This window comes from Sorangium sp. So ce406, assembly GCF_051474675.1.
In the GTDB taxonomy this organism is placed as follows: domain Bacteria; phylum Myxococcota_A; class Polyangia; order Polyangiales; family Polyangiaceae; genus Sorangium; species Sorangium cellulosum_G.
The window spans coordinates 11975568-12206253 of record NZ_CP150340.1 but is presented as its reverse complement, the minus strand read 5'-3'; the positions used below and the strand labels follow the sequence as shown (position 1 = coordinate 12206253).

General features: G+C 72.5%; 169 protein-coding genes, 1 tRNA gene and 1 pseudogene (1 of these 171 running past the window's edge). 81 read left to right on the top strand and 90 right to left on the bottom strand.

Going from position 1 to position 230686, the window contains the following annotated elements; genetic code table 11:
- Nucleotides 1–41: 41 nt before the first annotated feature.
- On the bottom strand, nucleotides 42–1454 hold the full coding sequence (locus WME96_RS45855; protein WP_437287854.1) for an ethanolamine ammonia-lyase reactivating factor EutA: 1413 nt from the start codon (nucleotides 1452–1454) through the stop codon (nucleotides 42–44).
- 9 nt (nucleotides 1455–1463) lie between these two features.
- A complete protein-coding gene (locus tag WME96_RS45850) occupies nucleotides 1464–2141 on the bottom strand; it encodes a DUF4336 domain-containing protein (RefSeq protein WP_437287853.1) in 678 nt (225 codons plus the stop codon).
- Nucleotides 2142–2191: 50 nt separating this feature from the next.
- On the opposite strand from WME96_RS45850, the gene WME96_RS45845 reads away from it, so the two are divergent.
- A complete protein-coding gene (locus tag WME96_RS45845; RefSeq protein ID WP_437287852.1) occupies nucleotides 2192–2701 on the top strand; it encodes a MarR family winged helix-turn-helix transcriptional regulator in 510 nt (169 codons plus the stop codon).
- 12 nt (nucleotides 2702–2713) lie between these two features.
- On the opposite strand, the gene WME96_RS45840 is transcribed toward WME96_RS45845, so the two are convergent.
- A complete protein-coding gene (locus WME96_RS45840) occupies nucleotides 2714–3619 on the bottom strand; it encodes a hypothetical protein (protein WP_437287851.1) in 906 nt (301 codons plus the stop codon).
- 323 nt (nucleotides 3620–3942) lie between these two features.
- On the opposite strand from WME96_RS45840, the gene WME96_RS45835 reads away from it, so the two are divergent.
- Nucleotides 3943–4323, top strand: coding sequence for a hypothetical protein (locus tag WME96_RS45835; RefSeq protein WP_437287850.1), 381 nt, complete (start codon nucleotides 3943–3945; stop codon nucleotides 4321–4323).
- A gap of 14 nt (nucleotides 4324–4337) precedes the next feature.
- Here the strand turns inward: WME96_RS45835 and tam are convergent, their stop codons facing one another.
- Nucleotides 4338–5108: a trans-aconitate 2-methyltransferase gene (gene tam, locus WME96_RS45830; RefSeq protein ID WP_437292427.1), complete on the bottom strand. Its 771-nt coding sequence runs from the start codon at nucleotides 5106–5108 to the stop codon at nucleotides 4338–4340.
- A 267-nt stretch (nucleotides 5109–5375) separates the two neighbouring features.
- On the opposite strand from tam, the gene WME96_RS45825 reads away from it, so the two are divergent.
- The 7 genes and pseudogenes from WME96_RS45825 (at nucleotide 5376) to WME96_RS45795 (ending at nucleotide 15091) form a co-directional block, all read left to right on the top strand.
- Nucleotides 5376–6884 (top strand): PQQ-dependent sugar dehydrogenase, encoded by a 1509-nt coding sequence (locus tag WME96_RS45825; RefSeq protein ID WP_437287849.1) that lies wholly within the window; start codon nucleotides 5376–5378, stop codon nucleotides 6882–6884.
- Nucleotides 6885–6897: 13 nt separating this feature from the next.
- Entirely contained in the window at nucleotides 6898–7254 is a 357-nt protein-coding gene (locus WME96_RS45820) for a c-type cytochrome (protein ID WP_437287848.1), read from the top strand.
- A gap of 119 nt (nucleotides 7255–7373) precedes the next feature.
- Complete coding sequence (locus WME96_RS45815; protein WP_437287847.1) at nucleotides 7374–8096, top strand: HAD family hydrolase; 723 nt, start codon at nucleotides 7374–7376, stop codon at nucleotides 8094–8096.
- Between the two features lie 142 nt (nucleotides 8097–8238).
- A complete protein-coding gene (locus tag WME96_RS45810) occupies nucleotides 8239–11949 on the top strand; it encodes a thioester reductase domain-containing protein (RefSeq protein WP_437287846.1) in 3711 nt (1236 codons plus the stop codon).
- 209 nt (nucleotides 11950–12158) lie between these two features.
- Nucleotides 12159–12770, top strand: coding sequence for an NADPH-dependent FMN reductase (locus WME96_RS45805; protein WP_437287845.1), 612 nt, complete (start codon nucleotides 12159–12161; stop codon nucleotides 12768–12770).
- Nucleotides 12771–12928: 158 nt separating this feature from the next.
- Nucleotides 12929–14044, top strand: a pseudogene (locus WME96_RS45800) (sigma-54 interaction domain-containing protein); the annotation flags it as partial.
- A gap of 114 nt (nucleotides 14045–14158) precedes the next feature.
- On the top strand, nucleotides 14159–15091 hold the full coding sequence (locus WME96_RS45795) for an aliphatic sulfonate ABC transporter substrate-binding protein (RefSeq protein WP_437292426.1): 933 nt from the start codon (nucleotides 14159–14161) through the stop codon (nucleotides 15089–15091).
- 111 nt (nucleotides 15092–15202) lie between these two features.
- Here WME96_RS45795 and WME96_RS45790 read toward each other — a convergent pair whose 3' ends face one another.
- Nucleotides 15203–17392, bottom strand: coding sequence for a prolyl oligopeptidase family serine peptidase (locus WME96_RS45790; RefSeq protein ID WP_437287844.1), 2190 nt, complete (start codon nucleotides 17390–17392; stop codon nucleotides 15203–15205).
- A 229-nt stretch (nucleotides 17393–17621) separates the two neighbouring features.
- Between WME96_RS45790 and WME96_RS45785 the strand changes: the two genes are divergently transcribed.
- The gene (locus tag WME96_RS45785) at nucleotides 17622–18302 is read left to right on the top strand and encodes a glutathione S-transferase family protein (protein WP_437287843.1); all 681 of its coding nucleotides are present in this window, start codon (nucleotides 17622–17624) and stop codon (nucleotides 18300–18302) included.
- Nucleotides 18303–18494: 192 nt separating this feature from the next.
- A complete protein-coding gene (ribB, locus tag WME96_RS45780; protein WP_437287842.1) occupies nucleotides 18495–19670 on the top strand; it encodes a 3,4-dihydroxy-2-butanone-4-phosphate synthase in 1176 nt (391 codons plus the stop codon).
- Nucleotides 19671–19717: 47 nt separating this feature from the next.
- On the opposite strand, the gene WME96_RS45775 is transcribed toward ribB, so the two are convergent.
- Nucleotides 19718–21388: a 5'-nucleotidase C-terminal domain-containing protein gene (locus tag WME96_RS45775; protein ID WP_437287841.1), complete on the bottom strand. Its 1671-nt coding sequence runs from the start codon at nucleotides 21386–21388 to the stop codon at nucleotides 19718–19720.
- A 156-nt stretch (nucleotides 21389–21544) separates the two neighbouring features.
- Entirely contained in the window at nucleotides 21545–22552 is a 1008-nt protein-coding gene (locus WME96_RS45770) for an Rpn family recombination-promoting nuclease/putative transposase (RefSeq protein ID WP_437287840.1), read from the bottom strand.
- A 138-nt stretch (nucleotides 22553–22690) separates the two neighbouring features.
- Here WME96_RS45770 and WME96_RS45765 point away from each other — a divergent pair, with 138 nt between their 5' ends.
- On the top strand, nucleotides 22691–24847 hold the full coding sequence (locus WME96_RS45765; protein WP_437287839.1) for a cytochrome C peroxidase: 2157 nt from the start codon (nucleotides 22691–22693) through the stop codon (nucleotides 24845–24847).
- 45 nt (nucleotides 24848–24892) lie between these two features.
- On the opposite strand, the gene WME96_RS45760 is transcribed toward WME96_RS45765, so the two are convergent.
- Nucleotides 24893–25633: a 3-oxoacyl-ACP reductase family protein gene (locus WME96_RS45760; RefSeq protein ID WP_437287838.1), complete on the bottom strand. Its 741-nt coding sequence runs from the start codon at nucleotides 25631–25633 to the stop codon at nucleotides 24893–24895.
- A gap of 101 nt (nucleotides 25634–25734) precedes the next feature.
- Between WME96_RS45760 and WME96_RS45755 the strand changes: the two genes are divergently transcribed.
- The 6 genes from WME96_RS45755 (at nucleotide 25735) to WME96_RS45730 (ending at nucleotide 31032) form a co-directional block, all read left to right on the top strand.
- The gene (locus tag WME96_RS45755; protein WP_437287837.1) at nucleotides 25735–26352 is read left to right on the top strand and encodes a TetR/AcrR family transcriptional regulator; all 618 of its coding nucleotides are present in this window, start codon (nucleotides 25735–25737) and stop codon (nucleotides 26350–26352) included.
- Between the two features lie 122 nt (nucleotides 26353–26474).
- The gene (locus WME96_RS45750) at nucleotides 26475–27437 is read left to right on the top strand and encodes a class I SAM-dependent methyltransferase (RefSeq protein ID WP_437287836.1); all 963 of its coding nucleotides are present in this window, start codon (nucleotides 26475–26477) and stop codon (nucleotides 27435–27437) included.
- A 143-nt stretch (nucleotides 27438–27580) separates the two neighbouring features.
- The gene (locus WME96_RS45745; protein ID WP_437287835.1) at nucleotides 27581–28666 is read left to right on the top strand and encodes a hypothetical protein; all 1086 of its coding nucleotides are present in this window, start codon (nucleotides 27581–27583) and stop codon (nucleotides 28664–28666) included.
- A gap of 53 nt (nucleotides 28667–28719) precedes the next feature.
- Nucleotides 28720–29337: an RNA polymerase sigma factor gene (locus WME96_RS45740; protein WP_437287834.1), complete on the top strand. Its 618-nt coding sequence runs from the start codon at nucleotides 28720–28722 to the stop codon at nucleotides 29335–29337.
- Between the two features lie 49 nt (nucleotides 29338–29386).
- On the top strand, nucleotides 29387–30166 hold the full coding sequence (locus tag WME96_RS45735; RefSeq protein WP_437287833.1) for a hypothetical protein: 780 nt from the start codon (nucleotides 29387–29389) through the stop codon (nucleotides 30164–30166).
- Between the two features lie 65 nt (nucleotides 30167–30231).
- A complete protein-coding gene (locus tag WME96_RS45730; protein ID WP_437287832.1) occupies nucleotides 30232–31032 on the top strand; it encodes a hypothetical protein in 801 nt (266 codons plus the stop codon).
- A gap of 90 nt (nucleotides 31033–31122) precedes the next feature.
- Here WME96_RS45730 and WME96_RS45725 read toward each other — a convergent pair whose 3' ends face one another.
- From WME96_RS45725 to WME96_RS45715, 3 genes are all read right to left on the bottom strand, one after another.
- A complete protein-coding gene (locus tag WME96_RS45725; protein ID WP_437287831.1) occupies nucleotides 31123–31848 on the bottom strand; it encodes an SDR family oxidoreductase in 726 nt (241 codons plus the stop codon).
- 70 nt (nucleotides 31849–31918) lie between these two features.
- A complete protein-coding gene (locus WME96_RS45720; RefSeq protein ID WP_437287830.1) occupies nucleotides 31919–32350 on the bottom strand; it encodes a hypothetical protein in 432 nt (143 codons plus the stop codon).
- A 113-nt stretch (nucleotides 32351–32463) separates the two neighbouring features.
- Nucleotides 32464–33822 carry an AAA family ATPase gene (locus tag WME96_RS45715; protein WP_437287829.1) on the bottom strand — a complete coding sequence of 453 codons (1359 nt, stop codon included), beginning with the start codon at nucleotides 33820–33822 and terminating at the stop codon, nucleotides 32464–32466.
- 282 nt (nucleotides 33823–34104) lie between these two features.
- On the opposite strand from WME96_RS45715, the gene WME96_RS45710 reads away from it, so the two are divergent.
- From WME96_RS45710 to WME96_RS45660, 11 genes are all read left to right on the top strand, one after another.
- Nucleotides 34105–34881 (top strand): ABC transporter ATP-binding protein, encoded by a 777-nt coding sequence (locus tag WME96_RS45710; RefSeq protein WP_437287828.1) that lies wholly within the window; start codon nucleotides 34105–34107, stop codon nucleotides 34879–34881.
- Nucleotides 34878–36992 (top strand): TonB-dependent receptor, encoded by a 2115-nt coding sequence (locus WME96_RS45705; RefSeq protein ID WP_437287827.1) that lies wholly within the window; start codon nucleotides 34878–34880, stop codon nucleotides 36990–36992. Before WME96_RS45710 ends, WME96_RS45705 begins: the two co-directional genes overlap by 4 nt.
- A gap of 38 nt (nucleotides 36993–37030) precedes the next feature.
- Nucleotides 37031–38464 (top strand): ABC transporter permease, encoded by a 1434-nt coding sequence (locus WME96_RS45700; RefSeq protein ID WP_437287826.1) that lies wholly within the window; start codon nucleotides 37031–37033, stop codon nucleotides 38462–38464.
- Nucleotides 38461–39963 (top strand): DUF3526 domain-containing protein, encoded by a 1503-nt coding sequence (locus WME96_RS45695; protein WP_437287825.1) that lies wholly within the window; start codon nucleotides 38461–38463, stop codon nucleotides 39961–39963. The genes WME96_RS45700 and WME96_RS45695 overlap by 4 nt, the downstream gene beginning before the upstream one ends.
- Nucleotides 39964–39966: 3 nt before the next feature.
- The gene (locus WME96_RS45690) at nucleotides 39967–40755 is read left to right on the top strand and encodes a methyltransferase (RefSeq protein ID WP_437287824.1); all 789 of its coding nucleotides are present in this window, start codon (nucleotides 39967–39969) and stop codon (nucleotides 40753–40755) included.
- A 14-nt stretch (nucleotides 40756–40769) separates the two neighbouring features.
- Nucleotides 40770–42134, top strand: a complete 1365-nt coding sequence (locus tag WME96_RS45685; RefSeq protein WP_437287823.1) for an MATE family efflux transporter — start codon at nucleotides 40770–40772, stop codon at nucleotides 42132–42134.
- A gap of 46 nt (nucleotides 42135–42180) precedes the next feature.
- Nucleotides 42181–43986, top strand: coding sequence for an asparagine synthase (glutamine-hydrolyzing) (asnB, locus tag WME96_RS45680; RefSeq protein ID WP_437287822.1), 1806 nt, complete (start codon nucleotides 42181–42183; stop codon nucleotides 43984–43986).
- A gap of 295 nt (nucleotides 43987–44281) precedes the next feature.
- Nucleotides 44282–45118, top strand: a complete 837-nt coding sequence (locus WME96_RS45675; protein ID WP_437287821.1) for a nicotianamine synthase family protein — start codon at nucleotides 44282–44284, stop codon at nucleotides 45116–45118.
- 53 nt (nucleotides 45119–45171) lie between these two features.
- Nucleotides 45172–46323, top strand: coding sequence for a methionine aminotransferase (locus tag WME96_RS45670; RefSeq protein WP_437287820.1), 1152 nt, complete (start codon nucleotides 45172–45174; stop codon nucleotides 46321–46323).
- Nucleotides 46324–46670: 347 nt separating this feature from the next.
- Complete coding sequence (locus WME96_RS45665) at nucleotides 46671–47171, top strand: hypothetical protein (RefSeq protein ID WP_437287819.1); 501 nt, start codon at nucleotides 46671–46673, stop codon at nucleotides 47169–47171.
- A gap of 25 nt (nucleotides 47172–47196) precedes the next feature.
- Complete coding sequence (locus WME96_RS45660) at nucleotides 47197–48321, top strand: acyl-CoA dehydrogenase family protein (protein ID WP_437287818.1); 1125 nt, start codon at nucleotides 47197–47199, stop codon at nucleotides 48319–48321.
- A 31-nt stretch (nucleotides 48322–48352) separates the two neighbouring features.
- Here the strand turns inward: WME96_RS45660 and WME96_RS45655 are convergent, their stop codons facing one another.
- The 5 genes from WME96_RS45655 to WME96_RS45635 form a co-directional block, all read right to left on the bottom strand.
- Nucleotides 48353–48709: a response regulator gene (locus tag WME96_RS45655; RefSeq protein WP_437287817.1), complete on the bottom strand. Its 357-nt coding sequence runs from the start codon at nucleotides 48707–48709 to the stop codon at nucleotides 48353–48355.
- A 94-nt stretch (nucleotides 48710–48803) separates the two neighbouring features.
- The gene (locus WME96_RS45650) at nucleotides 48804–49538 is read right to left on the bottom strand and encodes a response regulator (protein WP_437287816.1); all 735 of its coding nucleotides are present in this window, start codon (nucleotides 49536–49538) and stop codon (nucleotides 48804–48806) included.
- A gap of 14 nt (nucleotides 49539–49552) precedes the next feature.
- Complete coding sequence (locus WME96_RS45645; protein ID WP_437287815.1) at nucleotides 49553–51070, bottom strand: sensor histidine kinase; 1518 nt, start codon at nucleotides 51068–51070, stop codon at nucleotides 49553–49555.
- 25 nt (nucleotides 51071–51095) lie between these two features.
- Entirely contained in the window at nucleotides 51096–51818 is a 723-nt protein-coding gene (locus WME96_RS45640) for a sensor histidine kinase (RefSeq protein WP_437287814.1), read from the bottom strand.
- 46 nt (nucleotides 51819–51864) lie between these two features.
- Nucleotides 51865–52464, bottom strand: coding sequence for a response regulator (locus WME96_RS45635; RefSeq protein ID WP_437287813.1), 600 nt, complete (start codon nucleotides 52462–52464; stop codon nucleotides 51865–51867).
- A 565-nt stretch (nucleotides 52465–53029) separates the two neighbouring features.
- Here WME96_RS45635 and WME96_RS45630 point away from each other — a divergent pair.
- The 6 genes from WME96_RS45630 to WME96_RS45605 all read left to right on the top strand — a co-directional run bounded on the left by WME96_RS45630 (nucleotide 53030) and on the right by WME96_RS45605 (nucleotide 56480).
- Entirely contained in the window at nucleotides 53030–53230 is a 201-nt protein-coding gene (locus tag WME96_RS45630; RefSeq protein WP_437287812.1) for a hypothetical protein, read from the top strand.
- 37 nt (nucleotides 53231–53267) lie between these two features.
- Complete coding sequence (locus tag WME96_RS45625; protein WP_433932036.1) at nucleotides 53268–53759, top strand: GreA/GreB family elongation factor; 492 nt, start codon at nucleotides 53268–53270, stop codon at nucleotides 53757–53759.
- A gap of 169 nt (nucleotides 53760–53928) precedes the next feature.
- Nucleotides 53929–55011 (top strand): Spy/CpxP family protein refolding chaperone, encoded by a 1083-nt coding sequence (locus WME96_RS45620; protein ID WP_437287811.1) that lies wholly within the window; start codon nucleotides 53929–53931, stop codon nucleotides 55009–55011.
- Between the two features lie 29 nt (nucleotides 55012–55040).
- On the top strand, nucleotides 55041–55607 hold the full coding sequence (locus tag WME96_RS45615) for an RNA polymerase sigma factor (RefSeq protein ID WP_437287810.1): 567 nt from the start codon (nucleotides 55041–55043) through the stop codon (nucleotides 55605–55607).
- A complete protein-coding gene (locus tag WME96_RS45610; RefSeq protein ID WP_437287809.1) occupies nucleotides 55600–56022 on the top strand; it encodes a hypothetical protein in 423 nt (140 codons plus the stop codon). Before WME96_RS45615 ends, WME96_RS45610 begins: the two co-directional genes overlap by 8 nt.
- Entirely contained in the window at nucleotides 56019–56480 is a 462-nt protein-coding gene (locus WME96_RS45605; RefSeq protein ID WP_437287808.1) for a hypothetical protein, read from the top strand. Before WME96_RS45610 ends, WME96_RS45605 begins: the two co-directional genes overlap by 4 nt.
- A 292-nt stretch (nucleotides 56481–56772) precedes the next feature.
- Here WME96_RS45605 and WME96_RS45600 read toward each other — a convergent pair whose 3' ends face one another.
- Nucleotides 56773–57696: an NAD(P)/FAD-dependent oxidoreductase gene (locus WME96_RS45600; protein ID WP_437287807.1), complete on the bottom strand. Its 924-nt coding sequence runs from the start codon at nucleotides 57694–57696 to the stop codon at nucleotides 56773–56775.
- Nucleotides 57697–57853: 157 nt separating this feature from the next.
- Between WME96_RS45600 and WME96_RS45595 the strand changes: the two genes are divergently transcribed.
- Nucleotides 57854–59047, top strand: coding sequence for a DUF4349 domain-containing protein (locus tag WME96_RS45595; protein WP_437287806.1), 1194 nt, complete (start codon nucleotides 57854–57856; stop codon nucleotides 59045–59047).
- Between the two features lie 96 nt (nucleotides 59048–59143).
- Here the strand turns inward: WME96_RS45595 and WME96_RS45590 are convergent, their stop codons facing one another.
- The 14 genes from WME96_RS45590 to WME96_RS45525 all read right to left on the bottom strand — a co-directional run bounded on the left by WME96_RS45590 (nucleotide 59144) and on the right by WME96_RS45525 (nucleotide 80893).
- On the bottom strand, nucleotides 59144–60430 hold the full coding sequence (locus tag WME96_RS45590) for a serine hydrolase domain-containing protein (RefSeq protein WP_437287805.1): 1287 nt from the start codon (nucleotides 60428–60430) through the stop codon (nucleotides 59144–59146).
- Between the two features lie 176 nt (nucleotides 60431–60606).
- Nucleotides 60607–61524 carry a cyclase family protein gene (locus tag WME96_RS45585; protein ID WP_437287804.1) on the bottom strand — a complete coding sequence of 306 codons (918 nt, stop codon included), beginning with the start codon at nucleotides 61522–61524 and terminating at the stop codon, nucleotides 60607–60609.
- Between the two features lie 54 nt (nucleotides 61525–61578).
- Entirely contained in the window at nucleotides 61579–62979 is a 1401-nt protein-coding gene (locus WME96_RS45580; protein ID WP_437287803.1) for a pyridoxal-phosphate dependent enzyme, read from the bottom strand.
- A gap of 183 nt (nucleotides 62980–63162) precedes the next feature.
- A complete protein-coding gene (locus WME96_RS45575; protein ID WP_437287802.1) occupies nucleotides 63163–64884 on the bottom strand; it encodes a PHP domain-containing protein in 1722 nt (573 codons plus the stop codon).
- Nucleotides 64885–65005: 121 nt separating this feature from the next.
- The gene (locus WME96_RS45570; RefSeq protein WP_437287801.1) at nucleotides 65006–66082 is read right to left on the bottom strand and encodes a formylglycine-generating enzyme family protein; all 1077 of its coding nucleotides are present in this window, start codon (nucleotides 66080–66082) and stop codon (nucleotides 65006–65008) included.
- A 1344-nt stretch (nucleotides 66083–67426) separates the two neighbouring features.
- A complete protein-coding gene (locus WME96_RS45565) occupies nucleotides 67427–67840 on the bottom strand; it encodes a hypothetical protein (RefSeq protein WP_061613598.1) in 414 nt (137 codons plus the stop codon).
- 193 nt (nucleotides 67841–68033) lie between these two features.
- Complete coding sequence (locus WME96_RS45560) at nucleotides 68034–69677, bottom strand: hypothetical protein (RefSeq protein ID WP_437287800.1); 1644 nt, start codon at nucleotides 69675–69677, stop codon at nucleotides 68034–68036.
- The gene (locus WME96_RS45555; protein WP_437287799.1) at nucleotides 69668–72601 is read right to left on the bottom strand and encodes a hypothetical protein; all 2934 of its coding nucleotides are present in this window, start codon (nucleotides 72599–72601) and stop codon (nucleotides 69668–69670) included. Before WME96_RS45555 ends, WME96_RS45560 begins: the two co-directional genes overlap by 10 nt.
- A 250-nt stretch (nucleotides 72602–72851) precedes the next feature.
- Nucleotides 72852–73283, bottom strand: a complete 432-nt coding sequence (locus WME96_RS45550; RefSeq protein ID WP_437287798.1) for a hypothetical protein — start codon at nucleotides 73281–73283, stop codon at nucleotides 72852–72854.
- Nucleotides 73284–73604: 321 nt separating this feature from the next.
- Nucleotides 73605–74996: an SIR2 family protein gene (locus tag WME96_RS45545; RefSeq protein WP_437287797.1), complete on the bottom strand. Its 1392-nt coding sequence runs from the start codon at nucleotides 74994–74996 to the stop codon at nucleotides 73605–73607.
- Between the two features lie 54 nt (nucleotides 74997–75050).
- Nucleotides 75051–76130 (bottom strand): hypothetical protein, encoded by a 1080-nt coding sequence (locus WME96_RS45540; protein ID WP_437287796.1) that lies wholly within the window; start codon nucleotides 76128–76130, stop codon nucleotides 75051–75053.
- Nucleotides 76131–76134: 4 nt separating this feature from the next.
- Nucleotides 76135–78363, bottom strand: a complete 2229-nt coding sequence (locus WME96_RS45535) for a biotin carboxylase N-terminal domain-containing protein (protein WP_437287795.1) — start codon at nucleotides 78361–78363, stop codon at nucleotides 76135–76137.
- Nucleotides 78364–78839: 476 nt separating this feature from the next.
- A complete protein-coding gene (locus tag WME96_RS45530; RefSeq protein ID WP_437287794.1) occupies nucleotides 78840–80144 on the bottom strand; it encodes a FecR domain-containing protein in 1305 nt (434 codons plus the stop codon).
- Nucleotides 80141–80893 carry an RNA polymerase sigma factor gene (locus WME96_RS45525; protein ID WP_437287793.1) on the bottom strand — a complete coding sequence of 251 codons (753 nt, stop codon included), beginning with the start codon at nucleotides 80891–80893 and terminating at the stop codon, nucleotides 80141–80143. The genes WME96_RS45530 and WME96_RS45525 overlap by 4 nt, the downstream gene beginning before the upstream one ends.
- 328 nt (nucleotides 80894–81221) lie before the next feature.
- Between WME96_RS45525 and WME96_RS45520 the strand changes: the two genes are divergently transcribed.
- Together WME96_RS45520 and WME96_RS45515 are read left to right on the top strand one after the other, a co-directional pair.
- Nucleotides 81222–81443: a hypothetical protein gene (locus WME96_RS45520; protein WP_437287792.1), complete on the top strand. Its 222-nt coding sequence runs from the start codon at nucleotides 81222–81224 to the stop codon at nucleotides 81441–81443.
- Nucleotides 81444–81697: 254 nt separating this feature from the next.
- Nucleotides 81698–82783, top strand: coding sequence for a hypothetical protein (locus WME96_RS45515; RefSeq protein WP_437287791.1), 1086 nt, complete (start codon nucleotides 81698–81700; stop codon nucleotides 82781–82783).
- Nucleotides 82784–82852: 69 nt separating this feature from the next.
- Here WME96_RS45515 and WME96_RS45510 read toward each other — a convergent pair whose 3' ends face one another.
- The gene (locus WME96_RS45510) at nucleotides 82853–84001 is read right to left on the bottom strand and encodes a ferritin-like domain-containing protein (protein WP_437287790.1); all 1149 of its coding nucleotides are present in this window, start codon (nucleotides 83999–84001) and stop codon (nucleotides 82853–82855) included.
- Between the two features lie 224 nt (nucleotides 84002–84225).
- Complete coding sequence (locus tag WME96_RS45505) at nucleotides 84226–85710, bottom strand: serine/threonine-protein kinase (protein ID WP_437287789.1); 1485 nt, start codon at nucleotides 85708–85710, stop codon at nucleotides 84226–84228.
- A 163-nt stretch (nucleotides 85711–85873) separates the two neighbouring features.
- Here WME96_RS45505 and WME96_RS45500 point away from each other — a divergent pair, with 163 nt between their 5' ends.
- The 3 genes from WME96_RS45500 to WME96_RS45490 all read left to right on the top strand — a co-directional run bounded on the left by WME96_RS45500 (nucleotide 85874) and on the right by WME96_RS45490 (nucleotide 92423).
- Entirely contained in the window at nucleotides 85874–86725 is an 852-nt protein-coding gene (locus WME96_RS45500) for a hypothetical protein (RefSeq protein ID WP_437287788.1), read from the top strand.
- A gap of 7 nt (nucleotides 86726–86732) precedes the next feature.
- Entirely contained in the window at nucleotides 86733–91046 is a 4314-nt protein-coding gene (locus tag WME96_RS45495; protein WP_437287787.1) for a serine/threonine-protein kinase, read from the top strand.
- A gap of 552 nt (nucleotides 91047–91598) precedes the next feature.
- Complete coding sequence (locus WME96_RS45490; protein WP_437292425.1) at nucleotides 91599–92423, top strand: sugar phosphate nucleotidyltransferase; 825 nt, start codon at nucleotides 91599–91601, stop codon at nucleotides 92421–92423.
- A 31-nt stretch (nucleotides 92424–92454) separates the two neighbouring features.
- Here WME96_RS45490 and WME96_RS45485 read toward each other — a convergent pair whose 3' ends face one another.
- From WME96_RS45485 to aceB, 5 genes are all read right to left on the bottom strand, one after another.
- The gene (locus tag WME96_RS45485; protein ID WP_437287786.1) at nucleotides 92455–96402 is read right to left on the bottom strand and encodes a serine/threonine-protein kinase; all 3948 of its coding nucleotides are present in this window, start codon (nucleotides 96400–96402) and stop codon (nucleotides 92455–92457) included.
- Nucleotides 96403–96412: 10 nt separating this feature from the next.
- A complete protein-coding gene (locus WME96_RS45480) occupies nucleotides 96413–97183 on the bottom strand; it encodes a hypothetical protein (protein ID WP_437287785.1) in 771 nt (256 codons plus the stop codon).
- A gap of 261 nt (nucleotides 97184–97444) precedes the next feature.
- Nucleotides 97445–99814: a glutamine--tRNA ligase/YqeY domain fusion protein gene (locus tag WME96_RS45475; RefSeq protein WP_437287784.1), complete on the bottom strand. Its 2370-nt coding sequence runs from the start codon at nucleotides 99812–99814 to the stop codon at nucleotides 97445–97447.
- Between the two features lie 264 nt (nucleotides 99815–100078).
- Nucleotides 100079–101377 carry an isocitrate lyase gene (aceA, locus tag WME96_RS45470; protein ID WP_437287783.1) on the bottom strand — a complete coding sequence of 433 codons (1299 nt, stop codon included), beginning with the start codon at nucleotides 101375–101377 and terminating at the stop codon, nucleotides 100079–100081.
- 75 nt (nucleotides 101378–101452) lie between these two features.
- A complete protein-coding gene (aceB, locus tag WME96_RS45465) occupies nucleotides 101453–103072 on the bottom strand; it encodes a malate synthase A (protein WP_437287782.1) in 1620 nt (539 codons plus the stop codon).
- Between the two features lie 214 nt (nucleotides 103073–103286).
- Here aceB and WME96_RS45460 point away from each other — a divergent pair, with 214 nt between their 5' ends.
- Nucleotides 103287–104717, top strand: a complete 1431-nt coding sequence (locus WME96_RS45460; RefSeq protein WP_437287781.1) for a helix-turn-helix domain-containing protein — start codon at nucleotides 103287–103289, stop codon at nucleotides 104715–104717.
- A gap of 9 nt (nucleotides 104718–104726) precedes the next feature.
- Here WME96_RS45460 and WME96_RS45455 read toward each other — a convergent pair whose 3' ends face one another.
- From WME96_RS45455 to WME96_RS45445, 3 genes are read right to left on the bottom strand one after another with little or no spacing between them, the layout of a single operon-like run.
- Nucleotides 104727–105098, bottom strand: coding sequence for a response regulator (locus WME96_RS45455; protein ID WP_437287780.1), 372 nt, complete (start codon nucleotides 105096–105098; stop codon nucleotides 104727–104729).
- On the bottom strand, nucleotides 105095–105790 hold the full coding sequence (locus WME96_RS45450; RefSeq protein ID WP_437287779.1) for a histidine kinase: 696 nt from the start codon (nucleotides 105788–105790) through the stop codon (nucleotides 105095–105097). Before WME96_RS45450 ends, WME96_RS45455 begins: the two co-directional genes overlap by 4 nt.
- A 22-nt stretch (nucleotides 105791–105812) precedes the next feature.
- Nucleotides 105813–107246 (bottom strand): sigma-54-dependent transcriptional regulator, encoded by a 1434-nt coding sequence (locus WME96_RS45445; RefSeq protein ID WP_433931982.1) that lies wholly within the window; start codon nucleotides 107244–107246, stop codon nucleotides 105813–105815.
- Nucleotides 107247–107913: 667 nt separating this feature from the next.
- On the opposite strand from WME96_RS45445, the gene WME96_RS45440 reads away from it, so the two are divergent.
- Complete coding sequence (locus WME96_RS45440; RefSeq protein ID WP_437287778.1) at nucleotides 107914–108387, top strand: hypothetical protein; 474 nt, start codon at nucleotides 107914–107916, stop codon at nucleotides 108385–108387.
- Nucleotides 108388–108472: 85 nt separating this feature from the next.
- On the top strand, nucleotides 108473–108952 hold the full coding sequence (locus WME96_RS45435) for a hemerythrin domain-containing protein (protein ID WP_437287777.1): 480 nt from the start codon (nucleotides 108473–108475) through the stop codon (nucleotides 108950–108952).
- A 275-nt stretch (nucleotides 108953–109227) separates the two neighbouring features.
- Here the strand turns inward: WME96_RS45435 and WME96_RS45430 are convergent, their stop codons facing one another.
- The 4 genes from WME96_RS45430 to WME96_RS45415 all read right to left on the bottom strand — a co-directional run bounded on the left by WME96_RS45430 (nucleotide 109228) and on the right by WME96_RS45415 (nucleotide 111013).
- The gene (locus WME96_RS45430; protein WP_437287776.1) at nucleotides 109228–109512 is read right to left on the bottom strand and encodes a hypothetical protein; all 285 of its coding nucleotides are present in this window, start codon (nucleotides 109510–109512) and stop codon (nucleotides 109228–109230) included.
- A gap of 15 nt (nucleotides 109513–109527) precedes the next feature.
- On the bottom strand, nucleotides 109528–109746 hold the full coding sequence (locus WME96_RS45425) for a hypothetical protein (RefSeq protein WP_437287775.1): 219 nt from the start codon (nucleotides 109744–109746) through the stop codon (nucleotides 109528–109530).
- A gap of 62 nt (nucleotides 109747–109808) precedes the next feature.
- The gene (locus tag WME96_RS45420; protein ID WP_437287774.1) at nucleotides 109809–110363 is read right to left on the bottom strand and encodes a hypothetical protein; all 555 of its coding nucleotides are present in this window, start codon (nucleotides 110361–110363) and stop codon (nucleotides 109809–109811) included.
- Between the two features lie 485 nt (nucleotides 110364–110848).
- Complete coding sequence (locus WME96_RS45415; protein WP_433931971.1) at nucleotides 110849–111013, bottom strand: DUF1328 family protein; 165 nt, start codon at nucleotides 111011–111013, stop codon at nucleotides 110849–110851.
- 552 nt (nucleotides 111014–111565) lie between these two features.
- On the opposite strand from WME96_RS45415, the gene WME96_RS45410 reads away from it, so the two are divergent.
- The 3 genes from WME96_RS45410 (at nucleotide 111566) to WME96_RS45400 (ending at nucleotide 116844) form a co-directional block, all read left to right on the top strand.
- Nucleotides 111566–114412: a hybrid sensor histidine kinase/response regulator gene (locus tag WME96_RS45410; RefSeq protein WP_437287773.1), complete on the top strand. Its 2847-nt coding sequence runs from the start codon at nucleotides 111566–111568 to the stop codon at nucleotides 114410–114412.
- A 381-nt stretch (nucleotides 114413–114793) separates the two neighbouring features.
- The gene (locus WME96_RS45405; RefSeq protein ID WP_061614628.1) at nucleotides 114794–115210 is read left to right on the top strand and encodes a response regulator; all 417 of its coding nucleotides are present in this window, start codon (nucleotides 114794–114796) and stop codon (nucleotides 115208–115210) included.
- A complete protein-coding gene (locus WME96_RS45400) occupies nucleotides 115207–116844 on the top strand; it encodes an ATP-binding protein (RefSeq protein WP_437287772.1) in 1638 nt (545 codons plus the stop codon). The genes WME96_RS45405 and WME96_RS45400 overlap by 4 nt, the downstream gene beginning before the upstream one ends.
- 352 nt (nucleotides 116845–117196) lie before the next feature.
- On the opposite strand, the gene WME96_RS45395 is transcribed toward WME96_RS45400, so the two are convergent.
- From WME96_RS45395 to WME96_RS45370, 6 genes are all read right to left on the bottom strand, one after another.
- Nucleotides 117197–117278 (bottom strand) — tRNA-Leu (locus tag WME96_RS45395).
- Nucleotides 117279–117359: 81 nt separating this feature from the next.
- Complete coding sequence (locus tag WME96_RS45390; protein ID WP_437287771.1) at nucleotides 117360–118595, bottom strand: ATP-binding protein; 1236 nt, start codon at nucleotides 118593–118595, stop codon at nucleotides 117360–117362.
- Between the two features lie 57 nt (nucleotides 118596–118652).
- Nucleotides 118653–120335 (bottom strand): carboxypeptidase-like regulatory domain-containing protein, encoded by a 1683-nt coding sequence (locus WME96_RS45385; RefSeq protein ID WP_437287770.1) that lies wholly within the window; start codon nucleotides 120333–120335, stop codon nucleotides 118653–118655.
- 431 nt (nucleotides 120336–120766) lie between these two features.
- Entirely contained in the window at nucleotides 120767–128581 is a 7815-nt protein-coding gene (locus WME96_RS45380; RefSeq protein ID WP_437287769.1) for a hypothetical protein, read from the bottom strand.
- A 278-nt stretch (nucleotides 128582–128859) separates the two neighbouring features.
- Nucleotides 128860–130719, bottom strand: a complete 1860-nt coding sequence (locus WME96_RS45375) for a S49 family peptidase (protein ID WP_437287768.1) — start codon at nucleotides 130717–130719, stop codon at nucleotides 128860–128862.
- Nucleotides 130712–132784: a zinc-ribbon domain-containing protein gene (locus WME96_RS45370; RefSeq protein ID WP_437287767.1), complete on the bottom strand. Its 2073-nt coding sequence runs from the start codon at nucleotides 132782–132784 to the stop codon at nucleotides 130712–130714. Before WME96_RS45370 ends, WME96_RS45375 begins: the two co-directional genes overlap by 8 nt.
- A gap of 526 nt (nucleotides 132785–133310) precedes the next feature.
- Here WME96_RS45370 and WME96_RS45365 point away from each other — a divergent pair.
- From WME96_RS45365 to WME96_RS45355, 3 genes are all read left to right on the top strand, one after another.
- Entirely contained in the window at nucleotides 133311–134447 is a 1137-nt protein-coding gene (locus WME96_RS45365) for a hypothetical protein (RefSeq protein ID WP_437287766.1), read from the top strand.
- Between the two features lie 145 nt (nucleotides 134448–134592).
- Nucleotides 134593–134985: a YtxH domain-containing protein gene (locus WME96_RS45360; RefSeq protein ID WP_437287765.1), complete on the top strand. Its 393-nt coding sequence runs from the start codon at nucleotides 134593–134595 to the stop codon at nucleotides 134983–134985.
- A 293-nt stretch (nucleotides 134986–135278) separates the two neighbouring features.
- The gene (locus tag WME96_RS45355; RefSeq protein ID WP_437287764.1) at nucleotides 135279–135692 is read left to right on the top strand and encodes a hypothetical protein; all 414 of its coding nucleotides are present in this window, start codon (nucleotides 135279–135281) and stop codon (nucleotides 135690–135692) included.
- Nucleotides 135693–135936: 244 nt separating this feature from the next.
- Here WME96_RS45355 and WME96_RS45350 read toward each other — a convergent pair whose 3' ends face one another.
- From WME96_RS45350 to WME96_RS45335, 4 genes are all read right to left on the bottom strand, one after another.
- Nucleotides 135937–136248, bottom strand: a complete 312-nt coding sequence (locus WME96_RS45350) for a hypothetical protein (RefSeq protein WP_437287763.1) — start codon at nucleotides 136246–136248, stop codon at nucleotides 135937–135939.
- Nucleotides 136249–136258: 10 nt separating this feature from the next.
- The gene (locus WME96_RS45345) at nucleotides 136259–136468 is read right to left on the bottom strand and encodes a hypothetical protein (protein ID WP_061619134.1); all 210 of its coding nucleotides are present in this window, start codon (nucleotides 136466–136468) and stop codon (nucleotides 136259–136261) included.
- 271 nt (nucleotides 136469–136739) lie between these two features.
- Nucleotides 136740–137453: an HAD family hydrolase gene (locus WME96_RS45340; protein WP_437287762.1), complete on the bottom strand. Its 714-nt coding sequence runs from the start codon at nucleotides 137451–137453 to the stop codon at nucleotides 136740–136742.
- 2 nt (nucleotides 137454–137455) lie between these two features.
- Nucleotides 137456–139234 carry an AMP-dependent synthetase/ligase gene (locus WME96_RS45335; RefSeq protein WP_437287761.1) on the bottom strand — a complete coding sequence of 593 codons (1779 nt, stop codon included), beginning with the start codon at nucleotides 139232–139234 and terminating at the stop codon, nucleotides 137456–137458.
- A gap of 368 nt (nucleotides 139235–139602) precedes the next feature.
- Between WME96_RS45335 and WME96_RS45330 the strand changes: the two genes are divergently transcribed.
- Nucleotides 139603–141630, top strand: a complete 2028-nt coding sequence (locus WME96_RS45330; protein ID WP_437287760.1) for a serine/threonine protein kinase — start codon at nucleotides 139603–139605, stop codon at nucleotides 141628–141630.
- A gap of 105 nt (nucleotides 141631–141735) precedes the next feature.
- On the opposite strand, the gene WME96_RS45325 is transcribed toward WME96_RS45330, so the two are convergent.
- The 4 genes from WME96_RS45325 to WME96_RS45310 form a co-directional block, all read right to left on the bottom strand.
- Nucleotides 141736–142431: a hypothetical protein gene (locus tag WME96_RS45325; protein WP_437287759.1), complete on the bottom strand. Its 696-nt coding sequence runs from the start codon at nucleotides 142429–142431 to the stop codon at nucleotides 141736–141738.
- Between the two features lie 166 nt (nucleotides 142432–142597).
- Nucleotides 142598–142963 (bottom strand): YXWGXW repeat-containing protein, encoded by a 366-nt coding sequence (locus WME96_RS45320; protein WP_437287758.1) that lies wholly within the window; start codon nucleotides 142961–142963, stop codon nucleotides 142598–142600.
- Nucleotides 142945–143907 (bottom strand): prepilin peptidase, encoded by a 963-nt coding sequence (locus WME96_RS45315; protein ID WP_437287757.1) that lies wholly within the window; start codon nucleotides 143905–143907, stop codon nucleotides 142945–142947. The genes WME96_RS45320 and WME96_RS45315 overlap by 19 nt, the downstream gene beginning before the upstream one ends.
- 10 nt (nucleotides 143908–143917) lie before the next feature.
- Nucleotides 143918–144187 carry a hypothetical protein gene (locus WME96_RS45310; protein WP_433931942.1) on the bottom strand — a complete coding sequence of 90 codons (270 nt, stop codon included), beginning with the start codon at nucleotides 144185–144187 and terminating at the stop codon, nucleotides 143918–143920.
- A gap of 115 nt (nucleotides 144188–144302) precedes the next feature.
- On the opposite strand from WME96_RS45310, the gene WME96_RS45305 reads away from it, so the two are divergent.
- Nucleotides 144303–145604 (top strand): formylglycine-generating enzyme family protein, encoded by a 1302-nt coding sequence (locus tag WME96_RS45305; protein WP_437287756.1) that lies wholly within the window; start codon nucleotides 144303–144305, stop codon nucleotides 145602–145604.
- A gap of 96 nt (nucleotides 145605–145700) precedes the next feature.
- On the opposite strand, the gene WME96_RS45300 is transcribed toward WME96_RS45305, so the two are convergent.
- From WME96_RS45300 to WME96_RS45280, 5 genes are all read right to left on the bottom strand, one after another.
- Nucleotides 145701–146186 carry a YbjN domain-containing protein gene (locus tag WME96_RS45300; RefSeq protein WP_437287755.1) on the bottom strand — a complete coding sequence of 162 codons (486 nt, stop codon included), beginning with the start codon at nucleotides 146184–146186 and terminating at the stop codon, nucleotides 145701–145703.
- 175 nt (nucleotides 146187–146361) lie between these two features.
- Nucleotides 146362–147516, bottom strand: coding sequence for a hypothetical protein (locus WME96_RS45295; protein ID WP_437287754.1), 1155 nt, complete (start codon nucleotides 147514–147516; stop codon nucleotides 146362–146364).
- Nucleotides 147513–148490, bottom strand: coding sequence for an alpha/beta fold hydrolase (locus WME96_RS45290; protein WP_437287753.1), 978 nt, complete (start codon nucleotides 148488–148490; stop codon nucleotides 147513–147515). The genes WME96_RS45295 and WME96_RS45290 overlap by 4 nt, the downstream gene beginning before the upstream one ends.
- A gap of 42 nt (nucleotides 148491–148532) precedes the next feature.
- Entirely contained in the window at nucleotides 148533–148763 is a 231-nt protein-coding gene (locus WME96_RS45285) for a TIGR04563 family protein (RefSeq protein WP_012241296.1), read from the bottom strand.
- Between the two features lie 134 nt (nucleotides 148764–148897).
- Nucleotides 148898–150880, bottom strand: coding sequence for an aconitase family protein (locus WME96_RS45280; protein ID WP_437287752.1), 1983 nt, complete (start codon nucleotides 150878–150880; stop codon nucleotides 148898–148900).
- A gap of 174 nt (nucleotides 150881–151054) precedes the next feature.
- Between WME96_RS45280 and WME96_RS45275 the strand changes: the two genes are divergently transcribed.
- The 4 genes from WME96_RS45275 (at nucleotide 151055) to WME96_RS45260 (ending at nucleotide 156311) form a co-directional block, all read left to right on the top strand.
- The gene (locus WME96_RS45275) at nucleotides 151055–152458 is read left to right on the top strand and encodes a protoporphyrinogen/coproporphyrinogen oxidase (RefSeq protein ID WP_437287751.1); all 1404 of its coding nucleotides are present in this window, start codon (nucleotides 151055–151057) and stop codon (nucleotides 152456–152458) included.
- A complete protein-coding gene (locus tag WME96_RS45270; RefSeq protein WP_437287750.1) occupies nucleotides 152455–153198 on the top strand; it encodes a glycosyltransferase in 744 nt (247 codons plus the stop codon). The genes WME96_RS45275 and WME96_RS45270 overlap by 4 nt, the downstream gene beginning before the upstream one ends.
- A gap of 84 nt (nucleotides 153199–153282) precedes the next feature.
- The gene (locus WME96_RS45265) at nucleotides 153283–155076 is read left to right on the top strand and encodes a glycerol-3-phosphate dehydrogenase/oxidase (RefSeq protein ID WP_437287749.1); all 1794 of its coding nucleotides are present in this window, start codon (nucleotides 153283–153285) and stop codon (nucleotides 155074–155076) included.
- Nucleotides 155055–156311, top strand: coding sequence for an FAD-binding protein (locus tag WME96_RS45260; RefSeq protein WP_437287748.1), 1257 nt, complete (start codon nucleotides 155055–155057; stop codon nucleotides 156309–156311). Before WME96_RS45265 ends, WME96_RS45260 begins: the two co-directional genes overlap by 22 nt.
- A gap of 72 nt (nucleotides 156312–156383) precedes the next feature.
- On the opposite strand, the gene WME96_RS45255 is transcribed toward WME96_RS45260, so the two are convergent.
- Nucleotides 156384–157718 carry a S41 family peptidase gene (locus WME96_RS45255; protein ID WP_437287747.1) on the bottom strand — a complete coding sequence of 445 codons (1335 nt, stop codon included), beginning with the start codon at nucleotides 157716–157718 and terminating at the stop codon, nucleotides 156384–156386.
- 426 nt (nucleotides 157719–158144) lie between these two features.
- Between WME96_RS45255 and WME96_RS45250 the strand changes: the two genes are divergently transcribed.
- The 4 genes from WME96_RS45250 (at nucleotide 158145) to rpsT (ending at nucleotide 160852) form a co-directional block, all read left to right on the top strand.
- Nucleotides 158145–158729 (top strand): RNA polymerase sigma factor, encoded by a 585-nt coding sequence (locus WME96_RS45250; RefSeq protein WP_061618127.1) that lies wholly within the window; start codon nucleotides 158145–158147, stop codon nucleotides 158727–158729.
- Nucleotides 158729–160273, top strand: coding sequence for a hypothetical protein (locus WME96_RS45245; RefSeq protein ID WP_437287746.1), 1545 nt, complete (start codon nucleotides 158729–158731; stop codon nucleotides 160271–160273). Before WME96_RS45250 ends, WME96_RS45245 begins: the two co-directional genes overlap by 1 nt.
- A gap of 92 nt (nucleotides 160274–160365) precedes the next feature.
- Nucleotides 160366–160554 carry a hypothetical protein gene (locus WME96_RS45240; protein WP_437287745.1) on the top strand — a complete coding sequence of 63 codons (189 nt, stop codon included), beginning with the start codon at nucleotides 160366–160368 and terminating at the stop codon, nucleotides 160552–160554.
- Between the two features lie 13 nt (nucleotides 160555–160567).
- Complete coding sequence (gene rpsT, locus WME96_RS45235; RefSeq protein ID WP_437287744.1) at nucleotides 160568–160852, top strand: 30S ribosomal protein S20; 285 nt, start codon at nucleotides 160568–160570, stop codon at nucleotides 160850–160852.
- A gap of 312 nt (nucleotides 160853–161164) precedes the next feature.
- Here the strand turns inward: rpsT and polA are convergent, their stop codons facing one another.
- From polA to WME96_RS45205, 6 genes are all read right to left on the bottom strand, one after another.
- Nucleotides 161165–163867: a DNA polymerase I gene (gene polA, locus WME96_RS45230; RefSeq protein ID WP_437287743.1), complete on the bottom strand. Its 2703-nt coding sequence runs from the start codon at nucleotides 163865–163867 to the stop codon at nucleotides 161165–161167.
- Between the two features lie 33 nt (nucleotides 163868–163900).
- The gene (locus WME96_RS45225; RefSeq protein ID WP_437287742.1) at nucleotides 163901–165232 is read right to left on the bottom strand and encodes a carboxypeptidase regulatory-like domain-containing protein; all 1332 of its coding nucleotides are present in this window, start codon (nucleotides 165230–165232) and stop codon (nucleotides 163901–163903) included.
- Between the two features lie 18 nt (nucleotides 165233–165250).
- A complete protein-coding gene (locus WME96_RS45220; protein ID WP_437287741.1) occupies nucleotides 165251–165454 on the bottom strand; it encodes a hypothetical protein in 204 nt (67 codons plus the stop codon).
- A 93-nt stretch (nucleotides 165455–165547) separates the two neighbouring features.
- Nucleotides 165548–167482, bottom strand: coding sequence for a S8 family serine peptidase (locus WME96_RS45215; RefSeq protein ID WP_437287740.1), 1935 nt, complete (start codon nucleotides 167480–167482; stop codon nucleotides 165548–165550).
- A gap of 446 nt (nucleotides 167483–167928) precedes the next feature.
- Nucleotides 167929–169464: an aminopeptidase P family protein gene (locus WME96_RS45210; protein ID WP_437287739.1), complete on the bottom strand. Its 1536-nt coding sequence runs from the start codon at nucleotides 169462–169464 to the stop codon at nucleotides 167929–167931.
- 94 nt (nucleotides 169465–169558) lie between these two features.
- Nucleotides 169559–170299: an SDR family oxidoreductase gene (locus WME96_RS45205; protein ID WP_437287738.1), complete on the bottom strand. Its 741-nt coding sequence runs from the start codon at nucleotides 170297–170299 to the stop codon at nucleotides 169559–169561.
- 151 nt (nucleotides 170300–170450) lie between these two features.
- Here WME96_RS45205 and WME96_RS45200 point away from each other — a divergent pair, with 151 nt between their 5' ends.
- Together WME96_RS45200 and trpS are read left to right on the top strand one after the other, a co-directional pair.
- Nucleotides 170451–171308, top strand: coding sequence for a hypothetical protein (locus tag WME96_RS45200; RefSeq protein WP_437287737.1), 858 nt, complete (start codon nucleotides 170451–170453; stop codon nucleotides 171306–171308).
- 101 nt (nucleotides 171309–171409) lie between these two features.
- A complete protein-coding gene (trpS, locus tag WME96_RS45195) occupies nucleotides 171410–172462 on the top strand; it encodes a tryptophan--tRNA ligase (protein WP_437287736.1) in 1053 nt (350 codons plus the stop codon).
- Between the two features lie 69 nt (nucleotides 172463–172531).
- On the opposite strand, the gene WME96_RS45190 is transcribed toward trpS, so the two are convergent.
- The 3 genes from WME96_RS45190 to WME96_RS45180 all read right to left on the bottom strand — a co-directional run bounded on the left by WME96_RS45190 (nucleotide 172532) and on the right by WME96_RS45180 (nucleotide 177221).
- Complete coding sequence (locus WME96_RS45190; RefSeq protein WP_437287735.1) at nucleotides 172532–173896, bottom strand: FG-GAP repeat domain-containing protein; 1365 nt, start codon at nucleotides 173894–173896, stop codon at nucleotides 172532–172534.
- 264 nt (nucleotides 173897–174160) lie between these two features.
- Nucleotides 174161–175513 (bottom strand): DUF1552 domain-containing protein, encoded by a 1353-nt coding sequence (locus WME96_RS45185; protein ID WP_437287734.1) that lies wholly within the window; start codon nucleotides 175511–175513, stop codon nucleotides 174161–174163.
- A 43-nt stretch (nucleotides 175514–175556) separates the two neighbouring features.
- On the bottom strand, nucleotides 175557–177221 hold the full coding sequence (locus WME96_RS45180; protein WP_437287733.1) for a DUF1592 domain-containing protein: 1665 nt from the start codon (nucleotides 177219–177221) through the stop codon (nucleotides 175557–175559).
- 516 nt (nucleotides 177222–177737) lie between these two features.
- Here WME96_RS45180 and WME96_RS45175 point away from each other — a divergent pair.
- Nucleotides 177738–178094 (top strand): hypothetical protein, encoded by a 357-nt coding sequence (locus WME96_RS45175; RefSeq protein WP_437287732.1) that lies wholly within the window; start codon nucleotides 177738–177740, stop codon nucleotides 178092–178094.
- Nucleotides 178095–178348: 254 nt separating this feature from the next.
- Here WME96_RS45175 and WME96_RS45170 read toward each other — a convergent pair whose 3' ends face one another.
- The 6 genes from WME96_RS45170 to WME96_RS45145 form a co-directional block, all read right to left on the bottom strand.
- On the bottom strand, nucleotides 178349–178840 hold the full coding sequence (locus WME96_RS45170; RefSeq protein ID WP_437287731.1) for a pentapeptide repeat-containing protein: 492 nt from the start codon (nucleotides 178838–178840) through the stop codon (nucleotides 178349–178351).
- A 40-nt stretch (nucleotides 178841–178880) separates the two neighbouring features.
- Entirely contained in the window at nucleotides 178881–180005 is a 1125-nt protein-coding gene (locus WME96_RS45165; protein WP_437287730.1) for an RHS repeat-associated core domain-containing protein, read from the bottom strand.
- A gap of 53 nt (nucleotides 180006–180058) precedes the next feature.
- On the bottom strand, nucleotides 180059–180439 hold the full coding sequence (locus tag WME96_RS45160) for a hypothetical protein (protein ID WP_437287729.1): 381 nt from the start codon (nucleotides 180437–180439) through the stop codon (nucleotides 180059–180061).
- Between the two features lie 11 nt (nucleotides 180440–180450).
- Entirely contained in the window at nucleotides 180451–181701 is a 1251-nt protein-coding gene (locus WME96_RS45155) for an RHS repeat-associated core domain-containing protein (protein WP_437287728.1), read from the bottom strand.
- A gap of 21 nt (nucleotides 181702–181722) precedes the next feature.
- Entirely contained in the window at nucleotides 181723–182112 is a 390-nt protein-coding gene (locus WME96_RS45150; protein ID WP_437287727.1) for a DUF5958 family protein, read from the bottom strand.
- Nucleotides 182113–182333: 221 nt separating this feature from the next.
- Nucleotides 182334–182771 (bottom strand): hypothetical protein, encoded by a 438-nt coding sequence (locus tag WME96_RS45145; RefSeq protein ID WP_437287726.1) that lies wholly within the window; start codon nucleotides 182769–182771, stop codon nucleotides 182334–182336.
- A gap of 122 nt (nucleotides 182772–182893) precedes the next feature.
- Between WME96_RS45145 and WME96_RS45140 the strand changes: the two genes are divergently transcribed.
- The 5 genes from WME96_RS45140 (at nucleotide 182894) to WME96_RS45120 (ending at nucleotide 188446) form a co-directional block, all read left to right on the top strand.
- Entirely contained in the window at nucleotides 182894–183583 is a 690-nt protein-coding gene (locus tag WME96_RS45140; protein WP_437287725.1) for a hypothetical protein, read from the top strand.
- The gene (locus tag WME96_RS45135) at nucleotides 183580–185061 is read left to right on the top strand and encodes an ABC transporter ATP-binding protein (protein WP_437287724.1); all 1482 of its coding nucleotides are present in this window, start codon (nucleotides 183580–183582) and stop codon (nucleotides 185059–185061) included. Before WME96_RS45140 ends, WME96_RS45135 begins: the two co-directional genes overlap by 4 nt.
- A complete protein-coding gene (locus tag WME96_RS45130) occupies nucleotides 185058–186119 on the top strand; it encodes an ABC transporter ATP-binding protein (RefSeq protein WP_437287723.1) in 1062 nt (353 codons plus the stop codon). The genes WME96_RS45135 and WME96_RS45130 overlap by 4 nt, the downstream gene beginning before the upstream one ends.
- Before the next feature lie 200 nt (nucleotides 186120–186319).
- Nucleotides 186320–187087, top strand: coding sequence for a hypothetical protein (locus WME96_RS45125; protein ID WP_437287722.1), 768 nt, complete (start codon nucleotides 186320–186322; stop codon nucleotides 187085–187087).
- 381 nt (nucleotides 187088–187468) lie between these two features.
- Nucleotides 187469–188446: an NADPH:quinone oxidoreductase family protein gene (locus WME96_RS45120; RefSeq protein ID WP_437287721.1), complete on the top strand. Its 978-nt coding sequence runs from the start codon at nucleotides 187469–187471 to the stop codon at nucleotides 188444–188446.
- Between the two features lie 102 nt (nucleotides 188447–188548).
- Here WME96_RS45120 and WME96_RS45115 read toward each other — a convergent pair whose 3' ends face one another.
- Nucleotides 188549–190741 (bottom strand): glycoside hydrolase family 3 protein, encoded by a 2193-nt coding sequence (locus tag WME96_RS45115; protein WP_437287720.1) that lies wholly within the window; start codon nucleotides 190739–190741, stop codon nucleotides 188549–188551.
- Between the two features lie 607 nt (nucleotides 190742–191348).
- Between WME96_RS45115 and WME96_RS45110 the strand changes: the two genes are divergently transcribed.
- Both WME96_RS45110 and WME96_RS45105 read left to right on the top strand, forming a co-directional pair.
- Nucleotides 191349–192095, top strand: coding sequence for an OBAP family protein (locus tag WME96_RS45110; protein ID WP_437287719.1), 747 nt, complete (start codon nucleotides 191349–191351; stop codon nucleotides 192093–192095).
- 293 nt (nucleotides 192096–192388) lie between these two features.
- Nucleotides 192389–193654 carry a hypothetical protein gene (locus tag WME96_RS45105; RefSeq protein ID WP_437287718.1) on the top strand — a complete coding sequence of 422 codons (1266 nt, stop codon included), beginning with the start codon at nucleotides 192389–192391 and terminating at the stop codon, nucleotides 193652–193654.
- Nucleotides 193655–193708: 54 nt separating this feature from the next.
- On the opposite strand, the gene WME96_RS45100 is transcribed toward WME96_RS45105, so the two are convergent.
- Nucleotides 193709–195634 (bottom strand): fructose-bisphosphatase class III, encoded by a 1926-nt coding sequence (locus tag WME96_RS45100; protein WP_437287717.1) that lies wholly within the window; start codon nucleotides 195632–195634, stop codon nucleotides 193709–193711.
- 170 nt (nucleotides 195635–195804) lie between these two features.
- Here WME96_RS45100 and WME96_RS45095 point away from each other — a divergent pair, with 170 nt between their 5' ends.
- Both WME96_RS45095 and WME96_RS45090 read left to right on the top strand, forming a co-directional pair.
- Nucleotides 195805–197106 carry a sensor histidine kinase gene (locus WME96_RS45095; protein ID WP_437287716.1) on the top strand — a complete coding sequence of 434 codons (1302 nt, stop codon included), beginning with the start codon at nucleotides 195805–195807 and terminating at the stop codon, nucleotides 197104–197106.
- Nucleotides 197078–197431: a response regulator gene (locus WME96_RS45090; RefSeq protein WP_437287715.1), complete on the top strand. Its 354-nt coding sequence runs from the start codon at nucleotides 197078–197080 to the stop codon at nucleotides 197429–197431. The genes WME96_RS45095 and WME96_RS45090 overlap by 29 nt, the downstream gene beginning before the upstream one ends.
- 37 nt (nucleotides 197432–197468) lie before the next feature.
- On the opposite strand, the gene WME96_RS45085 is transcribed toward WME96_RS45090, so the two are convergent.
- The gene (locus WME96_RS45085; RefSeq protein ID WP_437287714.1) at nucleotides 197469–199886 is read right to left on the bottom strand and encodes an acylase; all 2418 of its coding nucleotides are present in this window, start codon (nucleotides 199884–199886) and stop codon (nucleotides 197469–197471) included.
- Between the two features lie 121 nt (nucleotides 199887–200007).
- Between WME96_RS45085 and WME96_RS45080 the strand changes: the two genes are divergently transcribed.
- The 5 genes from WME96_RS45080 (at nucleotide 200008) to WME96_RS45060 (ending at nucleotide 208533) form a co-directional block, all read left to right on the top strand.
- Nucleotides 200008–200709: a hypothetical protein gene (locus WME96_RS45080; protein WP_437287713.1), complete on the top strand. Its 702-nt coding sequence runs from the start codon at nucleotides 200008–200010 to the stop codon at nucleotides 200707–200709.
- A 74-nt stretch (nucleotides 200710–200783) separates the two neighbouring features.
- Complete coding sequence (locus WME96_RS45075; protein WP_437287712.1) at nucleotides 200784–204821, top strand: serine/threonine-protein kinase; 4038 nt, start codon at nucleotides 200784–200786, stop codon at nucleotides 204819–204821.
- Nucleotides 204822–205466: 645 nt separating this feature from the next.
- The gene (locus WME96_RS45070; protein ID WP_437287711.1) at nucleotides 205467–206318 is read left to right on the top strand and encodes a hypothetical protein; all 852 of its coding nucleotides are present in this window, start codon (nucleotides 205467–205469) and stop codon (nucleotides 206316–206318) included.
- 126 nt (nucleotides 206319–206444) lie between these two features.
- Nucleotides 206445–207227 (top strand): helix-hairpin-helix domain-containing protein, encoded by a 783-nt coding sequence (locus tag WME96_RS45065; RefSeq protein WP_437287710.1) that lies wholly within the window; start codon nucleotides 206445–206447, stop codon nucleotides 207225–207227.
- Between the two features lie 82 nt (nucleotides 207228–207309).
- Nucleotides 207310–208533: a hypothetical protein gene (locus WME96_RS45060; protein WP_437287709.1), complete on the top strand. Its 1224-nt coding sequence runs from the start codon at nucleotides 207310–207312 to the stop codon at nucleotides 208531–208533.
- A gap of 42 nt (nucleotides 208534–208575) precedes the next feature.
- Here WME96_RS45060 and WME96_RS45055 read toward each other — a convergent pair whose 3' ends face one another.
- Nucleotides 208576–211110 (bottom strand): protein kinase domain-containing protein, encoded by a 2535-nt coding sequence (locus WME96_RS45055; RefSeq protein ID WP_437287708.1) that lies wholly within the window; start codon nucleotides 211108–211110, stop codon nucleotides 208576–208578.
- A 467-nt stretch (nucleotides 211111–211577) separates the two neighbouring features.
- On the opposite strand from WME96_RS45055, the gene ggt reads away from it, so the two are divergent.
- Both ggt and WME96_RS45045 read left to right on the top strand, forming a co-directional pair.
- Complete coding sequence (gene ggt / locus WME96_RS45050) at nucleotides 211578–213404, top strand: gamma-glutamyltransferase (protein WP_437287707.1); 1827 nt, start codon at nucleotides 211578–211580, stop codon at nucleotides 213402–213404.
- 470 nt (nucleotides 213405–213874) lie between these two features.
- Nucleotides 213875–218830 carry an AAA family ATPase gene (locus WME96_RS45045; protein ID WP_437287706.1) on the top strand — a complete coding sequence of 1652 codons (4956 nt, stop codon included), beginning with the start codon at nucleotides 213875–213877 and terminating at the stop codon, nucleotides 218828–218830.
- A 70-nt stretch (nucleotides 218831–218900) separates the two neighbouring features.
- Here the strand turns inward: WME96_RS45045 and WME96_RS45040 are convergent, their stop codons facing one another.
- The 3 genes from WME96_RS45040 to WME96_RS45030 form a co-directional block, all read right to left on the bottom strand.
- On the bottom strand, nucleotides 218901–219890 hold the full coding sequence (locus WME96_RS45040) for a terpene synthase family protein (protein WP_437287705.1): 990 nt from the start codon (nucleotides 219888–219890) through the stop codon (nucleotides 218901–218903).
- Between the two features lie 113 nt (nucleotides 219891–220003).
- On the bottom strand, nucleotides 220004–221197 hold the full coding sequence (locus tag WME96_RS45035; RefSeq protein WP_437287704.1) for a cytochrome P450: 1194 nt from the start codon (nucleotides 221195–221197) through the stop codon (nucleotides 220004–220006).
- Between the two features lie 1161 nt (nucleotides 221198–222358).
- Nucleotides 222359–223378 (bottom strand): methyltransferase, encoded by a 1020-nt coding sequence (locus WME96_RS45030; RefSeq protein ID WP_437287703.1) that lies wholly within the window; start codon nucleotides 223376–223378, stop codon nucleotides 222359–222361.
- Between the two features lie 403 nt (nucleotides 223379–223781).
- Between WME96_RS45030 and WME96_RS45025 the strand changes: the two genes are divergently transcribed.
- Nucleotides 223782–224483, top strand: a complete 702-nt coding sequence (locus tag WME96_RS45025) for a DJ-1/PfpI family protein (protein WP_437287702.1) — start codon at nucleotides 223782–223784, stop codon at nucleotides 224481–224483.
- Between the two features lie 297 nt (nucleotides 224484–224780).
- Nucleotides 224781–226313, top strand: coding sequence for an ATP-binding cassette domain-containing protein (locus WME96_RS45020; RefSeq protein WP_437287701.1), 1533 nt, complete (start codon nucleotides 224781–224783; stop codon nucleotides 226311–226313).
- An 81-nt stretch (nucleotides 226314–226394) separates the two neighbouring features.
- On the opposite strand, the gene WME96_RS45015 is transcribed toward WME96_RS45020, so the two are convergent.
- From WME96_RS45015 to WME96_RS45005, 3 genes are all read right to left on the bottom strand, one after another.
- Complete coding sequence (locus WME96_RS45015) at nucleotides 226395–228656, bottom strand: S46 family peptidase (RefSeq protein WP_437287700.1); 2262 nt, start codon at nucleotides 228654–228656, stop codon at nucleotides 226395–226397.
- A 270-nt stretch (nucleotides 228657–228926) separates the two neighbouring features.
- Nucleotides 228927–230540 (bottom strand): Eco57I restriction-modification methylase domain-containing protein, encoded by a 1614-nt coding sequence (locus tag WME96_RS45010; protein ID WP_437287699.1) that lies wholly within the window; start codon nucleotides 230538–230540, stop codon nucleotides 228927–228929.
- A gap of 54 nt (nucleotides 230541–230594) precedes the next feature.
- Nucleotides 230595–230686 carry the end of a hypothetical protein gene (locus WME96_RS45005; RefSeq protein ID WP_433931855.1) on the bottom strand. It continues 169 nt past the right edge of the window, so 92 of the gene's 261 nt are visible here — the last part of the coding sequence; its start codon lies off the right edge, out of view — the gene reads right to left on this strand; its stop codon occupies nucleotides 230595–230597.

The window sequence follows — 230686 nt, the reverse complement described above, 5'->3', positions numbered from 1 at the left end:
GCTCCTCCCGCCACAGGATATCGCCCGACGTCACCGCGTCATCATGGCGTCATCCCATAGAACGAGACCGGCAGGACCTGATCGCACAGGCGTCCGATCTGGACGAACCGGGCACCGCGCGCCTCCACCTCGTCGATGACAAGGAGGTCGAGGGGCAGCGCGCCCCAGCCGGTCACGTAGCCGCCGAGCGTCTTGCCCGCGTTCTGCGCGGTGAGGAGCACGAGCGGGTGATCCGGGATCGGCCCGGCCCGGCGCAGCGCGCCCGCGAGGCGCCCGCCGAGGTGCCGGAGGGCGGGCGCCGAGACATCGTCGAGGGCGATCTCCAGGCAGCAGCCGCCGGGGCTCCGGCGGAAGAGGTCCACGGCGTGATCGATCTCGCCGTCGTCGGAGGCCGGCGAGAGCCGCGCCAGGATGGGCAGGTCGCGCAGGGGCAAGCGCTCGGGGCGCGGGAGGAACAGCGTCGCCCCGGAGAGCTGGGTGGCATGGCGCAGGAGGCCATACGCCGTCGCTCGGCCCATGCCGGCGGGCGTCGCGACGCGCGCCATCAGCCGCGGCGAGGCGAGGATCGCCCGGGCGAGGTCCACGCCGAGATCACCGTGGTGGGCGGGCTCCGGCAGGGGGCGACCGGCCAGCCCGGCGTAGATCAGCTCGCCCACGCCGCCGGAGAAGGTGAGCGTGGGCGCCGCGAGCCCTTCCGGGAGCGCGAACGGCACCTGCACGTGGCGCGCGGCCGTGGGCGCGGCGAAGGCTTCGGCGCGCCCCGCGAGCGCCGCCTCGAGCAGCTCGACGTGGAACGCGGCCACCGCCTCGGCCTCGGCCTGGGAGAGCGCGTCGCCCAGGCCGCGGTGAAGGCCGAGGTGGTCGAAGACGGACCGGGCCTCGGGCGTGAGCGACCGGATGCGGCGCGAGCGCGGATCGAGCGCGACGTGGCGCGCGCCGACGAGGAGACAGCCGGTGCGCTGGACCTCGCCGGCCTGGCCGAGCGCGAGGTTGGTGGTGCCGCCGCCGATGTCCAGGTTGATGAAGGGCTCTCCGGGGCGCGCGCGCGACACGGGCGCGGCGCTGCCCATGAAGGCCACCCAGGACTCGAGGCAGGGGTCCTCGGCGACCGCGAGCAACGCCTCGCCGACGCGCGCGCGGATCAGCCGTGCGAGCGCGTCGGCGTTGGGTCGGCGCGCGGCGAGGCCGGTGATGATCGCCCCGCCGCCGAAGATGGCCCCGGGATCCACGCCGCCCTCGACGAGCCAGCGATCGAGCAGCGCCGCCGCGGCGTCGAGATCGAGGGCGTCATCGGCGAGGGGCGTGAGCGCCATCTCCGATCGGTAGCGCTCCTCCAGCGCGCCAAGCTCCACCCGACCGGTGCCCGCGGCGCGCGTGAGCGCCGCCGCGGCGACCACGGCGCAGCTCGTCGTGGAGCCGAAATCCAGCCCGAGCAGCGTGACCTGCGCGCCCATCCCCGGACCTCACAGCGCCCGCTCGAACGCGCCTTGCAACGCGGCCTGCCCGCCGCGCTCGATGACGTCGCCGTGCGCCACCACGATGCGCTCCGGCGCCCACGCGAGCATCTGCTTCACCGCCGCCCCCACCGCCGCGCGATCGCGCATCATCGAGCGCGCGACGCGCGTCGGGCCGAACCGGCCATAGGCCCCGTTGAGGCGCATGAGGAGGCGCGTCGGGAAGTGCTCGCTCCGCGTGATGTGGAAGCAGAGATCCCAGAGGAAGAGGGTCCTCGTGGGCCGGTGGAAGAACGCCACCTCGTCGAGCCTCGGCATCCCGCCGACCGCCACCTGGTCGATCTCCGCGGACCAGAGCGGGTCCGGCGCGTCGTCGAGCACGCCGGTGAACGTCACGCCAGGACACTTCTCGTGGAGCCCGCGGCGGCCGAACACCCGCGCGCCCGGGAACAGCCTGGCCGCCGGCGCGAGGCCGAGGTGGTGCATCAGGTTCGGCGCCACGATCGCGCGCACCTCGCCGAGCGCGCGGATCTCCCCCGCCACGTGCTCCACGCTCGGGAGCGGCGAGAAGAGGATCAGCCCGCCGTCCCCCAGGCGCACGATCGGAGATCGCAGCGGGAAATGCATTCCTGGCAGCTTCAACGTGTCTTCCGAAGCCCAGAGGGCTTGATCGAGCTGTCTCAGCATGCTCCAATTGGTAAACCTACTTGACCATTTAGTCAAGCTGGTTGACCATCATGACCAAGCACGATCTCGATCCCAGCGACGTCGCCGAGCTCGAGCGGCGCAAGCGCGCGAGCCTCGGCCAGCTCCTCCTTCGCTCGGCGCGGCTGCTCGACGAGCGGGCGGTGGCGCGCGTCGCCCGCGGCGCGCGCGGCGTGAGCCAGGTGCGCCGGGCGCACACCGCGCTGATGCCGTACATCGATCTCGAGGGCACGCGGCTGACGGACCTGGCGGAGCGCGCCAGGGTGACGAAGCAGGCGGTGGGTCAGCTCGTCGAGGAGCTGGAGGCGATGGGCGTCGTGGAGCGGACGCCGGACCCGGAGGACCGGCGGGCGAAGCGGGTGCGGTTCACGCCGCACGGGATCAAGGCGCTCCTTCACGGGCTCGGGGTGCTGCAGGAGCTGGAGGAGGAGCTCACGCGGTCGCTGGGCCAGAAGCAGATGGCCTCGCTGAAGAAGGGGCTCGCCGCGCTGCTCGCGGCGCTGGAGGCGTCGGAAGCGTCGGAGCCACCGGAGCGACGGTGACGGCGGGCGCCGTCAGGAGAACACGTCCGAGGCGGTCTTGGCCCCGAGGATGTTGTCGACCCACCGATCGAGGGTCGCGGGGTCCGTGCACGCCTGGATGCGCGCGACGTCGGCGGCGGAGAGCGCGATACCTGCCCGCGCGACCAGCCGCAGCAACGCGTCGCGTTTTCCCTTGATCTCCCCCTCGAGCCTGCCCTCGCGGATGCCTTCCAGCCGGCCGCGCTCGATGAGCTTCTCGGCGAACGGGGGGAAAGTTGCCTTGCCTTCGGTCTGCCGTTCCATGATCAGCGCCTCCAGGGCCCTCCGCATGGGGTCTCGCAACGCATTGTAGACGATCTGGAAGTACACCGCCGCGTGCTCGTGGTCGAACCGACCGAGCGCGCCGAGCGCAGCCTGGACCACGGCGAGCCCGTTCGGTCCGTTGCCGTGCGCCACCGCCGAGAGAATGGCGAGTTCCGTCTCCTTTTCTGCCTGGGCCTGTTCCGTCACCTCGGGCACGATCGCCGGGCCGATCACCAGAGGTTGCAGCGTCCCGAGCCCCAGGCCCAGATCGATCTTCTGCGCGGCCCAGGCGGCCACCTCGGCGTCGGGCGCAACGACGACGACGACGGCCTGACACTCCTTCCGGGCCCGTACGACCGCAACGTAGACAGGCCACGAGTAGGACTTGCGTCGATCGATGTCGCGCTGGAGCTCGAGGACGATGGACAGCACCTGCACCCCGCGATCGTCGCGGAGCTCGAGCACCAGATCGGCCTGGAACTCGACCGGGATGAGTCGATCGAGCGATGCCTCGACCACCTCGACGGTGGCATAGGGCGGGAGTTCTAGGTGGAAGAGGATTTCGAGGAGATGGGGCGCCAGCGATGGATTCTCGCGGAACATGTCGACCAAGCCATTGTGCTCCAGCGTCGGCATGGGCGGCACGCTACTGCGCGGCAGATGGCTGCACAAGGTGAGTCAGGCCCTCGAGCCATCTTTTCGATCGAAGTCATTTAGCGGAGCGAATCACGATTCATCCACGTAAGCATTCGTCGTCGATTCAAGCGTGGCAGTTCGATGTGCTCGCGAGTCCCCGTAGGGCATTGCGCAGTTCGGCGGGCAGATCGGGATCTGCAGATACCCAGCGCCGAACGATGCCCCGTCCGGGGCTCGTCCCCGGAGCAGCCTGGCGCTGGCGGCGCCGCCGGCCGCCTCGACGAGGGCTTCCCCCGCGGCCGCCGCCGCGATACGACGGCGCCGTGACACGCACGATCGCACGGTGGGCACCTCTCCTCGCAGCGCTGGCCTCCGGGTGCGCCCCGCCGCCGGCCCCTGCCGCGCCGTCGGCCCACGAGACCGCCGCCCGGCGAGCGGCGAGCGTCGCGCTCACCGCCCTCTCGCACCGCAAGTTCGACGTCAGCGGCTGCGACGCGGCCGGGGCGCGCGTCGTCCAGGAGGCAGAGGCGCGCGCCGGCTCGCCCCAGGGCGAACGCTGCGCGATCCTCGTCGCGCGCCAGGGCGATCAGACATGGCTCGTCGTCGTCCGCTCGTCGCTCTCGTCCGGCTCCGTCGGCGCGCAGGCGCTCGTGACCGTGCTGCCCGAAGCCGAGGGCGTCAGCGCCATCGAGTACGCGCGCTGATCCAGGCGATCACCTCACCTCGCCCTCGCGACGAGGAATAACCTCCTGAACGGGAACGGCGTCTTCCCATCCGCCGCCTTCGGATACGCCGCGGCCACCCGCCGCCCATACTCCTCCAGGAAATCGGCCCGCTCGCCGTCGTCGAGCGCCGCGAGCAGCGGCCGCAGCGCCGTCCCCATGGTCCACTCGACCACCGGACTCTCGCCCTCGAGGACATGCAGGTACTCCGTCTCCCAGATCTCGATCTGCGCGGCGTGCGGCGCCAGCGCCTCGTAGTACCCCCGAGGCTCCGCGACCGGACTCTCCCTCACCACCGCCGCCAGCTTGCCGCGGAAACGCGGCATCCGGCTCGCCTCCACCATCGCCGTGTGCGACGGCGCGCCGTGGTTTCTCGGCATCTGCACCGCCAGCACGCCGCCCTTCGCCAGCCGCCCGAGGAGCGCCGGGAACAGCGCCGGATGATCATCGAGCCAGTGGAGCGCGGCATTGCTGAAGATCAGCGCCGGCGGCGCGGCCGGCGCGAAGCGCGCGATGTCTGCCTCGACGAACCGCGCCCCCGGCAGCGCAGCGCGCGCCCGGGCCAGCATCTCCGGAGAGCTGTCGACCCCCACGATGGCCCGCTCCGGGAAGCGCTGCGCCACGAGACGGGTGATGTTGCCGGCCCCGCAGCCGAGATCGACGATCTCGCCCGGCACGGCGAGGGCGACCCGGCCGAGCAGGTCGACCGCCGGTCGCGCCCTCTGGTCCTCGAACATCAGGTACTGCGCAGGATCCCAGCTCGCCATCGCGCCCTCCAGCGGGCCAGCATAACAGAACGTGAGCTCCTCCCCGACGACGCGCGGGGGCTGCGTGGCGATTTGCCCCATGCCACACCAACCCGCCACGACGCGGGCAACCACGTGGCGCGGGCGCGCGCAGTCTGGGCGCCGCCATGCCCGGCATGTACGTTGCTCGGGCCGCGCCCCGAAGGCCGCGGCGCGCTTCCACGCGCCGTTCGGCCGGCCGGCCGCTGGCGCGCCGTCGCGCCCAGGCACGCATCCGAGGGAGATCTCTTGAACGCCCAAGCCACGAACCGTCCACCGCCGCGATCTCGACCGGGCCCCACCCTCCTCGTGGCGCTCGCCGCGCTCGCGGCGGCGCCAGGCTGCGTCAGCGCCCGCTCGTCCTCGGGCGGCGGCGAGACGACGAAGCCGCCGCCGCCGACCAGGACGATCCGCACGTCGGACATCGCGCTGCCCCGTGGATACGTCATCGAGGTGGTCGCCACGGGGCTCAACTTCCCGACCGGCGTCACGTTCGACGACGCGGGACATGTCTATGTCACCGAGTCCGGCTACTCCTACGGTGAGGTCTTCACCACGCCGAGGCTCCTCCGGATCGAGCCGGGCGGCGGCACGACCGTCGTCGCGACGGGCAAGAACCCGCCGTGGACCGGGGTCGCCTGGGCCGACGGCGCCTTCATCATCTCGGAGGGCGGCGTGACCGAGGGCGGCCGGATCCTCCGCATCGCGCCCGACGGCCAGAAGCAGACGCTCGTCGCGGGGCTCCCGAGCTTCGGCGACCACCACACGAACGGGCCTGTCGTCGGCCCCGACGGGTTCATCTACTTCGGCCAGGGCACGGCCACGAACAGCGGTATCGTCGGCGAGGACAACCACAAGTTCGGGTGGCTGAAGCGACACCCCGAGTTCCACGACGTGCCCTGCAAGGACGTGACGCTCACGGGCGCCGCGCTCACCTCGTCGAACCCGCTCACGCCGCGCGACGAGGACGACAAGGTCACGACCGGCGCGTTCGTCCCGTTCGGCACGCAGACGCAGAAGGGGCAGGTCATCCCGGGGAAGGTGCCTTGCAGCGGCGCGGTCATGCGCGTGCCGGTGCGCGGGGGCACGCTCAACCTCGTCGCCTGGGGGTTCCGCAACCCGTTCGGGCTCGCGTTCTCGCCGGACGGCAAGCTGTTCGTCACCGACAACGGCTATGACGACCGGGGAAGCCGCCCGGTCTGGGGCAACGCCGACGCCCTCTGGGCCGTGACGCCGGGCACCTGGTACGGCTGGCCCGACTTCGCCGACGGCCGCCTGGTCTCGCAGGATCGCTATGCCCCACCGGGCGGGCCGACGCCCCCCACCCTCCTCGAGGCGCCGCCGAACCCGCCGCCGCAGCCGGTCGCGCTCTTCGCCGTGCACAGCTCGTCGAACGGCATCGACATCGCGCGCGACCCGTCGTTCGGCTTCGCCGGCGAGGCGTTCGTCGCCCAGTTCGGCGATCAGGCGCCCGACGTCGGCAAGGTCCTGCACCCCGTGGGCTTCAAGGTCGTCCGGGTGGACCTGAAGACCGGCGTCATCCGCGACTTCGCGGTCAACCGCGGCAAGGACAACGGTCCCGCGTCGCGGCTCAAGTCCGGCGGCCTCGAGCGGCCCATCTCCGTGCGCTTCGACCGCACGGGCAGGTCGCTCTACGTCGTCGATTTCGGCGTCATGCTCATGGATGAGCGCGGCGCCAGACCGCAGCAGGGCACGGGCGCGCTCTTCCGCATCACCCGCGCCGCCACCGCAGGTTGAAGGAGGAGACACCATGATCGTGCGCGCTGTCCTCTGCGGTCTCCTCGCCTCGTCCCTCGGGCTCGCGATCGGGTGCGGCTCGTCCCGAAGGAGCGAGCCGATCCTCGGGCCACCGCCGCTCGACGAGCCGCCCGAGCGGCGAGGCGAGGTCGTCTTCATGAAGCAATGCCACCAGTGCCACCCGGGCGGAGCAGGAGGCCTCGGGCCGGGGCTCAACAACAAGCCCGCGCCCGCGGCGGCCATCAAGCTCCAGATCCGGAGCGGGCTCGGCGCGATGCCCGCCTTCTCGGACAAGGAGATCTCCGACGCCGACGTGGACGCGATCATCGCTTACATGATGTCCATCAGGACCCACGAGAAGGGCGATTGAGCGCGCGGCCGGGGGCGCTGCGACGCGCCCGGCGCGAGCTCCCGCCGGCAGACAGGCCGCCTCGGAGAGGCTGAATCGCACGCCAGGCAAATCGGCAACAACAGGAGAGGATCCAGGTCATGGCACCCATTCGCGGCGTAATTTTCGATGTCGACGGCACGTTGATCGACAGCAACGACGCGCACGCGCGCGCCTGGGTCGATGCGCTGGAGGAGTTCGGGCACAAGGTCCAGTTCGAGGAGGTGCGGCGGCGCATCGGCATGGGCGGCGACAAGCTGCTGCCCGAGGTGACCGGGATCTCCAAGGACAGCCCGGAAGGGGAGAAGATCAGCGCGCGCTGCTCGGACATCTTCATGGAACAGCTCCTGCCCGGGCTCCGCGCCTTCCCCGGCACGAAGGAGCTCCTGGAAGAGCTCCACCGCCGCGGCCTCAAGATCGTCATCGCGAGCTCCGCCCAGAAGGAGAAGCTGCGCGAGCTCCTCAAGCTCACGGGCGCAAACGGCGTCATCGAGAGCGCCACGTCGTCGAGCGACGCCGAGAAGTCCAAGCCGGACCCGGACATCGTGGAGGCGGCGCTCCAGAACCTCGGGCTGCCGCCCGGCGAGGTGGTGATGATCGGCGACACGCCGTACGACATCGAGGCCGCGGCGCGGGCTGGCCTGCGCACGATCGGCTTCCGCTCGGGCGGCTGGACCGACAGCGGGCTCGCGGGCGCCATCGCCGTTTACGACGGCCCGGCCGATCTCCTGGCGCAGCTCGATAGCTCGCCGCTCGCCGAGGGGGCCGGGGGCGCGAGCACCGCTCCCCAGGCCGAGGCGACCCCGCAGCAGCGGTACGTCTAGCTCCGTCCGACAGCACCCACGAGATCGCCCGCAGGCCGGGCGAGCACGCGAGCGATCGCCGCCGCGGTCGACGGCGCGGCGCAGCGGCCCCACGGGGGGCCGAGGCTTGCCCCGTGGCGCGCGCCGCTCAAGGTCCGCGCGCATGGACCCCTCGAGCGACATCCGCGAGCCACGAGAACCGGAGTTCCTCCAGAACGACGACTCGAATGAAACGCTGCTGACGAGATCGCTGGAGCGGTGCGCCCGGCTCCTCGAGACGGACGAGGAGCTCCGGCGGGCGCTGCCGTCACCGGAGGTGCTGGCGCAGATCCGGGGCTGTCGGACCACGATCGAGTCCGTGGCGACGGCGTTCGCGCTGTACGCGGATCGCCCCTGCCTCGGCCGCCGCGCGCTCGACACAGCGGCGCCGGCGCCGGGCCGCGACGGCTCGCCGCGCCCTCTGCCGGAGTTCCGCGCCGACAGCTACGCCGACGTGTGGTCTCGCGTCGAGGCGTTCGCCAGCGGCCTCCGGCACGACCGGCTCGCGGACACCGGCGATCTCGTGGGCATCATGGGGTTCGGCAGCACGGACTGGGTGGTCGCGGACCTCGCCTGTCTCTACCTCTCCGCCGTCTCGGTGCCGATGCAGACCAACATGATCCCCGAGGACCTGCTGCACATCGTCACCGAGACCGAGCTCGCGTGCGTCGTGTGCAGCGTGGACCAGCTCGCGCGGCTCGAGGCCGTGCTGCCGCGGTGCCCCTCGGTGCGAGGCATCGTCGTCATCGACCTCGTGGACGGGGATCGACGCGCGCGGGACGAGCTCGATCGGGCGCAACGAGCCCTGCGCGCGCTGGAGACAGGCGGCCGCCGGGTCGCCGTGCGGACCCAGCAGGAGGTGGAGCGCCTCGGCCGGCAGCAGGGCATCGCGCCGAAGGTCCTGCCCGAGGCGCGGGGCGAGCGCGACCCGCTGATGACGCTCATGTACACGTCCGGGAGCACCGGCTCGCCGAAGGGCGCGATGGTCCCGGAGAGCCTCTGGTGCCGCTACTGGCAGCAATTGTTCACGAGGAGCCACGACGCACGCCTCGAGGTCCTGCCGCACGTGGGCCTCAACTACAGCCCGATGAACCACTTCATCGGGCGCACCCAGGTCGGCCGCTCCCTCATGCGCGGCGGGGTCACGCACTTCGTGCTGAGGAGCGACATGTCCACCCTCTTCGAGGACATCCGCCTGGCCAGGCCCACCACGCTGTTCCTGGTGCCGCGCATCGCGGAGATGATCCACCAGCAGTTCCAGGCCGAGCTCCTGAAGCGCTCTCGCGATCTCGACATCGCGCGAGAGCGGATCGAGCACGAGATCATGGCGGACATGCGCGCGTCGCTGCTCGGCGATCGCCTGCTCCTCGCGAGCATCGGTTCGGCGCCGACGCCGCCCGAGGTCCTCTCGTTCCTGAAGCGCTGCTTCGAGGTGCCCGTCGTCGAGGGCTACGGCACCACGGAGGCCGCCTCCCTCACGTTCGACGGCCGGCTGGATCGCGAGGTCGTGACCGCGTTCAGGCTGGTCGACGTGCCGGAGCTCGGCTACCGCACCACGGACGAGCCGTACCCGCGCGGCGAGCTGCATCTCCGCTCGCTCCTCATGGTGCCCGGCTATTACAAGAACGAGCAGGCCACGCGAGAGCTCTTCGACGAAGAAGGGCTCATGAACACCGGCGACATCCTCGAGCAGCGCGGGCCCGACACCCTCGTCTGGATCGATCGCGCGCGGAACGTCCTCAAGCTGTCGCAAGGAGAGTTCGTCGCGACCTCGCGGCTCGAGGTCCTGTACAGCGCGGGCAGCCCCTTCATCCACCAGGTCTTCCTGTACGGCAACAGCGCCCGCTCGTACCTCCTGGCCGTCGTCGTCCCCGATCTCCACGCCGCCTCCGCGCACCTGCGGCGGCGCGGGGCGGAGCCCGACGACGCGGCCGTCAAGCAGCTCCTGCGCGAGGAGATCGACCGCATCGCCCGGGAAAACCAGCTCCGCGCCTACGAGATCCCGCGCGATTTCCTGGTCGAGCGCGATCCGTTCACCAGCGAGGGCGGCCTGCTCACGGAGACGCAGAAGCCGGCGCGCGCGCGGCTCAGGGCCAGGTACGGCGCGCGCCTCGAGGCGATGTACGCGACGATCGAGCGCGCCCAGATCGAGCAGCTCCGCGAGCTCCACGAGGAGCTCGGCGCGACGGCGCCGCCCGCCGACGTGGTGGTGAAGAGGGCCCTGGAGGCCACGCTCGGGCTCGCCGACGTCGAGCCGCGGGGCCCGCAGAGCTTCGCCCAGCTCGGCGGCGACTCGCTCACCGCCGCCCGCTTCAGCAGCGTCGTCGAGGACATCTCCGGCGTGGCCGTGCCCGTGGGCCTCGTGCTCGACCCCACGAGCAGCGTCCGCGCGATCGTCGATCACCTGGAGCGCGCCCTGGCGAGCGGCTCCGCCCGGCGCCCCGCGACCTTCGACGGGGTGCACGGCGCCGGCGCGGACGTCGTGCGGGCCGCGGACCTGCGGCTCGACAGGTTCCTCGGCCCCGACGAGCTCGCGGCCGCGGCGCGCTCGGCGCCGGCCGCGGCGCTGCCGGCGCGGGCCCGGGTGGCGCTCCTGACCGGCGCCAACGGGTTCCTCGGCCGGTTCCTCGCGCTGGAGCTCCTCGAGCGGCTGCCCGAGGAGGGCCGGCTCTACTGCGTCGTGCGCTCGCGGGACGACGCCCTCGCCTTCGATCGGCTCCGCGCGGCCTACGCGTCCGACCCCGTCCTCCTGGGCAGGTTCGACGCGCTGTCGGGGCACGGCCGGCTGGTCGTGCTCGCCGGCGACCTCATGAAGCCGAGGTTCGGCCTCCCGGACGACGTGTACGCGCACCTCTGCTCGGAGGTCGACTGCGTCGTGCACAACGGCGCGCTGGTGAACCACGCCCTGAGCTACCCGCAGCTCTTCGAGCCCAACGTCCTCGGCACGGTGGAGGCGATCCGCTTCGCCGTCGCCCGCCGCGTCAAGGCGATGAACTACGTGTCGACCATCGGCGCGGTGAGCGGGCTCGGCCGGCGCGGCCCCCTCCGGGAGGACGAGGACATACGGGCGCTCTGGCCGGAGCGCCCGCTCGACGGCGGTTACGCCGCCGGGTACGCGGCGAGCAAGTGGGCGAGCGAGGTGCTGCTCCGGGACGCGCGCGACACGCTCGGCCTGCCCGTCAACGTGGTTCGCCCGAGCGGCATCATGGCGCATCGCCTGTACCGCGGGCAGATCAACGTCCCCGACTTCTTCACGAGGCTCCTGTGCGGCCTCGTGTACACGGCCCTCGCGCCGAGATCGTTTTACCAGGACGCCCGACCGGACCACGCCGGCCACTATGACGGCCTCCCCGTGGACGTCGTGGCGCGGAGCATCGCCGCCGTCGCCGTCCATCACCAGCAGCCGCCCGCCGGTACGGGGGAGAGGGCGAGCCACGCCACGTACCATGTCGTGAACCCCCACTGGGATGACGGCATCTCGCTCGACGTCATCGTCGCGTGGGTGAGATCGGCGGGTTACCCCATCGAGCGCGTCGACGAGTATGCGGCGTGGTACGCGGCGTTCCGGGACCGGCTGACGCAGCTCGGCGAGCGTCAGCGGCACCTCTCGCCGCTCCCCATCTTGCATGCGTGGGAGCGCCCGGCGCGCGCCGACGGGGAGGTGTTCGACGCCGAGCGCCTCCTCGCCCGGCTCCAGCAGCTCGCGGCGCGGGAGGCGTCGGGCGATCTCGCGGCCCTGCCGCACGTGAGCGAGCAGCTCATTCACAAGTACCTGGACGACATGGTGGCCCTCCGGCTCATCGGTCCTGCCGCCGCGCGCGCGGCGGCGTCCTGACGCCGGCCGACGCCCGCCCATCGTCACGGTGCGCGCTCGACGAAGGCGCGCCCGAGGGATCCGCCCCGCAGCGGCCCGTCCCCCGTCGCTGGCCGATGATCCCTCGACCCGCCGAGCGAGCGCGGGGTAGCATCCCGCGCGACATCCCGTGATCATCACCCCATAACAAGGAGCGCTGCGGGCCCCGTCGCCCGCCGCACGCAGACATCATGAAGCTCGCTGTCATCTCAGGCAGTCACCGCAATGGATCCGAGTCGGGGAAGGTCTCCCGCTACGTGCAGCAGCAGCTGGCGGCCTCGCCGGACGTCACCTCGACCTACGCGCTCGATCTCGCCGACAACCCGCTTCCGCTCTGGGACCCGGAGGCCGGGCAGCCGTCGGAGAAATGGGAGCGCGTCTGGTCTCCGATCTCCGCAGAGCTCACCGCGTCCGACGCCTTCGTGATCGTGACGCCGGAGTGGCACGGCATGGTCCCCGCCGGATTGAAGAACTTCTTCCTCCTCTGCACGCGCGGCGAGCTCGCGCACAAGCCCGCGCTCATCGTCGCGGTCTCCGCGGGCGCCGGCGGCGCCTACCCGATCGCCGAGCTGCGCATGAGCAGCTACAAGAACAACTACCTCTGCTACATCCCGGACCACGTGATCGTGCGCAACGTCCGCGGCCTCCTCAACGATCCGGCGGCGCCGCAGTCCCCCGATGACGAGCGCATCCGCGAGCGGCTCCACTATGCGCTGGGCCTCCTCCTCCAGTACGGCAAGGCCCTGCAGCAGGTCCGCGCCAGCGGCGCCATCGATCTGCGCAAGTACCCCTTCGGGATGTAGCCCGCGCTCCGCCGCCTGGCGGCCAGCCGCCACCTACACCGCCACACATTAGACCACGTCAGCACCCTACCTGGCGCACCGCGTCACCTGGCGAACGTCACATTCGTCCGCTATGGTGGATGTCGCGTCTGTTAAACTGGCGCTCAGCACCCATGACAATGCCATTGCTCACGCTTCCGAACCCGGGCGCGATGTCGTTATCGATTCGCGCCAAGGCTGTGGTCTTCGAGGACGAGCGATCGAGGGCGTTGCTCGACCGCATCCGTCGGCTCGCGCCGAGCGACGCCACGCTCCTGGTCACCGGCGAGACCGGGACGGGCAAGGAGATCGTGGCGCGTCACATCCACGCGCTCAGCCACCGGGCGCGGCGGCCGTTCGTGGCGGTGAACTGCGGCGCCTGGTCGGAGTCGCTGGTGGAGAGCGAGCTGTTCGGCCACGAGAAGGGGGCCTTCACCGGGGCGACCACGGCGAAGGCGGGCTGGTTCGAGGCGGCGGACGGCGGCACGCTGTTCCTCGACGAGGTCGGCGACCTGCCGCTGCAGCTCCAGGTGAAGCTGCTGCGCGTGCTCCAGGAGCGCGAGGTGGTGCGGCTCGGCTCGCGCCAGCCGATCCCGATCGACGTGCGGCTCATCGCCGCGACGAACGTCGACCTGGAGGCGGCGGTGGCCGCGCGGCACTTCCGCGAGGACCTCTACTACCGGCTCAACGTCGCGACCGTCTCGCTCCTGCCGCTGCGCGAGCGGCCGGGCGACATCCTCCCGCTCGCGCGCTATTTCCTCGCCGTGCACGCGAGCCGGGTCGGCGCCGTGCCGGCCGAGCTCACCCCGGAGGCGGCGCAGCGGCTCCTGGACCACCCGTGGCCCGGGAACATCCGGGAGCTCGAGAACGCGATTCACCACGCGCTCCTCGTGTGCAAGGGCCACCGGATCACCCCCGTCGACCTGCGGCTGACCGCGCTCCAGCCCAGGGCGTCCACGCTGCCGCCGGCGCCGGCGTCCGTGCCGGCGCCGTCGCTGCGGGCGCTGCCGGGCGGCAGGGCGGCCCCCGAGGCGCCCCTTGCGACCCCCGAGGCGCCGCTGGCCGCGCTGGAGAGCGCCCTGCTGGCGCTGTTCGAGCAGAACCGCCCGGGCCTGCACGAGCACATCGAGGAGGTCCTCATGCGCACGGCCTACCGCTATTGCCACCGGAACCAGCTGCAGACCGCGCGGCTGCTCGGCATCAGCAGGAACATCGTGCGCGCCCGGCTCGTCCAGTTCGGCGAGCTCGCCCGCTCGCCGCGATCGCGCGGCGGCAACGAGCCGCCCGAGTCCGGGCCGATCTCGAGCGGGCCATGCTCGCTCGACGAGGCGGCGTGCGACGGCGAGGAGCGGGGCGCCTCGATCGAGGCGGTGCGGATCGGGTGCCAGAAGTTCGGGCTGCTGATGCGGCTCGTGAAGCTGAAGGGCTCGCTCGAGCGCGCGCTCGCGGAGCGCGGCGTGAAGGTCGTGTGGGTCGAGTTCCCCGGCGGCCCGCAGCTCGCCGAGGCGCTCCGGGAGACGCAGGTCGACCTCGGCCTCGTGGGAGAGGGGCCTCCCATCTTCGCGCTCTCGGCGCGCGCGCCCATCGTGTACCTCGCCGCCGAGCCGCCGGCGCCCGAGGGCGAGGCGATCATCGTCCACCGGGACTCGCCGATCCGGACGGTGGCGGATCTCAAGGGCAAGACGGTGGCGCTGAACAAGGGCTCCAACGTCGACTACCTGCTCATCCGGGCGCTCGAGGAGGCGAACGTCCGGTACGAGGACGTGCACGTCACGTTCATGCCGCCGTCGGGCGCCCGGGCGGCGTTCGAGCGCCGCGAGGTCGACGCGTGGGCGATCTGGAATCCGATGCTCTCGTCGGTCAGGGACGCCACGGGGGCGCGGGTGCTGCGCGACGGGCGCGGGCTGGCGGCCAACAGGGCCTATTACATCGGCGCGCGGGGCTTCGCCGACGCCCACCCCGACCTCGTGCAGCTCTTCCTCTCGGAGGTGAAGGCCGTGGGGGAGTGGGCCAACGCGAACACCGAGGCCGCGGCGGCGCTCCTCGCGCCGCAGCTCGGCCTGCCCCAGGCGGCGCTCGTCGCGGCGCTCCAGCGGCGGCGGTTCGGCCTGCGCGCGCTCGACGCCGAGCTCGTGGCGTCCCAGCAGGAGGTCGCGGACGCGTTCCTGAAGCTGCGGCTCATCCCGCACCCGATCCGCGTCGCCGAGGCGCAGTGGGCCCCGCCGTCGCGGTGGGATCCGGCGGCGCGCTGCGAGGCGGCGGGCGCCGTCGCGTGCGCGGCGGGCGGGGGGCGAGCCGGATAGGTCCGCGTCGCGCAGGTCGCTGGCCGTCGCGTCGATCTCGACCGCGCGCGGCGCCCCGCCGCGCCACCGGGAGCCCGGCCGAGAGCCCGCCTCGCGCCGAGCGCCGCCGCGTCAGCGGGCGATCTGCGACAGCGCGAACGCGTACGCGTCCGCGAGCTCCTCGACCGTCGACTGGACCCTGTCGCCGCCCCCGTGCCCGGCCTTCTCCTGGATGCGGAGCAGCACGGGCCCGCCCGTCGAGGCGGCCTGGAGCGCGGCCGTGAACTTGCGCGCGTGCATCGGGTCGACGCGATCGTCGCTGTCGACCGACATGACGAGGAGGCCAGGGTAGGCCGTCCCGCTGCGCACCCGATGGTACGGGGAGTAGCCGAGGAGCGCGCGGAAGTCGTCCGGGTCGTCGGCAGAGCCGTACTCCTCGATCCACGTCTTGCCCGACCCGAACAGGTGGTATCGGACCATGTCCATCAACGGCACCTGGCACAGCGCCGCCCTGAAGAGGTCGGGGCGCTGCGTGATGGCCGCTCCCACGAGCAGCCCGCCGTTCGAGCGACCCTCGATGACCAGCCGATCGGGTCGCGTGTAGCCCTGGCGGACCAGGTGCTCCGCGGCGGCGATGACGTCGTCGAAGACGTTTTGCTTGTCGTGCCGCATCCCCGCGCGGTGCCACGTCTCGCCGTACTCGCCGCCGCCCCTCAGGTTGGCGATGGCGAACACCCCTCCTCGCTCGAGCCATGGATACGCCTTCGACCAGAAGCTCGGCGTGAGCGCCATCGAGAAGCCGCCATATCCGTAGAGCACGGCCGGCGCCTTCCCGTCGCGCGGCGCGTCCTTCCTCCGGAGCACGAACATCGGCACCCGCGCGCCGTCCTTCGAGGTCACGAAGACCTGCTCCGTCGTGTAAGCGGCGGTGTCGACGGGCACCTGCGTCCGGTACGTCACCTCCGTGCGCCCCGTTGGCACCGAGAGCCCGTGGACCTCGAGCGGGGCGGTGAACGACTCGAACGTGAAGTACGCCTCGTCCGCCTCCGGATCGCCGCTCAGCGTGTTGACGCTCCCGACGCCGGGCAGCTTCACCTCGTGGGCAGGGCGGCCGTCGAGCTCCCGGATCTCGAGGCGCGCGGCGACGTCCTTGAGGTAGACGAGGCCGAGCCGATTGCCCACGATCTCGAGGCGATCGAGCTTCTCGTCGCGCCGCTCCGGGACGACCTCGACCCAGCGATCTCGCGCGGGATCCCGGGGATCCGCGCGGAAGACACGGTAGTTGGGCGCGCCGTCGTCGGTCAGGATGTAGAGATGGTCGCGGTGCGGCTCGACCAGGTAGATGTGCGGCTGCGCCTTGATGAGCGGCTTCCACTCCGCCTTCTTCCCCGCGCGGAGATCCTGGATGTACACGTCCGTCGACACCCAGCCGTGCTGCACGGTGGCGATCAGCCAGCGGCCGTCGCGCGAGGCCGCGACCTGGTGAAACGTCCTCGGGTCGCGCGTGGCCTCGCGGATCAGGCGATCCTTCGCGGGGTCGTCGCCGAGCGCGTGATACCGGATCTCGGCCAGACCGGGGCGGTCCGCCGCCGGGCTCCGGCGGCTGAGCGGCGGCACCTTGACGTAGTAGATCCCCGCGCTCTTTCCGTCCCACGCCAGCGCCGTCCTGTCCGCGTACTTGGCCCCCTCGAGCACCTCGGGCAGCTTCTTGCCAGTCGCGACGTCGAGGATCTCGAGCGTCGCCTCGTCGGAGTTGTTCTTCTTGACCTGGTAGGCGACGTACCGGCCGTCCCAGCTCGGGAGCCAGCTCCCGAGCGACACGCTGCCGTCCGACGACCACGCGTTCGGGTCGAGCAGCACCTTCGGCTCACCCGCCTTGCCCTGGCGCCACTGGACGGCTTCCTTCTCCTGACCGACCGATCTCTTCGTCCAGAAGTAGCGGCCGCCGCGCTGGAGCGGCGCGCCCACGCGCTCGATGTCATAGAGCTCCCGGAACCGCTTCAGGAGCGCGTCGCGCTCGGGGAGCTTCGCGAGCTCGGCGCGCGCGAAGGCGTCCTGCGCCGCCGTCCACGCCTGGACCTCGTCGGACTCGCCGTCCTCGAGCCAGCGGTACGGGTCCGGCACCGGGACCTCGTGCAGGACGTGGACCACATCGACGATCCTCGACGGCGGATAGGCGCGGACCGGGGCGCTGGAGGGCGCGCTGACGCTCGGCGCGGTCGCCTTCGGCGGCGGCGGCGCAGGGCGCGCGGTGGTCGGGTCGGCTCCGCGGCACGCAGTGAGGAGCATCAGCGCGGCCATCGTGTGTCTCGCGGCGAGCATGGCGCTCACGCTAGCGTCGTCCACGCGAGCCTTCCAGGCGAGAAGAGCCCCCGGAGGCGCCGCGAACCAGCCGCCGCGCGGCGGGCCCATCGTCCTCGAAGAGGGCCCCGGGAGCGCTCCTCGCAGGGCCGCGTCGCGACGGCCGCCGCGCCGCCGGGCCGGTGCCCCCGGGCCGACGAGCTGCGATAGAGTGACCGCCGGGACGCCAGGACGATCGATGAGGACGACGATGAAGCTGACATACTTCCCGGTGCGCGGGCGCATGGAGCCAGCGCGGCTCATGCTGGAGCTGGTCGGCGCGCGGTACGAGCTCGAGACCCTCCCCTTCGAGCTCTGGTCGGGACCGGAAGGCAAGGCGCGCATGCTGCGACAGACGCCGTTCGGTCAGCTCCCCGTGCTAGAGGACGGGGACTTCGTCCTTTCCCAGTCCCAGGCGATCAACCGCTATGTGGCGCGCAAGCTGGACCTGTATGGCGACACGCTGGCGGAGAGCGCGCGCGTCGACGAGGTGACCGAGACCGCCAACGACCTCCTGCACGACATCGGGCTTGTGTGCTGGAGCCCGCGCTTCCACGAGATCCGCGCCGAGCACCGGGCCGCGACGGGCGAGAAGCTCGACTTGCTGGAGCAGCATTTCAGCCGCACGTGCGCCGACGCGGAGCACTGGGTCCTCGCGGGACGCTACACGCTGGCCGACGCCACGATGGCGTTCGCGCTGGAGTCGATATGGCCTCTCCAGCCCGGGCTCCTCGACGACTTCCCGAAGCTCCGGCACGCGATGACGGCGTTCTTCGCGGCTGACGGCGTCCGCAGCTACGTGCGCGGCGATCGGCGGTTCCGCACCTGGACGACCCCGAGCGCCGCGTTCGGCGGGAAACCCGAGGAGACCCATCACTGGGCGGCGGATTGAGCGCGCCGCGCCGCGATCAGGCCGGTCGGCGCTCGCCCGGACGGCGCGCGAGCGGCAGACAGCGCCGCTGCGCCAGCAACACCCGAGCAGCACCCGCTGCTGCCCTGGCAGCAGCGCGGCGCGGGCTCCGGGGGAGCGCGCACGGGAACGCGGCGGCGGCGCTGGCATGACGTGTGCTCACCGGGCGCCCCCATGACGGGTTCATCGTCGACATCGCGCGTGCAGGCAGCCCTCGATCAGCTCCGTTCCGGGGGCATGGTCATCCTCCTCGACGACGAGGCGCGCGAGGACGAGGGGGATCTCGTCGTGATGGCGGAGCACGCGACGCCGGCGGCCATCAACTTCATGGCCACCCACGGCCGGGGGCTCGTCTGTCTCGCGCTCACGGAGGAGCAGGTGGACCGGCTCGGGCTGCCGCTCATGGCCACCCGGCCGGGCGCTCGCCGGTCGACGGCGTTCACGGTGAGCATCGAGGCGCGCGAGGGCGTCACGACCGGCATCAGCGCGCACGACCGGGCGCGCACCGTCGCCGCCGCGATCGCCCGCGGGGCGTCGCCGCGCGATCTCGTGTCGCCGGGGCACGTGTTCCCGCTCAGGGCGCGCCGCAACGGGGTGTTCGACCGCGAGGGGCACACCGAGGGCGCGGTCGACCTCGCGCGCCTCGCCGGGGGCCTGCCGGCCGCCGTCATCTGCGAAATCATGAATGAAGACGGGACGATGGCGCGCCGTCGGGACCTGTCGCGCTTCGCGGCGCGCCACGGGCTGCCGGTCCTCACCATCGGCGATGTGGTCCGCCACCGGGTGCAGAGCGAGCACGTCGCCGCGCGCGTCCGGACCGCCCCGTTCCGGCCCGCGGGGTTGAGCGGCGAGTGGAAGGCGCACACGTACAGGATCCGGGGCGACCGCCAGCTGCTGCTGCTGACGCTCGGCGCGCCGGCGACGGCCGGCGACCGCGCGGCGCCCGTGTACACCCACCGGGCGGCGCTGGTCTCGGATCTGCTCGGCGACGCCGAGCTGTTCGAGGCGCTGCGAGACATCGAGTCTGCCGGCGTCGGCGCGGTGATCTACGTGTCCCCGCCGGCTCGACAGGGCGCGCCGGCCGACGACGACGACGCGAGCGTCGGCCTCGAGCTCGCCGTCGCCGCGCGCGAGCTCGGCGTGCTCGGGTATCGCCGGGTCACGCTGCTCGACTCGAGGGCTCCGTGGCCCGCCGGGCCGAAGAAGGAGCTCGACCTCGAGACGGGCGACGCGCCGGGCGCGCCGGAGCTGCACGGGGCGGCGCGCGGACGCGCGGCCCCTGGCCCGGCGCGGGCGCCGCGCGGCGGCGTCGGCAGGGTGGCCGAACCGGAGGACCGCGCGATCGGATGAGCCGCGACGCCGGGTGAGCCGCGAGGCCGGCGGCGCGCCGGCGTGGCTCACCCGGGCTGCCGCTCGGCCGTCTCCCGGGTCTCTCCTGCCGCAGCCGCTGGCGCTCCCTCCGAGGAGGCCAGCGCGCCGACCTCGTCGAGGCTCACGCGCCTGTCCCCGTCTCGATCGAGCGCCCTCAGCATCTCGCCGACCACCACCTCGGACGGCGTCTCGGAGGTCGCCCTCGAGACAGCGGCCCTCAGCTCCTCGGCCGAGACGGCGCCGTCGCGGTCGGCGTCGATCGACTCGAACGGCCCGAGCTGGCGCCAGAGCTCCACGGCGAACGACTCGACGAGCACGAGCTTCGGCTCACGCCCGCTGTCCGCCGGCGGCACCTCCTCCGGATGCTCCTGCGCGAAGCGGACCAGCGGAGCGACGTCATCCATGCCGCCGAGCAGCCCCCGGACGATCGCGATGCGGTACTCGCGCTCGTCGACCAGCGGCCGGCCGTCGATCACAGCCAGCGCGCCTCGCGCATCCGTGGCCATGCGATCGTCGATCTGGAGATAACCGCCGTGCTGAGCCGGGGCGCGCGACCGCGACGCGGCGACGGCCTCGCGGACGACGCGACCGGGCAGGACGACGACAACGACCTCGTTGCTGAACGGGACCTCCGCCTTGAGATCTCCGTAGGTGAAGCGCTCCCGGTACTCGCGGCCGCCGCGGATGCCGCCGCCGTTGAAGAGGCATCCATCCGCCTGGAGCACGTCCCGGATCCGCGAGCAGATCAGCTCTCCCAGCGAGGTCTGCCGCGACCGCGTCCCGACCGACGACAGCGTCTTCCCCGGCGGGAGCCGGAGGAGGGTGGCCGCGTCGAGGTCGCGCACGATTTGCATGTGGCGGTCCACGCGCGCGCGCATCGCCGCGTCCTCGGGGTAGGCGGCGACGTCCTCGATCCGGACGGTGACCGAGGGCAGGTCGTGCGCCCCGGCGGCGGGCGCCTCGGCCGGCCACGCGAGATCGACGATGGCCGCGCTCGCCGCGTCCGTGCCGGCCTTGACGACCCAGCAGCCGTCCACGTCGTCGATCAGCACCTCGTGCTCGTGACCGCCGAGGATCACGGGGAAGCGCGGCGCGCGCTGCATCCGCGCGAGCGCGAGGTCGTCGTCGCGGATCTGGTGCGTTATCGGGATGACGCAGGCGCAGCCCTCCTCGCGGACGAGCCGGTCGGCCCAGCGGACGGCCGTCTCGTTCGCCGGCTCGATGGCGTACCCCCCGAACGCGCCCCGCCGGTACAGGCCCTGCACGTGGACGAGCAGCCCGAGCAGGCCGACACGGACCGTCCGCCCGCCGGGGCTCGCGACGTCGAGGATCTCGTGGGTGGGCAGCGCCGGCGCGAACGAAGGCATGTTGGTGTTGAGCCACGTTCCCCGGAACTCCTGCACCCGCGCCCTGAGCTCCAGAAGATCGATATCGGCCTCGTGGTTGCCGAAGATGGCGTGCGTGATCGGCAGCGCGTTCATGCAGTCGATCATGCCTCTGCCGTGATCGAGGCTCGAGAGGAGGCTCGGCGCGACGAAGTCGCCGGCCATCACCGCCAGGAAGCGGTCCGCCGGCCCGGCGGCGTGGTGCCGCACGAGGCTCGCGAGGCGCGGGAGGTTCTCGAGCGAGTACACGTCGTTCACGCAGACGATCCGCAGAGAAGGGCCTCTGGGCGTGCCTTGGGCGCGGTCGGTCATGTCCATCGAAGATAACCCGGCGCGCGGGCCGGTGCTCCTGCGCCGGGAGGTCGAGGGGCGGTTGCCAGGCGGCGGAGACAGGGACGGAGCTCACGCGTCACCGCATGGAAGGGCCGAGGCGTCCGGTGCCTCGCGGCGCGGACGCGCTTCGCGGCATCAGCGCTCGGTGAGGCAATCGTCGAGCGTGGGCGACGAGAGGACGCGCTCGGTCCATCCTTCGATCTGCGCGGCGTCGGCGGCGCGGACGCGCGCCACGACCGGCTCGGGCAGCTCGCCGAAGCGCAGCCGGAGCAGCTTGAGCAACGTGCTTCGCTGCCCTTCGAGGCGGCCGGCCTGGCGGCCCTCCCGCTCGCCCGCCAGGCGGCCCTGCTCGCGAAGGTAGTCTGCGATGGTCACGATCTCCTCCTCGGCCTCCGGCCCCGCCGCCACGAGCAGTTGCTGTAGCAGCTCCCTCGGCTGGGCCGGGTCGGCGATGTTCAAGATATACCGCCACACGCGCGACAGCGCAGCCCCACCGCCGGGCGCGCCGGGCGCGCCGCGCACCTCGCGGACCATCTCGTACCAGCCGGACAGGCGCGCCACCAGCTCGTCCGGGCGACGCGCGTGCCGGAAGCACCAGAGCACCAGCCGGCCCAGCGCCGTCATCGCCCGCGCCCGCAGCGCCTCGTCCGTCTCCTTGCTGATGTCGTCCAGCACGAACCGGAAGTGCGGGACATATGCGGCGATCAGCCGCAGCACCTCCGGCGGCAGGTCGATCACGTCCTGGAACGTGACTGCCGCGGTCCAGCCTGTGTCGCTGTGGTGCAGCACCACCGGCAAGATCGCCGGAAGGCGCGTCGACCTGGGATGGCGCCCGAGGTGGCCCTTCCAGATGCGGACCATGTACTCGAGCAGCCGAAAGGCCATGAGCGGGTGCGTCGTGCTCTGGTGCTCGAAGAGCACATAGATGAACAGCGGCGCTTCCGCGAGCCTGGCGGAGAAGAGCAGGTCGCTCTGGCTGGCGGCGAGCTCTTCGTCGATGAAGCTGCCGGACTGCAGCGCCAGCGACGCGAAGTCGATGCGGGCAGCCAGGGCAGCGGGCAGCACCTGACGGAGCGCCGCGGCGGCGTGCTCCGGCTGGCTGAACGTGGACTTGAACAGGGCGTCATGAGGGGTCGGCGTCATGGGGATGGCACGCAGCGGGCGCCGCGCGGCGCGGCGGCGAGGCTCCATCTCTGAGTTCCGGGGATGTAGACGCCGTGATCTGAAAATGCGCCGGAGAGCGCCTGTCACACTCTCGCCCGTTCGCCCGATGGTCCCGGCATGAGAGCCGCCGCCCCGACCGCCGTCGCCCTCCTCCTGCTCGCCTGCACCCCCGGCGCCCGCGACCCGGCCCCCACGCCGACCACGCCGCCCGCCGCCGCCCTCGCCGCGCCGCCGTCCCCTCCCCCCTGCGCCCGCCGCGGCGCCGGCCCAGCGCCCGCGCCCCTCGACCCGACCCACGCCGGCTCCGGCGTCGCCCTCGCGGGCCTCGGCGACCGCACGCTCGCCTTCGTCGCCGACGAGGACGACGCCGCCCTGCACACCGTCGACCTCGACACGCGCTCCGCGATCGCGCGCACGCCGCTCGCGGGCCGGCCCGCCCAGGTGATCGTGCTCGGCGACGGGCGCGTCGTGGCCTCGCTGCGCGACCGCGGCCTGCTCGAGGTGCTCGAGGCCGCCGACGCCGCCGCGCCGCTCGCCCGCCGCTGCCTGGTGCCGGTGGCGAGCGAGCCGGTGGGGCTCGCGATGACGCCGGACCGCGCGACGCTGCTCGTCGCGAGCCGGTGGGACCACGCGCTCACCAGCTTCGCCACCGACGACCTCCGGCGGCTCGGCGAGCTCCCGCTCGCGCGTGATCCCGGCGCGGTCGTCGCGTCCGCCGACGGCCAGCGCGCGTTCGTCTCCCACGCGGTCGGCGGCCGCATCAGCGTGGTCGCGCTCGGCGAGGGCGGCGCGCCGACCGGGGCGCGGGAGCTCTCGACCGACGGGGTCGAGTGGCGACCTCAGCCGCTCCTGTCGAAGAAGTTCATGTCCATCGCGCTCCCCCCGGAGCCGCTCAGGCCGCCCGCGTCGAGCGCGCCCACGCCCAGCGCGTCCGCGCGCCGCGCGGCCTTCGATCCGTTCGGCGGCGCGCCCGTCGTGGCGCGCCGCCCGGCGTCGCGCGTCGCGCGCCGCGGCTCGCAGGGCTTCGCGCTGGCGCGCGCGCCGAGCGGCGCCGTCTTCGCGCCCATCGCCCTCGTCGATCCGGGGCCGGAGACGCGTGGCAGCGGCGGCTACGGCGGCGCGCGCGCCCAGACGGTGATCGAGCACATCGCGGTCGTCGACGCGGCGGGCGAGCGCGCGGACGTCCCGCCCGTCTCGAGCAGCCTCGGGACGCTCGGCTGCCAGCTCCCGCGCGCGGCGGCGATCGAGCCCGGCGAGGAGGTCCTGCTCGTCACCTGCCTCGGCCGCGACGAGGTGATCGCCTACGACGCCCGCGCGCAGATCCCCGGACAGCCGCCGCGGGTCGGGTCGGTGCGCGACCGGGAGCTCTTCCGCGCCCGCGTGGGCGCCGGGCCCACGGCCATCGCCGTGGACAGCGCGCGCCGGCGCGCCGTGGTCTTCTCCCGGTTCGACGGCGAGCTGACGATCCTGCCCGCCGCCCGCGACCCGGGGCCGACCGAGCACCGCGCGCCCAGCAAGGAGCCCGCGGGCGAGCTGCCGGTCGTCGTCCTGCCCCGGGCGTCGCGCCTCGACGAGCTGCGCGCGGAAGGCCAGCGGCTCTTCCACGCGGCCGGCGACCGGCGCACCGCGTTCGACGGCCGCGCCTGCGCGAGCTGCCACCCCGACGGCCGCGACGACGCGCTCACCTGGTCGACGCCGGAGGGCCCGCGCCAGACGCCGATGCTGATGGGGCGGCTCGACGGCACCGCGCCATACGGATGGGAAGGCGACAAGAAGGACCTGGAGGGCCACTTCGCCCGGACGATGTCGCGGCTCGGCGGCAGCGGCCTGCGCCCGGACGAGCGCGACGCGCTCTTCGCCTACCTGCGCGGCATGGCGCCGCCCGGCGAGGCGGCGGCCCTCGCGGCCGAGGAGCGCGCGGTGACCGTGGTGCCGCCCGCCGCCAGCGCCGCCGCCGCGCGCGCCGACCTCGTCGCGCGCGGCGACGCGCTCTTCCACAGCAGCAAGGCGGGCTGCTCGAGCTGCCACCTCGGCGACGAGCTGACCACCGACGGCGCCCGCCACGACGTGCGGAGCGCGACCCGCTTCGACGCCGCGCGCGCCTTCGAGACGCCCTCGCTGCGCTTCATCGGCCGGTCCGCGCCGTACTACCACGACGGCCGCTACCCGACGCTGCTGGCGCTGGTCGAGGGGGTCGGCGACACCATGGGCCACACCGCCCACCTGTCGGCCGACGACCGGCGCGCGCTGGTCACCTACCTGGAGTCGCTGTGATCGCCGCGACGGGCCGCGACGAGGACCGCCCGTGCCACGGCGACCTCAGGCCGAGAACCCGCCGTCGACCGCGATCGTCGCGCCCGTGATGAAGCGCCCGCCCTCGCCGGCGAGGTGCGCGACCGTGGCGGCGATGTCGTCGGCGCTGCCGTAATGCGGGACCGCGAGCAGGCCCCGCTGATGGTCGGCCCCCGGGCCGTGGGCCGGGTTCATGTCCGTGTCGGTGGGGCCAGGCTGGACGAGGTTGGCGGTGATGCCGCGCGGCCCGAGGTCGCGGGCGAGGCCCTTCGTGAGCCCCACCAGTGCGGCCTTGCTCATCGAGTAGAGGGTGGTGCCCGGCCCCGGCGCCCGCTCGGCAAGGCAGCTCCCGATGCTGATGATGCGCCCGCCAGCGCCCATGCGCCGCGCCGCGGCCTGCGAGGCGAGGAAGACGGCCTTCACGTGGATCGCCAGCGTCCGGTCGACGTCCTCGAGCGTCACGGCCTCGAGCGGCCCCATCAGCGCGATGCCGGCGTTGTTGACGAGGATGTCGATCCGGCCAAGCTCGGCCGCCGTCCGCTCGACCGCGCCGACCACCGCCGCCGGATCCGCGCTGTCCGCCGCGATCGCCAGCCCCCGCCGGCCCGCCGCCTCGACCTCGGCGACCACCGCGCGCCCCTTCTCCGCGGCGCTCACGTACGTCAGCGCCACGTCCGCCCCGCCCCGCGCCAGCCTCCTGACGATCGCCGCGCCAATCCCGCGGCTGCCCCCGGTCACCAGCGCCACCTTGCCCGCAAGCTCCACCATGATTACCTCTTTTCTGTGCCGATCGATACACAACGTATACCCCGCCGCCTCAACGTGGGTCAATCGATTTTTTTAGTGATCGACACAGAAAGGTCTGGGTGATGGCCGGACGGGGGCGCCCGCGCAGCTTCGACCGGGCCGCGGCCTTGCGGCGGGCGATGGAGGTGTTCTGGGAGCGGGGCTACGAGGGCACGTCGCTCAGCGATCTCACGGCCGCGATGGGCATCAACTCGCCGAGCCTGTACGCCGCGTTCGGCTGCAAGGAGGCGCTGTTTCGCGAGGCGGTGGCGCTCTACACCGAGGTCGAGGGCGCGGCGGCGAGCCGCGCGATGCGCGAGGAGCCCACGGCGCGCGGGGCGGTCGAGGCGATGCTGCGCAGCAACGCGGAGGCCTACGTGAGCCCGGGCAAGCCGAGCGGCTGCATGATCGTGCTCGCGGCGACGCTCGGCACGCCGGAGAGCGAGGCCGTGCGCTGCCACCTCGCCGAGGTCCGGCGGAGCGCGCAGGACGCGCTCCAGCGCCGGCTGGAGCGCGGCGTCGCCGAGGGCGACCTGCCGGCGGGCACCGACACGGCGGCGCTCGCCGCCTTCTACACGACCGTCCTCAGCGGCCTCTCGCTGCAGGCCCGCGACGGCGCCCCGCGCGAGTCGCTCCAGGCGATCGTCGACTGCGCCATGGCCGCCTGGGACGTGCTGGCCAGACCGCACGCCGCGGTCTAAGCGGTATCTGAGCGGGGCGATCGCGCCGGCGCGGCGCTGGTGTCGAGTTGCGTCGAGGCCGGCGGCGGCGATACGTTGAGGTCGTTCGACGCTGCAGTGAGGCCCGCACGAGGTGCGTTGTCATGGGAAATGAGTTCGTCGAGCACCCCTCGCATTCGGCCGAGTACTTCGGCGATACGCGCGATAGCTGGTGGAACCACGATTACGTCGAGCTGCTCGCGCGGCGATGGGGCCTGAGCCGCGTGCGCGAGGTGCTCGACGTCGGGTGCGGCGTCGGGCACTGGGGGCGCGTGCTCGGCGGGGTGCTGCCGAGGGCGGCGCGCATCACCGGCGTCGACCGCGACCCCGTGTGGGTCGAGAAGGCCGCCGAGCGCGCGGCGGCGCGCGGGGAGGCGGAGCGGTTTCGCTACCAGGTCGGGGTCGCCGAGGCGCTGCCGTTCGACGGCGACACGTTCGATCTCGTGACGTGCCAGACGGTGCTGATCCACGCGGCGGACCCGGGCGCGATGCTCGCCGAGATGGTCCGCGTCACGAGGCCGGGCGGGCTCGTCGCGGTGGCCGAGCCGAACAACCTGGCGAGCGCCCTGCTGAGCGCGGCCGTGCTGCAGGCGCCGGTGGACGAGACGCTCGCCCTCGTGCGCTTCCAGCTCCTGTGCGAGCGCGGCAAGGCGGCCCTGGGCGAGGGGCACAACTCCCTGGGAGAGCTCATCCCCGAGCTCTTCGCCAGACACGGTCTCACCGATATCCAGGTCTACCTCAACGACAAGGCGAACGTGCTGCTGCCTCCCTACAGGTCGGCGGAGCAGCGGGCGACGGTGGAGGAGATCGCCGACTTCGCGCGGCGCGAGTTCTGGATCTGGAGCCGGGGCGATACGCATCGGTATTTCCTCGCCGGCGGAGGCGAGGAGCAGGAGTTCGAGGGGTGCTGGGCGGCGGCGATGGCAGCGGCCCAAAGGACCGCCGAGGCGATCGCCAGCAAGAGGTACGCGAGCGCCGGCGGCGGCGTCGGCTATGTCGTGTCGGGGACGAAGCCGTCGCCGCCCTCGAGCCGCCACATGAACGCCCGCGTCCACCGGAGTCCCTGACATCGCCTGGCGCGGTTCCCGGAAGAGAAGGGATGAACCGCCAGGACGCCAGGAGCGCCAAGGAGAGAGTCGCCTCGCGCCGCCATGGGCCGCGCCGGTGGCGGCGGCGCGTCGCCTTCGCGCCGTGGTAGGGTGCGACGCGCATGCGTACTTCACGCACAGGGGCGCAAGCGCTGCTTGTCGCCATCGTGCTCCCGTGCGTTGCGACCCTCGCCTCGAGCGCCGCGCGCGCCGACGATCGCCCCTTTGCCTTGCGATGGACGGCCCCCGCCGACTGCCCCTCGGGCGCGGCCGTCGAAGCCGAGATCACCCGGCTACTCGGGGACCAGAGCCCCACCTCGAACGGTACACTTCGGGCGGCGGGCACCATCACGCCCGCGGGCACGGGCTTTGTGCTGTCCATCGAGATCTCTCGCGATGGACGGGAGAGCGCGCGAACCGTGCGCGGCGCGACGTGCCGTGCGCTGGCCGACGCGGGGGCCCTCATGGTGGCGATGGCGATCGATCCGGAGGTCGCGACGCGGTCGGACAACCTGGCGACGGGCGATCGTTCGAGCGCCGGGGCGAGTCCCGCCCATCCCGCCCCGGAGCCCCCGGCCGCCGCGGCTCGGACCGCCGAGCCCACGCCGCCCAGGGTTCCGTCGAGGTCCGTGCCCCCGACGAGGGGACGCGAGCGGCCGACGGAGGGCGTGGCCGAGAGGGCTCCCCTTTTTCGCATCGGGCTCGGCGGCATGAGCGACCTGGGCACGATGCAGCACCTGAGCGGCGCCATCGAGCCCTGGGCCGGCGTCGTCGTCGGCCCCGCGCGGCTGGAGGTCGGGGCGTCGTTCTGGGCCAGGAACACGGCGGAGTCCGCAGCCAGACCCGAGAGCGGCGGGACCCTCGATCTCATCGCCGGCTCGCTCACGGCGTGCGCCCTCTTGCCGCCTCTTGCGCGCGCCGTTCGACCGCATTTCGAGATCGGTGTGCCTTGCGCCGGATTCGAGGTCGGCCGCATGCGCGCCGAGGGGTACGGCGTGAGCGACCCGGGTGAAGGAAGCGCCTTGTGGGCGGCCTTGCGCGGCGGCGCGGCGGCGGCGTGGGTCGTCGAGCCGTGGGTGCGCCTGAGGCTCCGTCTCGAGGCGGTGGTGCCGCTCAGGCGCCCGCGCTTCGTGCTCGAAGGCGTCGGCGAGGTCCACGAACCGAGCGTCGCGGCGCGGGCCGCCCTGGGGCTCGAGCTCGCGTTTTGATGGGCGTGGTCGTTTTTCTTCACGGGATCGGCGTGCGCTGGCCATGGGCGAGAGTGGCCGCCCATGCCTTCACCCTGGGTGCCGATCCTGCCGGGGCGGAGGTTGCGCCCCCGGCAGGGTCGGCGGACTGCGAGGTGGCGCTCGAGTTCGACGCGATCTACGAGCGCCACTTCGATTTCGTCTGGCGCAACGTACGCCGGCTCGGCGTCCCGGACTGCCACGCCGACGACGCGGTGCAGGAAGTGTTTCTCGTCGTCCACCGAAAGCTCTCGACGTTCGAGCCCCGTTCCACGCTCCGCGCGTGGCTCTCGGGCATCGTCGCGCGCGTCGCGCGGGAGCACCGCAGGGCCTACGCGCGCAAGAGCCCGCTCGCGAGATCCCTGTCCCCTCCCCTCGATCCGGACCAGGTGGAGAGCGGCGCGGCCAGCAGTGACGAAGCGCTGGCGCAGGCGCAGGCGACGCGGCTCTTGCACGCGCTGCTCGAGGGGCTCGACGACAACAAGCGCGCCGTCTTCGTGCTCGCGGAGCTCGAGCAGATGACGGTGCCGGAGATCGCGGAGGCGACCGGAGCCAACGTGAACACCGTCTACGCGCGCCTCCGGGCGGCTCGCAAGGAGTTCGAGCAGGGCGCGGCGCGCCTGCGGGCGCGCGACGGGTGGAGGTCGCGATGAACGCGAGGCCCCGGCGCGCGGCGGGAAGCACGCAGAAAGGAGCGGAGGCATGAGTCAGCTCGGGCCCCTGTCGCGATCGATCCTCGAGGCTGCCCGCAACGGCGACCGGAGCACGGCGGCGGACCGCGCGCGCGTGCGCGCGAAGCTCCGCCGGAGCCTGGCCCTCGGCACGGCGGTCACGGCGGGCGGCGCCGCGAAGGCCGGCTTTGCGATGGTCCCGGCGAAGGCGTTGCTGCCGTGGGGAATCGTGGCGGTGCTCGCGCCCGCGGCGGTCGTCGCCACGCTGCACACGACGCAGGGCGGGCCGAGGGCCGTTCCGCGCGCGAGCCATGTCGGCGCCGTGGTCACCGAGCGCGCGCGCGCGGCGGTCGCGGGGCAGCCGGCGCCGAGCGACGACCGCGCGCCCGCGGAGCGCCCGCGCGAGCCGGCGCTGCCGATCGAGCCCGCGGAAGCCAGGAAGCTCGACCCGTCGCAGGCGGCGCTCGAGCGGCCCGCGACGCCCGGGAGAGCGCCTCGGTCGGCCCCTGCCGGCGGACCGGGTGCGCCGCCCCAGGTGCCGGCAGAAGATCCGCTCGTCGCCGAGACGCGGCGGCTGCGCGAGGTCCACGAGGCGCTCCGGCGTGGCGACCCGGAGCGCGCTCTCTCGCTGCTCGACGCCGCGGATGCGGGCGGGCACGAGCTGCGGGAGGAGCGGGCCGCTGCCCGCGTCGTGGCGCTCTGCAACCTCGACAAGACAGCGGAAGGTCGCGCGGCGATGCTCGATTTCCTGCGGGAGAGCCCCGGTTCGCCATATTCGGGCCGCGTGCGCTCTGCGTGCGAAGGGAAATGACGCGAGAGGGATTTTCTCACACGGATCGCTCGGTTCGCGGCCATTGGCCAGGGAGAGGAGCGAACATGAAAATCCAGATGTTCATCAGCGCAGCGAGCCTGACGATCGCGACGGCGATGTTCTCGTGTACCCCCGACATCATCGCGATCGGCCATGACAGTCAACAGGTCGCGTGCACCACCGACGCCGAGTGCGGCCAAGGAGAGACCTGTGGCGCGGGCGCGTGCCGGACGAGCTGCGTCACGGACGCGGAGTGCCCTTCGGGGCTCTCCTGCGTGAGCGGCGACTGCGTCGATGGCGCCGAGTCCAGCGAGTGCATCGCGGACGCGGAGTGCCCTTCGGGGCTCTCCTGCGTGAGCGGCGCCTGTGTCGCTGGCGCCGTGTCCAGGGAGTGCATCGCAGACGCGGATTGCCCTTCGGATGACTTCTGCTCCAAGACCGGTTTTTGCACCCATGGCGGTGGGTTCTCCTGCACGACCGACGCCGACTGCCCCCTCCATGGTCAGATCTGCGGCGGTGGCACCGGCTGCGAGGGCCCGGGGGTGCAGGCCTGCGGGCCGGAGTACGGGGAGTGCCCTGAAAATTACGTGTGCATCGCCGAGAACTGCAAGTCCACGCTGCCTCCGCCCGGCTCCCGATGCGTCACAGACGCGGATTGCCCTTGGGATCACTTCTGCGGCAAGGCTGGTATCTGCAGCAATGGCGCTGGGTCCTGCACGACCGAGGCCGACTGCCCCGTCGATGGTCAGGCCTGCTGGGATGGCGAGTGCTCGGGTCCGGAGAGCTCGGCGCAGAGCTGCGCGTCGGACGTGGAGTGCCCTGAAAACCACGTGTGTATAGAGGAGCTCTGTCGGCCCACGCCGTGACACCGCGTCCTCACGCTCCCCCGAGATCCCGACCAGAGCGACGGCTCGCGCCCGTTCGCCAGCACAGGTTCGGCCCTCGGTGGCGAGGGGCTAGGTGGGCTCGTTCATCGGCCGCATCACGATCTGCACGATGCGCGAGCGGTCGCGCGGCAGCGCGGCGAGCACCACGGCCTCCGCCACGTCCTCGGCCGTGGAGAAGCCCTGCATGCGCTCCGAGCCGGCGGTCCGGCCGTCGCCGATCGCGAAGTGGGTCTCGACGCCGCCCGGACAGACGGCGCTCACCTTGATGTTCTCCTGCCAGAACTCGCGGTCGAGCGCCTGCGTCAGGCCGACCTGCGCGAACTTGGACGCACAGTAGATGGCCTCGTTCGGATAGCCCTGGAGGCCGGCGACGCTGGCGACGTTGATGATGTGGCCGCCCCCCTGCCGGCGCATGTGGGGGATGACCTCGCGGCAGAACAGCCAGGTCCCCTTCATGTTCGTCGCCATGATGCGGTCGTAGTCGTCCTCGGACCACTCGAGGAAAGGCCGGTAACCGCCGACGCCCGCGTTGTTGACGAGGATGTCGATCCGCCCGAGCTCGCGGACCGCCCGCTCCACGCACGCGGCCACGGAGGCGGCGCGGGTGACGTCGGCCTCGATCATCAGCGCGCGGCCGCCCGCCGCGCGGAGCTCCCGCTCGAGCGCGCCCAGGTCCGCCGCGGTGCGCGCCACGCCGACCACGACGGCCCCCTCGCGGCCCAGCGCGAGCGCGCTGGCCCTCCCGATTCCCCTGCTCGCCCCGGTGATGAGCGCGATCTTGTCCTTCAGGCGCACGGTCTCCCCTCTCCGCCGCGCGCAGCGTGGAACGAAGCGCCGCTCCCCCGCGCCGGCCGCGGGCACCGTATCACGGGCGCGGCTTGCCGGCGCGCAGCCGGTAGGCGACCTCGGGCGGAGCGCCGTCGTGCAGCCACGCCTGCGCACGGTCGCCCTCGCTCCCCGGGTTGACCCAGACGATCGTCCGGAGCGCACGGACATGCCATGAGGCGCCGGCGAACAGGCCGCGCGCCGCGTCGTCCAGGGAGAGGATCGTCCGGTCTGCCGCCCGCGCTGCTTCGACCAGGTGGACGTCCTTGAGCATCGCCTCGCGCCCAGGCTCGGTCACCGGGGCAGCCTCGATTTCACCTCGCAACAAGTCATCCGGAGGCGTGTCCTCCAGGACCAACTTCTTGCGAGCGACCATGGCGACTCGCCATCGGGTGGCGAACACCGACTGGTGCTTGTTCCATTCATCGCGGACCGCCACTGGCATGACGGCCCGGTGGCAGACGTCGAGCACCGTCTTCAGGACGTCGCGGCAGTGCTTGGAGAGAGGGAACGTCGCGCCCTCGCCGCCCGCCGCGCGGGCGACCGAAGCATCGATGACGAGACGCCGAGATGCCTTGGCGCGCATCAGCGCCTGGCCATCCGCGCTTCCGCGGCGTCGAGATACCGGCTCTGCGCGGCCAGCGCGACCTCGTCGAAGTCTTCAGGCCAGTCGCCGAAGGCCCCCGCGTCGTCGAGTTCCGCGCTCCGGACCTCGGTCGCGCCGTCGTCGGTCTGGGAGAACCAGTGGAGCGCCACCAGGTCGGGAGATAGCGCTCCTTCTGCGACGAGCGACTGCACGCCGAGGAGCAGCAGCGAGCTGTGCGTCTCCGCGACGACGCGAACACCGCGAAGGGCGGCATCGACGAGGAGCTGCGCGAGGGCGACCTGCGCTCGCGGGTGCAGGTGGATCTCCGGCTCCTCGAGATAGACTAGCTGGCCGGGGCGCGCGGCGAGGAGCGCAACCATGACGGGCAGGCACTGCGATAGTCCGAAGCCGACGTCGGCGATGCTGACTAGGTCCTGCGCCCCGCCGCGCCCACCGTGACGCAGGCGCCCCACACGCAGCTCGACCTGTGTGTCGTCGATCCGCGCAGTCTCGACCTTCCACGTGAGGCCGAGCCTCTCCAGCGCCGCACCGAGCTGCTTCTGACGAATGTCCTTCGCGGCCTGCCAGTGATGGATGATGCTAGCTACGTAGGGCTCGAACGTGCCGGGGAAGGCGTCGCCGACAGCTGACGTCCTGTACGTGCGCGTAGGGTTGCCGCGAAGCGCGGGGACGTGAATGATGCCTAGCAAGCTGCTCATGATGACGGGCGATGGCTTCCGCAGCTCTGCCAGGAGGGTGATGAAGACGCCGGCCCAGCTTCCCTCGGCTTGAACGGAGAGAAAGCATCGTTCGCGGACGACGGAGATGTGCGGCAACGCTTTATGAATCTTGTTTCTTACCGCCTCCTCGTTGGGGAAGAGACGGAGGATCTCGTCCCGAGTCGCTCCGGCTCGTACCGTGAAACGCCTGCCGTCGGACTGCACGGTAGTCATCTCTACCACGTCGAAGCCCATGCCAGGTTGCTGCTTGAAGCGCACCTCTACCCGGGCCCCGTCGCTCACCGCGACGGTAACCGCGAAGCCATCACTCAGCCGCCTCTTCCCGCTTCGCGAGAGCAGCTGCTCTGCAGCCGTGAACCGCACATGCGGCCCGTCGAGCAGGAGCGCGCCGGGATCGTAGGGCGTCTCGAGCGTCTGCTTGAGCAGTAGCGGCGCCTGCATCACGCTCGACTTACCTGAGCTGTTGGCACCAGCGAGGAGTGTCAACGGCCGTATCTCGACCTCTGTCCGCTGCCGCAGCGACTTGTATCCCTCGACCGCGATGGCACTGATGCCCGCAGCAGGCGGCGCCTGCTTCGAGCGCTGGGAGATCTTCTTCGTCCGCTCCGCTTTCGCCATCTTGCCAGAGCACTGTCCCACAGCACGCCGTCGAGGTCCAGACGCGCAGGCCTGGACGGATGCACCTGCCCGGCGGACCGCCGACGCTGGCCGGTGATGGCGCCGACCCGCTCCTGCCCCCGGGGGCAGCAACTCGAGCCCGCAGGCACCCGCGCCCGACGGTGCCGCCCCCGGCGCCCCCTACGCGACCCGCATGCAGTTGCATCACATTTGCAATTGACTTTCAGTTGAGCCGATCGCATACGGTGCGCCGCTGGCGGCGATGGCCCCGGCGGCACTGTCATGCTCACGGCGAAGAAGCTTTCGAAGTCCTACGGGGGCGTCCCCGCGCTCGACGCGCTCGATCTCGAGGTCCCTGCCGGCGAGGTGTTCTGCCTCCTCGGCCCGAACGGCGCGGGCAAGACGACCACGCTGAACCTGTTCCTCGGGTTCGCGAGGCCCTCCTCCGGCGCGGCGTACGTGGCCTCCGTCCACGTGGAGCCCGACCCGATCGCGGCGCGGCGGCAGATAGCCTATGTGCCGGAGCAGGTGAGGCTGTATCCGCACCTCACCGGCTGCGAGAACCTCGCGTATTTCCTCGGCCTGTCGCAGGCGCACGTGCCCCCCGCCGCGGAGCTCTCGCGGCTGCTCACCGCGGCCGGGCTGCCCGAGGGCGCCGTGCACCGCCCGGCGAGCGGGTACTCCAAGGGCATGCGGCAGAAGGTGGTCCTCGCCCTGTCGCAGGCGAAGAACGCCGGCGCGCTGCTCCTCGACGAGCCGACCTCGGGCCTCGATCCGGGCGCCGTCCGCGACCTCTGCGCGGCGATCCGGCGCGAGGGCGATCGCGGCGCCGCGGTGCTGATGGTGACCCACGACCTCGGCGCCGTCGCGAGCATCGCGCGCCGGATCGGCGTCATGAAGGCCGGCCGGCTGGTCGAGGTCGCGAGCGCCGCCGGCCTGTCCGAGGCCGACATCCTCTCGCTGTACCGCCGCCACTTCGACCCGCCCGGCGGCGCGACTCCCCAGCTCCCGTCGCGCCACGGCGCGTCCTCCGCGCCCACGTCAGAGGCCCTGTCATGACCCCGCGCGCGCACACCTCCCGGCTCGCGACCGCGCTCGCCGCGCTCCTCTCGGCCCGCGCCGCCGCGGCGGCGGACCCCACCGCCGCCGCGGCGCCCGCGCCGGCGGGCACCCCCGAGACCGCGGCGCCGGAGGCCTCTCCCGCGCTCGGCGAGGAGGTCGTCGTCATCGGCCAGCGCATCGGGCCGCTCGACAGCGCCGACGTCGTGACCTCGGTCGACGTCCTCGGCGGCGAGGAGATCCAGCATCAGAGCACCGCCGAGCCGCTCGAGCTGCTCCGGCGCGTCCCGGCGGTCTACGTCGAGTCCTTCAACCAGGGCATCATCAACGCCGACGTGGGGCTCCGCGGCTTCAACACGCAGGGCGACGTCGCCCACACGAAGCTCCTCATCGACGGCATCCCCAGCAACCACCACGTCGGCCTCCCCGACATGAAGGCCGTGTTTCCGCTCGAGATCGAGCGGATCGAGGTCGTCAAGGGCACGAACGACCCGCGCTACGGGCTCAACAACGTCGCCGGCAACATCCACGTCGTCACCCGCAAGACCGGGAGCGAGCGGATCGCCCGGCTCCTCGCCGGGAGCTTCTGGACCGTGGAGCCCCAGGTGCTCGTCGCCGACGAGCGCGGCGCGCTGAGCCAGACCTACTTCGCGGGCTACCGCGGGTCGGACGGCTACCGCGATCACGCGCGCAGCGACAAGGTCGCCGGCTCGGCCAAGTGGTTCTACGAGCCGTCCAGGGAGCTCCGGGTCGGGCTCATCGTGCGCGGCATGCTCCTCGACGCGGACGCCCCCGGCTACCTGTCCGCGGAAGACGCGCGCGCGCGCCCGAGATCGTCGCCCGCGCACTCGGCGACCGACGGCGGCCGGCAGGCGACCCTCCACGCGAGCGTCCACGTGGATCGCGAGCTCACCGAGGGCCTCTCCTGGCAGCTCAAGGGCTACGGGCAGGCGTTCTTGCGGGACCGCTGGGTGAGGTTCGACCCCGATCTCGACCAGCACCTCCGGATCGAGGACGACCGGCAATACGGCGCGATCTCGGTGCTCACCTACCGGGCGCGCGAGCCGCGAACGCTCGACCTCACCGTCGAGTGGGGCGTCGACTACCAGCTCCAGGACAGCAGATACCAGCGCATCCCCACGGTGGACCGCGCGCGGCAGGGCGCCGCGTTCCGCGATGAGGACTTCGACCTCCACGCCATCGGCTCTTACCTGCAGGCGAGCGCGCGCCCGCTCGAGCCGATCAAGCTCGTGGCCGCGCTGCGGGCCGACCGCCTCGCCGGCTCGGGCGGCTTCCTCGAGCAGCCCGCGGGAGAGGCGCCCCGCAGGGTCGACCGCGGCCTCAACGACTACGGCTTCATCTGGCAGCCCAAGGCGAGCGTCCTGGTGACGCCGGTGAAGGGGCAGAGCGTGTATGCCAATTACGGTCGCTCCTTCCAGATCGGCACGGGCAAGGGCGCCTACGCCACCCAGGGCACGCCGCTGGAGCCGTCGATCAACGACGGCTGGGAGGTCGGCTACCGGTCGAGCGTCTTCCCCTGGCTCAAGGGCCACGTCGCGTACTGGGAGCAGCGCGCGAGCGGCGAGGTGCGGGACAAGGGCGACGGCTCCGGCGACGCCGAGAACGTCGGCGAGACGCTGCGCCGCGGCTTCGACGTCGAGCTCACGCTGCGCCCGTTCGATTTCGTCTCCGTGTGGGGCGCGTTCAGCCGCGCCATCTCCGAGCAGGTCGAGCCGGGCCCGGCGCTCGCCGCGAACAAGGGCAAGGAGCTCGACCACGTCCCGAGCTTCAGCGCGAAGGCCGGTATCGACGTTCACCCCACGCAGGATCTGCTCGTCTCGCTCTGGTGCTACGCGCAGGGCGACTACTACCTGAACAAGGAGAACCATACCGACGAGAACGGCTCGCGGAAGGTCGGCGACTACGTCGTCATCAACGCGAGCGCAGCCCACGACGTGTCCGAGTCGATCGCGCTCGGCGTCGAGGTGCACAACCTGCTCGACCAGTCGTACGACACGTCCATCTGGTACAAGGACTTCGGCGCCGCCGGGGCCCAGCACAACCCGGGCGACGCGCGCTCGGCGTACGTGACTGGCACCCTGAGCTTCTGAGGCGCCGCGGTCCCACGGGCCCAACAGGGAGTCAGCGCATGAGAGCCCTCTCGACAGCGGCGCGGCACGAGGCCATCCGCGCGCTGCGCAACCGCACCGTCCGCATCGCCGCCGCGCTCGTCGCGGCGCTCCTCGTCGCCGCCTTCCTGCTCGAGGCGGCGCGGCACACCCAGGAGGCCCGCCAGCGCGCGGCCTTCCAGGAGCTGGTCCACCGCCAGTGGGTCGATCAGCCCGATCGCCACCCGCACCGCGCCGCCCATTACGGCACCTTCGCCTTCCGCGCCCCGAGCCCCCTCGGCTTCTTCGATCCGGGCCTCGAGTCCTTCGCCGGCACGTCGATCTTCCTCGAGCCGCACCAGCGCAACGCGCTGAGCTTCAGCGAGGCCGGGCAGTCGAGCGAGCTCGCGCGCTTCGGGACCCCGAGCGCCGCCTTCGTCCTCCAGGTGCTGCTGCCGCTGCTCATCTTCTGCATGACGTTCGCCAGCGTCGCCGGAGAACGCGAGTCGGGGACATGGCGCCTCGCCGTCTCTCAGGGCGTCGACGCGCGCGTCCTCGTCGTCGGCAAGGTCCTCGGCACGCTGCTCGCCGTCGCGCTCTGGCTCACGCCGCTCCTCGCGCTCGCGATGGCGGGCGCCCTGCTCGCGGGCGTGCTCGACGCCTCCAGCGACACGATCCTCCGCGCGGCCGTGCTCGCGGGCGGATACGCCGTTTATCTGGCGGCCTGCACGGCGCTCGGCGTGCTCGTCTCGTCGTTCCACCGCCGCGCGCAGGGCGCCCTCCTGACGCTCCTCGGCCTGTGGGTCGCGCTCTGGATCGTCGTGCCGCGGCTCGCCACCCAGGCCGCGAGCCGCCTCCACCCGACGCCGTCGCGGGCCCAGGTCGAGCTCGACCTCGCGCACGCGATCCGCGAGGTCGGAGACAGCCACGACCCGAACAACCCCCACTTCCAGGAGCTCCGGCGCCGCACGCTGGCCGAGCACGGCGCGTCGCGCGTCGAGGACCTCCCGGTCAACTACGGCGGCGTCGTGATGCGCGAGGGGGAGAAGGTCACGACGGCGGTGTTCAACGACTACTACACGCGCCTGTTCGACGCGCACCGCGCCCAGGACGCGCTCGCGCTCCGCGCCGGCCTGTTCACGCCGCTGCTCGCGATCCGGTCGTTCTCGATGGGGATCGCCGGCACCGACGCCCACCACCTCGCCGACTTCGAGGAGCAGGCCGAGGCGTACCGCTACGCCTTCGTCCAGCACCTGAACCACCTCCACACCACGAAGATCCGCTGGCACAACGACAAGGCGCAGCGGGTCGATCGGGCGGAATGGAGCGAGTTCGCTCCCTTCCAGCAAAGGAAGGCTCCCGCCGCGTGGGCGCTGTCCCGCGTGGCGCCCGCCGGCCTGGCCGTGCTCGCGTGGGCGGCGGCGCTCTCGCTCGCCGTCGCGCTCTTCACCCGCCGCCTCGGAGAGGCGTCATGAGCTCCTTTTCCTCACGCTTTCTCGCGCGCGCGCGCCTGGAGCTCCACCAGATGCTCCGCGCGCGGACAGCCCTCGTCGTCGCTGCCCTCCTGCTCGTCGCCGGCGTCGCCGCCATCGTCGACGGCGCGTCCCGCGTCGCGCACGAGCGCGAGGTCATCGCGGCGCTCGAGCCAGCGCTCAGGGAGGAGGAGAGCTACCTCCGCAAGACGCACGCGCCGGAGGACGATCTCGGCCTCGTCCTCTACTACCTCGCGATGCCGGTCGCGCACGAGCCGAACGAGTGGACGGCGCTCTCGACCGGGCTGCGCGACGTGCACCCGTACAGCCGGCACCTGCGCTTCATCGGCCTCGTGCCGCAGCTCTACAAGACCGACATCGCCAACCCGCTGAAGCAGCTCTCCGGCAGCTTCGATTACGGGTTCGTCCTCATCTTCCTCGTCCCGCTCTTCATCATCGGCGTGAGCTACGATGTCCGGTCGCGCGACGACGATCTCGGCACCGAGCCGCTCGTCTGCTCCCAGCCGACCCGCCTGTCCCGCGTGCTCGCCCTCCGGCTCGCGCTGCGCGCCGCGCTGGTCTCCGCCGTCGCGCTCGCGCTGCTCGCCTTCGCCGTCGCCTGGCTCGGCCTCCCGCTCGACGCGCGCGCCGGCGCAATCGCGCTCGCGTCGCTCGCGTACATCGCGCTCTGGTTCGTCGTCGTGTTCCTCGTGGCCTCGCTGCGCCGCTCTTCCGCGTGGAACGCCATCTCGCTCGTGGGCGCGTGGATCGCGTGGTGCGTCCTCCTTCCCGCGCTCGTCAACCTCGCGATCATCACCGCCTCTCCCGCCCGCGGCGGCGTCGAGCTCACCCTCGCGCAGCGGCAGGAGATGAACGCCGGCTGGGACCGGCCGAAGCGCGCCACCCTCGATCCGTTCTTCGCGCGCCGGCCCGAGTGGGCGTCCACGCCGGTGCCGGAAGACCGCTTCTCCTGGCCCTGGTACTACGCCATGCACGAGATGGGCGACGCGCACGTCGCCCGGCAGGTCGAGGACTACCACGCTGCGCTCGCGCGCCGGGAGCAGTGGACCGCGCGGGCCGCCCTCGTCCTGCCGCCGCTCGCGCTGGAGCTCGTGCTCGACCGGATGGCGGGCACGGACATGGCCACGGAGCTCGCCTTCAGGGACAGCATCGCCGCCTACCACGAGCAGCTCAAGCAGTACTTCTATCCGCTCGTCTTCGATGACAAGGGCCTCGCCGCGTTCGACATCGACGCTGTCCCGCGCCACCGCTTCGACGGCGCCCCGCGCCCCGTGCACCTCGCCGGCCTCGCCGGGCTGCTCGGCGTCCTCGCGTTGCTCGGCGCGGCGCTCCCGCTGGCCGTCCGACGCATCGACGCGACGCCGTGGCTGGAGGAGGCGAGCGCCTCGGTCAAGGGCTCTTCCCGGCCGGCCGCCGGCCAGGGGTCGTCGAGCGCCCCTTACACGCTGCTGACCGGCGACGAGAAAGCAGGAGAGACGTGACCCATGGATGACCGAACGCCCCGGATCGAGGACATTCACGGTCTCGCGCTGGCCCCTCGCGAGGTCGACGCGCTCGCCGAGCCCATCCGAAGATTCTATCTCTCCCTGCCGCCCATGCTCTCCGCCGAGGAGATCGAGCAGGTCAACCGGGGCACGAAGGTCCTCGGAGGCGATTACGTCTACCGCGGGCTCGAGTTCGCGGTCCCGTCCGGCGTCCTCGTGCCGGGCGGGACGAGCGAGGTGATCTTCGACGCCCTCCACGACGGGCTCGTCGAGACGCAGGGCGCCGCCGTCATCGTGATGGGGTGCGGCGCGGGCGTCGAGCCCGTCCTCGCGCGGCAGCGCGGCGCCCGCGAGATCTACGCGATGGATATCCATGAAGCGAGCGTCGCGTCGAGCCTTGCGAGCTTCGAGCGGCACACGGGCGCGCGCGACCCCGGAAGGCACCACTTCCTTGTCTCGGACCTCTTCTCCGCGCTGCCGCCCGGCAGGCGCGCCGACGTGATCCTCTTCAACCCGCCCGCGAACCCGCTGCGCTCCGACGATCCCGATCTCACGCGGGTGAACTTCTCTGGCTCCGCGATCATGGTGAGCTTCTTCGACGAGATCGCCTCTCGAGCGCTGCTCGCGCCGGGGGGCAGGGTCGTCACCGTGCTCTCGAACGCCAGCAACCTCCAGGGCATCACGGCGCACGCGCTGCGCCGCGGCTTCAAGCCCGAGCTCCTGAAGCGGAAGACCTGGTCCGCTCCCTACGACAAGATCCTGACACACCTCCTCTCCTTCACGCTGTGACGAGGACTGGATCGATGGCCCAGCACCGCACGCAGCCTCGCCAGGAGGCCTTGAGCTTCGGGTCGTACTGGAAGCTCGCGCTCCCCCTCACCCTCGCCGGCCTGTCGGGGCCGATCATGAACGCGACCGACACCGCCGTCATGGGGCACTTCGGCGACGCGGCCACGATGGGGGGAGTCGCCGTCGGCAGCCAGATATTCAACACCCTTTACTGGCTCCTCGGCTTCTTCCGGACCAGCACGAGCGGCTTCGCGGCCCAGGCGCGCGGCGCCGAGGATCGCCAGGAGGCCGCGTTGCAGCTGTTCCGCCCGATGGTCTTCGCCGGCCTGGTCGGCTGCGTCTTTCTGGTGCTGCAGGGCCCCCTCGGGGCCGCCGGCCTCGATCTGATGGGGGCCCACGGGCAGGTCGAGTCCCACGCCGCGGCCTACTACGAGGCGCGCATCTGGGGGGCTCCCGCGGTGCTGATGGGCTACGTGGTCGCGGGCTGGCTCATCGGGATGGCCGAGGTGCGCTGGGCGATGCTGCTCTATGTCGGGATGGACCTGCTCAACCTCGTCCTGACCGTCACCTTCGTCACCGCGCTCGACCTCGGGGTGAGCGGCGTCGCCTGGGCCACCGTGCTGGCCGAGGTGGCGAAGGTCGTCGTCGGCTTCCTGGTGATCTGGCGCAAAGGCCACCTGCGCGGCGTCCATCTCCGGTGGCAGCACCTCGTCGATCTGCACGCCATCACCCGCATGTGGCGGGTGAACAGCGACGTCCTCGTGCGCACGACCTGCCTGCTCGGCGTCTTCGGCTGGATCACCCGCCAGAGCGCGCTCCTCGGCCCCGAGGTCCTGGCCGTCAACGCGATCCTCATGCACATGCAGCTCGTCATCTCCTGCGCGCTGGGCGGGCTCGGGAACACCGCGGGGATGCTCGCCGGCCAGGCGATAGGGGCCCAGTCCCGGGAGCGCTTCCACGACACGATCCGGCTCTCGTTCTGGACGGCGTCGCTGTCCGCGCTGGCCATCAGCCTCGCGTGCATCGTCGCGCAGCCGGCCATCCTCGGGCTGTTCACGCCGCTCGAGTCGATCGCGCAGATGACGGGCCGTTACTTCATCTGGATGGTCCTGTTCCCGGTCGCGATCTTCTGGAGCATGATCCTCGAGTGCGTCTTCACGGGCGCGACCCGGGCCGCCCCCGTCCGCAACTCGCTGCTCGCCGCCACCCTGGTCTTCTTCGTCACCTGGCCTGTCCTCGCGACCCGCTGGGGCAACCACGGGCTCTGGATGGCCTTCCTCCTGTTCAGCCTGACGCGCTCTGTCTATCTCCACCTGGCGCTCCCGAGGCTCCTGCCGGTGGCGTTCCCGGCGCGCCCTCGAGAGCCCGTCACCGCCTGACGCCACTCCGGGCCGCTCCCTCCACCTCCAGCCAGGAGAGTGCTCGATGTGTTCGATCGCTGGCATCTTCAACAAGAAGCGGCCCATCGGCGCCGCGCAGCACGACGAGATGGCGTCGCTCCTCGAAGCGATGCACCACCGCGGGCCGGACGCGCGGGGCGCCGTGCAATGCGCGAGCTGGGCCCTCCTCGGCAGCAACCGGCTGCGCATCACCGACGCCGGGAACCCCGGCGCGGACATGCCGCTCACCTCGGCCGATCAGCGCCTCACCATCGTCTTCAACGGCGAGATCTACAACCACCGCGACCTGCGCGCGCGGCTGTCGCGGTTCCCGTTCAGGACCGCCTCGGACACCGAGGTCATCCTCGCGGCGTACGAGGCCTGGGGGCTCGCCTGCGTGGAGGAGCTCGAGGGCATGTTCGCCTTCGCCCTGTTCGACAGCGCGACGCAGACGGGGCTCATCGCCTGCGACCCCACCGGGCAGAAGACGGTTTACCTGTGGGAGGACGACGACGCCCTTGTCTTCGCCTCGGAGATCGACCCGCTCGTCAAGGACCCCTACCGCAGGAAGGACTGGGACCTCGACGGCCTCGCCGAGTTCACCGCGCACCGCTTCATCCTGGGCAGCACCACGCACATCCGGCAGATCCGCAAGCTCGAGTCGGGCACCTGGCTGACCAGGACGCCCGAGCGCCAGGAGACGGGGCGCTATTACCGGATCCCGCGCGGCGATCTGACGAGGACCGACGTCCCCGCGATCCGGCAGGAGATCAGGAATGCCGTCGTCGACGGCTGCCGCAGGACGTTCGACCTCGAGGTCCCCTACGGCCTCCTGCTGAGCGGCGGCATCGACTCCACGGCCGTCCTCGCCGCGGCCCGCCGCGCCGGCCTGCGCATGAAGACGTTCTCCATCGGCTTCCAGCCGACGGGTCAGCTCCTCCCGAAGAGCACCAGCGTCTTCGACGAGTTCGCCTGTTCGAGAGCGCTCGCCCGGGAGTACGCGACGCAGCACACCGAGATCATCCTGTCGGACACGGACTACTGCGCTTACCTCGACCGGTGGATCGAGACCGCCGGCGAGCCGCTCGGATCCCAGGAGGCGCCCTGCCTCATCCGGCTCTTCGAGGAGGCCGGGCGAGAGACGCGCGTCATCTTCTCCGGAAGCGGGCCCGACGAGATCTTCGACGGCTACTCCTACGGCCGGGCAATGGCGGACGTGCCCCTCCCCGAGCTCGCCGAGCGCTACTACGGCGCCTTTCACTGGTCCGGGAAGACCGATCTGGGGCAGCTCATGCCTCACCACGACGCCGCGCGACTGACCACCAGCAAATACCGCCGGATCCTGTCGCTCTACGGCGACTGGCCGCTCGACAGCCTGCAGGCCGTGCAGCTCCTGCACTTCCACGGCCGGCTCGCCGTCTACGAGTTCCGGCAGATGGACCTCATCAGCATGCGCCACAGCGTCGAGGCCCGCTCGCCCCTCGCGAGCACCGAGATCGTCCGCCTCGCCTTCGATTTCCAGAGCAAGTTGAAGCAGCTCGACGGCTCCGAGAAGGGGATCTACAAGCAGGCCCTCGCCGATCTCGTCCCCCCGGTCATCGCCTCGCGCAAGAAGCAGGGGTTCCCCATCCCCGCCGAGATGTGGTTCTCGAGGCCGTTCGCGGAGAGGGCTGCCATCCTCTTCGATCAGGGCTGCGTGCTGAGCAGCGCCGGGCTCGTCGACCCGAGATACCTGAGGAGGCTCTGGGAGGATCCGGACCCGGCCACGCGCAACCTGTTCTCCCGCCTGTACACGGCCGAGGGCATCCTCCGGCGCCAGGCCCCGTATCTGGCGCCGTCGCGGGCCCCCTGACCCGGAGGCGCGCCGGGACGGGAAAGGACAGCCCGGCCGCAACGCTCTCGCCCAGTAAATGCAACTCATTTACAATTGACAATTGGTTTCGCATGCCACATAAGTGGCCTGCCAGCGTCGGCGAGCCCGCCGGCGCTCCCGTCATGCTCGCGGCGCAGCGGCCTCCGGATCCGCGCGGCGAAGCCCTCGCGCGCGGCGCGCCTGGCCTCGAGATCATACGGCCTTTGTCGGAGGGATACGCCGTGACCCCGGGCATCCTCGCGCAGGACGAGGCGGGCGCCACCTGGAGGGCAACATGAACACGGTCATCGACTCTTCGCTTTCGACACGCATTCACCGCATCTACAGCGAGCTCGCGAGCATGGGCTCCCTCGAGCCGAGCCAGCGGGTGAATCACCTGTTCAGCGAGCTCGTGAGCATCTCCATGTCCCGCTCGCGCGGCGAGGCCGACGAGGTGCTCGGAGATCCCGCCGTGAGCGCGATCCGGGAGGGCCTGTGGCGCGTCTGCTCGCGCGGCGAGTACGAGCTGGAGCGCCACTGGGCGCGGCGCATCGCCGCCGCGGACGACCCTGCGGCCGAGCTCCGGAGCTTCCCGTACGCCGCGAACTACGACAAGCTGACCCGGCTCGAGCTCTCCGGCCTCCGGGGCGCGCGCGACGAGCTGCCGCGGCGCGTGCTCTTCATCGGCTCCGGTCCGCTCCCCTTCACCTCGATCCTGCTCGCGGAGCGCCTCGGCCTCCCCGTCAGCAACATCGACGTCGACGAGGAGGCGTGCGCCGACGCCCGCTCGCTCGCGCGTCGGCTCGGGCTCTCGGACAGGCTCAGCTTCGCCTGCGCCGACGCCCTGGCCTGCTCCGACCTCTCGGAGTTCGACTGCGTGTTCCTCGCCGCGCTCGTCGGCATGAACCGGCGCGAGAAGAGCCGCCTGCTCCACCACCTCCACGGGGTGATGCGCCCGGGCGCGCTGCTCCTCGTCCGCAGCTCGCAGCGACTACGCACGCTGCTCTACCCCGAGGTCGACATCCAGGGAATGGCGCCGTTCGAGCCGCTCCTGGAGATCCATCCGCACGACGAGGTGATCAACTCGGTCATCATCGCGGAGCGCCCCGGGCACGACCGGATCGCCGGCTGAGGAGGCGACATGCTAAGGTCCCGGCCCGTCAGGACCCGGCCGAGGAGCCCACCATGACCACGCCTCTGCTCCCCTCGAAGCTGCCGTCGACCGGCGTCAGCATCTTCACGGTGATGACGCGCCTCGCGAACGAGCACGGCGCCATCAACCTGTCGCAGGGCTTCCCGGATTTCGACTGCGCGCCGGAGCTGGTCGAGAGCGTCGCCCGCCACATGCGCGCCGGCCACAACCAGTATGCCCCCATGCAAGGCGTGCTGGCCCTGCGCGAGGCGCTCTCCGCGAAGATCGAGCGGCTCTATGGCCGCCGCTACGACCCGGGGACCGAGATCACGATCACCTCGGGCGCGACCGAGGGCATCTTCAGCACGCTGACCGCGTTCGTCCGGCCCGGCGACGAGGTGATCCTGTTCCAGCCCTGTTACGACTCGTACGCGCCGGCCGTGCTGCTGAACGGCGGTAAGCCCGTGTTCGTCACGCTCCGCTACCCGGACTACCGCGTCGACTGGGACGAGGTGCGGCGCGCGATCACGCCGCGGACCCGGCTCCTGCTCATCAACTCGCCGCACAACCCGACCGGCACGATGCTGTCGGCCGACGACATGCGCGAGCTCGCGCGGGTGGTGGACGGGACTGACGCCCTCGTCGTCGGCGACGAGGTGTACGAGCACATCCTCTTCGACGGGCGCCGGCACGAGAGCCTCGCGCGGTATCCGGAGCTGGCCGACCGCTCCGTGGTCATCAGCTCGTTCGGGAAGACATACCACACGACCGGCTGGAAGGTGGGCTATTGCGCGGCGCCGCAGCCGCTCTCGGCCGAGATCCAGCGGGTGCACCAGTTCGTGACGTTCGCGGTGAACGCGGCCATCCAGCTCGCGTATGCCGAGGTCGTGGCGCGCGATCCGCTCGCCGCCGACCTCGCCCCCTTCTACCAGGCGAAGCGCGACCGGTTCCTGAAGCTCATCGAGGGCTCGCGGTTCCGCCCGCTGCCGTGCGAGGGCACGTATTTCCAGCTCGTCGATACCTCCGAGATCACGACCGAGCGAGACGCCGAGTTCGCGCTGCGCCTCATCCGCGAGCACGGCGTCGCCGCGATCCCGATCTCGCCGTTCCTGTCCGGCGTGGAGCCCGGACCCGTCCTGCGGTTCTGCTTCGCCAAGCGGGACGAGACGCTCGAGCGCGCGGCGGAGCGGCTGCGCCGGGTCTGAGGGGCGGCGCGGGGAGAGGAATTGAACCACAGAGGCACAGAGGGGAGAAGAGAAAAGAAGAGAGACCCGGTGCAACTGTGCTGTCTGTGGTGCAATCCTTCAGGCCATCCATCCGCTCCCTGCCCGGGAGCTCGGATGGATTGATCCGGTCGAAGCGGGCGGTGCGCAGCCCGGCGTCCCGCCCGCGGCCCCAGGTCCACCCACATCCGCAAGCGCACATCGACTCAGTCGGGCCCAGCGCGCCCCGAGCGGAAAGATACGCCTGCTTGCCAGCGGCGCCGGACCTCCATAGCATCGAAGTTTGCGGGCTCTCGAGGGCCCCCACGCTTGGAGTTGACGGGGCCATCATGCTTGACATCACGCACGCACGGACACGCGCGCTGGAAGACCTCTCTCCGGGCGGCGCCGACGCGCGCCCGGCGCCCCGTCGAGAGCGGGAACGGCGCGCCGACGCCGTCAGCCCTCGCGGCGCCGCGGCGCCCGGCGAGGGCCGCGTCAAGCCGGCGCCCGCGCAGCGCAGCGTCACGGCGCGCGCCGTCCGCTCCGACATGCTGCTCGTGCTGCTCGCCGCGCTCGTCGCGCTGGCCGCGGGCGGCGCCCTCGGGTGCGGCCACGCCTGCAACTACGGATTCTCGCCCTGCACGGCGGTGTCCTCCGCGTCCCCCGCGCCGAACCTCTCGGGCTCGAAAGAGACCTGCCCGACCGAGTATCGCCCGCTGTGCCTCGGCAAGGACAGCCGCTGTGTGACCGACAAGAACGGCTGCCAGGTCTGCGATTGCGTGGAGAGCGGCGCGCCCGCGAGCACGCCCGACCCGCGCGACGTGCGCGACCCGCGCGACGGGCGGTAGCCCTGCGCCCCCGAGGAGCGAACCCATGAATCGAGAGAAGGAACCGAGTCCGGCCGACGCGCTGCTCGCCGAGGCCGAGCGGATCTCGGCGCTGCTCGCCGAGCACGCGGCCCGGCACGATCGCGAAGGCACCTTCCCCGTCGAGGGGCTCGCGGCCACGATCCGCTCGCCGATCAACACGGCGGCGCTCGGCGGCGAGGGCGGCGCCGGCGCGCCGTGCTCGTGGCTCACCTTCGGCCGCATCGTCGCCGCCCTCGCCCGGGGCGACGCGTCGTTCGCGACGGCGTGGCTCATGCACCAGGGCGCCATGTCCGTGTTCCGCGCCCTGATCGACCCGGACGAGCGATCCCGCTTCGAGCAGGCGCTCCGCCGCGGCGCGTGGGTCGCCAACGCGCTCTCCGAGCCCACCAGCGGCAACATGTTCCTCGTGCCGCGCCAGGTCGCCCGCAAGGCCGAGGGCGGCTATCGCCTGACCGGCGAGAAGCGCTTCGTGAGCGGGTGCGAGCACGCCGACTGCTTCTTCACGGCCGCGGTCTGCGACGGACAGCCCGTGTTCTTCCTCATCGACAGGGACGACTCGATCTCCATCGAGCCGATCTGGGACACCCTCGGCATGCGCGCCACGCGCAGCCAGATCGTGCGCTTCCAGGACACGCTCCTGCCCGACGCGCGGCGCCTCGCCGTCGATCCGCTGGCGCCCAACCCCATCCCCGTCGCCGCGGCGTGGCTCTCCATCGGCATCGCCGAGGCCGCCATGGCGGCGGCCGTCGCCTACGCCCGCGAGCGCGTGCTCCCGCCCGGCGACCGGCCCATCGCCGAGCTGCAGTGGGTCCAGTTCGCCGTGGCCGACATGAGCCTGCGCCTCGAGGCCGCGCGCGCCCTGGCCATGCGCACCGCCGAGGCGGCGGACGGCGGCGATCCGTCCTACGGCCTCCTCCAGCTCCAGGCCAAGGCGGTCGCCAACGAGGCCGCCGTCGCGATCACCACCTCGGCCCTGGAGATCGCCGGCGGCGCCGGCTACATGCGCAGCCGCCCGATCGAGCGCCACCTGCGCGACGCGATGAGCGGCCCGCTCATGGCCCTGTCCGGCCCCGTGATCCGCGAGATCGTGGGCAAGGCCCTGCTCGGCGTCGGCACCCCCGAGCAGTAGCCCGCGCGCCTGGCTGCCTGCCCGCGCGCGCTCAGCCGAGCAGCTTCCGGAGCTCCTCGATCAGCTCCGGGAAGGCGATCCCCTTCGAGAGCGCCGCGTCCGGCGCGTGCGCGCCGCCGAGGTCATGGCCGCCGGTCCCGCTGAGCAGCACCGCCCTGGCGCGCGGCAGGCGCGCGCGCAGCGGCCCGATCAGGTCGGCGCCGCGGCCGTCGCCGAGGTGCTGGTCGAGTAGCGCGAGGTCGTACCGCGCGCCCTCCGCCGCGAGCATCCGGCCCGCCTCGCCGAACGAGCTGGCCACGTCGACCTGGAACCCCTCGTCCTCGAGCAGCGCCGCGAGCACGACCCGCGACGCCTCGTCGTCGTCCACGAGCAGCACCGCCGCGCTCACGCCGCCCTCCGGCGCCGCCCCGGCCGGCGCGCCCCCTGCCGCGAGGCCTCGCCCCCGGCCCGCCGCGGCCGCGCGGCGCGATGTCCCGCGGCCCTCAGCACGACCGCGGATCGCTCCGGGCGCGCGCGATCGCGTGCATCAGCTCGCGCACCTCGAACGGCTCGTGCAGGCAGGCGTACCCGCCGCGGCTCGTGAAGGCGTGGATCATCTCCGGCGGCGCGCGCCCGGTCATCGCGATCACCCGGATCTGCTGGCTCGCGCGCCGGAGCAGCTCGCACGTCGTCACGCCGTCGAGCGCCGGCATCACGAGGTCGAGCACGCACACGTCGACCGCCTCGTCCCGGGCGCGCTGGACGGCCGCGTACCCGTCGTACACCGCCTCGGCGCGCAGCCCGGCGGCCCGCAGCCCGGCCACGATCGTCTCCGCGACGTCGGGCAGGTCGTCCACCACGAGCACGGGGCGCGACTCCAGCGCCCGCGCGACGATCCGCGCGAGGTGCTCCATCGAGAACGGCTTGTAGATGACCGCGTACACGCCCTCGCCGATGCCCTCCTCGATGAGCTTCTCGATCGCGAAGGCGGTCATCAGCACCACCGTGAGCCCCGGCTGGATGCGCCGGAGCTCCCGGAACGTCTCGACGCCGTTGAGGCCGGGCATCTTCACGTCGCTGAGGACGAGCGCGAAGCGCTGCTGCCGCGCGAGCTCGAGGGCGTGCGCCCCGTCGCGCGCCTCGACGACCTCGTACCCTTCGAGCTCGAGGTTCGCGGCGAGCGTGGCGCGCATCCCCTCCTCGTCGTCCACCACGAGCACCCGCCTGGTCGATTGCATCGTCGTCCCACCTCTCACGCTGGCTGCGCGGCCCCCACCGCCGGCGCCGCGGCGCGCGGCAGCCGGATCGTGAACGTCGTCCCCGCCCCGGGCTCGCTCTCCACCGCGATCGTCCCGCCGTGCAGCCGGACGATGCCGGCGGTGATGGCGAGCCCGAGGCCCGTGCCCTTCAGCTTCGTGCTGAAGAGCGGCTCGAAGATCTTCGCGAGGTGCTCCCTGTCGATCCCGGCCCCGTCGTCGGTCACCGAGAGAACGACCTCCTCGCCGCACGCGCGCGCCGCGACGCCCACGCGCCCCTCGCGCCCGGCCGGGATCGCCTCGGCCGCGTTCTGGATCAGGTTCACGAGCACCTGACGGAACTGATCCTTGTCGAGGCTCGGCACCGGCAGCCCGGGCGGCACCTCGTTCTCGAGGCGCACGTGCGCGGGCGCCTGCACGACCGAGATCGCGTCGTCGACCAGCGGCCCGAGCGGGCACGCCGAGCGGCAGAGCCGGCGCTCGCGCGCGAAGTCCAGGAGATCATTGATGATCCTGGTGCACGCCAGCAGCTCCTTCTCCATGAGCGCGAGGAACTGCGCGACGCGCGGCTCCGCGCCGAGCTCGGTGCCGGCAAGGCGTTTCCCGAGGTAGTACGCCGCGTTCCTGACGGCGCCGAGCGGGTTCCGCAGCTCGTGGCCGACGCTCGCCGCGAGCTGCCCGATCGCGGCGAGCCGCTCGACGCGCAGCCGGGACTCCTGGGCCTCGCGCAGGCCCTCGGCCATGTGGCGGAGCGCCGCGCCCATGCGCCCGAACTCGTGCTTCCCGAGGTCGGGCACCGTGGACGTCAGGTCGCCCGCGGCGATGCGCCGCGCGCACCCGGTGAGCGCGCCGAACCCGCGCGCCATGGTGCGCAGCAGGCCGCCGAGGAGCACGACGAGGATCACCAGCGCCGCCGCCATCAGGGCGACGCCCGCGCGCCGGATCTGCGCGCCGGCGCGGCCCGCCTCCTCGGTGCTGCGCGCGACGCCGCGCCGCGCGTCGTCGATGGCCGCGTCGATCTGGGGAACGAACCCGCGCTCGTACTCCCGCTCGGGCGCCTCCACGAACCGCCGGTTGGCGCGCCGCTCCCCGGCGCTCGCCAGCCGGGTCACCTCGTCCATGTCCCCGGCGATCCTCGCGAAGCTCACGCGCATCCGGCGCAGGCGCTCGTCCTTCGCCTGCTGCGCCTCGTCCTCGCCCTCGCGGAGGCGCTCGTCCTCGATCCAGGCGCGGCCCAGCGCCTCCACCGTGGCCAGGTCCCGCGCGACGAGCCCGCCGAGGTGGCGCAGCTCCTCGGTGTCCCCGCCGCCGAGGGAGATCTCCGCGGCCTCGCGCATGTAGCGGCTCGCGTGGTTGGCGAGCGTGACGTGCCGGGTGAGGTCCTCGTACGCGAGCTCGGAGCGCCGCTGGAGGAGCGTCATCCGGGCGGAGGTGACGTGGAGCGCCAGGGTGGCGAGCAGCACGACCGACGCGGCCACGGCGAAGATCAGCGCGAGCCCGGTCCGGATGCTCATCGCGGCGGCCCGCCCGCGCCCGCGGTCACGGCGTCGGCTCCGCGGCGCCCGGCGCGCCGGCCAGGGGCAGCTCGATGCAGGCCCGCGTCCCGCGCGGCGCGCCGCTGCCGAGGGTGAGCGTCCCGAAATACCGCCGCGCCACGCGTCCGGCGATGTTGAGCCCGAGGCCGAGGTGGCCTGGCTTGGTCGTGTAGAACGGGCGCGTGATCGCCTCGATCTCCGCCTCCGGCACGCCCGCCCCGGTGTCGCAGACCTCGATGCGGTAGCGGGCGCCGACAACGCTCCCGCGCAGCGTCACCACGCCGCCCCCCTCCATCGCCTCCGCCGCGTTCTCCACGAGGCACCGCACCGCCAGCGACAGCTCGTCCGGGTCGAGCTCGACCGCGCCGTCCGCCGCGTCGACGTCGACGCGGATCCCCGCCCCGGCGATGCGCGCGCACGCCGCCGCCGTGCGGACGCACTCGAGGGCGCTCGCGCTCACCGTCCGGCGCAGCGGGCGCGCCCGCGAGCCGATGACGTCGTCGACCAGCGCGCTCGCCGCGATCACCTCCTCGTCGATGACGTGGATGAACTGCGCCACGCGCGGGTCGTCCCGACAGACCTGCTCCCGGGAGACCTTCCGCTGGAGGAAATACGCCGCATTGCGGATCGTCCCGAAGCAGTTGCGCAGGTCGTGGCGCAGCGTGGCCACGATCTCCTCGGCCGTCGCGGCTTGCTCCGCCGCGCCGAGCGGATCCCGGCTGATCATCGCGGGCGATCTCCCTCCTCGGCGCGCTCCCCGCCTCGCCCGGCCGTCACTTGAGGGTTCGGCCCGGGAGCCCGACGTCGCCGAGCCGCGTTGCGCCCAGGGTGCTCGATGTGCGGGAGGCCGGCGGCGGGTACGAGCTCACCCGCCCGCGGTGCGAAGGATCCTGCGGATCCCGGGTCTCCGGCGCCCTGCCGGACAGCGCGATCTTCGCCGAGGCGGGCGGGACGGTCTCCCGCGCCGGGGAGATCGCGTGGGATCCGACAGCGCGCCTCGTCTGGGCGAGGCGCGCGAGCTCCAGGACGATTCCGGTGATCCGGGCGGGCTCGAACGGCTTGAGGATGACGTAGTGGCGGCCCCCCTCGCTGGAGCGGATGTACTCCTCGGCGCCCGTGATCAGCAGGCAGCTCGTGTAGACAGGCAGCTCGGCGGCCCGCGTCAGGAGCTCTTCGCCGTTCATCCCAGGCATCTTGTAGTCGGAGCAGACGACGTGGAACTGGCCTGTCTGCAGCATCTCCAGCGCCCGATGGGCCGATCTGCAGGTGGTGACGTCGGCGTCGTCGGAGAGGATGGCCGCGAGGCTGTCCAGCATCCTCTGCTCGTCGTCGACGACGAGCACGCGCAGCCTCTCCTGGGAATACAGGCTCACGTTGCTCCTCTTGTCTCTTCGTGCGGGGATCCGGGCGAGGTGCGTAGTTCAAGCGCTGCCCAGGCGATCGGCGGCGGCAGGCGTCGCGTCATGCCTTGTGCGCGCGCCCGAGCCGCTCGCCCGGGCCCGTCCTTGCGGTGGAGCCGCGCAGCGACCGCATGCACTCGAATCGAACCGCGCCATCGCCAGGGATCGGCACGGGCAGATCAGGAATCTACACCACTCACCCTACCTCGGTAAAGCGATTCCTGATGCTGTCGCGCGTTCGTCACCGTGGGCGGGCTCGCCGGTTCTGGCGTCCTGGCCCTCTTTGTGTTCACTGATTTGAAACACTCGAGTCACGTGGAAGATCAGCGCGTCGTCCTGCGCAGCGCGCGGATTGCAACCCTGCAAGGATCGATGTGAATGACGATGGACACAAGACATCTCCAATTGCAGATCCGAAAGACACGCGCCCGACGGGCGCGGCCCCGGCGGTCCGGTAGCCCGGCGCTTCGGCGCCTGGGTGTCGTCGACTGTGGGAGTCGGCCTGTGGGTGTCGCTCCTGTTGAGTCCGGTACACCGGGTGGTCGGAGCGCAACGCGCGCTGGCGCACCCGCCGGCGCGCAACCGCGAGGTCGAGAAGGTCGCGCACGGCGACGTGACGGCGCTCGTCCCCGACGGTCAGGTGGGGGAAGACGCGGCCGTCCAGGGGCGACGGTCGCCCCGGAGCGCACCAGCAGCCGGCCGCATCGAGCACGGCGCCCGGTCGACGACGGCGGAGTGACCGTCGCGATCCGCTCTGGTACGGTGCGCGGGTCCACATGCCTCCGGCCATCGACAAGCGCGCGCTGCTCGCGGCCCTGAAGGAACAGCTCGCTCGCGAGCTCGAGCGCTCCGCCGAGCGGGCGCGCGACGCCGCCAGCGCCGCGACGCACGAGGAGAACCGCGCCGAGGGCGACAAGGACATGCGCGCCACCGAGGCGTCGTACGTGGCGCGCGGGCACAGCGAGCGCGTGCTCCAGGTCGAGCAGGCGCTCGCCAGGCTCGGCGCCGTCGCGGTGCGCGACTTCGGCCCGGACGCCGGCATCGAGAGCTCGGCGCTCGTCGAGCTGGAGAGCGGCAAGCGGCGCGCGCTCTACTTCCTGCTGCCCGCGGCCGGCGGCGAGCGCATGCAGTTCCAGGGGGTCGAGCTGCAGACGCTCGCCACGACGAGCCCGCTCGGCGCGTCCCTGCTGGGCCTGTCCGAGGGCGACGAGGCCGAGGTCGCCACGCCGCAGGGCACGCGCACGTACCTGATCACCAGCGTGCGGTGAATCCCGGCCCGCGGCGCCTCGCCGGGCCGCGCGCCTCTCGACCGGGCGCCGCCTGCCGCGCCCGCCTCCGAAAAAAAGAAGGTCGCCCTCGTAGGGAGCCCCGCCCCGCCGGCGTCCCAGGGATGAACGACCCGCTCGGCACGACGCGGGCGACCCAGGAGAAGAGTCCATGATGCAGTCTCGTTGGTGGAGGCTTGGTGGGATCTTGCCGCTCGTCGGCGCGCTCGTCGGCGCGGCCGGTTGCACCGCGGAGACGGGCCAGACCGACACGTCCCCGAGCGAGGAGGCCGCCGAGGCGGCGCTCGCCCAGGGGCCGAAGGGCGGCCGCGGTGAGGCCGGCGGCCACCGGAGGGGCTTCGGCCACCACGGCGGCGCGGGCGGCCCCGAGCACCTGCTGCGGGCGGCGCTCCACGAGCTCGACCTGTCGGACGCGCAGGAGTCGACCATCGAGGGCGCGTTCGAGGGCCTGCGCGACGGCGCGAAGGAGCGCCCGGAGCCCGGGGCCGTGTTCGCGGCGCTCGCCGACGGCGTGCGCGCGGGCAAGATCGATCGGGCCGCGATCGAGGCGAAGCTCCCCGACGCGGGCCGCCTGGCCGAGGAGCGCCGCGCGCGCGTGGCCGGGGCGCTGAGCACGCTGCACGCGACGCTCACGAAGGAGCAGCGGCGCGAGCTCGTCGACGCGGTCGCCGCGAGGATGGACAAGCACGGGGAGAAGGGCGACCGCGGCGACCGCGCCGGGATGCGCGGCCCCGGCATGAAGGGCGGCCCCGGCATGAAGGGCGGGCCTGGCATGAAGGGCGGGCCGGTGGGCCACCTCCTCCGCGGCCTCGACCTGCGCGACGATCAGCGGGCGCAGATCGACAAGGCGCTCGAGGGCGCGCGTCCGACCGACGCCGACCGCGAGGCGCGCCAGCAGGAGCACGCGAAGAAGCGCGCCGAGATGCGCGCGCGGCTCGAGACGTTCGCCGCGGACCGCTTCGACGCGAACGCGTTCCTGCCGGCCATGGACGCGAAGATGGGCCCGCGGGCGCACCTCGACCGCATGATCGACGCGCTCGCCGCCGTCGTCCCGGTCCTCGACGAGGCGCAGCGCAACGCGCTCGCCGATCGCCTCGAGAAGGGCCCGGCCGCCGGCAAGCTCGGGCGCGGCCAGCACGGCCCCGGCCGCGGCGAGCACGGCCGCGGCGAGCACGGCCCCGGTCGCGGCGAGCACGGCCCCGGCCGCGGCGAGGGCGGCCCCGCGCGCCGCTGAGCGCCGGTCCCTGTGGCGCGCGCGTTGCGATGGGAGCAGAATCGCGAGGGCTCGTGATCGTCGACCTGAGGCTCGTCGCAGCGCGCGTCGCCAAAGGCGATGACGCGGCCTTCCGGCAGATCGTCGAGCACACGCGCGCGCCGATGTACCGCCTCGCCGCGCGCCTCGTCGGCGACCTCGCGGAGGCCGAGGACGCCCTGCAGGAGGCGTTCGTGGACGCCTACCGCGCCCTGCGCGAGGGGCGCTACGACGGGAGATCGAAGGTGGAGACCTGGCTGTACCGCATCGTGACGAACGCCTGCCTCGACGCCCTCCGGCGCCGCCGCGACACCCCGCGCGAGGCGCCGTCCGAGCCGCGCTTCGACGGCCTCGTCTCCGCCGAGGCGCGCGTCGCGCTGCGCGAGCTCGACGCGCTGCTCGCCGCGCTGCCGCCCCAGGAGCGCGCCGCGCTCGTCCTCGTCGCCGTCGAGGGGCTGCCCGCGAAGGAGGCCGCGGCCGCGCTCGGTTGCTCCGAGGGCGCGGTCGAGCAACGTTTGGTGCGCGCCCGGGCCGCGCTCCGCGCGCGACAGACCGAGAAGGAGGCGCCGCATGCCTGACCGCGACGACGACCGGACCGACCTCGATCGGGATCTCGCGCGCCTCGCGGCCGCGACCGATCGGCTGGACGTCGACGACGCCGACGACCGCTTCACCGAGGCGGTCCTCCGCGCCGCGAAGGCCGGCGACGAGAAGGCCGACGACGACCCGCTGGCCCGCATCGCCCGCGCGACCGAGGGCCTCGCGCCGGACGCCGCCTTCACCGACGCGGTCCTCCGCGCCGCGACGGCCGCGCCCGCGACGGCCGCGCCCGCGCGCCCCGCGATGGCCGACGGCATCGTCCGCTCGGGCCGCGCCGCCCTCGTCGTCACCGCCCTCGCCGCGGCCGCGAGCGTCCTGTTCTTCCTGCGGACGCAGAGCGACCTCGACAGCGCGATCATGGCCTCCGTGGACACCCTCGAGGCGAGCGAATGACCGAGCGCCCCTCATCCCCGCCCTCCCCTGCGCGCTGGAAGCCCCTCGCCGTGCTCGCCGCCGTCTTCCTCTTCGGCGGGGTCGCGGGCGCGGCCATCGGCCGCGGCACGGCCCTGAGCGACCTCGAGGCGACCCTCCGGCGCCCTCCGACCGAGGCGCGCGCCCAGTTCCGCCTCGGGGCCATGCGTCGCCACCTCGACCTCACGAGCGACCAGGTGCGCGAGCTCAAGGCCACCCTCGCCGAGGCGGAGTCCGAGCGGGAGCGGCTCCTCGCCGAGTGCCGCCCCGCGCTCGACGAGCTCCGCGACCGCACCGACGCCCGCGTGAAGAGCGTCCTCACGCCCGAGCAGCGGGCCCGCTACGAGGAGCTCGAGGCGGAGCGGCGGCACCGCCCCGGCCCGCCCCACGGCCCGGGGCACCCTGGCCGCGGGCGTGGGCCCGGGGGGCGGGGCGACTGAAAGAAGAGAAGAGGACCGCAAGGGCGCGAGGATCACCGTTGCACGCGCGCGACGGCCAGCGGATCACACCGGTGGCAAAACGACACACGCCGCGAACTGCCGACCTCGCCAGTCCAGCAGCCCGACCCGAGATCCGCGGAGAGATTCAACGCAAAGGCGCAAAGGCGCAAAGGCGCAAAGGCGCGAGAAGGGACAGATGCTCTCCCTTGTTGCGTCTTGGCGCCTTTGCGCCTTTGCGTTGAAATTTCTCCGCTCGCCCGGCAGATCCCCGGCAGGATAGCTGCCCCACGGGCTAGGCGAGATCCTCTTCTTGCAGCGCGCAGTTGATCCCGAACGCCGCGTCGGCCCCCTCGGCGGCGGCCATGATGGCGAGCAGCACGTCCCTCGACGCGTCCCCGGCGACGAACACCCCCTCGCACGTCGTCTCCTCGTGCCTGTCCGCCGTCTCCACGCCGCGCGCGTCCGTGACCTTGCAGCGGAGCTTCTTCGCGAGATCCGACCCCTGCTCCAGCGTCGTCTTCAGGAAGAGCGCGCGGCGCTCCACGGAGCTGCCGTCCTCGAACACCACGCGTTCCAGCATCCCGTCCCTGCCCTCGAGGCGCGCGATCCGCTCCTCGCGCACGCCGACGCCGTGCCGCTCGAGCCGCTGCGCCTCGGCCTTCGGGATCGACGCCGGGCCGTCCGTGAAGAGGACGACATCGTCGCTCCACGTCTTCATGTTCACGGCCATCAGGACCCCCGTACATCCCTGTCCGTGAACGCCGATCGGCTGGTCCCGCACCTCCCAGCCCTCGCAGTAGGGGCAGTGGTGCACGCTCTTGCCGTACATCGCGGCGAGGCCCGGGAGATCCGGTAGCCGGTCGACGAGCCCTGTCGCGAGCAGCAGCTTGCGGCAGCCAAGGCGCTCGCCGCCTTCCAGCGTCAGCTCGAAGCGCTTCTCCTGGCGGCGGACATCCGCGACGGTCACCTCGCGGATCTCGACGCCGTAGGGCTGAAGCTGCTCGCGCCCTATCCGCCTGAGCTCGGACGGCGCGATGCCGTCGCGCGACAGGAAGCCGTGCATCTCGTGCGCCGCGTGGTTCCGGTAGTGACCTGAATCGCACACGAGGACGCGCCTCCGGCACCGCCCCAGGATGAGCGCGGCGCTGAGCCCGGCGGGCCCGCCGCCGACGATGATCACGTCGTATCCCGGGAGATCGTCTTTCCGTGTGGGCATGGGTGACCGGCCCGCCTCGCAACCGGCGCGCCGAGCGCGCGTCGAGCCCGCCGCGCGCGGCAGCCCCCGATCCGCCGGGAACGTGCTGGACACCGCTCAGCTCGGGGGCCGCTCGTCACCGGGCGTAAGGTCGCCGGCCGCCCGCCGTTCCCCGGGCATGCCCTGGAGCCGTTCTCCTCGCCGCGCGCGCCTGCGCGCGGGCCTGTCCGTCGCGTTCCTCTCGGCCGTCGTCCTGACCAGCGCATGCGCCCGCTCGGAGCGCTCCCCCTCGGCGATGGAGTCCGCCGCGGCGCCCGCGCCCATGCAGACGGCGGCGCTCAACCTCCAGGCGCAGGGGCCTTCGCCCGGGGTCCCGCCGCTCTCCCAGCGGGCGATGCGGATCACGGTCGAGACGACGGTCCTCGTCGACGCCTTCGATCCGGCGATGCAGCGGCTCCGGACCGCGGTCGAGGAGCACGGCGGGTACGTGAGCGAGGCCAGGGTGCACAGCGGCCCGCACCGCAGCGCGTCGCTCGAGGCGCGGGTCCCCGCGGCGCGGGTCGGCGCGTTCCGCGCCGTGGTCGCCTCGGTCGGCGCCGTGGTCGCCGACGCGGAGAAGGCGGAGGACGTGACCGAGCAGCGCGCGGACATCGGCGCGCGGCTCCGCAACGCCCGCGCCCAGGAGAAGCGGCTGCTCGACCTGCTCTCGGACAGGACCGGGAGCCTCGCGGACGTGGTGGCCGTCGAGAACCAGCTCGCGACCGTGCGCGGGACGATCGAGCAGATCGAGGCGCAGGAGCGGCTCCTGGAGGGCCAGATCGCCTATGCGACGGTGAAGCTCTCGATCACCACGCGCTATGAAGAGCAGCCCGAGGGCGCCGGCGGCAGGATCGCCCGCGCGGCCAGGGATGGCATCGAGAACGCGGGGGCCTTCGTGGTGAACGCCGCGGTCCTCGTCGCGACCGCCGGCCCCACCCTGCTGCTTCTGGCGGCGCTCGGCGCGGCCCTTTACTACGCGCTCCGCGCCGTGGCCCGGCGCCGCGCCGCGGCGAGGCCGCGCCCGCCGTTCCGGCCGGGCCCCGCGCAGCCGTACCCGAGCGGCCCGCCGGCGGCGTACGGCGCGCACGACCCGCAGGCGGCGCATGGCCCGCAGCCGTACGGCCCGCACGAGCCGCACGCGGCGTATGGCCCGCAGCCGTACGGCCCGCAGGGCCCGCACGCGCCGCCCGGCCCGCCGCCGCACGGCCCGGCGGCGGAGCAAGGCCCGCACGGCACGCCGCCACCGCACATCCCGCACAGCGCGCCGAGCACGCCGCCGCCCCACATCCCGCGCGGCACGCCCGACGGCGGAGGCGAGGCCGACCGCGGGTGATCCCCGCCTCAACGGCGGTGCGCCGAGCGCGCCGAGCACGGTCGCCCTGGAGGGCGCCCCGCATCCCTGCAGAGCGCTCTCCTGCGCGCGCCCGACTCACGGTCGATCGGCGACGTAGACGCTGCGCCAGAAGCGCTCGAGAGCCCCCGAGAACAGGAAGTTGGAGGCTTGTGTCATCACGATCCCGATCAGCGCGCGGCTCGGATCATTGATCCAGGACGTCCCGAACCCGCCGTCCCAACCATGGCGCCCGGGCACCTCCGAGACCGCGTCCGGCGCCGTGATCACGGCCAGCCCATAGCCCCAGCCATGCGTCTCGAAGAAGCCAGGAAAAAACGAGGACGCCGCCTTCTGGGCCGGCGTGAGATGATCGGCCGTCATCGCGCGCACCGAGGCGGCGCTCAGGATCCGCCGGCCCTCGTGCACACCGCCATTCATGAGCATGCGCGCGAACAGGAGGTAGTCGTCCACCGTCGACACGAGCCCGGCGGCGCCCGAAGGGAACGTCGGCGGGCTGGCGTAGGCGCTCTCGGCCCCGTCGCGATCCATGCGTGTCTTCGCCCCCGTCTGCGGATCTGTGAAGTAACCACAGCCCGCGAGGCGATCGAGCTTGTTCGCGGGCACGTGAAAGTCGGTGTCGCGCATCCCGAGCGGCGCGAGGATGCGCTCGCGCACGAACGCATCGAAGCTCTGCTCGGCTGCGCGCCGCACGAGCACCCCCTGCACCAGGCTCCCCGTGTTGTACATCCACTGCGCGCCTGGCTGATGCATGAGCGGCAGCGTCCCGAGCCGCCGGATCCACTCGTCTGGCCCGTGCGGCGTCATCGGCACCGGCTGCCCGTTGGCGAGCTGGAGCTCGTCGATCGCCCGCTGGATCGGCGACGAAGCGTCGAACAGGACGCCGAAGCCCATCGTGAACGTCATCAGGTCGCGCACCGTGATCGGCCGCTCCGCGGGCACCGTCTCGTCGATGGGACCATCGATGCGCGCCAGCACCTTCCGGTTCGCGAGCTCCGGCAACCATGGGTCGACGGGCGAGTCGAGGTCGAGCTTGCCTTCCTCGACGAGCATCATCATCGCCGCCGCGGTGACCGCCTTCGTCATCGAGGCGATCCGGAAGATCGTGTCCCGCCGCATGGGCGCGCTGCCGCCGACCTCGGTCACGCCCACCGCGTCCACGTGCACGTCGTCGCCGCGCGCGACCAGCCAGACCGCTCCCGGCATCTGCCCCGCTGCGACCTCCGCCTCCATCACCTCGCGCGCGGGCGAAGGCGCGCCGGGCGCCGCGTGCTGCCCTGGCTGCGCCGCCTCGTCGGCCCCGCCCAGCGCACCCCCCGACGCCACGACGCTGACCGAAGCTCCCAGAATCTCTCGCCTTGTCATGACCATCGATCCTCTCCGCGCGGGGGCGCCAGCCCCTGCCGAAGGCACTGACTGCCCGCGCTCGAAGAACTCATCGGTGCCCCGTCACGATCGCCGCCGGGCGGTGGGATCCCCATCGGGCGCTGGACGAGCATGGCTGGCCGGCTCGCTCGGCGCGACCCTCCCGCGCGCCGCGCCTACTTCGCCGGGCTGGAGGCCGGCACCAGCGCCAGCACCCGGGCGGGCGCGCCGCTGCCGCGCGCGAGCGGGAGCGGCGCGACCATCACGACCGCCCCTGCCTCCGGGAGCTGCTCCAGGTTGGCGAGGTTCTCGATGTGATAGCCGCCGGCCCCGAGGAACGCCTTGTGCTGATCGAACGTCTGGCTCGGCCCCGGATCGGTCGAGAGGGTGTCGATGCCGACGCCGCGGACGCCGCGCTCGCGCAGGTAGCGGCTCGCCTCCACCGACACCCCGGGGAAGTGCATGACGCCCTTCGCGTCCTGGTTCCTGTACTTCGCCGGATCGGACCAGCGGGCCCCCCAGCCCGTCCGGACCAGCACGATGTGCCGCGCGCCGAGCGCCCCGTGCCGCGCCTCCCAGCCCCGGAGATCGTCCACGGTGACCAGGTAATCGGGGCTCGCCGCCACCTTCGCCGTCACGTCCACGACCGCCGCTGGCCCCACGAGCTGCTCCGGCGCGATCTGCTCGACGGTCGCCGCCCCGGCCATGAAGTGCGCCGGCGCGTCCACGTGCGTGCCCGCGTGCTCGTCCATCGCGAATCGGTTGGAGTAATACGCGTCCTTCTCGACGGTGCTGAGCGTCTCCAGGGCAAAGGGCTTGTTGCCCGGGTACAGCGGTATCTCCGGCGTGATCGGGTGCGTCAGGTCGACGACCCGCGCCGCGGCGACGTCGAGGCCCCCGGGCGCGCCCTGCCCGGACGACGGCGCCGGCCCCTCGGCCTGCGCGGCGGGCGGCGGCGCCGCGGCGGGCGGCGACGTCGCCGCGGGCGCGCACGCCGCGAGGGCGAGCGCCGCCGGGCACAGCGCGTGGGCCGCGGCCACCTTGGCGCCCGCGGGGAGGAAGCTGGCGATGCCTGTTCCGTGCGCCTTCTGCATGGCGCGGATGTCACCACAGGCCCGCTGGCGCCACAAGGCGGCGCGCGAGCGAGCTCACACCTCGTGCAGCTTCACCCGGCGCCGCAGGTGGTTGAGCAGATCGATGCGGGTGACGAGCCCGACGAACTCGTCGCCGTCGGTCACGATGGGCACGAGCCCCGCGTCGAACATCGGCAGGAGATCCCGGATCGGCGTCCGCACGTCGACCGTGCGGAGCCGCGTCGTCATCGCCGTCTCCACCGGCTGGCGGAAGCGCGACACGTCGTCGACGGCGGCCAGCAGGAGGTCCGACTCGTCCACCAGGCCGACGATCTTGCCGCCCTCCAGGACGGGGAGCTGCGACACGTCGTAGAGCTTCATCCTCGCATAGGCCACGAGGAGCGCGTCCTGCCGCTGCACCGTGACCACCGCCCTGTCGGCGTGGCGGCGCGAGATCACGTCGCGCAGATCGCCTGTCGGCTCGCGGTCCGTGAAGCCTTGATCGGCCATCCAGAAGTCGTTGTACATCTTCGACAGGTACTTGTTGCCGCTGTCGCAGACGAGCGTGCAGACCCGCTTCGGCGACGACTGCTCGCGGCAGTAGCGCAGGGCCGCCGCGAGCAGCGTCCCGGAGGACGAGCCGGCGAGGATGCCCGTCTTCGAGAGGAGAAGCCGCGCCGTCTCCAGGCTCTCGCGGTCGGAGATCGTGTAGGCGAGCTTGACCCGGGAGAGGTCCAGGATCGGCGGGAGGAAGTCCTCGCCGATGCCCTCCACGAGCCACGAGCCCGCCTTGCCGAGGTTGCCCGTCTTGACGTAGCCGGCCAGCACCGAGCCCTCCGGGTCGGCGAGCACCATCTCGCACCGCGGCTGCGCCTTGGCGAAGTAGCGCGAGAGCCCGGTCATGGTGCCGCCCGAGCCGACGCCGCACACCATCGCGTCGATCCTGTGGCCGAGCTGCGCGGCGATCTCCGGGCCGGTCCCTGTCTCGTGCGCGAGGGCGTTGGCGGGGTTCTCGAACTGGTTCACGTAGAACGCGCCCTCTTCCCGCGCGATGCTGGCCGCCAGGTCCTGGTAATAGCTCGGGTGGCCCTTCTCGACGTCGGAGCGCGTCATCACCACGTTCGCGCCGAGCGCCTTCAGGTGAAAGACCTTCTCCTGGCTCATCTTGTCGGGGATCACGAGCGTCAGCCGGTAGCCCTTCCGCGCGGCGACGAGCGCGAGGCCGAGCCCGGTGTTGCCCGCCGTCGCCTCGACCACGTGCCGCCGGTCGCCGCCGAGCTGCCCGGCCCTCTCGGCCGCCTCGATCATCGACAGCCCGATGCGATCCTTGATGCTGCCGCCCGGGTTCTGGCTCTCCATCTTGAGGAAGAGCTCGCACGGGCCCGTGTCGAGCTGAGTGACCTTGATCATCGGTGTGTGGCCGATGAGAGAGACGATGTTCTCGGCGGGCGGAGGGGTCGGCATCGGCGTCGTCATGACAGCTCAACGGTCACACGAGGCGCACCGCCTGTCGAGGTGTTCGGCCGTCGATGACGCGCGCGTCAACGCCGGGCGGCCCTGGAAAACAGACAAAGGTCCGTTATCGTGGATTGTACGCTGCGGCGCATGTGTGTTGGGGGCGCACGCGACGTGCGTGCCCGCGGCGCCGCGCGACGCGCGTCAGGCGGCGGGGCGCACCGCCTTCTTGAACGCGGCCGGGCCGAGCGCGTTCAGCACCTCGCCGCGGCGGAGGCCGCCGCGCCGGGCGGTGCCCACGCCGAAGCGCAGGTTGTGGAGGGCGTTCGTCGAGTGCGCGTCCGTCGAGATCACGAAGCGGATACCGCGCTTGCGCGCCTCCTTGATCCAGCGGGGCTGCATGTCGAGGCGGTAGGGGTCGCCGTTCACCTCGACGGCGGCCCGCGACTCGGCCACGGCGTCGAGCACCTCCTCGACGTGGCACGCGAACGGCTCGCGCCGCTGGATGAGCCGGCCGAGCGCGTGCCCCCAGATCTTGAAGACCGGCTGCTGCATGGCGTTCACGAGCCGGCGCGTCATCTGGTCCGCGTCCATCTTCATGCGCGAGTGGATGCTCGCGATGATCACGTCGAACTGCTCGAGGATCGCGTCCGGATAATCGAGGTTCCCGGACTCCAGGATATCCGACTCGGTGCCCCGGAGGAGCTTCACGCTCACGCGCTCCTGCACCCGGGCGATCTCGTCCCATTGCTGCTTCAGCCGGTCGAGGCCGACGCCGCCCGCGTAATGGGCGGCGGGCGAGTGGTCGGTGATGGTGAGGTATTTCATCCCCATCGCCTCCGCCTCCAGGGCCATCTCCTCGATGGTGTTCTTGCCGTCCGAATACACGGTGTGGCAGTGCACCATACCCTGGATATCGCCCTCCTCGATGAGCTCGTCCTCGCCGCCGTCGCGCGTGGCCGCGGCGACGAGGTCCTCCGCGCCCTCGCGGAGCTCGGGCGCGATGTACGGGAGGCCGAGGTGCCGGTAGAGGTCCTCTTCTGTCTTCGCGGAGAGGCGTTTGTTGCCGCGGAGGAGCCCGCGCTCGTCGAGCGTGAACCCCAGCTCGCGCGCGAGCGCGCCGAGCGCGGACAGGTACGCGGGCGCGCCCGTCCGGTGGTGGAGCGCGGCGGCGTGGTACCGCGGCGGCACGCAGAGGAGCTCGCCCCGGAGGCCGCCCGAGAACCGCACCTTGCACCGCGCCTCGTCGCGCTCCTCGACCTCGACGACGCGCGGGAACCGCGCGAACCAGTCGATCACCTGCGCGGCGTCGTCCGTCGCGGCCACCACGTCGATGCCGGCCACCGTCTCTTCCCAGCGCCGGATCTCGCCCGCGAGATCGGCCTGCTCGGTCGCCTCGCACCCGCGCACGTGGCCGAGGAGCGGCTCGGCGAGCTCGAGCGCGTCCACGAGGAGCACGCGGTCGTCGTGCGTCTCGTACCGGTGGACGCCCTCGAGCAGGCTCGACTCGACCTTCGCGCCGAAGCCCTTCACGCCGCGGACCTTGCCGGTGAGGCACGCCTGCTTGAGCTCCTCGACGCTGCCGATGCCGAGCGCCTCGTGGAGCGCCTTGATCCGCTTGAGCGTCATGCCCGGCACCTGCGAGAGCTCGAGGACGCCGCGGGGCAGCTCGGCGCGGAGCTTCTCGAGCTGCTCGGAGCGCCCCGTCTGGTAGAGCTCGGCTATCTGGGCGGCGAGCGCCGCGCCGATGCCGCGGATGTCGGTGACCCTCTTGGCCTTGATGAGCTCGCCGAGGTCGTCCGTGAGCCCTTCGAGCGCCTCGGCGCCGGTCTCGTAGGCGCGCGCCCGGTAAGGGTTCTCTCCCTTGATCTGAAGGAGCATCCCCATCTCGCGGAGGGCGCGGGCGATGTCGAGCTTGTCGAGCATGGATGTCGATGAACGAATATCGCACCCGGAGGCTGGAGGCCATGCCGCGCGGCCGCTGGCAGCGTGGCAGTTTGCCACAACGCGCCGGCGGCGCGTCTCTCCGCCGGGCTCGGGTGGAGGCTCACGGCCCTGAAGGGTCGCGCGCGCACATCGCCGAGACATAGTAGTGGCGGCCGTTGGTCTCGTAGGGTGCGCGGTAGGTCGTCGCCTGCCTGTATCCGGGGGCGACGAAGCTCCCGCCGTGCGCGACGCGCAAGGCAGCATGGTTGTCCAGGCGGGAGCAATCGATGCACGGCACGAGCGGGCGGTCGTCATCGGCGGCGTCGCGCGTGACCTTGTAGGCCTCGCCCGCGAGATCGAGCTGACCCCACCGCCCGGCTCCCCGCGGAAAGGAGCCGACGGGCGCGAGGTCGTCGGTGGTGCAGTGGAGGAGATTCCACGGAGGGGACGAGCCCTCGCAGGGCACCGAGCTCGTGCCGTCGCCCTGGCAGCAGAAGGCCGCCTCGTCGGGGGTGATGGGGGACGAGCCCCACGGATACAGCCGTTGCTCGTCGCCGCCGGCGGCGGCGTAGTTCATCTCGGCCTGGGTCGGCAGGCGCCCGCCGTCCCACGCGCAGAACGCGAACAGCTCGAGCCATGTCGCGCACACGATGGGTTTGTCCTCGTTCGCGGCCGGCGCGTCGGTCCAGGTCGGCCAGCCGTAAGGATCGCAGACGAGCGCCTGCTTCAGCGCGGCCGTGGTCGCCGGGAGCAGGGTATTCCACGCGGAGTCCCACCCGCTGTCCGGGATCTTCGGGTGCGCCCCGGCGCCGGCAGGGGGCGGGCTCGCCCGCGTCGGGCCGCCGGTCTCGTCCAGGTAGCGGCGAAACCGCCCGACCGTGACAAGGTACCTGTCGAGGAGGAAGCTGCTCACGGTCGCCGGATACCGCGGGTCGTTGAGCCGGTTGAACGTCCCGCCGGGCACGGGCAGGCTGGCGCAGCAGTCGTCGTCGTGACCGAGGCCGCAGCGGTCGTCGGCCCCGGGCGTGCCGCCGGCACAGCTCGGCGGGGGCACCGGCGCGCTGTCGCGCCCGGCAGGAACGGGAGCCCCCGTGTCGCGCTCCGCCGCGCCGCCGCTGTGCGCGTGGCGGGCGCTCAGGATCGCCGCGAGGGCGCAGAGGGCGAGGAGGGCCGAGGTCGGCCGTCGAGGAGATCGCATGGCATCCAGGCGGTTAGGTGCGAGCGCCGCCGCTCCGGTTCCGGGTTCCGCGACATGGCGTCACGGCGCGAGCGCTCCCCTTCTTCCGGGTTCCGGGTCTTCGAATGAGATCGTTAGCCCGCCTGGAGAGGGGTCGCACCCCTGAGGAGTCCCCTCATTGTGCAGCCTTTTCAGAGGAGAAATTGAACAGGGAGGCGGGGAGGCGGGGAGTGTTTTGAAGATTTGCCTCCCCATGAATTTTTCTGAAGAATTCGAGGGGATGTCTCGGGTCGCACCCGTCTTTATGCGGTCGCCCCTCCAGCAAAAGACGGGTCGCCCCCGTCTCCAGGTAGCCACGTTCCAGCAAAAAAATGGGCCCCACCCATCTCCGGGTGGACGTGCCTCCAACAAAAACATGGGTCGCACCCATCTCCCGGTGGACGTGCCTCCACAAAAAGATGGGTCGCACCCATCTCCCGGTGGACGTGCCTCCAACAAAAAGATGGGTCGCACCCATCTCCGGGTGGACGTGCCTCCAACAAAAAGATGGGTCGCACCCATCTCCGCGCTGGAGAGGCGGCTTTCCGCCCCTACTTGCACCCCAGCCGGCACACCATGGTCGCCGTGTAGGCGCACCTGCGGTCGCCCCAGATCGAGGAGCTCGGCCCCGTGCACCGGAACGCGCACCCACGCCCGTCCGCGGTCGCCTCCGCCGTGAGCCGGTAGCCCTCGGCGTTGACGAGCGCGCCGGGCCTGCGGCGCGCCCGCTTCGACCACGCGCGCGTTCAAGCCCGGCACGCGCCGCGCCCTGACGCCGGGCCCGTACCGCGGCGCGTGCGCCGCAATGGGGAAGCTCCATGGCGCGATGGGTGATCGCGTCGCGCGTCGCGCGCGGCGCCTGGGGGATCGTGTGTGCGCTGCTCCTGATGGCGCTCCTCGCTGCAGATCGGTCCGAAGGCCATTCGCCGGAGGCCGTCGCGCAGCGCCCCGCCGCCGACGCCGCTGCCGCCGGCGTTCCGGCGCGATCGCCTCCTCCATGGTCGTCGGCGCGACAGCTCCTCGTCACGGAGCAGGGCTGCCGCCAAACCTCGGAGAGATCGTCGCGGAAGCGCTCGAGTTCATCGAAGGAAGCCCGCGGGCTGCGGGGGAATCGCCCGCTTCTTCGAAGTAGCGCCTATCCCTCGATCCTGGCGAGGCCGAGCTTCCAGGCGACGTTCGACATGTTGCCCGTGGACCCGCCTCCAACGAAGGTAGCAGCGCTTCGAACGCGTCCCCCGAGCTCGTGCTTGCCACCGTGCAAGAACGCCGCCGTGGGCTGGTCCCCGCCCATGGACGATATCGCTCGTCAAGCAGCCGTTCGAGTCCTCAACCCCTCGACGGTTCGGTCCACTCGCCGCGGGCGAAATGGCGCGCCTCCGCCTCGCTCATGGTCGCCAAGCTGGTCGCGCCGTCCTGCCGCGTGAGGCGGCACACCTGCAGCAGGCCCGCCTGCGTCCCAACCAATACCGCCGTCCGCGCGAAGCTCGACGTGATCTGTGCCCGCATGCCGTGCATCGCCTTCTCGAACGCGGCGTCGTTGCGCGCGGACGCCTGGCGCATGTCGACGACGATGCCAGCGCTCCGGTGTCGCGATGCAATCAACCGCAGCACTGCCGCGTTGGCGCTCGTGAGCTCCGCGATGGAGGCGAAGGGCACCGGCTGGCGCGCGAGCCACACGACGCGCCCGTCGCCGTCCTCCTCCATCAGCCAGTGGGTGCTCGCAAGCAGCGTCGTCTTCACCGGATCGGAGGGGATTATGGCACCCCATGGGCACGAGGGGCAGAATCCCACGTCCTTTGCAGCTGAACGCCGCGAGACGGTACTCTTCGCGGCCGCCGCGGCGAAGCCGCGCAAAGCTGGGTCGGCTCACGACAACGGATCGCGCCAGGCCGAAGCCGCCGCGGAGGGCGCACGGCCCACCGCGCCGCCCGCCCTACTTGCACCCCAGCCGGCACACCATGGTCGCGGTGTAGGAGCACCCGTGGTCGCCCCAGATCGAGGAGCTCGGCCCCGCGCACCGGAACGCGCACCCGCGTCCGTCCGCGGTCGCCTCGGCCGTGAGCCGGTAGCCCTCCGCGTTGCAGCTCCCCGTCGACGACAGGCAGCTCGCGAGCTGCGGCTCGCACTGCTCCACGACGTACCCGGCCGGGCACGTCCAGTCCACGCTCGCCCGCCCGTAGTCCGGCGACCGCCCCGTCTCGGTCGCGATCGGCTCGTGCTTCGAGAAGGTCGGCATCCCGGTCGTGACCTGCAGCGGCACCACGACCGCCCGCTCGCGCGGCACCACCGGGGACGCCGGGTCCTTCGGCTGCACGACGAACGTGTCCCGCCGCGTCTGCCGCTCGCAGCCGGCGGTCTCGCCCTCCGGGGTCCACGAGAAGGTGAGCTCCGCGCTGCCGTGCGCGGGCACCTCGACCGTGCGCTCGCCGTGGGTCACCCGCACGTCGACCTGCGCCCGGTTCGTGATGAGCGCCTGCGCCGTCCCGGCGGCGCCGTACGGCACCACGCCGAGGTCGACCGGCAGCGGCGCGATCTCCGGCTCGGCCAGCGAGAAGCGGCACACGTCCGCCACCGGGTAGATCGCGTACGCCAGCGGCACCGCCTTCTTCACCTCGAGGCGCAGCGCGCCGAACGCCTGCCCGCCCTTCGCGCCCGCCACCGGCGCGCCCTCGACGCCCTCGATGGCCAGCTCCCCGACCGAGGTCATCGTCACGCGGCGGTCCCCCGCCTCGAGCCGGGCCTTGAACAGGCCCATCGCCGTGCCGTGCGCCTCGCCGGCGGTCACGTCCGTCTCGTACGCGACCATCGCGCCGCGCTTCACGGCCCCGATGAAGTGCGTCGCCCGGCCGCACGCGCAGCCGCCGCCCGGCGCCGGCACGACGCTCTCGGTCGGGTCGAAGAACTGCGGGTCCTCGTCCGCGACAAGCGCCATCGCCACGAGCCGCAGCCGGCGCCTGTCGAGCGTCCCGCCGGCGCTGAAGTACGCCGGCAGGTCGACGTCGGCGCCCACGAGGACCGAGTCGACGGCGATGCCGACATAGCGGAAGTCGATCGCGCGCTCGCCCGCCCCCGGCGCGGGCGCGCCCGTCGCCGCCGCGCTCGCGTTCGTCGCCGACGCGAGCGCGGGCGCGGCCGTGGTCGCAGGCGCCCCGGTAGCGCCGATCGCCCCCGGCGCCGCCGTCCCGCTCGTGGCCGCGAGCGCCCCCGCGACGGCGGGCGACGCCAGCTCCGCCTTCGGCCGCGCGCAGGCGACGCCGACCGGCGAGAACACCCCCGCCGCGCTCCGCGACAGCCCGCGGCCCGGCACCATCGCGCTCGACGTGTCGAGCAGGTAGTCGTGCCGCACGTCGCTGAACGCGCGCGCGGCCGCGATCAGCGCCCCGGCCTGCGAGCAGCCGCTCCCCTTGCACGCCGGCAGCACCGCCGCGCCGGCCGGCTGGCGCGGCGGCGCGGGCGGCAGCTCCGGCGGCGCAGGGCAGCCGAGCGCCGAGGCCAGCGCCGCCCCGAGGAGCACCGCCCCGCCGCGCGCGGGCGCGGCGCTCCGCCGACGAGCGCGCCCCGCGCCGCTCAGGGCCATGCGATCGTCATCCAGCGGACGCGCCCCGCGCCGCTCACCGAGTCGTCCGCGAAGAACAGCGACGCGCCGGACCGCCCCGCGAACACCGGCGACACGTCCTGCGACGCGCTGCCGGTGAGCCACACGAGCGGCTTCAGCGAGGGCGCCGCCGCCTCGCCCGGCGCCAGCGTGAAGGCGTTCAGCACCACCGAGTCGCCCGGCGCCGACGCGAGCACCCCGCGGCAGACCTTGTCGCACGCGAGCGCGACCGACGACACCCCGGCGCCGTCCGGGGCCGCCACCGCGAGCGGCGGCCCCTGCGCCGCGCCGCCGCTGTCGAGCCGCACGAACCGCGCGTGCCCGCCGGCCGCCGCGCCCCCGCCGGCAGACGCGCCCCCCCCGGCCACCTCGTCGACCCAGCCGACGACGGCGCCGCCCTCGAGCGGCGCGAGCACCGGGCTGCGCGAGTGCTCGCGCGACGCGTGGAGGCGCGACTCGTCGCCGATCCGCTGCAGCGTCTTCACGTCGAGCCGCGCGAGGAAGATGTCGCCGCTCGCCTCGCCGCTCGGTTCACCTGCGCCCCCCGCGCCGCCCGCGGCCGCGTCGCCGGCCGGGCGCGCGTCCGACCACACGAGCCACACCTCCTGGCCGCGCACCGCGATCTGCACCTCGGCCGCGTCGAGCGGCGCGTTCGTGATGCGCCGGTCCGGCAGGGTCCTGTTCAGCGCGCGGTCGATCCGCGCCGCGTACACCTCGGCGTTGCCGTCGCGCGAGTCGACCCACGCGACGATGAAGCCCCCCGCGCCGTCGTACGCGATCGCCACGTCGGACGCCTCGCTCGCGGCGCCGCCCTGCTTCTTGCGCGGCGCCGTGGTGAGCTTCTTCTGCGCGACCTTCGCGCCCGTCGCGTCGAGCTTCGTCACGTAGACCTGCGTCTCGCCCCGCTCCCGCGCGACCCACGCGAGCACGCTCTCGCCCTGCGCCGCGCCGCCCTTGCCCTTCGCGTCGGCCGGGGCCGGCGGCGCCGCCGCGATCGCGACGCCGCCGATCGACGACGCCTTCTGCGAGATGACGTTCAGCTTGCCGGGCCCGGCCGGGGACGCGGCGCGCACCGCCAGCGTCGCGGAGAGGTCCTGCCCGCGCGGCGCGCGGTCCGACGCGCCCTCGACGAAGTACGTCACCCACGCCGCGAGCGCCCCGCCGCCGTCGAGCTCGGCGGCCGCGACCCTGGCGATGTGGTCGCCCTCGACGAGCGCGCGCACCGCGGTCGCGCGCGGCGGCGGGTCCTTGTCCTCCCGGGACGCGGGCGCGCGCCACGCGCTCTCGCGCACCGGCAGCGACACGAGCGCGAGCGGCGCGCCACCCCCCGCCGCGCCCCCGCCTCGGCCCGCGCCGCCCTGCTGCGCGGGCGCCCCGGCCGCGGCGCTCGCGAGCGTCGTGCACGCGCCCTTGTGGCAGCTCAGCCCGCGCACGAGGTACGGCACCCCGTCGGTCGCCGCGAACGGCGCGGCGCGCACCGGCTCCGCCGCGCGCACCGAGAGGTCCGGGCCGAAGCGCACGAACGTCGGCCAGACAGGCGGCGCGGCCTCGCCGCGGCTCCCCTTGAGCGCCGCGGGCGCGAGCGTCACCGCCGCGAAGCCGTCGCCGTCGGCCACGAGATCGGGCGGCCCGCTCGCGCTGAAGACGAGCCCCGCCCGCTCCGCGCTGAGCGCGCCGTCCGGGCCGACCGACGCGAGGTGGATGAGCCGCCCCTCCCCGCGCGCATCCGCCCCGCCGCGCTCGCCGCCGCGCAGGCGCAGCAGGTCCTCCCACGCGAGCAGCGCCCGGCCGCCTCCTTCGGCCGACGGCGCGACAAGCGACACCAGCGCCTGCTCGCCCGACGGCGGCGTCGCCTGCCGCGGCGCCACGACGACCTTGCCGCCCGGCTCGACCGCCGCGACGAAGACGGCGCTGTCGATGTCCCGCTCGTCCGTCCAGGTGAGCAGGTAACGCCCGCCCACCGAGGCGACCTCGAGATCGATCTGCGCGGTCGGCTCGGGGCTGACGGTCACCGGCGCCGACACCTTCCCGGCCGGGTCGATCTCCAGGAGCGCGATGGATCCGAGCTTCGGGGCCCCGGGGGCGTCCTCCGCGTCCGCCTTGCGCGCCGGCTTGCGCTCGCCCCTGGCCGGCGGCCCGGCGGGCGGCGGCACCACCAGGGCGACCGCCGCGCCCCGCTCGGTCGCGACCGCGTTCCACCCCAGCACCGCGCGCGCGACCGACGCGGGCGCCGTCGGCTTGATCGCGGCGCCCTTGCCCTGCGCCACGACCGTCATGACAACGTCGACGCGGTCGACGCTGTCCTGGGCCGCGCTGTCCTGGCTGTCCCGGGCCTCGCGCGGCATCTCCCAGAGCACGAGCGCCCCCGCCGCGTTCGGGAGCACCTCGAGCCACGTGATGTCCTCGGCCGTCTGGGCGACGAGGCTGGCCGGGCCCGAGGGCTTGCCGGCCGGGTCGAGCGCGAGCACGCGCACCGCGCGGCCCCCCTCGGTCTGCTCGATCCACGCGGCGATGTAGCCCTGCGGCGTGGCGCGGAGCGCGGCGACGGGCACGTCGGCGGCGACCGGCCCGACCTCCGCGGCCTCGCCGCGAGGCGCCCCGTCCGCGCCGAGGACGCGCGTCCTCAACCTTCCTCCCGCCGCGTAGAGCAGGAGCGCCTCGTCGCCGCGCCGGGCGAAGTAGGGCGTGGCGTCCTCGTCCTCGAGCTCCGCGATCACGTGGGCCGGCAGGAGCGGCGGCCCCTCCGGCGCCTTCGATTGCGCGGGCGGCGTCTTCACGACGCGCGCCGGCCGCGCAGCCGTGGGCGCCTGCGTCGCGCCGGAGCACCCGAGCAGCAGGGCGAGCGAGGCGCCGGTCAGGCGGCGCGCGCCGCGTCGAACCCAGGGAATACCACCGTGAACGAGCATGGCGCCGACCATGCCAGAAGCGCCCAGCCCCCGCTACATGCCGATCGCGGGGCGCGCGTCGCGCCCTGGTTCCGCCCACCAGGGGTCCGGCCGGGGATCCGGGGGGAGATTTTCAACGCAAAGGCGCAAAGGCGCAAAGGCGCAAGGGCAAGAGAGAACAGGTTTCATGCATTCTTGCGTCTTTGCGCCTTGGCGTCTTGGCGTTGAAATCTCTCTCGCGAGGCAGATCCGCGGCAGGGCGTCTGAGCCGCTAGAACGCCAGCAGGCGCCCAAGGAGCGACCTGTACCTGCGCAGGGCGATCCGGAGCTCCTCCGTCGACGCCTCCGACGGCCCGAGGTCGCTGTCGAGCAGGCGTTGCAGCGCGCTGCGTTCTTCCCGGAAGCTCTGCGCGACCCGCTGGATCACCTCGGTCACGAGCGCGTCGGCCTGCTCGACCGCCAGCCGCGGCGCCTCGATGAAGCTCGCCTGGATCGCGCTCCAGCGCTCGGACAGCTCGCGCGCCTCCTCCGGCGTGAGCACCGGCGGCCGCTCCGGCCAGGGCTCCCCGGTGGGCCCGCCGCGCGCCGTGTAGCCGGCCGGCTGCCGGCCTGACTCCGGCGGCAGCTCCTCCTCATGCATCCGCGCCTCGGGCAGGCTGCTCTCGCGCGCCGTCACCATTCGCTCTCTGTGCAATGGGCTCACGATGGCACCTCCCCGCCGGCTCGCGTTGTCCGCCCAGCGGGCCAAGCAATCCTCGTGCGCGTCCCGCTGTGCATCCGTGCCCGTCGCGCGCGGCGGCGCGAAAGGCCAGAGGCCGAGAAGGCCCGAGAAAACCCCGAGATCCCTCCGGGATCGCCAGGCCCGCCGCCGGCGCCGGGGCGCGCGCCGCGGCGATCCCTCACGGGACGACGAGGCGGAAGAGTGAGGAATTCCCGCGCAGCGCGGCGGATCCGCCGGGCAGGCGCGCCCGAGCTCACCCGAGCGAAGCGCGCCCGAGCTCACCCGAGCGAGGCGCGCCCGAGCTCACCCGAGCGAAGCGCGCAGCTTCGTCACGACGGCGCGGATCTCGCGCACCACCTGGAGGAGCGCCTCGTCCTCGTCGGCCCACTTGGTCACGGGCTTCTTGTCCCGCGGCACCGCCTGGAGCTCGGCGAAGCGCGTCGTCTCCCAGTCGCAGGGGCGGAGCAGGATCGGCACGACCGCGGCCTGCCCCGCGGCGCGCCGCTCCATCGCGCGCGTCACCTGCGCGTCGCCCTGCTCGGACGCGAGGAAGCTCGCGCTCACGAGAAGGAGGACGAGGTCGGCCGCCTCGAGCTGCTCGCTGATCGCGCGCTCCAGGTCCTCGCCCGCGCCGATCTTCCCGCTGTGCCACGGCGCGATGAGCCCCTCCCGCTTGAGCGGGCTCATGTGCGCCTCGAGGCGCGAGAGGAGCTCCTCGTCGCGCGACGCGTAGGAGAAGAAGACGCGCACCGGCCGCTGCGCGGTCGGGCGCGCGTTCCCCGGGGGCACCACGGTCGGCCGCGCGCTCGGGGGCGCCGCGTTCGGGCGCGCGCCCGGGGCCGGCGTCGCGGGGCGGGGCGGCGACTGCGGCGACTGCGGCGCCGGCGCGCCCTGCTCCAGTCCGAGGAGGATCTCGGCGACCTCCGCGTGATCCCCGGACTGGTTCTCGTAGACGATGAGCCGGATGCCCGACTCCTCGAGCAGCTTGCGGCGGAACGGCGGCACGCCCTTCGGGAGCAGCGCGAAGTGCATCGGCGGCTGCCCGCCCGAGAGCGCGCGCACGCGGGCGAGCGTCTGGTCGATGTTGTCGTCGGCGAGGCCGAAGCCCACGAACAGGATGGAGTGGGTGCGGTAGAGCGCGCCGAACGCGTCCTGCAAGAGGGGCGAGCCGAAGATCGCGCGGTCGTACTGGTCGCGCGAGAACACCCAGGTGTCCCACGCGCGCAGCGTGCCGTGCAGCTTCAGGATGAAGCGCCGGTCCATGGCGACGTCGCCGGTCGGCCGGTCGACGACGCGCCACTCGCCCTGGAACGCGCGCTCCAGGAAGCGGTCGATGTTCGTGGTGAGCACCGCCTTGAGCTTCGGCTTGAGCGCGGCGATCGCCTGCGCCACCTCCGGCACGTCGCGGCCGGTGTCGTCGAGCTCCTTGTCGACCGTCCAGTTGAAGTCCTGCGGCCCGAGCGCGAGCTTCGCGGCGGAGAGCGCGTTGATGAGCTGGTTCGAGGAGATGTACTGCTGGATCTCGTCGAGGACCGCGGGGTCCGCGCTCCGCCGACGCGCGCGGTCGCGCAGCTTCTCGGCGAGCTGCTTCCAGGTGGGCATGCCCGCCGCGGCCGAGACGCCCGCGCCCGCGAAGACGATGAGGTTCCCTGACGCGTAGCGCTCGCGGAGCTGCTCGAGGATCTCGTCATCCATCAGCGACCACGATACCGCGGATCGGCGCCCGCGGGCGGCGCCGCTACCCGCCCCTCACCGCGGCGCCGAGGAGCGCCGCTCGGTGGCGAGCGAGAGCCCGAGCCCCAGCCACGCCCCCTCGACCGCGCCGGCCGCGCCGCGCGCGTCCTTGTACGACGCCGGCCGGAGCACGACCCCGGGGTCCAGCGTGAGCCCGAGCCACAGCGGGCCGCCCAGCCGGGTCTCCACCCCGAGCCCGACGCCGGCGCGGGCGGACCACGTGTCGCGCTCGCCCGGGATGCCGTCGACGGACGAGGCGGCCGGCAGCCTGACCGACGCGACCGAGGCCGCGGCGCCGACCGAGAGCCGCCACGAGGCGTCGAGCCAGAAGCGGTAGTCGCCCGAGAGGCCGGCCTCGAGCCAGCGCATCGAGTCGCCGCCGGACGGCGTCGCCAGCAGCCGGGCGAACAGCGACTCGGTGAGCCGCAGGCGCCGCAGCCCGAGCGCGATGCCGGCCCCGGCGAGCGCCCGCGGCCCGCCCGAGACGACCGCCGCGTACGGCCCGGCCGAGACGGACAGCGCGTCGAGGTCGCGCGAGGCGAGCTCGACCTCGTCCGCGGTGGGGCGCCGCGGCGGCGGCGGGCGCCGCGGGGCGCGCGCCCGCCGCACCTCGGCGACGATCATCTCGGAGGCGGCGATCGCGACGAGGCGCGCGGCCACGTCCGAGGTGAGGCCGGACACGGCGATCTGCCGCCGCACCACCGCGCGGCCGTCGAGGCGCACCTGGATCTCGAGGCGCGCGGCGGTGGGCCGGTCGACCCACACGCTCGCGACGCGATCGCCGAGCGGGCCGACGGGCTCTGCGGCGAGCGTCACGCCGTCCGGGAGCTCGATCTCGAGCAGGCGCCGCAGCCGGACGCTCGGGACCTCCTCCGCCGCGCCGCGCGACAGCGCGACGCGCACCTCGATGGGAGCCGGCGCGGCGGGCAGCGGCGGCGCGCTCGGCGCGGGCGCGCGGCCGCCGCTCGCCACGGCGACGTAGGGCTCGGCCGCCGCGGCGGGGGCCGCGGCGAGCAGCAGCGCGCAGCTCGGCAGGCTCAGGCGCGCGAGCCGGGGGAGCTCGCGCAGGCCGCGGCGAGGGCGCGCCGTCCTCACCCGATCATCCCTCCGCGCGGAACGCGGCCACCACCCAGTTCACGTGACGGCCCCGATCGTCGTTGCTCGAGTGCCGCTTGAACAGGGGCATCTTCAGGATGCGCACGTGATCCTGGATGTTCGTCTTGAAGGGCGTATCCGCGATCGGCGTCCCGTCGGGCCGCACCTGCCGCCCCTCGATCTTCAGCCGCTTCAGCACCTCGAGCGACGCGAGCCGCAGGAGCTCATACGCCCTGTCCGGGTCCTTGCTGCTCACGGACACGATGAGCTTGCCGAACGTCGGGTCCTTGTTGACCAGGACGTCCCCCTCCTCGAAGCCGCAGTCGAAGCGGATCTTCAGATCGCTGACCCCCTTGTCGGCGAGCGCCTCGCGGAGCGCGTCGGCGTCCGGGAGCGCGATGCGATCGAAGACGCCGGCGTTGGGCAGGAACAGCCCCTTGCCGCCGTCGCGCGAGTCCCGGAGCTCCGGCTTCCAGCTCTCGGCGTTGATGCGGAACTCGCGGCTGCAGTGCGTCTGCACGACGTGCTGCTGCTCGAAATCGATCGCCTGCCCGTCCGCGATGCGCATCTGCCACGCGACGAGGTTCACGGGGACGCGGCCGCGCTTGCGCTTGATGCCGTAGCTCTCCTCGCTGACCGGGTGCTCCACCTGGATCCGCGTGTTCATCTCCAGGAAGTAGAACTTCCCGTCCTTGAACATCAGCTCCACGGTGCCCGCGCCCACGTAGCCCACGCGCTCGGCGATCCGCACGGCGAGCCCGCAGATCCGCTCTTCCAGGCCGGGGTACCGCCGCAGCAGGGCCGGCGGCGCCTCCTCCTGGATCTTCTGGCTCGCGCGCTGCTCGCTGCAGTCGCGCATGCCGAAGTGCCGCGTGTTGCCGTAGCGATCCCGCAGCACCTGCACCTCCAGGTGGATCGTCTCCGGGATGTTCTGCTCGAACATCACGCCCGGCTGCCAGTTGTACGCCTTGATCTCGCCGAGGACCTTCTGGATGGCCTGAGGCACCTGCTCCTCGGTCGGGATGACGGCCTGCCCGCGACCGCCGCCGCCGTTCGCGGCCTTGAGCCGCCCCGGGAAGGTGAACCCCCCGGCGGCGTGCGTCTCCAGGATGATCCGCTGGATCTCGCCCGGATCGTCGCTGTCGATGACGAGGCCCGGGGTCACCGCCGCCGGGTCGAACTCCTGGGCCATCAGGCGGAATTTGCGCTTGTCGCCGGCGTTCTCGACGACGTCCTGCATGGGGCCGACGAAGACGATGTTCTCCTGGCGGAAGTGCCGGATGGCCGCGGCGTTCTCCGCGAGCGGGCCGTAGCCGGGGTAGAGGCCCGCGCGCGCCAGCTCCTCTTCCCATCCGTCCCCGAAGCGCCGCGCGAACTCGGCCCTCACCTTGTCCGCGATCTGGACGTAGTTCGCGTAGCTCTCGCGGAAGTTGCCCTCCAGGCCCACCGCGAAGCCGCCGCCCTCCCGCGCGATCCGCACCTGCAGCGCGTCCTTGTCGTCCGTGAGGCTGTGGAGGACGACGGGGATCTTGCCGAGGGCGAGGGCCTCGCGCGTGGCCCGGACGCCCATCTCGCCCTTGTCCGCCACGAGGATGTACTTGAGCTGGCCCGCGCTCACCGTCGTCGCGGGGTAGGTGCCGAGCCGGTGCACCGCGGCGTACAGGAGGTCGAGCACCTGCGGGTCCTCCCGGTACAGCTCGGCGGCCCTCGCGCGCAGCAGCTCCGCCGCCTTGTCGCGCAGCGACGGCTCGTCCTGCACGAGGATCAGGAGCTTGAGGAGGCGCTCGTCCTCGAAATCGCGGCGCTTGAGCGCCCGCAGCAGCCCGTCCTCCATGTACCCGGCGAGCTCGTCCCGGTCCGCGGTCGTGATCGACGCGCGCGCCTCCCGGAGGCGCGCGAGCAGATCCTCCGCCTCCGAGAGGAGGTCCTGCACCCGCACCTCGTCGTTGAGCTCCCGGCGCAGCGCCGTCTCCAGGGAGCGCTGCCAGCCGAAGTGCGTCCTCCACACCTCGCCGTTCGCGATCAGGTAGCGCAGCCCGAGGAGCCGGTGCGCGTCGTGGCCGCCGGCGAGCGTGCCCATGTCGAGCAGCACGAACCCCGGGACGCCCATCGCCGTGGCGAGCGCCTCCGTCGAGGAGACATAGCCGCCGCGCGGCAACACCAGCTTCCAGGGCGGAAGAGCTTGAGGGTCGTTGCGAACGGGGAGGGAGCTGGTGCGGACGGCGGTGGTCATTCCAGGCGGTTCTCCGGCGCGGAAGCAAGCACAGAACCGTTACGGGATGTCAAGCCTGTCCGCCCGCCCGCCGGGTGGGGGGACCTCATCGTTCACCAGCCGCGTTCCCATGCAAACGATCGCACGGCGTCGTGGTCGCGCGGTCGCCCGACAGGCACGCTCCAGGCTGTTTCGCGGCGATTCCTCGCTTCCTCTTCCTTGCGACAGACGGTGTTCGAGCCCCGTTGTCTCGCGGACTCCGCACGACGCGCGCCCGGAGAAGATCGCTTGAGCGTCCATCCGTGACAGCGATCGTGGGGTGTCGAGATCGCGTGTGAGCGCAAAGATGAAGCTCCCCACCGGAGCGGCGGGAGCGGCGGCGGCGCGCGAAGGCGGCGCCGAGCGGCGGCCGAGCGCGGACGCCGCCGCCGCTCGGCGGCGATCCGCAAGGAGAGCTCAGCAGGAAGGAGGCAGCGCCGGGGGCGGGCGCCGGCGGATCAGGGCGTGGGGCTCGCGTCGGGGACCGCCGGCGGCGAGGGCTGGGGCGGCGCGGCCTCCGGCTCCCCCTCCGCGGCCTCGTCCTCGCCGGACAGGATCTGCTGGACGTCCTCGCACCGGCCGTCCGGGTACTTGGCCACGTACTCCCTGGCCATCTGGGACGCCTCGTCCTTGTGCCCCGCGACCACCTCGGCGCGGATGCGCTTGCAGAACGAGTCCTCCGCGAGGTTGCCCTCGGGCGACAGCGAGCGCGACTGCTCGTAATACCTGGCCGCCAGCGCCTGCTCGCCCATGCTGGCGTACATGTCGCCGAGCTTGTACGCGGCGATCGGCGCGTTCGCGTCCGTCGGGAAACCCTCGACCACGCGCGCGAAGGCGCGCATCGCCGCGGCCCGGTCGCCGCCCTTCGCGCGCAGGAGATCGCTGAGGTCCATCAGCTCCCTCGCCGTCTTCGCCGAGGCGATCGCCCCGTCGACGCCCCCGCTCTGCTGCTGCAGGCTCTGCAGCGCCTCGGCGACGTTGCCCGCGTTGTACCGCGCGCGCCAGTCCGGCGGCGGCGGCGCGGCGACCGGCGACTCGACGGACGCCACCGGCTCGCTCGCGCGCGGCAGCGGCGCCGTGGTGCTGCGGGGCCGCCGCGGCTCCGGCTGCGCCACCGCCGCCGTGCGCTCGCGGATCGGCACGCCCTCCTCGGCGTCGCCGCGCCCGAGCTCGCGCGAGCCGGCCGGCGACGTGAGCTTGACCGAGCCGTCGGTGACGTCGACGTCGATGTCGTCGACGTTGTGCCGCACGCGCAGCGCGCTGCCCGACGCCATCGCGAGCCGCGCCTCCCCCGCGACGAGCGAGAGCGCCGCGGCGCGCGGCCCGCTCACGGTGTCGAGCGACGCCTCGCCCTGCACGAGCCGCAGCGTCAGCGCGCCCCCGTCCGCCCGCTGCTCGACCTCGACGGTCGTGCCCGGCGTGAGCGAGATCGTGCCGCCGCCCGGCAGCTGGAAGGTGCGCGCCTGGGTGCCCGCGGCGAACACGTCGACGAGCGACGGCACGTCGTCGGTCGGCGCGACGGCCGTGGCCGCCGGCGCGCCCGGCGCCTCGCTCCAGATCGACTTGCCGAGCCACAGGCCGCCCGCGAACGCCGCGAACGTCGCCGCCGCGAGCAGCGCGGCCGTGCCCGCGCGGCGCCGCGACGCCGGCTCGCGCGCGTGGAGGTCGTGCTCGATTCGGTCCCAGACGCGCGCGATCCGGTCGTCGGTCGCGTGGTCGCGCAGATCTGCCGGAGCGATCCGGGGTAGCCCTCGCCGGCTCATGATGACGCCTCGTTGCTGGTGGGATCCACAAAATGTCCGTCGAGGAAGTGTTGCGCCCGTGAAATCCGCCGCTTGACGGTGGCCAGCGAGCAGTCGGTCATCTGCGCGACCGTCTCGAGATCGTGCCCCTCCACCGAGCGGAGGATCCACGCGATCCGCTCGTCGGCCGGCAGCGTCTGGAGCAGGGCGTAGATCTGCGCGATCTGCGCGCGCATGTGGGGAGAGGCCGCTGGGCTCGCGAGGGCGTCGAGATCGACCGGCTCGCTCGACTTGCCCATCCCGAGCAGGCCGAGCAGCCGCGCGCGCCGCATCCGCGAGCGGACCTTGTGGACGACGATCGACCCGAGCCACGCCCGGAAGGCCGCCGGGTCCACGAGGTCGCCGAGGCGCTCGAACGCGCGGAGGAACGCGTCGTGCACGATGTCCTCCACGTCGCGCGCCGAGCCCTCGATGCGCGTCGCCAGGTGGATGGCGAACGCCGCGTGCCGCCGGTAGAGCTGCTCGAGGGCGCTCACGTCCCCGCGGGCGCCGAGGATCACGAGCTGCGCGTCCGGCAGCTCCGTAAGGCCGGCCCCGCGCTCCGCCGGTCCGGTCGCGGCGGAGGGCCGCCTGCCGCCGACGCGCGCGCCCCCGGGCCGGACATCCCTGCGGCCGCGCTCCTCCGGGACGAACGCGGACCCGACGTCGCCCGCGTCCTCCTGGGCCTCCGCGACCGGGTCCGCCGGGACCACCGGTTCAACCAGGCGCAAGCGCCCTCGCTGAGGTCTCAGAGCCATGGTTCGTACCCGAAGAGGAGCAGATTGAAGATGGTCGCGACGCCCACGCGGGAAGCTGGCCCTCGGCCGTGAACGGCGCTTCGCATCCCCGGGGCTGCTTTCCTGGCGGAGTCAGGAGCGCCCCGAGCTTCCCACAAATTTCTAGACGCCTGGTGGGGCTCGGGCGGCTCATCGAAAAAACTGTGAGCCGTTCTGTCGACCCGCGGCGTCTGGGTGGGTGGCCGCCGGATTCGACGCGCGGCTCATACGTCTGCAGGTTGGGAGGGCGGCCTCGCCGCCCTCTTTTTCGGAGGATTTTCCAATGAACAAGCTCGTTCTTGCGCTCGTCGCCGTGTCGGTTTCGTCCCTCGCCGTTGCCTGCGGCGGCGGCTCCGCGCCCGCGTCCGACCCGTCGACGGCGACCCCGCCCGCGTCCGACCCGGCGGCGGCCCCGGCCGACCCGGCGGCGGCCCCGGCGGCTCCGGCCGACCCGGCGGCGGCTCCGGCCGACCCGGCGGCGGCTCCGGCGCCCGCGGCGCAGTGAGTCCGCTGCGCAGCGCGCTGCTTCCCTGGTGAAGCGCGCGCTGCGATGCGCTTTGGGCGGCGCCTCTCCGGAGGCGTCGCCCTCTTTCATTTTGTCCCGCTGCGGCCGTGCTTCGGCGCCATCGGCGGACCGTTTCCGTGTACGTTCCGTCCGCACGCCTTGCTGCGGGCGGCTCGGCGCGGCGCAGCCGCGGCCGGCGAGCCGTTCCCGCTCCTGCTCGTGACCAGACCTCTCACGTCCCCGGGGCCGATCGAATGGGTATCACAAGCCGGCTGAGCTCCATGCTGCGGTCGGGGCGGCGTCGCCCTGGCCTCTCCTTGCCGCGCGCGGTCGCCTGGTCCGCGCTCGTCACCCTCGCGGGGTCGGGCCTCGGCGCGGGCTGCGGCCGCACCGACACGTGGGAGTATCCGGTCCCGCCCGGCGTCGAGCCCGCGGCGTGCGGCGACGGTGTCTGCGACGGCTCCGAGGACTGCGCGCGCTGCGCCCCCGACTGCGGCGCCTGCGCGGCGTGCGGCGACGGCACCTGCGACCAGGCGAGCGAGTCGTGCGCGAGCTGTCCCGGCGACTGCGGCGCCTGCGCCCGGTGCGGCGACGGCGCCTGCAGCGACGACGAGAGCTGCGGGAGCTGCGCCGTGGACTGCGGCCTCTGCCCGGACTGCGGCGACGGCGTCTGCGATCCGGCGGGCGAGTCGTGCGCGAGCTGCCCCGGCGACTGCGGCCGGTGCCCGGGCTGCGGCGACGGCGCGTGCGGCCGCGACGAGACGTGCCTGACGTGCCCGGGTGACTGCGGCGTCTGCGCCTCGTGCGGCGACGGCGTCTGCGACCGGGCGAGCGAGAGCTGCTTCTCGTGCGCCCCCGACTGCGGCGACTGCGCCTCGTGCGGGGACGGGGTGTGCGATCCCGGGCGCGAGGGCTGCTTCTCGTGCCCGGCGGACTGCGGCGACTGCGCCACGTGCGGCGACGGCCGCTGCTCGGGGACGGAGACGTGCGCGTCGTGCCAGCGCGACTGCGGCGTCTGCTCGATCTGCTCGAACGGCGTCTGCGAGCCCTTCGAGACGTGCGCCGCCTGTCCGTCGGACTGCGGCGCGTGCGAGCCCACGAGCTGCCTCGAGGTGATCACCTGCGCGTTCGGGTGCATCGATCCCGAGCAGACGCCCCCGGACATCGGGATCGCGTGCGTCTCGAACTGCATGGCGCAGGGCTGCGCCAACGCCCAGTTCTTCGCCGAGCAGGTGTTGACGTGCGCCCTCTCGTCGCTCCCCCGCTGCAACGGCGACATGGAGTGCGTCCAGAGCCGGTGCGCCGTCCAGATCGCGTCGTGCCTCGGGGCCACCTGCTGATCTCCGCCGGGGGCCGGCGCGGGCGTCCGCCCTCGCCGCGCCCCGGCTGCCGCCTCGGTCGCCCTCGCCTCAGGCGTCGTCGAGCAGCTCCTTGGCCGTCAGCTCGCTGGCCGACCGCCCGTGCTCGTACTCGAGCAGGCCGAGCGCGGCGTAGCGCGGCCGGATCCGCCCGGAGAGCAGGCCGATCCGCTTCAGGTTCGGCACGATCCGCTTGAACATCGTCCGGCGGAAGAACCCCATCAGATCGCTGGTCAGCATGAGCTCGTCCCACTCGCAGCGCGTCATGCGGTGGGCGTAGAACTCGTCATAGAACTCGTGCGCCAGGAACCGATTGCGCAGGAGGAGCGACAGCTCGAACGCCCAGTCCTCCCGCTCCCTCCGCGCCCGCTCGTCGATGCCCTCCCGATAAAACCTGCTCAGCGCGAGGACTCCATAGTGCACGTGGCGCGCCTCATCGGTGATGACCGAGCGCAGGACGTCCTTGAGGAGCGGCTCGCTCGTCATCTGTCGAATCGAGCCGAACGCGCCGAGCGCCAGGCCCTCGATCATGATCTGCATACCGAGGAACTTCATGTCCCACCGGCTGTCGCTCATGATGGCGTCGATGACGACATACAGGTTGTCGTTGATCTCGTAGAGCTTCTCCAGCTTCTGCGTGAGGTAGGCGTGGAAGACCTCGACGTGGCGCCCCTCGTCGGCCACCTGCGTGCTGCCGTAGAGCTTGGCGTCGAGCGAGGGCACGGACTCGGTGATCTGCGACGCGGCGAACAGGGCGCCCTGCTCGCCGTGCAGGAACTGGCTCAGCATCCACGAGAGGAGGCCATGCCGCTGGGTGGCCCGCTCCCGCTCGGAGAGCCGGCCCCAGAGGGGCAGCCTGGACGGCGGCATCCAGCTGTCGGGCAAGAGCGGCATTGTGGGGTCGAGCCAATCGACTTGCCGGGACCAGTCGAGGTCGGTCGACGCGTTCCACTGGGACGTCTTGGCCAGGTGGTAGAGCCTCGCCATGTCGGGGTCGTCCCGCCCGTAACTCCAGTTAAAGCTGGCCTCGTAACCAACAGAGATATCGGTCGAGCCCACCCCCTTGCCTCGCCGCTGGACGAAGCCGCGAAACGCGGGCCCGAGCAGCGACGCTAGCACCCGGACGTTGCCGCTCATCGATGCGTCGCGGAGGAGAGGGGCGGAATCGAGGAGGGTCTGGATAGCGTGTTGGAGGCGCATGGACATGAGAGCTTTCCGAAGCAGCCAGGCGCGGTCCGGCGCCCGCGGTCAACCGTTATAATGGCATCCATCACCCAGCGGCAATCGTCTGATCACCGTTTTTGCGTCGTCATCACGGCTCCGGGACCTCCCGAGTCCGCCAGGGGGAACACGCCGGGCGTGCGCCCGTCGCTCACCTGACATGACAGCCGCGGAGGAGCCCCGCCGGCCGGACGCGCGCCGCCTCAGCTCACGCCGCTGCGCAGCGTCGGCGCGGGCGAGGAGCACGAGGGCGGCCGCTCCCCGATCAGCACGAGGCCGGGCGGCCCCGCCGAGAGCTCGAGTCCCCCGACGCCGCGGACCGCCTCCTCGGTCGCGCAGAGGCCGTGCACCTCCTCGACCGGCGCCCACGCGCCCACCCGGGCCAGATCGCCGCCGATGATCTCCGGGTGGATCGTCGAGCGCACCACCACCTGCCCGGCGTGCAGGCACAGGTTGGGGTGCACGCGCCCGTCCGCGCGGCTCCGCTGCGCGATCTCGTCGTGGAGCGCCGCGGCGATCTCGATCACCGCCGCCCGCTCCCGCAGCGCCTCGGCGGGGTCGCAGGAGAGCACGCGCACGGCGAGGATCTCGCTGCCGGTCATGGACACCAGCGTGAGCCCGGCGTCCCGGAGGCGCTCCTCGGCCACGTCGAGCGCGAGGCCGAGCGCGTCGGCGAGCGCGTCGTCGAGGTCGTCGGCGTCGGTGCGCGCGCGGAGGTCGAGGTAGACGGCGATCGCGTCGGCCGCGAGCTCGGGCAGGCTGCTCCGCCCGGACGACGGCTCGCCCACCGCCTCGCGCAGCGTGCAGAGCAGGCTCTTCACCGAGGGGAAGCGGTGCTCCGGCTGCTTCTCCAGGCAGCGCAGCACCACGGCGTCGAGCGCGGCCGGCAGCGGGGTCCGCCGGCTCGGGCGCGGCGGCGGCTCCTCCAGGTGCTGCCGGAGCAGCTCGGTCGCGTCCGGCGAGTAGAACGGCAGCTTGCCCGTGAGCAGCCGGTGGAGCAGGACGCCGAGCGCATAGACGTCGACGCGCGCGTCGATGGGGCCGCCGAGGATCTGCTCCGGCGCCATGATCGTGAGCGTGCCGGGCGCCCTCCCCGCCGTGGTGAAGCCGGTCGGGCCCTCCTCGGCCTCCATCAGCTTGGCGATCCCGAAGTCGAGGAGCTTCACCTTCCGCGGCGCGCCCCGCGAGACGAAGATGTTGCTGCCCTTCACGTCGCGATGGATGATCCCCGCGGCGTGCGCCGCGTCGAGCGCCGAGCAGACCGGCTCGAGCAGATCGAGCGCCTGCTCCGGCGAGAACCTCCCCTCCTGCCGGAGCAGCACGTCGAGCGTCAGCCCGTCGAGGTGCTCCATCACGTAGAACGGCCTCCCGTCCGCGAGCTCGCCGACGTCGTAGATCTCGACGATGCCCGGGTGGTTGAGCCGCCGCACCACCTCGATCTCGCGCAGGAACCGCTTCACCATCTTCGGCGAGGCGGCGAGCGTCCCGTGGAGCACCTTCATCGCCACACGCGCGCCACTCCGGAGCTGCCGCGCCTCGTAGACTGCCCCACATCCGCCCCGGGCGATGGGCGTCACAACGCTGTAGTCGCCCGCACGCGCGCCGCACGGCAGCTCGCCTCTGGAGAACGACCTCTCCTCCAGCGAAAATGCCCGAGTTTCATCATTGCGCGTCGCCAAACCATCCATCGTCATAAACCCCCCGATGCGATTAAGGCCTCGCCCGAGCGACGTTTTTCCCGGCGCGGAACGCTCATGTTGCCACTACACGTCGCTCCCCCTGGTGGTACAGTAAATCCATCGTTATCTAGACGGTAGCCTATTCCATCTGCTGGCAGAATAGGGGGGACAGATGAAGGGGCGAGTCCACGCGCGTTACCTGCGGACGTTTCTGTTCGTTACATTGCCCTGCTGCGGTGGCGGCGACGGATTTCCGGCGGAGTGGGGGTCGGTCGAGGCAACCTCAAGTGCGCTCCTGAATCACAACGCCCTCAACCCCAACGCCCTCAACCCCAACGCGTTGAACCCCAACGCCTTGAACCCCAACGCCCTCGCCCCGAGCAGGCTCCAGGAGAGCAGCCTCTCGGAGACCGCCCTCGGCGCCATCACCGAGCCCGGGGAGATCGGCGCGATCTCGAGGCAGCTCCTTCAATACATCGTGAGCTGCGCGCTGAACGCATCGCAGTCGTTCCGCTTCTCGTGGCGCGACGAGCTCGGCGAGCTGCACGAGGAGCGCTACCCCGGGCACCTCGGGCTCGCCGCGAGCTGGAGCGACGAGCCGCTGAGCGCGCCGCGGAGGCTCTGGGTCTCGGCCTGCGTGGCGTCGCGCGCCAACCGGGCCGGCGTGTCGGTGATGATCTCGTCGCGCGGGACGCACCCGGCCCTCAGGTACCCGGACAGGAGCGAGGTCGAGTCCTTTCCTCGGGAGGAGGGCGCGTTCTGGGGCAACCTGTTCACGAGCCCCCCACGACTCTATGCCTGCTACAACGACGCCAATGTGGCGAACTCTCGCGCGCTCGGCAGGGAGTGCGCGACAGGGCGACGCGACCCCGCCGGGGCCGCCCGGGAGTGCCCGAACATCCACATCGTGGGCCCATGCGAGCTCGCGTGCGACGGGCTGAGCACCTCCGGCGGCCATCACCCGGCCTGCACCGATGATCGGGGCGAGCGGTCGTCCGCCGTGATCACGACGTTCCTGCCCTGAGGCGCCGATGCTGCCCGATCCTCATCGAGGCGGAGGCGCGGCGCGCGCCGGGGCGCCCCCCGCGCGGTGCAGGGAGTGCGGCCGGCGGGTCGCGCACGCGCATCCAGGGTGCCCGCAGCACGGCCCCGTGGCGCGGCAGGCCGGCCCGGAGCGCCGCGCGCCGGGCGGCGCGGACGACACCGACGCCGGCGGGCTCGGCGCGACCACGCCGCCCAGCGTCGCAGGCTACCGCGTCGCCCGGCTCGCCGGCGTGGGCGGGTTCGGGGCCGTGTTCGCGGCCGAGCCAGAGGGCGGCGGACGGACCGTGGCGATCAAGGTCGCGCGCGCCGATCGGGCGGACGCGCGCGTGCGCCTCCTCGAGGAGATGCGGGCCCTCCACGACATCGGGCCGCCCCACGTGCCCGCCGTCTACACGTGCGGCCAGCTCGCCTCCGGCCTGCCGTACTTCGTGATGGAGTACCTCGACGCCCCGACGCTGGCCGACCGCCTGATCGCGCCCGGCGTCGCCTGCCCCATGCCGCCGCGCGAGGCGTGCGCCCTCGCGCGCGCCGCGCTCCGGGCCCTCGACGAGATCCACGCGCGCGGCTACGTGCACCGCGACGTCAAGCCGGAGAACATCTTCGTCTCCGGCGCGCTGGCCCGGGACGGCGCCGAGGGCGGCGGGCATCGCGCCACCATCATCGATCTCGGCCTCGCGGCGGGGCGCCGCGACGGGCGCGTCGACCTCACCGCCGAGCTCGACGCGCCCGGCACCGCCGAGTACATGGCGCCCGAGCAGTGCGACGGCCGCGGCGACGTCGACGCGCGCGCGGACGTCTACGCGCTCGGCGTCGTGCTGTACGAGCTGCTCACCGGCAGGCCGCCGTTCTGGGGCGCCGCCGCCGTGGTGCGGCAGGACCACCTGAGCCGCCGCCCCCCGCGCCCCTCGTCGATGGCGCCGATCGCGCGCTCGCTCGAGGAGATCGTGCTCCGGTGCCTCGCCAAGGACCCCGGCCAGCGCTTCGAGAGCGCCGCCGCGCTCTGCGCCGCCCTCGAGGACTTCGAGCGCGCCGAGGAGCGCCGCTTCTGTCGGCCCAGCTGCCGGCCCAGCCGCGCCGCCACGGAGCCGCCGCCGACGTGCGGCCGCAGCGCCGGCCGGCGCGCCGTCGCGCTCCTCTTCTTCGAGACCGCGCTCGACGTCGTGGCCCTCCAGCGGCGGCTCAGCGCGCTGGGCGGCCAGCTCGCGCACGCCGCGGGCAGCCGCGTCGTCGCCGTCTTCGACCACGAGGACGGCGCGAGCCCGCTGCGCCGCGCGCTGCACGCCGCCCGCGAGCTCGAGCAGCAGCGCGTCCTCTCCCGCGGGCTGCTCGACCTCGCGACCGTGTCGGTCCAGACGCGGCCCGACGGCGCGCGGCGGTTCCTGAGCCCGCTCTTCCACCGCGACGACCGCTTCGCCCGGGCAGGCGCCGCGGGGATCGCCCTGTCGCCGGCCGCGGCGGCGGCGCTCGGCGACGGCGCCTCGCCGGCCGCGGGCGACAGCCTCGCGCCCGGGCCGGCCTCGGTCCAGCTCGGGCCGGCCTCCGCCCAGATCGACGCCGACACCGCGGTCGACGCGAGCTCCCAGCCGTTCTTCGGCCGGAGCGACGTGCTCGACGCGCTGGTCGCGGGCGCGCGCCAGGCCGTGGCGACCTCGACGCCCACCATCGCCAGCGTCATCGGCGTGGCCGGCCAGGGCAAGAGCCGCCTCGCCGGCGCCCTCGTGCAGCGGCTGCGCGCGCTCGACCGCCGCGCCGGGGTGATCGAGCTCCGGACCGGCGAGCCGGTCGCCGGCGGCGCCGACCGCGTCGTCCGGGAGATCCTCCAGCAGGCGCTCGGCCTGCCGTCGTCGCCGCCGGCGGACGGCGGCGGCGAGCTCCTCCGGCGCCGCCTCGGCGCCGCGCAGCACGCGCGGCTCGGGGGCGCCGTGGCGCTCGCGCTCGGCTGGATCAGCGACGGCGCGCCCGCCGAGGCGCGCTACCCGGAGCTCCGCGCGCTCTCGGCGGCGCCCGGCGCGCTGCGCGCCGCGCTCGCCGTCGCGGCCGGCGAGGCGCTCCGAAGGCGGTCTCACCGCACGCCGCTCTTCGTGGTGCTCGACGACGCGCACGAGGCGGACGACGCGGCGCTCGCCGCGCTCGAGTACGCGGCGCTCGCCGAGGCGCGGAGCCCGCTCTTCATCTGCGCCCTCGCGCGGCCGACCTTCGAGCGCGCGCGCCCCTCCTTCGGCGACCGCGCCGCGCGCCGCGAGACGCACCGCCTCGAGGCGCTCGACCGGGAGAGCGCGATCGCCCTCTGCCGGCGGCTGCTCCTGCCCGCCGAGGACGTGCCCGAGCCCGCGCTCGCGCACCTCGTCGAGCGCGCGCAGGGCGTCCCGCTCCTGCTCGTCGAGCTCGTGCGCGGCCTCAAGCGCGAGGGCATCGTGCGCCGGCACCCGCGCGGCGACGCCTGGTACCTGGCCACGGACGAGCTCGATCGCCTCCCCGACATGCCGCTCCTCGACTGGCTCGCGCTCGGCGAGATCGACGCGCTCCCGCCCGCGCTCCAGGCGCACGCGCGCCTCGTCGCGCTCCTCGGCCCCGACGTCACCGTCGCCGAGGTGGCCGGCGTGCTCCAGCGGCTCGACGAGCACGGCGAGGCCGGCGACCTCCCGCTCGACGCCGCCGTCGCCGTGAAGCGCCTGCTCGCCGCGGGCCTGCTCGTCCAGGATCGGCGGGGCCGCATCGGCTTCCGGCACGCGCTGGTCCGCGAGGCCGTGGCCCGCGGCGCGCCCGAGCCGCTCCGCCGGCGCGTCCACCTCGCGGCCTTCAAGCTGCACCGCGACGGGGCCGCCGACGAGGGCGGCGAGGGCGGCGAGCGCGCCGCGCCCCACGACAGGGACGCGCGCCTCCTCCCGTTCGCGTACCACGCCGCGCGCGCGGGCCTCGCCGAGGTCGCGGAGGCCGCCTACCTCACCCTGGCCGAGCGCGCGCGCGCCCGGCACGCCTACCTCGACGCGGAGACGTTCTACAGCCGCGCGCTGGAGCAGCCGAGCGATCCGGCGGCGCAGGGCGCGAGCGCTCCGCCGAGCTCGCCGCGCGCGGCCGCGCCCCCGGGCCCGCCGCGCGCGCGCCCGGACCGCGCCGCCGCGCACCGGGGCCGCGGCCTCATGCGCTACCGCCTGGGCCGCTACCACGACGCGCTCGCCGATTTCGCCAGCGCGCGGGCGATCGCGCGGGCGCGGGCCGACGTCCCGGCGCAGATCGACATCCTCCTCGACGAGGCGACGGCGCTCGACTGGATGGACGAGTTCAAGAGCTCCGAGGAGCGCGTCGAGGAGGCGCGCGCGCTCGCCGCCGGCATCGCGCTGTCGCCGGCGCTCGCCGCGCGCCTCTCGCTCGGCGTCGGGCGCTCGCTCCACCGCTTCAGCCGGGAGGAGGAGGCGGCCGCCGCGCTCGAGCGCGCCGCGGCCGCGGCCGCCTCGCTGGGCGGCGACGGCTACGAGACGCTCGTCATCTCGCTGCTCATGCTCGGCTTCGTCCTCCAGGGGCTCGGCCGGCTCGACGACGCCGAGGACGCGCTCGGCCGGGCGATCGCGCTCTGCGAGGCGCACCGCGACACGCTCCACCTCGGCTCGGTGACCAACAACCGCGCGCTCCTCTGGGCGTGCCGGGGCGACAAGGCGCGGATGATCGCCGACCTCGAGCGGGTGCTGTCGCTCGCGCGCGAGCTCGGCCAGAGCGGGCTGGAGCGGGTCGGCGAGTACAACCTCGGCGAGTACCTCTACCTCATGGACGACCTCGCGGCGGCGAAGCCGCACATCGAGCGCGCGCTCGAGATCGAGCAGCGCCGGTTCTGCGGGGCGTGCCGGCCCGTCGCCCTGCTCCTCAAGGCCCGGTTCCTCTTCTACTGCGGCGAGGAGGACGAGGCCCGCGCGCTGTTCGAGCGGATGCGCGCGACGCAGGAAGAGGCGCGCGCCGAGGGCCGCGCCGACGCGCTGATGGTCCCCTCCGAGGAGGTGCTCTGCGCCATGATCGGCCTGGCGACTGGCGACGGCGGCGACGGCAGCGACGGCGCGTGGGACGCCCTCGTCGACCGCTCGGCGAAGAGCTCCGTCGGCCAGGAGCACATCGAGGTGCTCGAGCTCCGCGCGGTGACCGCCCTGCGCCGCGGCCGGCTCGCCGCCGCGCGCGCCGCGCTCTCGGCCGCGCTGCGCGCCGCGGAGCGCATCCCGAACGTCATGGGCGACCGGCTGCGCCGCCACGCCGCCGCGATCGCGGAGCGCGACGCCGGCGAGCCGGACCTGGACCAGGCGACGCTCCCCTCGTAGGCGCGAACGGGCGCGGAGGTGCGACACCACCCGCCCAAAGCGACGTCGTGATCTCCTCCTGACAGAACGCTGACACCGCCCCTCGGAGCGCCACGTCGCTACGTCCGAGCCTGATCTTCTTTACGGCGATCGCCGTACAGCCTTCCTCCGTGCGTGCATGCATGCGTGTCCGTGATGTGCGCTTCGAGAATGTCAGTTCACGAACATACACAGATCGATCAATCGTTTTTGCGTTGGCCAGAGTCATATTTTGACATGGAAGAAGGGCGCCTCCGCGCGCTTGACAACACGAGAGATCAGCGCGTCTTGACAGCCAGGAATCCGGGGTCGGCTTGACAGATGGCCCCCTGAGCTCGACTTGATCCGCACGGTCGCAAGCACGATGTTGAACTCCAATTCACGCGAGCATTCACGCGAGCAAGAGAGCAGGAGCCGCCATTCAATGGCCCACGGCCGTCTTGACGCCGGCGAGCGGCGCTCCGCGACGCGCGAGGGTTTATAGAAGTGACGAGATCCATTGACGAAATCGACGTGAGCGGGAGGAAGGCCGCGGTGTGGGGGATCATCCCGGCCGTCGGGCGGGAGGGCGGCGCTCGGCCGCTCTCCTTCACGAGAGAGCTGCTGCCCATCGGCAGCCGCCTCGAGCGGGGCGTCGCGCGCCCTCGCGCGCTGAGCGAGCACCTCGTCGAGCGCGTGCTGCTCGCCGGCGCGACGAGGATCTGCTTCGTCGTCTCGTCGGGCAGCTCGGACGTCCTCGACTACTACGGGGCCACCGCCGGGCAAGCGAGCCTGTCGTACGTCGTCCAGCCGAGGCCGGCCGGCCTCTGCGACGCCATCTTCCGCGCGCTGCCGCTCATCCCGCCGGAAGATCTCGTGTTCGTCGGCCTGCCGGACACGATCTGGTTCCCGGAGGACGGGCTCTCGGCGCTCCGGTCTCGGGCCCTCTCGTTCCTCCTGTTCCCGGTCGACCGCCCGGAGCTCTTCGATGCCGTCGTCACCGACGGCCACGGGCGCGTCCTCGAGATCCAGGCGAGGCACCGCGACGCCGCGTCGCGCTGGACCTGGGGCGCCTTCAAGCTGACCGGCGCAGTGCTCCAGGAGCTCCACGAGCTCTGGCGCGCGCGGGGTCGGCGCGACGAGCACATCGGCCCCCTCGTCAACGAGTACATCGCCCGTGGCGGCGCGGCGCTCGGCGTCCACGCCGGGACCGCGTACGCCGACGTCGGGACCCTCGACGGCTACCGCGAGGCGATGCGCCTGCTCGGCGCGGCGACGAGGACGAGCCCGCCGGCGGCGCAGGTCGCCGTCGACGGGGCGCGGAGCGAGCCCCCCGGCGCGCCCGCCCCGCTGTTCGCGGCCGAGGGCGACGCCCGCTGACGCTCACCCGGCGGCGAGCGTCAACGGAGGGTCACCCGGCGGCGGCGAGCGCCAGCGTCCTCGCGTTGTCGGGCACGCACGTCAGGAACCGCTCGCGGAAGGTCGGGTCGCTGATCTTCGCCGCGCGGCTGAGCAGCTGCTCGCGCGCGGTGGCGAGCGCGTCGGCCGCCTCGCGCGCGGCCCCGGCGGCCGCGAGCGCCTCGGCGTAGGCGAGCCGCACCAGCGACTCCCCCTCCTCCAGCGAGCCCGCCTCCTCGAGCTGCGCGAACGCCTCGCGCGCGGCCGGCAGCGCCTCCTCGCGGCGGCCCTGCGCGAGCAGCGCGCGCGAGAGCACCGCGACCGCGGCGGCGCGGAGCGGCGGCGCCACCGTCAGCGCCTCCACCGCGGCGCGCGCCTCGCGCTCCGCGCCCGCCGGGTCGCCCGAGCGCAGCAGGATCTGCGCGAGGTACATCAGCGCCACCCCCTCCATCCGCCGGTCGCCCTGCCGGTGGAACGCGGCGGCGGCGCGGTGCTCGAGCTGCTTCGCCTCCTCGATCTGCCCGAGGTGGGCGATGACGTAGCCGAGGTTCTGGAGCGCGGCCGTCTCCACGTCGTCGAGGCCCATGCGCTGCGCCGCCGCGAGCGCCGTCCGGAGCGCCGACTCGGCCACCTCGAAGTCGCCGAGCTCGCCGTAGAGGAAGCCCAGGTTCGCGCGCACCGAGCAGGCGTTCCGGCGGTCGCCGGCCTGCTCGAACGCCGGGAGCGCCGCCGTGAGCCCGCTCAGCGCCGCCCCGATGTCGCCCTTCGTCTGCGCCCGGATCGCGCGCACCTGCTGGTAGAGCCCCACCGCCTGCGGCTCGAGCCCGGCCTTCTCGCCCGCGACCGCGTCGAGCATCCGGATCAGCTTGTCGGCCGCCGCGTAGCGGCCGCCGAAGATGAGGTACGTCGCGCCCTCGGACAGGCACATCACCCGGGCGCTGAGCGCGCCCACCGCCTCGGCCGCCCGCGCCGCCCACGCCTCGACGCGGTCGAAATGGCCGAGCTTCCCCTCCGCCATGATCACCTGCCCGATGGCGCGGAACCACGACGGGCTGCCGGGCCGCACGAGGCTCGCCGCCTCGGTGCCGCGCTGCGCCGCGAGCGCCGTCTCCTGCTGCCACAGGCTGACCTCCGCCTCCACGAGCCTGAGGCGCCCGAGCTCCTCGTCCGTCGCCCCGCACGCGATCCCCATCTCGGCGCGCGCGAGCGCGCTCGCCAGGTCGTTCGCCTCGATGGCCTGCTCGGCGGCCCGGCGGTACCACCGCACGGCGCGCGCGGGCTCGCCCCCGAGCCGGAAGTGCTCCGCGAGCGCCATCGCGTCGGTGTGCCCGCTGCGCTCGAGCCACTCGCCGGCCAGCTTGTGGCCGAGCGTGCGGTCCTCCTCGGTCAGCATCGCGTACGCGGCCTCGCGCACGATCGCGTGGCGGAACACGTAGTCCGTCGGGATGAGCCACCCCGGCGTCGACGCCGGCGCGATGAGCTCCCGCGCCGCGAGCGCGTCGAGCCACGTCTCGGTCTCCTTCACGCGCGTCGCGCCGCCGAGCAGCGCCGCCACCGCGAGCTTCGAGAAGCGGTCGCCGAAGATGCTCGCCGCCCGCAGCACGCGCTTCGCCTCGTGCCCCTCGGCGTCGAGCCGCGCCTCGACCGTGCCCAGCACCGAGTCGGGCAGCACGTGCCCCTTGCCGTCCGCGACCGCGCGGATCAGCTCTTCCAGGTAGAACGGGTTGCCGTCGGCCCGGTCCACGACCCGGGCCACGGTCTCGGCGGGCGTGTCCTCGCCGAGCGCGCTCCGCACCATCCGCTCGCTCGCCTTCGCGGGCAGCGGCCCGAGCTTGATCGTCTGCACCTCGCGATCGGCCCAGAGCCCGGGGAACTGCTTGCTCACCTCGGGCCGGGCCAGCGCGAGCAGCATCAGCGGCAGGTCCCTGAGGTTCCTGAGCGTCTGATCGATGAGGCGCACGGTCGCGGGGTCGCCCCACTGCAGGTCCTCGAGCACGAGCAGCACCGGCTGCGCCGCGCACTCGGCCGCGAGCCAGTCCTCCCACGCGGCGCGCGTCGCGTCGGCCATCAGCATCGCGTTCTCGCGCGCCGCGCGCAGCCCGCTCGTCTCGCCGTCGGGGAACGGCGTCCGCGACAGCTCGCCCAGGAAGGCCGCGATCCGGTTCAGGGCGTCGCCGCTCAGGTGGCGCCCCAGCCGGCGCTTCAGCTTGCGCCGCCGCGCCTCGATCGGCTCGCCCTCGCGCATCCCCGCCGCCTTGTAGAGCGCGTCGGCGATGAGCCCGAACGGCGACCCCGCGGCCACCGACTCGGCCCTGCCGGAGAGGATCTCCACAGCCCCGAACTGGCGCCGCACCCGGGTCAGGAACTCCAGGCGGAGCCGCGACTTCCCCGCCCCGGCCGGGCCGATCACGAGCACCGCGCTCGCCAGCGACTCGCTCACGCACCCCGAGAACACGCCCTCCAGCATGGAGAGCTCGCGGATGCGCCCGACCCACAGGCTCGGCTTGCCGAGCAGGACCGGGGTGCTCTCGTCGGCCGCCGTCTCGCTGGCGAGGAACGGCCCGCTCTCGTCCGTCTCGATCTTGAGCCGGCCGCCGACGACGCTCGCGGTCACGTCGTCGAGCCGGACCATGCCGGCCTGCGAGGCCCTGAGGGCGCGCATCCCCCGGTCGATCACGTCGCCCTCGATGAGCTTCGCCGACGACACCCCGCGCCCCGTCGCGACGGCGAGCGGGATGCCGGGGAACCGCGCGCGCAGCGCGAGCGCGCACCGCGCCGCCCGCTCGGCCCGGTCCACGGCGCTCCCGGCGCCGGCGAGGATCGCGATGAGCGACCCGCGCGAGATCTCCGTGATGTGCGCGCCGTAGGGCTCCACCGCGGCCCGCACCTCCGAGCGCGGCACCGCGGACCCCGGGCCCTCGCTCGAGAGCTCCCGCAGCACGCTCGACACGTCCGACGCGCTCGGCACCCCGCCGGCCGCCGCCACGCTCATCTCGACGTCGTCCGGCTCGCCGGCGAGCACGAGCGACACGAGCCGCTGCTCGCTGCGCGTGAGGAAGCCCGGCGGCCGCGCCGACCGCATCGTCTCGTCGCGCTGCGACGCCAGCGTCGCGGGCCGCGGGGTCGCCCAGGCGTCGAGCTCCTCGGCCATCTGCGTGAGCTGCACCCCGACGTCGCCGCCGTCGCGCGGCCGGTCCTCGGGGTTCTTGGCCATCATCCGGTCGATGAGCAGCTCCAGCGGCTCCGGCACGTCCGCGCGGACGTCGCGCAGCCGGGGCGTCTGCTGGAACAGGAGCTTGGCGAGCGCCGCCATGACGTGCGCCCCCTCGAAGGCCGGGCGGCCCGCGATGCACTCGTAGAAGACGCACGCCAGCGAGAACACGTCCGCCCGCGCGTCGAGGGCGCTCCCGCTCTCGATCTGCTCGGGCGCGATGTACCCCGGCGTCCCGAGGATCCCGCCGGTGTAGGTGAGCCGCCGCGACTCCCCGTCCGGGCGCGCGATCCCGAAGTCGACCAGCTTGAGCTGGCCGACGTCGCCGGCCGCGAGGAAGATGTTGCTCGGCTTGACGTCGCGGTGGATGATCCCACGCGAGTGCGCGAACGCGAGCGCGTCCGCGGTCCTGCGCAGCACCGCGAGGCTCTCGGCGACCGTGAGCTTCCGGCGCGCGAGGCACGCCGCCAGGTCCTCGCCCTCCAGCCACTCCATGGCGAGGTAGTGGTCCCCGGCGCCCGTCCGCCCGTGGGCGACGTACCGGACGATCCCCGGGTGGCCGAGCTCGGCGAGGATCTGCGCCTCGCGCTCGAACCGCTCGACGTCGAAGGCCTCGCGGCTCTGGAGGATCTTGAGGGCGACGGGGCGGTCGTCGAGGCGGTCGTGCGCGCGGTAGACCGTCCCCATCCCCCCGGCGGCAACTTGCCGCTCGACGACGAAGCGGCTCGCGAGGACGGCGCCGGAATCCACCCGCTCGAGCTTACTCGAGGAAGACGGTCACCGAGCTCTTGTAGCGATCGGTCCGGGCCGGGAAGATGCGGGTCCCGCACGGCAGCTCGATCAGGGGCTCGCGGTCGCGGCAGTGAAGGAAGCTGCCGTCGTGCCTCGGCCCGTCGCACACATCGCTACAATCACCCACGACGTCGACCACGCAGTCGTCGAGCGAGTCGCCGCAGACGCGCGGGATCGACCTCTCCCCGGGCGCGAGGCACGCGAAGCGGCGCTGCGTCTCCAGGAAGACATTGCCGTAATAGGTCGCCTCCGGCACATCGTACCTGTCGCGCTCCCGCTTCGTGGATGAGAGCGCCTCGTTCTGGCCGCGGATCGAGATGGTGACGTGCTCGCCCCGGTGATTCACGCGGGCGAGCAGGCAGGCTGACACCCACTCCTGACACGTCTCATCACACGAGCCGCGGCGCTGGCCCCACTCGGGCGCGAGGCCGAGCTCGCCGGTGAACGTGTAGGACTTGTTGCCCACCTCCACCTCGAAGCTCTCGTCCTCGGGGAGCGCGCAGCTCACGATGAAGCTGAGGAGCTCTCGCGACTCGGGGTCGCGGAGCGCCTGGCTCGTGAACGAGTTGCCCATCAGGGCGTTGCGGGTCAGCGCGTTGCGGGTCAGCGCGTTGCGGGTCAGCGCATTCCGGGTGAGCGCGTTGCGGGTCAGCGCGTTGCGGGTCAGCGCGTTGTGGACCACGACCTCCTGCTGGACCTCCGCCACCACGTCATCATCACCCTCGAGCTCGGCGGACACGACACAAGCGACCTGTGAGGACGCTACAGCCACGCATGCGATGAGAGCGAACTGGCGTGCAGATTCCATAGTCCTAATCTGATCTACACCAATACCGATCTTGGATTCAATTTCTTTATGGACAATTCTCCGGGACATGTTTCTGCACACTGCCGTGACACGCATCACGTAGTCAGGTGCCGGGCGGGAGAATCCGCAGAGCGCAGCACTCGCGCGCACCCCGAGTCGGGGAGGAAGCGAAGCAGCGTGTGGGTGGGAGAATTACGCCAGCTTCCTGGTCAGCAGCGCATTGACCAGGTCCGGGTTCGCCTTGCCGCCGGAGGCCTTCATGACCTGACCGACGAAGAACCCGATCAGCTTCGTGTTGCCCGCGCGGAAGCGGGAAACCTCGCCGGGATGCGCGGCGACGACGTGGTCGACGATGCGCTCCAGGGCGCCCTCGTCGGCGACCTGCCGGAGCCCTCGGCGTTCCACGATAGCCTTCGGGCTACCGCCCTGCTGCATCATCTCAGCCAGGACGTCTTTCGCTATCTTCCCGGAAATGGTCCCGTCATCAATCAGCGCCAGGAGCTCGCCGAGCTGCGCACCTGAGAAGGGCAGGTCGCCTGTCTTCTTGTCCTTCAGCTCGCGCGAGAGCGAATGGATGACCCAGTTGGCGGCGCTCCGCGCGTTATCGTGGACGGAGACGGCCTCCTCGAAGAGCCGTAGCAGGCCGTCGTCTTCGGCCAGGACGACCGCGTCGTCGCCGGGGATCCCCCGCGCGTCGATGAGGTGTCTGGCCTTCTCGGCCCGCGCCGGCTCGAGCCGCGCGATCCGCTCCTCCAGGGGCGCGCGCTCGACCTTGGGCTTGCCGGGCTGCGCCCGCTGCGCCGCGCTGTCGGGCGTGCGCTGCGCCGGCGCCGCGGCCTGCGCGGGCTTCTCCGCGGCGAGCTTCGACCACGAGTCCTTGAGCGCCACGGTGCGGTTGAACACGGGCGCGCCGGGCGCGGAGTCGACCGGATCCACGAAGAAGAACCCCTGCCGCTCGAACTGGACGTGGCTCCCCTTCTCGATGGTGGACAGGCTCGGTTCCACCCGGCACCCGGTCAGGGTCACCAGCGAACCAGGATTCAGGTTCTCCAGGAAGTCCTTCCCTTCCTCGACCGCGTCGGGCCGCTCGACCGCGAAGAGCCGGTCGTAGAGCCGGACCTCGGCGGGGATCGCGTGGGCCGCCGACACCCAGTGCAGCGTCCCCTTCGGCTTGCGGCCGTCGGGCGCTTCACCGGTCTTCGTGGGGCGATCGTAGGTGCAGCGGAGCTCGATCACCTCCCCTGTGGCCTGGTCTCTCACCACCTCACGGCAGGTGATGAACCCGGCGTATCGGAGCCGCACCTGCTGCCCTGGCGCGAGCCGGAACCACTTCTTGGGCGGGTCCTCGAGGAAGTCGTCGCGCTCGATGTAGACGACGCGGGAGAGGGGCACCTTGCGGGAGCCCTGCCTGGGCACGTCCTCTGGCCAGTAGGGCGCGTCGATCTCCTCCACCTTGCCCTCGGGGAAGTTCTCGAGGACGACGCGGAGCGGGCGCAGCACGGCCATGACGCGCGGGGCGCGGAGGTTCAGGTCGTCGCGGACGCACGACTCGAACTTCGCGATATCCACCATGCTGTTCGTCTTGGCGACGCCGATCTCCTCGCAGAAGCCGCGGATGGCCTCGGGCGTCACGCCGCGGCGCCGGAGGCCGGCGATGGTGGGCATGCGCGGGTCGTCCCAGCCGCTCACATACCCGCCCTTCACGAGCCCGAGCAGCTTCCGCTTGCTCATCACCGTGTAGTTCAGGTTGAGCCGCGCGAACTCGTACTGACGGGGGCGCGACGGGACGTCCAGGCTCTCGATGATCCAGTCGTAGAGCTCCCGGTTGTTCTCGAACTCCAGCGTGCAGATCGAGTGGGTGATCCCCTCGATCGCGTCGGAGAGGCTGTGCGCGAAGTCATAGAGCGGGTAGATGCACCAGGCGTCGCCCGTCCGGTAATGGCGCGCGCGCTTGATGCGGTAGATCGGCGGATCGCGCATCTTCATGTTGGGGGCGGCCATATCGATCTTGGCCCGGAGCACGTGCGCGCCCTCCGGGAACTCCCCTGCTCTCATGCGGGCGAAGAGGTCCAGGTTCTCCTCGACGGACCTGCTCCGATAGGGGCTCTCTCGCCCCGGCTCGGTGACGGTGCCGCGGAGCTCGCGGGTCTCCGCCTCGCTGAGGCTGCACACGTACGCCTTGCCCTTCCGGATGAGCTCCACCGCGAACGCGTACAGCCGCTCGAAGTAGTCCGACGCGAAAAAGAGCTTGTCGCCCCACTCGCCGCCGAGCCACCGCACGTCCCGCTGGATGGACTCCACGTACTCCAGGTCCTCGGCGGCCGGGTTCGTGTCGTCGAAGCGCATGTGGCACACGCCCCCGAACTCGGTCGCCAGCCCGAAATTGAGCAGGATGGACTTCGCATGTCCTATGTGCAGATAGCCGTTCGGCTCGGGCGGGAACCGGGTCACGACCCGCTTGTGTCTGCCTGCGGCGAGATCTTCGGAGATGATGTTACGGATGAAATTGGACGCGGCGCCGCCGCTGTCAGCGTCGCTCGGTCTCTGGCTCTGCGTTGTCACAGCTGTTTTCCACCTCGGCTCGGGCGCGGCCGCCCGAGCGGAGCCTACTCGAACGGCCCCCCCTGGACCACCGTGGAGAGGGCGCCGGCGCGGCCCCGCGCCGCGGGACAGAGCGCGCTCCCCCCGGGGCGGCGCGCAGCGCGCCGGGCGGAGCGGGGGAGCGCGGCGGGGGTGGGCTGGACGCAGCGTGGGCGGGCGCAGCAGCGGCGGCCCTGCCCTCGTACGCGGCGCGCGCGGACAGGGCCTGCGCGCCCGCGCGGGCGGTCAGAACTGGGCGGCCTCGGTCGACTCGTGGAGGGCGAGCGTGGACGCCGCACCGCCGGAGATCACCTGGGCGACCTCGTCGAAGTAGCCCGTCCCGACCTCGCGCTGGTGACGGGTCGCGCTGTAGCCGAACTGCTCGCCGGCGAACTCGGCCTGCTGGAGCTCGGAGTACGCCGACATGCCGCGGCGCTGGTACTGCCGGGCGAGCTCGAACATGCTGTGGTTCAGCGCGTGGAACCCGGCGAGGGTGACGAACTGGAACTTGTACCCCATCGCGCCGAGCTCGCGCTGGAAGCGCGCGATCGTCGCGTCGTCGAGGTGCTTCTTCCAGTTGAACGACGGAGAGCAGTTGTACGCGAGCATCTTGCCCGGGAACTGCTTGTGGATCGCCTCCGCGAAGCGCCTCGCCTGGTCGAGGTCCGGGGTCGACGTCTCGCACCAGACGAGATCCGCGTACGGCGCGTACGCGAGCCCGCGCGCGATGGCCGCGTCGAGGCCGCCACTCAGCACGTAGAAGCCCTCGGGCGTGCGCTCGCCGGGGATGAACGGCCGGTCGCGCGGGTCGACGTCGGAGGTGATCAGCTTGGCGCTGTCGGCGTCGGTGCGGGCGACGAGGATCGTCGGCACGCCCATGACGTCGCTGGCGAGGCGGGCCGCCACCAGGGTGCGGATGAACTGGCTCGTCGGGACGAGGACCTTGCCGCCCATGTGCCCGCACTTCTTCTCGGAGGCGAGCTGGTCCTCGAAGTGCACGCCCGCGGCGCCCGCCTCGATCATCGCCTTCATCAGCTCGAACGCGTTGAGCGGCCCGCCGAAGCCGGCCTCCGCGTCGGCCATGATGGGGGCGAGCCAGTAACGCCCCGACTTGCCCTCGGCGTTCTCGATCTGGTCGGCGCGGAGGAGCGCCTGGTTGATGCGCCGCACGAGCGTCGGGACGCTGTTCGCCGGATACAGGCTCTGGTCGGGGTACATCGTGCCCGCCTCGTTGTTGTCGGCCGCCACCTGCCACCCGCTCAGGTAGATCGCCTTGAGCCCCGCCCTCACCTGCTGCATCGCCTGGTTGCCGGTGAGCGCGCCGAGCGCCGCCACGTACGGCTCGCTGTGCATCAGGTTCCAGAGCCGCTTCGCCCCGAGCGTCGCCAGCGTGTAATCGATACGGACGGTGCCGCGGAGCCGCGCGACGTCGGCCTCGGAGTACGGGCGAACGATCCCGCTCCATCGGCCGGGGGCGACGTCGCTCGTCGTCGCGTGCAGGGAATCGGCGGATATGGGCGTGTTCAGCGGGAAAGCAGCGGACATGACTGTGCTCCTAGCGTGTTGGGTTGACGGGCGGCAGCGGCCGCTGTGTTGACATCGAAGCAGGTGAGTTGAGCGTCACGAGCGCTGCTCCTCGGCGCGCGTGATCAGGAGCTCGTACGCGGGCAGCGTGAGGAACTCCTCGAAGGTGTCTCCGATCGACAGCCGCTCGAACAGCTCGCGCGCCTCGGCGAACCGGCCGCCGTCGAAGCGCGCCTCGCCGAGCGCGCCGCGGAGCGCGGCCATCTCGCCATCCATCGCCGCGCGGAAGCGCTCCACGGTGAGCGGCTTGCCGTCGTCCAGCGTCGCCTCGTGGCGAATCCATTGCCAGACCTGCGTGCGCGAGATCTCCGCGGTGGCCGCGTCCTCCATCAGGTTGTAGAGCGGGACGCAGCCGAGGCCGCTGATCCACGCCTCGAGGTACTGGACGCCGACCCGGATGTTATGGCGGAGCCCGGCCTCGGTGCGCGCCCCGGACGGCACCTGCAGCAGATCTGCCGCCGTCACGCGGACGTCCTCGCGCTTACGCTCGATCTGGTTCGGGCCGGGCATGTGCGCGTCGAACACCTCGCGCGCGAGCGGCACGAGCCCCGGGTGCGCGACCCAGGTGCCGTCGTGTCCGTCCTTCACCTCGCGCAGCTTGTCCGCGCGCACCTTGTCGAGCGCCGCGCGGTTCGCCTCGGGGTCGCTCTTGATCGGGATCTGCGCGGCCATGCCGCCCATTGCGTGGACGCCGCGGCGGTGGCACGTCTTCACGAGGAGCTGGGTATACGAGCGCAGGAAATGCTGCTCCATCGTCACCAGCGAGCGATCCGGCATCACGCATGCCGGGTCGTTCCGGAGCTTCTTGATGAAGCTGAAGATGTAATCCCAGCGACCGCAGTTCAGCCCGGCCGAGTGCTGCCGGAGCTCGTGGAGGATCTCGTCCATCTCGAACGCCGCGGGCAGCGTCTCGATGAGGACGGTCGCCTTGATCGTTCCGGCGGGCAGGCCGAGCGCGTCCTGGGCGAAGAGGAAGATGTCGTTCCAGAGCCGCGCCTCCAGGTGACTCTCCATCTTCGGGAGGTAGAAGTACGGCCCGGTGCCGCGGCGAACGAGCTCACGCGCGTTGTGGAAGAAGAAAAGTCCAAAATCGAAGAGCCCGCCCGGCAACGGCTTTCCGTCGAGCTCGACGTGCTTCTCCCAGAGGTGCCAGCCGCGCGGCCGCACGAGCAGGGTCGCCAGCTTGTCGCCGAGGGCGTATCGCTTGCCCGTGGCCGCGTCCTCGTGGCGGAGCTCGCGCCGCGCCGCGAGCCTCAGCGCCGCCTGCCCCTCGATGAGGTTCTTCCAGGTGGGCGAGGTGGCGTCCTCGAAGTCCGCCATGAACACGCTCGCGCCGGAGTTCAGCGCGTTGATGATCATCTTGGGATCGACAGGGCCGGTGATCTCCACGCGCCGGTCGAGGAGATCGGCGGGCAGCGGCGCCACCGTCCAGTCCCCCTCGCGCACATCCCGCGTCTCGGTGAGGAAATCGAACCGGTCGCCCGCGTCGAGCCGCGCCTGCACCTCGCGCCGGCGAGCGAGCAGGCCGGGCACACGGTCGGCGAACTTCCGCCCCAGACTCGCAAGGAAGCGAAGGGCCTCTGGCGTGAGGACAGACGCGTCCCCCGGGACCCGGGGAGCGAGCAGCCTGAGGTTGGTCTCGTGATTCTGGCTCATCCACATCTCCTGCAACGCTGCGCGTCGTTACAACGTAGCTATGTTTGTCGACGAGGTTTCAGCGTCAACTTCGCTGTGAAATGCAGGCGGATAAGGATGTCGACAAAAGACCTTTACAGTCGGTCAACCTGTAAACTATTGTAAATTTCTAGCCAGCGAGCTGCCCCATCCATGCGGCGGCGCAGTAAGTTCAGCTACGTTCGGGAGGGTTCTCATGGCCGATGCACCTCTACTCGGCGCCAAGGTCCGCGCGCTGCGGCGCCGCGAGCACATGACGCAGGTCGATCTGGCGGAGCGCCTCGGCGTCTCGGCGAGTTACCTGAACTTGATAGAGAACAACCGCCGTCCGTTGACCGCGCCGCTCCTCATTCGCATTGCCCAGATATTCCAGCTCGATCTCCAGAACTTCGCCTCGGAAGAAGATGTCCGGCTCACAGCCGACCTCCACGAGGTGTTCGGCGACCCCATCTTCGAGAGCCACGGGCTGACGAACGCGGATCTTCGCGAGCTCGCCGCGACGTCACCGAACGTCGCGCGCGCGGTGCTCACGCTGTACCGCACGTACTCGACCACCCGCGAATCGCTGGCCACGCTCGGGGAACGGCTCGCGGGCGACGGGTTCGTCGCGGTGGACAACTCGCGCCTACCGTCGGAGGAGGTGAGCGACCTCATCCAGCGCCGGATGAACCACTTCGCGGAGCTCGAGGAGGGCGCCGAGGCGCTCTGGCGGGAGGCGGAGCTCGACGGGGATGACGTCTACCGCGGGCTCGTCCGGTACCTCCACGCGACGCGCGGCATCGAGGTGCGCATCGTGCGGGTCGCGGACGAGCGCCAGGCGATGCGGCGTTACGACCCGGACAGGCGGGTGCTCAGCATCTCCGAGGTGCTGCCGCCCCGGAGCCGCCGGTTCCAGCTCGCGCACCAGCTCGGGCTGCTCACGCAGTCGACGGCCATCGACCGCATCCTGCGCGACGAGAACCTCACGACCCCCGAGTCCCGCGCGCTCGCCCGCGTCGCGCTGGCCAACTACTTCGCCGCGGCGATCCTCATGCCGTACCAGCCGTTCCTGGAGGCGGCGCGCGCCGAGCGCTACGACATCGAGCTGCTCGCGCACCGCTTCGGCACCAGCTTCGAGCAGGTGTGCCACCGGCTGACGACGCTGCGCCGCCCCGGCGCCGAGGGGGTGCCGATGCACATGGTCCGCATCGACATCGCGGGCAACATCTCGAAGCGCTTCAGCGGCTCGGGCATCCGCTTCGCGCGGTTCAGCGGCGCGTGCCCCCGCTGGAACGTGCACGCCGCGCTCATGACGCCCGGCATGATCCGGATCCAGCTCTCGCAGATGCCGGACGGCGCCGTCTACTTCTGCATCGCGCGCACCGTGCGCAGCGACCGCGGCGGCTACCACGTCCCCCACACGGTGCAGTCGATCGGCATGGGCTGCGACGTGCGCTACGCCCGCGAGCTCGTCTACGCCGACGGCATCGACCTCGACAACACCGGCGCGGCCGTCCCGGTCGGGGTCACGTGCCGGACCTGCGAGCGCCTCGACTGCGCCCAGCGCGCGCTGCCGGCGCTGCAGCACCCGCTGCGCCTCGACGAGAACCGGCGGGGCGTCTCGTTCTACGCGTCCGTCGACAAGTGAGCCGGCCGCTCAGCTCGGCCGGCCGAGCAGCTCGTTGAGCGTGGACACGAGCCGCGCCACGTCGACCGGCTTGACCAGGTGCGCGTGCGCCCCGGCCGCCCGGCTCTTCTCGCGGTCGTCGTCGCCCCCGAAGCCGCTCACCACGATGATGCCGCGCGGCTTGTCCTCGATCGACGCGACGAGGTCGATGCCGCTGCCGTCGGGGAGCGACACGTCCGTCACCAGGGCGTCGACGGCGCTGTCGGCGAGCCGCGCGCGCCCCTCCTCGCACGAGCGCGCCACGACGACGCGGAAGCCCCGGCGGCGGAGCGCCATGCCGAGCAGCGCCGCCGTGTCGTCGTCGTCGTCCAGCACGAGCACCAGGGGAAGATCCGCGCTCATCGAGCACCTGCCTTGCGATCCGCCTCGTTCAGCGGCCACTCCAGGGTGATGCGCGTCTCCGCGCCCAGGCGCTCGACCCGCGCCGAGCCGCCGTGCGCCCTCAGCACGCCGTCGATCACCCGGACGGGCAGCGCGCCCTCGTCGAGCGGGTCCGCGTCCGGCGAGAGCGCGGCCTGGAAGAGCTCCTCCACCGAGGCCGTGTCCGAGTCGCTGGTGAGCACCACGCGCGCCCTGTCGCCGTGCGCCGCGAGCTCCACGGCGACCCGCGCGCGGGCGGCGCGCAGGGCGAGCATGAGCGCATCCGCGAGCGCCGCGGTCATCGAGGCCGGGTGGGCGAAGCCGCGCAGCGGCGCGAGATCGAGCGCCACCGAGACCTGGCGCCGGCCATAGACGAACGACGCCTCCGAGACGGCCTGGCGGACGAGCGCCTCGAGGTCGAGCGAGTGCACCGGGGTGTCGAGCTGCCGCGCCAGCTCGGACGCGGCGGTGTAGCGGTCGGCCAGGCGCAGCAGGCGGCGCACGCCCCGCCGCGCCATCGTGAAGAACGCCGCGTTCCGGGCGGTGGCCTCGCCCCCGAGAGCGCGCTCGAGCTCGTCGAGGGCCCCGGCCACGACGCCCGCGGGCCCGCGGACATCGTGGCCCGTGCGAGCGAACAGCTTGTACACCGACTCGGGCAGCGCCTTTTCCGTCATTCCTTACGCCTCACCGCCTCGCTCAGCTAAGAGCAGAGCTCGCCGATCCCGGCGAGCTGGCGGCCTTGTCCTTGTCTGGGCCCTCGTCCCCGCCCGATCCATCCTGCTCGCCGTAGCGCTCCAGCTTGCGGTAGAGCGTGCGCCGGTCGAACCCGAGCATCTGGGCCGCGCGCGACTTGTTGCCCCCGACGAGCGCGAGCACGCGCTTGATATAGCGCTTCTCGAGCTCATCCATCGTCATGATCTCCGCGGGCTCGTCGACGGCGACGACGAAGCGGTCGGGCCGGTAGGCCTGCACCTTCTCCGGCAGATCCTCGACCGTGATCTGCTCGAATCGGGCGAGCGCCACGGCGCGCTCGATGCTGTTCTCGAGCTCGCGCACGTTGCCCGGCCAGTTGTACGCGGTGAGCTTCTCGGCGGCCGCCGTCGAGAGCGAGAGCACGCCCTTGCCGCTGCGCGACGAGAACTTCTCGAGGAAGTGCATCGCCAGGTGGAGCACGTCGGTGCCGCGCTCGCGCAGGGGCGGCAGGTCGATCTTCACGACGTTGACGCGGTAGTAGAGGTCCTCGCGGAACCGCTTCTCGTACACCTCGGTCTCGAGGTCGCGGTTCGTCGCCGTCACGATGCGCGCGTCGAACGGGATCTCGGCGTTCGAGCCCACGGGCCGGACCTTCCGCTCCTGGAGGGCGCGGAGCAGCTTCGGCTGCACCTCGAGCGGCATCTCGCCGATCTCGTCGAGGAAGATGGTGCCGCCGCTCGCCTCGAGGAACAGGCCGGTGCGCTGGGTCTTCGCGTCGGTGAAGGCGCCGCGCGCGTGGCCGAAGAGCTCGCTCTCGAGCAGCGCCTGGGGCACCGCGGCGCAGTTGACGGCCACGAACGGGCCGGGGCGGCCGCTGGCCTCGTGGATCGCGCGCGCGATGAGCTCCTTGCCGGTGCCGGTCTCGCCGTGCACGAGGACGGAGGCGTCGCTCCGCGCGACGCGGCCGATCAGGTCGTAGACGCGCTTCATCGCGGGGCTGCGCCCGACGAGCCCCTTGGTCTGCTGGACGTCGTGGGCCGCCTCGCGCAGGCGCTTCACCTCGGATCGGAGGCGCCGGTGCTGGACGGCGCGCGACACCGTGAGGCCGAGGAGGTTGGAGTCGAGCGGCTTCGTGACGAAGTCGAACGCCCCGGCGCGCATCGAGGAGATCGCGGTCTCCATGCTCCCGAGCGCCGTCATCACGATGACGAGCATGTCGGGCCGGGCGCCGAGGATGCGCTCGCACAGCTCGAGGCCGCTCATCTCGCTCATACCGACGTCGGTCAGCACGACGTCGAAGTCGTCTTCGCTCACCAGCTCGAGCGCGCTCTTGGCCGAGGTGCGCGCCGCCACGGAGAACTCCTGCCTCTTGAGGAGGGCTTCGACTAGATCGCACGTCGCTTCGTCGTCATCGACGACGAGTATCCTGCCGCTCATCGCGTGTCCTTCCCCGGCAGCTCTATAGGTCGACCGCTGCCTGCAGTTGCAGGGAACGTGCCACGGAGACACCGCGCTATCAAGCCCGGGGCGCTCTCATCCTTGAGGTTATCTCGCGTGACGTTTCGCCACAGGTGCGCGTTCTTGCCCCAACCAGGCCAGCGCCAGGTCTGGCGCAGCGCCGCTGGGCCTTCCGGTCGGCGCCTTTTGCGGGGCGAGCGGCGCCTCCGGGGCTGAGCTGGTCGGGAACGGCTTACGAGCAGCCTGGATTTCCACAGACCGCAGCGTCGCCGTCCTGGAATGCACGTCGCGCGCCTCGCTCGCACGCGGGAGACCCAGGCCGCGGTGGACGGCGCCGGCCGCGCGACGCGGAGCGCGAGGGCCGATCGCGATTCGCGCGGGGCTCGCGCGCGGATCGATCGAGCGGATGCGGCGCGGCGGCGTCGGCGCCGATGCGCGACGCGAGGCAGGCGCGCTCGAGCGGGAACGAGGCGCGGCGAGGCCGCGTGCCGTTGTCGGCTTGATCGCCTCGACGTGACCGAACGGTCGGGTCCGTCCGAGTCGGCCCCAGAGGCGAAATTCCACATCGATATTCCATGTTCAGTTCCCGGGGTCGTCCAGGCGTGAATACCCCTACACGGCACACGGATTGCTAAAACTTGCGTCGATGAAAAACAGGGGGCGGAAGAGTGAGCGTCGCGACGAGACCTGCCTGCTGATTGCCGAGTCCGGTGCTTCCTGGACGGAGAGCGCTGCGTGGTTGACCACGCAGGCGCGTGATCTCCAGATGGTGGTTCAGCTCCCCGACGAGCACGCCTCGAGCTTCCAGTCGCGGGTGCAAGAGCAGCTCCGGCAGCTCGGGGACGTGAGCACGGCCGTGTTCGTCGCGACGTCGTCGTCGACGAAGCTGACGCTCCGGTCCTCGCTCCTGCGCGCGGTCCTCGGCGCCCTTCCGAGCGTGAAGCGCGTCGTCCTCTGCCCTGGCTCCGACCCGCAGGCCCCCGCGGCGCTCGAGCTCGCGGGCCTGTCGCTGACGCTGCGCGAGCTGCGCGGCAGCGGCGCGGTCACCTTCTCGCTCGAGGGTCCGCGCGGCGAGCCCCTGCCAGGGCTGGCGCGCCTCGCGATCGACGCGGCCGCGTGATCGGGCCGCAGCGCGAGCGCACGACAAGGCTCCTCATCCATCTCGACACCTCAACCCCCACGCTGGTTCTCCGGGAGAAGAATGCATGAAAGCAACACAGCTCTTGAAGGGGCATCACCGCGAAGCCGAGCGGCTGTTCGATCTGGCCCTGTCGGGCGTCGGCGATGTCCGGCGGGTGACGGACGAGCTCACCAAACACCTGCTCGCCCACATGCTCGCCGAGCAGGTGGTGCTCTTTCCGGAGCTGCTCGCGATCGAGCCTGACCTCGTCGGCGGGGCCTGCGAGGAACATACGGTCGCGCGGTTCGAGATCCGGCGCGTGGTCAACACGGCGCCGGACGACTCCAGCTTCAAGGCCAAGCTCACCGCCCTGCGCGACCTGATCATGCACCACGTCGAGGAAGAGGAGCGAGACCTCCTGCCCCGCATCGAGGCGGAGCTGACCGAGGACATGAACGAGCGGCTCGGCCAGCAGATGCTGGAGCTCTTCGACGCGCTGATCGCCCACTCCCGCCGCTCCCACGGCGCGCCCCACGCCCCGCAGCGCACGGCGACCGCGGCGTGACGACCTGCGCGCCCGCGCGCCTGCGCTGAGCTTCTTCTCCCGACCCTCCACCAAGCGCCTCAAGCGATCATCTGCCGGGTTCGACAGGCCCCCCGGGGCGCCCGTGCGCGTGCGGCGCGGGCGTCCGGACGGCGCCCTCCGAGGGGAGCTCCTCGGCGGCTCCGGGACGGTGCAGTCCCGAGGTCTCCTCGGGAGCCAGGGCACGACCAGGGCGACGGAGCCGACGTCCGTGTCCGTGGCCGCACCCCGCTCCAGCCGACTGCAGAGTTGCGGACTCAAGCGTTGGTCGCGGGCGCGTCGCCGGGGCCCGTGGGGCCGCCGTGGCCGGGCCCGTATCCGTGGGACTCGCCGTACCCGAGATCCTCGGGCACCATCTTGTCCGCCGCGCTCGACGGGGCAGGCTTGGCGGCGCTCGGCGCGTCCTCCGAGGCGAGCTCGTAGACGCCGCGCTCGAGCTCCATCTCCTGGAGAGCCGAGCCGCAGGCCCGGCAGGGCGTGGCCGCTGTCGATACGAAGATGTACCTGCGGCCACAGGATTTGCAGCGAAGCTCGCGGATCATCGCCGGCTCGCCTGGTCAGCTGGGCCGACCGTGCCGCGTCGCCTCCTGGGCGTCGCGCAGCTCATCGCCCTCGGGGCCGTCCAGCGCGCTGGCGGCTTCCTCCGCGTGCTCCTCGATCTTGCCGCCCTTCACCGACCTCTCCACGCCTTCGCGGTAACGCCGGTCCGCCGTGTGATTGCCTTCCCCCTCGATGTCCGCCGGTTGGGTCTGCTGAGTGGCCTTCTGGTTCTCCATCGTATCCTCCTGATGTTCGAAGCTCTCTGGATCGGGAAGCGGGTCTTGCACGAGGCGCGCCGCTACACGCGCCGCTTCGCCTCCTGGATCGCCCGATCGAGCTCCTCCACGCGCTCCGACACGCCCTTCTTCACCTGGTCGAGGTTCGTGCTCGTCGCCGCGTCGAGCTCGCGCAGGCTCCTGCGGACCGCCTCCGACTTGTCCTGGAGATCCTTCATGACCTTGTCGGCCTCGACCCTGGACATCTTCTTCTCCATCTTCGCGCGGAGATCGGCGACGTCCTTCTCGAGGTCCTCGATCTTGCGCGTCGTGGAGGCGCGCACGTCCTCGCGCGCCTTCAAGAGCTCCTTCTGGGCCTCGGCGGTCTTCTCGCGCGCCTCGACGGCCGCCTCGTTGAGCTCCTCCGCGGCCTCCCGGAGCGCCTTGTCTGTCTCGCGCTCGGCCCGCTGGTCGATGTCCGCGACCTTCTTGTCGAGCTCGTTGGCGACCTCGGCCGCCTTCTGCTGCGCTTCCTGCTGCGCGCGTTCGGCCTGGGCTTGCGCGTTCGTGGGGGAATCGCAGCCCGCGAAGAGGCTCGTGACGATGGCGATGGGAAGGAACGTACGGACGGTCAGCATGACAATCTCCTCCGGTCTGCGGTTGAGGCTCGACCTCGCGCCCGCGCGAACGCCGGGCACGATACGAGAGCCCCATCGAAGCTTTCCGGGATGGGCCTCTCGGCGCCCGGGATGGGGTCTGCACGGCGGTATTGCGACAGGCGTGCCACCCGAAACCGCGGAGACCGCTCGGCCCCGCGAGACAAATCGCCTCGATCGTGGCCCGCGAGCACGTGCGGGCGAGCGCGGCGGACATCGCCGCGACAGACCACAACGCGACGCATCATGGTTCCGCGGCCACGGCCGCATCGACCTGGAGTCTGCGGCGGCGGACGCTCCGGACCGAGGCGGCGAGCTCATCGGGATCTGTGGAGATCTCGGAAGAGAGGAGAGGACGGCGCGCAGGAGCGCGCGAGGGGGCGACTTGGCGCGTCGGGTCGCCTGCGCCCGCGTGGGCCCTTGTGAGACAAGGGCCCATGCCGCGCGCGAGACCGGCGTGGTGCGCGTCAGGCCCGGACGCGGCGGCCGAGCGCGAGGGAGACGACCGCCAGCACGAGGAAGACGACGAAGAGCAGCTTCGCCACCGAGGCGGCGCCCGCGGCGATGCCGCCGAAGCCGAAGATGGCAGCGATGATCGCAACGATAAAGAACGCAACACTCCAACTGAGCATGATAACCTCCTAATTGGGTGATCTGGTGTTCCAGTGCTTCCATAAAGGGATGTTGCAGCCACCGTGCCGGCAACGTCCCCTGTTCACCAACACGGCTGAGCCCACGAAGGCCCAACGCGCCAAATCGACAGCCCGCTTCGCGCGCCGCCGCGGTGCGCCCCCGGCCGGAGGAGCTGCGGCAAATCGCCTCATTCGTGACGTCGCGCGCCGCGCGGCGCCGCGTGGGGTCGGCGGACGAGCTCGGCACAACGCTTGCTCGCCCTCGTTGGCGTGCGCGCGAAGCGGAAGTCGGGGCCAACACAACCACCGAGTCGAGGCCGTGCTCGACGGAGAGCCCGGGGCAGCAGCCCCGTCTGGCCGACGGTCTCCTGCCCGGCGGGGCGCGGGCTGCGCTGGCGGGGCGCCTTGTGGCGTTCCGTCAGCTCGCCGAATATGTCGTGCTCGCCGACGCCAGCCGTGGTCCAGGTCGCCCAGGACCGCTCGCCGGTCGCTGCCCAGGCTCCTGACGGTGAACTCTGCCGACACGGAGTCCACGTCGCGAACGACCCGACCATGACGACCCCGCTCCCCACGCTCATCAGGACCCGCCGCGAGGCAATCATCGAGCGGTTCGTCGGCGAGCTGCGCAGGCGAAGCGCGGCGGTGAGAGACATGCCGAAGCCGCTCATCATCAACTCGCTTCCCAGCTTCCTCGATGAGGTCGCCGCCGGCCTGGAGAACGGCGCGACGACGCGCGGCGGCGACGAGGCGGCGCGCGAGCACGGAGAGGTGCGCTGGGAGGAAGGGTTCGACCTGGACGTGATGGTCCGCGAGTACGGCGTCCTCCGTCGCTCGATCCTCCGAGAAATCCATGATGCGGGGGTCACGCCGACGCTGGGTGATCTGGAGGCGCTCTTCGAGCGCGTGGACGCGGGCATCGCCCGGGCGGTCACGGAGCACACCCGCCTGCAGGTGGCGGCGCTCGAGGCCGAGCGAAAGCGCGTCGAGCTCGAGCGAGGCAGGAGCGGCTCGCTGCTCGCGCAGGCGCCCGCGCCGATCTGCCTGCTCAAGGGCGCCGATCTCGTGTTCGAGCTCGCGAACCCGCTCTTCTGTCAGATGGTCGGCCGCGACGACCTCCTCGGCAAGCCGCTCGTCAAGGCGGTGCCTGAGCTCCGCGGGCAGGTGCTGCACGCGCAGCTCGAGGGGGTCATGACGACCGGCAACCCGAGCGTGGCGAACGAGATCCCGGTGCGGATCGCGCACTGGACCGGCGAGCTGGTGGAGCGGCTGTACAACGTCCTGTGCAAGCCGGTGCGCGACGTGAGCGGCGCCGTGGAGGGCGTCATGGTGACGGCCTTCGAGGTGACCGAGCAGATCGGCGCGCGGCGCAAGGCGGAGCGCCTCGCGCTCGAGCTCCAGCAGAGCGTCGCGCAGCGCCTGCGCGCGGAGCAGGCGCTCCGCGTGAACGAGGAGCGCTTCCGCAAGGCGCTCCGGGGGTCGCCGGTCATGGTGTTCAACCAGGATCGGGAGCTCCGCTACACGTGGATGCACAACTCCTTCGGAAAGTCGGAGCGCGAGGTGCTCGGCAAGACCGACGCGGAGGTGCTGGAGGATCCGGAGGCGGCGCGATCGCTCGACCGGGTGAAGCGCGAGGTGCTCACCAGCGGGGTCGGCCAGCGGCGCGAGATCGCCCTGCACGTCGGCGGCCGCACGCAGTACCTCGACATCTCGATCGAGCCGCTGAGCGACGACGCGGGCGAGATCGTCGGCATCACCTGCACGGCCACGGACATCACGGAGCGGAAGTCGATCGAGCAGGCGCTCCGGGCGAGCGAGGCGAGGTTCCGCACCGTGCAGGAGGCGTCTCCGGACGGGTTCATGATCCTGCGCAGCGTGCGGGACGCGTCCGGGGCGATCTCCGATTTCGAGTGGGTCTACGTGAACCCGGCCACCGGGCCGATCGTGGGCGGCCGGGGCAAGGACCTCGAGGGCAAGCGGCTGTCGGTGGAGATGCCAGGGAGCACCCTCGCGAGCGCCTTCGGCACGTACGCGCGTGTGGTGGAGACCGGGGAGGCCGCCCGGGTCGAGCTCTTCTGCGCGCACGAGGGCGCCCCGCAGACGTTCCGGGCCATCGCGGTCGCGCTGGGCGACGGCGTGGGCATCTCGTTCCACGACATCACCGAGCAGAAGCGCACCGAGGCCGAGCGCGCCCAGCTCCTCGAGCAGGAGCAGCGCGCGCGCCAGCACGCCGAGCAGCTGAACCGACTCAAGGACGAGTTCCTCGCGACGGTGTCGCACGAGCTCAGGACGCCGCTCCAGTCGATCCTGGGCTGGGCGCGGATCCTCCGGACGGGCGAGGTGGACGCCGAGTCGCTCGAGCGGGGGCTCGCCACGATCGAGCGCAACGCGAAGTCGCAGTCGCAGCTCATCGAGGACATCCTCGACGCGTCGACGATCATCGCGGGGAAGCTGCAGCTCCGGACCGATCCGGTCGACGTGCGGCAGGTGCTCGCCACCGCGCTGGATCTGGTGCGCCCGACGGCGCTGGCGAAGGGGGTCACGGTCAACGCGTGGGTCGTCGACGACGTGGGCATCTTCCTCGGCGACGCCGATCGGCTCCAGCAGATCGTGTGGAATCTGCTCACGAACGCGGTGAAGTTCACGCCCTCGGGCGGCCAGGTCCGGGTGGGCGCCCGGCGGGTCGACGCGATGCTCGAGGTCGAGGTCGAGGACAACGGCGAGGGCATCCCGAAGAGCTTTTTGCCGTTCCTGTTCGAGCGGTTCCGTCAGGCGGACGGCGGGATGACGCGGGCGCACGGCGGGCTGGGGCTCGGCCTCGCGATCGTGCGGCACCTGGCGGAGGCGCAGGGCGGAACGGTGCACGCCGAGAGCGACGGCGAGGGCAAGGGCGCGCGCTTCCGGATCCGGCTCCCGATCCGTGCCGAGACGCACCAGGCGCTGCCGTCGCCGCAGCGCCGGGGGAGCGATGCGCCGGGGGGCTCCGCGCGCCGCCTGCTCGAGGGCATCCGCGTGCTCGTGGTCGATGACGAGACCGACGCCCGCGAGCTGCTCGGCATCATCTTCGTGCGCTCCGGCGCGACGGTGCGCGAGGCCGCCTCGGCCGGCTCGGCGCTCGAGGCGCTCCGCGAGGGGGAGTTCGACGTGCTGGTGAGCGACATCGGCATGCCGGGCGAGGACGGTTACGCGATGATGCGGCGCCTGCGCGCGCTGGGGACCGAGGTGCCCGCGAGCGGCATACCGGCACTCGCGCTCACCGCGTACACGCGCATGGAGGATCGCCGCCAGGCGATCGCCGCCGGCTTCCAGATGCACCTTGCAAAGCCCATCGAGCCGAACAGCCTGGTCACGGCGGTGGCGCACCTCGTCGGCCGCGCGGGCAACCGCGGGAGCTGGCCGTAAGATCCCGGCGCCCGGAGGGGCGCGAACACCCCGCGTTCCGCGCGCGCGCCCTCGCCGGGTGCGGACGCAACGCGCCGCGCCGGGGGCTGTCCGGAGCACCCGCGGCTACCTCGCCGCCGCTCGCCTCACTCGGCGCTTCCCGGCGCCGCTGACCCACGGTAACGTCGACGTGACCGGAACGGGCCGCGGTCGGAACGGAGCTCTCGGGAAACCCGAGTGAGCCGCGGCCCGGCTCCGTATGCAGCAGGCCGTATGCGGTGTCTCCGTCCCGGAAACAAGTGAGCCGGCCTCCAGCTCCATCGCCATCGCCCTGCGTAACGTGCAGCGTAGCTGTCGTATGCTATCGACGGGCCAGCGTTTTGCTCCTGAGCGAGGACGAGGATGGACGGTAAAATCCTGAATATTATCCTGGTCGAGGACGACACCGTCGACGTGATGAACGTCCGGAGGGCGTTCGAGAGGGGCAAGATCACGAACCCGCTCTGGGTGGCCGGCGATGGGGTCGAGGGGCTCGATCTGCTGCGTAGCACCCAGGTCCCCAGGGACCGGCGCCTCGTCCTGCTCGACCTGAACATGCCCAGGATGAACGGCATCGAGTTTCTCCGGGAGCTCCGGTCCGACGCCTCGCTGAGGGCGACGCCCGTGGTCGTGCTGACGACGTCGAACGACGATCGCGACAAGGTGGACGCGTACGACCTGAACGTCGCCGGGTACCTGCTCAAGCCGGTGACTTTCCTGAGCTTCGTCGAGCTGATGACGGCACTGAACCGGTACTGGACTCTCGTGGAGATGCCTTGAGCCATAGGTCGGTTCGTCTCCTGGTCGTCGACGACGACACGGTCGACCGGATCGCGATCCTGCGAGCGCTGCGGAGCGGCCGCGTCGACGCGGAGATCAGGGAGGCCGATTCGGTCGATTCTGCGCTCGCGGTGCTGTACGAGCAGCAGATCGACTGTGTGCTGCTCGATTTTTACCTGCCGGGGGGCGACGGGCTCGCGGTGATCGAGGCGGCGCGCAAGGCGAAGCTCACGGCGCCGTTCATCATGCTGACCGGGCAGGGCGACGAGTCGCTGGCCGTCGATCTGATGAAGCGGGGCGCGGCCGACTACGTGCCGAAGAACCTGCTGACGCCCGAGCGGCTGGTGCAGAGCCTGCGCTACGTGCTCCGGCTGAACGAGGCGGAGCGCCGCGAGGACGAGGCGCGCAGGGCGCTCGCTCGCCACGCGAACCAGCTCGCGCAGCTCACCGAGGCGACGCTGCGCATCCACAGGTCGCTCTCGCTGAACGAGCTGATCCAGCGCACCACGGACGAGGCGCGCGCGCTGCTCGACGCGAACGTGGCGGTCTCGCGCCTTGCCGCGCGGGGCGTGACGCAGCGATCGATGACGGGCGTCTCGCTCTCGGAGGAGTACGCCGCGCGGGAGGACCGCGACGGCATCCGCGAGATCGCGTTCGGGCTGATCGAGCGGCGGAGCGCGAGCGTCCGGCTGACGGACGAGGAGATCGCGAGCGACCCCACGTGCGCCGACGTGCTCTCGCACGCGCCGTCGGAGCTGCACCCGCGCTCGCTGCTCGCGGCGCCGCTGCGCGGGCGGGACGGCCAGTGCATCGGGAGCATCCAGCTCCTCGATCGGCGCGACGGTCCGTTCGTGGAGAGCGACGAGGTGCTGCTCACGCAGCTCGCGCAGTCGGCGTCCGTCGCCCTCGAGAACGCGCGGCTGTACAACGAGGCGCAGGCCGCGACGCGCGCGCGGGACGATCTCCTGGCGATCGTGTCGCACGATCTCCGGAACCCGCTCAACACGATCGCGATCACGGCGTCGCTGCTGCGCAGCGATCTGCTCCAGCGGAAGGACGGCGAGGAGGACGACGCCGTGCAGCTCGTCGATCGGATGGACCGCGGGATCCAGCGCATGACGCGGCTGATCGAGGATCTGCTCGATGCGTCGCGCATCGAGGCGGGGCGGCTCGTGGTGTCGCCGCGGGTGGAGCGGGGCGGGGCGCTCGTGCGCGAGGCGCTCGAGGCCGCCGCGTCGCTCGCGGAGGCGAAGGGCTGCCGGGTGACGCAGGGGCCGCTCGACGCGGGCCTGGAGGTCCTCGCCGACCGCGATCGCGTGCTGCAGGTCTTCTCGAACCTGCTCGGCAACGCGCTGAAGTTCACGCCGAAGGGCGGGATCGTGAGCGTGTCGCTCTGCCGGGTGGCCGATCTGGCGCGCTTCTCGGTGGCGGACACGGGCCCGGGCATCCCGCCCGAGCATCAGCCGCACCTGTTCGATCGCTACTGGAAGGCGTCGCAGGAGTCGCGCACCGGCGCAGGGCTCGGCCTGTACATCGCGCGCGGCATCGTCGAGGCGCACCACGGGACCGTGGCGGTCGAGAGCACCCCGGGACACGGGACGACGATCCACTTCACGCTGCCGCTGGCGAGCTGACAGGGCGGCGGCGCCGGGGGGGGAGCGCGCCGGGAGCGGCGCGAGGCGCACGGCTGCGGGCGGAGCGGGCTCGGCCGGGGGGAACGGGCGGCCGGACGCGGCAGCTCGGCAGACGGCGCTGGAGCTGCGGTGCTCGGCTGCGTGGCGCGCGTCGAGGCACGCCTTGCGCGCGACGTACGCGTGAGCCCAAAGCAGGTGCGCAGAACCGCTCGTCAAGAGCTCGCGAATCCGGGTTGGAGCGCGAGGTACAGTCAGCGGCTGCGGAGACTCGATGTGTGAGGAGAAGGAGCGAGGCGGGCTCCTTGTCTCCCTCGTGCGCTGGTCAGAGTCTCGATCGATCCAGAGAAGACAGTGCGAAGGGGGGGACTTGAACCCCCACGGTGTTACCCGCTAGCACCTCAAGCTAGTGCGTCTGCCAATTCCGCCACCTTCGCGAGCGCGTTTGTGGGACGGAACCTACCCAGCCGGCCAGGGAAGTCAAGCTAATCCTCTCGACCTCGTGACACGGCGGTGCTTCAGCGGACGAGCGCCTCCACGATCTCGCGGATCTCGAACGGCTTGCGCACCCACGACACGCCGCTGTTGGCCGGCAGGGGCGCCGCGCCGGCGCTGCCGGACATGACCACGAGCCGCACGTCAGGGTTGGCGCTGCGCACGGCGGAGACGGTGCCGAGGACGTCCTGCTCGATCGGCGAGATGTCGAGCAGCGCAGCCTGGAACGGCCCGGAGGCGAGCGCCCCCGGGAGCTCGACCGCGCTCTGGACGCTGACGATGCTCGCGCCGCGCGCGGTGAGCGCGGTGTCGAGCAGGTCCACCACCGCGTCGTCGTCCTCGACCACCAGGATCCTGATGCCGTCGAGCACCGCGCCGGAGACCGGTGACGTCGTGCTCCGCGGCGCCGGCGGCACATCGTCGACCTCCGCGTCGAACAGCGCGCTGTCCGCCCGCGGAGAGGCCTCGATGGGCCAGCGCAGCTCGAAGCGGGCGCCCTCGTCCGACGGGACGAGCGCGAGGGCGCCGCCCGCTTCGCTGGCCAGCGCGGCGGAGTGGCGAAGGCCGATGCCCGCGCCGCCCGGGCGCGTCGAGACGCCGGAGCTGAGCAGCGTCGCGCGGCGCGACGGCGGGACCCCGGGCCCCTGGTCGGCGACGCCGACGATCACCGCGCCGCCTTCGAGCCTCGCGTCCACGCGCACCGCAGCGCCGCGCGGCGAGAGCGCCACGGCGTTGAGCAGCAGGTTCGTCAAGATCTGCACCACCGCGGCGCCGCTGCGCACGGAGATCCGCGCGACCGCGGGATCGAGCTCCGCGCGAAGCGCGATCGCCGAGCGGCGCGCCTCGGGGACGAGCCCGGTCACGGCGTCGTCGATGACGTCGCCGAGCGAGCGCGCCGGCTCCCCCATCGGCCTCGACGCGACCTCGCCGTCCTCGGCCGGACGCCCCTCCGCGTCGGCGCCGATCGCCCGCCGGATCAGGCGGCGAGCGTCGCGCGCGCGGGACGCAGCGACGCCGAGCGCACGGCTCAGCTCGGAGCCTTGCTCGCCCTGGGCCCGCTCGATGCAGCCCACGATGACCGTGAGCGCATTGGAGACCTCATGCAGCGCGACCGCGAGCTCCTGCGCTGACGGGAGCGAGGCCTCGCCCGCGCGCCCCAGATCGGGGCGCTGCCCCGGATCGCCTCGCAGAGGAGGCGCGAGCGTCAGGCCATCCTCTGTTGAAGGCTCCGATGTCCCACCGCGCGTCGGCTGCGCCACGGGCGCTAGCCTATCTCGCTCCGCGCTGGGCTGGTACCGCCCTTTTTCGCTCCGACTTCACCGGGACGTCGACGGGGGGAGCGGCAGGACGTAGGAGCCGTCGGGCGCCGACCGGGTCTCGCCGATCTGGATGACCCTCGTCGCCGTCCCCGGCGCGGCATCGCTCTGGACCGGGAGCCAGGCCACGACCGTCGCGTCGCCGAGCCGGGCGCCCGACTCGTCGCGGACGACGCCCTGGAGGACGGCCGGGTACGGCATGGTGAGATCCAGCTCGGTGACCGCGGCGTCGGCCGCGGAGACCGCGAGGCGCGGCCTCACGAGCCACGGGTAGGCAGAGCCCGGCGTCGGCCGGACCGAGAAGTCGAACTCCCCCGGGTCGGCGCCGAGGGAGAACGCGCCGTTGCGCAGGACCCCGGACGCCTGCCGGGGGAGCAGCGGCTCGGGCCTCAGCACCTGGCCGAGGTAGGTCTTGACCTCGCCGGGCGAGGGGACCGCGAACACGCCCGCGCCGTCCATCAGCTCGCCCGCAGGGCCCAGGAGGCGCCCGCGCAGCGTCCCGGCCTCCGGGATGATGACCGACTGGCCGCAGTAGCAGTCGTCGCCGGCCGGGAACTTGAGCGCCTGCATGGCCTTCGCCTTGGTGGTGTCGTTGATCGGCTGCGCGAAGATGACGTACTCGCCAGGCGGGAGGTCGGCCCGGAAGAGGCCATTCGCGTCCGTCTCGGTGTCCAGCCTGTAGGCGGCGGTCGGCGCGCGCTCGATGTCGGCGCTCTGGATGCGAATGGCGGAGAGCACCGGGTTACCGTCCACGTCCTCCGTTCGCCCTTCCACCCGGCGCGCCGCCGCGTCGAGCTGGAGGAGCGAGAGGTCCAGGTTCCCCGTGGACCCCTGGAGCGCGATCGAGGCGAGCTCCCAGTAGACCGTCGGCCGCGGCTCGCCATCCCTCGGACGCAGGCGGACGAGGGGGCTCTTTTTCTGGTCGGCCCAGTAGAACTTCACGCTGAAGGCGACCTGCGTCGCCGTCCCCGGCTCGCCGGGCTCGGGTTCCTCGAGCCGGTCGACCTGGGAGATGACGCTGCCGGTGAGCGGGTCGACGAGATCGAGCCTCCACCCGTCGACGCGCACGCCCCCCGGCACCTGCAGGCTGCCTTGAAGCACGGCAGGCGGCTCGGCGGTGACGCCGAGCTTCCACACCTCGGGGATCGACTGGTTCGGCAGGAAGATCGGCGGGGGGATGTCGTCGCTGCAGCTGCCGTACGCCTGCGGGACCAAGTAGATGTGGTAGTCGCCGGTGGGGATCGCGAGCTGGAACGTCTGGCCGCCGGAGCCGTCCGGCTCCGAGAACGTCGAGTAGGTCTGCGCCGGCAGGCCGAGGACGGGCGCGATGCGCCGGAGCTCGACCCGCACGGGAAACTGCCCGCCGGCGATGTCTCCGCAGTAGGAGCCGCCGATGCGCAGCGTTGCATCCACGCGCGCGGGCGCGGGGATGTTGAGATCCAGGCGACGCACCTGCCCGCCGGCGTCGTGCGGGGGGAAGGCGCCGCCCGCGTCGATGTCGAGAAGGTGAGAGACCTCGACGCCGAGCTCGTGCGAGGGGCGCGGCCGGACCTCCAGGACAAGCCCGTCGAGGTGCGCGCTGGTCGAGACGCACGCGCGCTGCCCGTCGAGCGCCGCGCACGTGGCCCCCACGCCGCAGTCGCCCGAGGTGTCGCAGGCGTTCGTGGGGCCAGCTTCGCTCATCTCGAGGGGAATGCTGCAGGCCACCGCCCCCGGCAGGCAGGCGAGCAGCGCAGCGCGCAGGATCCGAGCGGATGAACGAAACACGCGGTGCCCGAACGGGTCCGCACCCGAGCAGGCGCAGGAAAAAATCACGGTGGAGAGAGAAGGCGATGTTCGTGCCAACCTGCCGCCGGGGTTCCGGGCAGCGCGCGGCGTGCATCCTGTCGGCAGCGCGCCCTGCAGGCCGCGGCAGGGCCGTGACAGCGGTGTCGCGTCGCGTCCGGCGCAGCGATGCGGCCAGGCCGCAATCAGCGCGCCAGGGCGAAGCGCGGGCGTGTACACCGTGGGCCCAGGTAAGACGGGATGCGACATGCCCGCTGTCGGCGCCCCGGGGGGCGCGGGGCGCGGGAGAGGGCGCGGCGCGACCGACGTCGGCACGGCGGCGTCAGCGCTTACGTGCCTGCACGGAAGCGCGAGCTCCCCATGTCGACCCGCCGGAGTGAGGGCACCGTGCCGGGCTGCCATCGCGCTTCGGCGTACTCCATCCGCGTCGCGAGGCGTACGAGATCGGCGATCTCGGGGTGCGCCGCGCACGCGGCGGCGAGCCCCTCGGGCCTGGACAGGGGGACGGCGAGTTCCAGGCCTCGCTCCTTGATGGTCGCGCGCACCGCCGTGGCGATGCTGCCCGCGGCGAAGAGGCCGGCGCGGCGCATCGCGGTGCGGGTCGTCTTGATCGCGCCCTCGTAGGTCATCTTGTTGGCGCTGTCGCAGATCTCGCGGAGGCGACGCTCGGCGCGCGGCGGGATGAGCTGCCAGAGGTTCTGCTCGAGCCGCACCACGGCGGGGTTGCCGCGGGAGCTCTGCGTGGTGGCCTCCAGCGGGCCGAACGCGGCGACGATGGCGGAGAGGAGCGTGCGGAGCTCATCCTCGGTGCTGGTGTTCGCGAGGACGTGCTCGGGCATGGCCCCGGCCAGGTGGGCGCCGAGCAAGTAACGCAGCTCGGGGGTGTCCTCGCGGACCTCGCCCCGCAACAGCACCGCCGGCGGGTTGACCCGGACGACCTGGCCCTCCGGCGACGATGGAGCCGGCGACGAGGCGCGCTGGTGGTAGAGCGCGGTGCGCAGGAGGCCCAGATGGCCGGCCACGACGCCGTAGAGCTCTCCGAGGAGCGTGGGCGACGTCGGCTGGACCCGCTCGGAGGCGACGAGCCCGGACTGGCCTGCGTCGCGGCGGTAGAGGCCGGTCTCCCAGACGATCGCGAGCGCCTCGTTGACCGGCGACTCCAGGTCGCGGAAGAGCAGGGCGCTCACGAGCTCCGGCGCGTCGCGCTGCGCGGCGAGGAGCGGCGGCGCGATGAAGCCCTCGCCGCGCCGCTCGGCCGGCTCGTCGCCCTCGAAGGCGCGCAGCACGTGCTCGATGGCGCGGGCGTAGGTCATGTTCTTGTCGGCGATCGCGGCCGCCTGGAGGCGCTCGAGGGTGCCCCGGTCGCCGAGCCGCAGGTGGGCCTGCATCCGGCGTACGGCCAGCGCCTCACGGGAGCGATCGTCGCGCGGGGCGAAGCTCTTCATGAGCCGCTCGCCAGCCTCGTACGAGCCCGCCGCGAGCTCGCGGAACAGCGCGGCCTCCTCGAAGCTCTCGGCCGCGGACGGCGGCCACGCGGTCAGGAGCCGCGTCGCCGAGGAGGGCGGCTGGGCCGACGTCGGCGCAGACACCGGGGGCGCGGTGAGCTGCGCGCCGGCGCTGGAGCGGCCCGATGGCGCGCCGGCGCGCGCGGCGCTGCTCTCCGCGGCGCCCAGTGCAGCGCCGACGGCCGGCGCCCGCGAGGGCTCGGCGACCGCCGGGCCATCGAGCAGGTCGTCGTCGGACAGCGCGGGCGCGACGGCCCCTGCTGCGTCGGCGGCGATGAGCGACTCGTCCAGCGGGTCGTTGAGCTCGACGAGGTCGATGTGCTGACCGCTGGAGGCCGGCGCGCTGCCGCTCGCTGGCGCGCGGGTGCTCGCGGGCGCGCTCGTCGACGGCGCGCGGGTGCTCGCGGGCGCGCTCGTCGACGGCGCGCGGGTGCTCGCGGGCGCGCTCGTCGACGGCGCGCGGGTGCTCGCAGGCGCGCTCGTCGACGGCGCGCGGGTGCTCGCAGGCGCGCTCGTCGACGGCGCGCGGGTGCTCGCGGGCGCGGCGCCGCCCACCGCCGATGAGGCGCCGGGCGACGCCTCGGGGGCCGCCTGGAGCGGCTCCGCGACGATGACCCGGACCTGGGTGGGGTGGAGCACCTCCTCCGGCGGCAGGGTCGCCCGCTCGCTGGCGAGCTCGGCGTTCAGCTCGGCGATCTTCAGCCCCAGCGCGCGATCCGAGCCCGCGAGCACCGTGGCCTGCGCGAGGATCTGCGCCGCGCGATCCGGATCGCTCGATGCGTGCAGGCGCGCGAGCTGCATCAGCGCGCGGGCGCGGTCGATGCCCGAGCTCTGCGCGACCAGCTCCTCGAGCGCCCGCCGCGCGGCCTCGGGCTCGCCCCGGGCCGCCGTGAGCTCGAGCTGGCGGCGCAGCGCCAGCGCGCGCGTCTCCGGCTCCGCCGCGGCCTCCTCGAGCAGGCGCGCTGCCACCTCGAGGTCGCCGGCGTTCTGCGCCGTCTCCGCGGCGGCGAGCGCGACGCGCCCGCGCGCGCGCATGCCCTGGAGATCGCCGCCAAGCGCGCGCTCGAACAGCGGGAGCGCGGCCGAGAAATTCCGCTTCAGCGCCAGGCGCTCCGCCATGCCGAGCGCGACCAGCGTGCTCGGACCGACCTCGGCGTGGCGCCGGGTCAGCTCGCGCATGCCCGCGCCGTGGCCCTGGATGACGTCGAGCGTCTCGGCGAGCAGGAATGCGTGCAGATCGACGTGCGCCGGGCGCAGGCGCGGCGCGATACGACCGAGCTCCTCGACGGCGGCCTGCGCGTCGCGCGGCGTCCCGGTCCCGCGCAGGCGATACTCGATGCGGCGCGCCTCGAGGACGGCGTCGGGCGAGTCGGGCGCGAGCTTCACGGCGCGGCGAGCGCGCTCGAGGGCCGTGACGTCGTCGCCGAGCATCGAGGTGGCGCGCGCCGCCTCGACGAGGAGCTGCGCGCGCCGCTCGGGCGCGTCGCGCGACGCGCTGGCGAGCTGATCGAGCGCCGCGGCGAGCGCGTGGCCGTCGCCCTCCCGGCGGGCGATCTCGACGCGCAGCTCGATCACGGCCTCGCGCGGCGCGATGCGCGCGACGCTCTCCAGGGTGTCCTTCGCGGACTCGACGTCCCCGCCGCCGAGGTAGCTGCTGCACGCGCGGAGGCTGTACTCGGCCCGCTCGTCGGTGGTGGTCGCGAGATCGCCCAGCCTGCACCAGAGCGGGGCCGCGCGGAGCGGCGTCCCGAGGCGCTCGTGGATGTCGGCGAGGAACCGCAGCGCGCTCACGTCGTCCGGCGACGCCGCGAGCAGGGCCTCCAGCTCGGCGCACGCCTCGTCGAGCAGGCCGAGGCGCTGCTCGAGCAGCGCAGCGCGCCGCAGGCGCAGCGCGCGCCGCGTGTCCGGCAGCGGCGCCGCCTCGATGCGGCGCGCGAGCAGGGCCGCGACCGCCGCGTGGTCGCCGCGGTCGCTCGCGTCCTGCTCGACGACCTCGAGGGCGTGAAGGTCGGCCGGATCGAGGCGGGCGATCGCCTCGTAGAGCGCCACAGCGGCGCCGCGATCGCCGAGCTCCTGGGCCAGCGGCGCGAGCTCGCGCAGCACGAGCAGCCGCTCCTCGTCGCCGGCGGAGGCGCCCTGGAGGCGCATGAGCACGTCGAAGAGCAGCCGGCGATCGTCGGCGCGCCGCGCGAGCCGGATGAGCTCGTCGAGGTGCGCCTTGTCGAACGGGGTCTTCTGCGCGGCGTCGAGGAGGAGCTCCAGCGCGCCGTGGAGATCGCCGCCGGTCGCGAGGATGCCCGCGAGCTCGCGCGTCATCTCGAGCCGGACGGCGTCCGGCAGGTCCGCGCGCGCGAGCTCGGCCTGCACGAGCGCCTCGAGATCGCCGCTGCGCGCCTCGGCCGCGTACAGCCGCCGGAGCCGGGCGACGACCTCGGTGCGCGTGTCGCCCTGGAGCTGTCCGCCGGTGAGCGCCCGCTCCAGGGCGACCATGGCCTCCGCGCGCTGGCCCTCGCGCTCGTGCTTGTCGGCGAGGTGGAGCAGCGCCTCGAGGCGCCGCGCGACCGGCAGGGCGTCGTCCAGCGATCGCTTCAGCGCCTCGTCGCCGCTCGCCTCGACCGCCGCCTCCGCCTGGTACGCGAGCGCGTCGTCCTCGGGGGCGCGGCGGGCCGCCTCGACCAGCAGCGCCGCCGCGACGGGCGGCACGTTGAGCGCGCCCGCGAGCTTGCTCGCCCACCGGAGCAGGCCAGGGCCGACGCTCGAGTGCGGCTTCATCGCGGCGGCATACACCGCCGCGATGAGGTGCGACGCCGGCTCGGTATGTCGCGCGAGCTCGCCGACGATGTCGAGGAGCGTCAGGAACTCGTCCACGTCGCCGTCGGCGAGCATCGCGCGCTCGATCGCGGCGAGCGCGAGCGCCGGCGAGTCGAGGACCTCGACCGCGATGCGCGCCATCGCGAGCCCCGCGCGAGCCCCGTCGGGGCCCTCGAGCTTCGCGATGCTGGCCTTGACCGCGCGGTCGAAGCGGATGGCCTCGACCTCCGGCTGCCCGGTGCACGCGACGAGCTCGCGGATGGCCGCGCCGACGTCGTCGACGATCGCCGGGTCCGGGCGCACGACCATCGCGCGGAGCAGGATGTCGAGGCGCAGCCGGAGGCCCTCCTCCGTGCGGCCGGTGAGGGCCGCGGCGCGCTTCAGCCACGCGTTGCGCGACGCCGGGTCGGCCGCCGCCGCGACCCGCTCGAGGGCGCGCACGGCCTCCGACGGCTCGTCGGCGTGCTCGGCGAGCCGCGCGAGCAGCACGTACGACGTCCCCTCGGTGGGCACCGCCTCGAAGCTGGCCACCGCGTGCGCGAGCGCGAGCTCGAAGGCGCCGCGCCGCTCCAGCTGCCGCGCCGCTCGGTAGTGGGCGGCGCGGCGGCCGTAGCAGCCCAGGGCCGCGTCGGCGAGCAGCCGGTACGTCTTGTCGAGGACGGCGACGCCGCCGTCAGCGTCCGCCGATTTCTCGACGAGCGCCACGGCGTCGGCGCGGAGAGGGTCGAGCTCGATCGCGCTCGCCGCCGCGGCGAGCGCCCGCTCGGGCAGGCCGTGCTCGTGCGCGAGGTTCGCGGCCTCGATCAGCAGGTTGGCGCGCCTCCTGCGCTCGGGCCCGACGTCGCCCGACCACCTGCCCTCCGCCGCGGCGGGCTGCGCTCCGCCGTCACCCCGCACCTCGGCGGCGCGGACGACGAGCGCATCGATCGCCGCCTCGACGCCGGCGAACTCGCACATGTCCCGCGCGTAGCGCTCGGTCCCGCCGCTCGGCGCGACCTCGCTCGCCCGGAAGAAGGCCCGCTCGGCGCCTCGATGGTCCTCGGCGAGGTCCCAGAGGAGGCTACCGACCTCGCGCCACGCGGCCGCGGCCTCCTCCGCAGCGTCGCCCCCCTGGGCGGTGAACGCCCGCGCCTTCGCCTCGGCCAGCGCGATCGCGCCGTCGGAGCTGAGCCCCTTCGCGTCGAGCAGCGACGCCTCGAGGCGCTGGATCCGCGCGAGGACCTCCTGCGCGTCGGCCTCCGCCGCGGCCGCGCGCCCGAGCTCCTGGGCGGCCCCGTCCGGGTCGCCGCCGTCGAGACGGCAGTCGGCGAGCATGAGCATGAGCTCGACAGCGTGCGACGCCGTGAGCTCGACGGCGAGCCACCGCTCCAGCACGGTCACCGCGAGGTGAGGGTCGCCGGAGCGGCGCGCGAGCTCGAGGAGCCGCTCGCGCAGAAGCGGGTTCTGCGGGCCGAAGACGTCGAGCGAGCGCCTCGCGAGCGCCGTGCCGCGCTCCGGGTCGAGATCGTAGAGCGCGTGCAGGGCGTTCGCGAGCGCGGCCGCCATCTCGCCGAGCGGCTTGGGCTGCGCCAGGATCCACGCGAGCGCGTCCGAGAGCCGGGCGGCGTCGCGCGCGACCGCGGCGCGGCGGATGAGCTCCGCGGTCGCCTGAGGGGACCCGGGCCGCAGCGCGAGCCAGCGCTGGGTCCACGCGAGGGCGAGCGGCAGCTCGCCGAGCGCCTCGAGCGCCCTCGCGAGGCCGTCGCAGAGCGCGCCGCGCGGGAACACCGTCGTGATGGAGCGCTCGATCGCCGCGGCGATGGCCCGATCGACCTCGAACGGCGGCGCCTCGCCCGCCTCGGCAGCGCGGGCGAGATCTGCCGTGAGCGTCGCGGCGAGCGTGGCCACCGCGCGGGTACACGACGGATCGGCCTCGCAGGCGAGCACCGCGACCTCGCGCGCGAGCGGGGCCGCGCCCGCGCGCGCGTAGAGCTCCGCGGCGAGCGAGAGCAGCACCGCGCGCAGCGCCGGCCAGACCGGCGCCGCGAGCTGCACGATCGCGTCGGCGCGCTCCCGCAGGCGCCCCGTCCGCGTCGCCAGCACGAGCGCAGCGCTGGCCGCGCCGCGGTGCCCCGGCGCGTCGCTGAGCAGCGGCAGCACCTCGTCGAGCGCGCGGGCGTCCTGGCCCTGCCGCCGGGCGATCGCCGACAGGAGGAGGCGGACGCGCGCCAGCTCGACCCGCGTCAACGACGACGCGCGGATCGCCTCGGATCTCGCGGAGCGCGCGCCTTCGGCCTCCGCGGGCGACGGCCGCGCTGCCTCGGCCAGCCGCCCGCGCAGCAGGGCGTCGAACGCGGCGCCTCCCCCGGTCCGGCGGCTCAGCCGATCGAGCGCCAGCAGGCAGCCGCGGTCGGTCGGCAGCGCCCGCGAGAGCCCCACGAGCGCCTCCTCGTAGGCGGCGCGCTCCTTCGGGCGGCCCCGGTAGATCACGACGAGCCGGCGGAGCGCGTCGATCCGCCCCTCGGCGGACTCCGCGCCGCGCAGCGCGCGTTGCGCCGCGGCGAGCGCCTCGTCTTGCGTCTTGAGCCGCTCCGCGATCCGCTGGAGCCCTGCCGCGGCGCGCTCCGGGTCGCCGCCAAGGCTCTTCAGCGCCTCGAACGCCCACTGCGCCAGGCCGGGGTCGCCGATCTTCTCCTCGGCGAGGCGGGCGAGCTCGGACAGCGCGTCGATCTGCCCCGCCGCGTCCTCTCTTGCCCTCGGATCCGCGCCCTCGCCGATGCGGATGAGGGCCTCGACGAGGGGCGCCATGTCGTGCAGGGTCGCCGCGTGCTCGCGCAGCGCGGAGCGCGCCACCGCGTTGCCGCAGTCGCTCGCCGCGGCCTCGATCCAGGCCTCCACCGCGCGGTCGGGGCTCGCGAGCGGGCCGGCGAAGAGCCGCGCCAGCGCCGCGTACGCCTCCGCCCGCGGCGCCCCCGCGCGCTGCTCGGCCCGGATCTCGAGCCGCGCGGCCACGAGTTCGTAGAGCCCCGCCTGCTCGAGCACCTCGTCGATCTCGACGGCGGCGTCGCCGTCGACGTCCGCGTCGAGCCCCGCGTCGAGCACGCAGCCCACGGCGCGCGCCCAGTCCCCCTCGCTCGTCGCGCCCTGGAGCCGGTGGCCGTGGACCTCCCTCGCGCGCTGCAGAGCGGAGGCCCCCGCAGCCCCGGCCGCGCCGCTTGACACCCGCGCCGCGAGCGCGTCCGCGTGCGTCCGGAGCACCTCGTCGGCGGCGCCGTGCCTGCTGCGCACGAACAGCGCCGCGGCCATGGCCTTGGCTGCCATGTCGTCGTGAGGGGCGATCTCGAAGGCGCGCAGGCGATCCTCGAACGCCGCCTCCTTCTCCCGCGCCGCTTCGCGCCGCCTGGCAGCCTCGAGGTACGCCTTCGCCGCGGCCTCGGGCAGCACCTGATCCGACGCCCAGGCGGAGATCGTGCCGAGCAGCTCGCTCGCCATCGCGTCGTCCGGGGCGAGCTCGCTGGCCTCCTCGAGGGCGTCGACCGCGCCCTCGACGTCGCTCGCGCGCGCGAGGAGCACGGCGATCTTCACCAGCAGCCGCGCCGTCGCGCCGGGCGGCTGCGTGTCGTCGCGCACGCCGCGCAGCGCCGCCGCGGCCAGGGCTGGCTCCCCCAGCCCCGCCAGCCAGCCGGCGAGCTCGCTCCTCATCGCGGCGTCGTCGCCCAGCGCGAGCGCGCGGCGCGCCAGCGCCGTGGCCTTGTCGAGCTCGACGCCGCGCGCGGCGAGGATCCTCGCGAGCGCGAGGGCCGCCTCGCGCTCGCCCTGCGCGTCGCCGGCGGCGCGGCGCTCGTCCATGCGCGCGCGCCAGTAGGCCTCCTCAGCCCGCGGGCCGCGATGGCGCGACACCGGCGCGACCGATCGGCTCCCTCCGATGAGGAGCTGCCCCGCAGAGGCGGGCCCCGCGGGCTCCATCAGCTCCGGCGGCTGCGGCGCCCTCCGTACGCCCGACGCTGATGCTGCCCGATCCGGAGGTGAAGAGCTCATTTCGGCGACCCGCTTCGGGTATGCTGATGCCGCTCAGCCTACCAGAACGACCGAGGTACAAGGCCAAACTTCCGGTGCGATTCTCGCCCTTACCGGAGCGTCACCGCGAACGGTAACACCGTGAGCGCCCGCTCTCCGGCCAGAAGCGGCGCCATCGAGGCGGCGAAGGTCCCGACCTCCGGCGCGACGCCGAGCCACTCGGGCAGGAGGGCGCCCGCCATCGCCTCCCGCGCGCGCTCCTTGAGCGCCGCGCGGTCGGGCGTCCGCGCGTCGCCCTCGGCGGTTTCGTCGCCAGCGGCCAGGAGCTCGAGCAGCCCTCCATCGTCCTGCTCGATCTCGACCGGGGCGTCCTCGGGCAGCTCCGCCAGCTCGCGCGCCAGCGCGATCGCCCGCTCCAGCCCGCCGAGCTCATCGACGAGCGAGCGCCCGTGGGCCTCGGCGCCGCCGAAGATCCTCCCCTCGGCGGAGGGCGTGATCGTCTCCAGCGGGAGGTTCCGCCCCTCCGTGATGCGCTTCAGGAAGAGATCGTAAACCGCCTCCATGGAGGCGAGCACACGGGCGCGGGTGGGCTCGTCCCAGGGCGTGAGCGCCGACATGTACGCGGCGCGCGCCGCGCGCTCGGGATCCGGGTTGGCCGCGACGGTCTCTGCGTTGATCCCGATGTCCGCAAGCGCCTTCCCGACGGCGAATTTGCCGCCCACGACGCCGATCGAGCCGATGATGCTCGTCGGCTCGGCGACGACCTTGGTGCCGGCGCAGGCGAGGTAGTAGCCGCCGCTCGCCGCCATCCCGCCGATCGAGACGACCAGCGGCTTCTCCTTCCGCAGCCGCATCAGCTTCTGCCAGAGCAGATCCGAGGCGAGCGCCGACCCGCCGGGCGAGTCGATCCGGAGCACGACCGCCTTCGTGCTCGCGTCCTTGGTCAAGCGCGTGATCACCCGCCCGAGCTCGCGCTCGCCGATCCCGTCCGACGAGCCGAGGGGCACCCCGCTGGCGGTCATGCTGATGCCGCCGATCGCCGGGACCACCGTCACGTGCGGCGTCCCCAGCGAGCTCGCCCCGGCGACCGAGCGGAACACGTCCACAAGGCTCCTCGAGAGGCTCGCATCGCGCTCGACGCCTCCGAAGCGCGGCACGGAGTGCTCGGTGCCGGCGAGCTTCTTCGCGTCCTCGAGCGCGGCCTCGACGTCGCCGAGCTCGTCCACGAGCCCCCTGGCCTTCGCCGCCTCCGGCGCGAACGGGCCGTCCTCGACGGCCTCGCGGAGCTCCTGCTTGCCGCGCCCCTCCACGATGGCCGACAGCCACGCCTCACGGAGCCCGCCCAGCGCGGCCTCGAGCGACTGACGCGCCTCGGGGCTCGCCCCTTCCCGCGTGAAAGGCTCGCTCGCGCCCTTGAACTTCCCCACCTGAAGGAAGTCGACGTCCACGTTGAGCTTGTCGAGGAGCCCCTTCGCGAACACGAGCTGCGCCGCGATCCCCACCGTGTCGACCTGCCCGGCCGGGCTGAGCCAGAGCTTGGTGCACGCAGCGGCGGCCAGCAGCATCGACGCGTTGTTGTACTCGTCCGCGTGGCACACGACCGGCCGCCCCGCCTTGCGGACGTCGCCGAGGATCCGGCCGATCTCGTGGGCCCGCGCGAAGGCGATGCGCGAGGTCCCGAGCCGCACGAGGAAGCCCTTCGCGCTCTCCGCCTCGGAGAGCGACCGCAACGACCGCACGAGCTGCGCGTGCGTCCTGCTGCTCGGCGGGCCGAAGAGCGATACCGATGCGCTCTCGGGGAGCCCGCGCGAGAGATCGATCTCGATGACCGCCGGCTCCTCGAGCCGCCCGGCGGCGGGCGCCGGCAGCGACGCGGCCCGCTCTCTCCCGGTGCAGCCTGCCATCGACGCTGCCACCGCGAGGGCGCCGACGCCGGCCCACCCTCCTCGTCGAGCTCGGTGCTTACTCATGCTTGATCCCGGGCAGATCGGAGGTGTCGATCTCGGGCGCGGTCGCGCCCGGCGAGGCGGTCGGCGGCGGGTGCACGCCGGGGAGGTCGCTCGTATCGATGGTGCCGCCCGGGGCAACGTAGTCATCGGGCACCCGGCCGTCGTCCGGCTCCGGCCCACGGCGGCCGCGCCCGGGCGCGGCCGGCGCCGCCGAGGGGCTCGGGTCGGGAGCGCCCGCCGGAGGGCCCTCGCCGCGCGCGCTCGAGGCCGGCTCGGCGCCGCCGTCCGGCTTGCTTTGCGCCTTCTCGAGGCGATCGATGAAGGCGCGGAGCGGGTGCGCGAGCGGGTGCGGCCGGCTCATGGCGAGCAGGCGATCGTTCTCGGTGCGAGCGGACGCGAGATCGCCGGACCGCGCGAGCGCATAGGCGAGCAGCGCCCGCGCCCGCCCGGGGCTCTGCTCGCTGCTCGCCGCCGCCCGGAGCCGCTCGACCACCGCGGCCCAGCTCGGGTAAGCCTCCGCGAGATCGAGCCCGGCCAGCGTCAGGGAGTTCTCCGGCTGCGCGCTCTCGGCCGAGATCGTGCCGACGAGGCGCCGCGCCGAGGCGAGGTCCCCTTGCATGCGGAGCAGATCGATCGCCGCGCGCTTCACCCCCGCGTCCTCCGGCGCGACGCGGCGCGCGTGATCGATCGCCTTGCGGGCGCGATCGATCGCGACATGGAGCTCGTGCCGCATCGTGTCCAGATCCGGGTCCTCCGGGGCGAGGAGCTGCAGCCGGAGCCACCGCATGTCCGCGTTCACTGTCTCGAGCCGGGCCAGCGCCGCGGCGACGCGCGGGTCGTCCTCGGCGAGCGCGCTCGCCTTGACGAGCTTGTCCCTCGCCGTCTCGAGGTCCCCCTCCGTCAGGCTCCGCTCGCCGTCTGCGAGCAGGGTCGGCACGCGATCGTCGCGCGTCACGGGCGGCGCCTGAACCGCGGGCTTCAGGTACTTCGGCCCGAGCGTCGCGGCGCTCACCGCCACGAGGCCGACGACGATGAGACCGACGACCCACCGGGCGATCCCGGTCCTCCGTATGGGCGGCGCGGAGATCCGCGTGTCCCCGTCCATGTCGTCGACGTACGAGGGGCGGCCCTCGGGCTCTGCCGGCGCGCTCTCGATCGGCGATCCCGCTCGCCGCGCCGCGCGCTCCCCGCCGCGCCTCGCCGGCGGGCCGTCGTCTCCCTGGCTCTCGCCCGCGGACGCGGGCGTGGGCTCGGCGCGCGGCGGCGGGACGCTGTTCGGGATCCTCAGCGGAGCGAGCCCAGCGGCCCGCCCCTGGGAATCGCTGCCCGCGTCCACGGGCTTCAGGCTGCTGCCCTGGCGCGCCTCGGCGACCCCGGCGCCGCGCAGCGTCCGCGGCTCCGGACGCCGCGCGGGGTGCCCGTCCGGCAGCGGCGGCGCCTCTTCCGGCGGCACCACGACCCCGGGCAGCGCGTTCGGCTTGAGCATCGCGCGAGCGGCGCCGCCGGCCTCATCGTCGGCGGCGAGCGGCGTCGCGCGGCGCGGCGCTGGCCGCTCCCTGCCCGGCTGGAAGTCCCGCACCTCCCGCACGATCGTCTCGGCGTCGTGGATGGACTCGGGAGAGCCCTCCGCGCGCGGGAGCGGGATCGCGACCGAGCCGTCGGTCTGCGCCGGCGCTGGACCGCCGAGCCCCTGCGGGGTGAGCGACCTCGCGCGGCCCGACAGCGGCGAGGGCCCACCGATGCCGAGCGCGGTCCCGGCCATGACCATGCTGCCCGGGCCCTTGAAGAACGGCTCCAGCTCCGCGATCGACCCGAGCCGCCGCGGCCTGGCGTTGCCGCGCGAGATCACGTCATCGCGGGTGATGTGGCCCTGGGAGATCGCGGCCTGGAGCTCCCGGAGCATCTTGAACTCGAGCTCCCGGCCGCCGAGGGTGCGCACCACCCACTTCTCGGGGAGGGCGCCGTCGGTGCGGCGCACCTTGAACTGGAAGCCGCAGTTCGTGCACTTGACCGTCGTTCCGCGCTCCGACACGAGCGCGTCGTCGAACTCGTATTCGGTGCTGCAACGCTCGCAGGTGACATCCATCTGCTCGACCGGTCCCCGTGTCCTCGCGAACGGCTGGCCCCCAGGCGTCAGCCTGCCGGGTATCCTCGTTCGGAGGTGGCCGCCCGGAACTCGGCGGAACGGTAGCACGGGTTCCCCTGCGCGCCCCACGGCCTCGCGCCGCACCGCTCCATCGCCGTCGCGCCGCTCCATCTTCCCCGGTCGCCAGCGAGCCTCCCGGGTCGTCTGCGAGCCTCCCCCCTCGCCAGCGACCCTCCCCCTCGCCAGCGACCCTCCCCCTCGCCAGCGACCCTCCCCCGCCGCCCGCGAAGCGGACCCACGCTGGCGAAGCCGATCACGAAGGGCATGGCCGCGTACACTCGCGCGCGCGGGCCACATGCCGACGTGAACGCAGCTTCACGGCGGCCGCGCGCTGCGCCCAGATGCGCGACGACTGGCCGAGCTTGTGTGGGGCATGTCGCTTGCTACGCTCGTTCGGTCGCGACCGTCACGCGCGAGGGCGCCGCCCCTCGACGCCGGACGGCCGAATGCCTTCGGGAGACGGTGAATGAAGCGACTTACTCTGCTGGGTCTCGCGAGCGTGCTGGCGCCCCTCCTCGCGGGTTGCCCCATCTACGATGATGCCGACAGCCACTTCTGTGATGCGGAGGACTGCGGACCCAGCACCTCGGACGGCTGCGAGGTGCCGGCCGACTGCGGGATCAACGAGACCTGTGGCGAGGACAACGCCTGCCACGTCGGCGACTGCACCACGTGGGGGTGTAGCCGCGGCTTCGAGTGCGTCGTCGCCGACGACCTCACCGCCTCCTGCGTCGCGAGCGGCTCCTCCGGGGAGGGCGGCAGCGGCGGCGCTGGCGGCAGCGGGGGAGGCGGCAGCGGTACCGTGTACTGCGGTAACCCGGGCGACTGCGCCCCGGGCGAGACCTGCGCCCCGGACGGCACGTGTCAGCCCGGGAGCTGCGATGACGTCCTTCCGAGCGGCGACCCGCTCGGGTGCGTCCACGGATATGTCTGCGAAGGCGACGGGGACGACGCGACCTGCGTGCCGGCGACCCCGGCGGCGTGCGGCGCCGACGAAGACTGCGCCGGCCTCGGCGGGGACTACCTCTGCGTGAGCGGCATCTGCACCGCGCCTCAGGACCAGTGCTTCGACCAGACCCAGTGTCCGGTCGACGACAGGTGCGTCGAGGGCAAATGTACGCCGGCCTGCAGCGACGACGCGGACTGCCCCAGCAGCTACCGTTGCGACGCGGACCTCGGCGTCTGCTCCCAGCCTGCGCAGCCCTGCGTCATCACCGACGACTGCGGCGGCCCCTCCTCCGTCTGCGTCGACGGCGCCTGTGTCCCGAGGAGCGACGGCGGCGAGTGCCCCGAGGGCTACGCCTGGGTCGAGAACGGCTGCATCCCGGAACAGTCGAGCAACTTCGTGTGCGGCGAGGATGGGGTGCAGGACCTCTGCGCGCCGGGCTCGATCTGCCTCCATCACAGCTGCTACATCTCGTGCGAGCAGCCGAACCCGAACGCCTGCGACAGCCAGTCGCCCTCCCTCAGCGAGTGCAGGACCGTGACGACGTTCTCTGGCGTGCACCAGGTGTGCGGCTCGAGCGACAACCTCGGCGGCGAGTGCGATCCCGAGAAGCCCTGCAGCGAGGGCCGGGTCTGCATCGACGGCTTCTGCCGCTAGCGTCGCGGCGCCTCCACCGCTGCGATCGAGCCCCTCGGCAGCGCGCTCCTGGCCCTGCTCCCTCCGTGCGCAATATGCCCTTGGCATGCGCGCTGCCTCACGTCCCGCCGGTCCCTGTTCCAGCCACGTGAATCCACGCCGAGGGATGCGCGATGCTCGCGCCCCGCGCGCGATGGGAACCGACGGAGCCACAATGAAGGCAACCGATCTCGTCAATTACATGGCCGACATTTTCCCCTACCGGAGAAGGAGCTCACTCGACTGGATCGTTCCCGTCGCGGTCGGGCTCGGTATCGGCGTCGCGTTCGGCGTCCTGGTCGCGCCGACGTCGGGCGACCAGGCTCGCCGGCGGCTGCGCGACAGCGCAGGCCGGCTCCGCGAGCGCGCAGGTCGGATGCGCACCAGCGCGGAACGGGCCGCGGAGAAGGCCAAGGACCGCACGCTCGAGGCCGCGCAGCGGGCTCAGGATCAGATCCAGGAGAGCACCGGTCCGATCATCGGGGAGCGCTCGTTTGCGGACGACCTCGGCGTCCGCTGAGCGAGCTCCAGGGCAGGCGCGAAGGCGCCGCACCGTCCCAGCGCGGTGCGGCGCCTTCCATCATTTCCCGGGCACATTGCGGCGGCCGAGCGACATCTGCGCAGCCAGAGCGGCACAAGCGATGCTTTTCCGAGCGCGGATGGATTGAGCGAGACACCTCGCGAAGCGCGTCACAGGGGCCCTCGTCGATGATGTATTACCGGACGCTCACTGCATTCTTCCCGGGTCGCACGGAAGCCGCTGGCGCCCTTGGCCGCCTCCTCGCCCTGGGCGTCGCGGCCGAGGACATCAGCATGGTGCCCAAGCAGCACCCCCGCCTGGCCGAGATCGAGCTCACGATTCACAGCAAGGCGTCCGAAGGGGCCGCCCTGGGCGCCGTGATCGGAGGGCTCGTCGGAGGCACGCTCGCCGCGATCATGGCCGGAGGCGCGCTGATCATCCCCAGGCTCGATGCGTTCCTGGCGGGCCCCATCGTCGCGTGCCTCGCCGGGGCCGGCGCGGCCGGCGCGGCCGGCACCCTGCTCGGCGCCGTGCTCGGCGCTCGCGTGCCCGAGTACGAGGCGCGCTGCCTCGACGAGGCCAGCAGCATGGGCGGCGGCGCGCTGCTCTCCGTCCGCTGCCTGCCCGACGTGTCCCGCAGCGTCGAAGAGGTGCTGAGCGAGAGCGGCGGACGCCGCATCCGCAAGACGTACAGCCGCAGGGCCTGAAGGACGCGCGGCGCGGCGGCCGGGCGCAGGAGACGAGCGCCGTCCCGACCGGCGACGCGCGCGATGGCCCATCCGACGTGAGCGAGAACGCATCCAGCGCGCGCCGGGCCGCGCCGTCGAGGCGTCGCGCCGTCGAGGCATGTCCTGGTCGGGGCTCGGTGGGAGGAGGGGGTGAGCAGGGCGGGGCGCGCCCAGCGAGGTGCGGCGCGGGTCGCGCCGCCAGCGCCCGCGCGGGCGCCTGGTGTCAGGGGGACGATCCGAGCTGGCTCTGGGCTCGCGCCTGCTCATCGAGGAGGGTCCCGACCACCTGGGCCAGCGTGCTCTTGACGTAGCTCCGGGTCGCGAACGACCCGAGCCTGCTGAGCACCCGCGGCGTCATGCCACCGCCGAGCAGGAACCCGAGCCCGGCCGCCGCCGCGAGCGCCACGTGCGGGTTCTCCCGCGCGAACGCCGAGACCGCCCGGGTGACCTCCGTCGCGTCGAGCCGGCCGAGCGCCTCGTTCACCTTCTCCTGTCCGTCGCGCCCCTGTGTCGCGTTGACCTCGCCATCCGCCATGGTGACCTCCTCAACCCAGCCGCGTGACGACCCGTCCGATCAGGTACCCCACCGCGGCCACCGCGCACAGCGTGGCCACGGGGCGCTCTTGCACGAGCGAGACGAGCCTCTCGTCCGCGCGACGGACCTCGTTGAAGACACGAGGGACGACGGCGGAGACGTCCGCTTGCCCCCCTGCGCGCCCGGGCTCTTCTTCGATTCTTGCATCGTTGACGACCATCGTGAGCCCGTCTCCAGCAATGCCCGAACCACCCGAAAGACGTGCATCGGCTGCACGATCCAGAGAACGACGCCCCCGGACGGGCAGCAGGGCGAGGAGTTCCAGGAGAGAAGAGCGCGCGACGAGCGCGGGCCCGGGCGCCTCCCGGGACGTTCGTGCTCACCGACCGCGCGCGCTCGCAGACAGCGGAGCGCGAGGGAGCGCCGCCCGCGGCGAGCCTGGCGCGTCCGGTCCGCGGCGCGACGGCCGGCGGCGCGCCCGCGCGGCCAGGCTAGAAGCGCACGCCGAACGCCCTGAGCGCGCGGCGCAGCGAGTCCGCGTCGTCGCACACGGCGACGCGCTCGGCGTGGGGCATCGGCGCGGCCCTCCGGGGGTCGCCTTTGAACCAGACGGCCCGCATGCCCGCCGCGAGCGCGCCCTCGACATCGGCGGCGAGGGAGTCGCCGACATGGACCACCGAGGCGAGCGGCGCGCCGAGGCGCTCGGCCGTCCACGCGAAGATCTCCCTCCCCGGCTTCTCGAACCCGAGCCGCCCCGAATCCGCGACCGCCACGAAGCGCGCGGACCAGCCGAGCTCGTCGACCAGCTCGTCGAGCCTGCCCTCCGAGTTCGACAGCACCGCGACCGGCACGCCGGCCTGCACGAGCTCGTCCACGACGTCGATCATCCCTGCGATCGGCCGGCGCCAGAGGTTCTTCCGCGGCTGCTCCGTCCAGAGCCAGTCGACCGCCGCGTCGAGCGCGCCGGCCGGGACGCCGCCCACCTCGAGGAGGCGGCGCATCATGATCTTCCACGGGTGCCCGCCGAACCCGCGCTGGATCGCCTCGTTGTACGCGCGCCAGCCCGAGTCGACGGCGCCGTCGAGCTGCTCCCGAGGTGCGGTGATGCCCCGCTCCGCGAGGCGTGCGGAGAGCAGCCCGGTGTCGAGCTCCACCAGGGTCTGGCCGAAGTCGAAGGAGACGGCGGTAGCAGGCGCGTCGCGCATGGTCACTCGGCGTACATCGCCTCGATCTCGCGCGCAAAGTTCCGGGTCACATTGCGCCGCTTGATCTTGAGCGTCGGCGTCAGCTCGCCGTCCTCGATGGTGAAGCCGCGCGGCAGGATCGTGAACTTCTTGATCGTCTCGACCTGCCCGAGCTGACCGTTCACCTCATCGACGGCCCGCTGCACGCTCTCCCGGATCGCGCCCGCGTCGCGCGGGAGATCGCCGCTCAGCCCGCGCTCGGCCGCGACGCGCTTCACGGCGTCGGGGGCGAGCACCACCAGGGCGGTGAGGAACTTTCGCCCGTCGCCGACGACCACCGCCTCGGCGATGAGGTCGTGGCGCTTCAGCGCCTCCTCGATGTTCCCGGGCGAGACGTTCTTTCCGCCGGCGGTGATGAGGATCTCCTTCTTCCGCCCGGTGATGTGGAGGAACCCCTCCTCGTCGAACCTGCCGAGATCCCCGGAGCGGAGCCAGCCGTCGACCAGGGCCTGCGCGGTCGCCTCCGGGTCCTTGTAGTAGCCGAGGAACACGTTCGGCCCCTTCACGAGGATCTCGCCGTCGTCGGCGATCTTCACGTCCACGCCTGGCACGACCGGGCCCACGGAGCCGAGCTTCGTCCTGCCCTGCACGTTGTAGCTCGTGGGGCCGGTCACCTCGGACTGACCGTAGACCTCGGTGATCAGGAGATCGATCGACGCGAAGAACTCGAGGACCTCCTTCGCGATGGGGGCCGCGCCGGTGCTGCACGCGTGCGCCCGGTCGAGCCCCAGGGCGGCCTTCACCTTCGCGTAGACCAGCTTGTCGAAGAGGCGGTGCTGCGCCGCGAGCAGCGGCCCCGGCGGCTCGCCCCGGGCGCGGAGCTGCGCGTGCTGGAGCGCGACGCGCCTCGCCTGCTCCAGCGTGATCTTCTGCAGGCCCTTCGCGGCGGAGAGCTTCGCGCCGACGCCGGCCATCATCTTCTCCCAGACGCGCGGGACCCCGAAGAAGGCGGTCGGCCGCACCTCCTTGAGGTTGTCCGCGAGCGCGTCCATCGACTCGGCGAAGTACACGGCCAGGCCGACCGAGGCCGGCAGGTGGATCGTGAACATCTGCTCGGCGATGTGCGAGAGCGGCAGGTAGGACAGCATGACATCCCAGGGCGAGAGCGGGATGATGCGCGCCGACACGTCCGCCACGCTCGTGAGGTTCTCGTGGCTCAGCATCACGCCCTTCGGCGGCCCCACGGTCCCGGACGTGTAGATCAGCGTCGCGAGCCCCCGCGGCTCGAGCGCGTCGAGCCGCTGCTCGATCTGCTCGTCCGGGACGCGGCTGCCCCGCGCGAGGAACTCGTCCCAGGACAGGACCCGCGGATCGCCCCCGGGCTCCGCGCCCCGCATCAGCACCGCCCACTCGAGCTGCGGCAGGCGGTCCCACTGGCTCAGGACCTTCTCGAGCTGGCGCCTGTTCTCGACCAGCACCACCTTCGAGGCCGCGTGGTGGACGATGTGGCGCACCTCCTCGGGCGAGCACGTCGTGTAGACGCCCGCGGGGGCGCCCCCGACCGCCATGCAGGCCACGTGGAGCACCACCCACTCGGGCCGGTTGAAGCCGAGGAGGCTCACCGTCGCGCCAGGCTCGACGCCGAGCGCGATGAGCGACCGGGCGGCGCGCCGCACCTCGCTCGCGTACTCCCGGAAGCTGGTCATCCTCCAGAAGCCGCCCTCCTTGACGTAGTGGGCTGGCGCCTCGGGCCGCACCTTCGCCTGGCCCAGCAGGCGCCGCGGAATCGAGTCACAGGGCATCGGCTACCTCGTTCAAGAGCAAACGGTGCGCAAGCATAGGCGAACTTCCTACACCCTCCTCCGAGGACCAGGAGTCGCACGGATCGTGATGTTCCTCACACTAGCAGGAATCGCATCCCCTTGCGGAGGGCGGAACGGCTCCGCCGCGCACGTCTGTCCAGCACGCCTCGCCCACGCGCTCCGCGGGTGGCGAGCCCGGGCGCGCGCGCCGGTGCAGATCGAACAAGTCGTGGTTATTGCTGCGATTACCGGCTGGACGTCGGCTCGCCGCCGTGGGCGCGCGATCGCCGTCCGCCCGCGGCTGTGCAGGCAATTTCCTGCGCTGCCGTCAGCTTGACTGCACGTCTCTGGATCAGGACCATTCAGCGGTGAGCGAGCAGAAGAGGACGGCCCCCGACGCTGACTGGGCGGTGGACTCCGCCCGCAGCGACGAGCTCGCCGCCTCTGGCCCGCCGGAGCATGTGCAGGCGTCGCTCGAGGGCCGGACCCTGCGGTCCAGCCAGCTCCAGGTGCCCGGGCTCGCCGAGCCCCCGCCGACGGTCCCGATGCGGCGCCCGGACCGCGACGCACCGACGGCCGTCGGCCGGGACGCGCCGCCGGACCCGTCCCCCTCCCCTGCCGACCGGCGCGCGCGGAGCCTCGGCAAGTACCGGTTCATCGCGACGCTCGGGCGCGGCGGCATGGCGGACGTGCACCTGGCGGTCGCGGTGGGGCCGGCGGGCTTCAGCAAGCTGCAGGTCATCAAGCGCCTCCGGCCCAACATCGCCGACGAGCCCGAGTTCCGGGACATGCTGCTCGACGAGGCCCGCCTCGCCGCGCGGCTGAACCACCGCAACGTGGTGCAGACCAACGAGGTCGGCCTCGCGGACGGCGAGTACTTCATCGCCATGGAGTACCTCGACGGGCAGCCGCTGAGCCGGGTGATCTCCCGCGCGCGCGAGCAGGAGCGCGCGCTCCCGCTCGCCGTGCTGCTCTGGATCCTCGGCGAGGTGCTGGCCGGCCTCCACTACGCCCACGAGCTCGCCGACTACGACGGGACGCCGCTCAACGTCGTTCACCGCGACGTCAGCCCGCACAACATCTTCATCACGTACGACGGTCAGGTGAAGATCGTCGACTTCGGGATCGCGCTCGCCGCGCACCGCGTCGTCGAGACGCAGGCGGGCACGCTGAAGGGCAAGGTCGCCTACATGGCGCCGGAGCAGGCGTTCTCGCACTCTTCCGAGATCGACAGGCGCGCGGACATCTTCTCGGTCGGCGTCATCCTGTGGGAGATGCTCGCCGGCCGCCGCCTCTGGCGCGGGCTGTCGGACCCTCAGATCATCACGCGGTTGATGGGGGCCATCCCGGACGTGCGGTCCGCGCGCCCCGAGGTGCCCTTCGAGCTCGCGCGCATCTGCGGCCGGGCGCTCGCCCACGCGCGCGACCAGCGCTATCCGACGGCCGCCGAGCTCCGGGCGGAGCTCGATCGCTATACGGAGCGCCTGCGGGAGCAGGTGACGGCCGAGCAGGTCGGCGGGCTCGTGCGCGAGCTGTTCGCCAGCGAGCGGGCCGAGATCCGGACGATCATCGATCGGCAGCTCAAGCGGCTGCAGGAGCCGGACGCGGGAGGCGCAGAGCCCGGCCACGCCTCGAAGCTGCCGTCGCTGCCCGTGCGCGAGTCGAACGACTCGTATCCTCCTCCCCCGGACGACGGGGCGGCCACGGGCTCTTCGCCCTCGGAGCCTGCCCGTCGTGTGCAGCGATCGAACCCTCCGCAGGGGACGCTCCACGCCGTCGTGCGCACGGAGCCGACCGCCGCCGCTCAGCCCGAGCCTGCGCGGCGGCGCTCCCGGTTGCCGCTCCTCGCGGCCGCGGCGGTCATCGCGCTCATCGGCGCGGGCACGCTCTACGCAAAGCTGCGCGAGCCGGTCCGGCAGCGCCTCGTCACGACCGCGCCGCCGGCCGAGAGCGCGCCGCCGGTCGAGAGCGCGCCGCCCGCGCAGGCGCCGTCCTCGCCCAGCGCCGCGCCCTCCCCGCCAGCGGCCGGGAGCAGCGCGCCGGTCGCGGAGGCGGACACCGCGTTCCTCCGCGCGTCGATCAGGGCGCGCCCCGCCAGCGCGAGGATCTTCCTCGACGGGGTGGAGCTCCCCTCGAACCCGTTCGAGGCCAAGCTCGTCAAGGACGGCGCGGCGCACCGGATCGAGTTCACCGCTCCGGGACACATCACGCAGCGGCGCATGCTCGTGTTCGACAAGGACCTCGATCTCGAGGTGACGCTCTACCTGTCGCAGCGAGGGCCGGCCCCCTCCCCCACGACCCCAGCCACAGCCACGGCCACGGCGACGTCTCAGGGCACCACGCCCCCCGCCGAGGTCGATCCGACCGTCCCGCCGCCGAAGCCCGATCCGTACTGACGGCGTCAGCGGCCTCGCTCGACGGCGAGACACATCGCCGTAATCATGCGGAATCGCTCTTGTTTTCCCGCTTCCCGTCCCGGTCCCGGCGCCTCCTCGCGGCGGCTACAGGTCCCGGTACCCGGTGGGCGGATCGACGAGCTTCGCCGCCTTCGCGACGCCGCGGAACACGTAGTCGGAGTAGCTGTACGGCCCGTCCGACCACACGAGGAAGTCGTCCGCGAGCAGCCCGTTCGGCGCTCCCTCGCAGAGCTCCGGCGCCGCGACGACGGGGCCCTCGTTGTAGATCGGCGCCGACGCGTTCACCTCCTCCTCGGCCTCCTCCATGGCGGCCAGGGCGCCGGCGTGCCGGTCCGCGTCGAGCTCGTCCACGGGGTAGAGCTCCCAGTCGAGCAGCACGAGCTCCGGGTGCGGCGGCTCGTTCGGCGGGGACGCGAAGGGCGCGTGGGTGGCCTCGGGGAGGCCCGTGCGCGCGAGCGCCTCGAGCAGGCGGCTCCGGTAGCGCGCCGCCGCCTCGTCCGGCGTCCAGAAGGCCGTGAGGACGGCGATCACCTCCTCGGTCCTCGCCTCGCGCCACAGCGAGGGGTCGCGCGATCCGAGCTCGAGCCCGCGCTCCTTCCTGAGACGCGCCTCGAACGCCGCGGCGTGCGGCGCGAACTCCGGCAGCTCGGCGAGGGCGTGATCGACGGACCAGTGGATCCGATGATCGACCTCGCGCACGTACCGGTGCTTGCCGAGGGCGCGGAGGAGTCGGGCAATTTCGTCGGGTGTGCGCGCAGCGAACGACCAGGCAAGCATCATGGGGCAGGGCTCATCGATCCGTGCAGGGGACCGTGCGTGGAATCATGCGGAACATCGCGCGGTGGGCGCGCGCCGAGCTGGCCCGCCGGCGCCGGTCAGGCGGCGGCGGGCGCGCGCGGCGAGCGCCTCGGCAGCGTGAATTTCCATCGCGCGGCCGCGGTGTCGATCACTTCTTGCCGGGCACGTGCCAGACCCCGGCGAACCACACCAGGGATCCGTCTGCGCGGCGCACGGTGGCGTTGGGAGCGAAATACGCGCCCGGCGGCACGGGCTCCCAGCGGCCCGGCTGCCACGCCCAGCGGCGGCTCCGCCACTGCCACTCGCCGTCGATCCAGACGAGGCCCGGCTTCTCGGGCGGCGAGATGATCTCGACCCGCGCCGGGGGCGGCGGGTAAGGCACCACCACCGCGGGCTCGCTCGGCAGGTGGGGGCCGGTCGGGGGCACCGGGAGCGAGCTGCCGCAGCCGACGAGGAGGAGGAGCGCGAGCCCGGGCGCGCGGCGGAGCAGGGCGTTCATCCAGCGTCGATCCATGTGAAATACGCCTCGAGGACGTCGCGCCCGGCGAGCAGGTACTCCAGCGTCGCGAGCGCGAGGAACGGGCCGAACGCGATGCGGGCCTGGCCGAACCCCTCGCCAGGCTCCTCCGCGAGCGGATCTTGCGCGAGCTCCTCCTCGGCGGCGGCGCGCTCCTCGGGGGACAGCGCCGCGAGCTCGGCGCGGATCTGCTCCCGCTCGAGGCGCACCGCCTCGGGCTCCTCGATGCTCCCGCGCAGGAGCAGCATGGCGATCGCCACGAGCGAGCCCTGGACGGCGCCGGCGCCGAGCACGAAGAGCGCGCCGCCCCAGCCGAACCAGGCGCCCGCCAGCATGAGGAGCTTCGCGTCGCCGAGGCCCATGCCGACGCGGCCGCCGCGGATCCGCGGGTAGATCACGACGAAGGGGAGCCAGACGATCGCGAAGCCGGCCGCCGCGCCGAGGAGCGCGTCGGCGAAGCCCATCGAGCGCAGCGACGCGGTGGCGACGCCGAGCACCGCGCCGCCGATCGTGATCCCGTCGGGGATGTACATGTGCTCGAGATCGATGAACGTCGCCGCGAGCAGCCCGAGCGCGAGCGCGAGGTCGGCGGTGTAGATCGCGAGCGCGCGGAGGGCCGGCGTCGTCTCGGGGAGCCGGAGGATGATGACCTCGAGGATCGCGAGCGACAGGACGCCGCCCGCCGCCTCGACGAGCGGGTACCGCGGCGACACGGGCGCCTTGCAGCAGCGGGCGCGGCCGCGCAGCAGCAGGTAGCTGAGGACCGGGATGTTGTCGAAGGCGCGGATCGGCGTGCCGCACGCGGGGCAGCGCGAGCCCGGGCGGACGACGCTGAGCTCGCGCGGGACGCGGTGGATGACGACGTTGAGGAAGCTCCCCCAGAGCAGGCCGAAGCAGATCGCGAAGGCGCGCAGGAACCACGGGGGGAAGTCGGCGAGCATCACCGGCGGATCATGTCCTGGAGGCGGCGAGCTTGAGCATCATCGTGAGCGCCTGCTCGAGCTCCGCGGCGGTGGGCTGCACGGGGCTCTCGGAGAGCGCCGCCTTGAGGTCGACGAGACGGCCGCCGAGCTCCTGGTAGTGGCGGCGTACGCCCTCGGTCGGCGCCTCGGCGACCCACCGCTTCACGATCTCGCGCAGCTCGTCGAGATCGCTGCCGGCGAGGAGCTGCGCCATCTGCGAGGCCATCGGATCCGGTGCGCCGCTCACGCCCTGCCCCATGGCGGCCAGCATAGCGCGGGCGCTTTGACGGGCGAGGGGTCCTGCGACATAAGGCGGAGCGCCTTCGAGGACGTTCGAGGAACCGTCGAGGAACAGCCGAGGAAACAGTCGAGGAATGGTGCCGACGAGGACGCCTGCCTTTGTCCTGAGCCTGATGGTCGCCGCCGGCGTCGCCGGAGGCGCCGGGTGCGGGCGCACAGACCAGCCGCAGCAGCAGCAGGCCGGGGAGAGGCGCGCGGACGGAGGCGCCCCGGTGGCGCTCGCCCCGCGGGGCAAGGTGCTCGAGGCGGCCGAGAACGAGTCGCCCGCGGCCAGCGCGACGCCGCGGGCCGGCGCGGCGGCGGCGGGGCCGGCGCGCATCGAGATCCCGGCCGGGAAGCTCGTCGCGGGCAGCACGCCCGGGGACAAGGGGCGCGATCCGGCGCTCGAGCCGGCGCTGCTCGAGGTCGAGCTGGGCGGCTTCACCATCGACCGCGCCCTGTACCCGAACGATCCGGCGCAGCCTCCGCTCACGGGCGTGACGCGGGCGCGCGCCTCGGAGCTCTGCCAGCAGGCCGGCGGGAGGCTGTGCACCGAGCTGGAGTGGGAGCGCGCGTGCAAGGGCCCCGAGGGGACGCCCTACGCGGGCGGCGCGGCGTGGGATCCGGCGTGCGCCAAGGCGCCGGCGTCGTGCGCGTCGGGGTTCGGCGTCGTCGGCATGGGGGCCGCGCTGCGCGAGTGGACCGCGAGCGACGTCGCGCCGATCGAGAACCTCCAGCCCAAGGCGGCCGCCGTGCGGGGGGCCACGGCGAGCGCGAGCGGCGTGGATCACCGGTGCGCGCACCGCGCGGCGGTCGATCCGGGCGCGTCGGGCGACGACATCGGCTTCCGGTGCTGCCACGGCGCGCCGAACGCGGCGTCGATCCCGTCGCCGCAGTGGCAGCAGACGTTCCGGCGCGCGGAGATCGGGCCGCAGCAGGTCGCCGAGCTGCTCGCGTCGGTGCCGCAGCTGCGCGATCTCGGCGGGGAGATCTCGTTCTTCAAGGAGCCCGACGACGTGAACCTCGTGCTCGGCCGCGGCCGGACGCGGCTCTCGCCGGGCGGGACCCCGGCGGTCCAGTCCGAGGGGGGCCCGCCCCCGAACACGACGCTCACCACGGCGCCGCTGCTCTGGAACCCGGTCCCCGGCGAGGAGGTTCTCGTGGTGACGGGGAAGTCCGACGACGACGCGTTCATCGTCGCGTTCCTGAGGCTCCCCGGGGAACGCTACCGGATCGCGTCGTCGCTGCTGCTGAAGGGCGACCCGGGGCCCATCGCGCTCGGCTTCAACGGCTACGTGCGGCGGCGGCTCTCGTGGGCGACGTGCTGGGACTGCCGCGGCGAGGCGGGCAACGTCACGTACCGGGACGACAACCGCGTCGTGATCACGCAGAAGTGAGCGCGGCGGCGCGGGCGTGGGCGCGCCGTGGCGTGGAGGCGAGCGCGCGGCGCGCAGGAGCGCGCCCGCGGCCAAGCAGCGGCCGTCCCGGGTCGCTCAGGCGGCGGGGCCGAACAGCGCGTGCCGGTACGTCGCGGCGTACTCGATGATCCGCTCGACCGCATCGACGAACTCGGAGCGGTCCAGCGACTCGGTCGGCAGCTCGGCGCACAGCAGGATCTCGTTTCGCTCGTCGAGCGCGAATTTTGCGATGCGCATGTCCCGGTTCGCCTCGAGCAGGTGGCGGAGCAGACCGACCACCTGGCCGGTGTCCTCGCCCAGGGGAGCCGGGATGGCGTCGCCCTCGGCGCCGCCCTGCGGTTCGATCCGATCGAGCACGCCGAACATCGAGAGCACGATCCAGTTCTCCGTGCACTGGACGTAGAACGGCGGGAGCTCGACGATCCCTTCCTCGCGCGGGCGGATGCGCAGGGTCGACGGCTTCTCCAGCTCCGCGCTGTAGCCGATGTCGTCCGTCCAGCGCTGCAGGATCGTCACGTCGATCACGGCCTGCGTGATCGCCCTGCGGCCGCCGGAGATCAAGATGCGGCGAGCGGGAGGTCAGGTGCAGGTGAGCGCCGGGCGCGCGACGTCCGACCACGCTGGAGCCCACACGCGCACCTACGGAGCGGCCGAAGCGCCGGGGGGCCGCGGCTCCGGCGCCGCAGATTTCACTGCGCCGCAGCGGCAGATCGCGCCGCGCCGGCAGGACGCGGCGCTACAGGCTGAGGACGGCGTCCTCGCCCCGGTCGGCGATCTTCGTCTCGATGAGGCTGAGCAACGCCTGCCTGCGCTCCTCGAGCTCGACGAGGGCGCGCGGCGGCACCAGCTCCTCCTCGATGCCGCCGGGGCGCAGCGCCGCGGCGGCTTCCTCGGGGCCGAAGCGCGCGAGCGCGTCGCGGAGCGCCCGGGGGAACCGCGCGGCTTCGACCAGGCGTTCGAGCTGCCGATCGAGCTCGTGCGCCCTCACGTGCAGCGGAAAGGCGCTCGCGTTGGCCTCCAGGCTCAGCGCCCCGGCGCCGACGTCGATGACGATCTCCTTCCGGAGCCCGTTGCCGGCCAGGTAGTCGAGCGCGAGCACCTCCAGGTAGTCGCGGAGGATCGGGGCGCGCTCGCCGCGCGCAGGCGACGGAGCGCGCGCCCAGCGCGCCCACACGTCGAGCTCGGGCGCGTCGTCGAAGCGTATCGACCGGCGGCGAGGCGCCGCCCAGCGCGGGCCGGGTGGACCGGGAGCGGGCGCGAGGACCAGCGCGTCGACCGTCCCGTCGTTCATGACCGCGAAGCGGCGCAGCAGCTTGCGAGCGGCTGGATCCCGGCCGATGAGCGACGCGAGCTCGCCGATGCCGATCCGGCGCGCCGCAGCCGCGGGCACAACGCGCGCGCCGAGCGCCCGCGCGAGGCGGTAGAACGCGACCGGACGCCGGAACGCGAGCGGGTTCTTCTTCAGCGCCGGCGCGAGCTTCACCTTGACCTCGCGCGCGGTCGCGCCGCCCTCCGCCGCGCCGAGCGCCAGCGTCGCCTCGAAGCGGCCGTCCGTGGGCTTGCCCGTGAGCCGCAGCGCGCGCAGCGGCGACCGCTGGAGGTCGCGCGCGGTGCGCGCGTCCCCGGCGGCGTCGGCGATCGGCGCGGGACGCGTCGGCGGCTCACCCGACGATCGCGCCGGGGGCGAGGCCGTCGCGGGCGCGACCTCGGCGTCGGCCAGCGGCGCGATCGCGCCGTCGGGCGCGCCGCTCCGCTCGGACGGGCGCCGCGCGCACGAGGCCGCGAGCAGCGCCGCGGCGACGAGCAGGCCCCGCGCGGCCGCGCCGCCGAGGCGCCGCGGCGATCCGCGCGCTGGTCCGGGCGCGCGCTCGCCTCGCGCGCGCCGGCTCATGGGCCCTTCGAGGGCCCGCGCGGATCGTCCGACCCATCGTCCGCGCTCGCCCCGCCCGAGATCCCGCCGAGGACGCGATCGAGCAGGAACTGCTCCACGCGCTCGATGACCATCTTCTTGCGCTCCAGCGGGACGACGTGCGTCCCGCCGCTCACCATCATCAGCTCTCCGCGAGGCAGCGCCGCCGCCATCTCCTCGGCGAGCCGAGGCGGGGTGAACGTGTCGCGATCGCCGGCGATGACCAGCGCAGGAACGTCGATCTGAGGGAGCAGATCGAGCGTCGAGTGCTCGCCCGCGCTGCGCAGCATGTGGAGGAACATCGAGAAATCGATGTCGACCATGTGCCGCATGTACGGCAGCAGATCCGCCGGGGTGACCGCGCTCGCGTCGACCTCGCGCGCGAGCAGCGCGATCCGCAGCGCCATCGGCGCGGGCACGCGGCTCCAGATCGCGCGCGCGATGTGCGGGTACGCGTCGACCTGCTCGATCACGCGCGGCAAGAGCTGCGCGAGCACGTCCGTGCCCTTGAAGTGGTGCGTGATCCTGCCGGACGAGCCGCAGATCAGCACGAGCCCGCGGACCCCCTCGCGGTGGGTCCGCAGGTGCTCCAGGATGACCTGGCACCCCATCGAGTGCCCGAAGAGCACCACAGGGCCGCCGCCGATCGCGGCGCGCACCGCGGCGAGATCGCTCGCGTGGTCGCTCAGCTCGATCGCCCGAGGATCGACAGGCAGACTGCTCCGCCCGTGTCCTCGATAGTGCCAGTGGGCGACGTTGACCGAACGCGCCAGATCGTCCCACAGGTACTTCCAGATGAAGCCGTCACACGCGATGCCGTCGCACAGCACCGCGGTGAGGCGATCCGAGTCCCCCCCGACCCCGCTGGCCAAGCTTCCGATGCCGCCGGGACCTTCCCGGTAGCGGACGTAGATCCGCGTACCGTCCTTCCCGGCGGCGAAGAGCTCTCGACCCATCGATTCCCGAGCGACGCGGCTTACGCGAAGCTCGCGGCGATGTTAGTCGCCGCTGTCCTCATCGTCAGCCACGTCATTGACACTCGGAAGCTTTTTGATGTCTATCCGCGCCAGCTTCCACGCGCGCTGCACAACCCAAGAAAGCGAGCGATCGAGCCGCGCCGCTTCCTCCTTGATTTCTTGCAGCATCGACTCCGGAAAGTAGAGGCTCTGCTTCCGCTTGTCCGTCTTCGAGGCTTCGTTGTTTTTCGCCAGCGTGTCCTTGTCGGTCATACGCTCTTGGGGCTCCTCCCGATCCGCCACAGAAGAGCACCTTAGCGTACGGCGCACTTCCGTGGAAAGCATTCGTTTTTCCGTGATGCCGATTGCGGGCACTATGTATGTAACTCCGCGATAGGCGCTCTGCGTCATGACTCCGGGAATGCGATCTTCCCCGCAATCGCGCTCGCCGCGACGATCAGGGGACTGGCCAGGTAGACCTGGCCCGGGCCGCTTCGGCCCGGGAAATTCCGGTTGATCGCCGAGATCGTGACCTGCTCCTTCCGGTCGGACACCCCCGGCCCGGCCTTGATGCAGGCTCCGCAGGAGGGGTCGACGAGCTCAGCACCAGCCTTCTGGAAGATCTCGAGGTAGCCCTTCGCCTCGGCGTAGCGGCGGATGTCCTGCGATCCGAACTGGATGTAGAGGTGCACGCCCTCGGCGACGCGCTTGCCCTGCTCCACCGCGCGGCGCAGCACCGACGCGTACATGTCCATGTCGGCCTTCTTGCCGCCCGTGCACGAGCCGCCGTACGCGATGTCGATCTTCACGTCGCCGCCGGAGACCTCGCGGAGCGATCGCAGCGGGACGCCGTTCCGCGGATCGCCGGGCGTCGCGACCATCGGCTCGATCGACGCGAGATCGACGTCGAACGTCGCCACGTACTCCGCGCCGGGATCCGCGCGGACGACGCGCGCGCGCACGTCGTCCGCGGCGAGCCCGCGCTGCGCGACGAGGTAGCGCACGATCTCCTCGTCGGCCTCGATGATCCCGGTGAAGCCGCCCGCCTCGACGGCCATGTTCGTGAGCGTCGCGCGCTCGTCGAGGCCCATCGCGCGCGCGCCGTCGCCCGCGAACTCGAGCACCTTGCCGATGCCCTGCCCCGTCTTCCAGAACGGCTGCGAGAGCAGGAACAGCATCACGTCCTTCGCCGTGACGCCCGGCCCGAGCCGCCCGGTCAGGTTGAAGCGCACCGACTGCGGCACCGCCACGCGCACGTCGCGCGTGAGCCACGCGTTCGCCATGTCGGTCGATCCGACGCCGAAGGCGAAGCACCCGAGCGCCCCCGCCATGCACGTGTGCGAGTCGGTCCCGGCCACGATCTGCCCCGGCAGCGCGAGCTCCTCGATCACCTTGTTGTGGCAGATGGCCTCCGAGCCCACCGTCCTGCCGTCGCGCTCGACCTCGCCGTACAGCTTGACGCCGTGCCGCTCCGTGAAGGCCTGCTGCACCGTCGCGAGCGAGGCCGCCTGCTCCCGCAGGCCGAGCTTGAGGTGCGCCTCCGGCATCACGCGATCGAGGAACGTGAGGTGATCGCGGAACGCGAAGACGCTCTCCGGCTCGCTCACGACCGCGTCGGGCCCGAAGCCCGCCCGGAAGAGCGACTCGGCCATCGGCGTGACGTACTCGTGCGAGAAGCGCACGTCGATGCGGACGAAGAGCGCGTCGCCGGGCTTCACCGCCGGCACCCCGATCTTGCCCGCCCGCGCGTCGACGATCGCGTGCGCCGCGATGATCTTCTCGCACAGGGTCATCGGCCGCGGCGGCGTGGCGAGCGTGGGCGGCGAGACCTCGCCGGCCATCCGCGCCTTGTTGTAGGCGAAGAGCCCCCCGTACTCGACGACGTCGGCGCTGATCGGGTCGAGCCCGCGCGTGAACTCGCCGATCGGGATCTCCTCGCCGCGCGCGAGCCGATCGAGGAGCGAGAAGTCGGTCGTCGTGAGCAGGCCGATGTTCTGGCAGTTCTGGCCGTAGATCTTCTCGACGCTGCGCGCGACGACGATCTGGATCCCGGCCTCGCGCTCCGAGTACGGCGCCGTCTCGCGCGAGCTGCCGCACCCCTTCGAGCGCCCGCTGACGAGGACCCCGAAGCCGCCGTTCTTGATGGCGTCGCGCTCGATGTGCCCGCCGCGCAGGCCGACCAGGCAATACCGGGCGAGCGTCTCGTCGTAGTAGTAACAGACCCACCCGGGCGTGAGCTCGTCGGTCGAGATGTTGTCGATCAGCGCGTGCTGCCCGGGATCGAAGCGGATCTCGCCGCCCGCGAGCTGCTTCTTCAGCAGCTCCGGATCCTCGGTCAGGTAGAGGATCCTCCCGGTGACGTGAACCGACTTCCGACGCGGGATGGGCATCTGCACCTCGGACGCCCCGGAGCGCGGGGCAACGCGCTGGGACCCGATCACACCTAGTCGCTCTGCGCGGAGGCGCCAACCGTGGTCTTCGCGGCCGCGCTCGGCGCTCGGCGCACCTCACGCTCCTGGCCGGAAATCCAGCGTGCGGCGGGCGCGCCGCGCGGGGGCCGCGCCTTGACGGCGCACCGGGGAGGTGGTGTCTTCGCGGCCGCCGCCGGTCCGCGAGCGATGACCCGACCCACGATTTCCAGCACTTCCGTCGCGATCTTGGGAGCCGGCCTGACGGGCATGGCGGCCGCGTACCACCTCGGCCGGGCCGGCGTGCCGCACCGGGTCTTCGAGCGCCTGCCGCGCCCGGGCGGTCACGCGATCACCGTCGAGGACGATGGGTTCCGTTTCGACCGGACAGGCCACCTCCTCCACCTGCGCGACCCCGCGACCCGGGAGCTCGCGCTCGGCTGGCTGGGCCCGGACCCGCTCGAGATCGAGCGGCGCTCGATGATCTGGTCGAATGGCACGTACACCCGCTATCCGTTCCAGGCGAACACCTTCGGGCTGCCGCCCGCGGTCGCCTACGAGTGCCTCCGCGGCTTCATCGAGGCGCACTTCGCGGCGAACCGGCCCGAGCCCAGGAACTTCGAGGAGTTCTGCCTGACGCACTTCGGCGAGGGGATCAGCCGCCACTTCATGATCCCGTACAACAGCCGCCTCTGGGGGGTGCACCCGAGCGAGATCACCGCCGCCTGGTGCTCCCGCTTCGTCCCGCTGCCGAAGCTCGAGGACGTGCTCGCCGGAGCGGTCGGGCTGAACGACAGGGAGCTCGGGTACAACGCAAAGTTCCTCTACCCGCGGCTCGGCATCGGGCAGCTCACGCACGGGCTCGCGCGGGCGCTCGCCGAGCAGCGGCCGCGGGACGCGGGCACACCGGCGCTCGAGCTCGGCCGCGCTCCGATGGCCATCGACTGGCGCGCGAGAGAGCTCGTGTTCGACGATGAGATCGTCCGGTACGACGTGCTCGTGTCCTCCGCGCCGTTGCCGGCGCTCGTGAGGCTCCTCTCCGATGCGCCGCGCGCGGTCGGCGAGGCCGCCTCGCGGCTGCGCTGCACGCACCTCTACTACCTCGACGTGGCGCTCGACACCCCGTGCGGGCAGCCGCTGCACTGGGTGTACGTGCCGGAGACGAAGTACCCGTTCTACCGGGTGGGCTGCTACTCGAACTTCTCCTCGTCCATGGCGCCGCCGGGCAAGGCCTGCCTCTACGTCGAGCTCGCCGACCGCGCCGAGCCCGATCTCGCGGCGCTGCTCCCGCGCGTCGCCGACGGCCTCGTCGAGATGGGCCTCATCCCGGCCCCGAGCGCCGTTCGCTTCGCGCGGCTGCGCCGCATCGACTACGCGTACGTCGTGTTCGACCACAGCTATTTCGAGTCGCTGGAGGCGGTGCGTCCGTTCCTCGAGGGCCAGCGCATCCTCTCGTGCGGGCGCTACGGCGGCTGGAACTACTCCTCGATGGAGGACGCCCTCCACTTCGGGCGGGACGCCGCGCACAAGGCGCAGGCGCTCCTCGGAGGCGCGCCGTGAGCGCCGCCGAGCCTGACCGCCCGGACGCGGGCGAAGCGCCGGAGATCTCCATCATCATCCCCGTCTACAACGAGGAGGCGATCCTCCACGCCGCCGTCGTGGACCTGCGCGAGCGGCTGTCGCCGCTCGGCTGGCGCTGGGAGCTCGTGCTCGCCGAGAACGGCTCGCGCGACGGGACGCTCGCCATCGCCGGCGAGCTCGAGCGCAAGTACCCGGAAGTACGCCATTTTTCGATCGGCGAGCCGAACTACGGGGCCGCGCTCCGCGCCGGCATCGAGCGGGCGCGCGGGCGCTTCGTGCTCTGCGACGAGATCGATCTGTGCGACGTGGAGTTCCACCGGCGCGCGATCGCGATGCTGCAGGCGGGCGGGGCCGACATGGTGATCGGGTCCAAGCTCATCCGGGGCGCGCGCGACGACCGCCCCTGGGCGCGGCACGCGGCGAGCCAGATGTACAACGGGCTGCTCCGCGCCACGCTCGGCTTCCGGGGGACGGACACGCACGGGCTCAAGGCGTTCGTGCGCGAGCCGCTGCTCGGGATCGCGCGCGAGTGCGTCGTGGACAAGGACGTCTTCGCCAGCGAGTTCGTCATCCGCGCCTACCGGGCGGGGCTCCGGATCGAGGAGATCCCCGTCCGCGTGCTCGAGAAGCGGCGGCCCTCGATCAACCTCTCACGGCGCGTCCCGAACGTCCTGCGCAACCTCGCGAAGCTGACCTGGGCGATCCGGATGCGCGGCTGACGGCCGGCCTCTGCCAGCATTCGGAGCGCCGAGCGCGCGGCCGAGCCCGCTCGTGGAAAAATTCTGGCATGCTATACGCCGCAGGTGACGATCGTCCTTTCGAGCGCCGCACGGCCGGCTCGCCGCGCCGACACCGATGTGGATGTCGTCGTGATCGGCGGCGGTGTGAACGGCGTCGGGGTCGCGCGTGACGCGTCGCAGCGGGGGCTGAAGGTCGCCCTCTTCGAGCGCAACGATCTCGCGTTCGGCGCGAGCGGGAACTCGAGCGGGATGATCCACGGCGGGCTCAGGTACCTGACGAGCGATCCGCACGTGACGGAGAACTCGTGCCGCGACTCGGGGCACATCCAGGCGATCGCGCCGCACCTGCTGTTCCGGATCCCGTTCCTCGTTCCGTTCGAGAACGGGCGTCAGGCGCGCGTCCTGTACACGCTCGCCGACGGCTTCTTCGAGGCGTACGACAAGTACCAGCCGCTCAAGCGCGGCAAGCCGCACGCGCGCCTGACGCCCGACGAGCTCCGGAGCCTCGAGCCGGGGCTCCACGGCGACCTCGTGGGCGGCTTCAGCTTCGACGAGTGGGGCATCGACGGCGCGCGGCTCTGCGTCGCGAACGCCGTCGACGCGATCGAGCGCGGGGCGAAGGTCTACGTGGGGCACACCGTCGAGCGGATCGAGCGCCGCGAGGACACCGGCGAGGTCGTCGCCGTCCGGTACCGGGACCGCAGGACCGGCGAGGGCGGGCGGCTGCGGACGGGCGTGGTGGTGAACGCGACCGGCGCGTGGTCGCCGATCACCGCGTCGCTCGCGGGCCTGCCCGCCGCGAGCTCGCGGGTGCGGCCGGGCAAGGGCGTGCACGTCGTGTTCGACCGGCGCCTCACCAACTACGCGATCATGGCGCAGACGATCGACGGCCGGCAGATCTTCGTCGAGCCGTGGGAGAACATGAGCGTCATCGGCACGACCGACGACGACTTCTACGGCGACCTCGATCAGGTCCGCGCGACGAGCGAGGAGGTCCGGTACCTCGTCCAGGGCATCGCCCGCGTGTTCCCGCAGATCCACGAGGCGCGCGCGATCGGCACGTTCGCGGGCGTGCGGCCCACGCTCTACGCCTACGGGCCGAGCGAGGACGCCCTGTCGCGCGACCACCAGGTCGTCGATCACGCGGCGCACGGCGCGCCGGGGCTCTACTCGATGATCGGCGGCAAGCTGGCGAGCTTCCGGCTCTTCGCCCAGGAGATGACCGACGTGCTCGCGCGGCGCTTCGATCTCGGCGCGCGCTGCGCGACGCACGTGACGGCGCTGCCCGGCGGCGATCGCGCGGTGGACGCGCTCGCCCTCTCGCGCCGCATGGAGATCGACGCGGTCGCCGCCCGGCGGCTCGTGTACCGGCACGGCTCGCGCGCGCTCCGGATCGAGGAGCGCGTGCGCGAGCGGCCGCGCGAGGCGGCGACGGTGTGCCCCTGCGAGCCCGTGATCGAGGCCGAGGTGCGCTACGTCCTGCGGCACGAGCTCGCGCGGAGCGTCGCCGACGTCGCGCGCCGCACGAGGCTCGGTCTCGGCGCGTGCGGGGGCATGCGCTGCGCGGCGCGGTGCGGGCAGATCGTGGCGCAGGAGCTCTCGCTGCCGCCGCGCGACGGGATGCGGCAGGCGGTGGAGTTCCTCTCGCGGCAGGCGGTGACGCGCGCCGTCGCGCTCGGCCCGGAGCAGGCGAGGCAGGAGGCGCTCGCGATCGCCAGCGTGCGGTCGGAGCTCGGCGCGCCCGCGGACCATGAGGCGACGGCGGCGGTGAGCGAGGAGAGCGAGGCGAGCGAGCGCCGCGGGCCGCGCCCCTCGAGGGAGCCGGAGGAGAGGGCGTGGCGCGATCGATCCTCGTGATCGGCGCCGGCGTCGCCGGGCTCGCCGCCGCGTGGAGCGCGCGGCGGCGCGGGGCGCGGGTCACCGTGATCTCCGCGGGCGTCGGGGAGACGGCGCTCGCGGGCGGCGCGGTGGACGACGTGCCGTGGGAGCAGGTCGAGCGGGCCGCGCGGCTGCTCGGCAGCGACCTGCCCGCCGGCGATCTCGCGCCGGCGGCGCGGCAGTTCGCGGCGGAGCTCGGCCTGTGGGACGTGCCGCAGGGGGCGGCCGCGCGCCTCGCGACCGTCGCCGGGCGGATCCGCCCGGCCCGCGGCAGGGATCGCGCGCTGCTCGATCTCGGCCCGCTGCGCCGCACGCGCATCCTCGTTCCGCGCGCCGCGCGCGGGATGTGGGACGCCGACGCGCTCGCCGAGGCGCTCTCGGACGAGCCGTTCGCCCGGGCGCGGGGGCTGCGCTTCCTGCCGGTCGACGCGCCGGTCCTGCGCTTCGACGACGAGCGGCGGATCGCGGACGGCGACCTCGCGGCGCGGCACGACGATCCGGCGCGGCTCTCCTGGCTGCTCGAGCGGCTCCACCAGGCGCTCGAGGGCGCGGGCGGCGCGGGGGCGATCCTGCTCGGCCCGTGGCTCGGCGCGCGCGCGCCGCGGTCCGAGGCGCTCTCGGCGCGGCTCGGGGTGCCGGTGGGCGAGGCGCTGATCGGCGCCGGCTCGCCCGCGGGGCTCCGCTTCGAGGCGGCGCGCGACGCGCTGCTCGCCGCGATCGGGGCGACGCACCGCCACGGCCGCGTGCGCGCGGTCAGCGTGGGCGGCGACGGCCGCGGCGGGACGGGAGATCCGGGTGACGGCGTGCTGGTCCACGTGGACGGCGAGGACGTGCCGCTCGCGGCGGACGCGGTGATCCTGGCGATCGGCGGCCTGGCCGGCGGCGGGGTCGCGTACGCCCCGCCCGAGCGCAGCGCCGGGCCCGATCTGGCGGCGCGCGGCGCCGCGCCGTTCGTCCTCTCGATCGCGGCGCCCGTCACGATGGGCGACGAGCGGGGCGCGATCGGCGTGGTGAGCTCCATGCAGGGCCCGGAGCTCGACGTCGTCTCCTGGCCGCGCGGCGATCGGCCGGGCGCGCTCGAGGCGGTGGGCGTGCGGTGCGAGGGCGTCCGCGCTGCCCCCGGGATCCTCGCGGCCGGGGCGACGATCGCCGGGCGAGCGCGCACCGTGCTCGACGCGGTGACCACCGGGCTGCGCGCCGGCGCCGAGGCCTGACGCGCGCGGGGGCGTCGCGGCGCGCGTCGCTCGAGGCGCGGCTCGCGCCAGCAGGTCGCGGCGCGCGCTGCGCTAGCGGGCCGCGGGGATCATGCGGAGGAGCTGCTGGTAGCCGACGGCGAGCGTGAAATCGCTCCCGCGACCGGGATCCGCGGGCACGTCGCCCTCGGGGCCGCGCGTCGCCGCCGTCTCTGCGCGCTTCTCCACGAGCACGGCCCTCGGCGAGCCGGCGAGGCTCGACCCCTCGGCGGGGAGGTGCCCCTCGAGGTCCTGCTCGCGGAGGATGCCGGCCGGGGCCTGCTGCTGCGCGCTCTCGATGACGATGTCCGGGCGGATGCCCTGGGCCTGGATCGAGCGCCCGTTCGGCGTGTAGTAGCGCATCGTCGTGAGCCTCACCCCGGCGCCGCCGGGCAGCTCGTAGATCGTCTGCACCGACCCCTTGCCGAAGGTCGTCGCGCCGACGACCGTGGCGCGCCCGCTGTCCTGGAGGGCGCCCGCGACGAGCTCGGCGGCGCTCGCGGAGTACTCGTTGACGAGCGCGACGACGGGCAGCGCGGCGAACGCGCCGCCGTCGTGCGCCTTCGCCTCGTCGACGACCTGGCTGCGCTGGCGGGTCGAGTAGATCGTCCCCGACGAGAGGAACTCGTCGGCGACGGCCTCTGCCTCGTGGACGAGGCCGCCGGGGTTGTTGCGTAGGTCGAGGATCACCCCGGCCAGCGGCGCCTTCGAGGCGGCGCGCAGCCTCGCCGCGGCGCGGAGCATCTCTTCATGGGTGCCGTCCTGGAACTGCTTCAACCGGACGTACGCGACGTCGCGCTCGAGGCGCTTGGCCGCGACGCTCGTGACGTGGATCTGCTCCCGCGTGAGGTCGAACGTGAGCGGCTCGCCCACGCCCTGCCGGCGGATCGTGAGCTTCACCCGGGAGCCGGGGGGCCCGCGCATGACCTTCACGAGCTTGTCGAGGCGCTCGCCGCGCACGGGGCGGCCGTCGATCGCGATGATCCGATCGCCGGAGCGGACGCCCGCCCGCGCCGCCGGCGAGCCCTCGATCGGCGCGATCACGGTGATGTCCTCGTCCCTGGCGTCGACCTCGATGCCGACGCCGCCGAACGTCCCCCCGGTCTCTTCCTGGAACTGGGCGAACTCGGCGGAGCTCATGTAGGCGGAGTGCGGATCGAGCTCCGCGACCATCCCCTTGATGGCGCCGTCGATGATCTTGTTGCGCTCCGCCGGCTCGACGTAGTGGTTCTCGACGAGCACGAGGACACGGGCGAGCTGCTCGAGCGGCGCGTAGGGGCTCTGCGCCTGCGTGCTCGCGCCCGCGAGGTGCGAGGTCGCCGCCCCTCCCGCGAAGGCCGCCGCGATGAGCCCCAGGGTGCGTACCCAACTCGACGAGAAACGTCGCATCCGCCGACCATAGCAGCGCCGCGGGCGGCTGCGCTCGGAGCTCAGCCGTGCCGGACGCGCCCGGCGCCCCGCCTTCGACCGGACGCCGAGGCGGTGCGACGCCTGGAAGCGTGGTGGAAACGTGGAAGCGCGCCAGCACGGGCATACTGCCCGACGTCGGTGCCGGTCGATCTGTCGATCGATCGGACGTCACACCGAGGCGCCCAAGGTCCAGGGCGCATGGTTTGTCCTAGGAAGAGTGTTCGGCTATCTTCGCGCGCCTGAACGTGGAACTTGCCTCCTCATCGTCCTGCGTCGCCTCCGCGAAGCAGGGCTCGCCGCGAGGGGCTTCTCTCGCCGAGACGGTCAGCGGCCGTGGCGAAGAGCTGTCCGCGGCTGCGCGGTCCTCCGTGCGCGGGAGACAATTCGCACCCCGAGGCGGCTAGGATGGCCAAACCCACCGATCGTGAGCTCGTCGATCAAGCCCGGAGCGGAGATGCCCAGGCGTTCGGGGTGCTGGTTCGTCGATATCAGAAGCGCATCTTCCGGCTCGCGTTCCACCTCGTCCGCTCGGGCGCGGAGGCAGAGGACGTGACCCAGGAGACCTTCGTCCGGGCCTATCAGGCGCTCGATCGGTTCGACGGCCGGAGCGAGCCGTTCACCTGGCTTTACCGGATCGCCGTGAACCTCTCGCTGAACATGATCCGGGCCCGCAAGCCGAGCAAGAACTCTACCCCCGCGGACGACCCGCGGATCGAGGCGCTGCTGCTCGAGACGCGCCCGAGCCACGGCGTCGATCCGGCCGCGACGACCCAGCGTCGCGAGCTCGCGGCCGCGCTCTGCGACGGCATCGACACGCTCTCGGACACGCTGCGGACGACGCTCATCCTCGTCTGCATCGACGGCGTGCCTCACGAGGACGCATCCAAGATCCTGGGTTGTCCGGAAGGAACAGTTGCCTGGCGCGTCCACGAGGCGCGCCGCAAGCTCCGCGTGTACCTCGCGGAGCGCGGTTTCGGAGGGGACGCCTGATGAACGTCACCAGCAAGCTCGACCTCGATGGGATGCTCAACGATTGGCCTGCCCCCGCCCTCGACGAGGCGGCGTGGGAGACGCGGGCAGCTCGCATCGTCGAGGTCGCTCTATCTCGTGCTCCGGAGGCCCGTGCTCCGGGGGACGCGGCGGCGCAGACCGACCTCCTCGCGGCCCCCGACCTCGCTGCAGAGCCAGGCGAGGAGCAGGCGGGGGACATTCTGCGCGAAGTACATGCAGCAGGAGACAGCACCATGGCGGATGGATCACAAGCAGGCAGGGCCGCGACGTCGGAAGCGAGCCTGTCGGGCGGCAGCAGCTCGCGCCCGCCGGAGAGGAAACGCCAGTCGCTGAAGGAAATCGCCGAGCGGGCCAGCCAGGCGCCGGGTCGCGTGAGCGGGGTGCCCGGGGCGGGCGGCTCGCCGCTGTCGACGCCGCTGCCATCCGGACGCAGCGCGCTGTCCACGCCGCTGCCCTCGTCGGGGCGCGGCTCGATGCCGCCGGGGCGCGGCTCGATGCCGAGCGGCATCCGCGCATCCTCGCCCTCGCTGCGGTCGTCCGAGGGGGTCACCGAGGACTCCGGCGTCATCGATCTCAACCGGCTCAGCGCGTCGGTGCCACCGGAGCCGGTGGAAGCGGGCGGCGGGGCGCAGCCCGGCGCGGCCGAGACGTTGGACGAGAAGCCGGCCGAGGTCGCCGCGCTGTCCGCGAGGAGGCCGCGCGCCCCGACGGCGTCCGGGGCCGAGGCGTCGTCGAAGAAGCGGTCTGGCGGGATGATCGCCGGCGCGGCCATCGCCGCCCTCGGCCTGGCCGCGGCGGTCGCGGTCATGGTGAAGACGCCGACGGCGCCGTCGCAGCAAGAGACGACAGCGGCGGCGTCGACCCCCGCGGTGACGCAGGCCGCGGCGCGCGACGAGAAGGCGGTCGAGCCTGCTGCCCCGGTGGCCGCTGCGCCCGCTGCGCCCGCCGCGCCGGCGGCCACGACGGAGACCGAGCAGCCGGCCGCGGGAGCGGAGGAGAAGCTCGCCGCCGCGCCAAAGACGCCAGCAGCGCCGGTCGGCGCCGGCGCCGGCGCCGCCGCGCCCGCTGCCCCCGAGGCGCCTGCCGCGGCGCCGAAGATGGAGCCGCAGAGCAAGGTGGCGGCAGCGCCAACGGTGGCCGGAAAACCCGGAGACCTGCCGTCCGCCATGCAGGCGGCCGTGGGCGACAGCGGGGACAAGCAGCCGTCGGTGGAGTCGGAGGCGCCGGTGCCGGCCTCGGGTCCGCTCCGCCAGCAGAACGTCCCCGAGCAGCCGTCGCAGGGCTCGGTCCAGGCCGCGCTCGGCTCGGTCATGGGCAGCGCGAGGGCGTGCGTGGCGGGCGCGGACGACGTGTCGCGCGCGCAGATCACGTTCTCGTCGACCGGCCAGGTGAGCAAGGTCAGCGTGAGCGGCTGGGCGGCGGCGAACGGCCAGTCGAGCTGCGTGCAATCCGCGCTCAAGGCCGCGAACGTGGGCCCGTTCTCGAAGCCGTCGTTCTCGGTCAGCGCGACGATCCGGCCCTGATCCGGCCCTGATCCGGCCCTGATCGGGCCAGGTAAGCGAGGACAAACGTCCTGGTTGACATGAGGGGTCGCGCAGGTAGAATGCGCGCCCCCATGGTTTCCGCGACTCAGCAAACCCAGCGTATCCGTCAACGCAAGGCGCGCACGTCGGGCACCCGCCGCAAGCGCTTCGAGCGTGCCAACGGCACCCCGAAGTTCCCGATCCATCCGGCGGGTTACGATCAGAACGCGCCGGACGCCCTGCGCGCTGCCACGCCCGCCGAGGCGCAGCCGAAGAAGTAGGAGAGCTTTTCTCATGGCCAATCACGCATCCGCCGACAAGCGCAACCGCCAGCGCATCACGAGGACCGCGCGCAACCGCGCCGCCAAGTCCGAGCTCCGCACGACGATCAAGAAGGCGCGCACTGCGCTGAAGGGCGTCCCGCAGGAGTCCGCCACGCTGGTTACGGCCGCGGTGAGCGCGCTCGACCGCGCCGCCTCGAAGGGGACGATCCCCGCCAAGCGCGCGTCGCGTGTGAAGAGCCGCCTGGCCCTCGCCCTCCACAAGGCGAGCGTCGCCGCCAAGACCGCCGCGAGCTGAGCAACCCCTTCCCGCACGTACGCCCCGCTCACCGCAAGGTGAAGCGGGCGTCGTCGTTTTGTCCCCCCGCAACACCGTATCCCCCCGCTGCCGTAGCCCCCCGGCTACCGTCCCGCCCCCCCGTCACGGCCACGGAGAGCGTGGCTCCACCCCTCTCCAGTCTCTCCAATCTCCCCCATTGACGACGCCAGCGGCGGGCACCCGCACAGGAGACGGGTCCAGCTCGGCGTTTTCGGCGCGGAGGCGTACTTCCTGTACGCCGAGCACCGAAAACGTCGAGATGGGCCCGTATCCGAAGCGGGTGCCCGCCCCTCAATGAGCGTCGGCCCAGGTGGGTCCGTGTCCGATGTCGACGACGAGCGGCACGTCGAGCGGGAAGACCGACTCCATCGCCTCCCGCACCTTGGCCTTCGCCTCGTCGACCGCGGCGGCCGGCACCTCGAACGCGAGCTCGTCGTGCACCGTGAGCACCATGCGCGCGCCGGGGACGACGGGGCGCGGGACGCGCACCATCGCGAGCTTCAGGAGATCGGCCGCCGTTCCCTGGATCGGGGTGTTCTGCGCGATGCGCTCCGCCTGGGCGCGGCGCATGCGGTCGCTGCTGCGCAGATCGGGGAGCAAGCGGCGCCGGCCGAGCAGCGTGCGCACGGACTCGGAGCGCTTCGCCTCGGCCATGGTCCGCTCCATGAACTCGTGCACGCCGCGGTAGCGCGCGAAGTAGGCGTCGATGAAGCGCGCCGCCTCCGCGCGCGAGATGTCGAGGCGCTTGGCCAGCGCCGACTCGCCCATCCCGTAGATCACGCCGAAGTTGATCGTCTTGCTCCGGCGGCGCATCTCGTCCGTGACCCCCGCCTCGTCCACGCCGAAGATCTCCATGGCCGTGCGCACGTGCACGTCCTGCCCGGTGCGGAAGGCGTCGACGAGCACCGGATCCTTCGACAGGTGCGCGAGCACGCGCAGCTCGATCTGCGAGTAGTCGGCGCTCACGATCACGCTCCCGGGCGGCGCGACGAACGCGCGCCGGATCATCCGGCCGAGCTCCGTGCGGATCGGGATGTTCTGCAGGTTCGGGTCCTGGGACGAGAGCCGCCCCGTCGCGGCCACGGCCTGGCCCCAGCGCGTGTGGATCCGGCCCGTGACCGGGTGCACGAGGCGCGGCAGCGCGTCGACGTACGTGCCCTTGAGCTTGGCGATGACGCGGTGCTCGAGCACGACGCCAGGGAACGGGTGGTCCTCCGAGAGCGTCTCGAGCACGTCGGCGTCGGTCGAGCGGCCGGTCTTCGTCTTGCGCTGGGAGCGCAGCTTGAGCTCGTCGAACAGGACGGCCTCGAGCTGCTTCGGCGACGCCAGGTTGATGTCGTGCCCCACCATCTCGCGCGCCTTCGCCTCGAGCGCCGCGAGCTCGGTCGTCATCTGCGCGCCGAGCTGCGCGAGCGCCTGCGGGTCGCAGAGGACGCCCGTGAGCTCCATCTCGGCGAGCACCGCGGAGAGGGGCAGCTCGATCTGCACGAGCAGGTCCTCGAGCCGCTCGGCGCGGAGCCGCGGGCGCAGCTTGTCGGTGAGCGAGAGCGCGACGTCGGCGAACGCGGCCCCGTAGCTCGAGGCCTCGCCGAGCTCGATCTCGTCGAGGGCGCGCTGCGCCTGCCCGCGGCGCTTCGGGGCCACCTCGTCGAGGGTCTGCATCTTGGCGCCGAGCTCGCGCTCGGCGAGCTCGTGGAGCTGGTTCTTCGCCTCGGGATCGAGCAGGTAGCTCGCCAGCATCGTGTCGAAGGCGACGCCCACGAGCCCGATGCGGTGCCGCAGGAGGATCACCTCGCAGAACTTCACGTCGTGGCCGACCTTCGGGAGCTCCGGATCCGCGAGCAGCGGGCCGAGCACCGCGTCGATGTCGCTCATCGAGAGCTGGGCCGGCGCGCCGAGGTAGCGGTGGCCCAGCGGGACGTAGACGGCCTGCCCCGGCTCGCAGGCGAGCGCGACGCCGCAGACGTGGGCGCTCATCGGCTCGCGGCTGGTCGCGTGCATGTCGAGGGCGAGGCGGCCGGCCGCGCGCGCCGACCTGGCGAAGGTCTCGAGCTCCTCGCGCGTCGCGATCACCCGGTAGGTCGCCGCCCGCGCGGCGGGCTCGGGCGCGCGGACGCTCTTCAGGAAGCGCGAGAAGCCGAGCTCGGTGAAGAGCTCCCGGAGCTTGCCGGTGTCCGCGCCGCCGTAGCGCAGCGTCTCCAGGTCGAGCGTGACGGGCGCGGCGCCGTCGAGCGTCACGAGCTTCTGCGAGAGGAGCGCGTCGGCCTCGTGCTGCTTGAGCGACTCGCGGATGCGGGGCTTCTTGACCTCGTCGAGGCGGGCGTACACCGACGCGAGCGAGCCGAACTGCGCGAGCAGCTCGGCGGCCGTCTTCAGGCCGACGCCGGGCACGCCGGGGACGTTGTCGGAGGTGTCGCCGACGAGCGCGAGCAGGTCGCGCACCTGCTCGGGCGGCACCCCGAACTTCGCGACCACCTCGGGGTGCCCGTAGACCTTGTCGCGCATCGCGTCCCAGAGCATCACGCGATCCTCGTCGACGAGCTGCATGAGGTCCTTGTCGCTCGACGCGATGACCACGCGCAGCCCGCGCTCCTTGGCCCGCGCGACGGCGACGGCGATGAGATCGTCCGCCTCGAGGCCCTCCTGGATGAAGATCGGGATGCGGTACGCCTCGACGATCTCCCGGCACCGGTTCATCTGCACGCCGAGGTCGGGCGGCGGCGGCGGGCGGTGCGCCTTGTAGCGCGGGTCGAGGTCGTCGCGGAACGTCCTGCCCCCGGGGTCCATCGCCACGCCGAGGTACGCAGGCTTCCGCTCGTCCACGAGCTTCGTGAGCATCGCGACGGTGCCGAACGTCGCATGAGTCGGCTCGCCGCTCGGGCTCGAGAGCGGGCTGATCGCGTGGTAGGCGCGGAAGACGTAGCCGGAGAGATCGATGAGGTAGAGGACGTCCGGAGCTCCGGCCGGGGGAAGCGCGGTGGGGCGCGTCGACATGACCGACCCTTAGCACCTCGGCGCGCGGCCGGTTCAGTGAACCACGACGTCGCGCCGCATTGTCACGTCGAGCAGTTGGCCTCCCCGGTCGACGCCGACGGTGACGCGCGTCCCCGCCGGGCCGCGGAGGCGCTGGATGCAGTCCGCGAGCGGGAGATCCGCGGCGGGCTCGCCGTCGATCCGGACGATGACGTCGCCCTGCGCGAGCCCGGCGAGCGCCGCGGGCCCGCCCTCGATGACGCCCGCGATCGTCACGCCGCTCGGCGAGAGCGAGAGCATCGCGCCGATGCCCGAGAGCTCCTCGCGCGAGCCGCCGTCGCCGAGCAGCCGGATCTCGACGTCGGCGCGCATCGAGCCCGCGCCCCGCGCGTCGAGGCCGGGCACGATCTTGGTCATGTACTGCTCGTGGCGCACGCGCACCGAGAACGGCCCGCTCGCCGGCACGCCCTGGAGCTCGTAGTCGCCGTTCGCGTCGGTGAGCGCGAGCGAGATCGCGTTGGCGCCGGACGAGGTCGCGGAGTCGAGCTCGACCTGGGCCTCGACGACCGGCGCGCGCGACTCCGCGTCGACGACCCTGCCCCTCAGCGTCGCGCCCTGCGGCAAGACGATCCGCACGGGGCGGGCGGCGCGGCCCGCCTCGACGTCGATGGGCGCGCTCCGCGCCGGCGGGCGGCCTGCCGCGCTCACCGTCAGCACGTAGCGACCCGGCGCGAGATCGTCCAGCTGGAAGGCGCCGCCCGGATCGGACACCTTGCGCGCGCGGCCGTTCACGCCGGCGTGCGCGCCGGAGCCGACCGGCAGGAACGACTCGATCGCCAGCAGGTACGCCTCGACGGGCCGGCCCGACTGATCGACGACCTCGCCCGTGATCGAGCCCGCGCCGATCAGGTGGAGGACGTTCTCGCCACCGGCGGCGACGCGCGTGGGCTGGGCGTCGCCGAACGGAGGATGCGCCGCGGTCGCGGTGCAGCCGTCGGCCTCGGGCGGCAGCTCGAAGCGCCCCTCGGCGTCAGCGTTCGCCGACAGGCCCGGCTCATCGCTGCAGCGGATCGTGGCGCCGGCGACGGGGCGGCCCTCCGGATCGAGGACCACGCCGCGGACCGGCCCCGCGCTGGCCGCCGTGGTCTCGCGCGGCGGCGGGGGTGGTGGCGGCGGCGGCTCGACCTCGACCTCGCGCGGCGCGGCGCGCTCCGGTTGCGCCGGGGCGATCAGCGCCGGCGCGGGCTCGCGCCGCGCCGGCATCACGGGGGCGGGGCGCGGCAGGAGGAGCCAGACGAGGAACGGCGCGATCAGCAGCGCGGCGGAGAGCAGGGCCGCGGAGAGCCAGGCCCTTCGTTGCGCGCCTGCCGTCCAGCTCTCCGCCATGCCGTCCTCCGCTGCCGGCTAACGGCCGGCGTCGGCCTGGTCCGTCGAGCCCTCGCCCCCACCCTCGGGGGCGCTCGGGTCGGCCTCTCCGGCGGGCGACGCCTCGTCGGCGGGGCCGAGCGCGGGGGCCTCCGGCTCCGCGGGCCACGGCGTCTCGCTGGAGGAGCCACCGCACGCCCCGAGGAGCAGCGACAAAGGTAGGAGCAAGGTGCCGGGCCGCATGGCCGGCATCCTAGCTCGTTTTGAAGGGGAGGTCATAACGACCGGGGCTTCGCCCGGTGCCCGGGCGATCGCGCAAGCGCGGAGCGCGGCGGCTCAGCGCGTGGACAGGTTCGTCCGGGCGATCCAGAGGCAGGCGGCGGCGTTGACCGCGCACCAGACGACGAGCGCCAGCCGGCCGAGGGGGCCGGCGACCTCGCCCAGCGTGACGACGGAGGTCAGGTACGCCGCGGTGCCGACGGCGAGGCCCGCGATCGCCGGCCGGAGCTTCTTCACCCCGAAGAAGAGCGAGGTCAGGCCGAGCGGGATGAGCGCGTTGGCGAGCGGCAGCCAGCGGTGGACCGACGCGCCGATCAGCAGGTCGAGATCGGCGATCGGACGGGCCAGCACGTCGACGGCGAGATCGACGCGCGACAGGAGCCACGGCGCGAAGAAGAACAGCCCCGGCCCGGCCGCGAGCGCCGGGAGGAGGAAGCTCGCCCGCCACGGGCTCGCGGCGTTCGCCTCCTTCTTGCGGGCGCGGCGGCCGACCCACGTCGCGAGCAGGAGCAGCGCGACCAGCCGCACGACGGCGTGGCTCTGCGTCACGCGCGCGACCGAGCTCGCGGCGTCGAGGATGCCGGCCCCGTAGAGGAGCTTGCCGTCATCGGAGCTGTCGACCATGCGCGCTCCGGCGCGGATGGCGTCCTCGACCGCGCGCGGGTCGGACACGCCGAGGCCCACGAGCAGCGCCGCCGCGCCGGCGACGTGGGGCGCGGCCATCGAGGTGCCGTTGTACGCGGGATAGGGGGCGTCGCAGTCGCCGCGGCCGCGGTTGCAGATGGTCTGCTGCGTGACGTTCACCCCGGGCGCCGCGACGTCGACGCCCTGGCCGCGCGAGGAGAACCTCGCGATCTTGTCGTTCGCGTCGGTGGCGCTCACGCCGATGACGCCGTCGGAGGCGCCGGGGTACTGCACGCGCCCGCCGGTGTTGCCGGCCGCCGCGACGACGACCGCGCCGCGCGAGATGGCGTGGTCGATCGCGCTCTGGAGGACCTTGGAGTTGCGCGGGCCGCCGAGGCTCAGGTTGATGACGTGGGCGCCGTGGTCGGCGGCCCACCGGATGCCGTCGGCGACGTCGGCGGTCGTGCCCCAGCCGCTCTCGTTCAGCACCTTCACCGGCATGAGCCGCGCGTGGAACGCGAGCCCCGCGGCGCCGATGCCGTTGTTGGTCGACTGCGCGATCGTCCCGGCGACGTGCGTGCCGTGGCCCTGGTCGTCGTTCGCGTGGTTCGTCTTGGTGACGAAGTTCCAGCCCTCCACGCACTCGGTCGAGGCGAGGTCGGGCGCCTTGACGAAGGGCCCGTGCGTCTCGCACGCGATGCCGGTGTCGACCACGGCGACGGTGACCCCGCGGCCCGTGGCGAAGTCCCAGGCGCGCTCGGCGCCGACGCGCGCCATGTGCCACTGGTCCTTCAGCAGCGGGTCGTTCGCGACGAAGGACGCGCGCACCCGGGCGAGCGGCTCGGCCGCCTCGACGCGCGGATCGCGCGCGAGCCGCTGGAGGGTCGCGCTGACCGGGCCCTCCACGGTGGCGATCTGGATCCGGGTCTCGGAGGCGAGCGCGGTCGGGAAGAGGTGCAGCGAGAAGTCGCGCGCGAGCGCCGCGAGCGTGCTGTCGTCGAGGTCGTCGCGCGCGTCGACGACGATCTGCCCGGGGATGTCGTAGCTGGTCTCGTCGAGCTCGGAGGCCAGGCCGTACAGCGGCTCGCCCTCGGTCGCGACCGGCTCGTTCAGGACGTTGAAGCCGCTCGGCGGCGGCTCGGCGTCGACCGGCAGCCCGGGGTTGGCGTAGCGCGGGAGGCGCGGCTCCAGCATGCCCGGCGAGCGCGCCGCGAGCGCGGTCCCGGCGCCTCGGCCGTCCGTCCCGTCGGCCCGGGCGACGCCGGACACGGCGACCAGCGCGGTCGCGGCGAGCAGCGACGTCGCGAGCGCGCGTCCGGCTGGATGAATGGCGGTCACCGACCCACGCGGAAGGCGAGACTTGTGCATAGCGGCTCCTCCACGGCAGGGTAGCGCTGCTGCCTGCGGGCAGCCATCGGTGTGGGGACGCGAAAACGCGCGCGCGAAGGCGCGACAGCGGCGCTCGGTCGCCTGGAGATCAGCCCGAGGCGCCGTGCCGCCGGGCGTCATGGGCGGTCGTCGAGGAGCGGGGATGTCCTGAGCGCTCTTCGGCTTCGAGCGGCCTCGTGAAAGAGCCGCCGTCGGAGGAGGGGGCGCCGCGCGCGGGGGTGGCGGGGGTCCCCCCACAAACTCGCGCCTTTTGGGGGGCTATTGCCACACAGAAGGGTGGGGTGGGCTGGACGGGGGTCGCTTCGATGCGGGCCGGCGCTCGGGTTTGTGGGGCCCACCCCCGCCACCCCCGCGCGCGGCACCCCCTCCTCCGACGGCTCCGCTGCGTCCGCGGACAGGGATCGCCGGGAGGGGTCTTCTCTCGATCAAGTCCGCGTGGTCCAGAGTCCGGACATCCACGCTTCGACGTCGCTCACAGTGCGCGGGATGTCGAGGGACAGGTTGCGATGACCCGCGTCGGTGACGAGGATGTCGTCCTCGATGCGGACGCCGATGCCGCGGTAACGAGCCGGGACCGTCTCGTCGTCGAGCTGGAAGTAGAGGCCGGGCTCGACGGTGAGCACCATGCCGGGCTTCAGCTTGCCGTACTTGTAGACCTGCTGCCGCGCCTGCGCGCAGTCGTGCACGTCGAGGCCCAGCATGTGGCTCACATTGTGGAGCGAGTACCGGCGATAGAACTGCTTGTCTTCCTTGAGCGCGTCCTCGGCGGAGACGGTGAGAATGCCGAGCCGCTCGAGGCCGCGGGCGAGCACCCGCATCGCGGCGCGGTTCGGCTCCATGAAGTCGTTGCCAGGCTTCACCTCGGCGATCGCCGCCTCCTGCGCCGCCAGCACGAGCTCGTAGATCTCGCGCTGCTCCGGGGAGAACTTGCCGTTGATCGGCAAGGTCCGGGTGATGTCGGCCGTGTAGAGCGCGTTGCCCTCGACGCCGGCGTCGAGCAGGAGGAGCTTGCCCGGCTCGAGCGCGCCATCGTTCCTCGTCCAGTGCAGGATGCAGGCGTGGTGGCCCGACGCGGCGATGGTGCCGTATCCGACGTCGTTGCCCTCGACCCGGGCGCGCAGGTTGAAGATGCCCTCGACCTCGCGCTCGCTCCGCCCGCCGGGAAGGGCGCGGATGACGTCCTCGAAGCCACGCTTCGTCGACGCGACGACCGCGTCGAGCTCCTCGACCTCGAGGGCGTCCTTGAGGAGGCGCATCTCCGAGAGCGCCTCGCCGAGCTGCTTGTCACGGTCGTGCTGGGCGAGGAGCTTGTCGACCCGCTTCGAGACGCCGCGGAGCACGCGGTGGGGGCGCGTCACCGTGCCGACGAGGCCGCTCAGGTAGGCGTCGAGCTCGGGGAGCCCGCGGCACTCGTCGACGCCGAAGCGCGCGCGGCTCTGCTCGACGCCGAGACGGGGGCCGACCCAGAGCTCCCCCTTCACGCGATCGGTGAAGAACGTCTTGTCGCTGCGCCCAGGGTTCGGCTCGACAAAGAGGATGTCCCGATGCCCGCCCCCCTCCTGCGGCTGCAGGACGAGCACGCAGTCAGGCTCGAGGTTGCCCGTCAGGTAGAAGAAGTCCGAGCCGGGACGAAAGCGGTAGTGCGTGTCGTTGGAGCGGACCTTCTCGTGGCCCGTCGGGATGATGAGCGTCTCGGCCGGGAAGAGCTTCGAGAGGGCGCGGCGGCGGGCGGCGAACACCTCGGCGTGCGCGATCGGCTGGGGGAGCTCGCGGGCCGCAGGGGCCCACTGATCCAGCATGAACGCGACCAGCGCTTCGGGCAGCGTCGAGTCGTGGCTCGCCGGCTTGGCGTCGCCGGCGACCGCGGCAGCGGGCGCCTCGCCCGGACCGCTGCCGGTGGGCGCGCTGTGGGCGGGATCGGCCTGGACGGGGGCGGCGGCGGTCTCGGGCGTGTGGCTCATGAGGCTCGAACTATGGGTCGATCAGGCGCGGTCGTTCAAGCCAAAGCGCGCACCCGACCCGCAGCGCGGATCCCTCCGTACCGGGGGCGGCACGTCACGCGACCGAGACGCCGCCGTCGATCGCGAGGATCTGGCCGGTGATGAAGTCGTTCTCGGCGAGGAACACCACGGCGCGCGCGACGTCCTCGGCCTCGCCGAGGCGCTGGAGCGGGATACGCTCGCGGAGGCGAGCGAGCGTGGCCTCATCGTAGGAGGAGGGCGGCAGCACCGTCCCGGGCGCGACGCCGTTGACGCGCACGTCAGGGGCGAGCCCCACGGCGAGGCCGCGGACCAGGTGCGCGAGCGCGGCCTTCGAGACCGAATAGGGGATGTAGTTCCTCCAGGGGCGCTCGGCGCTCACACAGACGATCGCGACGACGCTGCCACGGCAGGCGCGGAGCGCCGGAGCGAGCTCGAGCGTGAGCAGGTACGGCGCCGTCGCGTTGAGCGCCATGGCGCGATCCCACGCGTCGGCCGAGAGCTCGGCCGGCGGGACACGATCGAAGTTCGCGGCGTTGTGGACCAGCAGGTCGAGCCGGCCAGACGACCAGCCGAGCGCCGCGCGGGCGAGGCCGGCGAGCGCCGCGCGGTCCTGGAGATCCGCCTGGAGCGCGACCGCGCGCCGTCCGAGCGAGCGCGCCTCGTCGACGAGCGAGTCCGCGCCGGCGCGGCTCGTGGCGTAGTGGACGACGAGGTCGGCGCCTGCCGCCGCGAGCGAGCGGGCGGTGGCGGCGCCGAGGCGGGTGCCGGCGCCGGTCACGAGGGCGACGCGGCCGGTCAAGGGTGCATGGGGCATGCGGGGTTGTGTAGCCGATGCGCGGCCCCGCGCGTCGAGGCGACGGCGCCGGGCGCGGACGTTCGTCGACGTTGGGGGCGTGCGAGGCGTGGACGGCGCGCGCCGCCGTTTTTTTCTCCCGCGCCGCGCGCCGTGGCACGCTGGCCCGGCTTTGCCGACGCTTCCGACACGCCGAGTAGCCGCAAAGGAACGCTCCCTGGAGCTGCCGCGCCGCCTGGGCGCGGTCGCCGCCGCGCTGCTCTGGGCGGCCGGGTGCACCGAGAAGCTCGAGTCCGTCGATCTGCCCGACATCGGCCTGCCGGGCTTCGATGCGCCTGGAACGAGCGCGCCGGCGAGCGCCGCGCCGCGGGCGCAGGACGCGCCGCGCGCGGCCGGCAGCCAGGGCGCCGCGCCGCGAGCCCAGGGCGCGCCGCGCGCCGCCGCGCCGGCGACCCAGCCCGAGTGCGACGAGCTGCCGTCCGAAGAGGAGGAGAGGCGCGCGAAGCTGCCGCCCCTGACGGCGCTCGGCAAGGCCGTGCCCACAGAGCCGTGGTCCCCGCCGCCGTACGAGGTGCTGCCCGGCGTGACGCTCCCCGCGAAGATCGCCGCCAAGCTCGAGCAGATCGACCGGGGCTACGCGCGGCGCACGCGCGAGCACCTCGTGATCACGAGCGGGACGCGCGACGCGAACCGCCAGGCCAGGGCCATGTTCACGAAGCTCAGGCTCGGCGAGGATCTGCTCCAGCTCTACCGGAACAAGGCGGCGGTCCAGGAGATCAAGAAGGCTTACCAGGCGAACGCCACCAGGCCGCCGGAGCAGGCGGTGGCGGCCATGGAGGCCGTCATCCAGGACCAGATCGACCGGGGGATCTACATCTCTGCGCATCTGCGCAGGGGCGCCGTGGACGTGCGCAACAGGACCATGTCGCCGAAGGAAAAACGCGCGTTCCTCGAGAGCGCCGCGGAGGTCGGGGGCGTCCTCGTCATCGACGAGTCGACGCCCCCGCACTACCATCTTCAGATCGACTGAGCTGCGCGCGCGCTGCCCGCGCGCGAGCCTGGCTTGATGGGCGGGCGCGTTGCTCCGGGCTGCGCCGCGCCCTAGAAGAAATCGATCACGGGGTACGCGAAATGTCGAAGAAAGTCATCTTCTCAGGGATCCAGCCGTCGGGACGCCTCATGCTCGGCAACTACCTCGGCGCCCTCAAGAACTGGGTGAAGCTGCAAGACGACTACGACTGTCTGTATTGCCTGGTCGACATGCACGCGATCACCGTGCCTCAAGACCCCAGGGAGCTGCGCAACCGCACCTACGAAGGCCTGGCGGTGTACCTCGCGGCCGGGCTCGATCCGGCCAAGAACATCATCTTCGCCCAGTCGCACGTGCCGGCGCACGCGGAGCTCGGCTGGCTCCTGACGTGCAACGCATACATGGGCGAGCTCTCGCGCATGACGCAGTTCAAGGACAAGAGCGCCAGAGATCAGAACATCGGCGTGGGGCTCTTCACGTATCCCGTGCTCATGGCCGCCGACATCTTGCTCTACCAGACCGATCTCGTGCCCGTGGGCCAGGACCAGAAGCAGCACCTCGAGCTCGCGCGTGACATCGCTATCCGCGTGAACAACACGTATGGCGACGCCGAGACCGCCAAGGACGGGACAGTCACGGTGAAGAACCCGATCTTCCGCGTGCCCGAGCCGTACATCCCGCCGGTGGGCGCCAGGATCATGAGCCTGCAGAACCCGTCGGCCAAGATGTCGAAGTCGGACGCCGACCTCAACGCAACCGTCTTTCTCGACGACAGCGACGACGCGATCCGCAAGAAGATCAAGCGCGCGGTGACCGACTCCGGGAGCGAGATCGTCTTTGCGCCCGAGCGCGAGGACAAGGCCGGCGTGACGAACCTCATCTCGATCCAGGCCGCGATCACCGGCAAGGACCCGCGCGCGATCGTCGAGAGCTACGCGGGCAAGCAGTACGGGCACCTCAAGGTGGAGACGGCCGAGGTCGTCGTCGAGCTCCTGCGGCCGCTGCGCGAGAGGTATCAGACGATGTTGAAGGACAGGGGCGAGCTCGATCGCATCCTGGCGCAGGGCGCCGAGCGCGCGGCGGAGCGCGCCGCGCCGACGCTCAGGCGCATGTACGAGGCCGTGGGCTTTCTGACGCGCGCCTCGATCCGCTGAGCCGAACGCCGGCGAGACGAGCTCAGGAAAGGCGGTGCCAGGGGCGGGGTGTGCTGCCCGCGGCGGCGCTCAGGGCGCCGTCGCGCAGCCGCGGCCGCGGAAGGCGACCAGGCCGTCGCGCTGGACGCCCACCACGTCAGGACAACCATTGCAGTCGAAGTCGGTGATGCCGACGCCGAAGCCGTCGATGTCGTCGAACGCGCCGGGGAACGGCGCCGAGCGGCTCTCGAACGTGCCCTCCGGCGTCTGGATGAACGACCACATCTCGGCGGTGTTGCTGCTGACCGCGACGAGATCGCTCCGCCCGTCGAGGTTCAGGTCGGCGATCTGAACGCCGCCGGAGACGGAGTACTGGTGGTCGTCGATGGTGAGGAGCGGCTGCGGCGCGGTCAGGTTGCCGAGGTCGTCTTGCAGCAGGATCCAGACCCGCATCGGCCCGTCGGTGTGCTCGTGCGTGACCGCGGCGACGTCCTGGCGGCCGTCGTTGTTCACGTCGCCGACCGCGAGGGAGACGAACGAGACCTCCGAGTCCGGCGCTGTCTCGAAGAAGATCTGCTGGCCGGTCGTGTCGAACCCGCGCGCGCCGTCGTGCGGGAAGACGGCGACGCCCGCGCCCACGCCGGTCATCGCGACCACCGCGTCCGGGAGGCCGTCGCCCGTCACGTCGCCCCCGATGATCCCGGACAGGAACACGCCCGCCGGCAGATCGTGGGTCAGCTCGAAGTTGCCGTGGCCGTCGCCCAGGTAAACGAGGATCTTGCTGTCGTACCCGAGCCCGACGATGTCGAGGTTGCCGTCGCCGTCATGGTCGACGGCGCTCGGGGAGAACGCGGTCGGCCCGGCGATCGCCCGCGGAGGCTCGAAGGCGCCGCCGCCCTGGTTGCGGAGGAAGCTCAGCCCTTCCTGCTGAGCGACCAGGATGTCGACCTCTCCGTCGTGATCCGCGTCGAGCAGCAACGTGTCCTCGATGGTGTCGGCCGGGAGCGACGGGGTGTGGATGACTCGCCCGTCCAGCTCTCGCACCCGTGGATGTGTCTGCAGGTACAGCTCTCGGCGATCCGTGCTGATGAAGTCGAAGCGCCTGTCGCCGTCGATGTCGCCCACCGCGAGCTGGCCCAGGTACACCCCCGGGGAATCGGCGGGATAGAGGAGGCCCGGCTTCAGGTAGTAGCCGCTGCCGTCGCTCGGCTCCTCGCCGGGGAACGGGCCCGAGCATCGATCGCCCTCGCCGCCGCCGACCGGCACGCCGATCGCGCCCTCCGCCCCCCCTCCGGCCCGGATGCCGGGCCTGCCCGCCGGGTCGACGTCGGCCGCCGCGTCGCCTTGCGGCGGAGCGGCAGGGCCGTCTTGCGAAGGAGCGGCGGTGCCGCCTTGCGGAGATGGCTCCGGAAGGACGACCGAGCGCTCGCACCCCGAGCCGATGCCGATGATCAAGCAACAAGCGAGAAACGCCCGTCCACTGCTGTGCAGCGCGATGTTCACAAGCGACCTCCGAAGGATAAGTACGACCTACGAGCCTGCAGGGCGCCAATGCGCCCGCCCCCCAGACCCTCGGTGGGGGGCGGCTCGACAATTAAGCTGCATCCGCGTGCCGCGGGTTCACCCGAGCAAAAAAACCGCGGAGCGCCATCAGGATCGGGACTGGAACCGAGGCACGCGAACAGATGGCGCCCTTCCCCAGGGAGCGGCGCGCGGGGCTCACAGGCCGGCGATAGGCCCGCCCGCCGGATCGCCGTACTTCGCCATCTCGATGCCGAAGTAGTTGATGATGGAGCAATGCAGCGCGCCGGTCGGGGGGGCGTTGCTCGCCTTGACGACGCGGCCTGTCTGGAAGCCCCCCACGTGTCCTGCCAGCATGACGGGCATGTTCTTCCGGCCGTGGGAGTCCCCGTCACCGTTCTCGGACGTGTAGAGCACGAGCGACTCGTCGAGCAGGTTGCCCGTCGGCGTGGTCGCCGCCTTCATCGCGTTGAGCAGGTAGGCGAAGCGGCGCACCTTGAACCGCGATGTCTGGACGACGCGGGCGTTGGCGATGCGCATCGCCTCCGCCTGCGGCAGGCCGTCGAGGTCGGTGGCGCGGTCGCGGTCGCCGAGCTTGTGCGAGATGAAGTGATCGCTCCAGGTCCCCACGCCGTCCGGCAGATCGTACCCGGCGAAGTCGAGGCCCCAGCTGTTCGAGTACTGCAGGACGAGCACCCGCGTCAGGTCGCAGGTGAGCGCGAGCAGCCCGAGATCGATCATCTGCTTGAACTTGCCGTGCAGGTCCAGCCCCCGCTCGGGCTTGCCGGGGACGGTGCAGCCCGACGCGGTCGTGGACTGGATCTGCTTCTCCAGCTCGAACACCGACTCGAGGTGCTGCTCCACGCGCGCCCGGTCCGCCGCGCCGAGGCGCTGGTTCAGGCGCCGCGCGTCCTCCCTCACCCAGTCGAGGACGCTGGCCCGGCGCTGCCGGATGTTGTCCATCTCGGCGTTCGGGTTGCCCAGGTTGCTGAACAGCGTGTCGAACAGGCGCGCCGGATCGCGGAAGGCATCCTCGACCTGACCGCCGTCCCGGAACGAGATGAAGCCCTGCGTGACCGCCGTGTCGCCCGTGGGAGACAGGTTGAGGCTGCGATACGGCGTCCCGGCCGCGATGTGGTCGGCGAGGACCTGGTCGAGCGTGGCCTTCTTCGGGACGGCCTGGCCGCCGCCGTCGGTGTGCGCGCAGAGCGCCATCGCCGGGCTGTGGATGTCGGAGCAGATCGCCTGGTGATCGACGCCGGACACCATCGTGACGTCCTGCCAGATCGCCTCCCCCGCCGGCCACTCGCGCTCGGCCGCGAAGCCCTTCATGTCCACGAGGCACGGCGTCAGCGCCTCCGGCGAGAGCGGCCCCGCCGCGCCGGGGTGCCACGCCCCGGGATCCGTGCCGTTCGGCACGAAGAACGCCACGAAGCGCTTCGGGGCGTCCTCCGGCGCGGCGCTGGCGCGCCGCGGTCGCATCGCGTCGAGGAACGGCAAGGCGACCACGACGCCGGCCCCGCGGAGCAGTGCTCTTCTCGAGATCTTCATCGGCGACACTCCTCTTCCGTCTGTCGGACGCTGTGCGCGCACATCACTCCGGCGCCCTCCGCAGCCGGAACGCCGGCGACTGGACGATGGTGGTCAGGAAGGAACGGAACCGGTTGCCGTCCTGCGCAAAGCCCTCGGCGGCGGCGTCGATCGCGCAGCGGTCCTCGCTCGCCGGCTCGCGACCCTGGGTGTAGATGAACAGCTTCTCCGCGACGCACGCGGCCAGCTCCGGGCTCTGCCGGAGCTCCGCGGCCAGGGCAGCGAGCGAGTCGAACGACTCGTTGGCTGCGCCCTCGAAGCGCGGCTCGATCCCGAACTCGTCGATACCGATGCTCCCGTCGTACCGCCCGTTCTTGTCGTACTGGGCGAACCCGACGCCGATGGGATCAATGAGCGCGTGGCACCCGGCGCACCCCTCCTGCGTGTTGCGCTTCTTGATGACGTCGACGTAGCTCAGGCCGGAGAGCTCGCTCTCGAGCTGCTCGAGGAGCCCCGCGGGGATGTAGATCTTCTGGCAGAGGAAGGCCGCCCGGATCCACTGGCCGCGCACGGCGATCAGGTCGCCGTCGTTCTTGGCGCTGATCAGGCTGGCGTGCGTGAGGAGCCCCGTGTTCGCCCGGTGGTGGCCGGCCGGGAACTCCACGCGGGTCATGCCGTCCCCCGACGCCTCCAGGCCGTAGAACTTTGCGAGCTCCGGGGTGAGGTAGGTGTGGTTCGCGGTGAGCGCGTCGAGGAAGTCGGTGTCGGGGGTGAAGGCGTGCTCGCCGAGGACGCGCTCGCTCTCGGCGATCATGTCCTCGAGCAGGGCGGGCGTCCACGACGGGTCCGGATTCGCCGGGGGGCGGAGCTGCTCGAAGGTGAGCCACTGCTTGAAGAAGGCGTTGAAGAAGAGCTCGGTCCGCTTGTCCTCGACCATCTCCTCCGCGACGGCGCGCAGCCCGTCGGGGCTGTCGAGCTCGCCGGCCTCGGCCCGCGCGAGCAGCTCCTCGCTCGGGGACCGGCCCCACAGCGTGAACGACAGGCGCGAGGCGAGCTCGAGCGGCGTCAGGGGCGATGTCTCCTGCCCCGACGCGCCGACCTCGATGCGGAACAGGAAGCTCGGCGAGGTGAGCAGCGCCTCGACGACGAAGCGGAACGCGTCCGCCCTGTCCTGCGCGGCCTCGCTCGCCCGCGCGACGAGGTCGCTCGCCTCCTCGGACGACAGCGGCCTTCGATAGGCCAGCTTGCCGAAGCGGTGGACGAAGCGCTCGAGGCAGTCGTCGGCGTCCGGCTCGCAGCCGAGCACCGATGTCCGGCGCGCCTCGTCCGCCATGAGCTCCTGACCGAGCGTCTCCGCGGTCGCCAGGTAGGCGCGCAGGTGCTGATCCGACACGTTCTGGAGGGTGGCTATCGTGCGGAAGCCGCCCTGGCCGGTGTCCTCCGGGATGCTGTCCACGGCGGGCGGCGCGTCGAGCTGGAACAGGTCCTGAAGGGTGAGCTGGTACTCGATCCTGGACAGCCGGCGCAGGACGCTGGGGCTCGTTCGGGTGACGCTGCAGTCTTGCGCCGCCGGCTCCCCCGTGAGCGGGTCGACCTCGACAGGCGGCGTCTCCTTGCCGAGCTGACCGGTACACGCAGCGCCCGTCAGAGAGAAGAGCGCCAGCGCGGACATGCCCGCCGCGAGGGAACGACGGAGGAACGGGACCGGTCGATCGGTGTCGGGCGGCATTGTCTTGCTCCTGGAGTGACCAGCCATTCCGGTGGAATGCCCCCGGCGCGAACCGAGGGGTTCCGGCGATGCGCCGCGTCGTGGTCTGAGGCGAACTTTTAAAGCAAGGCGGTACTGGGCGCCCCGGAGTCACGTCGGGGCTGAAGTTACATTCCCGGCGCGCGCTCCCGTGATCACCGCCGGCCGCGGATCACTGTCCGCCGCGCGCCGGGCTCGTGTCAAGCCATGAGCGCGCGGCGAGGCGCGACCGAGCGCAGATGCAATAGTACGTCACGAGCCTCTGAATTTTTGCAATGCGAGCTGCACGCCGAGGGGAACCGGGCGCTCTACGATCCCACGACCGACGCTTGGACCTCCGCCGCGACGATGATCTCGACGCGCTCGGCGCACAGGGGCGAACGCCCTCTACCTCGCTGTGGCCGTGGCCGCTCTCCGGCGGAGCTTCCGCCGCTCCCGGGCGGCAATCCCGAGGTGAATTCTGATCACCGGACGCTCCCGCGGAACTAGACTCGCGGCATGCAGCTGCGAATCGACGGGGATCGATTGACGCTCACCTTGCAGGGCGCCGAGCGGCTCTGGGCCGTGAAGCTCTCGCCCATCGTGGTGCCGCGCGAGCACGTGACGCGGGCGGAGGCGGCGCTTCCGCCCGCGACGTGGCGGGCGATCCGCGCGCCAGGGACGGCGCTTCCCGGGCTGATCAAGGCCGGGACGTACTACACCGATCGCGGCAAGGAGTTCTGGTACACGGTGCGGAGCCGGAAGGACAACCCGCTGACGATCGAGCTCGAGGGGGAGTCGTACCGGCGGCTCGTCCTCACCCTCGACGAGTCCGCCGGCTGGGCTGAGCGGATCAACGCCTGGATCAGGGGCTGAGTCGCCCGCTCCCGGGTGCCAGTCCGACGCCCCATCGCCGCTGCGCGAATTGACCTGAACGTCTCCCCGGCGTGACTTCGCCTCGCTTCCATCCTTCCCCTGCCCCTCCTGGTGCAGATACTGCACCCGCCGCTCGGCGCTCCCCACCACCACCTGCGCCACCATCAGCCCGTCGGCGCTGCATGGATATCCAATGTCACGACACGCGCCAGGCGGAAGCGGCTGATCCTCGTTCAGGTAGTCCTTGCTCGCTTCTACTCGGGTGCGACTCGAACAACCACACCATGGGCCTGCGGCACGAACCCGTCGGGCCACACGGTGAAGTCGTCGGCCCGCGCGCCCCTCAAGTCTGCTTGGCCGAGGTCGATCGCTCTGAGGTCCGCCCCATCGAACACCGCTCCACTGAAGCGAGCCCGTCCCACATCCGCGCCACGGAGCTTGGCCCTGGTAAAATCCGCTCCCTCGAATCCTCCGCTTCTCATGAAAGCGCCTGATAGGTCCGCATCAACGAATCTGGCGCGAGCAGCATTGCACGCGGGGAGCTTTGCATGCGCCAGATTCGCCTCGTCCAGGACGGCTCCGTCCAGCCGTGCTGAGCGAAGATCCGCACCGGACAGATCGGCGTGCCTCAGGTCTTCTCCTTCTAGCAGCGCTCGGTGAAGATTGAGGCCGGAAAGTTTGGCACCGTTAAGTGCTGAGATTTCAACATGAACGTCGTCGCCGGTTTCGCAACGGATGATGATCATGGCCACACCTTTGGATCTACTGGAATTTCATCCCAGAAAATCACATTGCCGGGCCGCCCCCTGCCCATGGCTGAATTGCAGGTTCCTGCCCGAATACTCTCCCGGCAATATAGCGACGGTTGCCGTACACGATTATCCGACCATCGACCTTGATGGCAGGAGCGACATCACCCGCCAAGAGCTTGTCGACGTAGTTCTGAATGGTCGGCAATGAGACACCTCCCGACTGCTGCGATGCCAGGGGCGCGCCCCTCATCGCCTGCCGGATCACCTCCTCGGTGACTTGTGATCCACTGCTGATCTTGGGCGCTCCCCCCTGTATTCCCCCACCCGCCCGCGGCCCCGCCCCCAGCCCCTCGCCGAAGCTGGCCCCCGCGGACGCGGCTATCATCAGCCCATCGGCGATCCTCCCTGGGTCGTGCCGGTGCAGCCCCTCCAGCACCCAGACATCGCCCAGGATGGCCGGCACCGCCTTCGCCGTGAAGCTCGCCGCGTTCGCCGCCGCCATCTGCGTCGACGTCATCCCGATCGTGCTGCCGAACACCGACAGCTCCTCGAGCGCCAGCAGCGCGTAGCCGCCCGACCAGACCAGCAGCGCCGCGCCCGCGCCGACCATCGCCCATTGGGTCACGCGGAACGTGTCCCGCTGCAGCGTCTCGTAGTACAGCCGATCCTGCCGCGCCCGCTCGTTCACCAGTTGCACGAGCAAGCTGCCGTGGCCCGGGTCGACCCCAGCACCCTGAAACCCGTCCGCGTCCGACCTGACGACCGACGGCGGCGGAGGCGGACCGATGTCGCCGGAGTCAGAGCTCCACTCGCTGGTGTAAGGGTTCCCATCATCCCCACCTCCGCCGCCCCCGGAGATGATGGTGACTCCACCGCCGCCCCCACTCCACGGCGGCTGCCGCGGCGTCCACGGCGCGCACGTCGTGCAGTCCGGACCCGTCGGCTCGTAGCCCGTCGGATCCACGAGGTTCAGCGGATCGTTGAGCACATAGCTATACCGGTTGTAGCTCTGCCCGAACAGCGGCGCCGACACCAGCGGATCGGGCGTCAGCACCCGCTTCAGCTTCGGGTCGTAGATCCGACTCTTCCCCGCTTCGTTGAAATCGAGCCAGACGCGCCGCTCCGCCGAGTGCGTCACCCCAAGCGTCGTCGGCGTCACCTGCTCCCATGCAGGTAGCGACAAGAGCCACGAGCCCCCAGTCGGCGCTCATCCTAGGGCACATCAAGTTCACGAGCTTCCCTGCCATCTGACAATGACATCCCCCACTCGCCGAGCTTACGCTCCACATCCTCCAGCGTCGCAAACCAATATCTGTCTTTCCGACGATAATCTTCTTCCGTCTCATAGCCCCCCGCATCGTGCACCTCTCGCTTCAATTCAATAACCATGAGCAGATATGGCTCTCGTTCGCGCCTCCGCTCTTCGGCCACATACACAGAATCGCTGTCGTGACCCAACACCTCAAGCAGTCGCCGGTTAGGGTTCAATTTACTAAGCACGATCCATCCCAAATACTCAGGATCGCTCGTCTGCTTTACGAATCCGACTCGTTGCCCCTGATCGAGCATTGCGTCAATCTCTTGCCTGTCCATAATACGCCTTTTCAGAAAAAGATCCGAAAGATGCTACCGTCTTCCGTATGCACCTGGAGATGAGAGCGGCCGTCGTGCTGAGTATCTGCCATGTCCCAATGATAAGTTCCATATTTACCGCCCGGCAGCATCTCCCGAACCTGTCTTCCCGTCATACCTGTAGTATTCCTAAATCCCTTGCCGTGGAACAACCCGATGAAGATTTCACCAGCTTCATCTCGACCATTCACGATCACTTCGTTTGTACCTCGGGCGATCTGATCAGCGGCGTCCGCCACACGCTTGCTCGACCATGCGATGTACCTTCGCTCCGCGGCGCCCCCACCCGCCCGCGGCCCCGCCCCCAGGCCCTCGCCGAAGCTGGCCCCCGCGGACGCGGCTATCATCAACCCATCGGCGATCCTCCCCGGGTCGTGCCGGTGCAGCCCCTCCAGCACCCACACCTCGCCCAGGATGGCCGGCACCGCCTTCGCCGTGAAGCTCGCCGCGTTCGCCGCCGCCATCTGCGTCGACGTCATCCCGATCGTGCTGCCGAACACCGACAGCTCCTCGAGCGCCAGCAGCGCGTAGCCGCCCGACCAGACCAGCAGCGCCGCGCCTGCGCCGACCATCGCCCACTGGGTCACGCGGAACGTGTCCCGCTGCAGCGTTTCGTAGTACAGCCGATCCTGCCGCGCCCGCTCGTTCACCAGTTGCACGAGCAAGCTGCCCTGACCCGGCTCGACCCCAGCACCCTGGAACCCGTCCACGTCCGACCTGACGACCGACGGAGGCGGCGGCGGACCGATATCGCCGGCGTCAGAGCTCCACTCGCTGGTGTAAGGATTCCCATCATCCCCGTCTCCGCTGCCCCCGGAGATGATGGTGACTCCACCGCCGCCCCCGCTCCACGGCGGCTGCCGGGGCGTCCACGGCGCGCACGTCGTGCAGTCCGGCCCCGTCGGCTCGTAGCCCGTCGGATCCGCGAGGTTCAGCGGATCGTTGAGCACATAGCTATACCGGTTGTAGCTCTGCCCGAACAGCGGCGCCGACACCAGCGGATCGGGCGTCAGCACCCGCTTCAGCTTCGGGTCGTAGATCCGCCCCTTCATGTTGATCAGCCCGAGATCGTCGTCGTGCTCGTGCCCGGTCAGCCCAAGCCGCAGCTCCCCCGGCGGCCCGCCCACCGGCGCGCCGTATCGCTCGATCCGCCTCCCGAACGGCTCGTAGTACGCGTACGCCGACTTCTCCGCGCTCCCGTCCGCCTCCGTCACGAGCGTCACGCTTCCCTGCGCGTCTCAAGCTCATCGGCCTTTCGTGTGCCACCAGTGCGAGCAGCCATCCTTACACTCTTCCTTCCGACGTCGCTCGTCCGCAACTTGAAACAACGCAGATAACAGCCGAAACGACTTCTCATGCTCCGCGAGTGGCAGTCCCAAGACTTTCGCAGCTTGAATTTGGAGTCGCCCGTTCCTCAGGAGCGCGCACGGTGTAAAGCCCGGCTTGAGCTGCGCCCGAGCGATGGCGACATCCACATCGCTCTCGCGAGCTCCAGCCTGAGCAGCGAAGAACCAGAGTTTGCCGAGAACGTCTAGCTGCTCGCCTTCCGCAAGCCCGCTGAACCAGCGATGTCCTTCCTCTTTCGTCACAAGCCCTTGTGCCAGTTGGTTCAACAAATTCTCGTAATTGTTCATGTCACACGCCTCGCCATAGTTCACCGCGGGTCGCGCGGCGACACAGCGGGACCGGAGAGCCCGGACTACGGGTCTTCCGAGATGGCCACCGCGATGCGCTGGGGCGGCAGGGGGAAGGTCACGACGATGATCGGGAGCGGTGGTGAGACGAGCCGGCCGTCCTCGTCGACGTCCTGGTAGGGCCCCCCTCCCCGGTCGCAGCCGCCTGTCGTCAGGTACGCTCAGCGATCCGCGCTGCTCGCCGCCGGCACCGCCGCCTTCTGCGCCGCACCCGGGCGCGCGCCGCCCTTGATGCGCGCCTCCGTCACGACCTCGTCCCACTGCGCGTCGTAGCCCTCGAAGTGGACCCGGTACGACCCCGGGGCGACGACGCCGGTGATCACGGCGGGCTTGTACGACCCCTTCCACTCGACCTCGACGCGATCGCCGACCTTCCGCGCGCCGCCCGCGCCGGAGGCGCGCTGCTCCTCCTCGCGCATCCGGCGGGCGCTCCCCTCGTGCAGGCATTGCTCGCGATGGCAGGCGAGGCCCGAGGCGCAGTCGTCGTCAGCGCGGCACGGAGATCCGAGCGGCGCCTTCTTCCCGCAGGCGGCGAGCGCCGCAGGGAAGGCGACGAGGACCACGAGCGCTCTCAGAAGGGTGAAAGCTCGAACGCGCACGACCCCGCATCCCAGCAGAGCGGCCGCAGCCCGACAACAGAGATCGCAACGACCGTGGCCGGCATCGCCTCCATGCCGCCCCCCTGCCGGCGGCGCCCCGCTCTGCTATGGTCGCCCCCGCTGTGCGACTGCTCGCCGCCCTCGCGCCCGTGGCCCTGCTCGTCGCGGCGCCGCCGCTCCTGGGCTGCGGCGGCGCCTCCTCGACGGACGCGGGCGTGTGCGCGGGCGCGGGCGTCTGCGGCGCCGGGCACTGCGTCGTGGGGCGCTGCCGGCCGGCGGGCGCCCTCCCCTCGCCCGTCGACGCGCGCCGGGTGCTGCTCCCGCCCGCGGACCTCGCCGTGCTCCAGGAAGACGGCGACGCCGCGGCCGCGCCCGGCGTCCCCGACGCCATCGCGCTCGGGCGCGCCAGGACCGGCGATGTCGTCCTGCTGCTCCGGTTCGCGCCGACCTTCGGCGTCGACGCGGACATCGCGAGCGCCTTCGTCGTGCTGGAGCCGGTCCCCCTCGCGCCGCCCGCCGAGCGCGCCCTCACCCTCGAGGTCGCGCGCATCCTCGAGCCGTGGCGCTCCGAGACGGCGACGTGGGGCCGGCAGCCCCGCCTGTCGATCCCGGAGCCCGCCGCCGTCGCGCGGCGCCTCCCCACGGCGCCGCTGCGGATCGACGTCACCTCGCTGGTGCGCGGCTGGGCCAGGCGGCGCATGGACGACCACGGCATCGCCATCGTCGCGCCGGGCCGCGACGCCGTCGGGGCGGCCTACTCGATGGGCATCTCCCAGGGCACCGGCCCGCAGCTCGAGGTGTACGTACGGTGAGCTCCGGCCACGACGACGAGGACGACGACCTCGGCGGGCGCCCGTCTCTCCCGCTGCCCCTCGTCCGCCACGACGCCGGCCGGGGCAGGCCCTCCACGCCGAGCGTCCCGCCGGCGCCCGGCGCGCCGTCGTCGCCGGGCGCGCCCCCCGTGTCCGGCGCCTCGTCGTCGCCCGGCGCCCCGACCTCGCCGACCGTCCCCACGTCCGCGCGCGGCGCCCCGCCCGTCTCCGGCGCCCCCGCGCCCAGCTCCCCGACGTCCGCGCGCGGCCTCCCGCGCGTCGCCGGCGCCGCCGCGCCCGGCGCCGCCGCGCCCGGCGCCCCCACCTCCTCGCGCGGCTCCCTCGACGACGACGAGCCCGCCGTCACCCAGCGCTCGACCGCGAGCGTCCGCCCCTTCCCGCTCGTCCGCACCGCGCCGCCCCCGACGGCCGAGGCGGCCGCGCCCGCGGAGGCGCTGCTCAAGGTCAGCGACCTCCGCGTCTCGTTCACCGCCGACGGCCGCGTCACGCGCGTGCTCGACCGCGTCTCGTTCACGGTGCCGCGCGGGCGCACCGTGGCGCTCGTCGGCGAGTCGGGCTGCGGCAAGACGATCACCGCGCTCAGCATCCTGCGGCTCCTGCCCGCGCCGTACGCGTCGATCGACGGCGGCTCGATCGAGCTCGACGGCCAGGACCTCCTCGCGCTCGGCGAGCGCGAGATGCGCGCCGTCCGCGGCGGGAAGATCGGCATGATCTTCCAGGAGCCGATGACCTCGCTCAACCCCGTGTACACGGTCAGCGCCCAGATCGCCGAGGCGATCCGCCTGCACCGGCCCATGTCCCGCGGCGACGCCCGGCTCTACGCCGTGAGCCTGCTGCGCAAGGTCGGCTTCCCCGAGCCCGAGGTCCGCGCGAACAGCTACCCGCACGAGCTGTCCGGCGGCATGCGCCAGCGCGTCATGATCGCCATGGCCCTCGCGCCCGGGCCCTCGCTGCTCATCGCCGACGAGCCGACCACCGCGCTCGACATGACCACCCAGGCGCAGATCCTCGACCTGCTCGAGCGGCTCAAGGCGGAGACGTCCATGAGCCTCCTGCTCATCGCGCACGACCTCGCCGTGGTCGGCGAGCTCGCCGACGACATCGTCGTCCTCTACGCCGGCGTCGTCGTCGAGCAGGGGCCGGCGCGCAACGTGCTCGCCGCGCCGTCGCACCCCTACACGCGCTCGCTGCTCCGGAGCATCCCCGCGCGCGGCTTCCGCCCGCACCGCGTGCGCGGCCAGCGATCGCTGCGCCTGCCGACGATCCCCGGCGGGCTGCCCGATCTGCGCGATCCGCCGCGCGGCTGCCGCTTCCAGGACCGCTGCGAGGCGGTGTTCGACCGCTGCCGCGCCGAGCCGCCGGACCTGTACGCCGTCCCGCCGGGCGCGGGGCACCACGCGGCGCGCTGCTTTCTCCTCGCCGGCGCGGGACGCCCGGGGGAGGAGGGCGCGGCGTGACGCGCGACAGCGACTTCCCGCTGCCCGCCCAGGGGGACGAGGCCGGCGCCGCCGAGGCCCGCGCCGAGAGCGCGCGCGGCGAGCGCCCGCTCGTGCAGGCGGAGCGGCTCTCGAAGCTCTACCCGGTGCGGCGCGGCCCGTTCGCGAAGCCGGCGTTCGTGCAGGCGGTGGACGGCGTGACCTTCCACGTGCACCGCGGCGAGACGCTCGGCCTGGTCGGCGAGTCGGGCTCCGGCAAGAGCACCCTCGGGCGGCTCGCGATCCGGCTCATCGAGCCCACGGTCGGCCGGGTCTTCTTCGACGGCGAGGACCTCTCCGCCATGTCGGGCCGCGCGCTCCGGGCGATGCGCCGGCGGATGCAGATCGTCTTCCAGGACCCGTACGGCTCGCTCAACCCGCGCATGACGCTGCGCGAGATCGTCGGCGAGGGCATCGTGATCCACCGCCTCGCGAGGACCCGCGACGAGGAGACCGCGATGGTCGAGGCCGCGCTGCAGAAGGTCGGCCTGCGGCCGGACATGATGGAGCGCTTCCCGCACGAGCTCTCCGGCGGCCAGCGGCAGCGGGTCGCGATTGCGCGGGCGCTCGCGGTGCGCCCGGACTTCATCGTCTGCGACGAGCCGGTGAGCGCGCTCGACCTGTCGGTGCAGGCCCAGATCGTCAACCTCCTCGAGGAGCTCCAGGACGAGCTCGCGCTGAGCCTGCTGTTCATCTCGCACGACCTCCGGGTGGTCGAGCACGTGAGCCACCGCGTGGCGGTGATGTACCTCGGCAGGATCGTCGAGCTCGGCCCGGCGCAGGGCGTCTCCGAGCGGCGGCACCACCCGTACACGCGCGCGCTCTTCGACGCGACGCCGTCGATCGACCGCGGCGGCAAGGCGCGCCGCCTGCTCCCGGGCGCGCCGGCGAGCGCGATCAACCCGCCCGAGGGCTGCGTGTTCCACCCTCGCTGCCGGAAGGCCGAGGAGGGCAAGTGCGACGTGGAGATCCCGCCGCTGGAGGAGCTCGTCCCGGGGAGCGGCCACCGCGTGGCGTGCTGGTATCCCGAGCTCGAGTGACGGCCGCCGGCCTGCGCGCGGCCGGGTGGCCCATTTCGGCACAATCGCGGAGCTGATGTCCCAGGCGCTGGCCCTGTTCTGCGCGGATCCGCGCGGGTCGCGCGAGGCATCTCTCTTGCTGCGCGTTCGCGGCCGCGCGCGAAGTGCGGCGGCGAAGTTGGAGAGGTGATCGGATGGCGAGCGACGTGCTTCGAGCGCTGATGGCAGCCCTCATATCCGGTGCGTGCCTGATGGGATGTAACGGCAGCAAGGACGGCGGGGGCACCGGCGGCGCAGGCGGCGGCGGGGGCAGCGCCAGCGATGGCGGCGGCGGGAATGCCAGCGACGGCGGCGGCGGCAATGCCAGCGACGGCGGCGGCGGCAGCGCCAGCGACGGCGGCGGCGGCAGCGCCAGTGACGGCGGCGGCGGGAATGCCAGCGACGGCGGCGGCGGCAACGCCAGCGATGGCGGCGGCGGCAGCGGCGGCTCGCCGTTCGACGAGCGGTGCGCGGTGCGCGACATCGAGGGCACGATCCCTGGCGTGAAGATCTCGATCGCGTCGAGCCGGTGCGTCTATCACGTCGGAGAGGCGGCGGAGTTCATCTACAAGGTCGTCACCGACTCGAGCGTCCCGCCCATCAGCGTCGCGGAGACCACCGGCTGCGGGCGCTGCGTCGACCCGTCGACCGATCCGCTCTCGTTCGTGTCGTACAAGATCACAGGCACCTCGTCGGCCGGCCAGCCGCAGCAGTACTGCCTGTGCGACGTCGGGTGTTGCGCTCCCGACGAGGCGGAGACCGTGCAGGTCGACGCGACGACCGCGATGGAGACGATCCGCTGGTCGGGCCGGCAGTGGAACGGGCCGTCCGACACGAGCAATCCGGAGGGGGAGCCGTTCGCGCCAGGAAACTACCACGTCGAGGTGACGTTCGACGGCCAGGCGCAGGGCACCGTGACGGCGACGCTGGGTATCCAGATCATTCCGTAGTTCCGCCCGCCAGGAGTCGGGCCAAGGATCAGGAGAGAGATTTCAACGCAAAGGCGCCAAGAGCGCAAAGACGCAAAAATGCATTATAATTTCTTTTTGCGCCTTTGCGCCTTTGCGCCTTTGCGCCTTTGCGCCTTTGCGCCTTTGCGTTGAAATCTCTCTCCTCCCTTGAGGCAGATCCCTGGCAGGATTTCTGCCCGCCTCCCTCTCCGGGGGCCGGGCGGCTCGGCAACACCTCTCGGGCAGCGCGAGCGACGTCGAGAAGCCCATCGATGTGAACCACCGAGTCCCGGAGGCACAGAGGGATGATGGACAGGCACGCTGTGCGGCCATGCGCCTCCGTGGCTCGGCGGTCGGACTTTCTGCTAAGGTCCGCGCCCCATGCACGCCTGGCGCGGACACTCCTTCGGCTCGCCCGAGATCCTTGTCTGGGAAGAGGTCGACGACCCCCCGCTCGCCGAGGGTGAGGCCCGCATCGAGGTCGCCGCGTCGGCGATCAACTTCCCCGACGTGCTCTTCACCGCGGGCGCCCATCAGGTCAGGCCGACTCCGCCGTTCGTCCCCGGCTTCGAGGTCGCCGGCCTCGTCGTCGAGAGCCGCGAGCCGTCGCTGCCGCCGGGCACCCGCGTGGCCGCGACGCTGCCCGGCTCGGGAGGGTACGCGACGCACGCGATCGCCGGCCCGCGCACGACCTACGCGCTCCCCGACGGCATGCCGTTCGAGGACGCCGCGGCGCTGACCATCACCTACCAGACTGGCTACCTCGCCCTGCACCGGCGCGCCGGCGTCAAGCCGGGCGACACCGTCCTCGTGCACGCCGGCGCGGGCGGCGTCGGCAGCGCCGCGATCCAGCTCGCCAAGGCGGCCGGCGCGACCGTCATCGCCACCGCCGGCGGCAAGGAGAAGGCGGCGGTCTGCCGCGCCCTCGGGGCAGACGTCGCGATCGACTACCGCGGCGAGGACTTCGTCGCCATCGTCAAGGACCACACCGCGGGCCGGGGCGCCGATATCATCTTCGACCCCGTCGGCGGCGACGTCTTCGATCGATCGACCAGGTGCGTCGCCTTCGAGGGGCGCATCCTGGTGATCGGCTTCGCCTCGGGCCACTTCCCCGCCGCGCGCGCGAACCACCTGCTCGTGAAGAACTATTCCGTGCTCGGCTTCTACTGGGGCACCTACAGCCGCGCCCAGCCCGCCCTGACGCGCGCCGCGCAGGACGCGCTCTACGCGATGTATCGCCAGGGCGCGATCAAGCCGCTCATCTCCGCCGCGCTGCCGATGGCCGACGCGAAGGCCGCCATGACGGCGGTCGCGTCCCGCGCGACCACCGGCAAGGTGGTGCTCACGACCCGGCGATGAGCGGCGACGAGGGGGGCGCCGCCGCCCCTCGGGAGCGCGGCAGCGGCGGTGAGCGGGGCGCCGCCGCCGCTCGGGAGCGCGGCAGCGGCGCCGGGGAAGGGGTCAGTTGCAGGCGGTCCCGGTGGACGTCTCGGGGAGCTCGCCGAGCGTGTCCTGGTCCGCCGTGGTCAGGCCGAAGCCATAGGGGAACAGCGCCTCTCCCCCGTCGTTGCGGTTGACCTTCTGGCACTCGCTCCCGGGCCACGAGAACGAGAGCTTGCCCTGGAACTGCTGCTTGCCGAACAGCACGTCGGCCACGCCGCCGCCCTCCGAGCCCGGGAGCCACGCCGCCACGAACGCGTCGGAGAGGTTCAGCTCCTTGTTCACGTAGAGCGGGCGGCCCGACAGGAACACCGTCACGATCGGCAGCGTCGGCGCGGCCGTGCGGATGGTCCGGAGCACCTCCAGGTCCTCGGGGTGGAAGAGCGCGTGCTCGAGCGTCTTGGCGTGCGCCGTCGCGTCCCCGGAGTCGCCCGAGGACTGGATATCCCCCTTCATCTCGGCATAGGGCGTCTCGCCGATCACCACGATCGCCGCGTCGAAGTTCCCCGACGAGGCCGCAGCGCCGTTGGCGCTCAGCATCGCCTGGCCGCCGCCGGACACGGCCTCCTGGATCCCCTTGAAGATGGATGTGGCGCCCGGGAAATCGGCGTTCGTGACGTCCGTGCCCTGCCACGTCCGCGACCACCCGCCGGCCTGGTTCGGGATGCTGTCCGCGGACTTGCCCGCGACGAGCACCCGCGCCGACGCCTCGAGCGGCAGCACCGAGCCCTTGTTCTTGAGCAGCACGAGCGACTTCCTCACCGCCTCGCGCGCGATCTCCCGGTGCTCCGCGGCCCCGAGCACCGCCTGCTGCCCGGCAAACATCCGCTCCGAGGGCGCGCCCTTGGTCGCCTTCGGGCCGAGCAGCCCCGCCCGCATCTTGACCCGCAGGATCCTGGTCACCGCGTCGTCGATGCGCGCCCTCTCGATCTGGCCGCCGTTCACCTGGTCGATGGTGTTCTCGTAGAACTCCTTCCACTTGTACGGGACCATGATCATGTCCACACCGGCGTTGATCGCCTCGGCGCACGAGTCCTCGGCGCAGCCCGGCACCTGCTGGTGACCGTTCCAGTCGCCGATGACGAAGCCGTCGAAGTGGAACTTCTCCTTCAGCACGCCGGTGAGCAGCTCGCCGTTGCCGTGCATCTTCTTGCCGCGGATGCTGTTGTACGACGCCATGACCGTCTGCGCGCCCGCGGGGATGGCGGACATGTAGCCCTGGCCGTGGATCGCGCACAGCTCGGTGTCGGTCGACAGGTTGTTGCCCTGGTCGTCGCCCTTGTCGGTGCCGCCGTCGCCGATGAAGTGCTTGGCCGTCGCGATGACGCGCGTGGGGCCGAAGAGATCCGCGCTGTTCGCGGCGCCCTGGATGCCCGTCACCACCCGGCCGGCGTAGCGATTCACGATCTCCGGATCCTCGGAGTAGCCCTCGTACGTGCGGCCCCACCGGTCGTCGCGCACGGTCGCGAGCGTCGGGGCGAAGGTCCAGTCGAGGCCGGTCGCCACGACCTCCTTGGCCGTCGCGGCGCCGATGCGCTCGAGCAGATCGGGGTCGTTCGCGGCGCCCAGGCCGATGTTGTGCGGGAAGAGCGTGGCGCCGCGGACATTGTTGTTGCCGTGCACCGCGTCGATGCCCCAGATGATCGGGATGCCCGCGCGGCCGCCGCTCTTGTCCACCGAGGCCTTGTAGAAGTCGTCGGCCATCGCGAGCCAGTCCGCCGCGCTCGCGCTCTTGTTCCCGCCCGGCCACGAGCCCCCGCCGTTCAGCACAGAGCCGATGTTGTACTGCCTGACCTCGGCCGGCGTGATGTAGCCGATCTCGGCCTGCACCATCTGCCCGACCTTCTCTTCGAGCGACAGCTGGCCGAGCAGCTCCGCGACGGCCGCCTCGATCGCCGGATCTTTCGCGATCTTGCTCGTCACCTCGGGCCAGCCGGCGTCGCAGGGCAAGAGGCCCGCGCTGTCGCCGGCGCCGCTGCCGCCGTCGCCGCTGCCGCCGTCACCGCTGCCGCCGTCACCGCTGCCGCCGCCGCCCGTGCTGTCGCCGGCGCCGGTGCCGCCGCCGGCCGTGCCGGAGCCGGAGCCGGAGCCGGGGCCCGTGCCGGAGCTGGTCGATGAGCCGGTCGGATTGTTCGACGTGTCGTCGCCGCAGGCGGCCGGCGCGATAACGACCGCCGCCGCCAAGATCCATGTCGCATACCGTGTGAGGCGCATAGGTGCTCCCCTCTCTGTCAGTGAGATGAAGGATGGGCTTTGAGGTGAACCGTGATAGTCAAGCAGCCCAGTCGAGCGAGGCCGGCAGGCGGCCGAGCGCGTGAACATGCGGTGAGACGAGCTCCACGCGGTGGGTGCAAGACGACATAAGACAGGACGGGAATGTTCTAATCCATGTCTCCACCGGCACGCAAGCCCCGCCTCACGCCGCCAACGAGGGGACTCCCGAGGCTCGCGCCGCGTCGTCGCGTCGTCGCGTCATTGCATGGGCGCGTCATCGCATGGGCGCGTCGTCTCGTCATCGCGTCGTCGCGTCGTGACCCCGAGCTCGATCCACGCCGGCGCTCGTGGCGCGCCGGATGACACGGCGCGTCCTGGAGGTCCTCTCGTTAACCACGGTTCGAATCGGGCCGCAATAGACAAACCCGATGGCGCAGCGCGATAATCCACCCGTGGCGTAACGCCACAATGATGCAAGAGAGCCACGGCCCGCCCATCGCTCCGGCGGAACGGGCGGCATTTCGGAGGGTGGCCGTGGATTTGCAGAACGCGCGTCGTTTCCAGGGAGATCCCGACGATGGCGAGACGCCCTCACCTTGCGATTGCCGTGCTCGTGCTTGCTCCTGCGCTCTACGCCGGCTGCGGCCAGGCGGACGCGCCCCCGTCGAATCAGGCTGCCCCGCCGGGGCAGGAGAAGAAGGTCGACACCAAGATCCTCGAGAAGGGCGCAGAGGCGCTCCAGGATCTGAGTCCCGTGCGGGCGATCGACCACTACCTGGACGGATTCCACGTGATGAAGGACAACCCGGACCATCACATGGAGGCCCATCACTACTGCAAAGGGGTCAATGAAGAGTTCACGCAGTGTGTGATCTTCGACGGGAACACGAGCGACGCGAACATCATCGGGGTCGAGTACATCATCTCCGAGGCGATGTTCGAGGGCCTGGCGGAGGACGAGAAGAAGCGCTGGCACCCGCACAACTACGAGATCCTCTCAGGTCAGCTGATCCTGCCCGGCGTACCTGCGGTGGCCGAGAAGGCGGCGCTCAAGAAGAAGATGAACAGCTACGGCAAGACGTGGCACATCTGGGACACGGGGCACCTGGGGCACCCGGCCGCGCACAGCCTTCCCGTCGGCGAGCCGCTCCTCGCCTGGTCGTACAACCGCGACGGGGAGATGCCGGCCGCCCTCGTGGAGGCGCGCGACAAGCGGACCGGGATCAGCACCGCAGAGAAGCGGAAAGAGCGCGCCGATCTCGCCGCCACCGCGAACCCGCAGCGGGGCGCGGACGATCTCAAGTCCAGGTTTCCGAACGCGACCGGCGCTCCGGAGGGCGTCCGGGCGAAGTGACGCCGCTGCGAGCAAGGCCGCAGGCGGCGAGGGGATCGCACGAGAGCTGACCTGCGGGACCGCGGGAAGACAGCGCGGCGGGACGACAGAGCGCCCTCGAGGACGCGGGCCAGTACGGCAGAGAGCCGGCCGGCGGGCTCGAGCAATGGCCGCCGGGATTCAATGGAAGCGTAATCCACCGCTGTGGCAACCATAAAATCTTGTATCCACTGTTGGCGGCATTTACCGGCGAGCGCGTGCGCGCTTATTCTCCGCGCATGCTCTTTATTCCGCGGACTTCGATCCGTTTGTTCATGACCACCGGCGCGCTGATCGTCGCGCTCGCCGGGTGCGGTGACGACGACCCGGGCACGGTGGCAGGCAGCGGCGGCACAGGTGGTGAGGCCGGCGGCAGCACCACCAGCTCCGGAACGGGAACTGGCGGCGAAGGCGGCGCGACCGGCACCGGCGGCGAGGGCGGCGCGACCGGCACCGGCGGCGAGGGCGGTGCGACCGGCACCGGCGGCGAGGGCGGCGCGACAGGCACCGGCGGCGAGGGCGGCGCGACCGGCACCGGCGGCGAGGGCGGCGCGACAGGCACCGGCGGCGAGGGCGGCGCGACCGGCACCGGAGCTGGCACCGGCGGCGCGGGCGGCGATTCGACGACCACCACGACCACCACGACCAGCACGACCACCACCTCCGTCGCGGTCGGCGCAGGCGGTTCGGGAGGCGATGCATCCACCGTCGGCGCAGGCGGCACGGGCGGCGATCCCACCACCACGGCGACCAGCACGTCCGTCGCGGTCGGCGCTGGCGGCGCCGGTGGCGAGTCCTCCTCCGTCGCGGTCGGCGCTGGCGGCGCGGGCGGCGAGTCCTCCTCCGTCGCGGTCGGCGCCGGCGGCGCGGGCGGCGAGTCCTCCTCCGTCGCGGTCGGCGCCGGCGGCGCGGGCGGCGAGTCCTCCTCCGTCGCGGTCGGCGTCGGCGGCGCGGGCGGCGAGTCCTCCACCGTCGGCGGTACGGGCGGCGCGGGCGGCGAGTCCTCCGCCGTCGCTGTCGGCGTCGGCGGCGCGGGCGGCGAGTCCTCCACCGTCGGCGGTACGGGCGGCGCTGGCGGCGAGTCCTCCTCCGTCGCGGTCGGCGCTGGCGGCGCGGGTGGCGACACCTCCTCCGGCGGCGCCGGCGGCGGTGAGGGCGGCGCCGGCGGCGGTGAGGGCGGCGCCGGCGGCGACACCAGCGAGCCCGTGCGATGGGCCGACGTGGAGCCGATCCTGCTGGCGAAGTGCGCGCCCTGCCACACCCGGGCGGAATCGCCGTCCAGCGGCTTCTCGATCACCTACGCGTCCTCGCAGCTCCCCGCGAACTCCGACCCGTGCGTCACGAAGGACCCAGTGACGGGCGAAATCCTGACGGCGCTGACGCAGGGGGCATGCACCATCATCCGCATCCAGAGCGGATCCATGCCGCGCGGCAAAGGATGCACCGGCGACCCGGCGGACGACGCCGGAAATGCAGCCTGCCTGACCGAGGCGGAGCAGCAGACGCTCATCGACTGGATCGTCGACGGCCAGCTCGACTGACCCGAGGAGGCGCGGCCCCCACGGCCGCGCCTCACCTCACCGCGGCGGCTCCAGTCACCGCGGCTGCTCCAGGAGCACGCCGTCCTCATAGGCCTGGATGAGCCGCTCCAGGATCTCGATCTCCCGCGCCAGCTCCTCCCCCTTCTCCGTGTCGCCCACCGTGCGCGCGGCCTCGTAGACCTCCACGTCCGATATCTCGGGGATGATGTCCTCCCCCGTCTCCACCGCCTGCTCCACCGACGTGAAATGGTGGTGCTGCGCGAGCCGCGCCCCGCTCGCCTCGAGCACGAGCGTGTAGCCCTTGTCGCCGTAGGCCTCCGAGAACGCGCCGTCGATCGTCACCGCGCGGTGCGACGCCTTGATCGGCGACTCGCCCTGCTCGACCCGCACCGGCACATGCCCGTTCACGATGAGCCCGCGCTCCTCGTCCAGCCCGAACTCGCGGCACACCCGGGTGCAGAAGCCGGCGTCGTGGATCAGGTGGAAATACGGGTTCTTCGTCTCGCGGTGCGTCCTCGCGTCGGCGACGAAGTACGACTCGAAGGTCGTCATCCGGTCCTTGCCGAACATCGGGGAGAGCGGCCCCGTCCACAGGTACCAGAGCAGGTCGACGTCCTCCTGCGCCCGCGCCCGGAAGGCACGGCGCACCGCGCGCTCCAGCGCGTCGAACAGCGCCCTGCCGCGGCGGGGCTCGCCGTCCACCGCGAACGGGAGGAGCTCGCCCGCGCCGTCCACAGGGACACAGCCGTGGAAGATGAGCGCGCGATCGCGCCGGAGCCACGTCGTCCCCTGCTGCACCATCCAGCGCATCCGACGGGCGAGCACAGGGCTCTTCAGGAAAGACTCCTTCAAGAGTGCGATGCACGCCGCCTCGTCCGGCGTGAGCGCGTAAGGGTCGCCCGGATCGAGCGTCGGGAAGCGCGCGTCGAGGAGCGGGTATACCTCGCCGTCGATCGCGACCGTGCCCGCGCGCTGGTCGATGCGGTGCAGGAGGCAGCGGTGATCGAGCGCGTAGTCAGGGCGCCGACGGCAGAGCTGCCCCTCCAGCTTGAACTGCAGGACGGCCATGGCCTTCTGCATCCGCGCCATCAGCAGCGCGTCGCGCAGCCCCTCGCCCCGCACCGCGAAGCGCTCCGCGGGGTCGTCGGCGTAGGCGGTGCGCGCGAGCCGTTCGACCGGCGCGACGGGGATGCCGAAGCCCTCCTCGAGCTGCGAGAGGCGGCCGTAGCGCAGCGAGAGCCGGACCACGGTGGCGATGAGCGCCTCGTGGCCGAGGCTCGCGCCCATCCAGCTCACGTCGTGGTTGCCCCAGACCACCCGCGCGCGCGGCTGGCGCATCAGGTACTCGAGCACCTTGTCCAGCCGGGGGCCGCGATCGCCGAGATCGCCCGCCACCACGAGCTCGAAGACCGTGAGGTTCCGGATCGCCCGCGCGGCGGCGCGCAGGAGCTCGATCTCGCGGCCGTGCTGCACGAAGGGCTCGACGAGCGCGTCGAGGTAGCCGCCCTCGTCCGGCGCGGCGCGCGCCGACACGAGCTCGCGGAGCAGGCCGCGCATGTCGGCGGGGAACGCCTGGTCCACCTGGCGGAGCGTGTAGCGCCGCGACAGCTCGCGGATCACCTCGACCTCGCGCGCGAGCGTCCAGCGCAGGTACGCGCGCCGCTCCGCCTCGGCGCCGCGCGCCACGGGGGCGTAGCTCTCGCGGGGATAGTAGATGACCGAGAGCAGCGCGCGCTTCTCGCCGGCCGTGAGCCGGTCGCCGAACACGCGCTCGACCAGCGGCCGCAGGCTGCCCGAGGCGTTGTTGATGATGTGCTTCAGCTTCCTGTGCTCGCCGTGCACGTCGCTGACGACATGCACCGTCCCCTTGGGGAGCGACAGGATCGCCCGGAGATGGCCGATCTCGGCCAGCGCGGCCTCCGTGGTGGGGTACCGGCCCGCGAGGGCGCGGAGGAGCGGCAGCTCCCGCGTGTCGAGCATGGCGCCGGAGCATAGAGCAAAGCGGCGGGCCGCCGCAGCCGACGCGCGGCCTCGTCGGATCCGACGGCCGCCGGCCGCGAGCGCGCAGGCCTGCTCCGCCGCGTTTCTCCTTGCGACAAAGCGGCGCCCGACTAGGCAATGCATCGGGGGCGATGCACGCGTTGAGACCCATGGATCCCTGCCTGACGGCAGGGCCTGACGGGAACGGCTCCACCAGGCCCGAGCGCCTGGCGCGAGGGGCCGGACCCCTGCTCCGAGGGCAGAACCGGATCCTCCGGATGGTCGCGTCCGGAGAGCCGCTCTCCCGTGTGCTCGACGAGCTCATCCGCTTCATGGAGGCCCAGTCGGGCCGCGCGCTCTGCTCCGTCCTCCTCGTCGACGAGTCGAGGACGCACCTCCGCTGGGCCTCGGCGCCCAGCCTGCCGGAGGCGTACAACCAGGATGTCGACGGGCTGAGCATCGGCGCCGTGAGCGGCTCGTGCGGCACCGCCGTGTTCCGCAAGCAGACCGTCGTCGTCTCGGACATCGAGCGCGACCCGCTCTGGGCGCGATCGCGCGATCTCGCGCTCTCCCACGGCCTCAGGGCGTGCACCTCGGTGCCCATCCTCGACCGCGAGGGCGAGGCGCTCGGCACGTTCGCCTTCTATTACCGCGAGGCGCGCGGACCGAGCGCGCGCGACCTTGGCCTCATCGAGATCTCCAAGGATCTCGCGGGGATCGCGATCGAACACAGCCGCAGCGCCGCGCGCATCGAGGAGGCGCTCCGCGCGCGCGACAACTTCCTCGCCGTGGCCTCCCACGAGCTGAAGACGCCGATCGCGACCCTCCTCTTGCAGATCACCTCGCTGGAGCGCCTCCAGCGCGCGGCGGGGGCGATCCCCATCCAGGAGATCGCGCCCAAGCTGGGCAACCTGGGGCGGCAGGGGAAGAAGCTCCTCAAGCTGGTCGAGCAGCTCCTCGACGCGACGCAGCTCCTCTCCGGCCGGCTCGAGATCGAGCGCGCGCCGGTCGATCTCGCCCAGACCGTGCGCGACGTCGTGGAGCGGCTCCTGGACGGCGTGGTGGAGGTCGCGCCGGAGGTCGAGCTCCACGCGGACGGGCCGGTGCTCTGCGAGGGCGACAGCTTCCGGATCGAGCAGGTGGTGGTGAACCTGCTGTCGAACGCGTGGAAGTTCGGCCGCGGGGCGCCCGTCGAGATCACCGTCGAGCAGGGCGACGGGGCCGCGCGCCTGCTCGTCCGCGACCGCGGCATCGGCATCGCGCCGGAGGACCAGGCGCGCATCTTCCAGCAGTTCGAGCGCGCCGTCTCGGTGCGCAACTACGGCGGCCTCGGCCTTGGCCTGTGGCTGACACGACAGCTCGTGGAGAGGATGCGAGGCCGCATCTCCGTGCAGAGCGAGCTCGACGCCGGCTCCACCTTCACCGTGGAACTCCCCGTGCCCCATGAGCAAGTCTGTCCTGATCATCGATGACGACGTCGATCTCGCGATCACCCTGGCCGAGACGCTGTGCGAGCTCGGGTACGAGGCGACGCCCTATTTCAGCGGCCGAGAGGCGCTCGATCGCCTCTCGGAGGGCGCGCGGCCGGCCGTGATCCTGCTCGATCTGATGATGCCGAAGATGAACGGCTGGAAGGTGTGCGACGAGCTCATGGCCGTCCCCGGGCTCGGGGAGATCCCCGTCGTGATCATGACCGCGGCGTCGAACATCAAGCAGCCGATGCCGACGCACGCGCGCGACGTGATCAGCAAGCCGTTCGAGCTCGACGCGCTGCTCAGGACCATCGACGCCGCGTGATGGCGGCGCGGCGCGTGCGCCGCGGACCGCGCGCGGCTCAGCGGGGTCCGCCGATCTCCTTCACGACGAGGTCGGGGTCGGCGGCGATGTCCTTCTCCGTGAACAGCACCGGCCGCCACGCCTTCCGCGAGAACAGCTCGGTCTGGTCCGCGAAATGGGGCGACGCGGGGTCGGTCGACTGCGAGTAGCTGAGCAGCGCCTCGGCGCGCGGGCCGCCGGTCGTGTGCTCGACGGCCATCACGAAGCTCGTGCCGAAGTTGATCGGGTACCCCGCGGTGGTGAGGCCCGTCGTCGGGTTGACGAGCTCGCCGGTGTTGAGCCTGGGCAGGAGGGTGCTGTTCGGGGCGGTCGGCAGGTGGGTCACGACGTTGGCGACCCCTTCCATGCCGAGCCCGCCGTGGATGGGGATGGCGTCGTCGCCCTTGTTCGTGAACTGCGCCTCGCCGAGCGGCGTGCTCGGGTCGAACCCCGCCTGCGCGAGCGCGCGCGTGGCCTCGGCCAGCGCCACGAGGATCGGATCCGGGCCCTCGGCCGGCGGCTCGACGAGGTCGCGGGGGGTCTCGAGCGGGTCCTTGGGGTCGAACGGCTGAGCGTAGAGCTTGCCCGCGTCGACCATGGCCGCGCTCGTGAACCGCCCGAGCAGCTCGCGCCACACGATCGCGCCGACGCTCTCCAGGTCGAGCCGGCCGTCCCACGACGCCAGCGCGAGGCACGCGCCGGCGACGTCGACCGCCTCGCCCTCGAGGTCGACCGGCGCCGCGCCGTCGCAGCGCTCGGCGACCTGCGCGCGGAGGCGCTCCGCCGTGATCCCCCGGTTGCTCAGGATGGCGGCCTCGAGCTCGTCGCGCGAGAAGAGGCCGTCCTCGCCCGCGGCGGCGCCCTCGCCCTCCTCGGTGAGCAGGAGGAGGTTCATGCGGGTGCGCGCCGAGATCGGGGCGCCCGGCGTGCCGAAGAGCGCCGGATACCCGGTGAGCGGCTCGGCGGGGTTCGTGAGCCACGGCGTGTCGTTGGCGTTCATGACGAAGTCGGTCCGCGCGAGCGACGGCAGGTCGCCCCACGGCACGAGCGCGCCGGCGCCCTGCGTCTCCACCCACGCGTCGCGCGCCGTGCTCCCGTCGAGCAGCACGATGCCGGAGCGCGCGAGCAGCCCGGTGAGGCCGTCGCGCTGCAGCGCGCGGTCGTAGGCGCTCACCGCCTCGGCGCTCAGGTGGGGCACGCGCGAGGCGTCCATGAGCAGGGCCTGCCCCTCGGCGTCCACCGCGGTCGTGAACACGAACGGGATGCCGCGCAGCTCCTCGTGCGCGCGCCGGAGCTCGTCGAGGCTCGTCGCGCGATCCATCCGGAGCCACTGGTCGAGGGCCGTCACGTTGTCCTCGTTGGCGTCGCGCACGGTGAACGCCTGCTCGGTGGACCAGCCGAGGACCGAGGCCCCGAGCATCGGGCCGAGGTGGCTCCGGTACATCACCCGCGACACCTGCTCGAGTGATCCGCTGTCGGCCAGGACATCGATGGTGTGCTCGCGGCGCTCCATCGGCCGGCGCTCGCCCTCGTGGACGTAGACCGTCGGGTCGTCCGGATCGAGGGTGAGCCGGTAGACCGTGAAGTGCTTCGCCGGCGAGACCGTGTGCGTCCACGCGACGTGCTCGTTGAAGCCGATGTTGATGACCGGCAGCCCCGTCAGGGACACGCCGTACACGTCGAGCTGCCCGGGGATGGTGAGGTGCGCCTCGTGGAACCTGAGCTCTCCTTCCCAGGGGAAATGCGGGTTCGCGACGAGCATGCCGCGGCCGCCCTCGGCGCGATCGCGGCCGATCGCCCAGGCGTTGCTCCCGAGGCCGAGCCGGGTGAAGTCCGGGAGATCGATCGCGCGCTCGCGGGCCTCCTCGCCCGAGGCGTCCGGCGGCGCGGCGCGGCGGATGAAGTCGAGCAGCTGCAGGCTGCCGGCGAACATGTTCACGTGGACGTAGTACGCGGCGAGATCCGCGGCGCTGATCGGCTTCACCCACGCCGCGCCGGCGCAGGGGGCGGGCAGGCCCTGGGGGCCGGCGTCGGCGAGGTAGCGGTTGTAGCCCGCGGCGTACCCCTCGATGAGCGCCCGCCCGTCGGCGGACACGCGCTCCAGCATGCGCTCGCCGCGCTCGACGACGCCCAGCGTGAGGTAGCTGAAGTCGCTGTCGATGTTCGCGTCCCCCTCGCCGGGGCCGAAGGTCTTCGCGCGCTCGCTCCGCACCTTCACGATCTGATCGGCGAGCGTGCAGACGAAGTCGCGCGCGCCGGCGTAGCCGAGCCCGAATCCGATGCTGCCGATGTCGTCGGCGAGGATGTGGGGCACGCCGTGGCTGGTCCAGCGGATGGTCGCCTGATAGTCGACCGGCGCCGGCCGCACGCCGGATTCGTCGCCGCACGCGGCCAGGAGACCCAGGCAGCTCAGCCCAGCGATGATTCTACCGTACATGGAACGATCCTCCTCGCGCCGGGATCTGCGCGGGGGAGAGATACTCCAGGGGAAGTCGGGACGATGTGAAGAATTCGATGGCGGCGGGCGGCGGGCACGGTTGATGGAAGCCGTCGCCGCTGTGCAATGCGCGCTCGCCCCCGCCCCGCAGGACGCGCCGCCGCGCGCGGGCGATGCGGCGCGCGGCGCTCGCGCGGCCGCCACGGCGGCGGCGGTGCTCGTGTCCCTCCTGCTCGCCTCCGGCTGCGTCCGCGAGGCGGCGAAGGAGGCGACCAGCGGCACCCTCGAGGCGCTCGAGCGCGGCGCGCGCGACGCAACCGGGGCAGCCGACCGATCGGCGGGAGCGCCGGCCGAGGGCGCGCCGCAGCGCGAGCGCCCGCTCGTGGGCGCGATCGTCCATGACGCGGTCCGGGCGGGCGCGGCGGAGCTCGGGCGGCAGGCGGGGACGCTCGAGCCGGTGATCGCGCAGACCAGCGAGGCCGTGAGCAGCGCCGTGGTCCAGGGCGCCCTCCAGCACGACCGGGAGCTCGTCACCCTGGTCGAGCGGGGCTCGGGCGCGGCGGCGAGGGCGGTGGCGCGCGAGGGGACGGCGGAGCTGGTGGAGCAGATCGCGGGCTGCCCCCCCGGGGACCCGGGCTGCTCGAGCGCGGCGATCGAGCGGGCCAGCCGCGCCGCGGCGACGGGCTTCGCCGACGGCCTGGGGCGGGCGATCCAGCCGTGGATCATCGGCCTCGCGTTCGGCGGGGGCTTCCTGCTCGCCGCGCTGATCGCCGTCGCCGTCGCCGCGATCACGAGGCGACACGACCGACCCGCCGCGCCGTGACGCGCGCCGCGCCGCGCCGCGCGCGCCCCGCCGTGGATCTTCGCGCGCTCAGGGCGCCGTGATACGCGCAGGCGATGACGCCGGGGCAGCGGATCGCGGGCCGCTTCGAGCTCGAGCGCCAGGCGGGCGCGGGCGGCATGGGCGCCCTCTACCGCGCCGTCGACCTCGAGACCGGCGCGCCGGTGGCGGTGAAGATCCTCCACGGCGCGCAGGAGGCCGACCTCTCGCGGTTCGCCCGCGAGGCGAGGATCCTCGACCAGCTCACCGACCCCGCGGTGGTCCGGTACATCGCGCACGGCACCACCGGGGCCTCGCGGCCGTACCTCGTGATGGAGTGGCTCGAGGGCGAGGACCTCGCCGCCCGCCTCGCCCGCGCCGAGCTCTCGGTGGCCGAGAGCCTCGCGCTGGTCGGGCGCATGGCGGGGGCGCTCGCCGCGGTGCACGCGCTCGGCGTCGTGCACCGCGACATCAAGCCGAGCAACATCTTCCTCTGCGACGGGCGCGTCGAGCTGGCGAGGCTCATCGACTTCGGCATCGCCCGGCCGCAGCGCGCCACGGCGGTCGTCACGCGCACCAACGCCGCCGTGGGCACGCTCGGCTACATGGCCCCGGAGCAGGCGCGCGGGAGCGCGGGCGTCGACGCGCGCGCGGACGTGTTCGCGCTCGGGTGCGTGCTGTTCGAGTGCCTCACGGGCCAGCCGGCCTACGCGGGCGACAACCCGATGGCGGTGCTGGCCAAGCTGCTGCTCGCGTCGCCGCCGCGGGTGCGCGACGAGCGGCCCGAGGTGCCCGACGAGATCGACGCCCTCGTCGAGCGCATGCTGAGCCGGGAGCCCGCGAGGCGGCCCGCGAGCGGCGCGGCGATCCTGGCCGAGCTCGCGGCGATGAGCCCGCTCACGCCGGAGCAGGGCGCGCTCCGGGCGCCCGAGAGCCGCGCCGCGCCGGCGCTGACCGCGGGCGAGCAGCGGTTCCTGTCGGTGCTGCTCGCCGGCGGCGAGGACGGGGAGGACGGCGCCAATCCGGCGGCGCCGCGCGCCGTCGCCGCGGTCCCGGAGCGCGCGGAGCACGGCCCGCCCGCGGCGGACCCGTCGACGTGGACCCTGGTCGCGGAGATGCCGGCGGTCGCGGCGCCGGACAGCGCGGAGCTCGCGCTGCGCACCCTCGTCGCGGATCACGGCGGGGGGTTCGATCGCCTCGCCGACGGGACGTGCGTGGTGACGTTCCTGAGCGCGGGCGCGCACGACGGCCAGCGGTCATCCAGCGCCGGCAGCACGGGCGGGACCGCGACGGATCACGCCGGCCAGGCCGCCCGCTGCGCGCTCGCCATGCGGTCGCTCCTGCCGCGGGCGCCGATCGCGCTCGCGACGGGGCGCGGCCGGCTGCGCGGGCGCTCGTCCGCGGGCGAGGCGATCGACCGCGCCGCCTTTCTCGTCGAGGACGCGCGGCGGGCCCGCGCGGCGGGCGAGGAGGCCCCGGCGATCCGCGTCGACGCGCTGACCGCGGGGCTGCTCGAGAGCCGGTTCGAGATCGATCGCGCCGCCGGAGGAGCGGGGCTGCTCCGGGGCGAGCGGGCGGCGCCCGAGGCGGCGCGCACCCTGCTCGGCAAGCGGACGCCCTTCGTCGGGCGGGATCGCGAGCTGCGCGCGCTCGAGGACCTCCTCGACGAGTGCGTCGAGCAGCCCGTCGCCCGCGCCGCCGTCGTGACCGCGGGCGCGGGCGTCGGGAAATCGCGGCTGCGCAAGGAGCTCGAGGAGCGCGTGGATCGTCGCGACGTCCCGGTCGAGATCTGGCTCGGCCGCGGCGAGCCGATGCGCGCGGGGGCGCCGTTCGGGCTGCTCGGGCAGGTCGTCCGGCGGTGCGCGAGGATGCAGGATGGCGAGCCGCTCGAGGCGCGCCGGCAGAAGCTCAAGGACCGCGTGGCCCGGCGCGTGGCCGAGGGGGACCGCGGCCGGGTGGCCGAGTTCCTCGGGGCGATGGTGGGGACGCCGTTCCCGGACGAGGAGAGCGTGCAGCTCCGCGCCGCGCGGCGCGATCCGGTGCTGATGGGCGACCAGCTCCGCCGCGCGTTCGTCGATTTCCTCGACGCCGAGTGCCGCGCGCAGCCGGTCGTGCTGCTGCTCGAGGACCTGCACTGGGGCGATCAGCCGTCGCTCGAGTACGTCGGCGCGGCGCTCCGGCTGCTCGCCGACCGGCCGCTGCTCGTGGTGGGCTTCGCCCGGCCCGAGGTCGACGATCTCTTCCCGCGGCTCTGGGCCGACGCCGAGGCCACGACGATGCGCCTCGGCGCGCTGCCGCAGCGGCCGTGCGAGCGGCTCGTACGCGAGGTGCTCGGCGCGGCGGCGGACGACGCCACGGTCGCGCGCGTCGTGGCGCGCGCCGCGGGGAACGCGTTCTTCCTGGAGGAGCTCGTGCGCGCCGTGGCCGAGGGGCGCGGCGATCACCTGCCCGACACGGTGCTCGCGATGGTGCAGTCGCGGCTCGAGGGGCTCGCGCCCGAGGAGCGGCGGGCGCTGCGCGCGGCGTCGGTGCTCGGCCAGGTGTTCTGGCGGGGCGCGGTCCAGGCGCTGCTCGGCGGCGAGGCGCGCGCCCCGGCGCTCGACGCGTGGCTGTCGGGCCTCGCGGCGCGCGAGTGGATCGCGCGCCGCACCGAGTCGAGCCTGCAGGGCGAGGTCGAGTACGGCTTCCGCCACGCGCTCGTGCGCGAGGCGGCCTACGACATGCTCACCGACGAGGACCGCGCGCTCGGCCACCGGCTCGCGGGCGGCTGGCTGGAGGCCGCGGGCGAGCACGGCGCCGCGGTGCTGGCCGAGCACTTCGAGCGGGGCGGGGAGCTCGGCCGGGCGGCGAGCTGCTACGCGAGGGCCGCGGAGCAGGCGCTCGCGGGCAACGATCTCGGCGGGGTGGTCCGCTCGGCGGACCGCGCGATCCGGTGCGGCGCGGACGGCGAGCTGCTCGGGGCGGTGTCCCTCGCGCGGGCGGAGGCGCACCGCTTCCGCGGCGAGCTCGACGACGCGGAGCTCTGGGCGACGGAGGCGCTGGCGCTGCTGCGCGAGGGCAGCCCGGGGTGGTACGCGGCGCTGAAGGTGGCGACGACGGCCGCGCTCAAGCGGAGCCGGACGGAGCGGGTGCCCTCGCTGCTGGCGGCGCTGATCGCGCGGTGGTCCGACGAGGCGCCCGAGCCGGCGCAGGTCGCCGCGGTGGCGTGGGCGGCGGCGCTGCTGTTCCTGACGGGCAGGTACGCCGACGCGGGGTCGCTGATGGCGCGCGTCGCGCCGGTGGCGGATCGGTTCGCCGGGGATCCGCAGATCGCCGGCACGATCGCGTGGAGCCTGGCGACGGCGGCGCTGTTCGTGGAGGGCGACCTCAACCGGCACCGGGCGCGGCTGGAGGAGGCGATCGCGTGCTTCGACCGGTCCGGGGATCTGCGGGGCGCGTGCGGCCAGCGCGCGAACGCAGGGTTCGCGTGCAACGAGCTCGGCGCGTACGGCGAGGCGGCGGCGCTCCTGCGCGCGTCGCTGTCGGACGCCGAGCGGATGGGGCTGCGCAACATCGCGGCCTCGGCGCGGCAGAACCTCGGGGTGGCGCTCGGGCGCCTCGGCGAGCTGGCGGAGGCGCGCGCGGTGGAGGCCGAGGCGGTGCGGTCGTTCGCGGCGATGCAGGAGCCGCGGATGGAGGGGGCGTCGCGCGCGTACCTGGCGGGCATCCTGCTGTCGGCCGGCGACGTCACGGGGGCGGAGGCCGAGGCGCGCCGCGCGGTGGCGATGCTGGAGGTCGCGAGGCCGCTCTTGCCGTACGCGCTCGCGACGCTCGCCGACGCGCTGCTCGCGGGCGGGCGGCGGGACGAGGCGCTCGCCGAGGCGCGCCGGGCGGCGGAGATCCTGAAGGAGATCGGGCAGTTAGAGGAGGGCGAGGCGCTGGTGCGCGTCGTCCACGCCGAGGCGCTCTGGGCGACCGGCGACCGGGAGGGGGCGCGGGCGGCGCTCGCGGAGGCGGAGGCGCGGATCGAGGAGCGGGCGGGGAAGATCGCCGATCCGGCGTGGCGGGCGAGCTTCGTGGAGCGGGTGCCGGAGCACGCGCGGACGGCGGCGCTGCGGGGGGCGTGGTCGGCGTGAGGTGAAGGGGGGCCGCGCGGCAGCCGGCGCGGCGAGCGCCCTGGCGAGCTGGCGCGGTCCCCCCGAGGGTGTCTCCGGGGGGTTCCGCGACGAGGGCTGCGGGCAGGGACGGAGGCGCGACGGTCACCTCGGCTTTCCGCGCAGCTCACCGCGGACCTCCTCGTCAATGTACGCCAGCCGCGTCCATGGGCCGATCAGGGTGAGGCCGCGTCCACTGGTGAACGTCGTTGCCTCAGCGCAGGCCGCGCATGCGCCGACGCGCTCCATGACGGGGCATTGGCGGACACCGGCATCAGACTTCCACGCTGTCACGTCTCCACCGCTCGGACGATTTCGACACGAGATGCAGGACGCCGCCGGAATTACGTTGATGAAGAGCTCACGAATCCATCTACATGACCGAGCTCGACCTATCGCCTCCTGCACATGCTGCCTGACTCCGCACTCGCCTTGCTGCGCGTGAACACCTCAGGTCCTCACGGCAACGCACAAACGCAAATCAGCCAATCCTCGTGTCCGTAAATCTAAGTAGGAGCCAGCCGCTTCTCCTCGGCGCCGCCCCCCGGGCAGGCACGCCCTCGTGAGACGCATTCTCTGCTGGCCCGGCCGAGAGGACCCCTCATGCCATCGATGATCCATGAAGCCATGCTCCAACTCTTCCGCAACCGACCCGAGCTGGCGGCCGAGGTGCTCCGCGACGCCCTCGGCGCGCCGGTGCCCCGGTTCACCGAGGCTCGCGTCGAGCCGGCCGATCTGACCGAGGTCGTCCCCGTCGAACACCGCGCGGATCTGGTGGTGCTCCTGCTCGACGGCCGGCCTGTGCTCGGGGTCGTTGTCGAGGCGCAGCTCGGTCGCGATCCTGACAAGGAGTACGCCTGGCCGTCGTACCTCGTGGCCGTACGCGCGCGCTACCGGTGTCGGGCGTGCTTGCTGGTCGCGACCACCAACGAGGCGATCGCCGCCTGGTCCGCCGAGCCGATCGATCTGGGCCCGCCGGACTGGGTGCTCAGGCCGTACGTGCTCGGCCCCAGCGCCGTCCCGGTCGTGACCGAGCCGGCCGATGCCCGAGCGCGGCCCGAGCTCGCGGTGCTCTCGGCGATGGCGCACGGCCAGAGCCCAGCCGGCCTGGCGATCGCGACGGCTGCACTGACGGCGGCTGCCGGGCTCGATCAAGAGCGGCAGGACCTGTACCTCGACGTGGTGCTATCCTCTCTGAACGAGGCAGCGAGGCGGAGTCTGGAGGAGAAGATGAAGAGCGGATACGAGTTTCAGAGCGATTTCGCGCGCAGCTACGTGGCCAAGGGGCGACAGGAGGGGCGGCGAGAAGGGGAAGCGAACGCCGTGCTCAAGGTGCTCGAAGCGCGCGGCCTGGAGATCCCGCCGGAGGTCCGCGAGCGCGTCCTCGCCAGCACCGACATGACCGAGCTCGACCGATGGCTGCGCCGCGCCGCGGTCGTCACCGAGGCCGGCGATCTCCTCGACACGGCCAGCTCCTGACGACGTCCTGAAGCCTCCCGCCCCACAGCCGCGGGCTCGCCGGGCGCGCCATCGACGTCGCGCGGTGGCACCCCACCTTCCGACTGGCACCCTCCGGCGCTACATGCCGCTGGAGGAGGCGCGACCATGGCGAAGGCACCGCGCGACCCGCGCATCGACCTGAACAACGCAACCTCGGAGGAGCTCGAGGCCATCGAGGGCATCGATGGCGAGCGGGCCCGGCTCATCATCGAGCACCGGAGCGAGCGCGGCACCTTCCGGAGCTGGGAAGACGTGCTCAGCATTCCGGGGATCGACAGCGTGCTGCTCGGCAAGCTCCAGGAAGGCAGCTCGCTGGGCGCCGCGGCCGTGTCACCAGCGGAGGGCGCCGGCGATGCCGCAGGAGCAGGCGCCGGGACGGCCCCGGGCTCCGCGAAGAGGCCGCGCTCCGAAGGCGGGGGGGAGATCGGCGATATGACAGCCCTGGAGCAGATCGTGGGGTTGATCCTGCTCGACATGGCGGCCGCCGAGGCGTACCGCGTGGCGATCGCCGCCTGCACGACGCCGGAGATCAAGAGACAGCTCGAGGCGTTCCGGGGAGACCACGAGCGGCACGCGCGCGAGCTCTCGGACGCGCTCGGCGCCTCGCTGCCGGATCAACCCGATGAGCGGGGCCAGTGCATTCGACGTTACACCGAGCTATCGGCCCGGGAGGAGCGGAGTGCCCTCGTCGCCATGCGCGGCAACGAGGAGCTCACGAACGACGCGTATGCCTCGGCGCTGGGGAGCGATCTGCCGGACGACGTCCGGCGCATGGTGGAGGCGAACTGGCAGGACGAGCGGCGCCACATCCGCTGGATCAACGAGGAGATCCGGACCCACGGCTGGGAGCTGCCGGAGGTGCCGGCGGCGCTGGCCGAGGCCGCCTGACGCGCGATCGGCGAGGCGCGGCTTGTGACGCCCCACGCCGGCGGAGTAAGCTCGCGCGAGCTCGGCCGAGCTCGCGCGAGAAATGGGCTCTCGAACCAAGGGAACGCGCGGCGGTGGTCCTCCTCCCGCTGCCGTCGTCGACGAGGACGAGGTCGACGACCTCTACAAGAAGCCGCTCGGCGACTTCACGCGAGCCCGCGACGACCTGGCGAAGCGCCTGCGGCAGGCCGGCGACAAGGCCGCTGCGGAGCGCGTGAAGGCGCTGCGGCGGCCGACGGCGGCGGCCTGGACCATGAACCAGCTCGCGCGCCGGTACCCGCAGCGCGTGGAGGCCCTGCTCGACGCGGGCGAGCGGCTGCGCGAGGCCCAGCGGGGGGCGCTCGCGCCGGGCGGCGCGCAGGAGCTGAGGGAGGCGAGCCAGAGCCACCGCGCGATCGTCAATGAGCTGCTGCGCGCGGCGCCGGCGCTCTTCGCGGAGGGCGGTTACAGCGAGAAGGGCAATCCGATGGATCGCCTGCGGGACTCGCTGCTTGCGACCCCCACCGCGAGCGCATCGGATCTGGAGCTGCTCGCGCAAGGGCGGGTATCGGGGGAGATCGAGCCGGGGGATCTCTCGGATATGCTCGGGCTGCTGCGCGGGCGGCCGTCCGAGAGGCCCGCCGAGGCCGATGACGAGGCAAAGGCAGACCGCGGGCGCAAAACACGGAAGGCCGAGGCGCCGCCGCCGGCAAAGAGGCGTGAGGTCAGGAAGGCGCCGGAGAAGCAGCGGAGCGCGGCCGAGGAGCGCGACCGCGAGGAGAACCGCTCCGCAAAAGAGCGCGAGAAACAGCGCTCCGCAAAGGGACGCGACCGCGAGGACCAGCGCTCCGCCAAAGAGCGCGAGGAGCAGCGCTCCGCAAAGGAGCGCGAGCAAAAGGCCCGGCGCGCGGCCGAGGAGCGCGAGCAAAAGGCGCGTCTCGAGGCCGGAGAGCGAGAGAAGAAGGCGCAGCTCGCGGCAGAGAGGCGCGCGCGAAAGGAGCGGCTCGCGGCGGAACAGCGCGAGCAGAAGGCGCAGCTCGCCGCGGCGGAGCGGGAGCGGGATCGAGCGAGCCGTGAGGCAGGTCGCGCCGCCAAGGAGGCGGATCGCTTGACCAAGGAAGCCGCCAGGATGAGCCGCGCCGCCGAGAAGGCCGAGGAGGCCGCCCGGGCGGCGAGGAAGCGCGCGGACGAGGTCGAGCGCAGGGCCGCGGAGGCACAGCAGAAGGCGGCCGACAGCGCGGGCCACCTCGAGGCTGCAGAGGACAGGCTCGACCGGCTCGGCCGTTGAAGCTACCGCTCGGCCGTTGAAGCTACCGCTCGGCCGTTGGAGCTACCGCTTCTTCGACCGCGCCTTCGGCGGGGCCGTCGGCTTGATATCGATCGTCGTCGCCGCCTGGCAAGGCACCTGCGCTGTCACACCCGCGCTGGCCCACTCGGGGAACTTCGTCTTCCCGGGCCGGCCGACACGCACGAAGAAGCGGCCGCAGCGCACGACAAGCGGCTCGTTCACCGGCCCTGCATACTTGCCGGTCACATACACACCACCCGCCTCGGGGAACCCCACCGTGAGCACCCCCTGCCCCTTGGGCACCGTGGCCGGGTTGATCCCCTCGCGCGCCGCGCTTGCCGCTTCCTTCGCAGCGGCCTCCTTCGCCGCCGCCTCCTTCGCCGCCGCCTCCTTCGCAGCGGCCTCCTTCGCCGCCGCCTCCTTCGCCGCAGCGGCCTCCTCCTTCGCAGCGGCCGCCTTCGCAGCGGCCTCCTCCTTCGCAGCGGCCGCCTTCGCAGCGGCCTCCTTCGCCGCCGCCTCCTTCGCCGCAGCGGCCTCCTTCGCCGCCGCTTCCTTCGCCGCAGCGGCGTCCTTCGCCGCCTGCGCCTTCCCCGCCGGCCCCCGCTTCGTGGGCGTCGACGCGCTCGGCGCCGGCGCCGCCGTCGCGAGCGGCTCGGCCACCGGCGCTTGCGCCGCCACGGCCTGCTCCACCGGCGTCACGACCACCGGCGGAGGCCGCTCACGCCGCGCGACGTAGATCCAGAGCGCCGCCACCACCGTCGCCGTGATCGCCGACACCGCGATCGTCCCGGCCGGCGACAGCGAGCGCGGCGCCTGCCACGGCAGCGTCGGCGCTCGATGGCGCCGCAGCGGCGAGCCCGCCGGCGGCGACGAGTCCGCCGCAGGGCCGCCCAGGACCGCCGTGCTCGGGTACGGCACGCCCCCGGGCGGCGTCAGCCCCGACGCGCCGCCGCCGACAGGCACGATCACCCCAGCCGGCGTCAGGCCCGTCGTCGCCATCGGCACGGTCACGCCGGACGGCGTCACCGGCGAGTTGGACGGCGGCTTCAGCGGCGGCGGACCGAAGTACGGCGGCGCGAGATCCGCCGGGAGCGCCGGCGGCGGGCCGAAGCGGATCGCCTCCGGGATCACCGACGTCGACGGGCCGAAGCGGGTCGACGGGGCGCTCATGCCCGGCGTCGTCGCGTCGTCCTCCTCGAACGTCGGCTCGACCTCGGGCAACGTCGCCAGCCCGCCCCCCGCCAGCACCTCCTCGGCCGCCGCCGCGTCGCGCTCCGCCGCGCGCTTCGACGCCTCGTACAGCCGGCCGAACGTCTCGCGATCCGGCAGCGCGGGCTTGCGCCCCTCGGCCCCCTTCGACTGCGGCGGCCCCTGGTCCGCCGGCACCGGGATCGTGATCGGCTCGGGCGCCGGCGCGCCGATCGACGCCTTGCCGCCCTGCCGCGCGGACCCCGCCAGCGCCTCGGCCGCCGCCGCCGTGGGCGGCGCGGTCTTCGCCTGCGCGCCGCCCACGCCGGGCCGCAGCCTCGCCGCGCCGCCGTCCCTGCCCGGCGGATCCTTGGCGAACAGATCCTTCGCGAGCCGCTTCGCGGCGTCGGCCGCGGGCCTCGCCGTCTGCCCCCCCTTGCCCTTGACCGGGATCGTCGGCCGCCGGTCCTCCTCGGGATCCGCGTCCTCGATCTCGATCGTCGCGTGCGCGGACTGCACGCGCGTCACGAGCTCGGCCTTGCCCTTCTCGGGGCGCGCGACCTTCGCGAGCGCCTGCTCGATCTCCTGGGAGGTGATCTTCCGGTCGTCCGGCGACTGCGCCAGCGCCGTGTCGAGCAGCGCCACGATCGGGCGCGGGATCTCGGGGCGGATCGACGCGATCGGGGGCGGGCGCGTCCCGTCCGCCGACGGCTGCCGCCCCGAGAGCAGCGACCAGAGCAGCAGCCCCACGCCGTAGATGTCGGCCTTGACGGTGACGCGCTCGGCGCGCGACTGCTCGGGCGCCATATAGCCCGGCGCCCCCTTGACCACGCCCGCGATCGTGTCCGGCGTGCGCCCGAGGATCTTGCCGATGCCGAAGCCCGTCAGGCGCACCTGCCCGTCCCACCCGATCACGATGTTGTCCGGGTGCAGGTTGCGGTGGATGATCGGCGTCGGGCTCCCGTGCTCGTCGGTCGCCCCGTGCGCGTGCGCGAGCGCGCCGGCCACGCAGTGGACCAGGTAATAGACCGCCGCGTCCGCGAGCTTCTGCTGCCGCGTCGCGAGGTGCTGGAGCAGCCGATTGAGGCTCACGCCCTCGACGTGCTCGAGCACGAGCGCGAGCCGGCCGGAGTGCTCGAAGAAGTCGAACATCCGCACGATCGCCGGGTGGTTCAGCGTCGCGCAGATCGACGCCTCCCGCGCGAGCTCGTCGGCGAAGCGCGGGTCGCCCTCGGCGGTATTCGGGACGAGCTTCAGCGCGCAGACGCGGCGAAACCCGAGCGGGCCGTCCAGCCGCCCGAGATAGACGCTGGTGGGCCCAGAGCCGGCCAGGCGCCGGAGGATCTTGTAGGCCCCAATCGTCTCGGGAGCGGGCTCCGTCGGAAACATCCGGGGCCGATCATACCCAAGCGCGGCGAAGCCCCCAAGCCAACGACCAACACGGATCATTTCGCGGCGCCGAGGGGCGCCCCCGGGCTCCTCGGTAAGACGCCATGCTCCACGCGCCCTGTACGGAGCGTCGCTCTCCTGTTCGCCAGAGCGCGGTACGGCTGATCAGCAGAAACACGAACAGCGGTGACGGATTACGGAGCAGGGCGCGCCGCGGGACCCGGCCCGAATCCTGGCGGAACCGCGCGCATCCGCGCCGCGCGCCCCGCGCGCGAGGCGCCGGGCGCGCCGAGGAACCTGCGCGCGCTTCACGGGTGCGCGCGCTGTCGCGGTGGAGAAACCGGGGGCCGCCGCGGGCCGTCGGCCCGCCTTCCCGCGGGCGAGTCGGCCCCGGAGGGCCGGCCGCGCTCGCGCGGCTGCGCCTCCGGCTTTCGAGCGGCGCTGGGCCTGGGTTATAAGCCGCGGCGATGAAGCTCCGCGCCTGGCATCGACTGCTCGCCGTCGTCCTCCTCGCCGGGTGCGAGGCTGCCGTCCCGCCCGCGCCGCCCGCGCCGCCGCCGCCCCCGCCGCCGAGCGCCGCCGCCCCGGCGTCCGCGCCCGCGCCGGCCGCGCCGGCCGCGCCGGCGTCGCGGTTCCCGGCCGGGTGGCCGTACCCGGAGGGCGCGCCGCCGGTGCGCGGCCCCTCGATGGTGTCGAGCGACGCCGCCCTCGCCACGAGGGTGGGCGCGGACGTCCTCGCCTCGGGCGGCAACGCGGTCGACGCGGCGGTCGCGACCGCGTTCGCGCTCGCCGTGGTGCACCCGACCGCGGGCAACCTCGGCGGCGGCGGGTTCATGGTCGCGCGGCTCGGCGACAAGGAGCACGCGCTCGACTTCCGCGAGACCGCGCCGGCCAGGGCGACCCACGACATGTACCGGGGCAAGGACGGCAAGCCCACGGAGAGCTCGCGCGTCGGCCACCTCGCCGTCGGCGTGCCCGGCAGCGTGGCAGGGCTCTGGGAGGCCTACGACAAGCTCGGCTCGAAGAAGAAGACGTGGGCCGAGCTCATCGCGCCCTCGATCCGCCTCGCGAAGGAGGGCTTCCCTGTCGACGAGAACTTCGCGACCACCGTCAAGGCGGCGTCGGCCAAGCTCGCGCGCTTCCCGGCGTCGGCCGCGCTGTTCCTGCCGGGCGGCGCGCCGATCGAGATCGGCGCCACGTGGAGGTCGACCGAGCTCGCTGCGACGCTCGAGCGCATCGCCGAGAAGGGGCCCGCGGGCTTCTACGAGGGCAAGACGGCGGAGCTGCTCGTCGCGGAGATGCGGCGGGGCAAGGGCCTCATCACGGCCGCGGACCTCAAGAGCTACAAGGCGAAGTGGCGCGAGCCGATCGTCTTCGAGTACCGCGGGCGCCGCGTCGCCTCGATGCCGCTCCCGTCGTCGGGGGGGCTCGCCCTCGCGATGATCGCGCACCAGCTCGAGGGGCTCGACATCGCCAAGCTCGGCTGGCACTCGGCGTCGCACGTGCACGTTGTCGCCGAGGCGATGCGGCGCGTGTTCCTCGCGCGCAACGAGATCCTCGGGGACCCCGATTTCGTGAAGAACCCGGTGGAGGAGCTGCTCTCGGTCGCGTGGGCGGAGAAGCAGCGCGCCACGATCTCGCCGGACCGCGCGACGCCGACCGAGGAGCTCGCCCGCGGCGCGGCGGTCAAGGACTCGGGCGGCCGCGGGCCGCACACGACGCACTTCTCCGTGGTCGACGCGCAGGGCAACGCCGTCGCGCTCACGACGACGCTGAACGGCTGGTACGGCGCCGGGGTGACGGTCACCGGCGCGGGCTTCGTGCTGAACAACGAGATGGACGACTTCGCCGCCGTGCCCGGCACCGCGAACCAGTTCGGCCTGGTGCAGGGCGAGGCCAACTCCATCGCGCCCGGCAAGCGCATGCTCTCGTCGATGTCGCCGACGATCGTGACCGGGAAGGACGGGCGCGTGGAGCTCGTGCTCGGCGCCGCGGGCGGCCCGACGATCCTCACGGCGGTGTTCCAGATCCTCTCGAACGCGGTCGACTTCGGCTTCGACGTGACCACGGCGGTCAACGCGCCGCGCTTCCACCAGCAGGACTACCCCGACAAGCTGTTCATCGAGAAGGGCGGCTTCCCCGCCGAGCTCCAGCAGGCGCTCGGCGCGATGGGCCACGCGTTCGACGAGCGCGGGCACATCGCCGACGCGCCGGCGATCGGCCGCGAGGGCGCCGGGTTCGCGGGCGCGCGGGAGCCGCGGCGGCCGGGCTCCGAGGCGGCGGCCGGGAAGTAGCCGGCGCCCGCCCGCGGGGAGACCGCGCTGCCGGCGCCGCCCGGGCCCGGCGGGCGCGACCATCGACGCGCGCTGTCGCCACGGCGCGGCAGGCGTGAATCGGCGGTGCAGCACGCCGGCTCATTTCACGACGCCGATTCGCGTCCTCTCGATGACGCATTGAGGCACGATCGCGTCGCCGCTATCGGGATATTCCTTAAGGGAGCTCCCAGCGTCGGGTGCACCTGAGATCGCGCGATCCGCGCGCCGGGCGGCGCCGCGGTTCGACCTTGACATGCGGCGCTCGTTTCGATTGCTTACTTTCGTGCCTTGCCGAGCACGCTCGCTCCTCGACGGCCCGCGCGTGCGTCCGCCGACGCAGCCGACGGCCGTGCGCCCGACGAGCAGCCATGTGCAGGGACCGGCATCTCGACGCCGGCCGATGGTCGCGTCGGGGTAGATAGCCTGGTGAGCCGAGGGGGATAGCTGTCATGGTCGACCTGTTGCATCACGAGTTGCTCGACACGTTGCACGACGGTTCTCGCAGCAGCGTTTACCTCGGTCGCAAGAAGAGCACGGGCAAGATGTGCGTCATCAAGGTTGCCCGGAAGGGTGTCAACGGCACCCGCAACGTCGCCGTCCTCAAGCGCCAGTACGAGATCACGAGGCACCTCGACCTCGACGGGGTCGTCAGGGTCTACGACCTGGAGGTCCGCCTCGACTACGCCGCGCTCATCATGGAGTACTTCGTGGGCCGCTCGCTGCGGGCGATCATCGACGAGGGCGAGGGCGTCGAGCTCGCGCGCGCGGTGAGGATAGCGCTCCAGCTCGCGGACACGCTCGGCGCCATTCACGAGCGGAACATCATCCACAAGGACGTCAAGCCGAGCAACATCATCGTCGATCACGACGTGAGCACGTCGAAGCTCACGGACTTCTCGATCGCCTCGCTCCTGCCGGGGGAGCGGGCGGCGGTGTACGACCCGTGGTCACCCGGCGAGGGCACGCTGCAATACATCTCACCCGAGCAGACGGGCCGGATGAACCGGTCGATCGACTTCCGCTCGGATTACTACTCGCTCGGCGTCACGCTTTATGAGCTCACGACGCGCCGCCTCCCCTTCGAGACGACCGACCCGCTGGAGCTCGTGCATCATCACATCGCGAAGACGCCGGTCGCTCCGCACCAGATCCGCCCGGAGATCCCGGAGGCGCTCTCCCGGGTCATCATGAAGCTGCTCTCGAAGACCGCGGAGGAGCGTTACCAGAGCATCTTCGGCCTGAAGGCGGATCTGAGGGCCTGCCTCGACATGCTCGAGAATGGGGTGCCCGCGGTGGACTTCGTGCCGGGGCGGATGGACAGGTCCACGAGGCTCCAGGTGTCGCAGAAGCTCTACGGCCGTCAGGAGGAGGTCGACACGCTGATGGCGGCCTTCCGGAGGATCAGCGCGTCCGGCGCGGCGGGGGAGGGCCGGTCGGAGCTCGTGCTCGTGGCCGGCTACTCCGGCGTGGGCAAATCGGCGGTGGTGAGCGAGATCCACAAGCCGATCGCGAAGGAGGGCGGCTACTTCGCGGCCGGCAAGTTCGACCAGTTCACGCGCAACGTGCCGTATGCGGCCGTGATCACGGCGCTGCGGGAGGTCGTCCGGCAGCTCCTCACGACGAGCAAGGACGAGATCGCCGACTGGCGGGCCAGGATCGCCGCGGCGGTCACCCCGAACGGGCAGGTGATCGCCGAGGTTATCCCGGAGATCGAGCTGATCATCGGCAAGCAGCCGCCGGTACCCGCCCTCGGATCCATGGAGACACGGAACCGGTTCAACCTGACGTTCCGCAACTTCATCGGGGCGATCGCGCTGAAAACGCGGGCGCTCGTGCTGTTCCTCGACGACCTCCAGTGGGCGGATACGGGTTCGTTGAACCTCATCGAGGTCCTCGTGCGGGACCCGGACATCCGTCACCTGCTGCTGATCGGGTCGTACAGGGACAATGGCGTGGACGACGCACACCCGCTCCGGGTGACGCTGAGCGCGCTCGACAAGGGCGAGGCGGTCGTGAGCACGATCGCGCTGAAGCCGCTCGCGCGCGAGCACGTGAACGAGCTCGTCTCTGACTCGCTCGGCACCCCTCGAGAAGACTGCCGCCCGCTGTCAGACATCATCTTTGCCAAGACTGACGGAAACCCGTTCTTCGCCATCCAGTACCTGGAGAGCCTCTGCCGCGAGGGGCACCTGCGCTTCAGCTCGGAGACGGGCGCCTGGCGGTGGAACATCGCCGACATCGAGAGCATGGGTGTGGCGGACAACGTCGTCGACCTGATGATCCGCCGGATCCAAGGCCTGGCGAGGCCGACGCAACAGGTCCTCGAGCACGCCGCGTGCATCGGCAATCAGTTCGACCTGAAGTCCCTCGCGCTCCTCCATCAGAAGGACCTGCGCGCCACCGACGAGGACCTCTGGGATGCGCTCGACGCGGGGCTCGTCGTGCCCGTCGACAGCGACTACAAGATCGCGCGCTTCCTCGACGACGCGGACGGGAGCTCGGTCACGTTCAAGTTCCTCCACGACCGCGTACAGCAGGCAGCCTACAAGCTGCTCAGCGAGGGCGAGCAGAAGAGGATCCACCTGGAGCTCGGGCGGCTCCTTCTCAAGGAGGCCCCGGCCGAGTCGATCGAGGAGCGGATCTACGACATCGTGATGCACCTCAACATGGGCGCCGAGATGATCGTGGACAGGCAAGAGCGCCGCGAGGCCGCGGCCCTCAACCTGAGGGCCGGCCAGAAGGCCAGGCGCTCGACGGCGTACGGCCCTGCAGTGCAGTGCCTCCGCGCCGCCGCGGCCTTCCTGCCCGCGGACTGCTGGGAGACGGCCCACGATCTGTCGCTCGCGGTCTACACGGACCTCGTCGAGCTCGAGTACCTGACGATCAACTTCGATCGAGCCGAGTCGTGCGCCCAGATCGTCGTCGACCACGCCAGGGACGTCCTGGAGAAGCTCCGGGTCTACGAGACACGCATCCAGTTCTACATCTCGCAGAATCGCATGCCGGAGGCCATCGACGTGGCGCTGGGTGTGCTCACGATGCTTGACATACCGACGTGTCAGGCACCGCCGGCGAACGTCAGCGTCGCCCGGCTGGCGCAGCTCCCTCCCCTCTCCGACCAGCGGATGGACGCGGCGATTCGCATCCTGACCACCGTCAACCCGGCCGTGTACCTCGCCAGGCCGGCCCTGTTCCCGACGAACGCGTTCACCATGGTGGACATCTGCATGCGACACGGCAACTCGCCGCTCGCAGCGCTCGCCTACGCGACGTACGGCGTCATCCAGTATTTTGCCGACAAATTCGACGAAGCGTTCGACCTCGGACAGCTGGCGATCCGGCTGACACACCAGTTCCGCGCGGTCGAGCTGGAGTGTAAGATCCATGCGACCGTGCACGTCCTCATCCATCACTGGAAGCGGCACCTTCGCGAGACGCTCGAGCCGATGCGCCACGCCGTCCAGGTCGGCCTGGAGACGGGCGACATCGAATATTCCGTCTACAGCTCGGTTCATCACTCGGTGCACTCGTTCTTCGTGGGAGAGGACCTCGCCACGACCGAGCTTCGAATGAAGCTCTCGGAAGAGCTGTCCCAGAAGCTGAACAACCAGTATTCCCTCTATGCCTGCAAGATCTGGCGACAGCTCGTACACAGCTTGAGAGATGCGTCGGCGGAGAGGCTGGGGCTCGTGGGTGACATCTTCGACGAGACCACGATGATCCCCTTGCTGGGGCAGAGCAGGAACTCCATGTTCTCGCTGTATCTGGCGAAGGGCATGCTCCTGTACTACTTCGACGATCCGAAGCGAGCCTACAATTGCCTCCTGGCAGCCGAGGAGTACCAGGACGCGGTCGGCGGCATGATCATCGTCCTCGAGCACAATTTTTACCGCTCGCTCTCGGCCCTGGCCGCGCTGGATGGGCTGGCGGAGGACGAGCGACAGGCCGTGATCGCGACGGTCGACGCAAGCCAGCGCAGGCTCGCGCTGTGGGCGCGCTCTGCCCCGGAGAACGGCGCGCACAAACACGCGCTGGTCGGCGCCGAGCTGGCGCGGGTCAAGCAGGACGTGGTCGAGGCGATGGAGCTCTACGACCGCGCCATCAAGGGAGCTCGGAAGGCTGGATACATGCAGGAAGAGGCGCTGGCGTGCGAGCTGGCGTCGTCGTTCTACCGCGAGCTGGGCCGGCACGAGATCGCTCAGCATTACATGACGATGGCCTATCGTGGCTACGCGCTGTGGGGGGCCGGCGGGAAATGCCAGAGCCTCGTCTCGGCATTTCCTGAGCTCATCCTCGAGGGGACGCCCGAGCAGCCAGACTCGGTCACGGTGACTTCAAGCCACGAGGGGGCGAAGCTGGACCTCCTGAGCATCGTCAAGGCCTCGCAAGCCCTGGCGAGCGAGATCGTCCTCGAGAGACTGCTGGATAGCTTGATGACGATCGTGCTCGAGAACGTCGGCGCGCAGTCGGGCGTGCTGGCGCTGGCGCGCGGCGACGCGCTCTTCGTCGAGGCCGAAGGGACCGTGGAGCCGAAGCACGTCAGCGTGCTCAAAGGAGCTCCCATGAACGCGTTCAACAAGGTCCCGCTGTCCGTGGTGAGCTACGTGCAGCGCACGCTCAAGAGCGTGGTGATCGACGACGCGACGAAGGAACCCAGGTTCTCGTCCGATCCGTACATCCGCGACAACCGACCGAGGTCGCTGATGTGCTCGCCGATCATACGGCAAGGTCGGCTGGTTGGCGTATTCTACCTCGAGAACAACCTGTCGACCAGCGCGTTCTCGAAGGACCGCCTCGAGATCTTGAGCCTGCTCTCAACGCAGGCCGCCATCTCCATAGAGAACGCGAAGCTGTACGAAGATCTGGAGCAGGAGGTCGCGGCGCGCACCGACGATCTACGCATGTCGAATGAGCAGCTCCGTGCCCTGAACGACAGGTTGCAAATAGAGCTCGCCGAGCGCGTCCGTCTGCAGGAGGAGCGCGTTCAGATGCAGGAAGAGATCATCCGCAGCCAACGGGACCGCCTGCATGAGCTGTCGACGCCGTTCATCCCCATCACCGACGAGATCATGGTGATGCCCATCATCGGGACCGTCGATGACAGGCGGGCAGCGCAGATGATCGAGGCCGCGATGCAGGGCGTCGCCGCCAGCTCTGCGAAGGTCGTGATCGTCGACGTCACGGGCGTCCAGAGCGTGGACACGAGCGTGGCGAGCAGGTTGATGAGCCTGGCCCAGGCGGTGGGCTTGCTGGGGAGCCGGGCGATCCTGACCGGCCTGCGGCCTGCGGTGGCGCAGAGCTTGGTCGCGCTCGGGGTGGATCTCGGATCGATAGAGACGCGGGCCAACCTCAAGGCCGGCATCGCGTATGCCATGAAGCGCACCGCGGCCAGATTGCACGCGTGAAGAGCGCGAGCCCACCTCGGGCACGGTGAGCAGGGCGCCCCGCCTCCCCGACGCGTGACGCTCGTCGACGTCATCCGGCGTGCGCGACGATACCCCCCAGCGCCGAGTAGCGGAGCGCCGCGAGCGCCCAGCGCTGATGCCCCGCGATCATGGCGTCGGTCGCGTCCAGGTATTGACGGATGCCGCTCGCGGACCACGACGAGAGCACCTTTTCCTTGACTTCCTGGTACTCTGCAACCCGGTCATCATGCATTTGCCGTAATCGCGCGCTAGCCTCGTCGAGCGTGAGCCCTCCCTCATCCCGAAGAACGATGATCAGGTTGTGCACCTCGCCCGACCTCAGCTCCTTCTCGAGCGAGAAGTGATCATTGGTCCAGCAGAGAATATCGTTACATATCTCGCGCACCCGTTGAAGCTGCGGGTGCTGTACCACCTCCAGCGGCAGCGGTTGATCGAGCAGCAGCTCGATCAGATCACAGTAAGGATATACAGCTCCGCTGTATCGTCGCATCATGATGTATTCATCGATGCTCGGCACTCTCCGCCGCATACGGTTGTTCGCTTCCCATAGGTTGGCCTCGTAGTAGTACTGGAAATGGGACAGCCAACGGTTCAGGAAGAAGTGGGGATGGCCCCCCTTGATACGATCGCGGATGTCCAGCAACCCGCGCGTCAAAGGGTCATCCCTGTCCGGCTCGACGTACCCGAAGAGCTCGCCCAGGTACCTCTCGTTGAGCCGCGCGACGGCCTCGGGATCGTCGCTGAGCTTGCCCTCGTCATAAGCGTCGTCCAGGAGGAACAACACGGCTGTGAAATCCGAGGCCAGCTGCAGGGTCTGCACGCTGGCCGAAGGGAACACCCAGGCCGCCAGGTGCGCGCCCTTCGCTGCCTTGACGCGCGAGAGCGCTCGAGCGTCGGTCGCCAGCCGCAGGCGGCGAACCCAGTGCAACGTGCGGCGTTCGACGACGTCGACCTTGGGATGGCACGACGCAGTAAACGGGTACTCGAAGTGATCAGCGGTGTTCTTGGGTACGACGATGCTGCTTCGATCGGACGACATCATGGACTCCATCGCGAACGGCGGGCCTCCTGCCCGTGTGCCGAGAGCGCGGGACGGCGCCTCGCGGCGTGTGCGGAACGGTTTGCGGTGAGCTGCGACGCGCGACGGTCACGTCAAGCGGCGAGCACCTCGATGGGGAGCGCCCGCGGGCAGCGCGTGTTGAGGGCCGAGTTCCACTCGAGGCGCTCCGTGCGGAGCTCGATGCGTCGGCATCGGCGCAGGAGCTCCTCCATCACGATACGGGCCTGAGTTCGAGCCATCAGGGCGCCGAGGCAGTAGTGGGCGCCGTGGCCGAACGCGAGGCTGCCCTGAGCCGGCCGCGCAGGGTCGAAGCGGTCGGCGTCCTGGAAGCGCGTCTCGTCGCGGAGGCCCGAGCCCAGCAGCAGCGCCACCATGGCGTGGGCGGGCAGGCGCACGCCGCCGAGCTCCGTCTCGGCGAGGGTCAGCCGCATGGTGACATGCACCGGCGGCTCGAAGCGCAACACCTCCTCGATGAAGCGCGGGATGAGCGCGGGCTCAGCGCGCAGGCGATCCATCCACTCGGGACGTTGAGACAGGATCAATACCATGTGGGTCAGCAGCGTCTCCGTGGTCTCCAGCCCCGCCACCAGCATCAGCAGGAGGAAAGCGATCACGTCCTTGTCCGTGAGCACGACGTCGTTCACGCGTGTTCGGAGGAGCTCGCTCACCAGATCGCTCCCCATCCGCTGACGGCGGCTCGCGAGCAGCTCCTGCATGAACGTCTCCATCTCGTCGATGGTCCGGCGCACCTCGTCGAGCCGCGCATGGTCCTCCGGCGAGGTGGTTCCGACGCTGACCATGTCGACCGTCCAGCGAACAAACTGCTTCTCCAGCGATGGATCGAGGCCCATCAGCCGGACAAGGGCACGGATCTGCGCGCGGCATGCGAATTCGGAGATGAATTCAGCCCTGCGGCGTCGCACCAGCTCGTCGACGAGCCCCGCGGCCGTGGAGCGCATGTGCGGCTCCATCGAGCTCACCGTGGCGGCCGTGAAGGATCGATTGATGAGGTTGCGGAGCTGCGTGTGCCGCGGCGGGTCTGCGAGGATCGGGGAGTCAGACAGCGGGTTGTGACGCCCGAGGTGGGGGGGCTCCGTGGCGGCGCGCATCCCCGCGGACGAGAACACCTGCGGGTTCTTGAGGGCCGCCTGGATATCATCATACCGACTTACCGCCCATAGTCCATGAGGATCCACCTGGCACACCGGCGAATTGCGGCGCAGCTCCGCATAGAATGGATACGGGTTCTCTCGAACGTCGGGGGCAAACAAGTTCAATCGACTCATCGCACTCTTCCTGTGGCGTGGGAGGACGCAGCCGCGGCTCGACGGCGGCGCACATTGACCGGCCTGCTGGATCGCAGCCCGTCAGATAGCGTCATCTGGAAGCGCCATGGAGATAGAGCGACCCCCTCTCGAGAGCCGCTCTTTCTAGGCGCCAGGAAGAGCACAATCGTCGTCGCAGGACGCATCTCTGCGATGCTCCAGCGCGTCGTTTCCTGGACGCATCGCTCGCCAGCAGGCCACAACGCAGCCGCTACGCGGCTCGAGGCGACGCTCGAGCGCCCGCGCGTGACGTGCTGCGTCCGTCGATCATCCCTGCGCTCGCAAGTTGCGAGCGCGTGGGACTCACGTTCGGACGGACTGCTGCGAGGACGTCGCCCGGTGCATCATGAGGCCACGAGCAAACAAGTACGCGCCTGGGCGCTCTTGCTTGCTACGGGCTTCCGATGGTTTGGTCGGTGCTCCTCCATTTGATGACACGATGGTATACCATGCGGACGAATACGCAACTGTATTCTTTGTACATGCGCCGCGCGTGACGCTCATCTCGCGCTCGAGGCTCTTTCGATACCGAATCCACGGATACGGTGGCCGGACCGAGGAACATGATGTCGCGCAAAAATCACACGAACCTGCAAAGCAGGGCGCGCGTTCAATGACCAGGCGTCAGAAGACCTGCTGTAGCGGAGCGGCGCCTCAGTGTCCGTCCGGGAGAGAAGGGTAGCGCTCCACAGGCGGTGAACCCTGGATCAGCGTGGCATTTATCGGGCGCGGCTGTGCAGCAATGAAATCTTCAAGCGTCTCGGGTTTCATCCGTGAATGCCTGACACACGAGCTCGACACGCCTTCGAGGCGCCCCGTCGGGGCGAGCCGTGGCATGAGAGAGCCCGGGCCATGCTTCCGAACGAATGCCTGCGGCCTTCCCTTCGAATGTTGGCAGCAAAGTAATTCATCAAGGATGTGACGCGCATTGCAGCATGGCAAGCGAAAGCTGGGTCCGCCTGCTGCTATGCAAGATGAACGCCTCCGCCCATCGGAGCGTTGATGACGCCGGGACACCGTCGTCGCGGCATCCAGGCCGCGGGTCGCTCGAGCTCGTGCTCGGCGCGCTCTTCCAGCGAGGAGGAGAGATCCTTCCCGGCCCTTCCCCCGCGGCGCGCCGACCTACGCCGGGACCGCCTCGATCACCGTCGTCGGGCTCGCGGTGGGGAACATCCGCGAGAGGCGGAATCCAGCGGCGGCGAGGAGCGCGCGGAACTCCGCCTCGGTGCGCTCCCGGCCGCCGCCGGCGACGAGCATCGCCAGATCGAAGACCTTGCCGAAGTCCGGCCCGTTGCCCGGCTGGATCACGGCCTCGACCACCAGGAGCCGGCCGCCGTCGGCGATCACGCGGCGGATGTTCCTGAGAAGGACGAGGGACTCCTCGTCGCTCCAGTCGTGGAGGATGGCAGAGAGGATGTAGGCGTCCGCTCCCTCGGGAACCGAGCGGAAGAAGTCGCCGCCCGCCACCTCGCAGCGCGCGGCCACCCCCGCCCGCTCCAGGCTCACCTTCGCGTCGCCGACGACGCGCGGCAGATCGAAGAGCACGCCGCGCATCTCCGGATGGCGCGAGAGGATCGAGGCGAGCAGCGCCCCGTGCCCGCCGCCCACGTCGACGAGGCGGCGCACCCCGGAGAAGTCGTACGCCGCCGCCGCCGCCCTGTGGATCTGCGTGGCGAAGGACGTCATGGCGTCGTTGAAATGGGCCGCAGCCTCCGGCGCCGTCTCGAAGTACTGGAAGAGGTTGTCGACACCGTAGAGCCGCGTCGGCGCGGGCTTGCCCGTCTCCACGCAGCGCAGCAGGTCGATCACGCTGTGCTGGCACCACGCGTCGCCCGTCATGAGCGCATAAGCGCGGAGCGAGCCCGGCGCGTCGCTCCTCAGACAGTCGGCGAGCGGCGTGAGCCCGAAGCGGCCCGGCTCCGTCTCCGCAAACACCCCGACGGCGGTGAGCGCGCGCAGGACGCGATAGAGGGAGGGCGCGTGGACGCCGGCGTCCTCCGCGAGCACCTCGACAGCCACGGGACCGTCCTTGACGCGATCGGCGATATCCAGCTTCGCGGCCGTGACGATGGCTTGCGTGATCCAGGACGCGGTGATCATCTGAAGAACACGCGCCGCCGGAGGCATCGATTGTTCATGCATGGTCAGGTTTCTCCCGAGATCGTGCTACGTGAACGACGAGACCATGGCAAGCCTCGCCCAGGGCGGCGCCCGGGCGGAGCACGGCCTCGTCCGCGAGCGTGGAGGGCGCAGGAGGCGCGAGGAGCACGCCGCCGCACATGCCTTGTTCATCCATCAGGGAGCTCTCATGATCCGGTTCGACGCGCGCGGCGCCCCCGGCGTCTGCCCGGGGCGCGCGGGCCGACATCTCGGTCGCCCGCGCGCGCACGTTCACCGCGGCCTCTGCTGCGGTTCGCGCTTGCGGCGCGCCCCATAGCGGGCTCACCTGGGTCCTCGCGTGCGACCCCGGCCGGCCCGGCTGCGCCGGAGGATCGCACCGGGCCCCTGACCTCGCCCGCGCTCGGCGCCCCACAACGGAGTTCTCATGCAACAGAGGCAGATCGCGTTCCTCATCTATCCTGACATGACGCCGCTCGACCTCATCGGGCCGCTCCAGGTGGTCAAGAACCTCGAGAGCTTCGGCGCCTTCGACGTGGTCACGGTCGGAGAGCGCCTGGAGCCCGTACCCACCGACGTGGGGATCGGCATGCAGCCGGAGCGGACCTTCGAGCAGGTGCCCGAGCCGTTCGCGCTCGTGGTCCCCGGCGGGCTCGCAGGCCCGATCAAGGCGATCGCCAACGACAGGCTGATGGCCTATGTCCGCTCCGCGGGGAAGGCCGCCGAGGTGCTCGCCTCGGTGTGCACCGGGTCGATCATCCTCGCCGCGGCGGGGCTGCTCGAGGGGCGCAGCGCGACCACGCACTGGACGTTCCTCGAGCACCTCGGCCGCCTCGGCGCGGTCCCGGTGCGCAAGCGGTGGGTCGAGGACGGCAACGTCATCACCGCCGCGGGCGTGTCGGCCGGCATCGACATGGCGATCGCCCTGGTCGCGCGGCTCGCGGGCAACGACGTGGCGCGCACGATCCAGGCGATCGTCGAGTACGACCCGGAGCCGCCGCTCGGCCCCATCGACTGGCGCTGGGTCGAGGACGCGAAGGTCGGGCCCACGCTGCTCGAGAGCGTGACCCCCGCGCTGCGGGAGATCCTGGCCGGCAAACCCGAGCTCGCGAAGAAGCTGTTCCCCTGAGGGCACGTCGGCGCCGCGCGGATGTCGGCGCCGCGCGCGCGCCGCGCGACCGCGGCGCACAGGTCCCCTCGGCTGCGCTGGTTGCGTCGGTTGCGCCGGCTGCGCGGGTTGCGCGGGCCGCGTCGCTCTGTTACACATTGCCGCTGACGCAAGAGGAGAGTGCTCCGGTGAAGATCAGCTCCTGAATCGGTCTCCGTCGCAGGTCGCGAGCGCGCCAGGTCCCTTTCGCCTGGCCGCGCAACGCAGCCTGCCCGTCCCGTGACCGGGCCGCATGGCCCTCAGGATTCAGGAGCTTGTATGTCGTCGTTGCGCGCGCATCGTCTCTCCTTTTCTTACTCCGACGCGTCCCCGATCCTCGCGGACGTCGATCTCTGCCTGACGCCCGGCTGGTACGGGATCGTCGGGCCGAACGGCGCCGGCAAGACAACGCTCCTCCGGCTCTTCGCCGGCGAGCTCGCGCCCGACGCGGGGAGCGTGCGCCTCGATCCGCGGGGCGCGTCGATCGCGGTCTGCCCGCAGGCCGTCGAGCACGCCGACGCGGCGATCCGCGCGCTCGGCGCGGCCGACGACGGCGCGGCGCGCCGGCTGCGCGGCGAGCTCCTGCTGGATCCGGCGGCGCTCGAGCGCTGGGCCACGCTGTCGCCCGGCGAGCGCAAGCGGTGGCAGATCGGCGCCGCGCTCGCCGCGGCGCCGGACCTGCTCCTGCTCGACGAGCCGACGAACCACATCGACGCGGACGCGCGGGCGCTGCTCGTCGGCGCGCTGGGCGGCTTCCAGGGGATCGGCGCGTGCGTGTCGCACGATCGCGAGCTCCTCGATTCGCTGACCGTGGGCACGATCCGGGTCGATCGCGCCGCGGCGCGGCTCTACCCGGGCGGCTACAGCGCGGCCAGGGAGCTCTGGGAGGCGGAGGCGCGCGGGCGCGAGGAGGCGCACCAGCGGCTGCGCGCCGAGGAGCGGCAGCTCCGCCGCCGGCTCGGCGAGGAGCGGCGGGAGCAGGCCGCGGCCGACGCGCAGCGGAGCATCGGGAAGCGCAGCAAGGGCCCGCGCGATCACGACGCCCGGGGCATGCTGGCCAATTTCCGCGTGTCGTCGGCCGAGGCGCGGCTGTCGCGCACCGTGGGCGTGACCCGGAGCAAGCTCGAAAAGGTGTCGGCCGAGGCGGGAGAGTTCGAGTTCGAGAAGGCGGTGGGCCGCAGCGTGTTCGTCGGCTACGAGCGATCGCCCGCGCCGTGGCTGTTCGTGCTCGACGCGCCCGAGATCCGCGCGGGCGGCGGCGACGGCCCCGCGCTCCTGCGGGACGTGCGGCTCAGCGTCGGCCGCGAGGACCGCATCCGGATCGCCGGCCCGAACGGGGGCGGCAAGACCACGCTGGTCAAGGCGCTGCTCGCGAGCGCGCGGGTGCCGGCGGACCGGGTGCTCTACGTGCCGCAGGAGCTCGGAGAGGCCGAGGAGCAGGCGCTCATCGCGGCGGCGCGACGCCTGCCCCCGGAGGAGCGCGGTCGGGTGATGTCGCTCGTCGCGGCGCTCGGCGTCGAGCCGGGGCGCCTGCTCGCGTCGGCGCGGCCTTCGCCCGGCGAGGCGCGGAAGCTGATGATCGCGCTGGGCCTCGGGCAGCACGCGTGGGCGCTCGTGCTCGACGAGCCGACCAACCACCTCGATCTGCCCTCGATCGAGCGGCTGGAGCGCGCCCTCGCCGACTACCCGGGCGCGCTCCTCCTGGTCACCCACGATCCCGCGTTCGGGCAGCGCTGCACGTCGATGCTCTGGACCGTGACCGAGGGAGACGTGCGGGTGTCATCCTACGACGCCGACGACGCGGGCGCGTGAGGCCGACGCCCTGAACCGCCGCGGTGAGGGCCGCGGCGCGGCGCCGGCGCACGACCCGCGCCGGCGCCGCCGCGGCCGCGCTCACGGCAGGGCGGGCGTGCCGCCCATCTCCTGGAGCACGGCGTCCGCGCCCGACACCGCGTCCATCACCCACTGCATGTAGCGGTGATCGACGTGGATGGTCCGCGTGATCGACGGCATGAAGAGCCAGTCGGACGCCATCGCCTCGTAGTTGCCGTCGAAGGCGAGGCCCACGAGCTCGCCGCGCGCGTTCAGCGTCGCGGAGCCGGAGTTGCCGTTCGTGATGTCGAGATCGCTCAGGAAGCAGACCGGGACCTCGCCGAGGTCGTCGTCCACGTACGGGCCGAACCGCTTCTCGCGCGCCGCCTCGAGCAGCGCCTCCGGGGCGTTGAACGGCGGCTTGCCGGTGTTCTTCTTCACGAGCTCGCTGACCACGGTGAACGGGCGATAGACAGGCTTGTCGATCTCCGGCTTGTAGCCCCGCACGGTGCCGTACGTGATGCGCAGCGTGCCGTTCGCGTCGGGCGCCAGCATCCCGCCCCGGTACGCGCGGAGCGCCTCGACGAAGCGCGGCTTCACCAGGGTCATCGCCCCGGCGTACGCCTTGTCCCGGGCCTCGATGGCCTTGTCGACGGGCGCGAGCTCCAGCGCCAGGCGGATCATCGGATCCCGGCTCTCCTTCAGCTCGTCGACGGTGGCCGTCTTGAGCAGCTTGACCCGGGCCGTCGCGTCCTCGAGCGCCGTGCCGGCGTAGATCGCGTCGATCGCCGCGCCGAGGGCGGCCTCGGTCGGCGCCTGCCCGCCCGCGAGGCTCCCGATGAGCGCGGGCCGCTCCTTCGGATCGAGCCGCAGCGCGCGCTTCACGGCGAGCTTGAAGGTGCTCTGATCGATCGTCCGGCTGTACGACTTCTGGAGCGACACCTGCGCCTGCTCGAGGCGCTCCCAGTTGCGCTTCTGGAACTCGGCGTCGCGCTCGGCGTCGGCCTTGGGCCGCTCCTCGGCCATGCGCACGATCGTGACCGCGGCGTCGAGCAGCCTCGCGGACGACAGGATCTCCGACACCGTCGCGTCGTGCTCGCGCGTCTTCTGCTGCTCGGCGTGCGCCGCGGCGATCTGCTCGATCGCGCCGCCGTACGCCGCCTTGCGCGCCGGGTCGGCGTCGATCCAGGCCTTGAGCTCCTCCTCCAGCTTGGCCTTCTCCCTGGCCAGGCCGCCCTCGACCAGCCCGTCGAGCAGGCCGCGCGTCTTGAGCAGGTAGTTGCTGTAGCCCTGGATGGTCGGCTGCGCCTTGATCCTCGCCGCCGGGTCCCTCTTGCCGAGATCCTCGAGCAGGGCGATCGACTCCTCGTAGAACGACACCCGCTTCGGGTATTGCCACGACACGGCGGACTCCACCTCCGCCGCGGTCCGGAGCCGGTTCGTCGTGCCGGGGTAGCCGGCGACCATCACCAGGTCGTCCTGGTTGAGCGGCGCGGACGCGAGCTTCAGGTGGTGCGCCGGGCGATACGGCACGTTGTCGTCGGCGTGGTTCGCCGGGCGGTTGTCCTTGCCGACATACGCCCTGAAGAAGGCGAAATCTCCGGAGTGACGTGGCCAGCGCCAGTTGTCGATATCACCGCCGAAGTTGCCGATGCCCTCGTGCGGGACATACACGATGCGGACGTCCTTGATCTCGAGCTGCTCGATCAGCGACACCTTGCCGCCCCCGAAATACTCGGCAATGGAGCAGCGGACCTCCGGGCGCCCCTCCTCGCACGCGGCCACGAGCTGCTTCTTGCGCTTCTCGATCTCCTCGTAGCGCGCGAGGTCGCTCGAGATCGACTCGATGCCGCGCCGCACCTCGCCGGTGACGTCGCGGAACGCGCGGGTCACGAACACGCGCGCGGTCGGGCCGGCCCACTTCTCCTCGGCGCGGGTCCTCGCCAGGTAGCCGTTCGTCAGGAGGTCCTGCTCCGGCGTGGAGTTGTACTGGAGCGCACGCGTGGAGCAGTGATGGTTCGTCGCGATGAGCCCGTCGGCCGACACGAACGAGGCCGAGCAGCCGCCCAGGCTCACCACCGCGCCGAGCGGGGAGGCCGTGGGATCGGTGAGCGACTCCGGGGCGATCTCGAGGCCGAGCGCCTTGAGCTGATCCTTGTGCTGCGCCATCTGCTCGGGCAGCCACATCCCGCCGGGGTTCTCGAAGGGCGTCCCCTGCCCCGGCCCCGACTCCGGCGGCCTCGTGTCGCCCGCCTGCGGCCGCTCCGACCCGCAGCCCGGCGCGAGCGCGGAGAGCGCGAAAAGCGCAAAGAGCGCATGACCACGTAGAGAGAAATGAAACATGCGGTCCTGTTACCATCGCCGGTGCATAAAGCAACCACACCGGACCTTTCCCGCAGCGCGAGACCGCTCCTGTTGCGCTTGTTGAACTTGTTGCAAGCCCTGTGCGCGCGGCGGACATGCGCATTTCGACCTCAGGGCCACTCCCTTCGTGGCGACGAACACCGGGGTTCTCCGATGTTCACGAAGGAGAGATTCACCTTCTTCAGCGCGCTTGCCGGAACTTCATGTTCTCGGCGTCCGGCGGCTGGACTGGCATGCGCGGCGATCCGGTCATGTCGCGCGCGGGCCGCCGCGCGCCGCGTCGACCCCGAGCGCCTCCTCGACGGCGCTGTCGATCTCGCGCTGTCCGAGGGCGCTGTCCCCGGCGCGGGCGCCGAGCCGCTCGATCGCCTCGAGCGGCGGATAGGTGAGGTTCCGGAGATCGGCGGCGTTCACCTGCGTGTGGCCGCTCCACTGCCGGAAATACGTGTCCACGAGCGTGGAGCTCAGGAACGCGCGCAGGCCGCGGGCGAGCAGCGGCGGCAGCCCGGCGCCGCGCCGGTGGAAGACGTTGAGGTGGTTCTCGAAGCCGACGCGCGCGCACGGCACCACCGCCGGATCGAAGACGGCCGCGGTGATGCGCCGGCGCTCCTCCTTCGAGGAGAAGCGCTTGACGACGACATACGTCCCTCGCGGCATCCAGAGGTGGGCCGTCGCGGCGCAGTCGACCAGGGCGTTCGGCTTCTTGCCGTGCTTCGGCCAGCGCACGACGCCCGCCTCGAGGTGCGCGGGGTAGATCAGCGGCGCCGTGTCCGCCCCGGGGTCCGGCCGGAGGAGCTCCCGGGCCCGGAACTCCACGACCTTGCCCGTCGAGATGGAGACGCCGAGGTCCTCGAGGCGCGCGGGGAGCCGCGCGAACGCGTCCGCCACGTCCTTCCCCGCGCGGTCCGGGACGACGTGGATGAAGCGCTCCGGGTCGTCCGGCCGCACCACCTCGGCGTACGGCACGCGTCGCGCCGCGGTGGGCCCGTCGCCCGGGCCGCGGCTCGACGAGACGAGCACGGCGCCCGGCGGCGCGCCCTTCACGCCGCAGAGGACGACGTTCTCCTGCAGCACGTCGTCGTCCGCGAACGCCGCGGAGCGCGACTCGAAGACGTGCACCCGGCGGAGCGACATCTCGCGCAGGAACAGCTCGCGAAAGGCCCTGAAATAAGGGCCGTTGCAGAAGCTCCGCGGCGTGATGGCGACGAGCTCCCCGCCGGGCGCGAGGACGCGCACGGCGAGCGCGAGGAAGGCGGCGTAGAGGTTGCTCGTCTCGACGCCGGCGCGGCGGAGCGCGCGGCGGGTCGCCGAGCGGGCGCCGAGCTTCCGGTAGGGCGGGTTCAGGATGGCGTGGGAGAAGCGCGCCCGCGGGCGCGGCAGCGAGAGCTCCTCGACGGCCGCGGCGATGAAGTCCGCGCGGACGGCGCGGCCGCGGAACGCGACGCCCGCGGCACGGCAAGCGTCCCGGCACGCGCGCAGCACTTTGGAAAATGTGTTTACCAGCGCCGGGTCGAGCTCGTAGCCGACGGCGAGGATGTCGGTCGGGGGCTCGGGCCGGCTGCACGCCTCGGCGACGAGCGCCGCGGTCAGGGTGCCGACGCCGGCGCCGGCATCCAGGACGCGCACGGAGCCGCCGAGCTCCTGGAAGAGCGAGGCCATGAACGCGGCGAGGCGCGGTGGCGTCAGGAACTGGCCGAGCTCCGACCGCCGGGCGGGGTCGATGCGCCGGGAGGCCCGCGCTTGGTGGAGGTCGACCGCCTGGAGCAGCGCCGCCAGCGCCTGGAGCAGCGCCGCCGGCGCCTCGCGCCGCGCCGCCGGCGGCGCCTCGGGCCGTGCGCGCGGGCGCTCTCGGGCTGCGCTCATCGGCGGGCCGCCATGGCTACCGAGGGGCTACGTCGAGCGGCGCGCGCTCGCCGCTCAGTCCACCTGGTGGGCCCGGAACGAGACGACCGCCCGGCTGCCCTCGAGGCAGCGGTGGATCCACGGCGCGTCGCGCGCGGCCACGGCGA

Bases quoted from the DNA above. Each gene is read 5' to 3' on its own strand.
- WME96_RS45545 (WP_437287797.1), bottom strand. From the start codon at position 74,996: ATGGATGACGAGATCCTCGAGCAGCTCCGCGAGCGCTACGCGTCAGGG.
- WME96_RS45845 (WP_437287852.1), top strand. From the start codon at position 2,192: ATGACCAAGCACGATCTCGATCCCAGCGACGTCGCCGAGCTCGAGCGG.
- WME96_RS45560 (WP_437287800.1), bottom strand. From the start codon at position 69,677: ATGGCCCTGAGCGGCGCGGGGCGCGCTCGTCGGCGGAGCGCCGCGCCC.
- WME96_RS45685 (WP_437287823.1), top strand. From the start codon at position 40,770: ATGGCCCAGCACCGCACGCAGCCTCGCCAGGAGGCCTTGAGCTTCGGG.
- WME96_RS45285 (WP_012241296.1), bottom strand. From the start codon at position 148,763: ATGACCGACAAGGACACGCTGGCGAAAAACAACGAAGCCTCGAAGACG.
- WME96_RS45415 (WP_433931971.1), bottom strand. From the start codon at position 111,013: ATGCTCAGTTGGAGTGTTGCGTTCTTTATCGTTGCGATCATCGCTGCC.
- WME96_RS45380 (WP_437287769.1), bottom strand. From the start codon at position 128,581: ATGGACGAGCGCCGCGCCGCCGGCGACGCGCAGGGCGAGCGCGAGGCG.
- WME96_RS45160 (WP_437287729.1), bottom strand. From the start codon at position 180,439: ATGGACAGGCAAGAGATTGACGCAATGCTCGATCAGGGGCAACGAGTC.
- WME96_RS45065 (WP_437287710.1), top strand. From the start codon at position 206,445: ATGGCGAAGGCACCGCGCGACCCGCGCATCGACCTGAACAACGCAACC.
- WME96_RS45025 (WP_437287702.1), top strand. From the start codon at position 223,782: ATGCAACAGAGGCAGATCGCGTTCCTCATCTATCCTGACATGACGCCG.
- WME96_RS45445 (WP_433931982.1), bottom strand. From the start codon at position 107,246: ATGAGCGGCAGGATACTCGTCGTCGATGACGACGAAGCGACGTGCGAT.
- WME96_RS45240 (WP_437287745.1), top strand. From the start codon at position 160,366: ATGGTTTCCGCGACTCAGCAAACCCAGCGTATCCGTCAACGCAAGGCG.
- trpS (WP_437287736.1), top strand. From the start codon at position 171,410: ATGTCGAAGAAAGTCATCTTCTCAGGGATCCAGCCGTCGGGACGCCTC.
- WME96_RS45495 (WP_437287787.1), top strand. From the start codon at position 86,733: ATGCTGCCCGATCCTCATCGAGGCGGAGGCGCGGCGCGCGCCGGGGCG.
- WME96_RS45085 (WP_437287714.1), bottom strand. From the start codon at position 199,886: ATGTACGGTAGAATCATCGCTGGGCTGAGCTGCCTGGGTCTCCTGGCC.
- WME96_RS45615 (WP_437287810.1), top strand. From the start codon at position 55,041: ATGGGAGCAGAATCGCGAGGGCTCGTGATCGTCGACCTGAGGCTCGTC.
- WME96_RS45060 (WP_437287709.1), top strand. From the start codon at position 207,310: ATGGGCTCTCGAACCAAGGGAACGCGCGGCGGTGGTCCTCCTCCCGCT.
- WME96_RS45530 (WP_437287794.1), bottom strand. From the start codon at position 80,144: ATGAGCCGGCGAGGGCTACCCCGGATCGCTCCGGCAGATCTGCGCGAC.
- WME96_RS45675 (WP_437287821.1), top strand. From the start codon at position 44,282: ATGAACACGGTCATCGACTCTTCGCTTTCGACACGCATTCACCGCATC.
- WME96_RS45280 (WP_437287752.1), bottom strand. From the start codon at position 150,880: ATGCCCATCCCGCGTCGGAAGTCGGTTCACGTCACCGGGAGGATCCTC.
- WME96_RS45785 (WP_437287843.1), top strand. From the start codon at position 17,622: ATGAAGCTGACATACTTCCCGGTGCGCGGGCGCATGGAGCCAGCGCGG.
- WME96_RS45610 (WP_437287809.1), top strand. From the start codon at position 55,600: ATGCCTGACCGCGACGACGACCGGACCGACCTCGATCGGGATCTCGCG.
- WME96_RS45345 (WP_061619134.1), bottom strand. From the start codon at position 136,468: ATGGTCGTCAACGATGCAAGAATCGAAGAAGAGCCCGGGCGCGCAGGG.
- WME96_RS45075 (WP_437287712.1), top strand. From the start codon at position 200,784: ATGACGCCGGGGCAGCGGATCGCGGGCCGCTTCGAGCTCGAGCGCCAG.
- WME96_RS45355 (WP_437287764.1), top strand. From the start codon at position 135,279: ATGGTGCCCAAGCAGCACCCCCGCCTGGCCGAGATCGAGCTCACGATT.
- WME96_RS45405 (WP_061614628.1), top strand. From the start codon at position 114,794: ATGGACGGTAAAATCCTGAATATTATCCTGGTCGAGGACGACACCGTC.
- WME96_RS45350 (WP_437287763.1), bottom strand. From the start codon at position 136,248: ATGGCGGATGGCGAGGTCAACGCGACACAGGGGCGCGACGGACAGGAG.
- WME96_RS45295 (WP_437287754.1), bottom strand. From the start codon at position 147,516: ATGAGCCGGCGCGCGCGAGGCGAGCGCGCGCCCGGACCAGCGCGCGGA.
- WME96_RS45840 (WP_437287851.1), bottom strand. From the start codon at position 3,619: ATGCCGACGCTGGAGCACAATGGCTTGGTCGACATGTTCCGCGAGAAT.
- WME96_RS45225 (WP_437287742.1), bottom strand. From the start codon at position 165,232: ATGGCGGAGAGCTGGACGGCAGGCGCGCAACGAAGGGCCTGGCTCTCC.
- WME96_RS45245 (WP_437287746.1), top strand. From the start codon at position 158,729: ATGAACGTCACCAGCAAGCTCGACCTCGATGGGATGCTCAACGATTGG.
- WME96_RS45105 (WP_437287718.1), top strand. From the start codon at position 192,389: ATGACCACCGGCGCGCTGATCGTCGCGCTCGCCGGGTGCGGTGACGAC.
- WME96_RS45030 (WP_437287703.1), bottom strand. From the start codon at position 223,378: ATGCATGAACAATCGATGCCTCCGGCGGCGCGTGTTCTTCAGATGATC.
- tam (WP_437292427.1), bottom strand. From the start codon at position 5,108: ATGGCGAGCTGGGATCCTGCGCAGTACCTGATGTTCGAGGACCAGAGG.
- WME96_RS45440 (WP_437287778.1), top strand. From the start codon at position 107,914: ATGAAAAACAGGGGGCGGAAGAGTGAGCGTCGCGACGAGACCTGCCTG.
- WME96_RS45650 (WP_437287816.1), bottom strand. From the start codon at position 49,538: ATGCAATCGACCAGGCGGGTGCTCGTGGTGGACGACGAGGAGGGGATG.
- WME96_RS45760 (WP_437287838.1), bottom strand. From the start codon at position 25,633: ATGGTGGAGCTTGCGGGCAAGGTGGCGCTGGTGACCGGGGGCAGCCGC.
- WME96_RS45170 (WP_437287731.1), bottom strand. From the start codon at position 178,840: ATGATCATCATCCGTTGCGAAACCGGCGACGACGTTCATGTTGAAATC.
- WME96_RS45250 (WP_061618127.1), top strand. From the start codon at position 158,145: ATGGCCAAACCCACCGATCGTGAGCTCGTCGATCAAGCCCGGAGCGGA.
- WME96_RS45810 (WP_437287846.1), top strand. From the start codon at position 8,239: ATGGACCCCTCGAGCGACATCCGCGAGCCACGAGAACCGGAGTTCCTC.
- WME96_RS45360 (WP_437287765.1), top strand. From the start codon at position 134,593: ATGCGCGATGCTCGCGCCCCGCGCGCGATGGGAACCGACGGAGCCACA.
- WME96_RS45665 (WP_437287819.1), top strand. From the start codon at position 46,671: ATGCTTGACATCACGCACGCACGGACACGCGCGCTGGAAGACCTCTCT.
- WME96_RS45715 (WP_437287829.1), bottom strand. From the start codon at position 33,822: ATGGCGAAAGCGGAGCGGACGAAGAAGATCTCCCAGCGCTCGAAGCAG.
- WME96_RS45660 (WP_437287818.1), top strand. From the start codon at position 47,197: ATGAATCGAGAGAAGGAACCGAGTCCGGCCGACGCGCTGCTCGCCGAG.
- WME96_RS45510 (WP_437287790.1), bottom strand. From the start codon at position 84,001: ATGCGCCTCCAACACGCTATCCAGACCCTCCTCGATTCCGCCCCTCTC.
- WME96_RS45600 (WP_437287807.1), bottom strand. From the start codon at position 57,696: ATGCCCACACGGAAAGACGATCTCCCGGGATACGACGTGATCATCGTC.
- WME96_RS45605 (WP_437287808.1), top strand. From the start codon at position 56,019: ATGACCGAGCGCCCCTCATCCCCGCCCTCCCCTGCGCGCTGGAAGCCC.
- WME96_RS45590 (WP_437287805.1), bottom strand. From the start codon at position 60,430: ATGACAAGGCGAGAGATTCTGGGAGCTTCGGTCAGCGTCGTGGCGTCG.
- WME96_RS45820 (WP_437287848.1), top strand. From the start codon at position 6,898: ATGATCGTGCGCGCTGTCCTCTGCGGTCTCCTCGCCTCGTCCCTCGGG.
- WME96_RS45815 (WP_437287847.1), top strand. From the start codon at position 7,374: ATGGCACCCATTCGCGGCGTAATTTTCGATGTCGACGGCACGTTGATC.
- WME96_RS45770 (WP_437287840.1), bottom strand. From the start codon at position 22,552: ATGACGCCGACCCCTCATGACGCCCTGTTCAAGTCCACGTTCAGCCAG.
- WME96_RS45450 (WP_437287779.1), bottom strand. From the start codon at position 105,790: ATGACGGAAAAGGCGCTGCCCGAGTCGGTGTACAAGCTGTTCGCTCGC.
- aceA (WP_437287783.1), bottom strand. From the start codon at position 101,377: ATGTCCGCTGCTTTCCCGCTGAACACGCCCATATCCGCCGATTCCCTG.
- WME96_RS45410 (WP_437287773.1), top strand. From the start codon at position 111,566: ATGACGACCCCGCTCCCCACGCTCATCAGGACCCGCCGCGAGGCAATC.
- WME96_RS45425 (WP_437287775.1), bottom strand. From the start codon at position 109,746: ATGGAGAACCAGAAGGCCACTCAGCAGACCCAACCGGCGGACATCGAG.
- asnB (WP_437287822.1), top strand. From the start codon at position 42,181: ATGTGTTCGATCGCTGGCATCTTCAACAAGAAGCGGCCCATCGGCGCC.
- WME96_RS45750 (WP_437287836.1), top strand. From the start codon at position 26,475: ATGGGAAATGAGTTCGTCGAGCACCCCTCGCATTCGGCCGAGTACTTC.
- WME96_RS45645 (WP_437287815.1), bottom strand. From the start codon at position 51,070: ATGAGCATCCGGACCGGGCTCGCGCTGATCTTCGCCGTGGCCGCGTCG.
- WME96_RS45595 (WP_437287806.1), top strand. From the start codon at position 57,854: ATGCCCTGGAGCCGTTCTCCTCGCCGCGCGCGCCTGCGCGCGGGCCTG.
- WME96_RS45580 (WP_437287803.1), bottom strand. From the start codon at position 62,979: ATGACGACGCCGATGCCGACCCCTCCGCCCGCCGAGAACATCGTCTCT.
- WME96_RS45040 (WP_437287705.1), bottom strand. From the start codon at position 219,890: ATGTCGTCCGATCGAAGCAGCATCGTCGTACCCAAGAACACCGCTGAT.
- WME96_RS45690 (WP_437287824.1), top strand. From the start codon at position 39,967: ATGGATGACCGAACGCCCCGGATCGAGGACATTCACGGTCTCGCGCTG.
- WME96_RS45575 (WP_437287802.1), bottom strand. From the start codon at position 64,884: ATGCTCGACAAGCTCGACATCGCCCGCGCCCTCCGCGAGATGGGGATG.
- WME96_RS45755 (WP_437287837.1), top strand. From the start codon at position 25,735: ATGGCCGGACGGGGGCGCCCGCGCAGCTTCGACCGGGCCGCGGCCTTG.
- WME96_RS45340 (WP_437287762.1), bottom strand. From the start codon at position 137,453: ATGCGCGACGCGCCTGCTACCGCCGTCTCCTTCGACTTCGGCCAGACC.
- WME96_RS45020 (WP_437287701.1), top strand. From the start codon at position 224,781: ATGTCGTCGTTGCGCGCGCATCGTCTCTCCTTTTCTTACTCCGACGCG.
- WME96_RS45670 (WP_437287820.1), top strand. From the start codon at position 45,172: ATGACCACGCCTCTGCTCCCCTCGAAGCTGCCGTCGACCGGCGTCAGC.
- WME96_RS45015 (WP_437287700.1), bottom strand. From the start codon at position 228,656: ATGTTTCATTTCTCTCTACGTGGTCATGCGCTCTTTGCGCTTTTCGCG.
- WME96_RS45585 (WP_437287804.1), bottom strand. From the start codon at position 61,524: ATGCAGAAGGCGCACGGAACAGGCATCGCCAGCTTCCTCCCCGCGGGC.
- WME96_RS45310 (WP_433931942.1), bottom strand. From the start codon at position 144,187: ATGGGGCAGGGCGTGAGCGGCGCACCGGATCCGATGGCCTCGCAGATG.
- WME96_RS45220 (WP_437287741.1), bottom strand. From the start codon at position 165,454: ATGCGGCCCGGCACCTTGCTCCTACCTTTGTCGCTGCTCCTCGGGGCG.
- WME96_RS45055 (WP_437287708.1), bottom strand. From the start codon at position 211,110: ATGTTTCCGACGGAGCCCGCTCCCGAGACGATTGGGGCCTACAAGATC.
- WME96_RS45805 (WP_437287845.1), top strand. From the start codon at position 12,159: ATGAAGCTCGCTGTCATCTCAGGCAGTCACCGCAATGGATCCGAGTCG.
- WME96_RS45570 (WP_437287801.1), bottom strand. From the start codon at position 66,082: ATGCGATCTCCTCGACGGCCGACCTCGGCCCTCCTCGCCCTCTGCGCC.
- WME96_RS45095 (WP_437287716.1), top strand. From the start codon at position 195,805: ATGGATCCCTGCCTGACGGCAGGGCCTGACGGGAACGGCTCCACCAGG.
- WME96_RS45375 (WP_437287768.1), bottom strand. From the start codon at position 130,719: ATGAGTAAGCACCGAGCTCGACGAGGAGGGTGGGCCGGCGTCGGCGCC.
- WME96_RS45255 (WP_437287747.1), bottom strand. From the start codon at position 157,718: ATGCGACGTTTCTCGTCGAGTTGGGTACGCACCCTGGGGCTCATCGCG.
- ribB (WP_437287842.1), top strand. From the start codon at position 18,495: ATGACGGGTTCATCGTCGACATCGCGCGTGCAGGCAGCCCTCGATCAG.
- WME96_RS45335 (WP_437287761.1), bottom strand. From the start codon at position 139,234: ATGCCCTGTGACTCGATTCCGCGGCGCCTGCTGGGCCAGGCGAAGGTG.
- WME96_RS45765 (WP_437287839.1), top strand. From the start codon at position 22,691: ATGAGAGCCGCCGCCCCGACCGCCGTCGCCCTCCTCCTGCTCGCCTGC.
- WME96_RS45535 (WP_437287795.1), bottom strand. From the start codon at position 78,363: ATGACCACCGCCGTCCGCACCAGCTCCCTCCCCGTTCGCAACGACCCT.
- WME96_RS45775 (WP_437287841.1), bottom strand. From the start codon at position 21,388: ATGACCGACCGCGCCCAAGGCACGCCCAGAGGCCCTTCTCTGCGGATC.
- WME96_RS45120 (WP_437287721.1), top strand. From the start codon at position 187,469: ATGCACGCCTGGCGCGGACACTCCTTCGGCTCGCCCGAGATCCTTGTC.
- WME96_RS45090 (WP_437287715.1), top strand. From the start codon at position 197,078: ATGAGCAAGTCTGTCCTGATCATCGATGACGACGTCGATCTCGCGATC.
- WME96_RS45035 (WP_437287704.1), bottom strand. From the start codon at position 221,197: ATGAGTCGATTGAACTTGTTTGCCCCCGACGTTCGAGAGAACCCGTAT.
- WME96_RS45070 (WP_437287711.1), top strand. From the start codon at position 205,467: ATGCTCCAACTCTTCCGCAACCGACCCGAGCTGGCGGCCGAGGTGCTC.
- WME96_RS45790 (WP_437287844.1), bottom strand. From the start codon at position 17,392: ATGCTCGCCGCGAGACACACGATGGCCGCGCTGATGCTCCTCACTGCG.
- WME96_RS45180 (WP_437287733.1), bottom strand. From the start codon at position 177,221: ATGCCGCCCGACACCGATCGACCGGTCCCGTTCCTCCGTCGTTCCCTC.
- WME96_RS45365 (WP_437287766.1), top strand. From the start codon at position 133,311: ATGAAGCGACTTACTCTGCTGGGTCTCGCGAGCGTGCTGGCGCCCCTC.
- WME96_RS45520 (WP_437287792.1), top strand. From the start codon at position 81,222: ATGAACAAGCTCGTTCTTGCGCTCGTCGCCGTGTCGGTTTCGTCCCTC.
- WME96_RS45045 (WP_437287706.1), top strand. From the start codon at position 213,875: ATGGTCGACCTGTTGCATCACGAGTTGCTCGACACGTTGCACGACGGT.
- WME96_RS45620 (WP_437287811.1), top strand. From the start codon at position 53,929: ATGATGCAGTCTCGTTGGTGGAGGCTTGGTGGGATCTTGCCGCTCGTC.
- WME96_RS45850 (WP_437287853.1), bottom strand. From the start codon at position 2,141: ATGCTGAGACAGCTCGATCAAGCCCTCTGGGCTTCGGAAGACACGTTG.
- WME96_RS45695 (WP_437287825.1), top strand. From the start codon at position 38,461: ATGAGCTCCTTTTCCTCACGCTTTCTCGCGCGCGCGCGCCTGGAGCTC.
- WME96_RS45710 (WP_437287828.1), top strand. From the start codon at position 34,105: ATGCTCACGGCGAAGAAGCTTTCGAAGTCCTACGGGGGCGTCCCCGCG.
- WME96_RS45435 (WP_437287777.1), top strand. From the start codon at position 108,473: ATGAAAGCAACACAGCTCTTGAAGGGGCATCACCGCGAAGCCGAGCGG.
- WME96_RS45305 (WP_437287756.1), top strand. From the start codon at position 144,303: ATGGTGCCGACGAGGACGCCTGCCTTTGTCCTGAGCCTGATGGTCGCC.
- WME96_RS45855 (WP_437287854.1), bottom strand. From the start codon at position 1,454: ATGGGCGCGCAGGTCACGCTGCTCGGGCTGGATTTCGGCTCCACGACG.
- WME96_RS45705 (WP_437287827.1), top strand. From the start codon at position 34,878: ATGACCCCGCGCGCGCACACCTCCCGGCTCGCGACCGCGCTCGCCGCG.
- WME96_RS45385 (WP_437287770.1), bottom strand. From the start codon at position 120,335: ATGAGCGAAGCTGGCCCCACGAACGCCTGCGACACCTCGGGCGACTGC.
- WME96_RS45150 (WP_437287727.1), bottom strand. From the start codon at position 182,112: ATGAACAATTACGAGAATTTGTTGAACCAACTGGCACAAGGGCTTGTG.
- WME96_RS45460 (WP_437287781.1), top strand. From the start codon at position 103,287: ATGGCCGATGCACCTCTACTCGGCGCCAAGGTCCGCGCGCTGCGGCGC.
- WME96_RS45420 (WP_437287774.1), bottom strand. From the start codon at position 110,363: ATGCTGACCGTCCGTACGTTCCTTCCCATCGCCATCGTCACGAGCCTC.
- WME96_RS45640 (WP_437287814.1), bottom strand. From the start codon at position 51,818: ATGATCAGCCGGGATCCGCTCGGCGCGGCGGAGCAAGCCGCGACGGCC.
- WME96_RS45320 (WP_437287758.1), bottom strand. From the start codon at position 142,963: ATGGATCGACGCTGGATGAACGCCCTGCTCCGCCGCGCGCCCGGGCTC.
- WME96_RS45100 (WP_437287717.1), bottom strand. From the start codon at position 195,634: ATGCTCGACACGCGGGAGCTGCCGCTCCTCCGCGCCCTCGCGGGCCGG.
- ggt (WP_437287707.1), top strand. From the start codon at position 211,578: ATGAAGCTCCGCGCCTGGCATCGACTGCTCGCCGTCGTCCTCCTCGCC.
- WME96_RS45735 (WP_437287833.1), top strand. From the start codon at position 29,387: ATGAGTCAGCTCGGGCCCCTGTCGCGATCGATCCTCGAGGCTGCCCGC.
- WME96_RS45505 (WP_437287789.1), bottom strand. From the start codon at position 85,710: ATGGATGGTTTGGCGACGCGCAATGATGAAACTCGGGCATTTTCGCTG.
- WME96_RS45455 (WP_437287780.1), bottom strand. From the start codon at position 105,098: ATGAGCGCGGATCTTCCCCTGGTGCTCGTGCTGGACGACGACGACGAC.
- WME96_RS45175 (WP_437287732.1), top strand. From the start codon at position 177,738: ATGCAGCTGCGAATCGACGGGGATCGATTGACGCTCACCTTGCAGGGC.
- WME96_RS45210 (WP_437287739.1), bottom strand. From the start codon at position 169,464: ATGAGCCACACGCCCGAGACCGCCGCCGCCCCCGTCCAGGCCGATCCC.
- WME96_RS45325 (WP_437287759.1), bottom strand. From the start codon at position 142,431: ATGATGCTTGCCTGGTCGTTCGCTGCGCGCACACCCGACGAAATTGCC.
- WME96_RS45745 (WP_437287835.1), top strand. From the start codon at position 27,581: ATGCGTACTTCACGCACAGGGGCGCAAGCGCTGCTTGTCGCCATCGTG.
- WME96_RS45625 (WP_433932036.1), top strand. From the start codon at position 53,268: ATGCCTCCGGCCATCGACAAGCGCGCGCTGCTCGCGGCCCTGAAGGAA.
- WME96_RS45205 (WP_437287738.1), bottom strand. From the start codon at position 170,299: ATGCCCCATGCACCCTTGACCGGCCGCGTCGCCCTCGTGACCGGCGCC.
- WME96_RS45555 (WP_437287799.1), bottom strand. From the start codon at position 72,601: ATGCTCGTTCACGGTGGTATTCCCTGGGTTCGACGCGGCGCGCGCCGC.
- rpsT (WP_437287744.1), top strand. From the start codon at position 160,568: ATGGCCAATCACGCATCCGCCGACAAGCGCAACCGCCAGCGCATCACG.
- polA (WP_437287743.1), bottom strand. From the start codon at position 163,867: ATGTCGACGCGCCCCACCGCGCTTCCCCCGGCCGGAGCTCCGGACGTC.
- WME96_RS45700 (WP_437287826.1), top strand. From the start codon at position 37,031: ATGAGAGCCCTCTCGACAGCGGCGCGGCACGAGGCCATCCGCGCGCTG.
- WME96_RS45185 (WP_437287734.1), bottom strand. From the start codon at position 175,513: ATGAAGATCTCGAGAAGAGCACTGCTCCGCGGGGCCGGCGTCGTGGTC.
- WME96_RS45290 (WP_437287753.1), bottom strand. From the start codon at position 148,490: ATGGGTCGAGAGCTCTTCGCCGCCGGGAAGGACGGTACGCGGATCTAC.
- WME96_RS45010 (WP_437287699.1), bottom strand. From the start codon at position 230,540: ATGAGCGCAGCCCGAGAGCGCCCGCGCGCACGGCCCGAGGCGCCGCCG.
- WME96_RS45515 (WP_437287791.1), top strand. From the start codon at position 81,698: ATGGGTATCACAAGCCGGCTGAGCTCCATGCTGCGGTCGGGGCGGCGT.
- WME96_RS45730 (WP_437287832.1), top strand. From the start codon at position 30,232: ATGAAAATCCAGATGTTCATCAGCGCAGCGAGCCTGACGATCGCGACG.
- WME96_RS45115 (WP_437287720.1), bottom strand. From the start codon at position 190,741: ATGCGCCTCACACGGTATGCGACATGGATCTTGGCGGCGGCGGTCGTT.
- WME96_RS45315 (WP_437287757.1), bottom strand. From the start codon at position 143,907: ATGCTCGCCGACTTCCCCCCGTGGTTCCTGCGCGCCTTCGCGATCTGC.
- WME96_RS45500 (WP_437287788.1), top strand. From the start codon at position 85,874: ATGAAGGGGCGAGTCCACGCGCGTTACCTGCGGACGTTTCTGTTCGTT.
- WME96_RS45215 (WP_437287740.1), bottom strand. From the start codon at position 167,482: ATGCACAAGTCTCGCCTTCCGCGTGGGTCGGTGACCGCCATTCATCCA.
- WME96_RS45125 (WP_437287722.1), top strand. From the start codon at position 186,320: ATGGCAGCCCTCATATCCGGTGCGTGCCTGATGGGATGTAACGGCAGC.
- aceB (WP_437287782.1), bottom strand. From the start codon at position 103,072: ATGAGCCAGAATCACGAGACCAACCTCAGGCTGCTCGCTCCCCGGGTC.
- WME96_RS45430 (WP_437287776.1), bottom strand. From the start codon at position 109,512: ATGATCCGCGAGCTTCGCTGCAAATCCTGTGGCCGCAGGTACATCTTC.
- WME96_RS45370 (WP_437287767.1), bottom strand. From the start codon at position 132,784: ATGGATGTCACCTGCGAGCGTTGCAGCACCGAATACGAGTTCGACGAC.